The organism is Cystobacter fuscus (assembly GCF_002305875.1).
Taxonomy (GTDB): domain Bacteria; phylum Myxococcota; class Myxococcia; order Myxococcales; family Myxococcaceae; genus Cystobacter; species Cystobacter fuscus_A.
Genome location: NZ_CP022098.1, coordinates 11,453,229 through 11,682,711, shown reverse-complemented (window position 1 = coordinate 11,682,711; position 229,483 = coordinate 11,453,229). Strand labels below are relative to the sequence as shown.

Sequence of the window (229,483 nt, the reverse complement as noted above, 5' to 3'; positions counted from 1 at the left end):
AGGCTCCAGCCGCCGACACCTGGAGCGTGAGGGTCGAAGGCCAGTCGGCGTACGACAATGCGAAGCTGGTCGTCTATTTCAATCAGCCCTTGCCGCTCGCCCCCAACGTCAACCTGTTCCACTACTCCAACAAGCCGACGATGTTCTTCGTCGACGTCCCCGCGGGAAAGGGCCGGTTCAAAATCGACTCCTCGGGCACCAGCACGGTGAAGGCGCGGCTGGGCGCCCGTCCCACGGATACGCTCTACGACTGCGACGTCACGTGTGACATCTTCAAGCCCAAGGCGGGCCGGTACTACGTCCTGCTGACGACCAACAAGTCTCCGACGCAGATCCTCCCCTGGGTGACCGGAACGGCGAAGACGCCCGTGGCGCTCACGAATGGGCAGACGGTGACGGGCATCAGCGCGGCGAGGGATGACCTGGTCTATTACACGCTCAACGTCCCCTCGGGGCAGTCCCGGCTCGTGGTGGAGACCTCGTCCGTCATCCGCTCGCTCTACGTCCAGCGGGGAGACCCGTTCCCCGGGAACAGCGCGGTGGATTGTCTCGCCAGTTACTCGAGCGGCCCCGCTTCGTGCACCTTCGACAATCCACAAGCGGGGACGTGGTACCTGATACTCCGGGCGAACACCGCGCTCTACAGCTTGAATCTGACTGCCCGCGTGGTGGCCTCCACGAGCAACGGAACGGTGACACCGCTGCAGAACTATCAGCAGGTGACCGGCCTCTCCGGCAGCCCGGTCGAGGACCGTTACTACTCCATCACCGTTCCCGAGGGCCTGCCGTACCTGAACGTCCAGACGACGCAGGGGACGGGTGTCGCCGAGATGTTCGTCCAGCAGGGCACTCCACCGACGCGGGGACAGGGCACGGCCTGCGGCACCGGCTGCAGGTTCCAGGCTCCGGCGCCAGGCACCTGGTACATCCTGGTGCGCGGTTTCACCTCGTTCTCGGGCCTGAGCTTCTCCGCGGGATATCCCCCGGTGTATGCGCTGTCGCAGGACCAGCCGGTGCAGTACGGCGGCGAACGCCTCCACTACTACTTCGACGTTCCGGACGGGCAGTCGGAGGCCAACTTCACGCTCACGAACGAGGTCGGCAACTGGGCCATGGTGAAGTACGGCACCTGGTCGACGAATCTCAGTGACGGTTGCAGGACTCCCTGCTCGCTGGTCAATCCCCAGCCCGGGCGCTACTACGTCACGGTGTATTTCACGCCGGGAATCGTCTACGGCATGCTGGCCGCGTGGTACGGGGGCGGCCCGGTCTCCCCGCTGGCGGACGGCATTCCCGTGGCCTTCACCGCCAGCGCGCTGCGGGAGTTCCGGTACTGGCGAATCGACGTTCCGGAAGGACAGGCACAGCTGCGCGTGGACCATGTCTTCCAGGGCGGAACCCCGTCGCAACTGTATGTCCGGTACGGGGCCGTTCCCGCGACGTCCCTGTTCACGTGCAAGGGGTCGTCCTGGACGTACAACGACGTCCCGGCCGGCCGCTCCTGCGTCATCGACAATCCCCAGGCGGGTGCGTGGTACGTCCTGGTGGAGAGCAAGGCCGCGCTGCAGGGCATCGTCCGGGCGACGACCTCCTCCACCCTCCCGCTCCTGACGCCGGGCTTCGAGGAGCAGCCGTTCGCGGGTTCGCCGACCAGTGAGCGCGTGTGGAAGGTCGAAGTCCCATCCGGGCTCAGCGACTTCCGGGTGATGCTCAGCAGCGGCACGGGCAACGCGGACCTGTACGTGAAGTACGGCGAGGCGCCGGGCACGACGTCCGACTGCGCGTCCACCCATCCCAACAACGAGGAGAACTGCGAGTTCGCCAACCCGCGGCCAGGCACCTGGTACGTGGCCGTCCGGGGCACCGGGTCCTTCACGGGTGCCCGCCTGGTAACGACCTTCGCGACGACGCCCGGAGAGGGCGTGAGGGCGCTGGCCAGCGGGGAGAACGTGGTGGCGTTCAAGGGCTCCCTGGGCTCCGTGCAGTATTTCAAGGTGGAGGTGCCTCAGGGCAAGAACCGGTTGGTGGTGGGCATGTCCGGCGGCCGGGGCAATGCGGACCTCGCCGTCCGCCAGGGCTCCCGCCCGACGCTCACGGAAGCGGATTGCCGGAGCGAAGACCCCACCAACCTGGAGGTCTGTGTCTTCGAGAACCCGGCACCGGGGACATGGCTCATCCGCGTCGAGGGGAGGACGGACTTCAAGGACGTGGTGCTGACCGCCCGGTACAGCATCACCAACGAGGTCATCCCGCTGACGCTGGGCACACCGGTCCCGAACATCTACATCGGTCCCAATGAAGCCCAGCTCTTCTCCGTCACCATCCCTTCGGCCGCGGACATGATGCGGGTCGACATCCAGTCGGGCGTGAATCCGCCGACCGACGTGCGCTTCGCGGACATGTCCTACAACAACGTCTTCACGTGCACGACGTCCGGTCGCTTCACCCTGTGCCCGGATTCCTTCTCGTACAGCTCCCCGGGGCAGCGGCGCGTGTCCATCAAATCCAAGACGCCCGCGACCGCGTCCTGGGGAAACATGGTCACCATCAACGATGGCATCGATGGCTGGAACGACGACACGACCTACGCGTCATTGATGAATGGAGTGGCCGTGACGGAGCTCACCGGTAACGGCCGGTTCAAGATCGAGGTGCCCTCGGGGGCGACGAAGCTGACCATCACCACCCGGGGCCCCACGGAGACGTCGAGCGACCCGGGACAGCTCGTCCTGTACGTCCAGGGCCTCAAGCCCGCATCGAGCACGAAGTACAACTGTGCTTCGACGAATACGGGCGTCTCGCAGGGGTGCAGCTGGACCAACCCGACAGTGGGAACGTGGTACCTCGCGACCGATTGGACCAGTGGCTCCTATGACGTGAAGGCCATCTTCGAGTAGCTCGAACGGACCTGTCCACTCGAGTGGACAGGTCCTGTCCTGGGGAGAGAACAGGGAGAGAGCTGGGAACACCATAAGTCCTCGAAATTCATGAAGTGCGGAGATGGCACTGTGTTTGCTCCAGGCCCGCGCAAGACCGCGAGGTCCTTTTCCTCATCCGCGAGCAACGCACATGCACACCCTTTCCATCCGTCATCGACTCACTGGACTCCTCGTGTTGTCCTTCCTGGCCGCGTGCAACGCGCCCCTGGAGGAGGGCGAGGAGGGGCTCTCCACGGGCACGAGCGCGCTGGCGCCGGCCAACTTCCTCTACCGCCAGGGCAAGCAGCTGTACCTGAATGGCGCGCCGTACCAGATGGTGGGCTTGAACGCCTTCCCGCTGACGGGCTGCGGCGCGGCGCCCAACGACTCGCAGCTCGACGCGTTCTTCGCCGGGCTGCGACCCAACGGGCTCACCCGCGCCTGGGCGTTCAAGCCTCAGGGCCTAGCGAACCTGGAGCGGGTGGTGGCCGCGGCCGAGAAGTACAACCAGAAGCTGATCCTCACCCTGGCCGATGGGCGCAGCTACTGCGGCGAGTGGGACGGCTACAACGGCTCGGACGGCAGCGGCAAGCAGAGCTCGTGGTACTCCAGCGGGTACAAGACCAACTATGTGCCCTGGGTGAAGCAGGTCGTCACCCGCTTCGCGAACTCGCCCTCCGTGGGCATGTGGGAGCTGATCAACGAGCCGGGTGACACCGACAACACCACCCTGAAGGCCTTCTTCAACGACGTCAGCACGACCATCAAGCAGATCGATCCGAACCACCTGATCAGCTCGGGCTCGTGGGCGCCGTGGGCGTACGGAGGCCAGTCCGGGTTCCAGTCCATCCACGACGTGCCGAACGTGGACGTGGGTAGCCTCCACGAGTACGACTACGACTACAACAACGGCAACACCATCGTCTCGCCGCACTTCGCGCCCGCCATCAACGCGATGAACGCGCTGAACAAGCCGCTCATCATCGGAGAGACGGGCATCAACGGCGCCGACAGCGGTTGCCGGACGAACCGCACCCAGCGCCGGGACGCCATGCGCCAGAAGTTCCAGCAGTACCTCGCGGGCGGAGCGGCGGGCGTCTTCGTGTGGACGTGGCAGGCGACGAACGTCACCGGCTGCGAGCTCAACTTCGGGCCGAACGATCCGATGCTCCCGATGATCCGCGACTACCCGCTGGCGTCGGTGCCGCCGCCCCCCACGGGCGACTCGGTGCAGCTCAATGACAGCGTGGTGGGCACGGGCCAGGAGCAGTTCGAGTACACCGGCACCTGGGAGGCGGGCACTGGCACTGGCAAGTTCCAGAGCGATGACCACTTCTCGAACACCACGGGCTCCTCCTTCGTGGTGCGCTTCTCCGGCACGCAGGCGAAGCTGTACGGCTCGGCGGCCTCGCACCACGGCATCGCCTCGGTGTCGGTGGACAACGGGACGGCGGTGGACGTGGACTTCTACTCCGCCACCCGTCAGGAGCAGAAGCTGCTGTGGACCAGCTCCGTGCTGAGCGCGGGCTCCCATACCCTCAAGGTCACCGTCTCCGGCCGCAAGAACGCCAGCTCGTCCGGATACGTCATCACCGCGGACCGCGTGGACCTGACGCGGGCGACGCAGGGCGGCGATACCACGGCTCCCAGCGTGATCATCACCCAGCCCACCGGTGGCACCGTGGCCGTGGGCAGCGTGACGGTGCAGGCCTCCGCCAGCGACAACGTGGGCGTGGCGAAGGTGGAGCTGTGGGTGGACGGGGCGAAGCTGGCCGAGGATGACTCCTCTCCCTACTCCTTCACCTGGAGCGCCACCGCGGGCCAGCACGCGCTGGTGGCCAAGGCGGTGGATGCCGCCGGCAACGTGGGCACGAGCGCCACCGTCACGGTGACGGCCTCTGAGCAGGCCGTGGTGGTGCAGCTCAATGACAGCGTGGTGGGCACGGGCCAGGAGCAGTTCGAGTACACCGGCACCTGGGAGGCGGGCACTGGCACTGGCAAGTTCCAGAGCGATGACCACTTCTCGAACACCACGGGCTCCTCCTATGTGGTGCGCTTCTCCGGCACGCAGGCGAAGCTGTACGGCTCGGTGGCCTCGCACCACGGCATCGCCTCGGTGTCGGTGGACAACGGGACGGCGGTGGACGTGGACTTCTACTCCGCCACCCGCCAGGAGCAGAAGCTGTTGTGGACCAGCTCCGTGCTGAGCGCGGGCTCCCATACCCTCAAGGTCACCGTCTCCGGCCGCAAGAACGCCAGCTCGTCCGGATACGTCATCACCGCGGACCGCGTGGACCTCACGGTGCTCCGCTAGGCTCCCCCGAGCACGCTCTTGCTCAGCAGGTGCTCCACGTGGGCGGCGGCAACGGCTCGAAGCGTACGCCGCCCTCCCTGGGCACGAAAACACCGTCCGGCACCAGCGAGTGGAAGTGCGGAGTCACCTGCAAGGTCGCGCCGAAGAACTGGATTCGACGCACCCAGTACCGTCCCGCCCCGTGTCTGGGATTGAGATGATTGATGAGCCCCCTCGGTGTGCTTGACTGGCCGCGGTGTGCACGCGAGCTTTCGCGGACACCGACAACGAGGGGCTCACCATGAGAAGGGTGATTTTCACACGCGGAATGAAGTTCGTCGTTTCCATGTCCCTGATGGGAATCACCGCGACGGCGATGGGGACGGAGTCAGCCCCCAAGGTCGGCTCCCTCGTCAGCGAGAGCCGCACGCTCACCACCGCCGACGGTGTGACGGTGAATTACGAGATCGGCACGTTCTACGTGCCGGAGAATCGGCACAAGGCAGGTAGCCGGGCCATTGGCGTGGGTTTCGCGCGTATCCGCGCGCCGCGACCCACTGGAGCACCGCCGGTGTTCTGGCTGCCCGGAGGCCCCGGTCTCGCCGTGCTCGGCGCATTCGACCCATCCGACAACACGGGTCGCAGCCGCCTCAAGTCGTGGATCAACTTCGGCGTGGTCGGCGACCTGGTGGTGGTCGAGCAGCGTGGCTACACCTCTCGGGGCGAGATGTTGGAGGTGAGTACGGAGGACTCTCCGCTGAATGAGCCTGCCACGATCACCCAGTCGAAAGCCGGTGCACTGGCGAAGGCTCGCAGGGCGCTGGCCACGTTTCCGGGCAAGGACCTCGCGGGATACGACATCGGTGCGTATGCCGATGATGTGGACGACCTGCGAAAAGCCCTCGGTTACGGCAGCATCACGCTGTTCGGCGGCAGCTTCGGTTCCCAGTGGAGTTTCGCGGTGATGAAGCGGCATCCCGAGGCCGTCGCGCGCGCGGTCCTCTCCGGCGTCGAACCGCTCGACAATGGCTACGATATGCCGTCCCACGTGTATGCCTCGATGCAGCGGATCGCTTTCGATGCGGACCGTGATCCCGGCCTGAAACCCTATCTACCCGAAGGCGGAACGATGGCCGCCCTGCGTGCCGTACACGATCGACTCGCCGCCGCGCCGGTCGTCGTTTCCGTCACGGACAAGGACTCGGGGAAACCGGTAGCGGTGACGCTCGGCGTGGGCGACTTCGAGAACGCTCTGATCGAGCGTTCGGCCGATGCCAGTCAATGGCCGGCCTTCGTGCTCAGCCTCTATCACCGGCACTACGACGACTGGGCGCGCGACACGATCGAGGGGCGCAAGGCGGGCAAGAGCGCGGTCATCGGTCCGCTGGTGGATACGAGCCTCGGCGTCACGCCGGCCCGCGCGCATCGGCTGCGCACCGACCCGGCGGTCGGTGTGCTGGGCGAATGGAACTTCGCGCCGTATCTGGCGGCCGCCGATGCCTGGCCGACGGCCGACATGGGTGACGCGTTCCGCGGCGTCGTGCCGACGGACATTCCGGTGGTGTTCGTGCACGGAGACTGGGATACGTCGACGCCGATCGAGAACACGCTGGAGGTGCTGCCTTATTACTCGCATGGACATGCGATCGTCGTGCACCGGGGTGGGCACGATGGGACGTTCTATTTGTTGCGCGAGGATGCGAAGGCCAAGGCCGCCGTCTACGCGTTCATGCGGACGGGGATCATGGAAGGGCTGCCGTCGAGCGTGACGTTACCGCTGCCGACGTTCGCGAAACCGGCGTTCGCCGCGAAGGACCTGTAGAAACGCACGGTGTCAGGGAGGGGGACTACCCTGTTGGAGTCGTATCACCAACGGGGGGTTCCTCATGTTGTCGTCAGCGACTCTCGGGCTCGTTCCCGGGAGTGGACATGTCGTGAAGGTGGGCCGCCGTGAGGCGCTGCTGGCCCTGGCCGCTGTCGTTCTCCTGACCGGGTGCGCCACGGGTGCTCCTCTCGGGAGCCTGACCACAGGCATTGGCCTCCACTCGCGGGCCTCCTCGTACCGACAGGGCTCCGCACCTCGGCGGCCCGAGGCTACACCCATGTCCGGAGAGGCGGCGGGAGGCTCCGGCGGAATCTTCGAGGACACGGCGGACCCCTTCCAGGTGGTGCAGGAGGCCAGTGGCCTTGGGGACGATGCCCGGCACCCGGCGGGCGCGGCGCTCTACCTGGGGCAGGCGCGTCAACTGCTGGAGCAGTTGATCAGGACGCCCGTGACGTACCGGAGTTTCGCCCCGCGCCGGGTGCTGTGCTGGCTGTTGAGCGAGGTGCTCGCGGGCGGTGAGCGTGTGGAGTACGCCGACTTGAAGTGGCGTGCCGAGCGCTTCTGGCTGCTGGTGATGGTGCGACCCGATGGTTACCTGGTGACAGCGCTCACCGGTACGCCCCTGCAGCGAATGGGGCAGCTCCAACTGGTGGAGGGCGAGTGGCGGGTGGGGCGCCTCGCGGTGGGCGACTTCTACTTCTCGAGCGGCGGCGTCTTCTACCCGGTGGACGAGGCCTTGAGGCGCGCGTACGGCCCGCCCCTGACCGAGTTGGGCCTGGGCAAAGACTGGCTCAACGCCGCGCTCGATGGGGCCCAGGTCGCCCTGGGGGAGATGGTGGTGGCGACGGCCCACTCCCTCCTGCATCCCATCCGCACCGTGGAGGACCTGGCCCAACTGCCCACCACGGTGGCGCACCTCATCGCCTCCTCGCCCGAGTACTTCGCGCGCTATGGGGCCATGTCCCGGGAGGACCAGATACGCGAGGCGGCGCGTGTGTCCACACACGTGCTCATGCTGCTCGGGGGGGCGGAGGCCACGGTGGGGCGCATGGGGGGGCTGGGGGCGGAACTGCCAGTGCTGTCACTCACGGCCAGGGGTGAGCTGGTGCTGGGCAGAACGCCCGTGGTGGGAGGGGCCGCGAGCACCACCGGGGGCATGGCTCTGGGTGAGTTCTCCCTCCTCCACATGGCGGGGAAGGGACAGGGGCGTACCGGAGGCACGAGCGGCAAGAAGGGGAAGTCCGCTCAGACGACCGTGGCGAAGGGTCCCGGCAAGTGGACGTACAAGAAGCCCACGACCGAGTCCCGGCGGGCCCGAGAGTACCAGGAACAGATCACGGGGCGGCCAGCATGGTATGTGTACATGATTGAAGAGTTGGAGTTCGACGGCTTCAATGGCAAGGAACTGCTGGAAGCCAAGGGTCCCGGCTACTGTTCCTTCTTCAACCCGGATGGTACTCCCAAGTACTGGTTCAGGATCTCAGGGAAGTACAACCAGATGATGGAACAAGCTGAGAAACAATGGAAGATGGCTCGACAGTTGGGCTTGCCGCTGACGTGGCATGTTGCTGATGCCAAAGTTGCTGGATTCCTTCGGAAGGAGTTCAGGCGAAGAGGATGGAACAACACCTCCATCCATCATACATCACCCGCGCGCTAAGCGGAGGAGCACGCATGATAGAGGACTTGGAGGACTACTACGTGGGCGCGTACTGGGGAGTGCGCAAGGAGACGGCGCTGGAGTGTGCGCGGCGTGCGGAACTCTTCTTCCACATGCTGGCGCGGTGTGACCCGTCCTTCGTCCAGTGGTACAGAGCGGGCCGAGGCTTCCCCCGCGAGTTGCCAGGCCACCCTGTCAGGACAGAGGTGGAGGCGTTGGAGAAGTGGCTCCTCCAGGGCAGGAATCGCACGGACGTCGGTAAGCATGTCATCGAGGATCTGGGCTTCAGTCAGATGATGTGGAATGCGAAGAAGGAGGCCACGGACCTCAGTATCCACTGTGGTGGATACTCTCCCTGGGGCGGCCCCAACTCATGCTTGCTGAAAGTGACCCGGGAGAGCCCGATACGGGAGCGGCTCCTGAGCGCCTCTGTTTTGACCGGAGTGCTCACCGCCATGGCCACCGCGTGGGACCCGGACTTCGCCATGGCTGGCTCCTCAGAGATGGTGGACCTGTTGGAGAAGCGGGGGTTCGAAGTGCGGGTGGGCTGGCTGACCTACCTGTCGCGCCGCCGGGGACGGTTGCCCCCGCTGCCCGCGCCCGCGCGCATCGAGCCGGTGGGAACGCTGGGGTGGCTCCTCGTCCTCTCCCCCGAGCCCATGACGGCGGGCAACCCCGAGCACGTGGCGTTTACTTCCCGCGTGCGCGAGTTGCTCGATCGGGCGGGTCTCATCGCGTGGCCGAGGCCCGAGCCCGCGAACGAGTGAGAGGGTTGGGTTGGCGGTCCCCACCATCCAGCGCGATCGGGGGAATGCCAAGCCGTGACGAACTTCTCATTCCCAAGCTGCTCCGTCGCTACAACAACTTCGTCCAGTTGTGCATCCCAAATGGGGCACCAAGCCTGGCTGGGAAATAGGTCACGGACACGAGCGAACAGTTCGCCCGTTTCAGCAGCACGACGCACTTTCCGTTCGAGCACGTGGTTCATTGGTATCTCGCGAGTGAGCGCATCATAAGAGGTCGAGACCATCCATGCAGATGACGCGCTTGCCGCGTCCGAAGGCGTACAAACCATCTTCAGTAAAACCGCTCTGGCTGATGAACAAGCCTCGGGTCCAAGCGGCCTTTTGTTCCACCTTGCCGTGGAAGGCGTGCAACTCTGCGTTGCCGATCGGGGTCCCGTGCCACTTTGCTTCTAGGAGATAAGTTTCAGTCAGGCTCTCCCGAAGCTGCGTCGCTTTCACACGATCGAAAGCGTGGGCGGCAGGGGCCTGCTCACGACGGGGCCCTCCCTGAATACGATTGATGAGTTCGAGCAGACGCCCGTGCGCGTTAGCAACGGTTTCTTCGCGTTGCGCCTGCTGTCTGAGCGCCTCCCGGTACTCCCATGGCGCGTTGAGCGTCCGCACGGCTGTTGGCGCGTCCGCCGTCTTGAGAAAGTACCGGAGCCGCTTGGCCTTAGATGTGCCCTCCTTCCGGTATGCTGGATCATCTATGTTGATGTTCAGCTCCTCGGCGAAGAACTGTGCCATCGTTCGGTCGGAGAAATTCAGCACATATCCGCTGTTCATGTCGAAGATGCTGTCGAGGAGGAGGAGGTCAATCGGGCGTATGTTGGCCATGCCCCTGACGTACCCCACGAGTTGCCGAGTGTGAGATTCTCCCCCTGGAGAAGGCGATGAGCGACGGACATCCTTGGGAGGGTAACTGGAAGGTCCGCCTGTATGAGCGGGTCCGCGAGCGTGGTTACGAGTCACTTACTGCCTTCGCGGAAGCTCGCCCTGCCGTCCCGTTGTACGTGTTGGGTTTGATCAGTTCAGCGTGGGCGCTCAGCGTGCGGGAGGAGGGGAGTCTCCGTAGCCGGTCAGCTCCACGTAGCCGCGGCCCTCCACGGGCTGGCCTTCGTGTTTGCCCGACAGGCGCACCGCGCCCTCCCAGTAGCGCACGGTCACGGGCAACTCCTGGTCGGCGAGCGCCGGCGTCACTTCCAGGGAGAGGTCGCGCGAGGGCAGCACGAGCCTCCAGCGCGCGGGGTACTCCACGCCCGTCCGGGGGCTCTTCCATGTGTCGAGCACCTCCAGCCGCGCGTCCTTCGCGGTCAGGTGCGCGGGCTCTCCCCGGGCGGGGATGAGGGTGCCCGAGGTGAAAGCATCCACCGTGCCGTCGCGCCGGCGCAGTTGGTAGTACATGAGCTCGCTCCCATCCGAGAGCTGGAGCGAGAACCAATCCCATCCCACCTGCTCCGCGCCGAGCGCGCTCGTGCTCCACTCGCGGTCCATCCAACTCTCGCCCGTCACCGTGAAGGCGCGGCCGTCCATCGTCACCTCTCCGCGCGTGGGCATGCGCGGCAGTGAGTAGTAATAGGAGGCATTGCCCGGCTCGGACCCCTTCCGGCTCAGGCCTCGGTCTCCCTGGAGCACCACGGGCTTGCCCTCCTCCAGCACGAGCGACAGCGACACGTCCCCACTCCGCGCGGTGAGCCGCAGGGGCAGGGGCTCGCCGCCCACTGCTTCCGCGCTCCAGTCCTCCAGCCACACCCGGAAGGGCTCGGTCCGTGCCCCCGCGAGCCCCAGCGCGCTCCGGCTGAAGCGCTCGAAGGCGTGGAAGCGGCCCCCCTGGAGGTCCGAGACCGTGAGGTGTCCCATGTAGATCTGCCGCGCCCCCCATGCGGACGCACGCTCGGACTCGCCGGGCGCCAGGGCGCTGCGAAACAGGGTGAACTGGTAGCCGAACTCGCGCCCGTCCGCCGTGGCGAGATGGCCCGTCCAGTACCACCACTCGTTGCGGAAGCCCGCGTGGGGACCATGGTCCTCGGGGAAATGGAACTCCCGGGGCTCGAGCGCTCGTGTGTACCCCTCGTCTCCTCCCGTCTTCGCCCCGAGCGCCTCGGAGACCTTCAGGGTGGTCGTCCGCGCCGGGGGAGGCGCCGCCTCGCGGGACACCCACCCCGCTCCCGTCGCGAGCCCCACCAGCACCACTCCCACGCCGATGACCAGTCCACCCGCGCGCGTCATCTCACTCCTCCCTCAGGGCCCGCGCGGGGTTGGCGCGCGACATCTTCCAGGATGGGTACAGGCCCGCGAGCGCCGCCGCGAGCAGCGCCAGCCCCAGCGCCTGGAAGAGCACCGGGGGAGCCACCACGAGCTGCAACGTCCACCCGAAGGAGCGCTGGTTGATGACGTGGACGAGCACGTACGCGAGCGCCACGCCGAGCGGCAGGGAGAACAACCCCGCGAGCGTACCGAGCAGCCCCGTTTGCAGCGACACGAGCGCCCAGAGTTGCCTCGGGGTGAGACCGGTGGCGCGCAGCACGGCGAACTCCCGGGCGCGCTCGAGCTGCAGCGCCATGAGCGCGCTGAGCACGCCCACGAAGGCCACGCCGATGGCCAGCAGCCGCAACACGTGGGTGATGGTGAAGGTGCGGTCGAACACTTCCAGCGACGTCTCGCGCAGGGTGCGGTTGGAGCGGATGTCCAGCATCTGCCCGGTGCCGACGCGCTCGCGCACCCGGGCCACGAGCGCATCCACGTCCTGCCCCGGCGCTGCATAGAGGGCCACGCCGCTCACGGTCTCGTCGCGGAAGTGGTGCAGCCAGGTGCTCCGCAGCATCATCACCGTGCCCGCGTCCGAGCCATAGTCGAAGTACACGCCCACCACGCGGAAGGACGCGGGGCCCCCGTCCGTCGCCAGCTCCACGCGAGAGCCTGGCCCCACGCGGCGGTGGGAGGCGAAGGGCTCGGAGACGATGACGGTGTCGGCCGCCTCCAGCTCCTTCCACACGCGCGAAGCGTCGCCCTCCTTGAAGCGGTAGGGGCGCGTGGGCGTCGCGCCGAAGTCCACCGCGCGCACGTCCGTGGGCACTCCATCCACGCGCACCTGCGCCGTGCGCATGGTGCTGCTGCTGGCCACGCCCGGGGTGGTGCGCACGCGCTCGGCGAGCCCTGGGAGGAAGGCGGCTCCCCCCCGCCGGGCGACGAGCGAGGGCGGGGACACATAGATGTCCGCCACCAGCGACGAGCCGAGCCAGTCCGCCACGGTGCCGCGGAAGCTCGTCACCATCAGTCCCACGCCCACCGTGGTGGCCACCGCCACCATCAGCGCCGCGAGTGCCACCGCGGTACGGCTGAGGCTCGCCGTCACCCCACGCGCCGCCATGCGCCCGAGCAACCCGAAGGCGCCGCCCAACGGTCCCGCCGCCCCTTGCGCGAGCAGGGCCGTGAGCCAGGGCACCAGCAGGGACGCGCCGAGCAGCACCGAGAAGAGGCCCGCGTAGGCGGGGAGCAGCTCCCGCGTGGGCAGGGCGAGCAACCCCACGCCCGCGGCGAGCACGGCCACTCCCGTCAGCGCGAGCCGCGGCGCCCGGCCATGGGCCACGTCCTCGAGGGTGGAGCGGCGCAGGGTGAGCGCGGGCGCCGAGCGGGCCGCCTCCCACGCGGGGCGCAGCGCGGCGGCGAGCGTGGCGCCCAGGCCGAGCACCAGCCCCTTGCTCAACGTGAAGGGCTCCAGCGCGAGGCCCCGCACGCTCACCGAGAGGTACAGGTCATTGATCGTCCGGGTGACGAGCTCCACCAGGCCCCGCCCGAGGAGGATGCCCAGCAGCACGCCGGCCACGGTGCCCACCGCGCCCAGCACGCCCGCCTCGCCGAGCACCAGCGCGAAGAGCTCATTCCGGGTGACGCCCAGCGCGCGTAGCCGGCCGAGCTGCTCGCGCCGCTGCACCACCGAGAAGGTCATCGTGTTGTAGATGAGGAAGGTGCCCACCACGAGCGCCAGCAGCGACAGCGCGGTGAGGTTGGTGCGGAACGCCCGCGTCATCTGCGCCACCGCGTTGCCCCGGGCGTGTGGCCGCATCACCTCCACGCCCTCGGGCAGCAGCGGACGCAGGCGCTCCAGCGCGGCCTCCGCCTCCGCTCCCTCCGGCAGCCGGAGATCGATGCGCGAGAGGCGTCCCTCCTGGCCGAACAGCTCCTGCGCGGTGGAGAGATCCGTGAGCACGAGCCCCTCCATCGCCCGGGCGCTGCCCTCGTCGCCGGGGGTCAGCACCGCCAGCACGCGCAGCCGCTTCTCCACGCCCTCCACCGCCACCCTCAGGGCGTCTCCCGCCTTCACCTCCAGGGCCCGCGCGGTGCGCTCGGTGAGCAGCGCGGCGCCGGGCTCGGTGAGGAAGGTGGCCATGTCCACCTGGCCTCCACCCTGGGGCACATAGGAACGGAAGGGGCCCTCGGCGAACGGGTCCACCCCGAGCACGGTGAGGGGCCGCTGGTCGCCGCTTCGCGCGCGCACGGAGCCTTCCACCATCGGGGCGGACGCGGGGGCGCCAGGCAGCAGGCGCAGGTCGCGGTACACCGTCTCCGGGACTCCCGAGGGGCCTCCGACGAGCTGGTGCGTGGCGCGGCCCGTCACCGTGTCCGTGGAGCGCTCGAAGGCGCGCAGGGCGCTCGCGTTGGCCAGGTCGATGGACACCACCACCGCCACCCCGAGCGCGATGCCCAGCAGCGACAGCGCGGTGAGCCACGGGTGGCCGCCCAGGTGGCGCAGGCTGGCGCGCAAGAGCAGGCGCTGTTTCACGGGCGTGCCTCCTCTCGCAGTCGTCCCGCCTCCAGTCGCAGCACGCGGTGGGCGCGCGCGACCATTCCCGGATCATGCGTGACGATGAGGGCGCAGACGCGCTCGCGACGGGTGAGCTCCTCGAGCAGATCCAACACCCGCTTTCCCGTCGCCTCGTCGAGGTTGCCCGTGGGCTCGTCCGCGAGCAGCAGGGGTGGTGCATGGGCGAGCGCCCGGGCCACCGCCACGCGTTGCTGCTCGCCACCGGAGAGCCGGTCCGGGAAGCTCGCGGCCCGGTTGCCCAGGCCCACCGTGTCGAGCAGCTCCCGCACCCGCTCGCGCGAGGCCGGGCCCGCGCGCCCGGTGAGCTCCAGTGGCAGGAGGATGTTCTCCTCCACCGTGAGCGTGGGCAGCAGGTTGAAGGCCTGGAAGATGAAGCCGATGCGCTCGCGGCGCAGCAGGGTACGCCCGTGTTCGCTCAGCGCGCCCAGCTCCTGCCCCGCCACCCGCACCGTGCCTCGCGAGGGCTGGTCGATGCCGCTGATGAGGTTGAGCAGCGTGGACTTGCCCGAGCCGCTGCGGCCGAGCAGCACGACGAACTCGCCCGCGTGCAGGGTGAGGCTCGTGCCGGCGAGCACCTCGCGCACGGCATCGCCCTCGGCGTAGGACTTGGAGACATCGTTCAGCTCGACCACGGGCGGGGAGGGGGACATGCAGGGGAGTGCCTAATGGAAGCGCGTCCCGCGTGCACGCTCCGAGTGCGCGGCGCTGCCTCGTCAGCCCGCTCGGGGCCCCGCGTCACCCATTGCCCGCCACCACCTCGCGCAGCTTCTCCAGGTCGAGGATCTCGATCTCCCCGTAGCGCAGCCCCACGATGCCCTGGGCCTCGAGCTGCTTGAGGATCTGATTCGTCGTCTGCCGGGAGATGGTGAGCATCATCGCCAGCTCCTCCTGCCGCACCTCGATGACCCGGCTGCTGTGGGCGTGCAGATCCCCGTAGTTCTGGGCGATGAGCAGCAGGCGCCGCGCGAGCCGGATGGGCACGGCCTCGTGTGCGACCTCGTCGATGGACAGCAGGGTGAGCCGCATGTGCTGCGCCATGAGGCGGCCGAATTCGAACCAATAGCCGGGCTGCTCCGCGAGCAGGGCGGCCAGGGGGGCGTGCGGTACATGGACGACGACGGTGGGCGCATCGGCGATGGCGTCGTGGGTCAGTGGCAGGCCGTCGAAGAGGCCGATCTCCCCACACCAGGAGGGGGGCTCGAGGAACTTGAGCAGGGCCTCCCGGCCGGAGGGTCCGAGCGTGCGCAACCGGATGGCGCCATCGACCACGCCGTAGAAGCCGGCGGGGAGATTGCCCCGGGAGAACAGGTGCTGGCCCGTCTTCAGGGCGCGCAGGACGCCGAGCCGGAGCAACCTCTCCTGGAAGTCGGCCGGGGTGGCGCGAAACCAGCTCCCGGAGCGGAAGAGTTCCAGGTAGTCGAGTGCCGTGCGGTCAGGCTTCATGGTGGGCCACTCCTCTTGGTGCCCCGCCTGGAGGCACTTTTTCGCGAGTGTGTCGCGGTCGCGACAGAGTTTGGGAGGTGGGGTGCCCATCATTCTCCTCGGATTCGACGCGAGAGGAGAAGCGAGATGGCGACGATGTTGGCGGGTCGGCTCGACCTCGTGACGGGGAAGTTCGGGATGGAACAGGTGGCCATCCCCGAGCCAGGGCCGGGTGAAGTGCGCATCAAGGTGTTGGCGGCCGGTATCTGTTTGTCGGACGTGCATCTGATCGACGGTTCCCTGCGGCTGAAGCCTCGCCCGGGGTTCACGACCGTGACCCTGGGCCATGAGGTCGCGGGCGTCATCGAGAAGCTCGGCGAGGGCACGGGGACCTGGTGGAAGCCAGGCCAGCGCGTCCTGCTCCAGGCGGGGCAGTCGTGTGGGGCATGTGCCCTGTGCATGACGCGGACGGGGTGTCTGCGTCCGCTCACGCGTGGCGTGGACTACGACGGAGGCTGGGCCGAGTACGCGCTCGCCCGCCAGGACACGCTCATCGCCGTTCCGGACATGCTGCCCATCGAGCAGGCGGCCATCCTGCCCGACGCGGTCTCCACGCCGTACGCGGCCATCGTGGACACGGCGGCGCTGCGGCCCGCGGAGTCCGTGGGCATCTGGGGGATTGGCGGCCTGGGGGCGCACGGCGTGCAACTGGTGCGCGCGTTCGGCGCGGCGCCCATCATCGCCTTCGATCCGTTGCCGGAGGCCCGGGAGCGGGCGTTGGCGCTGGGCGCGGACCTGGCGTTGGATCCCCAGCAGCCGGACGTGCGCGAGCAGGTGTTGCACTGGACGGACGGGCGGGGCCTGGACGTGGCACTGGACCTGGCGGGCGTGGCTCCCGTGCGTGAGCAGGCGCAGTCGGTGTTGGCGCCTCGGGGCCGGCTCGTGCTGGTGGGCCTGACTCCCGCTCCCCTGTCGCTCTCCCAGGGCATCGGCTTCTGCGCGGCGATGCAGCAGGTGCGGGGGCATTACGGCTCGCGGCTCGAGCACCTGCCGCAGCTCGTGAAGCTCACGCGGCTGGGCCGGCTCGACTTCTCCCGCTCGGTCAGCGCCGTGCTGCCCCTGGCGGACGCACCCCTGGGTGTCGAGCGCCTGATGAAGAAGCAGGGCAATCCCATCCGTCTCGTCCTCCAACCGTGATCCGGGGTTCTTCGATGAACAAGCCTTCCCATTCGAGCACGATTCCCCAGCCCCATGTGCGTCCCCTCGTCGGCAATGTGCCGGACGTCGGCTTCGAGACGCCCATGCAGAACCTGATGAAGCTCGCGCGCGAGCTGGGGCCCATCTTCCGGCTGTCGTTTCCCGGAGGGCGCACCTCGCTGATTCTCAGCTCGCATGAGCTGGTGGCCGATGTCTGCGACGAGAGCCGCTTCGACAAGCAGGTGAGCGGGGCGCTCAAGCAGATCCGTGACTTCGCGGGCGACGGCCTCTTCACCGCGATGACGGAGGAGCCCAACTGGGGCAAGGCCCACCGCCTGTTGATGCCCGCGTTCGGTCCCGCGGCCATGCGCAACTACCACGACGACATGCTCGACGTGGCCGACCAGATGTTCACGCGCTGGGAGCGCTTCGGGCCGGACGCCGTGCTCGACGTGCCGGACAACATGACGCGGCTCACGCTCGACACCATCGCGCTGTGTGGCTTCGGCTACCGCTTCAACAGCTTCTATCAGAAGGAGATGCACCCCTTCGTCGAGTCCATGGTGCGCGCCCTGGCCGAGGCGGGCAATCGCGCCCGGCGCGTCCCGCTCCAGACGCAGCTCATGCTGCGCACCCAGCGCCAGTTCCAGGCGGACATCGGCTACATGCACGAGGTGACGCGCGAGCTCATCGCCAGTCGCCGCGCGCTCCCGCCCGAGGAGGCCCCGCGCGACCTGCTCAGCCTCATGCTCGACGCGAGGGATCCCCTCACGGGCGAGGGGCTCGACGAGGAGAACATCCGCAACCAGATGGTGACCTTCCTCATCGCGGGTCACGAGACGACGAGCGGCCTGTTGTCCTTCGCCACCTACTTCCTGCTGCGCCACCCCGAGGTGCTCGAGAAGGCCCAGGCCGAGGTGGATCGGGTGCTGGGCGACGAGATGCCGCGCTTCGAGCAGGTCAGCCAACTGCACTACATCGATCAGATCCTGCGTGAGTCGCTGCGCTTGTGGCCCACCGCGCCGGCGTTCTCCGTGCACCCCAAGGCGGAGGAGACGCTGATCGCGGGCACCTACCCCATCCGCCGCGACAACACCGCGGTGGTGCTCACCACGATGCTGCACCGCGATCCCACGGTGTGGAAGGACCCGGAGCGCTTCGATCCGGATCGCTTCGCCCCCGAGGTGCGCGACAGCATTCCACCGCACGCGTGGAAGCCGTTCGGCAATGGGCAGCGCTCGTGCATCGGCCGGGCGTTCGCGCTCCAGGAGGCCACGCTGGTGCTGGCCATGATGCTCCAGCGCTTCCACCTCGTGGAGCCCGCGCCGTACGAGCTCCACGTCCGTGAGACGCTCACGCTCAAGCCCGAGGGGCTCAAGCTGCGCGTCCGCGTGCGCAAGCCCGTCTCTCGTCCGCTCGCCTCGCGTCCCACGCCCGGTGCCGCCGCGCCCGCTCCGAAGCAGGAGGGAGTGGCCTCGCATGGCACGCCCCTGCTCCTGCTCTACGGCTCCAACTCGGGGGCCTCCGAGGCGTTCGCCCGGCGCATCGCAAGTGATGGGCTCGCGCGGGGCTATTCGGCGAAGGTGGCGCCGCTGGACGACTACACCGGGAAGCTGCCCAAGGAGGGCGCCGTCGTCCTCGTGACGGCCTCCTACAACGGCCAGCCGCCTGACAACGCGCGGGCCTTCCACACGTGGATTTCGAACGTCCCCGAGGGCTCGCTGCTGGGCGTGCGCTACGCGGTGTTCGGTTGCGGCAACCGGGACTGGGCCGCGACGTACCAGGCCATTCCCAAGCACTTCGACGAGCGGCTGAGCGCCGCGGGCGCCGAGGCACTCGTCGCGCGCGGCGAGGCGGATGCGCGGGGTGATTTCTTCGGGGACTTCGAGCACTGGTATGCGCCCTTCTGGGAGAAGGTGGGCGCGGCGCTCGGCGTGTCCTCGCGCGCGGTGTCGTCCGAGCCGCTCTACACGGTGGAGGTGGTGCCCTCCTCGAGCACGGAGCTGGTGAAGCAGAACAAGCTCGAGCTGGCCACGCTGGTGGACAACCGCGAGCTCGTCGACATGACGTCGCCGCTCGGGCGCTCCAAGCGGCACCTCGCCTTCAAGCTGCCCGAGGGCGTGACGTACGCGGCGGGGGACTACCTCGCGGTGCTGCCGGAGAATCACCCGGACCTCGTGGAGCGTGCCGCGCGCCGCTTCGGGGTGCGCACGGACGCCGCCGTCGTCCTGCACTCGACCCGGGGCGCCATGGCGTCGTCGCTGCCCACGGACAAGCCGGTGTCGGTGCAGGAACTGCTCGGCCGGCACGTGGAGTTGTCGGCGCCCGCCACGCGCAAGGATCTGGAGCGGCTGGCGGAGAAGAACCCGTGCCCGCCGCACGCCATGCACCTGGCCGCCCTGGCCCAGGACGCCGAGCGCTACAAGAAGGAGATCCTCGACAAGCGCGTGAGCGTGTTGGACCTGTTGGAGCAGTACACCTCGTGCCTCCTCACCTTCGGAGACTTCCTCGAGTTGTTGCCGGCCATGCGCGTGCGGCAGTACTCGGTATCGTCCTCGCCGAGGGCGGACCCCACGGTGTGCACGTTGACGGTGGCGGTGGTGGACGCGGAGGCGTGGAGCGGCCAGGGTCGCTTCCATGGCACGTGCTCGAGCTACCTGGCGCGGCTGCGTCCGGGCGAGCAGGTGGCGGTGGCGGTGCGCACGCCGAACGCGCCCTTCCATCCGCCGGCGTCGAACGCGACGCCCCTCATCATGGTGGGCGCGGGCACGGGGCTGGCGCCCTTCCGGGGCTTCATCCAGGAGCGCGCCCTGCGCCACGCGCGAGGGGAGGCGGCGGGGCCGGCGTTGTTCTTCTTCGGGTGTGACCACCCGGAGGTGGACTTCCTCTACCGCGAGGAGCTGGCGGCGTGGGAGCGAGAGGGCGTGGTGAAGGTGTTGCCCGCCTTCTTCCGCCAGCCCGAGGGCGACGTGATGTTCGTGCAGCACCGGCTGTGGAAGGAGCGCGAGCAGGTGAAGGCGCTGCTCGACCAGGGCGCCCTGTTCTTCATCTGCGGGGATGGGCGGCGCATGGCGCCCGCGGTCCGCGAGACGCTGGCGAAGATCCACCAGGAGACGGTGGGCTGCTCCGAGGCGGAGGCCACGGCATGGCTGGAGGGAATGGAGAAGCAGGGCCGCCTGGTGGCCGACGTCTTCGCCTGAGGTGTGGGTGAGGTTTCATTCGATTCATGGAGGGACAACCGCCCCGGCCGGGGTGGCTGTCCCTCCATGTTTTTCACTCCATGTGTGGTAGGGCTCGGAGAGGGACTTTAGAGTGGCTCGGATGACCGGGGCCGGGTCATGGCACCGGTAGGAGCAGATATGGAACGTGTTCTCGACTCCGCTTCGCCACCCGCCACGTGCGCGGTGGTCGTCCCACTGCCCGGCAACGAGCAGGAGCGGCTGGCGGCCCTGCGCAGCTATGCGGTGCTCGATACGGAGCCCGAACTGTCCTTCGACGACGTCACCCACCTGGCCTCGCGGATTTGTGACACACCCGTGGCGCTCGTGGTCCTGGTGGATGAGGTGCGCCAGTGGTTCAAGTCCCGCGTGGGCACGGCGCTCGAGGGGATCTCGCGGGAGCATGGCTTTTGTTCCTACACCATTCTTCAGTCCGATCCCTTCATCATCCAGGACGCCACCGCCGACGCCCGCTTCCGAGACAACCCGTTGGTCACCGCGCCCTCGGGCTTCCGCTTCTATGCGGCAGCTCCGCTGATCAACCCGCAGGGGCTTGCGCTGGGGACCGTGTGCGTCTTCGACCACATACCCCGCCAGCTCACCCCGGAGCAGACCCGCTCGCTCGAGGCCCTGGCCCGGCAGGTGGTCAGTCTGCTGGAGCTGCGGCGCATGAACAGCGAGCAGCGGCGGCTCATCGATGAGCTGCGCACCAGCCAGGAGCGCATCGACATCCTCCAGCGCGCCACCCATGACGCCATCTGGGATTGGGATTTGAAGACCAACCAGCTCACGTGGAACCCGCGCGCCGCCGAGCTGCTCGGCGATGAGCTGGAGCACGCGAGGAACGACATCTCCTGGTGGTTCGATCGCTTCCACCCGGAGGACCGGGCGCGGGTGAAGGAGAGCCTCGATCGCGCCATCGCTCAGGGCGCCTCGCTGTGGACGGACGAGTACCGCTTCCGCGGCGCCGATGGCACGTGGGCGCGAATGTTCAGCCGGTGCGCCATCCTGCGCGATGCCGAGGGTCATCCGCTGCGCCTGATCGGCGTGGGCGTGGACATCAGCGAGCGCGAGGCGCTGCGTGCCCGCGTGGCGCTGACGGAACGGATGAGCTCGGTGGGCACGCTCGCGGCCGGGGTGGCGCACGAGATCAACAACCCGCTGGCGTATGTCATGGCCAACGTGAGCTACGCGCTGACGGAGGTGCGCGAGCGTCCGGCCGGAGTGCTCGATGTGGACGAGCTGACCCAGGCCCTGGGGGAGGCGCACGAGGGAGGCGAGCGCATCCGGCGCATCGTGCGCGACCTGATGGCCTTCAGCCGTCCGGCAGACGATCACCTGGAGTGGCTGGAGCTCCACCGGACCATCGACTCGGCGGTGTCCCTGGCGTGGAACGAACTCCGCCACCGGGTGCGCCTGGTGAAGCAGTACGAGCAGGTGCCCTCGGTGTACGCGAACGAGGCGCGACTGGTCCAGGTGTTCCTCAACCTGCTGGTGAACGCGGCGCACGCCGTTCCCGAGGGCGCGGCGGACCAGAATGAGATTCGCATCACCACGCGCGTGGACGCCGAGGGGCGGGTGCTCATCGAGGTGAGCGACACGGGCCATGGCATCCCGGAGTCCATCCGCTCGCGCATCTTCGAGCCGTTCTTCACCACCCGGCCCGTGGGCGAGGGCATGGGGCTGGGGCTGTCCATCTCCCACACGCTCATCACCCACATGGGAGGGGAGCTTCAGTTCGAGAGCGAAGTGGGCAAGGGCACGGTGTTCCGGGTGGTGCTCCCGCCTCCCGCGCGGTGCGAGCCCAGGAGCGCTCCACCCGAGCAGCCCGTGCTCCCACGTGCCGAGGTCACGGCCCCGCGGCGCGGTCGCCTCCTGGTGGTGGACGATGAGGCCAGGGTGCTCTCTTCACTGGAGCGCACCCTGGGACGGACGCACGAAGTCATCGCCTTCGATCGGGCCCAGGCGGCGCTGGCGTGGATGGAGCAGGGACAGCCGTGGGATCTGATCCTCTGTGACGTGATGATGCCCGAGATGACCGGGATGGAGTTCCATGAGGCGATCGCCCAGCGCATGCCCGAGCGCGCCCGGGACATCATCTTCATCACGGGCGGGGCGTTCACGGCGACGGCCCGCGAGTTCCTCGCGCGCGTGGACAATGCCCGGCTGGACAAGCCGTTCGATCTCGAGGCGTTGCGTGCGTTGGTGGAGGCGCGGCTGAAGGAGGTCAGCCCCCTGAGTGGGTCTCCGCCCTCTCGGGACGGTGCCACTCGCGGATGAGCGCCACGAGCGCGCGGAGGCTGGCCGAGGCGTGGCGATGTGCCGGGTAATAGAGACACACGCCGGGCTCCGGGGGGGTCCACTCGCCGAGCACCTGGACGAGACGGCCCGTCTTCAGCGCGTCGTCGACATTCCACGCGCTCACGTACGCGAGCCCGGCGCCACCGAGCGCCGCCGCGACCACGGCGCCATCGTCATCGAGCGTGAGCCGTCCCTTCACCTCCACGGCGAGTTCCTCACCGCTCCGTGAAAGCTCCCAGCGGTAGATCCCTCCGTTGGACATCCGGTAGCGGATGCAGTCGTGCTCGACGAGGTCCTCGGGTGTCTTCGGTACGCCGCGAGCGCGCAGATACTTCCTCGCGCCGACGACGATGAAGCGCACGTCGCCGCTGCAAGGGATCGCCACCATGTCGCGCGGAATGCTCCCGGCCAGCCGGACACCGGCGTCGAATCCGTCCGCCACGATGTCGATGGGTCTGTCCTCGGCCACGACCTCGACGCGCACGTCCGGATGGCGCCGCAGGTACTCGAGGACGAGGGGCATGAGGATCCGCCTCGCCACGAGCGCCGAGGCGTTGAGGCGCAAGGTGCCGGTCGGTGTTTTCTGGTGCGCATCCACGGACTCCATCGCCTCCGCGAGCGACGCCAGGGCTGGCTTCACGCGCGCGAGGAAGTCTTCGCCCGCGTCCGAGAGCGCGACGCTGCGCGTGGTCCGATGGAAGAGCCGGACACCCAGGCGCTTCTCGAGCGAGGCGATGGCATGGCTCAAGGTGGACGGTGACAGCCCGAGCTCGCTCGCCGCGGCGCGGAAGTTCTTGTGGGTGGCCACCGCCACCACCGCGTTCAGCTCGGTGAGTCCGGTGCCGTGAAGTCCGTTCTTCATTGGTGAATCCCATGCATCAATGCATCCAGGAATCATCGCATTGTGCCATGAGTCGCCGGGTCTTACGTTCGAGTTCATGAAAAAGACCGCTCTCATCACGGGTTGCTCCACGGGCTTCGGACTCGCCTCGGCGAAGCACTTCGCGGCTCGAGGTTGGAATGTCATCGCGACGATGCGCTCGCCTTCGGCGATGCCGGAGCTCGCGGCGCTGCCCGACGTGCTCGTGACCCGGCTCGATGTGCAAGACCGCGCGAGCATCGATTCCGCCTTGAAGGTGGGCGTCGAGCGATTCGGTGGCCTCGATGTCGTCGTCAACAACGCGGGCTTCGGGCTGCACGGCCTCTTCGAGATGACTCCCCGCGAGAAGATCCTCGAGCAGTTCGAGGTGAACGTCTTTGGCGTGATGGACGTGATTCGCGCGGCGCTGCCTTGCTTCGCCCCGCGTGGTGGTGGAACGATCGTGAACGTGAGTTCCGGCGCGGGCGTCTTCACCCTGCCGATGATCTCGCTGTACTGCGCGAGCAAGTTCGCGCTCGAGGGATTCTCGGAAGCGCTCTCGTACGAGCTCACGTCGCAGAACGTGCGCGTGAAGCTCGTCGAGCCCGGTGGTGTGGTGGATACGCGTTTCGTGACGCGAAGCGCCGAGGAGTATTCCCAGAGCGTCGTGCCACCGCGTTACGAGGCCTTCGTTCGGGCCACGAACGAGGTGTTCGCCCGGCTGCGCGACGACCGCGCCGGAGCGACGTCCGAGGGAGTCGCGGAGGTCATCTACGAGGCCGCCACGGACACGAGTGACCGCTTGCGCTACGTGGCGACCGACGGAATCAAGCCACTCGTGAAGATGCGGCGCGAGACGTCCGAGGAGGCCTACCTCGCGTTCATGCGCGAGCGGTTCCTGGTCAAGCCCCCGCCGGCCAGGTAGCTGAGCGGGGCCCGTACCGGAGGGAGGGCCAGGGGGGTCCATCGGGTCGGGGTGGGGTGGCATGGAGTCAGGCGAGGCCACACCGGGTGGCCGACATCTTCGCTTGAGGGGTAGAGTGGCATGGAGGGATAGGCCACAGGGTGTCCCTACAGACGTCGGTGGGGTGGGTGCGGTCGGCCTCCCCCACCTCGCCGAGAACGGAATCCCATGACTCAAGCAACCCACCGAGATGCTTCACGCGAGAAGGGGCAGCCGACCTTCGTGTTCGTCCACGGAGCCGGCAGCAATTCGTTCAGCTGGGCTCCGCTGCTTCGCGAGCTCACCCTGCTGGGTCATCGCACGCTCGCCGTTGATCTACCGGGCCATGGCTTCGACGCGCAGTTCCCCATTTCGTACCAGGCGCCCCAGGACCTGGAGGCGTTCGCCAACGAGCCGTCGTCGATGGCCCGGTTCAGCCTCCAGGACAACGTGGACCACGTCGTCGACATCGTGCGGCGCGTCGCCGTGCATGGGCCGGTCATCCTGGTCGGTGCCAGCATGGGCGGGGTGACCATCAGCGGAGTCGGCAACGCCATTCCCGATCTGCTCGCCAGGGTCGTCTATATCTCCGCCTGGTGCTGCGTCGAACTGCCCAGCATCGCCGAGTACAGCCAGGCGCCGGAGAACAACGAGAGCCTGCTGCCGAGCCTGGCGGGAGTGGCGGTGGGAAATCCCACGCAGATTGGCGTGGGCCGGGCCAACTACCGGTCGTCGGACCCGAGCTTCCTCGCCAATGCGAAAGCCGCCCTGATGGCCGAGGCCACGGATGACCAGTTCCGGGCGTTCCTCAACACCTTGCAGCCCGACGAGTCGATCTCGGTCATGATGGCGGATGCGCGAGTCGATGCGAGCACCTGGGGGCGGATCCCCCACAGCTACATCCGTCTCACCCAGGATCGATCGATCCCGCTCGCCATGCAGGACAAGATGATCGCCGAGGCCGATGCCCTGACGCCGCACAACCGGTTCGACGTGAGGACCGTCGAGTCCAGCCACGTCGGGTTCGTCCTGAAGGCCCGGGAGGTCGCTGGGATCCTCGCCAGTCTGGCGTAGGGGACCTTTGCCTGGCACCCGCTCGAGCAGGGGCCCCCCGGTGTCCCGGGGGGAGGGTCGCTGCTCTTCAGCGCGAGGTAGCGCACCTCGGGCGGCGCGGTGAGGCGGCGGGCTACCCACCGTCCGTCGGCGGGGCCCATCACGGGGTCCTGGGAAGTCTGGCCACGAGGGGTTTTGGGCGGTATGCCGCCGGTCATGGCGGATGTTCCCAAACCCCCGGATGCCCCCCTGCAGATTCAACTCGATGACGAGGTCGCCAACGGTCAGTACGTGAACATGGCGATGGTCAACCACACGGAGACGGAGTTCACCCTGGACTTCATCTACGTCCAGCCGCACCAGGTCCGTGCCAAGGTGCGCTCGCGAATCATCCTCAACCCCAAACACGTCAAGCGCCTGCTGCTCGTGATGCAGGAAAGTCTTGCCTCCTATGAGGCACGCTTCGGTCCCCTCGACCCTTCGGGCGAGGGTTCGTCCATGAACTGAGGTGGGACATGTGGGACGGAGTTCGAGGGGTCTCGCGACGCTGGCCTCCGACGCCGGGCCGGCGCAGACTCGGAGGCCTCGTGCGACTCGTCGGCTTGCTGCTCACGCTCTGTTTGTTCGTTCCTCCGGCCCATGCCGCCTGCCCCGCGGACGGCGTGCAATTGTTTCCCGCGCCGGGCTCGGTGGTTCCCACCAACACCCGCCTCCTGCTCGAGGGGGTGGGGTCGTTGTCCGAGAAGGTGGGGGAGCTGCCCGGCCGCATCTTGCGGATGCAGACGGAGGGGCACGAAGTGGAGGTGCGCGTCCAGCGCGGCTGGACGAGTACCCTGGGACGCACCCTCGTCATCCTGCGGCTCTCGAGCCCGCTCAAGCCGGGCCTCGTCTACACGTTGCGCCTGGATGACGTGCTGCCCGGGGTGAAGGTGCTCAACAGCATGGGCCACTCGCTGCCCGAGTGGAACAGCGGGCGGGGGCAGGATCTGGCGCGTCCGCGCTGGCTCAAGCGTCCCGTGGTGAGCGAGGGCATCTTCCGCCGCACGCGCGAGGGCAGCGAGCGCTTCGTCAAGCTGCGCATGTCCCTGTCCGAGGACAGCCCCGCGTACGCGCAGGTGACGCTCAGCCGCGGCAAGGACAAGGACAACATGGCGCCCCAGCACTATGTGCTCCCGTTGCATGACGGCGTGGCCCTGTTGGGCCATGGTGCTTGCGGGGGGGCGTTCGCCCTGGAAGATGGCAAAAGCTATCGGGCGAAGATCGATGTATTCGACGCGGCGGGCAACCTCGTGCAGGGGGCGGCTCCCCTGCAATTCGAGGCACCCGTGGCGCCCAAGGAGAACCCATGACGGTGGATTTGGAGACGCTCAAGCAGCGGATGGCGGATCACATTCACGCCCTCCAGGATGAGATCTGTGGCGCGTTGGAGCGGCTGGACGGGAAGGCCCGTTTCCGCGAGGACCACTGGAAGCGGCCGGGGGGTGGTGGAGGGCGCAGCCGCGTGCTGGAGGGGGGGACGTTCCTGGAGAAGGGCGGGGTGAGCACCTCGGTGGTGTTCGGCGAGCTGGAGGAGGCGTTCGCGGGCAAGCTGCAGGGCGAGGGGCGCACGTTCTGGGCGGGCGGCCTGTCGCTGGTGCTCCACCCGCGCAACCCGCATGTGCCCACCGTGCATGCCAACTACCGCTTCATCCACCAGGGCTCGAAGGCCTGGTTCGGCGGGGGCGCGGACCTGACGCCGTACTACCTCCAGGAGGAGGACGCGGTGCACTTCCACCGGGTCCACAAGGAGGCGTGTGACCGGCACGATCCCGCGTACTACCCGCGCTACAAGAAGGCGTGTGATCAGTACTTCTACCTGCGCCACCGGGAGGAGGCGCGGGGCGTGGGCGGCATCTTCTTCGAGAACACGGGGGAGGAGCTGGAGCGCGAGTTCGCCTTCGTGAAGGACGTGGGCCGGGCCTTCCTGCCCGCGTACCTGCCCATCGCCGAGCGGCGCAAGGACACGCCCTACACCGAGGAGCAGCGCGCCTGGCAGGAGTTGCGGCGCGGGCGGTACGTGGAGTTCAACCTCGTGTGGGATCGAGGCACCCTCTTCGGCCTGGAGACGAAGGGGCGCACGGAGTCCATCCTCATGTCCCTGCCGCCGGTGGTGCGCTGGCGCTACGATTACCACCCGGAGCCGGGCACCGAGGAGGCGCGTCTGGTGGAGGTGCTTCGTCGTCCGCGCGACTGGGTGGGTGCCTGACATGACCCGCAACGGGAAGATGCTCGTGGGCGGCGCGGTGTTCGCCGTCCTGGGGTTGGGTGCCCTCGGCGTCTTCGTGTTGCGAGCGCCGGGAGGCGCGGGAGCCGGGGTCGACGCGACGACCCTGTCGCAGGAGGCGCGCGTCAACGTGCTGCGCCTGTGCGGTGACGTGCAGGCCTACCGGGATGAACACGGCGTCTTTCTCGAGGCGGGTCCCGTGCCCGCGCAGGTGCCCCGGGGCGGACAGGCGGTGCCCTTCTCGCCCGATGAGAACATGCGAAAGCTGGGCTTCGAGCCCGGCGAGCACGTGAGGCACCAGTACCAGGTGGTGGTGCAGGAGACTCCTCTGGGAGAGGTCGAGGTCACCTGCTACGCGCGAGGTGATCGGGATGGGGACGGACAGGTCTCCGTCTTCAGCGTCACGCTGGATGTCAACGGGATGACGTCCGCGGTGAAGGCGGAGCGCGAGGAGGAGTGAAGGATCGAAGGCCGGACTCCTCCCCCTGGAAACTTGCTCGCCATCCAGACGACAATCCAGGTGATGAGCCAGGCTGGAAACATCAAGGGGTCTCCGGGGTCCTCGGGCTTCGTGCCTTCTCGCGCTTCCGGCGACGGCTCGCCGGGTCGGGGCGACAGGCCCGGGATGGAGCGCGAGGAGCGCACGCGCATCGGCCGCTCGCCGCTGGACATGGGTCGGGGCGACAGGCCGGGGGTGGAGCGCGAGGAGCGCACGCGCATCGGCCGCTCACCGCTGGATCCGGGGACCACGACGTCGGGCGGGCGCCCCGCTCCGGAGGGAGAGTCCCCCCGCACGAATGGTCCGCGTGAGACGAAGGGCGGTGGCATCGACTTCTCCCAGGATGAGTTGATGCCCCGGGAGACTCCGCGCACCGAGCGCCCCCGTGAAGGCAAGTCCGCGGAGGTCTTCGAGAGCAGTCCCTCGACGGATCGGCCCCGGACGCGTGGCCGGACGGAAGAGGGGGGCGCGCACGGTTCGGATTTCGAGAGCTCCCGTCCCTCGGGAGAGCGGCCCCAGGTGCCGACCCGGGCGCGCGACGCCGCGGATGCGTCCTCCGGTGAGTTCGATGCACCTCCGGAGCTGGGCGCGCCGGCGGAGCGGCCCCAGGTGCCGACCCGGGCGCGCGACGCCGCGGATGCGTCCTCCGGTGAGTTCGATGTTCCGCATGACGTGGATGATCCCTGGGCGTCGGCGGAGCGGCCCCAGGTGCCGACCCGGACGCGCGACGCCGCGGATGTGTCTTCTGGTGGCTTCGACGTCCCTCGCGAGCTGGAGGAGCCCCGGGCTCCGGGCGGACGGCCCCAGGTGCCGGATCAGCCCCGGAGCGCCGAGGACGCGGCGAGCGGGTTCGAGGCTCCCTCGGACCTGGGAACGCCGGAAGCTCCGCCGCGGGGACCCGGGCGGGGCCGGGGCGCCGACGGTCAGTCCACGGGCGTGTTCGAGGCTCCGCGCGGAGAGGCGGGGAGCCGGACCGTGCGAGGTGATCGGCTCCCCAATGCCGACACGCTCTTCGAGTCCCGTCCCTCGACGAGGTCGGGTGGACGCCCCGCGCTTCCCTCCTCCGAGCCCGGCTCGCAGGCCGCCTCCACGACGGGGCTTCCCGGTGCTCGCGGCGAGGTGGCCTCCCTGGAGGAGCTGTTGCCGGATCTCTCCGGCATCGTCGGCCAGGAGGCGCTCGCCGAGCACTTCGCGGAGAACCTGCTCCTGCTGCCTCCGAGGCAGTCCCCCGCGAGCCGCTCCCTGCGGCTGTGGGCCATGTTCACCGCCTACGCCGAGGCGAACGCGCGCAATCCCATGGGCCAGACGCCGGCGGGACGCCAGGCCTTCGCCGAGACGCTCATCGCCAACGGCTTCGCCGCCCTGCGGGATGTCCGCACGGGGCGTGATGGGGTGGAGGTGGCGCTCGAGCTGCTCGACGCCCCCTCGTTGGAGGAGTTCCACGCGCAGCTCGACCAGGTCCACATGGAGCCCGGTCTCGAGCGGCTCCCCACCGAGGTCTCCCTGCCGGTGGCCGAGGAGCCCCGGACGCCGGAGCAGCCCGAGGCGCGCAAGGAGGCCGCCGCGCGCCAGGCCCAGGCCCAGGGCCAACGGGGGCCCGAGCAGAAGGAGAAGGAGGCGGAGCGGGCTCCCCCTACCGCTGGCCAGGCGGGCGTCCAGGCGTCCGGCACGCAGCAAGCCCAGGCGCTCGCCGCCGGGCCGCTCGCCCCGCGTGACCCCCGCCAGGAGTGGGAGGAGGAGAAGAAGGAGCGGGAGCGTCGAGGGACGAACAAACGCCTGGGGCCGCAACTGCTGTGGAGCGTGCTCCATGAGCTGCGCGCCTCGCCCGAGGACAGCGCGGTGCTCAAGGAGAAGTGGAGTCAACTGGCGTTTGGTGCCGTCGTCTGCCTGATGGGGGCCGCTTTGTTGGTGGCCATGCTCGCGAGCCTCTGAGAATGCTTGGGAAGAGGGTGGCCCGTGCTAGGGTGGCGCACCCTTGGCCACCGACGACCTCACTCTCGTCAAGCGCGTCCGTGATGGAGACCAGCGCGCCTTCAAGCTCCTCGTCGAGCGCTACCAGCGCAAGGTGTATGCCGTCGCGCTGGGCATGCTCAAGGACAAGGACGAGGCGATGGACGTCTCGCAGGAGGCCTTCGTCAAGGTCTACAAGTACCTGGACCACTTCAAGGGCGACTCGTCCTTCTACACGTGGCTCTACCGCATCACCGTCAACATCTGTATCGACGTGATGCGCCGCAAAGGCTCCTCGGGCGGGCAGATGGAGGAGTTCGACGAGTCCATCGCCACCGACCTGGGCGAGGCGCGCATCGGTGCCCTGGGCAGCCGCCTGGGCACCAACCCCCAGAAGAGCGCCCTGCGCCGCGAGCTGGCCGAGAAGATTCAAGAGGCCCTGGCCACCGTGCCGGAGAAGCACCGCGCCATCCTCCTGCTGCGCGAAGTCGAGGGCATGTCGTACGAGGACCTGTCGCGCACGCTGGACATCCCCAAGGGCACGGTGATGAGCCGGCTCTTCCACGCACGGGCCAAGGTGCAGAAAATCCTCAGTGAATACCTGGAGTTGGACGAGGCCAAGAGCGGAGTGGGCAGTGAGTGAGACGGCTTGGAATATTACTTTTCCATTACCGTCCAAGCCGCACGTCCCCTCTTGGAACGGGTAGGAACATCAATGGCCCCCGCCAATCCAGCATGTGAGCGTTTCATCCCGTTGTTGTCGCCGTACATCGACGGCGAGGTGTCCCCCGCCGACCGCATCAACGTCGAGCGGCACCTGGGTGCCTGCCGCGACTGCGCCAGCCGGGCGGCCGACCTGCGGGCCGAGTCCGCGCTCCTGCGCGTGGGGCTGGAGATGGCGGTGGACGAGGTGGACTTCAAGGACTTCACCCAGAAGGTGATGGCGCGGGTGACGCCGGAGCGTCCGCCGCTGCTCGAGCGCATGCGCATCTCGCTCTCGGAGATGTTCCTCTACCACCGCACGGCCATGGTCTCCTCGCTGGCCACGGCGGCGGTGGTGGTGCTGGTGGCCGTCCCCATGGTGATGAACCGCCCCTCCGCGCCCCTGGGCTATGGCGCCGAGCGCATGAAGGTGCGCGCCGTGCGTGCCTCCGAGGGGGCCACGGCGGCCCCGGTGGTGCTGGAGTCCGATGATGGTAACACCATCATCTGGGCGGTGGACGAGGACACGTCCGCGGCGCACGATGCCTCTCCGGCCAAACCCCGCGGCGTGCCCGGTGATGAAACGGACGAGCTGGAAGGGGAGTCGCTCAAGGACGTGCCGGCCCGCCGGCCCGCGAAGCCCGCGGCGCCGGAGCAACCGCCCAAGGGAGGAGAGCTGTGACGATGATGACGCGCACCCTGGTGGCCCCGCTGATGTTGTCCCTGCTGGGGTCGTTCTTCCTTCCTACCCAGGCGCGCGCCCAGGCTCCCGCTCCGGCCGCCAAGGCCCAGAAGCTCCAGGTGGAGGTGGCGGTGGTGCTCGTCTCCCGGAGTGGCTCGGAGGTGAGTCCTCCCGAGCTCCAGAAGATGAAGGAGACCTTCCAGAAGCAGAACTTCAACTTCACCTCCTTCAAGCGCCTGTCGCAGCAGTCCCTGGAGGTGGGTACCCAGGTGCCCGCCGAGGTGAAGCTGCCCAATGGAGTGACCGCCTCGCTGCGGCTGTTGCGCCTGCAGGGCGACACCGCCACCCTGCGCGTGGACGTGCCCCAGCTGTCCGCCGTGGACGTGGAGCTGGGCCGCGAGGGCGCCGTCTACCAGCGCGCCGGCAAGCACGTGGGCGGCGAGCTCATCCTCGTGCTCTCCTCTCCCGCCGCGAAGTAGCACCCCCGCCTTTCCTCCCCTCGCATCCCCCACCCGGGCTCACCCGGCCGCCTTCCTGGCGCCGCGTGGGCCCGAGGCCGTTTGAGGGACTTCCGACGCATGCATGCCCGCTGGTCTGGCGTCCGGTCATTCGTTCCGAGGGGACTTCCCCGCCACCCGGTAGAAATGTCAGTCCCTGGCCCGGGTCTTGTGCGCTCGTTCGAAGAGCTTTCCCCCTGATTTCAAGGGGTTGGGTGCGGGCACGCCGGTTGCTATGAAGTATTCCCGTCGGGGCGGTGGCGGTGGGCGGCGGGCAGCACGGTGGACGAGCGACTCAAAGGGACGGGGCGAACCATGGCGAAGACCCAGCGGAGTGGTGCGGTGATGAACCAGGTGACGCGTCAGGTGAAGAAGGCGGGGCGGGTGGTGGCCAAGGCGAAGGCGAGCCGGCCGGTGAGCAAGGTGCAGGTGACGCTGGGGGATTTGATCGCCGCGGCGTTCGACGTGGCGGGTGAGACGAAGGCCGCCGCGAAGCTGGTGTCCTCGCGCGCCATGTCCCAGGCGACCGGCACGCACATCGTCGTCGTCGCCTGAACCAACGCATCGGGACTCGTCCAGTCCGGCACTGGACGCCTGGTCGTACGCTGTTCAGAGGGACAAGGTGCACTCCTGGCGAGGCCGGAGTTCACGGACGTGTGGCGGAAGGCGGATTAAAGTGACGCGCCATGATCGGTGCCCTCCTCCTCGCTTACACGCTTCAGCAGACCCCTCGGGCCTTCGTCGAGAATCCCGCCCCGGCGGAAGAAGGCATTCGCTTCCATGCCTCGCTCGAGGTGGGGGGGCTCGCCCTTCCCTCGGGTCAGGGCGCCAATTTGATGGACGGTTTCGCGGTCGCCTTCCCCCGCCTGGGCGTCAGGGGGGGCGAGGAATTCGAGTTCGAGCTGGGGGCGCCGCTGCGCTTGCGGCTGATCGACTCGGACCCATCCCAGTTGGAAGCGGACCATGCCGGCCGGCTGCGGCGCGAGGACTGGGACGAGCTCAGTGACTTCGGTCAGCTCCTGCGCGAGCTGCGCATTGGCCGGGACGACGGCATGCTGCAACTGCGCGCGGGGGCGTTCTCCACCTGGACGCTGGGCGCGGGCTGGCTCGTCAACCGCTACAACAACAACCTGTCCCCGGACTACCACCCCGCGGGGGCCCACTTCGTCGCCTACCTCGGCCCCACCCGGGTGGAGGTGTTCGCCAGCGACGTGCTGGCCGCGCGGCTCTTCGCGGGTGAGTTCCGCCTGGACCTGGGCCGCGTGCTGAGCGATCAGGACACGGCCTTCGATCGCTTCCTCCTGTCGGTGGACGTGGCGCATGACTTCGGCCTGGCGGGGGGCACGACGCCCTCCCTGTCCGCGGCGAGCCTCGGATTGCAGGCGGGCGTGGTGCGCAGCGACACCTTCCAGCTCTGGCTCCAGGCCGCGGCGGGCGCGCGGGCAGACACCCTCATCGAGTCGGTGCCGGACTACGGCGCGACCGTCGGCATCGTCGCCCGGGGCAAGCCCGATCCGTCGCTGGACATCACCGGTCGGCTCGAGGGCCGGCGCCAGGGAGGCCGCTTCCGCTTCGGCTTCTTCGGCGCGGGCTACGAGCTGGCGCGCTTCTCCGGGGTGGGCCTGAGCGCGGTGCCGCTGTCGGAGGAAGTGCTGCCAGGGACCTTCTCGGGGTATGGCGAGGTGGCCGCGGCGGTGATTCCCCTCAACCCGGAGGATCTGGCGCTGAGCGTGAGCGCCTCGGGTGAGTACTTCGTCACCACCGGACGGGTGGACGCGGACGCCGCGCTCCAGCTGCACCTGCCCGGGGACAAGACGGTGGGCGAGCTGCGTGTCATCCTCACGGACCTCACGGTCAATCCTCGCTACTCCGTGGCCGCCGAGCTGCGCCACCGCTTCCTGCCCGCCCTCTACGGCGTGCTCATGGGTGGCACGGTGTACTTCCCCCAGGCGGAGGGCCACCTGCTGCAGGGCTTCACCGCGGGCCTGGGCGTGGGCGTGGACTTCCAGCGCTGAGCGCCTCGCCGTGTGAGCAGGGCGGGGGGGTGGAGTAGTCTGCCGGTGCCCTGATGTCTGGTCTCTCCGCCCTCTTCGCGCTGTTCCTGCTGTGTTGCTGCCTCGGCGGCGCCTACCTCCTCGCCCTCGAGCTGGGGATTCGCCGCGGAGGGTGGGCTCGGGCTTGCGCCACGCTGGCGCTCGCGTATGGCCTGCTCATCGCCGCGTTCGAGCTGCTCCTGGGACTCGGTGTCTTCACCCTGGGGGCCGCCTTGCTGCTCTGGGGGCTGTTCACCGGGCTCCTGCTGGCCCGCGGGTGGGCGCGGGCGAGGGTGGCCCTTCGCTGGGATGTGCGGCGGCTCCAGGCGATGGGCCGCGCGATGCGGCGCGAGCAGATGCTGGGGCCGTTGGCACTGGGGGCGCTGCTCGTGGGCGCCCGGCTCCTGCGCGGGCTCGCCGCCCCACCGCTCGCCTGGGATTCGCTCACCTATCACCTGGTGAAGGCGGGCCGGTGGGTACAGAGCGGGCGCGACGAGATCCTCCTCGCCCCCGATGCCTGGAGCTACTACCAGTACTTCCTCCCCTACGGCGACGCCCTGTCGGCCTGGGCCATGCTGCCCGCCCATGGAGATGGGTTCCTCGCGCCGGCCGGTGGGCTCATCTGGCTGAGCGCGCTGGTTGGCGCGTACGGCATGGCGAGGGGCCTGGGCGCGCGCTGGCGCATGGCCGTGCCCGCGGCACTGGCAGCGGTGTTCGTGCCCATCGTGATGGCGGCCCTCACCGCCAGCTATGTGGACAACACCATCCTGGCGCTCTTCCTGCTGGCCATGGCGTTGCTGCTGGCGAGCCTGCGCCCGGGACGGCAGGGTGAACGGGTGGCGGCGATGGCGGCCCTGGGAGTGCTCGCGGGCATCAAGCCCGGGGGCCTGCCCGTGTTCTGCCTCGGCGGCGCGCTGGTCTGCTGGGGCACGTTCCAGGCATGGCGCTCGCGCCAGGCGCCTCGTTTCCACGCGGGGCTGGTGGTGTTGGCGCTGCTGCTCGGGGTGCTGCCCTACCTGAGGGCCTGGGTGCTCCACGGCTCCCCGTTCTTCCCCTGGCCGTTGACGTTGGCGGGGATTCGCATCTCCGAGGGCAGCCCGGCGCTGGCCGGCCTCGAGTCGGGAGAGCTGCTCAACGTCACGCCCCTCGATGTGCCGGAGCTGGCGATGGCGCTCCTGTTCTCCCGGTTCCTGGCGGGGACGGATCACCTGGGGCTGGGCCACGCGCTGTTGCTGGCGCCCGTGGGCCTGCTGGCCGCGGTGCGGACCAGGCGCCGGTGGGGTGCACGCTCGTGCCTGGTGCTCGCCTGCGGTGCGAGCACGCTGCTCGGCTCGATGAGCCGGCAGCTCTGGACGGCCTGGGCGTCCACCTCGTCCCGCTTCGTGCTGTGCATGCTGGCCACGTGCCTGCTGCTCGCCGCCCTCCTGGAGGAGGAGTGGGTGCGGCTTCTGCTCTGGGGATGCTTCCTGTTGGAACTGCTGCTCGGGCTGCCGTGCGGCTGGGCATGGGTGGATGCGCGAGGGGTGCTCCTGGTGCTCCCGGCCGTGCTGGTGACACTGGGCGGCGCCGCCGCCCTGGTGGCGTGGGGCCTGCGTCGGCACCGGCTCCTCCCCGGCCTGCTCGCGGCGGTCATGCTGCTCGGGGGCGGCTGGGAGGCCATCGCCGCCGTCCGCGCGGCGCTGCGCTACGAGATCTATGCCTCCGCCGTGAAGGGGCAGTCCTACGAGCTTCACGCGCTCGTCACCCCGGAGAGCAGGGGCCTTCCCGAGTGGAAGGCGCTGGATGGGGAGGCTCCCCTGCGACTCGCGGTCACGGCGGGATGGGACATCTCCGGACACAACTGGTACTGGTACCCGTTGATGGGCAGCCGGCTGCAGAACACGCTCACCTACGTGCCCATCTCCGCGGACGGCTCGGTGAGGGATTACGCCCTGAAGGACACGTTCGCCCAGGCGGACTTCCCGGCGTGGCTGCGGCGGGTGCGCGAGGCGCGGGTGGATTACGTGGTGACGCTGGCCCCCGCGCCCATCGAGGCGCGGTGGATGGCCGAACACCCGGAGCTCTTCCAGCCCGCCTTCGGCGACGCGAAGCGCGACAACGTGGCCTGGCGCGTCCTGCCCGCGGCCGATGGTCGCGACGCGCGCTAGCGACCGAACAGGCCCTTGCGCTTGCGCGGCGCGGGGTCCTCCTGCGACATGCGCGACAGCCGCTGGCCGAGGATGCGGCTCATCTCCAGGGCGATGACGGGGTTGGCCATCACCACGCCGCGGAAGTCCTCGCGGCCCACGCTCGCCAGCTCGCACAGGGTGGCCGCCGAGGCATGGGTGGCCCGCGGCTCGCCGGTGAGCAGGGCCAGCTCCCCGAAGAAGCCCCCGGGCTTCACCACCTCCACGAGCTTGTTGCCCTCGCCCAGGAGGTTCACCTGCCCGGAGACGACGACGAAGAACGTCTCTCCCGCGTCCCCCTTCTTGAAGATGGGCTCTCCGGCGTCCTTGCGCAGGTACTCGGCGCCGTGCGCCAGCTTGAGCACCTCCTCGGTGCCCAGCGGCGCGAGGAAGTCCACCCGGCGCAGCATGTCCGCCAGCGGCGTGTCCAGCGTGTTCTGGGGCTCGAGCGTGAGGCACTCCACCGCGCGGGCCAGCTCGGCGCGGCGCGCCACGAGGATGAGGGTATGGCCCGCGCGCAGCACCGTGTTGCCGTCCGGCAGGGTGATGCGCCCCTCGGGGTCCACCATGCCGATGAAGACGCACTCGCGCGGGAAGTCCGTCTGGGCGCGCACCTGGGCCACCGTGCGCCCGGCCACCACCGCCTTGGTGTTCACCTTGAGCTCGAAGAGGATGGCATCCCCGGCGGCCAGCGGCAGCGAGCCCGCCACCTGGGGAAAGTCGATGGCAGTCGCCATCTTGGTGACCACCACCTCGGCCTCTTCCACCAGCTCGCCCACCCCGGCGAGCCGGTAGGGCTCGCGGTAGCGGCTGTCCAGCATGCGCACCATGACACGCGCCGGGCTCACCGCGCGCACCAGCGTGGCGAACGCCAGGTTCTCCGAGTCGCGTGCCAGCACCCCGGCCGCGATGTCCGCGTTGATGATGCCCGTGGACTCGAGCACCCGTGGGTCCGTGGCGTCCCCGCACACCGTCACCACGCCGATGTCCTCGAACAGGCGATGGCAGGTCGCGGCGTCCCGGTCCACCACCGTCACGTGGTGCTGCTCGTTCACCAGCCGCGCCGCCAGCGCGCCCCCCACCCGGCCTCCCCCCGCGATGACCACCTTCATGACGTCTTCCTCCCAGTGCCCGGAGGCTCATCGGGCACATCCGACAACACGTGCTCCAGCTCCAGGGTGCGTGCGTCCAGCCGCGCGAGCTGCGCTTCCGCCGTGGCCTCGGGGATGAGGCCCGCGAGCCGCGCGGACAGGAGCGCCGTGCGCTCGGCGTCCACCAGGTGCCGGCGCGTGGTCAACACCAGCCGCGCCGCCTGCGTCAGGTGCTGCTCGCTCAGCCGGCGCAGCTCCCGCTCGGCGCTGGCGATGCCCACCTGGTAGTCGCTGCGCAGGTGCTCGTAGGCCGCGCGCGGGATGAGCCCCTGGTCATGCAGCTGCTCCAGCTCCTGACGCGCGGCACGGCTGGCGATGAGCCGCGCCTGCTGCTCGCTCACCGCGCGGGCCACGGGGTCCTCGCGGATGAGCCCCAGGCGTCGCAGGAAGCCGGTGAGCGTCAGCCCCTGGCCCACGAGCGACAGGAAGGTGACGCCGAAGGCGATGGACACCATCTGCTCGCGCGCGGGCGTGCCCGCGGGCAGGCCGAGCGCGAGGCCGATGGACAGCGCGCCCTTGATGTTGCCGAAGATGAAGACGTGCTGCCAGCGCAGGGGCACGGTCGCCGAGGGGCGCAGCCAGCGCAACAGCAGGAAGGGCCCGTAGATGGCCACCGCGCGCCCGGCGAAGACACACGCCACGGCGAGCAGGGTGAGCGGCAGGTGGCGCACCAGCGCCCCGGGCTTCGTGGCGAGCCCCACCGACAGGAACAGGAAGGTGTTCACCCCGAAGGTGACGTACTCCCAGAAGGTGTGGATGGCCACCTGGCTCTGGGGCGCCACGTGGCGGCGCAGGGTGATGCCCGTCGTCAGCCCGGCCGTCACCGCGGCGATGGCGCCCGACAGGTGCACCTGCTCGCCAATCGTGTACGCGCTCAGCGCGAGCGCGGTGGTGACCATGATCTCCGCGAGCGGATCCCTCGTGCGGCGGATGATGAAGCCTGCTCCGGTGCCCAGCGCCAGCCCGATGGCGACTCCCCCGACCGTGGCGAGCACCACCTGGGCGCTCAGCAGCGGCAGGGAGAAGGACGTCTCGCCCCGCGTCACCACGCCGGCGATGGCCGCGTAGGCCACGAGCGCGGTGCCGTCATTGAAGAGGCTCTCGCCCTGCATGATGCCCGACAGGCGTCGGGGCACGGCCGCGCGGCGGAAGGCGTAGAGGATGGAGACGGTGTCGGTGACGGAGAGCATGGCGCCGAGCAGCAGCGCCGGCCCCCAGTCCATCCCCAGCGCGTAGTGCAGCGCGGTGCCGGTGGCGGTGATGGCCAGCACCATGCCCAGGCTCGCCAGCGTGGCGATGGGCACCAGGTTGGCGCGCACGTTGGCCACGTCCGCGGTGATGCCCCCCTCGAAGAGCAGGAGCGGCAGGCACACGAGGAAGACGAACTCCGGGTTGAGCGGAGGAATGCCGGGCAGCAGGCCCGCCACGGAGATGAACAGACCTCCCACCACCAGCGCGACGCTGTAGGGGATGCGCACGCGCTTGGCGGCGATCGCGAGGGTACTGGCGGCCACCATCAGGCCGATGAGCAGGGGCATCTCGAAGTGCACGCGGGGGCGAGCCTCGCAGATGCACCCGGCCCCTGCCTAGACACGGCGCACCGCCCCCGTGGCGTTTCCGCGCGAGCCCGGACCGCCCGGGCCCTCGGTTGTCCGCTCGCTCAGTCGTCGCCACCACCGCTGATGCCGCCGCCGTCGTTCTCGTAGACGGGATCCGGCACGTCGTACTTGCCCTGGACGCGGTTCTGCGCCTGGCAGTCCTGGGTGCACGAGGTGGCGGGAGGCGAGTTCTCCACCGCGTCCTCACCGAGCACGCCGCCCATGCGACCTCCGGACGTCACCCGCCAGACCGTCTCGCGCTCGCCCTGCACGAGCTTCGCCGCTACCTGGGGGCTGTCCTTGCCCCGGATGAGGTCGGCGTTGCCGAAGTTGATCTTCCCGGTGTACGGGTTGGTGAAATAGAAGACGTCGGGCCCCAGGGTGTGGGTGAAGTCGATCGTCGCCCCGGCCGTCTCCGTCTCCGGCTCCATCTGGAAGATGCCGCCCTGGGCGCAGTCCTTCGCCTGGATCTTCATCTTGATGCGATCGCCCCGGCGCAGCAGGAACAGATCGCCCGCCCCCATCTCCACCTCCAGGTCATCCTTCTCCAGCGTCTGCGTGCCGAGGTTGGGCACCTTGCCCGCGAAGAGCACCGTGGTCACCCCGCCCGTGATGTCCAGGGGGTTGCTCGTCGCCTTGAGCGTGTAGTTGTAGACGGCGAACGTCGACACATCGACGTCGAAGTCGATGTACGTGCCGCGCACGCGCAGCGTGCCGTGCGAGGGCAGGCTCCGGCGGTCGATCTTCGTCCGGGCCGAGCCGGACAGGGTCTTGCCATTGGGCAGCTCCAAGCGGAAGCCGCCTCCGGTGCAAGCCTCGGAGTTGGCGGCCCGTGCGGAAGCGGGCGCGCCGAGCAGCGCGCAGAACCCAAGCGAGAGCAGCGTGCCGAGCGCACGCGAGCGGATGGAGAGGGACATGGGAGCCTTTCCAGCGAGATTGTTATTGTTTGGGTTGAAACAAGAAAGAGCGGCGAGGACTGGAATCCAGTGAAAGACACCCTAGCGCTTGTGGCTGTCATGAACAAACCCAATCGGTAGCAGGATGAGAGAGAGGGACTGCGAGTGGAGTTCATCCACACGCGCGAGCCGTTCTGGGGGGAATGTATGCCATTCCAATCATCTGGACGTGATGCCGTGGCCCGGCGGCTCCGTCCGCGGCGCCCACCCAGGCTCCAGTCCGTCCCCCGGGAACCCGCCCTGCCGTGCCGGCTTGATTCTCCGGAGGAGGGCGGACATATTATGCTCGTAATCCAAAGGAGCCGGGTCATGACCACCAGCTATGTCCTCGATGTCGCACGCACCCCGCGAGGGCGGGGCAAGGCGGGCAAGGGAGCGCTCTCGGGCATCCATCCGCAGGAGTTGTTCGCGCAGGTGTTGAACGCGCTCCGAGGGCGCGGGCGCTTCGAGGCGCACGAAGTCGATGACGTGATGGCCGGGTGTGTCTCCCAGGTGGGAGAGCAGGGCGCCAACCTGGCACGCAACGCGGTGCTCACCGCGGGCTGGCCCCAGCAGGTGTCGGCGGTGTCGCTCAACCGCTTCTGCGCGTCGGGGCTGCAGGCGATCCACTTCGGGGCCATGGGGGTGGCCTCGGGCGCGATGGACCTGGCCGTCGCCGGAGGCGTGGAGAGCATGTCGCGCGTTCCCATGGGCGCGGACGGCGGCGGCCAGGATGGCAACAACCCGCACCTGCGCGAGCGCCTGTTCCAGGTTCCCCAGGGCATCAGTGCCGACCTCATCGCCACGCTCGAGGGGCTCTCCCGCGAGGAGCTCGACGCCGTGGCGCTGCGCTCCCAGAAGAACGCGGCGCGCGCCATCGAGGAGGGCCGCTTCGTGAAGTCGCTCTTCCCCGTGAGGGATCCGGGCACCGGGGCGGTGGTGCTCGAGCGGGACGAGTTTCCCCGGCCAGACACCACGGCCGAGGGGCTCGCCGCGCTCAAGCCCTCCTTCGTGGCGATGGGGGAGACGGTCGTGGGGCACCGGGGCGAGACGCTCGATCAGCTCGCGCTCGCGGCCTACCCGCGGGCCCGGGCCCTCCAGCATGTGCACACCGCGGGCAACTCGAGCGGCATCGTCGATGGCGCCGCCGCGGTGGTGCTCGCCTCGGAGCGCTATGTCCGGGAGAAGGGCATCCGGCCGCGCGCCCGCATCCGCGCCATGGCGACCGTGGGTACCGAGCCGGTGCTGATGCTCACGGGACCCGCGCCGGCGAGCGAGAAGGCGCTGCGCCAGGCGGGCATGCACGCACGCGACATCGACCTGTGGGAGATCAACGAGGCCTTCGCGGGGGTGGTGCTCCAGACCATCCGCGCGCTGGGCATCGATCCCGAGCGCGTGAACGTCAACGGGGGCTCCATCGCGCTCGGTCATCCGCTCGGCGCGACCGGCGCGATGTTGCTCGGCACGGCGCTCGATGAACTCGAGCGTAGCGGCAAGCAGACCGCGCTCATTACCATGTGCGTCGGAGGCGGTCAGGGGATCGCCACCATCATCGAGCGGCTCTGAGCCGTCGCGCCGGAGCGGGGATTCTTCATGAACCAGAAGGCGGAGCAGAAGCAGAAGTCGCGTGAAGCCATCCTCGCGTCTGCGGCGGCGCTGCTGCGCGGGCGGGGCATCAAGGCCAGCTCGGTGATGGATGTCATGAAGGGCGCCGGGCTCACCGTGGGTGGTTTCTATGGCCACTTCGAATCCAAGGAGCACCTCTTCACCGAGACCATCCAGAGCACGGCGAGCACGATGTGGAATCGGCTGCTGGCGTCGGCCAAGGGCGAGTCGCCCCGGGAACGGGTGCTGAACGTGGTGGAGCGCTACCTGTCGCGCCAGCACCGCGACCATCCGGAGACGGGGTGTCCGATGCCCAGCGTCGCCCCGGAAGTCGCGCGGGAAGGGGAGCCCTATCGCGGCGCGCTCGAGACGGAGCTGTCCCACTATGTCCGCTCGCTCGCCGACCTCCTGGGGTCCGATGCCGAGCACCGGCAGCAGGCGCTCGGGTTGATCGCGCTCATGTATGGCGCGCTCTCGTTGTCCAGAGCGGTGAGTGGCACGCCCCTGAGTGACGAGCTGCTCCGGGCCGCGAGGAAGCTCTCCGAGCGCGCGCTGGGCCCCGAGGCTCCGTGACTGGACGCGCGGCGTCATGCCGGGGGCGGCCCTGATGACATCAGTCACCAGGAGGAGGGGCGACTGGTGACGGCTGTCACCGGGTCCGCGGCGCGGGAGGGCTCGGCTCTCGATAATGATGTTGGGACGTTATGAGGAATCGAGAGAGTCCGAAGGCGCTGGCACGAGGACTGCTTGGGTGGAGCGCGGGCGGCACGGGCAGAGGCCGCTCCTTCTTCGACGACTCCGAGACCTCGCGCCATGTCCATTTCCCGCCTCTCCTCCTCGTCCTCCTATCGGCTCCCCCCGCGGGCTCCCATCGCTCCCGCCGAGACCAAGTACGCCGACGCCCCCGCGTCGGGGCAGCAGCCGAACATCGAAGAGCTGATGAAGCTGTTGCAGGAGCTCATCAAGGCGCTGACCCAGGATGGCTTCGAGCCCTCGAAGAAGGGTGGTGGTGGCGGCGGCGGTGGTGGTGGTGGCGGCGGGATTCCGGGCGGAGAGGGTGGCGGTTTCCCCAAGGTGGGTGGGCCGAGCGCGCTGAGCGAGGAAGGGCCGACGGAGCTGGGGCTCGAGCCCCCCGGGTCGCCCTCGTTCAATGGTTCGGCGAATGCGGACGCGGTGGCCCAGCAGATCGCCCAGGACGCGACGAGCTGGAACTACGACAACTCGGGCGGCAAGACGTTCGATGAGGCGGTGGGCAACGAGAACACCTTCGATGGCTCCAAGTCCGGCATCTGCACGGACATGGCGCTCGAGGCGGCGCAGCGCTTCGAGGCGGCGGGCATCGATGCCCGCGTCGTGGGTGGAGAGACGAACAAGGGCAACCACGCCTGGGTCGAGTACAAGGGCGAGGACGGCCAGTGGAAGCGGTTCGATCCCACGGCGGCGGCCTGCACCAAGGACGCGAGCCAGGCCATCAACACCAACAACAACGTCTACAACTACGGCAACATCATCGCGACCTACGATGACGTGCCCGCCGAGGTGCCCTCGATCTGAGCGGGGGACCCCTCGGGTCTCCTCGCTTCACCGGGAGCGGCGTACGTGCAGGGCGTGGAACCACGCGGCATAGGGCGTGTTCTCCACCCGGTGGCGGTTGAAGTCCGGATCGCCATCCGTCCACCACGGCGGGCCCCGCTCCCCGAGCGCCACCTTGGCCTTGTGGACACGCGCGCGCGCCTGTCGCTCGGCCTCCGAGTCTCCGGCGCGAAGGGCCTGGCCCACGTCCCGCCGCGCGTGCATGAGTGCCTCCACCAGGAGCGCGCGCTGCTTGGGCCCGAGCCCTGGGTCCGAGCACCGCCACAGCACGCCCTTCATCACGAAGTAGCGCCCATCCGGGGTGGTGGGCGGCTTCTGCTTCGGCTCGCGGCTCATGGCTCAGAGGTCGAAGTCGAGCGGGTACTCCATGGGGTGCGGACGCAGGCGGATCTCCAACCACCCCTTGATGGACGAGCCATCGAAGTTGAGGTCCTCCTCGAAGGTGCCCTCGTGCGGCTTGTGGCGCGGAACCGTGAAGTGGCGCCAGCGGCCGATGAAGTCGATGAAGCGCAGGCTTACCATCTGCGCGCCATGCTCCTTGGCGAACGACATCACGTCCTGGGCGGTCTGGACCATGCGCTCCGAGGCCTTTCCGGGCGGGGGGATTGTCCGCGTTTCCCGACACTACGAGGGCCGTGTACCGGGAAGTACGTGGCTTTTGACGTCACACGCTCACGGCGTTCTCTTGAATGCGCCAGGAGGCGTGAGCCCCTTCCGGGCGACCCGCTGTTTGACACTGGCGAGAGCGGCCAGGGCCTGCTTTCGTACCGGGTGCCTCCGGCGCAGACGTCGGAGCCGACGTTCCGTCTCTTCCACCATCGTCCAGCCCAACGCTGCTTTGGTGGGGTCGTGGTCGGCCGCCCACTCCAGGGTTTCGCAGGCGGCGTGCATTCGATACTCCAAACTTGGATAGTCGAGCCGCTGCACACGGAGCAGCGCCCTCCGGTATTCATCCCAGGTTCGCGCCCGGAAATGCGCGAAGCTCAGGATGTTATGGGCCGCCAACCGTCTGATGTGTCGGCGTTCCCACTCCGTCTCCGCCTCGCGCAGCAGTGTCTTCTGGAGGGCTTGATACTCCCGACTCCCCTCCGAGAAGAGGGCCGACGTGTTCTGGAGCAGGGCCACGTTGAGCTTGTCGAATTCCATGGCGACTCGCCGCCAGAATGATTCACGGGAGGGCTTCATGGTTCAAGCTCCTGGACACTTCTTCTTGTTCACCCGCTCGGGCCAGAAGCCATGTCGCGCACAGTAGTCGAAGCAGTCCTTGCACTGACTGGTGCCATACAAGCTGCCTGGCTTCTGGCCAATCTTCTCGATGCAGCGAGCGTAATAATCAGCACACCGCTTCTCCCTGTCCTCACGGTCTTCCTCTGGCTCTTTGTCGTCCAGGGAGCGGAGTGACGGCAGGCCCACGTTGATGGGTTCTGATGACGCTGGAGGCGTCGCACCACACCGCTCGTACTGGCCGGGGTTCTGCTTGAGGCAACAGGTGACGGTGCTGTCCGTCTGGTTGCACTCCGCGCTGTTTGAGGTGAGTGCATCTGTGTCATACCTGAAGCTGTCCGTGGCCGCGCACCCCGAGGCCAACATCATGGCGACAGCCAGATTCAGGCCGGACGAACCACCCGAGCGGCCAGATACCAGAAAGCGCATGCACTCCCCCCGAGGCACGGCGTCATGCGAACTCTGAACTCAATCTCCAGTGCCATCAAGCCAGCGTGGGTGATGAGTTCGCTCGGCGTGGGGTTATCAACACGGCCTCGTGGCCCCATGCGAATCGACCCCATGTCCCATGGGGCAGAGAAGAAGCGTCCTCACGCCCGGGCGCGCGTGATGAGCACCACGGAGCCGAGGATGGCGCCCATGGCCACGAAGCCGCCCAGACTCAAGGACTCGCCCGCGAACACGACGCCCAGGAGCACGGCCACCATCGGGTTGACGTACGCGTAGCTCATGGCGAGCGCGGGCCGCGTGTGGCGCAGCAGGTAGCCATATGCGCTGAAGGCCACGAGCGAGCCGAAGACGATGAGGTAGCCGAGGCTGAGCAGCGCCTTCGCGGACGGCACGGCCGTGAGGTGCTCGCCTCGAAGGAGGCTGACCAGCAGGAAGAAGGCGCCGCCGGTGAGCATCTGCGTGGCGCTGGCCATCAGCCCCCCGGCGAGGGGCAGCCGGCGTGAAATCACCGAGCCCAGGGCCCAGCTCATCGGGCCCACCAACAGCGCCAGCGTGGCCCAGGTGTTGCCCCGCAGGTCGCTGCCCATGTTGAGCACGATGAGGCCGCAGAAGCCGATGGCCAGTCCCCAGCGCTCGGCACGCCCGGGCCACTGACCCATCAGCCCGCCGAAGAGCGCCGCCCACAGCGGCACGCTGCCCACCACGAGCGCCACCACTCCCGAGGACACCGACTGCTGCGAGAACACCACGGCGCCATTGCCCAGGAGCAACAGCATCACGCCCATCACCGCGCCCCCCGCCCACTGCCGGGCCGTGGGGTTCACCGCGCCGCGCACCCGCAGCGCCGTGTAGAGGATGAGCCCCGCCATCAGGAAGCGCACCGAGGCCATCATGAAGGGCGGCAGGCCGCCCTGGAGCGCCCAGTGCACCGCCAGATACGTCGAGCCCCAGATGACGTAGAGCGCGAAGAGGCAGAAGACGAGCATCGCGCGGCTGCCCTCCGCCAGGGGCGCGGCGGTGGGCAAGCTCGAGGAGGGAGTCGTGGGCGAAGACAGGGTGGCCAAGGCGCGCTGCTTCTAACGTGCCTCCCGCCCCCTCGCGATGTGTGCCCCCGGCGTACCATGCCGCTGGTTCCTCCACCCGAACGCCGCTCTCCTGCCCGCTGACGGTTCGACCTCCGAGCGCTCGAGTCCGGGGCAACCGGGGAGAAGGGGATTGAACCGTTCTCGCCGCCTTTTTAAACTTTCAGTGCACCCTCGGCGGGCCGAGCCTGGGCGCAATCGTCGTCACCGCACCGTCACCAGGGAATGTGAGCCAGATGTCCGAGGAGCTGGGCGATCGCGAGAAGGAAGTCCTCCGTGCCGTCGTGCAGGAGTACATCACGACGGGCGGGCCCGTGGGCAGCCAACACCTCGCGCGCAAGCCCGAGTTCGACGTGTCCTCGGCCACGCTGCGCAACGTGCTGGCGGACCTGGAGGAACTCGGCTTTCTCGAGAAGCCCCACACCTCGGCTGGCCGGGTGCCCACGGACCGCGGCTACCGCTTCTACGTGGACACCCTGGTGCGCCTGAAGGATCCCGGCCCGCGCGATCGCGAGCTCATCCACGCGGGGCTCACCCACGAGGCGGGCATGGAGGAGCTGCTGTCGGAGGCCTCGCGCCTCCTGCACGCGCTCACCCGGCACGCGGGCGTCGTCGTCACCCCGCGCCCGGACGCCGCCGTGTTCCACCGCATCGAGTTCGTGCGCCTGCGCGAGGATCGCGTCCTCGCCATCCTCGTGGGGCAGAACGGCCAGGTGCAGAACAAGCTCCTCACGGTGGACTTCCCCGTCACCTCGGACGAGCTGCTCAAGGCGAGCAACTACCTGTCCGAGCTGCTGCACGAGGTGACGCTGGAGGAGGCGCGCGAGCGCATCCGCTCCGAGCTGGACCACGAGCAGGCGCTCTACAACGCGCTCACGGCCAAGGCGCTCAAGCTGGGCGCGGCGGCCACGGATCTCCAGACGGGCGAGCGCGTGCTCATCGAGGGCACGGGCTCGTTCCTGGAGCAGCCCGAGTTCGCCGATGTCGAGCGCATGCGCGCGCTCTTCAAGGCGCTCGGGGAGAAGCACAAGCTCCTGTCGCTGCTCGACCGGGTACAGCGCGCGCGCGAGATGCAGATCTTCATCGGCACCGAGAGCGACTTCTCCTCGGCGGGCGATGTGTCCGTCATCGCGAGCCCCTACGGCAGCCGCGAGCAGGTGCTGGGCACGGTGGGGGTCATCGGGCCCACGCGGATGAACTACCAGCGCATCATCCCCCTGGTGAACTTCACCGCGCAGGCGCTCTCGCTGGCGCTCGACAAGGCGTAGGCCCCCCGGGCGATCGGGCCGCTCCCGGGCTTCCTCAGTGGGGTCCGGCCGGGTGCGCGGGCACGAAGACGCGCAGGGCCGAGGGCACTATTTCGAAGCGCACGGGCGTCTGGCCAATCATCTCCCCGTCCGCGTTGACGTCCTGCGGGGGGGTGGCCTCCACGAGCATGCGCGGTCCGCTCACCGCCTTGACGGCGGGGTGGGCCAGGTGCTCGCCCCGGCGCACGGTGAGGGCCACGCGCGCCAGCGTGGACATGTCCTGCATGTGTCCGAGCCCCGTGCCCTCGCGGCCCGCCTCGGCCGAGGGCGCCGAGATGACGTAGGCGTCCAGCAGATGATCATCGAGCGTGGCGTCGGGCGTCACCATGTTGCCCGCGCCGTGGTAGCGGCCATTGCCCACCACGAGCTGGAGCACGTTCTGCTCCAGCTCCTCCGTGTCGGTCACCACGCGGACGCGGAAGGGGTGGTGCTCCCAGAGTTCGGCGGCGGCGGCCACGGGGTAGGCGAGCTTGCCCACGCGGCGCTTGAGCTCGGGGGTGAGCCGCCGGGCGATGGCCGAGGCCAGGCCGAGGCTCACCGCGTTGAGGAAGGGATGGCCGTTGGCGAGCCCCACGTCCACGCGCGCGCTGTAGCCCGCGGCGATGACGTCGCAGGCGGCCTCCAGCGTGGGCTCGATGCCGAGCGAGCGCGCGAAGTCGTTGCCCGTGCCCAGTGGCAGCACGCCGAGCGTCACGTCCTGGCCGAGCAGGGGCTTGATGGCGCAGTTGAGCGTCCCATCTCCGCCGCCCACGAGGATGCGCCGCACGCCGCCCGCCACGGCCTCGCGCAGCAACTGCTCCATCTGCTCGTGGTCCTGGACCTCGTGGCTGGCCGTCAGGCGGACACCCCGGGCCTCGAGCGCGGCGAGCGTGGCCGACAAGGCCTCCCCGCCCATGCGCGAGTTGGGATTGAGCAGCAGGATCGCGGGCCCCTCATCGAGGGAGACTCGCTCGGGGCTCGCGCGGAGCGCGGCATCTGAATGCATCTCGCTGTTCATGCCCATTCAAGCTGTGCATGGGACCGCGGTCCAGCCAGCCGACCCCTGGGAATCCAGCCGGTGTGCAGTCATCCACTCCCAGGCACACCGGCTCACCGAGCGGGAGGAGCGCGCCACCTGCCCGCTCCTCCTCCCGTCGTCTCTCCTCGTCAGCGCGACTCCTCGTCCTTGGAGGACAGGGACTCGGCCGTCCACGGCCACGTGTTGGGCGAGGACTCGTAGCGGGCCAGCAGCTCCGCGGGATCCTTGTAGATGTCACGGCAGCCCGCCGTGCGCAGGTCGTCCTCGGGGAAGCCGCCGCAGCGCAGCCCCACGCTGGCCAGCCCCAGCTTGCCCGCGGCCAGCGCGTCGAAGGGCGTGTCGCCAATCACCACCACGCTGTGGGGATCCGGCCGGCCCAGCCGCTCCATCGCCACGTCGAAGATGTCCGGATTGGGCTTCGTCTTCGACACGTCACCCTTGGACGTCTCGCCGTGGGTGAGCCCCTCGATGCGGCACAGGCGGATGTAGCGCTCCAGCTCGTCCTCGTTGGCGCTCGAGGCGAGCACCAGCTTCAGCCCATCCTGGCGCAGCTGCTGGAACAGCTCGCGTACCTGTGGGAAGGGACGCAGCTTGGGCATGAACTCGCGCTTGAAGAGCGCGGCGCGGTAGTCGCTCAGCTCCTGGCCGAACTTCTCCAGCTCGTCCTCGGTGAAGAAGACGGGCAGCAGTTGATCCGCGCCCTTGCCAATCTGACTGCGCACGTGAGCGAAGGGCACGTCCCGACCGAACTCCAGGAAGGCACGTCGCCAGGCCTCGGCGTGCTCGTCCACGGAATCCACCAACGTGCCGTCCACATCGAAGATGACGTTCTGCACCAGCGCCATACCGTCGCACTCCTTCCGGGAGAAGGTGGGGATGGCCCCGAAGGGGTTCAACCCGGAATGATGCGCTACGGGCCCTCTTGCGGAGCGAATGTCTTGGAGCCGACATCGTAACCCCCCGGAGCGGTGAGCACGAAGGTCTCCGCGGGCAGCACGGGGTTGAGTTCCACGCGGGTGAGGACGGTCTGGGCCACCTGCTGTGCGCCTGCCCACTGAGTCAGCCGCCGGGGGACACACAACTCCAGGCCCGGCTCGCACTGCTCCTCCTCCACTCGGAGCTCCGAGAGCGCCTCGCCGCTGCGCATGCGCTTGCCGAGGAAGTCCAGGGCGGGCCAGCGCAGCACGTACGTCACCTCCACGTCACTGCCCGTGGGCTTCACCGTCAGCTCCACGGCCTCGGGGCCCCGCGGGTGCGCGGCGCGGCGGGCCGTCACGCCCTGGTTCGGCAACAGCGGCGCGCGGAAGCCCTCGGGGACGAAGGGGGAGAAGAGCTGGGTGAGCACGCCCATGCGCTGCTCGGGCGTGAGCGTGTCCTCGTAGGTGAAGAAGCGGCGCGCCCCGTCATCGCGCTCCACCAGGCGCTCGCCGTCCCAGGCGAAGGTGCGCGAGGCGGGCGCCCCGAGCGTGCCCAGCATCCTGAGCGGGGCGCGGTAGGCGAACTGGAAGTCCATCGTCTGGCTCCCCTCGGTCGCCGTGCCCGCGAGCACGTAGCTGGTGAGCTTGCCGTCGCGCGTGGCCAGGCGTTGCCGCACGCCCGCCAGCAGGGCGGACGGATCTTCTCCCCGGCGGCAGCCGGTGAGCACGAGCAGGACGAGGAAGAGGAAGCGAGCGGGCATGTGCATGGGCCCAAACAGAAGAAGGCCCCACTGTCGCCAGCGGGGCCTTCGTTGAACCCTCCGTGGAAGACGGAGAGTCGGGGACTACTTCACCGCCACGCCGGTGGCCGTGGACAGCGGGAAGGCGAGGATGGTGCCGGTGAGGGCGAAGATGCCGTGACGCGGCGTGGTGTTGGCGTTGAGCAGCTGCACCTTGTTGCCGCCCATGGCCTTGGCCTCGCTGACCAGCAGCCGGTTCACCACCGTGTCCAGGTCGCTCTGCACCAGGTCGATGACGTGGAAGATGGCGGTCAGGCCGAGGGCGGTGCCCTGGATGACGGCGATGGGCTCGCCACCGGTGGCGGCCACTTCATTGCCGGAAACCACCGCGGTCTCCACGCTGGTGCACGCCACGAGACCGCTCGCCAGAACCGCCGCAACAATCGCCTTCTTCATCGTATGTTTCCTCCGAAACGCTCAGGCTCAGAGCCCCCGTCGCATGAAGCAAGCCCTCGACGAGTTGCTCGGCCTTCGAGTGGCGTGGGGGTCGTAGCAAAGGCCGCTTTCAAGTCAAGCAATGGATGGGCGTATTGAAATGCCCGGAACGGGTTGCTACCCCGTGACTTCCCATGGAGCGCGTCACCGTCCGTCCCGCCACCCACCGTCTCTGGCTCCACCTGCTGCTCTTCGTGCTCACGGTGGGGACGACGTCCTTCACCTTCGATCGCGCCTTCCCCACGGGCCCCCTGCCGGACGCCGCGCGGCTCGCGCACGCGCTCACCTTCAGCGCCGCGCTGCTGTCCATCCTCGGCGCGCACGAGATGGGGCACTACGTGCTGGCGCGCCTGCATGGGGTGGACGTGTCGCTGCCCTACTTCATCCCGCTGCCCTACCTGGGCGTGGGCACGCTGGGCGCCGTCATCCGCATCCGCGCCCCCATCCCCACCCGCAACGCGCTGGTGGACATCGGGGCGGCCGGGCCCCTCGCCGGACTGGCGGTGGCGCTTCCCCTGCTCGTCTGGGGCCTGGCCCACTCCGAGTGGATCGACGCCCCCCCGGTGACCGATAGCGACTTCCCCGGCTCCACCTCGCTGTGGAACCTGGGGCGTCTGGCCGTGGAGTGGGCCGGGGCGCAACTCTCGCTCCTGCCCACCCCTCCCGAGGAGCCCTTCTTCGGCCACCAGGCCATCATCTTCAGTGACAGCCTGCTCATGCGCGGCCTCAAGGCGCTGGTGCTCGGGCCCCTGCCGCCCGGCCGGGACATCCAGGAGCACCCGGTGGTCATCGCCGGCTGGTTCGGCCTGCTGGTGACGGTGCTCAACCTCATGCCCGTGGGCCAGTTCGATGGCGGACACATGGCCTACGCCCTCTGGGGCCCTCGCGCCCGGTGGGTGGGCAAGGCCATGGCGCTGGTGCTTCTTTTCCTCACCCTCTTCTACACCGTCACCTGGGCGGTCTGGCTCCTGGTCGCCACCAAACTGGTGGGCTTTGGTCATCCCGCGCTCACCCGCCCCGCCGAGCCTTTGAGCTTCGGGCGAAAGCTGGTGTGCGCGCTATGCTTCCTCGCCCTGGCGGGGTGTGCCATGCCCGTGCCTATCCGGATGGTGATCTGGTGAAGTACTTCTGTGAGGCGTGTGAGCGGCTCGTTCCCCCGGCGGCGTTCCGGGTGGAAGACGGTCTGCTCGTGCTCAAGTGCTCGCGCTGCAAGGTGGAGATGCGCGGCGCCATCGAGCAGGACGAGGGTGCTGCCCCGGCACCGGCCGCCAGGAAGTCGGACAAGTCGGACGGGGGCGGGCCCATCATCGCGCTCGGACAGGACGAGGCCGAGCCGGATCCCATCGAGAACGAGCCCACCCGGCGCATGGCGGTGCCCGCGGAGCTGCTCCAGGCCATCGAGGCGGAGGCCCGGGAGAACCGCCGCAAGAAGGAGAAGGGCTCCTCCAAGGAGAACAAGGACAAGGGGCCGGTGCTGGAGCCCACGCAGGACAAGGCGGCCGAGCCCGTGAAGCCGCCCGAGCCCGTGAAGGTGGCCGAGTTCCTCAAGGCGCCCGCGAAGACGTCCGAGTCCGGGGCCGCCAAGGACAAGTCCTCCCGTCCGTCGGCGTCGGATTCGTCCGCGGCGAACCTGACGGTGCTGCGCTTGTCGGACGTCCAGTCGCCGCGCACGCGCACGCCGACCGAGTCTCCGTCCGCGCCCCCGTCCGAGCCGCCGCCCGTGGCTGCTCCGCCCCCGGCGCAGGGCGCGCGGGCCTCGAGCACCTCGTTGCGCGTGGTGCGCGACACCGGCTCCATGCCCCCGGTGGGCTCGGGCTCCTCGGCGCCGGAGGACGCCTTCATGCCCCCGGCGGGCTTCTGTCCCAAGTGCATCGGGACGCGCAAGGAGGGCTCGGTGGTGTGTCCCTTCTGCGGACTGGACTTCGCGCGCTACCGGCAGGACGACTTCCGCCCCTCGCCCGTGGTGTCCTCCACGTGGCTGGGCGTGCTGGAGCTGTGGGACAGCAAGAGCGCCCATGACAAGGTGCTCGCGCTGGCGTCGGAGCGCGGGGAGCTGCCGGCGCTCGGCCGGCTCTACCGCATCCGCCTGGCGCGCCAGCCCGAGGACGCCATGGCGCTGCGCGGGCGCGAGGAGGTGCTGCGGCTGGCCTCGGCCGGCTCGGTCCTCCTGGCCACGCCGCCGCCGGACAAGGGCACGAAGTTCCGCATGGCCGCGCTGGGTGTCTTCCTCTTCATGCTGCTCATCCTGCTGGTGGCCATGGGCGTGCGCGTGTGGAAGCTCACCTTCGGGGCTCCGTAAACCCGGTGCGCGACGCCCACGCCATCGATCTGTCGTGGCTGCTGCGCCTGCGCTGGGGCGCCATCATCGGCCAGGTGGCGCTCGTGCTGGGGGTGCACTTCGGCCTGGGCCTGCCCCAGCGGCTCGTGCCCCTGTTCGCCACCATCGCCGTGGCGGTGGCGAGCAACACGGCCCTGGCCCTGTGGGAGCGGCGGCGCGAGCGCGCTCCCCCCGAGGTGGTGCCCGCGGCGGTGATGGCCCTGGACGTGGTGCTGCTCACGGTGCTGCTGGCGCTCAGCGGCGGTGCCTTCAACCCCTTCAGCGCGATGTACATCGTGCACATCGCGCTCTCGGCGGTGGTGCTGCGCGCCAGATGGACGTGGGCGCTCACCGCCCTGGCCATCATCTGCTTCGGCGTGCTCTTCGTGGACACGCCCCATCACCACATCCACGACATGCGCATGCACCTGCAGGGCATGTGGGCGGCGTTCGCGCTGGCCGCGGCCTTCATCGTCTACTTCGTGCGGCGGGTGACGGGGGCCCTGTCGGCGCGCGAGGCGGAGCTGGTGGCGGCGCGCGCGGCCTCGGCGCGTCACGACAAGCTCACCGCGCTGGCCACGCTCGCGGCGGGTGCCGCGCATGAGCTGTCCACGCCCCTGTCCACCATCGCCGTGGTGGCGCGTGAGCTGGAGCGTCACCTGCCCCGCTCCCCCGATGCGGCCGGCTCGCTCGAGGACGTCCAGCTCATCCGCGCCCAGGTGGCGCGCTGCCGCGACATCCTCGCGCAGATGGCCGCCGACGCGGGCGCCAGTCAGGGCGAGGCGCTGGGCTCGCGCGCGCCCGCGTCCCTGGTGGAGGAGGCCCTCGGTGGGTTGCCCGGCAGCGAGCGGGTGCGCGTGGAGATGGAGGAGCGCGCCCGGCACGAGCGCACGCTCGTCCCCGCGCAGACCTTCGTCCGGGCGCTGCGCGGCGTGGTGAAGAACGCCCTGCAGGCCTCGCCGCCAGAGGCGCCCGTGCACCTGCGCCTGACGTGCGGGCCGGAGGCGTGGCGGCTGTCGGTGGAGGACTCGGGCGCGGGCATGCCGCCCGAGGTGCTCGCGCGCGCCGGGGAGCCCTTCTTCACCACCAAGGCGCCCGGTGAGGGCATGGGGCTCGGGCTCTTCCTCACGCGCGCCATGCTGGATGGACTGGGCGGACAGCTCTCGCTCCAGTCCACGCCGGGCCAGGGCACGCGCGTGGTGCTGACCTGGCCCGTGGCCGGGGTGCGACAATCCGCCGCGTTGTCTCCGGGCTCCTCCTGGACGCAAGTGGCGCCATGACGAGTCCCAACTCCCACCCGTCTTCCGCTCCCACGTTGTTGCTCGTGGACGACGAGGCGGTGTTCCGTGAGCGCCTGGCCCGCGCCTTCCGCGAGCGTGGCTTCGAGGTGGGCACCGCCGGCTCCTACGAGGAGGCGCTCGCCCTGGCTTCGCGCGAGTCGCCCGAGGTGGCGGTGGTGGACCTGCGCATGCCCGGCCGCGGGGGCCTGGAGCTCGTGCGCGCCCTGCACGCGCTGGATGGCTCCACCCGCATCATCGTCCTCACCGGCTACGGCAGCATCGCCACCGCGGTGGAGGCGATGAAGCTCGGCGCGTTCAACTACCTGCCCAAGCCCGCGGACGTGGATGATCTGCTGCTGGCTTTCTCTCGCGGCCCGGGCGAGGCCGCCCACGTGACGGAGGACTTCCAACCTCCCTCGCTCGCCCGCGCCGAGTGGGAGCACATCCAGCGCGTGCTCTCCGACTGTGGGGGCAACATCTCCGAGGCGGCGCGGCGGCTCGGCCTTCATCGGCGCTCGTTGCAACGCAAGTTGCAGAAATACCCGCCGGCTCAATAGGAGAGCGGAGGGCTTCGTCTCAGGCCTTGGCCAGCTCCGCCTCGATGGCCTGGGCCAGCGCGGGGTCATCCGGGGTGGTGTCCGGAGAGAAGCGCGCCACCACGTCACCCTGGCGGTTGATGAGGAACTTCTCGAAGTTCCAGAGGATGTCGTTGCTCTTCTGCTGCTTCATGCCGTGCTTCTCCAGCCGGGCGCGCATGGAGCTGTTGGTGGGGAAGCGCGCCTCGGGGAGCGTCTCCGTCAGGTGCTGGTAGAGCGGGTGCTGGCCCTCTCCCTTGACGACGATCTTCGAGAACATGGGGAAGTCGATGCCGAACCTGGAGCGGCAGAACTCCTGGATCTCCGTGTTGGTGCCCGGCTCCTGGGCGCCGAACTCATTGGCGGGAAAGCCCATCACCACCAGTCCCCGGGCCTGGTAGTTCTTGTAGAGCTTCTCCAGGCCGTCGTACTGGGGCGTCAGGCCGCACTGCGAGGCCACGTTGACCACCAGGAGCACCTTGCCCTTGAAGGCGGCCAGCGAGGTCTCGGTTCCGTCGATGCGCTTGAGCGGCAGGTTCGCGATCTTCTCGTTCATGGAGGTTCTTCCCTTCGGTGAGAGGGTGGGTCCGACTGTGAAGGCCACTCAGGCGGGAGGACGGCGGCCCTGGACGATGCGGAGGAACGAGCGGCCGCGCAGCTCCTCCAACGTCAGGCCCGTGGCGCGCGCTTCCTCCTCGGTGACGGCGCCGCAGGCCAGGCCGCGCAGGAAGGAGTTGAGCAGCCCCTGGCCCGTGGCCGCGTCGTCGAACACCTCGCCGAGCCGCGTGGCCTGGGCCGCTTTCTCCACGAAGGACTTGAGCCGGCGCGAGGCCTCGTCCAGTCCCTCCAGGAAGAAGGCGTACACGGTCGCGTAGCGCACCGGGAGCTGGGCCGGGTGCAGATCCCACCCCTGGTAGAAGCCGCGCTCCAGCGCGTGGCGCGTGTTCGTGTACATCCGCCGCCACGCGCGGTGCACCACCTGGCGGTTCTCCTCGCGCTGGGCCTCGGTGAGCGGGTGCGCTCCCGGCTTGTGGGGCGCCACCGGCAGCACGTTCGTCGGGCCATCCGAGAGCGCCACGTCACTGCCCGCCAGCGACACCTGCATCACGTTCCGGGCGAAGTCGCATGCCGGGTGCGAGAGGTCCTGCTGTGCCGCGGTGATGTGGAGCGAGGCCGTGTAGTCATACGGCCCGAGGTGTGCCGCCACACAGCGTCCATGCGCCGCCTCCACGAGCGCGGGCAGCGCGAGGCGTCCGTCCGGCGTGTAGAGCGCCCGGGGCGTCTCCACCATCAACTCCAGCTTCAGCGCTCCGGGCTCCAGGCCGTGGTCCGTCTCCAGCAGCTCCAGCATGCGCACGAGTGCCGTCACCTCCTGGGGCAGGGAGACCTTGGGCAGGGTGACGACGAACCCCGGTGGCAGCCGTCCCCCCGTGCGCTCCAGGAGCGTGCCGATGAAGAGTCCGAGCGTGCGCGCGCTCCGGTCGAACAGCTCCTCGCTCAGTGCCTTGATGCGGATGCCGAGGAAGGGCGGCAGGGTGCCGTTCGCGAGGCCCCGGGCCACCTCGGTGGCGGCGGTGAGGGCATGGCCATCCTCCTCCCCGTCCGGGCGGTGCCCATAGCCGTCCTCGAAGTCGATGCGGAAGTCCTCCACCGGCTCACGCTCGAGCTTGGTGAGCACGCGCGCGTGGACCCGTTCGGCCAGGGCTTCGTCCAGACCGAGACACGCGGCGAGCGCGCGACCATCCGGAGCGTACTCGCGCAGCGCGGTCATGGCCGTGCGTCCCATCTTCTGGGGCGTCTGCGCGGTGAAGAGGTGGGCGCCGCCGTACATCGTGTGCACGGGCTGCCGGCGCGGGGTGGCCTCCGGGTGGAGGCGCTCATACGCCAGGTGGGCGTGGGCCAACGCCGCGCGGGTGATGGCGAGTCGCTCGATGGAGAGGGGAGAGCTCATGGCGAGAGGTCAGCTCCCCCGGTAGGTGGAGTAGCCGAAGGGACTGAGCAGCAGGGGGACGTGGTAGTGCTCCTCGGGCGCGGTGAGCTCGAACACCACGGAGACATACGGATAGAAGCCACGCAGGGCGTGGGCGCGGAAGTACTCGCCGGTGTGGAACGTCATCCGGTAGACGCCGGGCTCCAGCCGGGTGCCGGTGGGCAGGAAGTCGCGCACGCGGCCATCGGCGTTGGTGGTGCCCCGGGTCAGCTCGCGCCAGCCCTCGGCGGACTGGAACTCCAGGGTGATGGGGACGCCCGCCGCCGGGCGGCCCGACTGCGTGTCGAGGACGTGGGTGGACAGGGTGCTCATGGGGACGAGAGAAGCTTCTCCAGGCGGATGCGGGTGATTTTTCCCTGCTCCCCGGCCGCGACCCGTAGCTCCTGATCCGGCGGGTTGTTCATGCGCTCGCGCAACAGGCCGAGCATCTCGCTGGCGCTCTTGCCCGTGGCGCACACGAGGAAGATGAAGCCGAAGCGCGCCTCGTACTCGCGGTTGCCGTCGGCGAGCGCTTGAATCACGTCCTCGCCCGCGCCCCGCATGCCCTGCTGCTCCTGCTCGCTCCAGGCGCCGGTGGCCTTGAACTTCTCGCGCAGCCGCGACACGTCGCCGATGCGCGGGTGGTGCGTCATCGCCTCGCGCCAGTCCTCGGGCCCCGTCTGGGCCCAGAGCGCCTCGGCGCGCTCGTACAGGGCCGCCTCGCTCGCGAAGGGCCGCGCCCGGGTCATCGCCTCGGCCCAGCGCGTCGAGCCGCAGCAGCGCGAGAACTCCACCTGGGCCTGCTCGGCGGGCTGCCCGTTGAGCCACGCGAGCCGGCTCACGCCGCCCGTCCGTGCACCCGGAGTCGGCTGATGCCTCCGTCCGGGAAGATGTTGAGCCGCACGTGGGTGAAGGGGCCCTTCTCGCGCAGCTCCTGCTCGTAGAAGTGGCGGTGGCTCGCCTGGAGCTTGGTGCGCGGGAGGATCTCCTGCCAGGTGATGTCCTTCGCGTTGGCGAAGTCGAGGATGTCTTCCTTGAGGAAGCAGCCCTCCAGCGAGCAGGTGTCGGGGAAGTTGCCCTTGAAGTGGTTGGTGTCCACCTCCACGCGCTGCACGGTGCCGGCGGTGGCGAGCTTCACGACGATCCAGTCGAAGCCCGGCACGCGCTTGCGGCGCGTCTCCCAGCCATCGCCCATGGTGGGCGCGCGGCCGGGGAGGATGAGGTTGTCCTTGGGACCGAAGAAGGAGTCGTTGCAGGTGACGACGATGCCGCCGTTCTCCGCCGCGGCCAGGTCCACCAGCTCGCTTCCGCGCAGCTTCTCCAGGTCCGGCCGTACCACGCCGTGCACGCGGAAGCGCGCCACACCGCCATCTGGGAAGATGTTCAGGCGCAGGTGCGTCCAGCGCGCCTCGCTCGCCACGGGGAGGTAGTTCTGCGTGCCGCCGTGGAGCTTCGTCTTCGGGACGATGGGCGTCCACGCGGCGTCCACGAGCGACTCGGGCGTGGCCTCACCCCGCACCTCGAGCGCGTCCACCGAGGCGTACTCGGGGAAGTTGCCGAGGAAGTGGTTGGTGTCGACGTTCACGCCGCGGATGGTGCCGGGCAGGCCGAGCTGGAGGATGCAGAAGTCATGGCCCGGCACGCGCTTGCGGCGCGTCTCCCAGCCGTCCATCCACTTGCCGAACTCGGTGTACTTGTCGGGGATGAAGACGCCGCGCCCTGGCTTGAGCAGGTTCTCCTTGGGGGCGAAGAACTCGTCGTTGGCGTAGAGGGCGCGGCCGCCGACCTTCTCGGCGGCCAGATCGATGAGCTCGGCGAAGGCGACGCGCACCTTGCCTTCCTCGGGTGTCTGCATGGTGGGGCTTCTCCTCGGAGGGGGGCTACCTTAGTCCACGCGCCGCGCCGTGGAAGGGCGGCGAATCCACCGGCCCGTGGGAGCCGGCGGCGGCTCGCCCCGAGTGTGGACCTTCTGACCTCGCACCCAGGTGTGCTCCACCACGCCCACCAGCGCACGGCCCGCGTAGGGGGTGAGCTTGTGGCGGTGCAGCACGCCCGAGGCGTCGGGGGTGAAGGAGGCGTCGGGGTCGAAGACGAGCAGGTCCGCGTCCGCGCCCGGGGTGAGCGAGCCCTTCACGCCCGTGAGGCCGGTGAGCCGGGCGGGCGCGTGGCACATCCAGCGCACGAGCTGCTCGAGCCCCTGGCCGCGCTCGCGCATGCCGGTCCACACGGCGGGCAGGCTGAACTGGAGCGACGCGATGCCACCCCAGGCGCGGCCGAAGTCACCGTGCTCCAGGTGCTTGAGGGCGGGGGTGCAGGGCGAGTGGTCGGACACCACCATGTCGATGTCGCCGCGCGCGAGGCCGGCCCAGAGCTTCTCGCGGTTCTCCGACTCGCGGATGGGGGGCGCGCACTTGAACCAGGTGGCGCCGTCGGGGATGTGCTCCGCGTCGAAGGTGAGGTAGTGCGGACACGTCTCCACGGTGAAGGGCAGGCCCTCCTTCTTGGCGGAGGCGATCTCCCCGAGCGCGTCCGAGGAGGACAGGTGCACGATGTGCACGGGGCCGCGGTGCTCGCGGCACAGCTCCACCATCATGTGGATGGCGTCGTCCTCCCACTTGCGCGGGCGCGAGGCGAGGTAGCTCCGGTAGGTGCGCGTGTCGCCCTTGGGCGGCTCTTCCGAGGCCGTCAGCTCCGCGTGGACGATGAGGGGCACGCCCCGGCGCGCGAGGATGGGCATGGCGCGCTCGAGGTCCTCGCGCGTCACGTGGGGGAACTCGTCCACGCCGGAGTGGATGAGGAAGCATTTGAAGCCGGCGACGCCCGCGTCGATCATCGCGTCCAGCTCGCCCGAGTTGCCGGGGATGACGCCGCCCCAGAAGCCGTAGTCGATGGCGCAGTGACGCTCGGCGGCGGCGGCCTTCTGGGCGAGCGCCTCGCGCGAGGTGGTGGCGGGGATGGAGTTGAGCGGCATGTCCACCACGGTGGTGATGCCGCCGGCGGCCGCGGCGCGCGTGGCCGTCTCGAAGCCTTCCCACTCGGTGCGTCCGGGCTCGTTGATGTGGGCGTGGCTGTCCACCACGCCGGGCATGATGACCTTCTGCCCCACGTCCGTCACGGGCAGCCCCGCGGGCACGTCCTCGGGGCCCACCACGGCGGCCACCTTGCCGTCGCGCACCACCACGGCGGCCGGGCGCACGCCCGTGTCCGTGACGACGCGCTCGCCGCGCAATACCCAATCCTGGCTCATGGCTCGAACTCCTTCAGGTCGAACTTCATCAGCGAGTCGAAGTAGGCGTCCTTGTCCTCGAGGTACAGCTGCCGGGTGATGCCCGCGACGAGCCTGGGCAGGCTGTACTTCATGCCGGAGATGCTCGCGCCGCCGAAGCCGAGCGAGAGCAGACAGCCGAAGGTGTAGTTGAAGACCGAGCCGAGGTAGGGGGCGCGGCCGGGGACCTTCTCCTGGAACTCGAAGCCGGGGCCCAGGTAGGGGTGGCGGGCGAGGTCCGTGTGAGCCTCCTGGGGAGGCGGGGTGTAGCGGTCCTTCCACAGGGCGATGTCGCCGACGAGGTGGGCCAGCTCCGGGCGCAGCGACAGGTCCGTCACCGTGCCGCTGCCGACGATGAGCTTGTCGAAGGTGAAGGTGGCGTGGGGGGTGGTGACCTGGGCTTTTCCATCCACGGCCTGGACATCCTGCCAGGGGCTCTCCGCGTGGAGGAAGAAGTGGGGGAGGGCGCGGGCGCGGTGGTAGGTGTCGTGCGGGGGGAGCTGTCCCATTTCGAGGATGCGGCGGATGAAGCGCCAGCGGTCCGCGTCCGGCAGGTCGGCGTGGTGCTTGAGGAAGCCGACGAACTCGGCCCAGCGGTAGGCGTTGACGGTGGGCAGCGTCTTGCGGCGGTAGAAGAGGTGCACCTCGGCGGCGCCGCGCTCCAGGGCGACGGAGGCGTTGTCGAAGGCCGAGGCGCCCGCGCCGAGCACGCCGATGCGCTTGCCGCGCAGGGCCTCGAAGTCGATGTCATCGCGGGTGTGGAGCCAGAGCTCGCGGGGCAGGCGGGCCACGTTGGCGGGAGTCTCCCAGCGGCCCGAGCCGTCGATGCCGGTGGCGAGCACCACCTTGCGCGCCAGCAGCGTCTCCTCGGGGGCGTCCTGGGGGCCGTTCTTGTCGGTGGAGCGGACGGGGGCGGCGAAGCAGCGCTCCTCGGGGAGCCAGGACAGGGCACCCACGCGGGTGTGACTGCGCACGGGGATGGAGAGGACGTGGCGGTACCAGTGGAGGTAGTCGGCCCAGAGCTCCTTGGGGACGAAGCCCACGGCCTTCCAGGCGTCCTCGCCGAACTGGGCCTCGTACCAGGTCTGGAAGCAGAGGTTGGGCAGGTTGAGGTCGGGGCCGGTGAGGTGCTTGGGGGTGCGCAGGGTGTGCATGCGCGCGAACGTCTTCCAGGGGCCGGAGAGGCCCGGTGCGCAGTCGTCCACGACGAGGAGGTTGTCGACCTTCTCGCGCATGAGGCCGAAGGCGGCGGCGAGCCCGCTCTGGCCGCCGCCGATGATGAGCACGTCGAGGATGGGGCGGCCGTCGCTTGCCTGGCGGGAGAGGACCCAGGGGCGCTTGGGGTACTCGAGGCGCTCCAGGTCCCGGCGGATCGAGGCTTCGAGGGTGGACAGGCCAGACGCGGACTTCGCGGCGGGGGACGGGAGGCTCATGGGGGATTCAAATCACGCTCCGCGCCCGGGGCCAATGGCATGGGGGGGCAGTGTGGGCTGCTGGTCAGGAGGTACGGGGTGCCTGGCTCCTTGACCCCCTGGGAGGGGCTGTGGTCGGGTCCGGAGGCCGCGCCGCTCCTCGTGGCGCCCCGCTTCAGGATGGGACGATGAACAAGCTGACGAAGCTCACGATCAACAAGTTCCGGAACGTCGTTCCGACGACCCTGGAGTTTCGTCCTGGCCTCAACGTGGTGCTCGGCAAGAACGCGGCGGGGAAGACGACGCTCCTGCGCTTGTTGGCGACCGTGATGGGCGCGGAAGACGACGCACTTGAGGGTGATGAGTTGAACGTGTGCCGTCATGTCTCGAGAGAATCTCTTGGTTTTGAGCACACGCTCATTCAGGAGCGGGTCCAAGAGCCAGCACTTTTCGTGAAACTAGGGCTGCATGCAAGGGAGAGCCGTTCCATTCCTCGTCGAACCGACGCAATTGTGTTCAAGAGAGATGGCATGGCGTTTCTGCGTATCGATATGCTGCCGAATACGGTTTTGATTAGTCGGGATGGCAAGGAATTTCGTCGGGAAAGAGTTTTTGAGGAGAATCTTGCTGTGTCGTTGGTTTCTGCTTTGGTGTATGGGCAAGAGGCCTATGACATGAGCGAGACGGCGGATATTTTTACGGCCCTTGCTCAATCTGCGAGACGTATGGACGAGAGTCTTGAGGATTTCAACAGGCTGCTGAAAATTGAGTTGAAGAGAGAGCCTGAGATTGGTCTTTCGACATGGAATCTCAAGGACTTTCCAAGTTCGATGTTATCCATCATGTCTGAAGACCTGGCTGAGGCGGGGACAACGGCAGAGTTTGAACTGGAGTTTCTTGGCCGAGTGGCCAAGATCATTGGTTATGACTCTGCGCGCGCGCGATTTGATACGGAACATCTTGGGTCTGGGACAGGACGTAAGTCGATCCGTCTTAGTAATCTTCGATTTTTCTTTAGAAGACAAGATGAAGAGGTGTCGCATGAGTTGCTTAGTTACGGACAAAAGCGGTTGCTTACGTTTTTTGCTCATGTTGACGCATCAGGCGGAACGGTGATTGCGGACGAACTTGTGAACGGTCTTCACCATGAATGGATCTCGGCGTGTCTGGAGGAGATTGGCGACCGCCAGGCGTTCCTGACGAGCCAGAATCCGCTGTTGCTCGACTTCTTGCGGTTCGACAGTGCGGAGGAGGTTCGCCAGACGTTCATCCTCTGCGAGCGCGTCAATGGCGAGGCCGGTGCTCAACTTGTTTGGCGCAACCCCACTGAGGAGGAGGCCGACTCGTTCTTCTCGGCGTACCAGACTGGCATCCAGCGCGTATCGGACATCCTGCTCACCAAGGGACTCTGGTGACACGCTATGCCTATCCGTGCGCGTATTCTCCTCCTGACTGAGGACTCGGGTCGTCAGGCTCAGACGGCTGTCCAGAAACTCTTGAAGGAAGCGCTCAAGATCGTGGTGCCCAACGTCGATTTGAATCCGAATCGGATCAAGATCGAGCCTCTGCCGGAGAATGATCGCGCCCTCCAAGGGACTCGTGCAAACAGTTGGAAGGAGGAACCTCCGACACGGGATTCCATTGTGCTTTTCGGTGCGATCGCGGCCCGGTTGATGGAGTCTGGGGGATTCGTCGTCTTTCACTTCGATACCGACCGAGTATGGGCCGAGCGCGACACCAGTGAGAATCGCCAGAAGTTCGAATCGATCATCCGTGAGCGCGTACGGAAGATCCTGCGAGGTGAGGCCACTCCGCCTCCTCCCTCCGGACGGGGAACACACCTTGCACTGACTCCCGAGGAGATCGAAGCCGCACTTGCTCGTCTGTTGGTTCTGTCTCCGTGCTACAGCATCGAGTCCTGGCTCTATCAGTCGACGCAAGAACTCCTCGCGCATTGCCAGGAGCGGCATACCTCCGCGGAGCATGTGCAACGCATCGAGTCGTGGTCTGCGGATAGACGACTTCTTGATGAAGTTTCGCGGCCCAAGAAGGCGTTGTTGCCTTGCATCGGAGATCTTCACAACGAAGCGCTCGCCAAGACGTTTCCTGCGGACGAGGTGTGGCTCGCCGAGCGCTCATTTTTCGAGTCCGTCGAGCGGCTGCGGGCTTGTTCCTCATTGGTCGAGGCGCTTGGGTCCTGAGCGCTGAGCCGCTCGTCCTGGTGACGAGCGTGCTCGCCGGTTCAGGAGTCTTCGCTGGCGGGTCCAGGTTCCGGACGCTCGATGAGGCCGGCCCGGTCGAGGAGCTCGCGGATGCGGGCGGTGAAGGCCACGTGCTCGGGGTTGCTCGCGGTCATGGGCTTGGGGGAGAGGACGAGCGAGGGTTCCCATTCGAGGGCTCGGGAGACGACGCGCCATGATGGGGGATGGCCTCTCGTCAGATGCCTGGCGTGTGTTCCTCACGAGTTCCCGGAACGTTAGGGGAGCCCGAGAGCGGTCAATCACACTCGCAGTGAAGGTGTGAAATTACTTGCCGGTTTCTCACGAATTAATAGGATTTAACGTTATTACGCGATAACCCGATTAAATCGGGATCGCACTCTGTATACAGCGAATGTGTTCGCGCGCCGGTGCGTGCGTCACCCGAACGAATCTCCACGGAGTGGGCCCAGGCGCTCTCCGGGGAAAGGACCAGGAGCCGATGAAGACGATCTGGAAGCAGAGCCTGCTCGCCGCGATGTCGCTGGTGGTGCCCTTGAGCGAGAGCCTCGCGGGGACGGCGGATTTCACCGTCCAGTATCAGAACTACAACGCGGCGGGGCCCAACGACGACATCATCGAGGCGGGCATCCAGGTGCGCAACAACACCTCGGCCGCCATCCCCTTGAGCAACATCGTCGTGCGCTACTGGCTCACGAAGAATGGTGCCACCACCGTGGCTCCGGCGTGCTGGTGGTGGAACGCGCCGAGCTGCTCGGCCATCTCGCTGTCCACCGGGAGCGCGTCCGCCACCGGGGCGGATCAGTACGTGGAAATCCGCTTCACCAGCGCGGCCGGAAGTCTGGCCGCCGGAGCGACGACCGCGCCGATCGATCTCGGCGTCACCTTCGGGGGCGCCACCGTCAACGAGACGGATGACTATTCCTACGGCAACCAGACGGTGCCCACCGACTGGAGCCGCATCACCGTGCACGACGCGGGCTCGGCACCCACCGGCGGTCTGCGCGGCGGCACGCTTCCCACCGGCGGCACGAATCCTCCGACGGACCCGCCGCCCTCGAACCTGGCCGAGTTCTTCGATGACTTCACCTACTCGGGGACGGGCGACGCGGCGTTCACCAACCTCTGGACGGTGCGCACGTACGCGGGCGGCCCCGGCGTGAGTGGCGCCACCTGGTCCGCGAGCAACGTCTCCATCGTGACCGAGGGCTCGGACCGGCTGATGCGGCTGCGGGCGACCACCAACGGCACCACGGCGGGCACCTCGCACTCGGAGGTCCTCACCCAGGCGCAGAAGTTCCGCTTCGGCACCTACGCGACCCGGATGCGCTTCCGCGACACCCCGCTGTCCGGCACGCGCGTCTTCGCCGACAAGTACGTCGAGACCTTCTTCGCGCTCACGCCCTACAGCAGCCCCAGCTACTCGGAGCAGGACTACGAGTACCTGCCCAACGGTGGCTGGGGACAGGGCAACACCCCCACCATGTTCCTCACCTCGTTCGACAAGAACAAGACGGCGAGCACCTCGGCCCGGCTCGCCTACAGCCATGATGGCTGGCACACGCTCGTGCTGCACGTGACGCCCTCGGGCAATGTCTATCACATCGACGGCGTGGAGCGGGCCAACCACTCGTCCCAGTTCTCGCCGCTCATCAACCAGTTCCTCGACTTCCAGATGTGGTTCATCGAGCTCGGCGCCTCCGGCGGCGCGCGCACGTACTTCGAGGACGTGGACTGGGTGTACTTCGCCAAGGACGCGTACCTGGACACCAACACCGTCAACGCGAAGGTGTCGAGCCTGCGCGGTGCCTCCATCCCGCGCAAGGACACGGTGCCCTGAGCGCTCGTCCGAGCCGGTTCGGCTACTTGTCGATGCGTTCCCTGACGTCGAACCGGCCCGCCGTCACCTGGTGTCGTTCCACCGTGAGGGTGTCGGCCTTCAGCGTGCCACGAACCTCCAGGCCGTAGTCATTGTAGAAGGCATCAACGGTTCGCGCCCGGAGGTCACCACCGATGACCACGGGCCCCTCCGTGTAGAAGGTGTCGCACGCGAAATCGCCCCCCACGAACAGCTGGCGTCCCTGGGGGTTCGAGGCCTTGCCCTTCACCGTCAGGCTCCCGGTCACCATCAGCGAGCGCACTCCCAGGTCCCCGTCGATCTCCAGGTCGCCATGGTGGACGTAGGTCGTCTTGGAGACCTTCTTGAGCTTCTTGTGTTGGGGCTCCCGGGTCGCGGCCTTCTGGATGAGGTCGATGCAGGCGAAGACCAGGTGAGGCCGCGTACCGCCGTGCTCTTCGATGTTCTCGTAGAGCTGGTCGATGGTGACCGAGTGCTCCTCGACGAAGACGCTGTCCATGAAGGCCTGGAGCGCCTCCCAGTCACGCGCGGCCACTGTCGCCGGCGCGGTGCCGGCCAGGTACCGGGTGACGTTCTCTTCGGAGAGTTCCTTCAGCTTCTTCGGAGGGGGTGGCCTCTGTGACTTCGTCTTCTTCAGGAGCTCGACCAGCAGGGGGACGACGTTCTTGCTGTGTCTCGAGCTTCGAGCGGCTGACAGGACGCTCCTGCCTCCCGGAGTCTTCGCGCGCGGGTCCAGACCTTTTTCGATGAGGAACCGGACCACCCGATCGGCTCCGAACTCCGCCGCCCGGTGCAGCGGCGTGTCGTATCCCATCGTCGAATGGATGTCGGCGCCATGAGCGATGAGCAACTGGACCAGCTCGACGTTGTTCTGGGTCACCGCGACGGCCAGGGGCGTGTGGCCATTGATGGTCTTGAAGTCGAGGCTCACGCCCTCGGCCAGGAGTTGCCGGATGCTGTCGAGGATCGCGGCATTCCCGTCCTGGGCCTTGCGCAGGATCGCGAGGTACTCGGCCTCGGGCTTCTCCACCCGGTTGTAGGTCTCGATGTAGTGCAGGTCGTTGATCTTGCGAATCAGATCGATGAGTTCCGTCTGCTGCTTCGTCATGCGGGGGAAGGTAGATCACTCCTCGGCCATGGCGCTACGCGCCGACCTGGAGCGCGCTGCCCGCCGCGTGCATCAACTCCAGGAGTTCCTCCTCGCCGCCCTCGCTGTCGCTCAGACTCGCGAGCGTGCCTCCGCCAAGGAATTGCATGATGTATTGCTGATGCATCTCGCAGCGCCCCGCCTGGACCGCACCGAGCACTGTCAGGGTATGGGGCTCCCCATGGCCGACGAGGCTCTCGGTGACCTCGCACGTGCCCAGCACCAGCGCCGTGCCGTACAGCCGCGCCGAGCGGGCCTTCAGGTTGCCCAGCACGAGCAGCACGGACTGTTCCTCGAGGACGAGCGTCTCCGCCGTCACATCCCCCGTGACGACGACGCACGTGGGCTCGTCGAACTCCAACCGCTGACCGTCCAGACGGGGCCGCGAATCCACGCCGTGCTGGACCATGGCTTCCAGGTCGACCGGGGCCGCGAGCAGCCCCTCCGCATCGAGTTCGTCCAGCCGATTCAACGCGGGCGAGAGGAGGGCCGCATGGGGCTCGAGGAGCGATGGCAGGATGTTCATGCTCCGCGAGGCTAGCACGGGGGGCGCCAGCCTCCCGCGAGGGTTGCCGCACCACTCCGACCGCGGCGGCCAGTACGCCAGCGAGGACTACTCCCGCAGCCGCGCGACGGCATCGACCAGCACCGCGCCGTCCTCCGCGCGCACCAGCCGCAGCGTCGCGGTGTCGCCCTCCTGCGTGCCTTCCGCGCGCACCGAATCGCCCGACTGGACATTGCCCAGGAAGCGCGCCTCGATCGCGGCGATGGGCCGGTCGGGCGTCGCCGCCAGCAGCAGGTTCATCGCATAGGCCAGGTTCATCGGGCCGGGATTGACGGTGCGCGGGCCGAATCCCAGCGCATCGGCGACGGCGGGATCGACATGGATCGGATTGTCGTCGTTCATCGCGCGCACCCACACCACCATCGGCGCGGCCTCGACAGCGTCGATCCTGATCGGGGGCAGCGCGCTCATGCCTCACCCCTGACCGGCAGGATCCAGTGCAGCGAGACTTCGGCGTGGATGTCTTCCCCTTGCATCAGCGCGATCTCCAGTCGGGCATGATCGGCCTCCCCGAACCGGTGGCTGGGTTTGCGCACCACGTCGGCGAGCCGCGCCTCGACGCGATATTCTTGATCGATCCGCATTTCACGCGGGTAGCGGATCGCGCAGGAGGCGAGCACGGGGCCGACGTCGACCGAACTGCCGCACAAGCGACAGACCTCGGCGACCGAGGCGCCGAGCCCCCCGACCGCGGCGACGAACGCCATGATCGGGTGCGCCGCCTGGCCCGCCCGCGCCGGTGCCCCGCAGCTGCCCCGGATGGCATCGTCGGTGGCGGCGGTCAGCGCGTAGCGGCCCGTTGGAAGGGTGATTGGTTCGAACCTGCTCATCGTGTGCTCCCCTTGGCGGAGGTATACCCGGATTCATCGCCGCGACAAGGCCAACCCCAGCGCCGTTACGGGCCGGACGGCGTTGCTCGCCGACGTCTTCCGGCTTTGACCCCATCGAGAATCCGACACGCACCGCGCACCTCCCGTGGGGGTCGGGCATCGAACCGGCGCACACAGTCATGGGAGTCACTCCCAGGAGGATGGCGACATGAAGATCGGAATCATCGGCGCGGGAATGATCGGTGGGACCCTCGCTCGACGCTGGACCCGGCTCGGGCACGAGGTCTTCATCGCGAACTCGCGCGGGCCCGAGACGCTTCGCGAACTCGCGGCGGAGACGGGCGCGAAGGCCGTCACCCCCGCCGAGGCGGCGAGGGCCGGTGAGGTCGTCGTCCTGACGATCCCCCAGAAGGCGATCCTGGACCTGCCGAAGGATCTCTTCGCGAATGTGCCGAAGGACGTCGTCGTGATCGACACGGGCAACTACTACCCCATCCGCGACGGACAGATCGCGGAACTCGACGGCGGAAAGGTCGAGAGCGAGTGGGTCGCGTCGCGGATCGGCCGTCCCGTCGTCAAGGTCTTCAACAACATCTACTTCAAGAACCTTCTGGAGAAGGGCACGGCGAAGGGCACACCGGGGAGGATCGCGTTGCCGGTCGCGGGGGACCCGCCCGAGGCCCGGGCGAAGGTGCTCCGGCTCGTGGACGAGCTCGGCTTCGATCCCGTCGATGCCGGAAGCCTCTCGGACTCCTGGCGCCAGCAGCCCGGCACCCCGAGCTACACCCATGACCTCGATGCGGCGCGCCTGAAGCAGGCCCTCGCCGCGGCCGAGCGTGGCAGCATCCCGGAGTACCGCAACGCCGCCAACGAATCCTTGAAGAAGTACCTGACGACGTAGCTCGACGGTGCGCTGGAGGGCACATCCTGGTGCTCGAGGATGTGCCCCCGGGACGTCAGCTCACCAGGTTGACTGGGTGTCGGGGATGCAGGGTTGGTAGAGGTAGCCGCTCGCGGTCGGTCCCACGAGGTCGAGGTCGCGGCGGCTCGAGTTGATGTGCCACTGATTCGCGAGGGTGCAGTTCGGGTTGGTGTTGTACTCCACGTTGAAGACGGCCTTGCCCTTCGCGAAGAAGCTGTTCTTGAAGAGCTGGCACTCGTCGTACTCCCAGCACTGCTCCGTCAGGGCCCAGTCGAAGTAGTCCACCAGCTCCGGTGCCTCGGTGTTGTTGCCCTTGAGTCCCACCGACATTCCGAGCGAGTGGGCGAGGTCCGCGATCGCCTTGTTGTAGGCATTGTTCTGGGCCTTGGTGATGGGGAATCCGGAGTCGTTGCTCCAGACCTCCGTCTCATCCGGCTCGATGGCATCGAAGCCCTTGTTCTTGCACCAGTTGATCATCCGGTCCCTCATGATGGGAAGGAGGATGTCCTGCTGGCGGATGTCGAGCCAGTACGAGCCGTCCCAACCCTCGTCCGGTTTGCCAATCACGGACGCCGGGAAGCGCGCCTTGTCCGACCGGTAGTCCTCGTAGACGCCCGCGTCGAAGTAGCAGATCACCACGATGTCTGGTCCGAGGGCGTGAAGCTTCGCCACCGTTTCGGCCGACGTCAGCTCGCCGTCGAGGTCATAGACAGTCTTGTTGGGCAGCACGTCGCGTGGGTAGGAGAAGTCCTGGGAGAGCTGCCAGTGCCAGTGAATGGGCTGCGCGGGAGTGGGGCGCCACCAACTCGTCGGAGTTCCAGCGTCGCTCAGGGGTGCTCCCGCATCCAAGCGCTCGGCTCCGATGCTTCCATCGGGGTTCGGCTCGGACGGAGTGCTCTGAATACCGCAGCCGAGCAAGGGACCCAGGGTGAGCGCTGCGACCAGCGAAAGTTTCGACATGGTTGTCTCCGTGGAAGTGTCCGGCGCGTTTGGACATCGCGGCTCCGATTCACGTTGTATCTGTCATACACGAAGCATCTGTCTTGGGGTTGCAGTATGTATATGTGCTGCCCTGACCTTCTGGAAATAATTACAATCGCTGTCCATGAGAGTCCGCCAGGAGGCATGCGCCGTCAGCTCGTCGAGGCGGGCAGTCCCGTGAGCTTGCGGCTCGCCTGGACGGAGTGCAGCACCCGCACCCGTCCGTCCTCGCCAATGTCCAGGCGGATGACCACCCGCTTGGGGCGCCCGGGAGCGGGCTGCATCCAGTGGGCTACCAGCGCGGGCAGCCCGTTGATCATCCGCACCTCCAGCGCGTCCGCCACGCCGCCCAGCTCGTGCAGCCGTCGGTAGAAGAGCGCCACGCGCTTGATTCCCACCACGGGCACCCGCGCCGCGAACGTCTCGCCGCCTCCGTCCGACAATGCCCGCACGGGCTCGGCCAGCAGCGCCTCGGCCGCCGCCACGTCCCCCGAGACCAGCGCTCCCAGGAAATCCTCCAGCGTCCGCCGGGTCCGCTCCTGGAGCTCGCGCGTGGGCACGCACCGCTCCCGGTCATACGCCGCCATCACCGCCCGTGCCCGGTGGTGCGTCACCTTCACGTTCGTCTCGCTCATCCTCAAGCACTCGGCCACCTCGCGTACCGGGTAGTCGAAGACGTCGCGCAGGAGCAGCACCGCGCGCTGCCGCGGCGTGAGCGCCTCGAGCGCCAGCAGGAACGCGAACGTCACGCTCTCCAACAGCTCGTAGCGGCCCTCGGTGGTGCCGCCTCCGGACAGGTGCGCCTCCACCGACGCCACCGCCTCCTCGCCCGTCTCCACCGGCGAGGGCAGCCACGGCCCCACGTAGTCCTCGCGCTTGCGCCGCCGGAGTCTGTCCCTCGCCAGGTTCATCGCCACGCGCGTGAGCCACGGGCGCATCTCCTCGGGCTGCCCGGGTGGTGTCGCGAGCGCCCGCGCATAGGTCTCCTGCACCAGCTCGTCCGCGTCCGCCGCGACGCCTGTCATCCGGTAGCACAGCCCCCACAGGAAGCGCTCGTGCTCCCGTGCCGCGTGCTCCAGCGCCTCGTGATCCACGGACGTCATGCCGCGCGGGCCCCCTCGGCTCTGCCCAGCCATGCGCGAGCCACCGCCTCGGCGCTCGAGAGCGAGGCATCCACCAGCATGCCCTCGGGCCCCACCCAGTCGCCCACGAGGCCCAGACCCTGGAGATGCTCCACCACCGGCCGGGGACGGCCCTCGAGGCCCTCGGTCTTCGTCGGCAGCGCGTGCATCACCGTCAGCCCGGGCAGGAACCGCCGCGTCACCACGTGCTGCCGCCAGCCCGGCTGCAACAGCTCCAGCACGCCCTCGAGTTCCGGCTCGCTCGCCACCGCGTCGCGCTCCCCGAGGTACTTGGCCACGTGCACCAGTGCTCCTCCCTCCGGGGCCACCCGCGCCCACGCCGAGTGCACCGACGCATACCACGGCCGATCCACCCCGAATGCTATCAGCGCCCCGGGCCTCGGCAGCCGCGACAGTCCCACCTCCAGCGTGGCCGCCTTCACCGGCACCGCCTTCGCCGCCCAGCCCGCCGCCACCGCGTCCCCCGGCAGGAGTGCCGCCACGTCCTGGGGCCCCGCCGCCAGCACCACCGCTTCGGCCGCCCACTCCGTTCCGTCCGCCAGCCGCACGCCGTGCACCCGGGGGCGTCCGCCTCCCTCCTCGCGCGTCACCTCTTCCACCCGCGCCGACAGCACCCGCTCCACTCCCGCCGCGTCGGCTATCGCCGACAGTCCACGCACCAGCTCGACCCAGCCCCCATCGAGGTAGCGCACCCCCTGGGCCATCGCCGCCTGGTGTTGCGCCACCGCCGCGTCCGCGCCCAGGAGCGCCAGGTCCGCGCAGTACGTCGACACCCGGAAGAGCATCGCCACGGGATCTCGCACCTCCTCGCGCGACACGTTCGCGCACAGCCATTCCTCCAGGCTCATCCCCTTGAGCGTCGAGGCGTCCACACGCATCAAGTTCGCCATCACCCGAGCGAACTCCAGCTTGCCCATGGTGCTCAGTAGATCCGTGGTCAGCAGGGACACGAGTCCCGAGGGAAGGGTGTGTAGCCGGCCTCCGCGCAGCGCGAAGCCACCCTCGCCGCGAGGTCCCCGTCCCCTGAGTTCCAGGCCCAGGCGTCCGAGCACCCGCGCCGCCGCTCCCGCCATGTAGAGCGCGTGGGGTCCCAGGTTGAGGTGGTAGCCCTCTTGGTGCGTGGTGTGTGCCCGGCCGCCCAGGTGTCTGGCCTTCTCGAACAGCACCACCCGCCGGCCTCCCCGCGCCAGCAGCGTCGCCACCGCCAGGCCGCCCAGCCCTCCGCCCACCACCGCCACGTCCGTCGTCTTCATGGTCTCGCTCGCTTTCGAGCCCCGTGCTTGGGGCCTTTGGCGGGACCACGAAATGGGCCTTCAAAAGGTTACGGAGAGGCCCAAAAAGAAGCTGTAGGGAAATTCAGGAGTCCTGGGAACAAAGCAGTGCCTATGGACTCCCGGGCGCCCACCTCTTCTGGTCTCTCTGACGGATGCCTTCCAATCGCTCCAGACGTACCCCACTGGGCTCACTTCCAATGCTACGCCCAGTCCCGTGCTTGTTCGTTCCTAGAGGTCATGCGCGTCCAATGGATGTGGTGTGGCGGGTTCGGAGCGGGCGAAAGGGGAGGGGGGAGGGGGAAAGCCAGCAGGGCTTTGAGAGAGGAAGCCCGGATGAGCTACCTGGCTGCGCAGGCAGAACATGCGGAAGCGGGCGGGATACGGTGGGTGTGTTGTTGTGTGATGTGGAGCCGAATTTTCGGCCTCGGATGCGTGCTACATACCTGATGCTGGTGTGTTGCTGTGCGATGCGGAGCCGAATTTTCGGCCTCGGACGCGTGCTACAGCCCAATGCACGGCTGAAAATTCGCGCTCCATCTAGATGCGCCGTAACCGTAGGGTGGCTCTTGAGACCGATGTCCAGAAAAGCGGCTACACGAGAGAATGGCCCCCAGCAACACCACTTCGGGACTTGACCACGCCACCGATCAGGCGGGGCCTCTGCTTGGCGCAGAGGTGGGGGCGATTGCTCCGCAGCACGCTTTCCGCTCTGCTGAACAGCAGCGGCATGGTGCCAAACTCCAGAAGGCCATTCTCGCAATCTGGGGCAGTAGCGCACGCCCCTTTGCTGTGGGCGGGGTAGTCACCGCTCAGTTCTTCTACCTCCTCTCGAAATTCCCAGAGGGGCTTCTCTGGGGCCCCATCGAATTGCCCGGTGTTGGCCTGGGGACCTCCGTGGCGTTTGCGTCCTTCACCGGAAGTCTCGTCGTGGGGGGGACGGTCAACCTCGTGAAGATCATCGCCCCTCCCCTCCATCACTACTGGGGCCTGTTTGAGGTGTGGTCGAAGTACCTACTGGGGCGCATTTCTCCCGAGCAATATTTCGAGCACGGGGCAGTGCTGGATTACCAACGACTCTACGGCCACATGCCATCGGATTCCCGTCCTGAAACTCAGGCTGAATTCGTGCGTCGCGTGGTCCAATGGAGGAGGAAGCGGAAACTAGGTAATCGAAAGGGGAGAGCCAAAGCCCCGGTTTCTTGAGCGATTTGTGTGGTGCCCTGCACTGCCGCAGTGTTCCTCCTGGTTTTCCATGTATTGTTCGTGGTCTCGTCCAGAAGGGCCTTTATGGGTGTAGAAGGCGCTCAGGTGCACTTCCTGGCTGCACGTGCGGAACACGCGGAATCCGAGCGAGATGCCGTGGAGGTGTTGCCAGGAGTGAGAGCAGACAATTCGTAGAAACGCGTAGGCAGTCCCCGGACCCTCCTGGGTGCAGGGACAAACCCTCTGATTTCGGGAATGGTCGGAAAAATTGAATTAGCCTGACACTGCCGACGTGCTAGGCAGTTTAGTGGTGACAGGGGCGCCATCAACCGTTTTCTGACGCCCGCTCGGTTGAGCCAGAGCCCCGCATGAGGCATTATTTCATAAAGGGAAACGCAGGGTCGTTTCCACTCAAGGGGACACGTATGCGCTCGATACTGCCGACCATCGTCTTGTTACATTCTGTTGTTATTGCAGTGATTGGGGCGACGCCCGCGCACGCCCAGCTTGAGACTACGCTTACCATTGGTGCGGTGTCGAATGCTCTGTCGAACGCTATCACTGACTTCAAGTCGTCGCTCGAAACCGTTGGCGGCGAGGTCAGGGGCGTAGGCAATTCGCTACAGGCCAATGCCCAGAACGTCATCTCCGATATCGACCGCGTGTTCGGGCGAAACGTCAATCTTACCTTCGACCGCATGGATGCGCAGCAGCGCGCACTCTACCGCGATGCGCAAGCCCTCACCCGGCAGGTGCGCGACGCCACCACTGCGCTTGCCACCAAGACTGGTGACGAATTGCGGCGCACCATCGCCGAGGCTGACATCTCTGCCTACAACATCAGTTACTCGCTACCCTGCCGTACACAGACGCCGCGCATCGTCTATGTGGCAACGCCGCGCCTGCGGCTCGGCCGCGACACACCGGAGATCACGATCCGCGGCAACTTCCTCGACTGGCCGGCCGCCAGCGAGGTGACGGTTGACGGCACCCCAGCACGTGTTATCGCGCGCAGCGCTGGTGAACTGCGTGTCGCAGTCCCCGATGCGATCGTGGGTGCGATCACTGCTGAGCGCTCGGTTGCGCTTCGCGTGCCTGCTGAGAACCGCAAGCGGAAGATTTTTCTCTTCTGTTCGACAACTAAGGAACGCCTTGAGCTTCAGGCATCCGCCACGCTCGTGCCGCGCCGCCAAGTCTCGATCAGCGCCTGGATAAAACCCACCACTCTTGTCGCCGAAACCCGCAAGCAGTTACACAATTATGATTCGGGCAAATCCGGCGATTGTGACATCAACACCGACGTCAGTCAGCAAGTGTGCGCGGCCGAAGGCTGGCAAGTCTCCGACATTACTCACTTCGCCGAAACCGGCAAGAACTGCGGCTCGAACGCCGGTCCTCCCAACGTTAGTGGAGCCCGCTGCGTGCATGTGCCTGCCCGCCTGCGCGGTTGCGGTTACCGCAAATACTTGGGCGTGAAAGAGTGCAAGGGCCGCGGCTGGCTGTCGTGGGACATGAGCGTCGGCCTGACGCGTGATGTGCGTCAGGACGCGCAGCTCCAATCCTTCACCGTGAATGCTGAAGGCCAGTCAAGCTGGTCCTTTCACTACAAACCAAGCGAAAACTTGCGCGGCCCCACTTGGTCCTATGGTGCGCGCGTCCAGGTTGCCGAGGGCAACAAAATTGAGGTGTACGAGGTGAGCCAGGCACAGGAAAATGCTGGTCCGGTGAGCGCCCGTCTCATTGACGGCACGCTTGCTATTACGCTCAACGATGGCTCCCTCTGATACTACTTGGTCGCTGCCCAGGGGGCTTCGGCAATCCTCTGCGGAGAATTTCCTTCGGATTGGGTGCGAAATGACTGGGTAATACTAGAGAGCGCTTTCCGTCTAACTTTCCTTTTCCTGCTGCACTCAAGAGCAATCGATAAATTGGCTGGAGCCGACCTGCCGCATCAATGAATCCGGGCACCTGGCGGCTCCGCCCTGACCCATCCCCTCATATTGGGCCGAGAAATTCCTGAAAAACTGGCTGTTCACGTAACAGCGAAGCGAATCGCTTCATCAGCGGGACGAGCTGCTCCTCCGGCATCATCGGGATGGCCTGGTAATACTCACAGCCCTGCCGGAAGAGGGAGTAGGTGCGCGTCTTCACTGTGTTGGCTTTGAGGTAGCGCTCCATCCCCAAGCTCTCCCCCGCCGCCCCCAGCAGCGTCAGCAATGCGCAGGCCAGCGCGCTCACCAACAGCAGCCGGTCCCGCCTCTCCGTCGAGCGGACCCTCACCGACGACAGGCCCATTCCAAAACGCAAGTCCTTCATGTCGCGGAAGGTTTCCTCCGTTCGAAACCTCTTGCCATACAGCCCCACCACGAAGGCCGCCGTCGCTTCTTTCAAGCTCGTCGCCAGGCACCACGCCTCCTTCATTCCCTTCTGCTTCACGCACACCACAGCCCCCACGGGCGCTTCGTCCTGGGTGACTCGCGCTCCCACCATGCGCACCGCCCGGCCCGATTCGGGCACCCACTCGCCCGCGCTCTTCTTCTCTCCCGTCTCATCCATCACTTGAATGCACTGACGGAAGCGCACCACGTAGTCAAACTTCAGTTGCTCGAGCAGCGCATAGAACTTCTGGTCTCCAAAGCCCCGGTCGGCCAGTAGTGTGAGCCGCACCCGCTCGGGCACCACCTGCCGCAGTCGATTGAGTACGAAATCCTCAACGTCATTGCGCATCCCCTCCAAGGCGGACTTCTCCACCGTGAGCCAGACCAGGGGCGTCGTGCGTCCATGGCTCGCCACCAACGACGCCACCAGCGTTGTCTGCCCATCCGCATCGAAGTCCGTCCAGTCCAGCGCCACCAGTGCCTCGCTTCTCTGTCCCAAGGCAAAGGGCACCCACTGTGCGAACAGCGCCCAGACATCAATCCCTTGGTTGGACAAGAGCCGGTCCACCTGCTTCACCCCATGCTTGCTCTTGGTGCCTCGCGCCCACGCCAGGGCTTTGCCAATGAGATGAACCCCCAGGCTGGCAGCGTGAATGACACCCAGGACCGCGTAGGCCAGGGACAACACGCGCTTGGCGTGCAGGTCTTCTTCGAAGAGGGACTCCAGAAAGGTATGCACCTGCTGGTCATCAAGGCGAGGCTTACGCATGACCGCAGAAGTAAGCATGCGGGTCCTACTTCTCGCACTACTCGGCCTACGCGGCGCTCCCTTGCTCGCCTGTTAAAATGAGGGGATGGCTCAGGGCTCCGCCAGGTGATTGATCGATAGTTCTTTAGTTTATAGTGGAAAGAATTTATCTGGGTCCGTGCTGTCCTGATCGGAACACGGACCTTTCGAGGTTGTCAATAGATGATGCTGGAGCGGCTCTTGCTTCTTTAATGCGCTCATAGTAATGCGCTCATAGTTCAATTTCTCCAGTTATGCTTTTGAAGTCTTCCTTGAACCAGATCAGTTTGACCCCTACGTCGTCGAGGAAATTCATTACTTTAGAATCAGGGCGTTGTGGCAAAAGCACAGCAATGTCTGTGCTGGCCCTTTTTGCTAGGTGCCGTCTGTAGTCCAGAAGTTGGCCAACGGCAAGCCGCGAATCGGCGATTTCTGTGGAAGTCTTTGCCTCGATCAGAAGATCCCTCCCTTTTGCGTAATTCTGTATTCGAGCGTCGTAGCGGCATGCTTTGTCGCTCCCTTCATCCACTGTTAGTTTATGTTTCTTGCAGAGGGCTAGGAGTCTGTTTGTCATCTTGTTGTGTAACTGAGCGCGCTTTTTAGTTCCTCCGAGAGAGATTACCTTGAGATCTTCAGCATCCTTGAGTCCAAGCGGAGCGCTATTTGCTCCATCCTTTTTGGGGGGTTCCTGTGTAAGCTTTTCTGCTTTTTGAGAGTCGATGGGGTCGACGGCCTTTCCCAAGACCGTCTTTCCAAGCAGATCGAGGCAAACGTCCAGAAAAAATGCGTCCTCGATTCCTGCTTGGCCAATCAGACCAACAAGCCCGCTAAATTTTTCGCTAAGTGTCGCGTGAAAAAGTCCCAGTTGTTTCAATGCTAGGGTGACGCTCTTCGCGCTGTTGATGATTGGTGCTCGTGCGCGCGGATCGAGACAGGCTACAAGGGGAGTTAACAGATTTGCTGCTGGGAGGGGTCCTCCCACTTTCCTTGGGATGGGCGGTAGCTGACTGATCAAGTCGTACAGCGAACTCGCGCTTGAGTCTGATTTCAATCTACGGGCCGCAACCATAAGTGGCCGGATTTTCGTGGCATGGGTTGTCATCCAATTCCACGAAGTGTTTCGAAAGGGAGCGTAGAAATCTGTGAACCCAACTTCAGCCTTGGCTGCTGCGCAAATTGTCTGGGGCGCATTTATTCGTGCAAGAGCATGCAGTAAATCATCCTGTCGGCTTGCTGCGGGGGTGATGTTAAGAATTTCACAAAGGGACGGAATGACAACAGCCTCTCTGTTGTCAGCCACGCCACGATTCGAGTGAGTAATCCAAGTTAACCGACAGAGTGCGTGGAGTACACTCGGGGATGCCTTGTTTGGATCCGGAAGAGCATCAAAGCACGCACGAATGAGCTGCGCTGTGTTGTGGTGTCTATCGAACCAGTACCGACGTTCCTTGTTCAGTTTGATCATTTAGTCCCATTCTGAAGCATCCGTTGAGCACGGCATATTACATGTTAGACGATAACCGTTCACCACTTGTGGATTTCTGGATGTAGGGGAGCGGCTCCATCAATGGACATTGGGCTTGGTGCGAGACGTTCCAGCAAGGGACCTATCTGAGCCAGAACTGGCTTAGATGGGGACAAGACGAAATGAAGGGAGCTTCACCGCGCCGCGCGGGCGGCATGCAAAGGGAGGCCAAAAAGGAATCGGGGAGGAGCCGCTCCCCAGCAGCTCCTCCCCGACTCACTTTGCTTGCGCCACTTCCCCAAGTGGCGCTCCCCGTACTGCCCCCGTTCGACTCCTTCTCCCCCTGAAATGGTTGTCTTTCCCGACCCCGACCCGCCCGTCCTGCCCCGTACTTCCCGACCCGCCCGTCCTGCCCCGTACCGCCCCGTGCTGCCTCATCCCGACTTCGTGCCAGAGGGCTATTGCAGTCCGAATGCCAGCGTGCTCGTGGGAGATGAGGCCGTGATTTCGGGGGGTTATGTGGAGCGGGGGCCGGGAGCCCGTCCGGGAGCGGTAAGACTTACCGGGGAGAAACTTCCCCCGGTTTCCTAGCGAAGCTCCCGGAAGAACGAGCGGACGTCCTTCAGGAACAGTTCCGGCTGTTCCGCGGCGGCGAAGTGGCCCCCTCGCGGCATCTCCGTGTAGCGCCGCAGGTTGAAGCGCGCCTCCAACCAGGGCCGGGGCGTGTGGGTGAGCTCCTTGGGGAAGTCCGCGATCGCCGTGGGCACGCGCACCGGCTTCTTCAAGTCCAGGCGCTGCATGCCGAAGGTCTCGTAATAGAGGTTGGCCGCGCTCGCGATGCTGTTGGGCGCCCAGTAGAACATCAGGTTCGTCAGCAGCCAGTCCTTGGAGAAGGCGCGCTCGACGTCCCCGCCACAATCGCTCCAGGTGCGGAACTTCTCGACGATCCACGCGGCGAGCCCCGCGGGGGAATCCGCCTGCCCGATGCCCAGCGACATGGGCTTGGTGCCCTGCACGTGGCTGTAGCCGCTCTCGGCGGCGGAGAACGCCGCCATCTTCTGGCCATACTCCCGCGCCAGCTCGCTCTGCTCCTGTCCGGGCGGCGGCGACGCGAGGGCGAAGTTGAGATGGATGCCCACCAGGTGCTCGGCGTGCTCCACCCCGAGCGCCGTGGTGACGACGCCTCCCCAATCACCGCCCTGCGCCCCATAGCGGGAGTAGCCCAGGTGCTCGACCATGAGCCGGTCGAACACGGCGGCCACGCGCGTGGCATCCCAGCCCGGCTCGCGCGGCTTGCCGCTGAAGCCATAGCCGGGCAGCGCGGGGATGATCACGTCGAAGGCGTCCCGGGCGTCGCCTCCGTACGCGGCGGGGTCCGTCAGCGGCTCGATGAGGTGATGGAACTCGTAGATGGAGCCGGGCCAGCCGTGCGTCAGCAAGAGTGGCAAAGGAGACGGGCCCTTGCCCCGGACGTGCCAGAAGTGGAGGTCCACGCCCTCCACCTCGCACAGGAATTGAGGGAAGCGGTTGAGCTCGGCCTCGTGCTTGCGCCAGTCGTAGCGCTCACGCCAGTACGCGCACAGCTCGCGGACATAGGCGACATCGGCGCCGCGCTGCCAGGGCTCACCGGGCAGCGGCTCGGGGAAGCGCGTGGCCTCCAGGCGGCGTTGAAGATCCGTGAGCACGGCCTGGGGCACATCGATGCGAAAGGGACGCGGAGACATGGGACTCCTGGGAAGAGAGAGGACCTTCTCGATTCACCGTGCCACGCGGGCCGCGAGTGGAAGACGCCAAAAAAGAATCGGGGAGGATCCGCCCCCAGCGGATCCCCCCCGACGCACTCTTCCTACCCACTACCCCCGTAGTGTTGCTGCCGTGATGCACTGCCCCCGTACTGCTCGACCCCACTCGAAAACCTGTCCGCCCCGACCCCGCCCGTCCTGCCCCGTCCTCGCCGTCCCGCCCCGACCCCGAATCCGCCCGTCCCGCCCCGACCCCGAATCCGCCCGTCCTGCCCCGACCTGCTGGTCCTCGACCCGCCCGTCCTGCCTGGGGTCCATAGCAGTCCGCATGCCATGGGCCAGATGGGAGAAAAACCCCATGATTCCAATGGGTTGGGAAGTGTTTGGTTCTGACATTGTACTGAGGGGCAGTAAGACTTACGGAAAGGGACTTTTCGGGGGGTGCAAGAATTTCCGCGCTCGGGGTGAATGATGTCCCTGGAGGGATCCTCCCGGCACCCGCTCGAGTCGCGGTCCGCCCGGTGTCTCGCTCGTGCGTGGAGGCCATGCCGCGGCTCATCCGCGAGCGCCCCACGCGGGGGCGCGCCACGCTCCCTCTCTCCGCCTGAAACCGGGCTCCAGGCGGGGCGTCATGCTCCCCAGGCGAGCGGCCCGGGAACGCGGGTACAAAACCCGACGGACGGAGGGGTGGTTGTTATCCTTCCATGCCCGTTTTCCCCCGCCCCGTGCCGCCCCCGACCATGGCCCTGCCCGCTTCCTCGCATCTTCCCTCGGTGGACTCCCTGCTCGGCCCTGGCGGTGCGCTGGAGGTCGCGCTGGAAGCGTACGAGTACCGTCCGGAGCAGCTCCAGATGGCGCGCTCGGTGGAACGGGCCTTCCAGGAGCGCGGCTACCTGCTGGCCGAGGCGGGGACGGGGACGGGCAAGACGCTCGCCTATCTGGTGCCCGCGTTGTTGTCGGGTCGGCGGGTGGTGGTGTCCACGGCGACGAAGACCCTGCAGGAGCAGATCTTCTTCAAGGATCTGCCACTGCTGCGCGAGCGCATGGGCCTGTCCTTCGAGGCGGTGTACCTCAAGGGCCGCAGCAACTACCTGTGCCTGCACCGCTATGACGCCTTCAGCAAGGATCCGCAGTTCGCCTCGCGCGAGGAGGGGCGGTACTGGAAGCACCTGAAGACGTGGGCGGGGAGCACGGAGACGGGGGATCGCAGCGAGCTGGAGCTGCCCGAGTCCTTCAGTGCGTGGGGGCGGCTGTCGACCACGTCGGACACGTGCCTGGGCTCGAAGTGCCCGGTGTACGACAACTGCTTCGTGACGCGGGTGCGGCGGGCGGCGGAGTCGGCGGACCTGCTGGTGGTCAACCATCACCTCTTCTTCGCGGACCTGGCGCTGCGGGGCCGGGGCCAGCGGGGCGAGGGCGTGCTGCCGCCGTATGACGCGGTCATCTTCGACGAGGCGCACGCGCTGGAGGACGCGGCGGGCAGCTACTTCGGGCACTCGGTGTCGAGCTTCCGGCTGGAGGAGCTGGTGCGCGACGCGCTGGGGGTGATGTCGCCGCAGGACTCGCGCTTCGGGATGCTGTCGTCGCTGGTGGTGCGCCTGCGCACGTATTCGGAGGCGCTCTTCTCGCAGGCGCCGCGGGTGTTGGGGCTCACCGAGCAGGAGGGCGCGGTGGCGCTCAAGCCCGAGCGGCTGGAGCAACTGTCCGGGTCCATCGAGCAGGTGAAGGAGTCGCTCTCGGCGCTCTCGGCGTTCACCACGACGGAGCGCGAGGCGGAGCTGACGTTGCTCACGCGCCGGTGCGCGGACCTGGTGGCGGACTTCTCCTTCCTGCAGAAGGTGGAGTCGAACGACCACGTGTACTGGGCGGAGGCGCGGGGGCGGGGCGTGTTCCTGCGCGCGAGTCCCATCGAGGTGTCGCGCGAGCTGCAGGAGCGCCTTTATGGCGGGGTGGACACGGTGGTGTTCACCTCGGCGACGCTGGCGGCGGCGGGCCGCTTCGACTTCTTCGCCCGACGCATGGGGCTGTACGACGACGAGGGCACGCCGGTGACGAGCGTGCGCACGGTGGCGGTGCCGAGCCCCTTCGACTTCGAGCGGCAGTCGGCGCTGTACCTGCCCACGCACCTGCCGGACCCGGCGGCGCCCGGTTTCATCGAGGCGGTGGCGGAGGAGATCGTCCGGCTGTGCGAGGTGACGGGGGGACGGGCCTTCGTGCTCTTCACCAGCTTGCGCAACATGGAGCGGGCGCATGCGCTCGCGCGCCACCGGCTGCCCTACCAGGTGTTGTTGCAGGGCGAGCGGCCCAAGCAGCAGCTCCTGGAGGCGTTCCGTTCGCAGCCCAGCGTGCTCTTCGCGGCGCACAGCTTCTGGGAGGGCGTGGATGTGCCGGGGGACGCGCTGAGCCTGGTCATCATCGACCGGTTGCCGTTCGCCTCGCCGGGAGACCCCCTGGTGGCCGCGCGCATCCGCCAGTTGGAGGCGCGGGGCGAGGCGCCCTTCGGGGGCTACCAGTTGCCGCAGGCGGCGCTGGCGCTGCGGCAGGGCTTCGGGCGGCTCATCCGCACGCGGGCGGACCGGGGCATCGTGGCGCTGTTGGACAGGCGCATCGTCACCAAGAGCTACGGGCGCTCCTTCCTCGCGAGCCTGCCGCCCGCCTGGCGCACGCACTCGCCCGAGTCGCTCGAGGCATGGTTCCACGGCGAGCCCGTGTACGACGTGGAGGAGTGAGGCACGGGCTCAGTGCCCGAGCGCCTCGCCTCCATCGGCGGCGGACACCTGGAAGTCGGGCTTGAGCCGCCGGATCGTCTTGGCGAAGGACTCCTTGTCCTGGGCCTTCTCGAGGGCGGCCTCGGGGGTGATGGTGTTGGCGGCCACCAGCCGCTCCAGGTGCATGTCGAGCGTCTGCATGCCGAGGCCCTGGCTCGACTGCATCTTGCTGGCGATCTGGAACACCTTGTTGTCGCGGATCATCGAGGCGATGGCGCTCGTGCCGATGAGGATTTCGAGCGCGGCGACGCGGCCCTTGCCGTCGGCGGTGCGGATGAGCTGCTGGGCGACGATGCCGGCGAGGCCCTCGGCGAGCATGCCGCGCACCTGGGGCTGCTCGTCGGCGGGGAAGGAGTTGATGATGCGGTCGATGGTGGCCGGCGCGCTGTTGGTGTGCACGGTGGCGAAGACGAGCACGCCGTAGCTGGCCAGTTGCAGCGCGAGCTTCATGGTCTCGTTGGTGCGCAGCTCGCCGATGAGGATGACGTTGGGGTCCTCGCGGCCCGCCGAGCGGATGGCGGTGGCGAAGCTGGAGGCGTGCAGGCCCACCTCGCGGTGCGTCACCTGGGACTTCACCGATTCGTGCACGAACTCGACGGGGTCCTCGATGGTGAGGATGTGCGCGGCGCGGGTGTGGTTGATGTGGTGGATCATCCCCGCGAGCGTGGTGGACTTGCCGCTGCCGGTGGGGCCGGTGACGAGCACGAGGCCGCTGCGGCGCTCGGCGAGCTTGCGCACCACCTCGGGCGTGTTGAGCTCCGCGAGCGACAGCACCCGGCTGGGGATGGTGCGGAAGACGGCCGCGATGCCGCTCGTCTTGTAGAAGTAGTTGGCGCGGAAGCGCGCGCGCGTGCCGTAGCTGTAGGCGAAGTCGAGGTCCAGCTCCTCGGTGATGTGGCGCTTCTGCTCGGGGCTGGTGAGCTCGAAGAGCATGGCCTCCAGCTCTCTCTGGGTGAGCAGCTCCTCGCGCAGCGGCTGGAGTCCACCGCGGATGCGGCCCAGCGGTGGGTGGCCGATGCTCAGGTGCAGATCGCTCCCCTTGTGCTCGAGGAGCTTGTCGAAGAACGCGGCGATGCGCGGCGAGGCACTCGAGGAACTCATGGGTCAGGCGCTCTTGCGGTTGAGGAGGTTGCCCATCTTGGAGAGCAGCGGCTTGGAGCCGTCGGGCGGCGAGGGCTCGGGAGGCGAGCCGGGGCGCTTGCCCGTCACCACGGCCTCCAGCTCGTCGGGGTTCTCGGCGTAGACGCGCGCGTGCTCGAGCGTGGTGCGGCCCGAGCGCACCAGCTCGGCGAGCGAGTCGTCGAAGCGCACGATGCCCAGGCTCTTGCCGCGCTGTTGCAGCGAGGGAATCTGGAACGTCTTGTTGTCGCGGATGAGGTTGCCGAGCGCGACCGAGCCGGGCAGCAGCTCGGCGGCGGCCACGAGGCTCCTGCCATCCGTGGAGGGCAGGAGCCGCTGGCTGACGATGAGGCGCAAGCTGCTGGCGAGCGTCATGCGCACCTGGGCCTGGTCACCCGGGGGGAAGAGATCGATGAGCCGGTCGATCGTCTTCGCGGCGCTCTGGGTGTTCATGGTGCTCACGAGCAGGTGGCCCGTCTCGCTCGCGGCGAGCGCCATGCGCACCGTCTCGGTGTCGCGCAGCTCGCCCACGAGGATGACGTCCGGGTCCTCGCGCAGGCTGCCCTTGAGGGCGCTGGCGAAGCTCTTGGTGTGGGTGCCCACCTCGCGCTGGCTCAGGAGCGCCTTCTTGCGCGGGTGGAGGTACTCGACGGGATCCTCCACGGTGAGCACGTGGTGGGTGGTGTCGCGGTTGATGATGTCGACGATGGCCGCGAGCGTGCTCGTCTTGCCGTGGCCCGAGGGGCCGGTGACGACGATGAGGCCCTGGTGGTGGTGGGTGGCCTTGGCGATGTCGGCGGGCAGGCCGAGTGACTCGAGGGTGGGAATCTCGCGGGAGATGAGCCGGAAGCTGCCCTTGTAGCCGGTGCGCTGGCGGGAGACGTTGACGCGGAAGCGGCCGGACGCTCCCAGGTCGAGCGCGAAGTCACAGCTTCCCTCGCGCTCGAGCACGAGGCGCAGCCGGTCGGGCACGTGGGGCAGCAGCATCTTCTCCACCGTCTCGGGTGGCAGCGCGGCGCCGTGGGGCAGCAGCTCGCCCACCAGCCGGAAGAGGGGAGGGCGGCCGGCGATGATGTGCAGGTCGCTCGCGCCCACGCTTCGCGCGTCTTCCAGGAGCATCGCCAGGTTGGCCGTGGACTCGGGCCGCACGACGAGCCGGGGCCCCGCGGAGGCCTCGGCCCTGGACTCGGCCGTGGGGGGGGCACCGAGGGAGGTGGCTCGGCGGCGGGCGCGGGACGCTCGGTGCTGGGGAGGATCTGCATGCCGGCGGCGCGGGCGGGCCTGCCCGTCGCGGCGGGCGGCGGGGCGGGCGGGGGAGCCGCGGCGGGTGGGGGCTCGCCGCGCAGGATGCGCACGTGGAGCACGTCGCCGCGGCGCATGGCGCCGACGATCACCGGACCGAAGCCCTCCAGCTTCAGGCCCCACTGCCCGGGCTTCTCGGAGAGCGAGGCGACGCGCGCGGCACCCACCAGCCCCTTGAGCGCCTCCTGCAGTCCCTCCGTGGTGAGCAGGCCCTCATCCAGCGTCTCGAAGCCCGCGGCCGTCTTGGCCAGCGGTGTGCGCCCGCTGATGAGCGTCAGTTCCACCACGGCCGGTCGAGCCAGTTGGCGCAGCAGTTCCGTGAAGCTCTTCATTCGCGGGGCCACCCTTCGGGCCTCCCGGGGGAGTGGGGGGCCGACGGGAAAGGGTACAGCACAACTGGGAATGTCGGGTATTCCCGAAAGAGAGGGCGATGCGGTCTTCGGCCCGGGTCGCTGGGAGGGAGGACGGACAGGCGGCGGGAAAAAGAAAACGCCCGGACGGGGACCCTCGAGAGGGCCCCGACCGGGCGGAATCAAACGAGGGAAGGAGCGGTCCCTCGATGAGGGCCGGGCCTACCCAGGCCGGCTCACAGCTCGCGCGACATGAGCAGGCGCAGCTTGCCCGACTTCTTGGACACCACCGTGGCGACGGTGGTGAAGCCCGCGTTGCGGTAGAAACTCACCGCGGGGGCGTTGGCCGGGTCCACGCGCAGGGCGATCGTCTTGCGGTACATGTCCCGGGCCACCTGGAGGGCCTGGTTGAGCACGGCCAGTCCCACGCCCTTGCGGCGCAGCTCCGGCTTGATGACGATGTTGCGCATATAGGCGGCGCCGGGAACCGGGCCGTCGCGCTCCACCGTCACGTAACCCACGACCTGGTTCTGCACCTTGGCCACCTGCACGAACGGCCGCAGCCCCGTGAGGGCCTTGAGGCTGTCCTCCAACGTCTCTCCGCGGCTCAGCCACGGCTCCGAATTGGCGCGCAGCGCGGCCACGGAGGCCATGTCCTCGTCGCTCGGGGCGTTGAATTTGACCGCCAGCGCCAGGTCATTGGGCATGGTCGTCATGTCCGGCACCGGCATCGCGCCTACCTCCACGCCCGGTTCCACCCGCTTCATCGTCATGCCTTGCTCCTCCATTGCGCTACGAATCCTAACCGCTTCATTGTCTCCCTTGCACGCCCTTGGGTTCAGCGCACATTTCCACTCATGGGTGGGGGGACCGGACTACCCCAAACTGCGCACGTGGCCCGGGCATTCCAAGGCCGCTCGCCGCCACTTCGTTCCGGGGCTGCCCCATGCGACAAACCGGAGACGGCTTTCAATGATGAACACCTTTCACTATAAAAAACCGTCCTCCCCGAGCGGGTTGGTCGATCCTTTCCCTTCTTGCCCGGCACCCTGAGCTCCGCACGTGCAACTCAACCACGCCCAGCGCGAACTCACCCTGAAGATCGTCTACTACGGCCCTGGGCTGAGTGGGAAGACGACGAACCTGCGCTGCATCCACGCGCGGGCCCGGCCGGAGGCGCGCGGCCGGTTGCTCAGCGTGGAGACACACGAGGACCGCACGCTCTTCTTCGATCTGCTGCCGGTCTTCTTCACCAGCCAGTCGGGCTTCAAGGTGAAGCTCAAGCTCTTCACCGTGCCCGGCCAGGTCGTCCACGACGCCACGCGTCGCGTGGTGCTGCAGAACGCGGACGCGGTGGCCTTCATCGCCGACAGCCGCCGCAGCGCGGGCGCGGAGAACAACGCCTCCTGGCGTCGGCTCCGGGCGAACATGCGGGAGAACGGCCTGGACACCTCGCAGGTGCCGGTGGTCATCCAGTTCAACAAGAGGGATCTGCCGGACGCCCAGACGGACGAGGAGCTGGAGGCCGCGCGTCAGCGGGGCACCGAGCCCATCGTGGGCGCGGTGGCGCTGCGCGGGGAAGGGGTGATGGAGACCTTGCACGCGCTCTTGCAGTCGGCCTGGCGCAACCTGGACGAGCGCATGCGGCTGGCGCGCAACATTGGTCTGGAGGAGCGGGAATTCCTCGGCCACATCTTCCAGCAGATGGACCTCAAGGGGACGCCCCTGGAAGCGCTCTACCCCCCGGCGGGGGGCAAGCAGCGATGAGCGCCGAGAAACCGGGGCCCGCGGGCAACGGATCCGAGCCCACCGGACTGGCCCTCCAGCGCAAGCTGTCGTTGGTGGACCTGTTGGATCCGCTCACCTTCGGGGACGTGGTGGAGAGCCTGGGCGCGCTGTACCAGGTGGGCGTGCGCGTGCTGGACGAGCGCAACCGGACGCTCGCGGACACCCAGGGCGCGCAGGGGGAATTCTGCGGCTTCATCGGCGCCAACCCCGCGGTGCGCGTGCGCTGCTCCGCCCAGGTGACGCGGGTGAAGGAGGGTCCGCTGGCGGGCTTGCTCTCCTCCCAGGTGCTGGGCACGGAGGGCGCGGGCGAGCTGCTGCTGCACACCTGCCTCACCGGCCTGTGCTACGTGGTGGTCCCCGTGGTGTGGGAGGGAGACGTGCTCGGGCGCGTCGTGTTCGGGCCCTACGTGTCCGAGGAGGGCGGCACGCCGGGCTGCCCCGAGGGGCCGGACGCGGAGCGGGTGCGCGAGGCGCGGGCGAGGGCGCGGCACCTGTCCCAGGAGGAGCTGGCGCGCATGGTGAAGCACCTGGCCCAGGTGCTGGCGGCGCTCCTGGCGGCCGGACAGAAGTCCTATCTCACCGGGCAGCTCCACCTGGAGGCCATGGTGGAGACGCAGCGCGAGCTGGAGCACCAGAACTCGCAACTGCTGCGGCTCAACCAGCGCCTCAAGGAGTCGGACCGCAGCAAGTCGAGCTTCCTGAGCACGGTGAGCCACGAGCTGCGCACGCCCCTCGCGTCCATCATCGGCTACTCGGAGATGCTCGCCGAGGGTCTGGTGGGTGGGCTCAATCCGGAGCAGATGCAGTTCGTGCGCACCATCATGGAGAAGGGCAACACGCTGCTCAAGCTCATCTCCTCCATCCTGGACATGAGCCAGATCGAGGCGGGCAAGGTGCGGCTGGCCTTCGAGTGGGTGGACGTGCGGGAGATGGTGGAGAGCGCCATCACCAGCGTGACGCCCCAGGCCCAGCGCAAGGGCCTGACGCTCGAGGCGAACCTGCCGGTGGGGCCGCAGCCGCGGGTGGTGGCCGATCGCGAGAAGCTGCGGCAGGTGGTGGTGAACCTGCTGGCCAACGCGGTGAAGTTCACGCCCTCCATGGGTCGCATCGACGTGCGGCTGTCGGAGGTGGGCACGCGCTCGGAGCTGGCCACGGCCGGCTACCACATCGAGGTGGAGGACACCGGGGTGGGCATCCCGGAGAACCAGCGCGACCGCATCTTCCAGAGCTTCTACCAGGTGGACGACAGCCCCACGCGCGAGTACGGCGGCGCGGGCCTGGGGCTGGCCATCGTGAAGAGCTACGTGGAAGGCCACGGCGGCCAGGTGTCGGTGCGCAGCGAGGTGGGCAAGGGCTCGTGCTTCCGGGTGGTCCTCCCGAAGGAGCCGCCCCTGTCGGGCCAGGGCCCGGCCTATATCCCGCCCCCCGTGGACACCGAGCCCGAGCGCTTCTAGTCCCGCCCGACGCACCGAAGCTCCACCCGGGATGGCCGGATGGAGCTTCGCGCGGGTGCGGCGGGGTGCCTACTTCTTGTCGGGGTTGGGCAGGTACGGAGGAGGAACGGGCTCCTTGCCCGCGGCCTGCTTCAGGGTGTCCCCCGCGTCCTGATTCAGTTCCTGGCCCTTCTTGTGGTTCAGGTCGTGCTTCGTCTGCTCGAGGTCGCGCTTGAGGGCTTCCTTCACCTTGCTCGTACGGCCCGGCTTCTTGTCGTAGTCCATGACCTGTCTCCCTGGGTTCGTCCCTCGTGGTGCGCCTCAACATGGGCGTGTCCGCCCCGTCCGGCAGTCCCATGCCCCGGGGCGGTCCGGACAGCGGGCGGGTGGGCGGGCGCTTCACGGGCCGGGTGCGCTACCCTGCGACGCGTGAGCCAGAAGCGCACGGGCGAATTCGCCCTCATCGATCTCTTCCTGTCCCAGTTCCCCCGGGCCCGGGTGCCCGTGGGGCCCGGGGATGATTGCGCGGTGCTCGCTCCGTCCCGGGGCGCGCAGTGCATCACCACGGACGCGGTGGTGGAGGACGTGCACTTCACGCGCGCCTGGTTCTCTCCCGAGGACATCGGCCACAAGGCGCTCGCGGTGAACCTGTCGGACCTGGCCGCCATGGGCGCCCTGCCGCGCTGGTTCGTCTGCGCGCTCGCGCTGCCCCGCGACTTCCCCCGCCGCGCACTGCTCGGGCTCGCGCGGGGCATGAGCGCGCTCGCGCGCGAGCACGGCATCGCGCTGGTGGGCGGCAACTTCTCCTCCGCGCGCGAGCTGTCCGTCACCCTCACCGCCGCCGGGGAGCTGGCTCCGGGCAGCCCGCCCCTCACCCGCGCGGGCGGCCGACCCGGGGACGTGCTGTACGTCTCGGGCACGCTCGGTGAGGCCCGGCTGGGCCTGGCCCAACTCCAGGCCGGCCGGCGACGCTCCCCGGCCATCCTCCGCCAGAAACGTCCCGTTCCCCGCATCGCGCTCGGCCGGCTCGCCTCGCGCTTCGCCTCCGCCGCCTTGGATCTCTCCGATGGCCTCGCGCAGGACCTGGGCCACCTGTGCCGGGCCTCGGGCACGGGCGCCGAGCTGGACATGGAACGGCTCCCGGTGTCGCGCGCCGTGCGGGCCTCCCTGGGGCTCGAGGGGGCCCTGGCGGGTGGGGAGGATTACGAGCTGCTGCTCGCCGTCCCACCCGGGCGCACCTCCGCCTTCGAGCGAGCGTGCCTCCGGGCGGAAGAATCCATTACCCGTATAGGCCGGCTCACCCCGGGTCCGGCCGGACACACGCGTGTCACGGGGGGGCGAGCGCTGCGCCTGCCCGCCGGCTTCGATCACTTCCAACAGGATGGGGGGCGGATTGACCGTTCCGAACGGGAGGGCTAAACCCTGGAGTCCGCCGTTGCCGCCTTCCTGAAAAGCGAAACCGTGCGCCGCCCTCTTCGCGACGATCCACCTCCCGGCTTCACTCCCCGCCGCGACACCGTGCAGCGGCTGTTGCGCACGGTCGAGCAATCCAGCACGGGAGGCCATGAAATCTCCCTCCAGCTGAAGATCTTCGTGGGCTACCTGATGATGGGGTGCGTGCTCACCGGCACGCTCTTCATCACCGAGCCGCTGCTCACCTTCTGGTGGCGGATTGCCCTGGCCCTGGGCATCACGCTCGCCCTGTCCCTGACGCTGCCGCGCTACCTGCCGCGGGTGACTCGCCTGCGGGTGCTCTCTCGCTCCGCCTTCGAGATCTCCCAGGGCGACCTGTCCAAGCCCCTGGTGGTCGAGCCTCCGCGCGCCTGGCGCCGCGATGAGATCGACGAGCTGGCGCTGGCCATCCGCAAGATGCAGGAGAACCTGCGCGAGCTGGTGGGGAAGATCCAGGACACCGCCAAGAGCGTGGCGGACACCGCCAAGGACCTGCAGGGCTCGGCCGAGAACGTCAACGGCACGAACGAAGAGGTGGGCTTGTCCATGGACAAGATCGCCCGGGGCGCCGAGACGCAGTCCCAACTGGTGGGCCGCACGTCCAAGGTCATCACCGAGATGGCGGGCAGCATCCAACGCACCGCGGCGAGCGCCGAGGACGCGGCCCGCACCGCCGCCGAGACGAGCAGCGCGGCGGAGAACGGCAGCAAGGCCGCCCTGCTCGCCGGCGAGAAGGTGAAGAAGGTCTTCAACCGCATCGAGGCGGCGAGTCAGCAGGTGTTCGCCTTCGGCGAGAAGACGCAGGAGATCTCCAAGATCGTCGACGCCATCACCCAGGTGGCCCAGCAGACCAATCTGCTCGCGCTCAACGCCACCATCGAGGCGGCGCGCGCGGGCGAGTACGGCCGCGGCTTCGCGGTGGTGGCCGACGAGGTGCGCAAGCTCGCCGAGAGCGCGGGTCGCTCGGCCGAACAGATTTCCCGCCTGGCGCGCGACATCTCCGGCCAGTCCACCGCCGTGGTGAGCGCCATGAAGGTGGGCATCGAGGAGCTGGCCGAGGGCCGCGAGGACCTGACCGGCATCGTGCGCTCCATGGGCTCCATCACCGACACGGTGCGCAAGGTGGCCGAGAAGGTCCACCTCATCTCCGACAGCGCCCGCGAGCAGCAGAAGGGCAGCGAGGAGATGGTGAAGGCCACCGAGGAGATTTCCCTCGTGGCGCGCAACAACGCCACCTCCACCGAGGCCATCCAGTCCGTCATCCAGGAGCAGACCGACGCCATGGTGCGCATGACGTCGCTGGCCAGCGAGCTGACCAACCTCTCCATCGAGCTGCAGAGCGTGGTGCGCAGCTTCCGGCTCAATGTGTGAGGGTGGCCGGGTCCGCTACCAGGCGCGCCGCCGGGCCCCCGTCCGAGCCCTCCTTCAGGGTCTTCGTGGGCATGGATTTTCCCCGCTCCCCGGATTGCTGGTAGAAGAGCACTCGTGCGGCACGTCATCTTCCGGGTGGAGAAGGAGCGCTACGGGCTGCCGCTGATCGCGGTGAAGGAAGTGGTGGTTCCTCCGGAGCGCTTCACCCGGGTGCCGCGAGCCCCCAAGGCGGTGACGGGGGTGATGAACCTGAGGGGTCGGGTGGTGACGGTGGTGGAGCTGCGGCAGTTGTTGGGGCTGCCCGAGGGGCCTTCTCCCAACGGGCGGGTGGTGTTGTTGGAGCGGGGTCGGCGTGATCTCGGGTTGTTGGTGACGGACGTGGAGGGCATCGAGGCCGTGGAGCGGGTGAGCGCGGCTCCAGGCAGGACGGTCCCGGCGGTGCGTGGCGTCGCTCGGTTGCGGGGCCTGGCGGTGACGGTGTTGGATCCAGAAGGGCTGGATTCCGCGGTGGTTGGACTCTTCACCGCGGCGCAGAAGTGAGTAGCTGTCTGAAATGGGCGGGTGGTAGTGTCCGCGGCCCTCTCGGGGCCTTACGCGGAGGCGGAGCTTCACATGGCTAAGCGGGTGCTGGTCGTCGACGATGCCATCTTCATGCGCAACATGATCAAGGACATCTTCGCGTCCGGTGGCTTCGAGGTCGTCGGAGAGGCGGCCAACGGGCTGGAGGCCGTGGAGAAGTACAAGGAACTCAAGCCGGACCTCACGACGATGGACATCGTCATGCCCTTCAAGAGCGGCATCGAGGCCACGCGCGAAATCATCAAGTTCGATGGCAACGCGGTGGTCATCATGTGCTCGGCCCTGGGGCAGGAGAGTCTGGTGATGGAGGCCATCGAGGCGGGTGCCTCGGACTTCATCGTCAAACCGTTCCGCGCCGAGGACGTCCTGGCGGTCGTCAAGAAAGTCCTGGGGGAGGGCTGAGTCCCCTCCCATGAATCGATGAATCACCGAGGCTGGACATGACCATGGACATGTCCCGCTACCTCGGCCTGTTCCTGACCGAGGCGAGCGAGCATCTGGAAGGCTTGGGCCGGGACCTCGTGCAGCTCGAGCGCGAGGGCGCGCGGGCCGTGGTGGACTCGATGTTCCGCCACGCGCACTCGGTCAAGGGCATGGCCTCGTCGATGGGCTTCGAGTCCATCGCGGTGCTCGCCCACCGCGTGGAGGACCTGGTGGACGCCATCCGCCAGGACCCGAGCCGCCTGGAGCGCACCCTGGTGGACCTGCTCTTGTCCGCCACCGACGCGATGCTCGCCCAGGTGCGTTGCGTGGCCGACAACCGCACGCCCGAGGATGCCTCGCCGCTGCTCGGGCAACTCGCCGAACGCGTGAGCCTGCTCACCGGTCAGGCGCCCTCCGCCACGAAGGTGCTCAGCCGGCTGACCGACTCCATCGCCGCGGCGACCGTGTCGGTGCCTTCCCCCGCTCCGCCGGCTCCTCCCCCCGCGCCCGTCGAGCCCGCGCCCGTCGCCGCCGCGCCGCCTGCTCCCGCCATCGAGCCCCTGCCCGCCGATTTCCTGGCCGAGGTTTCCTCTGGCCCGGAGAGCGCGAGCACCGCGGCGGCCCAGCTCGCCACCGCGGTGGTGAAGGCCGTCAAGGCGCAGGAGCTGGCGCGGCAGGACACCGAGCCCAAGAAGGTGCCGCGCTGGACGATGCAGCTGCGCATCTCCCCCACCTGCCAGACCCCGGGCGTGCGCGCCTTCCTGATGCACAAGCGCCTGCTGGGGCTGGGCACGTTGCACGACCTGCGCCCCGGGCTGGATGACCTCAAGGCCGGCCGCATCCCCGAGGGCAGCATCCAGCTCGAGCTGGAGTCGGCCGAGTCCGAGGACGGCATCCGCAAGGCCCTGCGCAACGTGGCCGACGTGGAGCTCGTCTCCATGACGCCGGTGGTTGCCGCCCCCGCGGCCAGCCCCGCGAGCGCGCTGCAGGCCTCGGCGGAGGCCTCCCGGGGCGCCACCGCGACGGGGGCGGATGGCGTGCGCACGGTGCGGGTGCGCACGGAGCTGTTGGATCACTTCCTGGACACCGCGGGCGAGCTGCTCCTGGCCACCGCGCGCCTGCGCGAGCTGGGCAAGATGTTGCCGGAGGGCTCGCGCCCGCCCATCGAGGAGGGCGTGTACCGGCTGCATACCCTGGTGAAGGACCTGCACGACAAGGTGATGAGCGCGCGCATGACGCCGCTGTCGACCATCACGGATCGGCTGCCCCGCGCGGCGCGCGACATCGCCCGGCGCAGGGAGCGCGAGGTGGAGCTGATCATCACCGGCGCGGAGATCGAGCTGGACCGGGCCATCCTCGACGACCTGGCGGATCCCCTGCTGCACCTGTTGCGCAACTGCATCGACCATGGCCTGGAGTCGCCCGAGGAGCGCGTGGCCGCGGGCAAGCCGCCCCGGGGCCGGGTGGTGGTGTCGGTGCGGCGCGTGCGCGACCGCGTGGTGCTGGAGATGGAGGACGATGGTCGCGGCATGAACGTGGCGAAGCTCAAGGAGGCGGCGGTGGCCCGGGGCGCCGTGTCGGCCGAGGCCGCCGCGCGCATGACGGACCGGGAAGCGCTCCTGCTCTCGTGCCTGCCCGGCGTGTCCACCGCGAAGGACATCTCGGAGATCTCCGGCCGCGGCGTGGGCATGGACGCGGTGAAGCGCGTGGCGGAGAACGTGGGCGGGACGCTGGAAATCGAGAGCGAGCTGGGCCGCGGCTCGCGCTTCACCCTGCGGCTGCCCCTGACGGTGGCCGTGGTGCAGCTCCTGCTCGTGTCGGTGGGGGAGGAAGTCTTCGGCCTGCCCATCGCCAAGGTGGTGGGCGCGCTGGAGGCCGACTCGGAGAAGCTCGAGCGCAGCCGGCAGATTCCGCTGCTGCCCCACAACCAGGGCCTGCTGCCGGTGTACGCCCTGGGAGAGCTGGTGGGAGTCGAGGCGTCGCCCCGCAGGGGCGGTGTGCGGCCCTATGTGGTGATGGAAGGCGAATCCGGCCGCGTCGCGCTCGCGGTCGACAAACTGATGGGGCAGGAAGAAGCGGTGCTCAAGCCGCTCTCCCGGCCCCTGGACTTGCTCCCAGGGCTTTCAGGGGTCACCATCCTGGGCACGGGCCGGCCGGTCTTCATCCTGGACGTCCCAAGGTTGCTATCCGCGTGAGCCCTCTTCCGAGCGACATTCAGCTGGACGCCCTCCGAGAGGTGGCGAACATCGGCTGCGGCCATGCCATCAACGCGCTCGCGCGGCTGGTGGGTGGTCGCACCGTGAACCTGTCCATTCCCCGCGCCCTCGTGGCCGAGACCCCGGAGCTCACGGAGCTGCTGGGCGGGGCCGATTCGTCCGTGGTGGCGGCGAAGCTGGGCATGGACGGGGAGTTGAGCGGGGTGCTGCTGCTGGTGATGCCCACCCAGGACAGCGTGGCCCTGGAGTCGCTGCTGCTGCGGCGGGAGGATGCGCCCCAGGAGGAGCGCGAGAGCGCCCTGTCCGAGGCCGCCAACATCGTGGCGAGCGCGTGCCTGTCGGCCATCGGCATGCTCACCGGCTGGCGGCTGCTGCCCACGGTGCCGGTGCTCCTGCGGGGCACGGCGGGCCCGGTGCTGACCGGCGTGATGCAGGCCACCGGGAGCGATGGCCGGGTCGTGGTGCTCGAGACGCGCTTCTCGTCCGTGGGCGTGCCCGCCGTCTCCGGCCAGATGTTGCTGCTGTTGGATCAGGAAAGCTCTCGGGCGCTGCTCACCCGCCTGGGCGTGTAGCCGAGCGGCCGTCCGGGCTCGCGGCCGGTTGCGACCTCCTTCCTCCAGTCCCAGCTTTCCAGGGTGCATGGGGCGGCCTCTCGGCGCTCCAGGGGGAGGCGTTCATGAGGAAGCTCATCGGCGGCGCGCTCGGGGGCGCGATGATGCTCGTGGGGTGCCAGACCGGAGGCGCGGTGGCCACGCGCGACAGCCCGGTCGTCCTGGAGCAGACCGCTCACAACCCCAGCTCGCTCGAGCGCGGACTCCAGCTCCGGGGCACCGTGGCGCAGGACTACGCGGACATGCTCGTGATGGAAGACGAGTGGGGGGAGACGCGCTACCTGCGCCTCGGCAGCCAGACGCGCTACTACCAGGCCGGCAAGCAGGTGCGCCGCACGTACCTCGCTCCTGGCTCCACCGTCCGCGCCTCGTTCGACGACAACAACCGGGAGACGATCGCGCGCGAAATCCACGTCGTGGGCGACGTCCAGCTGGATGCGCCGGTGCAACTGCCCACCCGCTCCGGTGCGCCCCGTCCCTGACGTGACACGTCCCCTGACGTGACACGTTCCATGGCCCGCGCGCACCCGGTGAAAAAACCCGGGCAGGACCTGTCGGGTTCGGCGCTGAATCGTGAAACTCCAAGTGTCGAGGTTTCCATTCCGCAACGGGTGTGAAAAGGTGCGGCCGCAATGGTGGATTGGTCGTCTCGTCGCCCCCCGGCCAAACGCGCGGATCCTCGTCATCCGGTTGTAACCTCGCTGCTGTTCATCCCCCTGGCGTTCATGGGCTGCCTCCACGCGCCGCCCTCCGCCGAGAAGGTGACGTCCGAGGTTCACACGGACGCGGCGGCTTCCGTTCCCGTGGCGGCTCCCCCGCCTCCCGCTCCCGCCCAGGTGGCGGCTCCCGCGGTGGCGCCCCGCCCCTGGTCCGACGAGGTGCTCTACTTCGTCGTCGTGGATCGCTTCGCGGATGGCGATGCGACCAACAACCTCCAGGTGGACGCGAAGGCCCCGGGCACCTTCCACGGCGGAGACTTCAAGGGCCTGCGCGAGCAGCTCGACGAGCTGTCCTCGCTGGGCGTGACGGCGCTGTGGATCACCCCCGTGGTGAAGAACATCGACGGCTTCGTCACCGGCGCGGGCTTTCCGGACTGGGGCTATCACGGCTACTGGGCCGAGGACTTCCATCAGCTCGACCCGCGCTTCGGCTCCGAGCAGGAGCTGAAGGCCCTGGTGGACGCCGCCCACCAGCGCGGCATCCGCGTGCTGCTGGACGTGGTGTACAACCACCCGGGCTACAACTCGCGCTACCAGAAGGATCCCCAGACGAGCGGATGGCTGCGCTCGCAGGAGCAGGGGACGTGCGGCCAGGACGACGTGACGAGCTGCGTGTCCGGCCTGCCCGACTTCAAGACGGAAGAGCCCGAGGTGGCGAAGTACCTGCTCGACGCGCAGCTCGACTGGGGCAAGCGCTCGGGGGTGGATGGCTTCCGCCTGGACACGGTGAAGCACGTGGACCACCCCTTCTGGAAGGAGCACCGCCGCCGCACCCGCGAGGAGTTGGGCCCGGACTTCTTCCTGCTCGGAGAGGTGTGGGGCGGGGATCGCGAGTCGCTCGACCCGTGGTTCTCCGGGGACGAGCTGGATGCCGGCTTCGACTTCGGCTTCCAGGGCAGCGCGCTCGCGTGGGTGCAGGGGCGCGGGCGCACCGTGGCCTTCGACGCCTACCTCCGCTCGCGCCACAAGGTCCGCAAGGGCTACCTCCTGTCGCACTTCCTGTCCTCGCACGACGTGCCGGGCGCGCTCTTCCAGCTCGGGGGAGACAAGGCGCGCTTCCGGCTCGCGGCGGTGTTGCAGCTCACCACCACGGGCATGCCCGTCATCTACTACGGCGAGGAAGTGGGCCGCCTGGGGGGAGACTGGCCCGCCAACCGCGGTGACATGCCGTGGGGCGAGCGCCGCGTGGGTCCCGGGGCCGGGCTGCCGCGCGACGAGTCCCTGCGCCAGTTCTACCAGCGGCTCGTCGCGCTCCGGCGGGCCCATCCCGCGCTCTCGCGGGGCTCGCACAAGGGGTTGACGACCGAGGGGGATGTTTACACTTTCGTGCGCCACGACCCCGAGTCCGGTGACGCGGTGGTTGTCGCGGTGAATCGCGGTGGTAAGAAGGCATCCGTCTCGGTCCCCTGGCCCGAGGCATGGGGTGGCGCGGCCGCGCGAGACCTGCTCGACGGAAGCGGACTGGAGCCCGGTCCGACTCTGGAGATCACCGTCGAGGCGCTGTCTGCCCGCATCCTGGGTCGAGCCCTGTGAAGTTCGTGCGGTGTTCCAGCAGGCAGAGGGGCCCCTCCGAGCGGGCCCTCGGAGGGAGAGCCTGAAATGTCCGGTGTGGTTTTCAAGAATGTGGCCAAGCGTTACGGCGACGTGTCCGTCATCGAGGGCTTGAACCTCGACATCCAGGACCATGAGTTCATGGTGCTCGTGGGTCCGTCGGGCTGTGGCAAGTCCACCGCGTTGCGGATGATCGCCGGTCTGGAGGAGATCACCGGGGGCAGCCTGTCCATCGGCGATCGCGTGGTGAACCAGCTGCCGCCCAAGGACCGGGACGTGGCGATGGTCTTCCAGAACTACGCGCTCTATCCGCACATGTCCATCCGGGAGAACCTCGAGTTCGGCCTGAAGATCCGCAAGACGCCCAAGCCGGAGATGGACAAGCTGGTGAACGAGGCGGCGGAGATCCTCGGCATCACCCACCTGCTGGACAGAAAGCCCAAGCAGCTCTCGGGCGGTCAGCGCCAGCGCGTGGCGCTCGGCCGCGCCATCGTGCGCAAGCCGGCGGTGTTCCTCTTCGACGAGCCCCTGTCCAACCTCGACGCCAAGCTGCGCGTGCAGATGCGCTCGGAGATCAAGAAGCTCCAGCAGCGTCTGGGCGTCACCTCGGTCTACGTGACGCACGACCAGATCGAGGCCATGACGATGGGCCACCGCATCGCGGTGATGAAGGAAGGCAAGCTGCAGCAGCTCGGCACGCCGCTCGAGGTGTACGAGCGCCCGGCCAACGTCTTCGTGGCCCAGTTCATCGGCTCGCCCCCCATGAGCTTCACCTCGGCCACGCTGTCGGCCAATGGCGAGGTGCTCGAGGGCGATGGCTTCAAGCTGCCGGTGCCCCAGAGCCTGCGCGCGGTGACGGCGGGCAAGGGTGGACGCAAGCTCAAGGTCGGCATCCGCCCCGACAACATCCTGTCGCCCGAGGCCACCGCCCGCGGCGAGACGGCGCCCATCGAGGTGAGCGTGGACCTCGTCGAGCCGCTCGGCAACGAGGTCATCGTCCACTCGCGCCTGGCCGACAACTCCCTCGTCTTCCGCCTGCCGCCCCACCACACGCCCGCCACGGGCTCCAAGCTCAAGGTGCTGGTGGAGCTGGACTCGCTGCACCTGTTCGATGCCGAGACCGAGCAACGGCTGTCCGCCTGAGCCCGTGCCTCCTGCTGCCCCTTCCTCATTCCTAGGACTCCCCCGACATGAAGAACCTGCGATGGATGTTCGCGGCCGCGAGCGCCTGTGTGCTCGCCCTCCTGCCCTCGGCCTCTTCCGCCGCCGAGACGAAGGAACTCGTCCTCTGGCACGGCTACCGCGCCGAGGAGAAGGCCGCGCTGGAGAAGCTGGTGGGCCAGTTCAACGCCGCCCACGCCGCCGAGGGCATCAAGGTGAACACGCTGGCGGTGCCGTATGACGCCTACGCGGACAAGATCTCCGCCACGGTGCCGCGCGGCAAGGGCCCGGACGTCTTCATCTTCGCCCAGGACCGGCTCGGCGGATGGATCGAGGCGGGCAACACCGTGGAGCCCATCGACTTCTACCTGGACGATGAGCTCAAGAAGCGCTTCATCCCCTCCACGCTCCAGGCGATGGTCTACCGCGGCACCACCTACGGCCTGCCGCTCAACTACAAGTCCATCACGCTCATCTACAACAAGAAGCTGGTGCCCACGCCGCCCAAGACGAGCGGCGAGCTGGTGGCGATGGCCAAGAAGATCACCGACCAGAAGGCGGGCCGCTTCGGTCTGGCCTACGCCTACGGTGACTTCTACTACCACGCGGCGCTGATGAACGGCTTTGGCGGGGGCGTGTTCGGCGCGGATGGCGCGCCCACGATGAACTCGCCGGCGAACATCAAGGCGGCCGAGCAGCTGCTCAAGTGGAAGAACAAGGACGGCATCCTCCCGGCCGAGCCCACCACCGCGCTCATCACCTCGCTCTTCAACGAGGGCAAGGCGGGCATGGTGTTCTCCGGCCCGTGGTTCCTCGGGGAGATCGCCAAGGGCGTGGACTACGGCCTCGCGCCGCTGCCCACGCTGGACGAGGCGGGCGGCAAGCCCATGCGTCCGTGGACGACGGTGGAGGGCGTCTATGTCGCCGCGCCGTCGAAGAACAAGGACGCGGCGTTCGAGCTGGCCAAATTCCTCACCAGCACCGAGGGCGCCAAGGTGCTCGCGCTCGAGGGCCGTCAGAGCCCCGCCAACCAGGCGGTGTACTCCGACCCGAAGGTGGCCGGGGACGCGCAGCTCAAGGCGTTCCGCGCCCAGGTCGACACGGCGGTGCCCATGCCCAACGTGCCGGAGATGTCGATGGTCTGGGGCCATGCCACCTCGGCGATGAGCTCCATCCTCAAGGCGACCGCGACCCCCAAGGCCGCCCTCGATGCCGCCCAGAAGGGTGTCGCCAAGGACGTGGCCAGCCTGCGCAAGAAGTGAGAGGTCGAGCGTGAGAAACGTGGTCCCCCAGCCTCCCAGCAGCGAACCTGGGAATCCCGCCGCCCTGCTCACCGACAGCGGCGGCCTCAATGGTGTCCCCGGTTCGGGCGAACCCTCCGGAGGCGCGGGCACGCTCCGCCGTGGACGGGTGCTCGTGGGCCTGTTCCTCTCGCTCGGCGTGGCGCTGTTCATCGCCCAGGGCCTGTTGGCCAAGGCGTTGGACAGCGTCTCCACCGAGCGCGCGGATCGTCAGTCCTTCGTGTCCCTGCGCGCCCTGGAGGATCTCGTCCAGCGCGCCGGGGGCTCGGGCGACGCGGTGCGCGCCGTGGTGGACACGTGGAAGACGCAACTGCCCGCCGGCAGCGCGGTGCGGGTGGTGGCCTTCTCGGGCATCCGGCTGGAGGCGTCCACCTTCCCCGAGGACGTGGGGGAGCGCGTGGCGCCGCGCCGGCTGAGCCGCGAGGAGAAGCCCCTCTATGACCGCGGTCAGCGGCTGCGCGCCGCGGTGGAGACCAACCGCGAGGAGGGCAGTGCGCGCAAGCTGGAGGTAGAGGCCGAGGCGCTGCCCGGAGGCGGACGCCTGCTGAGCGCCCCGGTGGAAGTGGAGGGCTCGGTGGTGGGCATGGTGGAGTTGGCCACGGCGCCGCTCGCGGCCCCGCTCGAGCCCTCGCTGCCGACGTTGTTGTTGTGCTGGCTGTTGCCGCTGGCGCTGTGCGCCGCGGCGTCCTTCGTGGCGCGGCGCCAGGGCGTGCTCGTCGCCGTGTCGGTGGTGGCGCTCGTGGCGGGCCTGGGAGCCTATGGCTCCTATTCGCTGGGCACGCTGGGCGCCGAGGTGCGGGGCACGCAGACGCTCGTGGCCGAGCAGGTGCGCGCGATGTCCGAGCGGGCCCAGGCGGTGATGGCGGAGCGGCAGCTCGCCACCGAGCCCGCGCTCCGGCCCGGGGACTGGGACGCGGATGCGTACCGCCGTCCGTTGGGACTGGTGAGCCCCGAGGGGCAGGTGAATGAGGCGGTGGTGTCCGCGCGCATGGAGGAACTGCGCTCGGGCGTGGGCCGCGCGATGACGGGCCTGGGCGCGGTGGCGCTCGTTGTGCTGCTCTTCATCGGCCTGGGGGGCGTGCACCGCACGGTGGCCACCGTGGTGGAGAACCGCACCGCCTACCTCTACATCGCCCCGGCGATGGTGGGCATGCTGGTGCTCGTCTTCTTCCCGTTCTTCTACGGCATCGCCCTGTCGTTCACCGACTCCACGCTCTACAACGCGGGCCAGCCGTTCGTGAACCTGTGGGTCGGCCTGCGCAACTACGTGGAGATCCTCGGCGACTTCAACATCGTCAAGCGCGCGCAGGACGGCTCGCTCGTCTTCAACTACCTCAACTTCTACTACACGCTCTTCTTCACGGTGGTGTGGACCATCACCAACGTGGTGCTCGGCGTGACGCTGGGTCTGGTGCTGGCGCTGATCCTCAACGTGGACAAGCTGGCTTTCCGGCCCGTCTACCGCGTGCTGCTCATCCTGCCCTGGGCCATGCCCAACTACATCACCGCGCTCATCTGGAAGGGCATGTTCCACCAGCAGTTCGGCGTGGTGAACCACATCATCCGCATGTTCGGCGGCCAGGGCCTGTCCTGGTACGACACGCCCTTCACTTCGTTCCTCACGGTGCTCGCCACCAACGGCTGGTTGAGCTTCCCCTTCATGATGGTGGTGTCGCTCGGCGCGCTCCAGTCCATCCCCATGGAGCTGTACGAGGCGGCGCGCGTGGATGGCGCCAGTCGCTGGCAGCAGTTCACCGCCATCACCCTGCCGGCGCTCAAGCCCGCGCTCGTGCCCGCCGTCATTCTCTCGGTGGTGTGGACCTTCAACCAGTTCAACGTCATCTTCCTGGTGACCGAGGGTGAGCCGAGCCACTCGACGGAGATCCTCATCACCCAGGCGTACAAGTACGCCTTCCAGCTCTACCGCCACGGCTACGCGGCGGCCTACTCCACCATCATCTTCGGCATCCTGTTGCTCTACAGCATGGTGCAGAACCGGGTCTCGCGCGCCACGGAGGCCGCCTGATGTTCTCGCGTCGCGACGGAATCCCGCACTGGCCGCTGCACGTGCTGCTGGTGCTCTTCACCCTCTTCGCGCTCTATCCCATCCTCTGGGTCATCACGATCGCGTTCTCCGGGCGGCAGAGCCTCGCCATCACCACGCTGCCCGAATCGCCCACCGCGCTCGAGCGCGTGCGTGCCATCATCCCGTGGCCCGAGACGTGGTCGGCCTCCAACTTCACCTCGGTGATGACCGAGCAGCCCTTCGGCCACTGGCTGTTCAACAGCGCCGTCATCGCGCTGGGCACCACCGTGGTGGGCGTGTTCCTCGCGTGCACCGCGGCCTACGCCTTCAGCCGCTTCAAGTTCGTGGGGCAGCGCACCGGCATGATGGCCTTCCTCGTGTCCCAGATGTTCCCGGGCACGCTCATGCTGATTCCCCTCTACATCATCCTGGTGCAGTGGCTGGGGCTGGGCAGCTCGCGCCTGGGCCTGATGATCGTCTACGCCACCACGTCCATTCCCTTCAGCGTGTGGATGCTCAAGGGCTACTTCGACACCATCCCCAAGGATCTGGAAGAGGCGGCGCTCATGGAGGGCGCCTCGGTGGGGAAGATCTTCTGGACCATCATCCTGCCGCTGGCCAAGCCCGCGGTGGCGGTGACGGCGCTCTTCTCGTTCATGACGGCGTGGAACGAGTTCATCCTCGCGGCCACCTTCATGGACCAGGAGGCCATGTACACGGCGCCCGTGGGCCTGCGCTTCTTCGTGGGCGGCTACTCGCAGCAGTGGGGCTACTTCGCCGCGGGCTCCATCATCGTGTCCATCCCCGTCGTCTTCCTGTTCCTCTTCCTGCAGAAGTACCTCGTGTCCGGGCTCACCGCTGGCAGCGTCAAGGGCTAGCCCGTTCGCTTCACCCGCCTCCGCCTTACCCCGCGTTTCCCTTACCCCAAGGAGAAGTGCCTGATGAAGACGTCCCGACTCGCGTGCTTCACGCTCACCGCGGCGCTGCTGGGCGCGCCCGCCCTGGCCGCCGACAAGGTGTCCTTCAAGGACCCCACCGGAGATGACAACGGCCCGGGCACCTACAAGTACCCGACCGACCCCGTCTACAAGCGCGGCTCGTTCGACCTGACCGACTTCTCCCTGGCGAAGAAGGGCGACAAGCTCGACGTCTCCCTGGGCTTCAACACCACCCTGGAGGACCCCTGGAAGACGGGCAGTGGCTTCTCCGTGCAGATGGCCTTCATCTTCATCGACACGGACGGCAAGGAGGGCAGCGGCTCCACCGAGTCCCTCCCCGGGCTCAACGTGAAGTTCGCCCCCGAGTTCGCCTGGGACAAGGTCATCGTCATCTCGCCGCAGGGCGCCTCGCGCGTGAAGGCCGAGGTCGGCTCCAAGGCCGGCGCCGTGAAGGACAACGTCCTCGTCCCGGATCGCGTCAAGGGCTCGGGCCGGAAGATCACCGCCACCGTCAACGCGCCGGGCCTCCAGGGCGAGCCCTCGCAGTGGCGCTACCAGGTGCTCATCCAGTCCAACGAGGGCTTCCCCGCGGGCAATGATCTGATGACCCGCAAGGTGAACGAGTACGAGGGCCAGCACCGCTTCGGCGGTGGCAACGACGGCGAGTGCGATCCGCACGTCGTGGACATGCTCGCGGGCGCGGGCAAGGGCGATGCCTCCGAGGTGAAGGCCCAGCACGAGGCGCTCGCCTTCGAGTGCGGCGAGGAGGGCGTGGTGAAGAAGCAGGCCACGCTCACCATGGTGGGCGGTGAGGCGGCTCCGGCGGAGAAGAAGTAGTCCGACGAGAGGTGAGGGTTGTTCCGGTGCGGGCGGCCTGGCCTCCCGCGCCGGGTGTTTCAACGGAGGGGAATCCACATGAACAAGAATTCCACGCGGAAGGGCGTTGCCGCCCTGGCCGCTGTCGCTACCCTATTGCCCGCACTGCCCTCGTTCGCCCAGGAGGGCCCACGCCTGCAGATCGGTGGAACCACCTATACGAAGTGGCTCTACGGTAATCAGCGCAACCAGGGCGCGCTCTACAACTTCACCACCATTCCGGGTGAAGGTTACGGAGATAACGGCATCGGCACGGAGCTGGAGCTGCTGCTCAGCGCCCGTATCTCCAGCCAGGTCGAGGTGCGCGGCCGCATCCACAGCCGCTTCAACCAGAACTTCTGGACGAACTTCGGTGGCTTCGGCGCGCAGGGCGACAACTGCATCGGAGGCAACTGCGGCGAGTTCGATGCGCGCTCCAGCCAGTACATCAAGCTGCGCGGCATGGCCGTCACGCTGACGCCGGGCTACCTCATCGACTCGGCCACCATCGGCGCCAACGACTTCGGCCAGTTCGACCCGTTCGTCGTCGGACGCATCCGCTACATCGACCGGGACAACGCCTCGGGCATCCTCGTGCAGAGCTCGGCGTTCGAGCGCCGGCTGTCGTGGGACGCGGCAGCCATCGCCCTGCCGCGCCTGTGGGCCGGCCCCAACTTCAAGACGGGTGAGTACCACGCGCGGGACGCGTCCTACGTGTTCCAGACGCGCTACACGCTCAATGACAACTTCGACTTCGGGGGCCTCTTCCAGTACGCCGACGACCGGGAGATCAGCCTCACCGACACGAACCTGGACAACGGACGGGATCTCTACCCGCGCTTCCGCAACGGCGTGGGCGCCCTGAAGGCCGGCTTCCACCTGGGCAGCACCCTGGACGTGCGCGGCGCCTTCTACCGCTCCTACGCCCACGCCGAGGACACCAACTACTTCGGCACCAGCGGCGACAAGAACAACAGCTGGGTGCCCAAGAGCTTCGGCCTCAACGGCTACTCGCCCGTGCCCGCGGGCCGGCATGAGGACAACACCTGGAAGGTGGACCTCACGCTCAACGATCCGCTCGACATCGGCCTGTCGCTCAACGTGCAGGGCTTCAGCATCGGCGCCGACTACGTGTCCATCATGGCCGCCCGGCGTGAGTCGGACGTGCTGCTCACCGAGGGCACCGATGGCACCTTCGCCTTCCCCGGCCCCAACAACCGCTCCTACGGCGTCTACGGGGGCAATCCCGCGGTCATCGGCTACGGCGGGTGGACCAACGAGAGCCAGCAGGTGGCCACGATCAACGTGGACAACGAGTTCACCGACTTCGACGAGCCCATGGCCCAGACGGTCATCGGCTGGAAGGGCGTGACGTTCAACCCGGTGTACAGCAACGGCGCGCTCGATATCGCCGGCGAGTACTCGTACATCACCTACAACACCAACTGGCAGGCCTGGGGCGACGACAACCGGGGCATCAAGGACACGCTCTACCCCGGCGCCGAGCTGGACTCGGGCGTGCTGCACAACTTCCGCTCCGCCTACCAGCCCTTCCAGGACAAGCAGACCCACATCGCGGTGCTCAAGGCCCGCTACGTGGTGGACATCGGCCGGGGCGTCGATGTGTTCGGCAAGGTCAAGTACATCCACGAGAGCGACAAGCGCCTGAACAACAAGAAGTACCTGCCCTACCAGGATGGGGACTGCCCGGCGGATGCCTCCACCAACTGCCAGAACAACGTCCGCTACTACGACTCCAACGGGCAGTTCTCCACGGCCGAGCTCTACACCAATCCGAACCGGCTGCCCGATGGCTCGGGCTACACCTTCAAGCCCTTCGACGACATCTCGGATGACGACCGCCTGCTCCACTACTCGAGCTTCAACCTGGGCGCGGGCTACCAGCTCACCGACGACCTGTACGCGTCCCTGAGCTACACCAAGTTCCTGGCGGACCTGAAGGACGGCAACACGGCCTTCCAGTCGTACGGGATGCACCAGATGGTGTCGGGCAAGCACGACAAGAACCTGGTGGCGCTCAAGGCCAGGTACATCCTGGCGGGCGTGGAGTTCGGTCTCGAGGGTCAGTACATCTTCGGCACCTTCGAGCCGGACTACGGCGGAGGCTTCGTGCCCACGCTGGCCGACGAGACCATCGCCAAGGAGAAGAACGTTCCGGTGGGCTCGCGCGGCTTCGTCACCCGCGACACCTACGGCTGGAACAGCCTGGAGAACCGTTACTTCGTCCAGACGCGGCTCAAGGCCTTCATGAAGGCGCAGTTCTAGTCCTCCCCGTCTGGTCGTCCCCGAGGGCCCGGTGCGCGGCGACGCCCGCCGGGCCCTCGTCATGTCCACTCTCCGTCAGGAAGGCCCCTCGCCATGCCCCTGCTCCCCGTGCCGTCGCGCCGCTGTCTCTCCCTCCTGTTGCTCGTCGTCCTGGCCTCAGCCTGTCGTGGCACGCGCGGGGCCACGCCGCTCTTCTCCCTGGAGGATCCCCGGGGGGATGACCACGGGGACGGCGAGCTGCGCTACCCGCTGCGCGAGGACCTGGGCCCGGGCGCGATGGATCTGCTCTCGCTGCGCGCCTGGCCCGAGAGCGGGGGAACGCGCTTCGAGGCCATCTTCGCCCGCCCCATCGCCTCGCCCACCGCGCGCACCGTGGACGGCGTGGGCACCACCCTGGTGGATCAGGCCCGCCTCGGCTTCTACACCTTCAACCTGGACGTGTACGTGGACCAGGATCGGCGCGAGGGCTCGGGGAGCACGGACACGCTCCCGGGCCGCCGCCTCGTGCTCGCTCCGGGCAGCGCCTGGGAGAAGGCCCTCCTCCTGTCGCCCCGTCCCCTCGAGGCGAGGGACTCATTGCGTGCGCTGTGGCGCGAGGCGGCGCTCGCCGAGGCCCAGCGGACTGAGGGCTCGCTCGGTGGACCCGCGTTGAAGGCCCTGGAGGCGGAGGTCGAGCGGCGCATCGACACGAGCGTCTTCTTCCCCACGCGCGTCAACGTCACCGGCGCGCGGGTGTCCTTCTTCGTGCCGGAGTCCTTCCTGGGAGGTCCGGCGAGCGCGTCCTGGGGCTACGCGGTGGCGGTGACGGGCGCGGTGCTCACCCGGCGCGTGTCGATGCCCGCCTTCCTCGGGGGCGTGACGGCGCCGCCCGAGCAGGGAGTGCTGGTGCTGGGCATCGGCCCGGGCGTGTCCCACGAGCGCTTCGGTGGGGGACGCGTGGGCGGCGCGCCCCAGTCGCCGGTGGTGGACCTGGTGGTGCCCGAGGGCGTGCGGCAGGAGGACGTGCTCGGGCCCCAGGCGCCGCCGTGGCCGGCGGTGGTACCCGATGCGTCGCTACCGCAGGCGCCAGATGCCGGTGGCGCGGCCGGGCAGGGTGAGGCTCCAGGCGGTGCCGCTCCGCGCGGGTGAGCCCACGGCGGCGTCCGTGAAGAGGGGCTCGAGGGACTCCGCCTCCAGCTCGAACGGCCCCGTGGTCTCCGAGGAGTCACCGAGGTTGTGCACCACGAGCACGCGCTCGCCGCCGAGCGTGCGCAGGAAGGCGAGCGTGGGCGTGCGGCCCCGGGTGGAGGTGAGCAGGAGGAGGCCGCCGCGCTCCAGGGCCGGCGAGGCGTGGCGGGCCCGGATGAGCGCGCGGTAGCGCGAGAGCAGTGAGCCCGGTTCATTCGTCTGCGTGGCCACGTTGGTACGCTCGTGGCCCGGGGAGAGCGCGAACCAGGGCGAGCCGGTGGTGAAGCCGCCTGCGGCGCTCGAGTCCCAGGACATGGGGGTGCGCTTGTCCTCGTCCTTGGTGGTGGGGCCATTGGCCAGGCCCAGCTCCTCGCCGTAATAGAGGAAGGGCGAGCCGGGCAGCGTGAGCATCACGGACGCCGCGGTCACCAGGGGCCCGGGCTGGCCAGCGAGCTGCGTGGCCACGCGGATGTTGTCGTGGTTGGTGAGGAAGGGCGCGTCCGCCACGCCCGCGGGGTAGCGGCCGCTCATCTCCGACAGCTTCAGGGCGATGCCGTTGCCGTTGCCGCTCCGGGCCGCCTCGAGCAGTGCCTCGGAGAGCGGGAAGTTGAAGTTGAGCGGCAGCTCGTCTCCCTGGGGCAGTCGCGCCGTGGAGCCGTAGTAGGTGGCGATGAGGGGCGTGGTGGTCCAGGCCTCGCCCACGAGCACCGCGTCGGACTTCACGCTCCGCACGTGCTCGGCGAACTCCTTCCAGAAGGCGTGCGTCTCGGCGGTGTCGGCCTGGCCGGTGAGCCCGCCGCCCGTTTCAATCAGGTAGCGCGCCGCGTCCAGCCGGAAGCCATCCACGCCCTTGGCCAGCCAGAAGGAGGCGAGGCGTTTGACTTCCTCGCGCACCGCGGGCGTGCGCAGGTTGAGGTCCGGCATGCCGCCCCAGAAGACACCGTAGTAGTAGGAGCCATTGAGCGCGTGCCAGGTGGAGCCGCTGGCGAAGATGTCCCAGGGCTGCTTCCAACCCAGGTCCTTGTCGCTCCACTGGTACCAGTCGCGCCGGGCCGAGCCGGGCGAGGACGCGGAGTCGATGAACCACGGGTGCTGCGAGCTGCTGTGGTTGATGACCAGGTCCACGATGACGCGCATGCCCCGGCGGTGGGCCTCGGCGCACAGGCGCTCGAAGTCCTCGTTGGTGCCGTAGTCCGGGTTGATGCGCTCGTAGTCCGTCACGTCGTAGCCGTGGTAGCTCGGCGAGGCGAACACGGGCATGAGCCACAGCGCGTCCACGCCGAGGTCCGTCGTGGTGCTCGGGTCTCCATCGTTGAGGTAGTCCAACCGGGAGATGAGGCCGGGCAGGTCTCCCTTTCCGTCTCCGTTGGAGTCCTGGAAGCTGCGCACGAACAGCTCGTAGAAGACCGCGTGCGAGTACCAGGCGTCACTCGCGGGCGCGGCGAGCTCCACCCGAGCGGGCGGCGGTTCGTTCGGATTCGAGGGACCCGTGACGCAGGATGTCACGGCGAGCAGGGGCAACAGACGCGAGGCGCGGGGCATGGTGCGGCTGGCTTACCAGCGTCCTTCGCTCGTGGGCCAGTGCCTCAGGTGAAGGAGTGTGTCCCCTCTGCTATACGCTCGCGAGGCACCGCGGTGCTTCCGTGTCTTCGTGAGGCGGTCGCGCCGGGGTGTCTGCCTTCACCCCCCGATGGATGTCCGGCCGTCCGTGTCTCCGCGGCGGCTGGCTCACGCGAAAGGCGTATTCATGACCCCTGCTTCTCCACCCCTCGGAAGAATCCGGGCGCGGACCCTGCTCTGTGCCCTGTCCCTGCTCTCGGCTGGAGCCGCCTCGGCGCAGCCCGCGAGCGTCACGCTCGTCGGCTCCACGCCGTTGTGCGCTCCGGACGACACGGCCTGCACCTCGTCCCGCCTGGAGCAGGACCCGACCGACCTCATCTGGACGAAGTCGTTCGCGCTGCCCGCGGGCCCCACCACCTTCCGCGCGGCCGTGGACGAGGCGGGCACGGTGTCCACCTATGGGCAGAAGGGCGAGAAGGATGGCCCCGAGTACTCGCTGACGTCTGGCCAGCCGGAGAGCGTCAAGTTCTACTACGACCCGGAGAGCCATTGGGTCACCCACAACAAGTCCGTCATCGCCACCATCGCGGGCAGCTTCCAGAGCGAGCTGGGCTGTCCGGGTGACTGGGCGCCGGACTGTCTGCGCTCGTGGCTGAAGGACGTGGATGGAGATGGCACCTACACGTTCACGACGACGGCGATTTCCGCGGGCAGCTATGCGTGCAAGGTCGCCATCAACGAGAGCTGGAATGAGAACTATGGGGCGAATGGTGCGCCGGGTGGCGCTGACATCGGCTTCTCCGTGCCCTCCTCGGGGATGCCCGTGGTCTTCACCTACAACCCCACGAGCCACGTCTTGAGCATCGATGTGGTTGGCGCGCCCAAGGGGGACATCGAGCGGGCCCGGGCCTACTGGGTGTCCGGAGAGCTGCTGGCCTGGAACGCCACGGGCACGGACCCGCTGCCCCAGGGGGCCACCTTCCGGCTGCACCACGATCCCACGGGCGCGATGACGCTCGGGGCGACGGGCATCTCGGGGGGCAGCGTGCTGCCGCTGTCGATCGAGCCGGCGGGGCTGCCTCCGCACATCGCCGAGAAGTACCCGCACCTCAAGGGCCTGACGGTGCTGCGCATCGCCGACACGGACCTCATCCAGGTCAAGGACATCCTCAAGGGGCAGATGGCGCTGTCGCTCACGGACGCCGGGGGCAACGTGGTGAACGCCACCGGCGTGCAACTGCCGCTCGCGCTGGACGCGCTGTACGCCAACGACGAGGCCCTGGGTGTCTCCTGGTCGGGCAACACCCCCACCTTCAAGCTCTGGGCGCCCACGGCACGCAACGTGGCGCTGCTGCTCTACAGCAACTCCAAGCCGGAGTCGGTGGGCACGCGCGTGGCCATGTCGCTCGATGCCGCCACGGGCATCTGGAGCGCGAAGGTCGATGGGAGCTGGCGCAACAGGTTCTACCTCTACGAGGTGGAGGTGTACGTCCCCTCCCAGAAGCAGGTCGTGAAGAGCCTGGTCACCGACCCCTACTCGCTGAGCCTGTCTCTCAACAGCAAGCGCAGCCAGGTGGTGAACCTGGCGGATCCGGCGCTCGCGCCCGCGGGCTGGAACTCGCTCCAGAAGCCCGCGCTCGACGCGCCCGAGGACATCGTCCTCTACGAACTGCACGTGCGCGACTTCAGCATCCACGACCTGACGGTGCCCGAGCCGAGGCGCGGCACCTTCCTGGCCTTCACCGAGGCGGAGTCCAACGGCATGAAGCACCTGCGGGGCCTCGCGCGGAAGGGCCTGACGCACGTGCACCTGCTGCCGGTGTTCGACATCGCCACCATCGAGGAGGACCGCTCCAAGCAGCAGACGCCCGCGGGCAACCTCGCCGCCCTGCCTCCGGACTCCGAGGAGCAGCAGAAAGCGGTGGTGGCGGTGAAGGACACGGACGGCTTCAACTGGGGCTACGATCCGTTCCACTACACCGTGCCCGAGGGCAGCTACGCGGTGAACCCGGATGGCAACTCGCGCATCGTCGAGTTCCGCCAGATGGTGAAGGCGCTGTCGGACAGCGGCCTGCGCGTGGTGATGGACGTGGTCTACAACCACGTCAACGGCTCGGGGCTGTCGGACACGTCGGTGCTCGACAAGGTGGTGCCCGGCTACTACCAGCGGCTCAACGCGGACGGCAACGTCGAGACGAGCACCTGCTGCCAGAACACCGCCTCCGAGCACGCCATGTTCGAGAAGCTCATGGTGGACTCGCTCGTCACCTGGGCGAAGTTCTACAAGGTGGATGGCTTCCGCTTCGACCTGATGGGCCACCACATGAAGTCCAACATGCTCAAGGTCCAGGAGCGGCTGCGCGCGCTCACCGTGGAGAAGGACGGTGTGGACGGCTCGAAGCTCTACCTCTACGGCGAGGGCTGGGACTTCGGCGAGGTGCAGGGCAACGCGCGGGGCATCAACGCCACGCAGCTCAACATGACGGGCACGGGCATTGGCACCTTCAGTGACCGGCTGCGCGACGCGGCGCGCGGCGGAGGCCCGTTCAGTGGCCTGAAGGAGCAGGGCTTCATCAGCGGCCTCTGGTACGACCCCAACGCGTCCACCTCCGGGACGCCCGAGGAGCAGCGCCAGCGGCTACTGCACCACATGGATCAGATCCGCGTGGGCCTGGCGGGCAACCTGCGTGACTACACGCTCGTCAACAAGGAGGGCAACACGGTGAAGGGCTCGGAGGTGGACTACAACGGCCAGCCCGCCGGCTACACGTCCGATCCCCAGGAGGTCATCACCTACGTCTCGGCGCACGACAACGAGACGCTGTTCGACGCCGTCCAGTTCAAGGCGCCCGCCTCGGCCGACCTGGACACCCGGGTGCGCATGCACAACATGGGCTTGAGCCTGGTGGCGCTCGGCCAGGGCATTCCCTTCTTCCACGCGGGCGACGAGCTGCTGCGCTCCAAGTCGCTCGACCGCGACAGCTACAACTCGGGAGACTGGTTCAACGCGCTCGACTTCACCTACACGTCGAACAACTGGGGCGTGGGCCTGCCCCCCGAGGAGAAGAACAAGGACAACTGGCCCGCCATGAAGGAGCTGCTGGGCAACCCGGCGCTCAAGGCCACGCCGGAGCACATCCGCCGCGCGCACGAGCACTTCGGCGAGATGCTGAGCATCCGCAAGAGCGCGGCCCTGTTCCGCCTGCGCACCGCCCAGCAGGTCCAGGAGCACGTGGGCTTCCTGAACACGGGCCCCTCGCAGGTGCCGGGCCTCATCGTCATGAAGCTCCAGGACAGTGCGGCCACCGACGGGGTGACCGACGTGGTGGTGTTCTTCAACGCCAACGACGAGCAGCAGAGCTTCCAGATCCCCGAGTACGCCAACCGCGAGATGGTGCTGCACCCCGTGCAGCAGGGCTCGTCGGATCCGGTGGTGCGCGGCGCGTCGTTCCAGTCGGGCTCCTTCACCGTGCCGGGGCGCAGCACGGTGGTGTTCGTGAACCCGGGGCAGCAGGTTCCCCCCGAGGGATCGGACGGCTGCGGCGGCTGCGCGGGGACCGGCGGCGGGGCCATGGGCGGTCTGGCCCTGCTGGCGGGTGGCCTGTTGCGCAAGCGGCGCCGTGCATCGTGATTCACGGGCGGTCATGACGCACCGGTGAAGGAAGAGAGGGGCCCCGGAGGGAAGTCCGGGGCCCTTTTTCATTCCCGCACAGCGCGAGCGCTTGCCGCGTGCGGCCCCGTGCGGAGTGGAGTAGAGGGAGCGGCCATGGATGAGAAGACGCTCACCCGACTGCTCGAGCAGGTGAAGGGCGGCAAGGTCTCCGTGGACGCCGCCGTGGGGCAGCTCAAGGACCTGCCCTTCGCCGAGCTGGGCTATGCGACGCTGGACACCCACCGCAGCCTGCGCTTCGGCTTTCCCGAGGTGGTGTTGGGCGAGCCGAAGACGGTGGAGCAGTTGCTCGGCATCGTGGCGAAGCTGGTGGAACGCAAGCAGACGGTGCTGGTGACGCGGCTGCAGCCGGACAAGGCCGAGGCGCTCCTGGCCGCCCATCCCAAGGGCGAGTACCACGCGGTGGCGCGCATCTTCCACCTGAAGCAGGGCAAGCCCAAGGCGGGCCGGGTGGCGGTGGTGACGGCGGGGACGAGCGACATTCCCGTCGCCGAGGAGGCGGTGCTCACCGCTCAGGCCATGGGGGCCACGGTGACGCGCGTTTACGACGTGGGCGTGGCGGGCATCCACCGGCTCTTGCGTCGGCGCGAGGAGATCCAATCCGCGCACGCGGCGGTGGTGGTGGCGGGCATGGAGGGAGCGTTGGCGAGCGCGGTGGGAGGGCTCGTGGGCATCCCCGTGGTGGCGGTGCCGACGTCGGTGGGGTACGGGGCCAACTTCGGTGGGGTGTCCGCGCTGCTGGCGATGGTGAACTCGTGCGCCTCGAACGTGGCGACGATGAACATCGACAATGGCTTCGGGGGCGGCTTCTACGCGGCGCTCATCTCGCGCACGCGCGGGCAGCGCTGAGGGACACGGGCATGCGCAAGGTTCTCTATCTGGAGCCCGTGGGCGGCATCGCCGGGGACATGTTCCTCGCGGCGGGCATCGATCTGGGCGTCTCGCCGGAGGCGCTCACCCAGGCGCTCAGTGGACTCGGGGTGCCGGGCTGGAAGCTGGCGGTGAGCCGGGCGGTGCGGCACGCCATCAGCGGCACTCACCTGGACGTGGTGCTGGACGAGCGCGAGGCGCACCCCCACCGGGCCTATTCGGACATCCGCGCGCTCATCGAGGCGGCGCCCACGCTGCCGCCTCGGGCCAAGGAGCGGGCGCTGGCGGTGTTCCGCGCCATCGGCGAGGCGGAGGCGAAGGTGCACGGGGTGTCGCTCGACGCCATCCACTTCCACGAGGTGGGCGCGGTGGACTCCATCGTGGACATCTGCGGGGCCGCGGTGGTGCTGGAGCTGCTGGGCGACCCCGAGGTGTACGCGGCGCCGCCGCCGCTGGGCAGTGGCACCATCCGGGTGGCGCACGGCAACATGCCCATCCCGGTGCCGGCCACGCTGGAGCTGCTCCGGGAACTGCCGGTGCGCTTCGAGGGCGTGGGCGAGCTGACGACGCCCACGGGAGCGGCGCTGCTCAAGGTGCTCACGCGCATCGCCCCGCCGCCCGCGGACTTCCGCATGGAGCGCATCGGCTACGGCGTGGGGACGAAGGACTTCCGCGACCGGCCCAACGTGTTGCGCGCCACCCTGGGCCGGGCCGAGGGCCAGACGCAGGGCCTCTGGGTGCTCGAGGCGAACCTGGACGACAGCACGCCGCAGTTGCTCGGCTACCTGCTGGAGCATGTGCTGACGCGGGGCGCGCTGGACGCCTGGGTGGTGCCCGCGACGATGAAGAAGGCGCGGCCGGGCCATGTGCTGAGCGTGCTGGTGGAGTCGAGCGCGAAGGAGGTCGTGGTGGACCTGTTGCTGCGCGAGTCCACGACGCTCGGGGTTCGCTCCTACTCCGTGGAGCGGCGGGCCTTGGAGCGCGACTGGGTGGAGGTCGAGACGCCCTGGGGTCCGGTGCGGGTGAAGCGCGGCCTGCGCGACGGCGTGGTGCTCAACGCCCACCCCGAGTTCGAGGACTGCCGCCGGGTGGCCGAGTCCGCCGGAGTTCCGCTCAAGCAGGTGATGGCGGCGGCGCTGGCGGCGCTCGGCTCCGGGCGCTGACTTCCGCCGCTCCATTCTCTTCCATTTCCTTTCTTCCCCACGAGACCATGAACCCAACCGTCATCACCGAGCTGCGCTTCGAGCCCCTGAACCTCCCGCTCACCGAGCCCTTCGCCATCGCCACCGGGGCTCCGGAGCGGGCGGACAACGTGTTGGTGCGGCTCACCCTCGCGGACGGCACGGTGGGGCTGGGCGAGGCGGCGCCCTTCACGGCCGTCTCCGGTGAGACGCAGGCGAGCACGCTCGAGGCCATGGCCTCCGTGCGCGACGCCCTCGTGGGCCGGGACGCGAGCGCCTGGCGACCCATCGGCGCGTGGCTCGGGGAGGCGCTGCCCCGGGCTCCGTCGGCGCGCTGTGGAATCGAGCTGGCGTTGCTGGACGCGCTGGGCCGTCACCACCGCATGCCCCTGGCCACCCTGTTCGGAGGCGCGGGCAGCACGCTGGACATCGACATGACGGTGACGGCGGGGGACGAAGCGCACGCGGCCTCGTCGGCCCGGGCCATCGTCGCGCGGGGCATCCGCACCCTCAAGGTGAAGGTGGGCGCGCTGAGTCCGGAAGAGGACGTGCGGCGCATGGTCATCATCCGCCGGGAGGCGCCCGGGACGCGGCTGTTCGCGGACGCCAACGGGGGCTACACGGTGGCGGGCGCGCGCGCCTTCCTGTCCGGCCTGGAGGCGGCGGGTGTTCCGCTGGCGCTCTTCGAGCAGCCCGTGCCGCGCGAGGACTGGGAGGGGCTGGCCGAGCTGACGCGCTCCTCGCGGGTGCCCATCTGCGCGGACGAGTCGGCGCGCACGGTGGCGGACGTGGTGCGCCTGGGCCGCGAGGGCGGCGCGCACGGGGTGAACCTCAAGCTGATGAAGAGCGGGGTGGTGGAGTCGCTGGCCATGTGGAACGTGGCGCGCGCCTTCGGCATGGAGTTGATGATGGGCGGCATGCTGGAGAGCACCCTGGCGATGAGCAGCGCCGTGCACTTCGCCGCGGGCCTGGGCGGTTTCGATTACGCGGACCTGGACACCCACCTCTTCATTCGCGAGCATTCCTTCCGCGGGGGGTTGCGGATCGAGGGGGGACGGGTGGACGTCGGTCACGTCCAGGCCGGCCATGGTGTCGAGCTGGACTGAGCGAGGGCGGCACATGTTGGACGCACTGGTGGTGGGCGCCGGGCCGACGGGCCTGATGATGGCATCGGAGCTGGCGCGGCATGGGCTGAGCTGTCGCGTGGTGGAGCAGCTCACGGCGCCCTCGCCGCTGTCTCGCGCGCTGGCGGTGCAGGCCCGCACGCTGGAGATCTTCGAGGACCTGGGCATCGTGGAGCGGGCCCTCGCCCTCGGGCGCGAGACCCTGGGCTTCAACGTGGTGGGGACGGGCGGGACGCGCTCGCGGGTTTCCCTGCGCGGCTTCACCTGGCTGGAGACGCGCTACCCCTTCATCCTCATGCTCCCGCAGGACGTCACCGAGGCCCTGCTCACCGAGCACCTGGGCTCGTTCGGCCCCCGGGTGGAGCGGGGTGTGGCGCTGGAGGGCTTCCAGCAGGAGGTGGATGGGGTCGTGGCCACCTTGAGGCACGAGGATGGCCGGGTGGAGCGCGTGTCCGCGCGGTGGCTGCTGGGCTGTGACGGCGCGCGCAGCCGGGTGCGCAAGGGCCTGGGCCTGCCCTTCGAGGGCTCGACGTATGAGGACTCGTGCGTGCTGGCGGACGTGCGCGTGGAATGGTCCCTGGGTGAGGGCGAGCTGTGCATCATTCCGTCCGCGCACGGCGTGGTGGGGGCCTTCCCCATGCCGGGTGATCAGCGCTACCGGTTGTTCTTCATCCGGCCGCACGAGGATGCCGCGGACGCCGCCGACGACATGGCGCCCCTCGCCCTGGAGGAGATCCAGGCGCTGGTGAAGCAGATGGTGCCCGTGCCGACGCGCGTGAGCGAGCCGCGGTGGATGTCGCGCTATCGGCTGCACAGCCGGGGCGTGACGCGCTACCGCCAGGGCCGGGTGTTCCTCGCCGGCGACGCCGCGCACATCCACAGCCCCGTGGGAGGCCAGGGGATGAACACGGGCATCCAGGATGCCTACAACCTCGCCTGGAAGCTGGCGCTCGTCACCCGGGGCCGCGCGCCGGAGTCGCTGCTCGACACGTACGAGCTGGAGCGGCACCCCGTGGGACGCCATCTGCTGCAGGGCACGGACCGGGCCTTCTCCCTCATGGCGCGAGGAGGGCTCGGCGCGCGGTTGTTCCGCGCCCACGTGGTGCCCCGGCTCGCCAGCCGGCTGTTCGACAATCTCGCCGCGCAGCGCCGGTTGTCGCGCTTCATCTCCCAGCTCTCCATCCGCTACCGCGAGAGCCCCCTGTCCACCGAGCACTTGTGGGGCGAGGACGTGGGCGGCGTGCGCAGGCGGCAAGGCCCCGCGCCCGGGGAGCGTGTCCCGGAGATGCCCATCCGGGGGGAGGGCGTGGAGCGCCTGCACCAGGTGTTGCGCGGACCCCAGCACACGCTGCTGCTGTTCACGGGCCTGAAGTTCGAGGCCCCGCGGCGTGGGGAGCTGGTCGCGCTCGCGGAGCGGCTGGAGCGGCAGTACGGGCCCTGGTTGAAGGCGCGCGTGGTGGTGTCCGGAGAGGGCACGCCCGCCCCCTGGGTGCTGGCCGACGAGGACGGCGCGGTGCATCGCCGCTTCGGCGCCGGGGCGGAGGGGTTCTACCTGGTGCGGCCCGACGGGTATGTGGGCCACCGCGAGTGGCCGCTCGAGACGAAGCGGCTGGAAGCGGAGCTCGCGCGCCGGCTGGGCCGGTAGCTCAGGTCTCTTCTCGCGCGGGGGGGCTGCGGCCCGAGGGCGTGGCGCTCAGCGTGCGCCACGCGGTGGCCAGGAGGATGATGGTGCCGCCCACGAGCGCCCAGGGGCCGGGCCGCTCGCCCGCGAAGAGGAAGGTCCACACGGGGTTGAGCACCGGCTCGAGCAGGATGAGCAGCGAGGCCTCCAGCGCGGGCGTCTCGCGCAGTCCCCGCTCGAAGAGCGCATAGGCGCACCCGAGCTGGAACACGCCGAGGAAGACGAGCATCCCGAGATCCATCGCCGTGGGGCGGGGCCCCTCGAGGGCGGGCACCAGCGTGGCGAGGCCCGCGAGGACGTTGCCCCACACGAGCACGGAGGTGCCCTCGCCGCGGGTCGCGCGCAGCCCGAGGATGCACAGCGCGAAGGTGACGCCCGAGCCCAGGGCCACCATGTTGCCCCAGAACTGGCCGGGGTTGAGCTGGTCGAGGAAGAAGAGGCTCAGGCCGAGCAGGAACACGGGCACGGCCATCCACTCGCCGCGCGAGGGGCGCTCACCGAGCACCAGTGGCGAGAGCAGCAGCACGTAGAGCGGCGCGGTGTCCTGCAGGAAGATGGCGTTGGCCGAGGTGGTGAGCTTGTTGGCCACGATGAACGTCACCACGGTGGCCGCGTAGGCCAGCGTGGCCAGGAGCCCACGAGCCGAGGGCCGTTTGCGCCCCGCGGGGAGGGCGAGCGCGAGCGCCCCGGCGGCGATGAGCGAACGACCAGAGGCGAGCTGCCAGGCGCTCAGGGTGGACAGCTTCACGATGACGCCCGCGGTGGACCAGAGCGCGGCGGCGGCGAGCAGGTAGAGGCGGGAAGGATGCATGGGCGGGACCGGGTGCCCTTAGCATGTCGCGACTGTCCGATTCGTGAGATGAGCCCGCAAGATTGTTTTGCGCATTGCGTAAGGGTGCAGTCAGATGGACGCACTGGCTGTCCTGGGGAGGCAACGACAATGGCCGAGAAGTGGGACAAGCAGTTGATGGACTTCCTCAAGCGCACGGGTGAGGAGCTCAAGCGTACGGGCGACGACCTCAAGACCGAGGCACAGCGGCTGCTCGTGGAGGTGCAGGACCCGAACAACCAGGCCAAGGTGAAGGAGGGGCTTCAGAACCTGCGCGTCTGGGCGGTGGCGACGGGCAAGCAGGCCGCGGATCACCTGGAGTCCGCCGTGCGCCGCGTGGAGGAGACCGTCGAGGGGGCCTTCGACAGACATTCCTCTTCCGCCTCTCCCCCGCCTCCGGTGCCTCCCGCGCCCCGGACCTCGTCGGCGCCTCCTCCGCCTCCGGTGCCCCCCACGCCTCCGGCGCCTCCCGAGGCCAAGACGGCGGCCAAGGCAGGCACCTCCAAGTCGATCGGCCGCAAGAAGCCCTCGGCCAAGACCGCTCCCGTCAAGACCGCCGCGAAGAAGTCGGCGGCCAGGAAGGCGAGTTCCCCCAAGTCGATCGGCCGCAAGAAGCCCGCTCGTCCGGCCTCCTGAGGTCCACGAGCGGCCGTCGGAGCAGGCGTGGGGCCTTGGGCCGTGGGCGTTGGATCAACCCGCGCCCCATGCCATAGTGCGCGCGTGGCCGGCTCCAATCGTGATGAGAAGGGCAGCATCCAGGCGGATATCTCTCAGGACGTCATCGACGAGGCGCTCAAGAGCGTCGAGCGGCGTGCCCATCCTCCCGCGAGTGGGGATGGGGATGTTCCGGAGGGGGGTAGAACGCTGGAAGTGGATATCCCCGAGGCAATGACCCTGGAGGTGGACATTCCCCCGTCCGTCCTCGGCGAGGGTGGTTCCGGCTCGGGCCCGGCCATGGCCGCCCTGACGGATACGCGTCAGCGTCTGGAGACCGTCCAGCGCGAGCTGGAGGAGGCCCGCGCCCAGCTCGAGTTCAGTCAGACCAAGAGCCGCGAGACGATGGAGCGCCTCAAGGAGAGCCACGAGCGCGCCCTGCGCGCCACGGCCGACCTGGAGAACTACAAGAAGCGCGCCCAGAAGGAGAAGGAGGAGCTCCAGAAGTTCGGCCTCGAGCGCCTGCTCAAGGACTTCCTCCCGGTGCTCGACAACCTGGATCGCGCGCTGGAGGCGGCCCAGAAGTCCACCGACTTCGAGGCCTTCCGCACCGGCGTGGAGATGACGCGCAAGCTGTTCGACAGCGCCATGGGCAAGCAGGGCGTCAAGGGTTTCTCCGCCGTGGGCCAGCCCTTCGATCCCCGCCTGCACGAGGCCATGCAGCAGGTGGAGAGCGCCACCGTGCCTCCGGGGCACGTCGTCTACGAGGCCGTGCGCGGCTACCTGCTCAATGATCGGCTCATGCGCCCCGCGCTGGTGGTGGTGGCGCGCGCTCCCGAGGGAGCCAGGCCCGAGCCGGCTTCCAGCACAACGCCGGGGAGTGCGCCCACGGGGGGGGCCACTTCCGCGCAGCCCGGCAACACACCCGGTGAGGGCCAATAGAACGCCATGGGCAAGGTCATTGGAATCGATCTGGGGACGACGAACTCCTGCGTGGCCGTGATGGAAGGCGGCGAGCCGGTGGTCATCCCCAACAGCGAGGGCAGCCGCACCACCCCCTCGATGGTGGGCTTCACCGAGTCCGGTGAGCGCCTGGTGGGGCAGATCGCCAAGCGGCAGGCCATCACCAATCCCGAGAACACCGTCTTCGCCGTCAAGCGGCTCATCGGCCGCAAGTTCGACTCGCCCGAGGCCAAGAAGGCCATCAGCGTGAGTCCCTTCCGCGTGGTGCCCAGCCCCAATGGGGACGCGTGGGTGGAGAGCCGCGGCAAGGGCTACAGCCCGCCGGAGATCAGCGCCATCGTGCTGATGAAGATGAAGCAGACGGCGGAGGACTACCTCGGCGAGCCCGTGACCGAGGCGGTCATCACCGTGCCCGCCTACTTCAATGACAGCCAGCGCCAGGCCACCAAGGACGCGGGCCGCATCGCCGGCCTCAACGTGCTGCGCATCATCAACGAGCCCACGGCCGCGGCGCTCGCCTACGGTCTGGACAAGGTGCGCGAGACGAACGCCGAGCGCATCGCGGTGTACGACCTGGGCGGCGGCACGTTCGATATCTCCATCCTGGAGCTCAACTCGGGCGTCTTCGAGGTCAAGAGCACCAACGGCGACACGTTCCTGGGCGGCGAGGACTTCGATCAGCGCCTCATCGACTTCCTGGCCAAGCGCTTCGCCGAGCAGAACAACGGGTTGGACCTGCGCAGGGACCGCATGGCGCTGCAGCGCCTGAAGGAGGCCTCCGAGCGCGCCAAGCACGAGCTGTCCAGCGCGACGGAGACCGAGGTCAACCTCCCCTTCATCACCGCGGACGCCACCGGCCCCAAGCACCTCACCGAGACGATCGAGCGCACCACCTTCGAGTCCCTGGTGTCGGACCTGGTGGAGCGCTCCATCGAGCCGTGCCGCATCGCGCTCAAGGACGCGGGCATTCCCGCGCAGCAGATCCACCAGGTGTTGCTGGTGGGCGGCATGACGCGCATGCCGGCGGTGCAGCAGAAGGTGAAGGAGTTCTTCGGCAAGGAGCCGCACAAGGGCATCAACCCGGACGAGGTCGTCGCCGTGGGCGCGGCCATCCAGGGCGGCGTGCTCAAGGGCGAGGTGAAGGACGTCCTCCTGCTGGACGTGACGCCGTTGTCGCTGGGCGTGGAGACGGCGGGCGGCGTGTTCACGAAGATCATCGACAAGAACACCACCATTCCCTGCAAGAAGGGCCAGGTGTTCTCCACCGCGGTGGACAACCAGCCGCTGGTGAGCGTGCACGTGCTGCAGGGCGAGCGCGAGATGGCGGTGGACAACAAGACGCTGGCGCGCTTCGAGCTGGTGGGCATTCCCCCGGCGCCCCGTGGCGTGCCGCAGATCGAGGTCTCCTTCGACATCGACGTCAACGGCATCGTGCACGTGAGCGCCAAGGACCTGGGCACCGGCAAGGTGCAGCAGGTGCGCGTGGTGGGCAACTCGGGCCTGACCGAGTCGGAGATCCAGTCGATGATCTCCGACGCCCAGGCCAACCAGTCCAACGACAAGCTGAAGAAGGAGCTGGCCGAGCTGCGCAACAACGCCGACTCGCTCATCTACACCACGGAGAAGAGCCTCGAGGAGTACGGCAACGTCCTCCAGGAGAAGGACCGCACGGAAATCAAGGCCGACCTGGACCACCTCAGGGAGACGCTCCAGGGGTCGGACGCGGCGGCGGTGCGCGAGGCCTACCAGAAGCTGGAGACGAGCGCCTACCGCATCGCGGACGCCCTCTACGCGGATCAGTCCAAGGCGAGCTCGTGAGGTGACGCGGGGCCTCTTCCCGAGGCCCTCGTCTCCGGTGTTCAATACGTCTCGTGGATTTCCCTTCGCTCGAAGCCGAGGTCGCCTTCCTGCGCGGCCTGACCGCCGTGGTGCGGATGGCGGACGACATCCTCGAGGACTGCCTGGAGCGGGGGTTGAACCTCGACGCGGCGGTGGATGTCTTCCTCACGCAGTGCGCCCGGCTGGTGCACGCCTCGGCGGGTTTCATCAGCCTCCGGGGCACCACGGGGCCGGTGCTCACCCGTGTCTCGGGCCGGCTGGGGGCGGACGTCTTCGAGGCCGCGGGCTGGAAGGGCTGCCGCCGCCTGTCCCCCGAGCGCATGCTCTTCTGTGCTCCGCTGGCGCTCGGCCGCCTGGAACTGGGCACGATGGGGCTGGTGGTGGAGGGCCGCTTCGACGATGGCGGCGCGCTGGTGATGAAGCTGGTGGACGCCATGGCGGATCAGCTCGACAACGCGCTCCTGGCCTTCATCGCGCTGGCCGATGGGCGCAACGTGCTGGAGCGGCTGGACGAGCTGGCCCCCGAGGATCCCCTGTCGGGAACGCGCGGACGGATCGGCCGCTATGAGCTGGTGACGCCGCTGGGCTCGGGCGGCATGGCGCAGGTGCTGGTGGCGCGCACGCGAGGGCCGGAGGGGCTCGGCCGGCTGGTGGCGCTCAAGCGGATCCTCCCCCACCTGGCGTCGGATCCGGACATGGTGAAGCAGTTCCTGGACGAGGCGCGGATCGGCCTGCGGCTGTCCCACCCCAACCTCGTCACCTTCCACGACTTCGGTGAGTCACAGGGGGCCTACTTCCTGGTGATGGAGCTGGTGCGCGGGGTGGATTTCGATCGGCTGCTGGCGGTCACCCGGCCCTCCCCCGCGATGGTGGTGGCCATCGTGGTGCAGGCGCTCCACGGCCTGCACGCGGCCCACCGTGCGCGCGGCGAGGATGGGCACCCGTTGCAGTTGGTGCACCGGGACCTGTCCCCGCACAACCTGATGGTGGGCTTCGACGGGCGGGTGAAGGTGCTGGACTTCGGCGTGGCCAAGGCGCGCGCCCAGCGCACGGTCACCCTGCCGGGCATCGTCAAGGGCAAGCCGCTCTACATGTCTCCGGAACAGGCCCGGGGCCAGTCCCTGGACGCGCGCAGCGATCTCTTCGCCATGGGACTCATCCTCTACGAGGCCCTCACCGGCACGCGCGCCTTCGACCGGGGCGAGGAGGTGGAGTCCATGCACGCCATCTGCCTGGATCGGTTGACGCGGCCCGAGGGCATGTCGCTCGGGCTGTGGGAGGTGTTGGACAAGGCCCTGGCCAAGAAGCCGGAGCAGCGCTTCGCGCATGCGCTCCAGATGGCCGAGGCCCTGCTCCGGGTGTGCCCGCCGGCGCGGGAGGGGGACCTGGGGCAGCTCATGGCCACGCACTTCCCCGAGCGCCTGCATGGCTTCGAGCGCCTGGAGCGCGTCCACCTCGGCGCGGGCAAGCTGTCCGGTCCGCCGGCGGTGGCGCCCCCCACCGTGCGGGGGGACGCGAAGCGCTGAGGCTCAGAATCCGCGCTTCTTGGGATCCTGCTCGCCGCTGAGGTTCAACCGGCGCGCGGAGCTCGGGTCGGCGTCTCCGCGCATGTCCAGCCGACGCGTCTCCTCGTAGAGCTCGTCCTCGACGATGACGGTGGGCTCCTCCTCCGGGGTCGAGGCGCGCATCTCGGGCCGGGTGCCCTCGTGGCGCAGGGGCAGGCCGATTCCCGGCTCCTGGGGGAGGACCTTCGGCGCGGGCTGCTCGATGGCGCGGTCCCGGGCCCGGTCCTCTTCCGTCAGGAAGGGGCTGGCCGCGGCACCTTCCGTGTTGCGCGCTCCGATGCCCTGGTTGCCCAGGTCCTCGGTCCGCAGGCCCTCGATGCGGCGGCTCATGGGCAGGGCCGCATAGGCGTCCGGGTCGCTCCGGGCCATGTCCCGCTCCACCGCCGCGGTGTCGGCGGGGGCGCTTCCGACCCGGCCCGAGTCCAGGGGATCGATGTCGTGGAGTTCACTGGTGGCGAAGGGACGCAGACTGTCCTTGCCGTGGGCCAGGATGATCTCCCCCTCCACGATGTCCCCCACCTCCGAGTAGCGCACGGAGTAGTCCTTGGGGAAGAAGAGTCCCTTCTCGATGTGGAATTCGCTCTCGCCCACGGCGTACACCCTGCCCAACCGGTGCCCGTCGACGCTGCGAACGGTCATGCCTTCCTTGATTCCCTCGCGTTGATACATGATCCGCCTCCTCGCGGTTGGCTCCAGGAGAAAGATGGAGATCCCACGGTGGGAAGGGCACCTTCGCGTGGGAGGGCCCGGGGGGAGGCGCTCGGTGGGCTGGCGGCTCCTCATGGGGCGGGAAGGCTGCCTTTGGAATCGAGAAAAGGCCCCCGGAGGCCCGGGGAAACGGTTGCGTGCTTGACCCCTCAATCGGCTCCCCATAGAAAACCCGGGCCTTGCCACATCCCCTGGTCTCGTGAGGACGCCTCCCATGCGCCGTTTCACTCCGCTGTTTCTCGCAGTGTTCGCGCTCTTTTCGGCTGCCTGCGAAAAGAAGTCGCAGCCTACTCCCGCTGGTACGGACTCTCAGGGCCAGGCCGCCCAGCCTGCTCCCACGGGGGGCACGCCGCCCGCCGCCGACACCCTGCTGCTGGGTGAGGTGAGCAGCCTCACCGGCTCCCAGGCGACCTTCGGTGTGTCGACGCAGCGCGGTGTGGAAATGGCCGTCAAGGAGGCCAATGCCGCGGGCGGGGTGAAGGGCAAGAAGCTCGCGGTGCGCGTCTACGACAACCAGAGCAAGCCCGAGGAGGCGGCCCAGGCGACCACCCGCCTCGTCACCCAGGACAAGGTGCTGGTCATCCTCGGCGATGTGGCTTCGTCCAACTCCCTGGCCATGGCCGAGAAGGCGCAGGCGGCCGGAGTGCCGATGATCACCCCCGCCTCGACCAATCCGTCCGTGACGGAGAAGGGTGACTACATCTTCCGCGTCTGCTTCATCGACCCGTTCCAGGGCTTCGTGATGGCGAAGTTCGCGCGCGAGAACCTGAAGCTGGACCAGGTCGCCGTCCTCCAGGACAACAAGAGCGCCTACTCCATCGGCCTCAAGGAGGTGTTCACCCAGAAGTTCTCGGAGCTGGGCGGCAAGGTGCTGACCACGGAGAGCTACTCGCAGGGCGACACCGACTTCCGCGCGCAGCTCACCGCCATCAAGAAGACGAAGCCGCAGGCCATCTACGTCCCGGGCTACTACAACGACGTGGGCCTCATCGCCCGCCAGGCGCGCGAGCTGGGTCTGTCGGTGCCGCTGCTGGGTGGGGACGGCTGGGACTCGGAGAAGCTGTTCGAGCTGGCCGGCGATGCGCTGGATGGCGCCTACTTCTCCAATCACTACTCGCCGCAGAACCCGGATGAGCGCGTGAAGAAGTTCATCGCGGACTACACGGCGGCCTACGGTGGCACGCCGGACGCGATCGCGGCGCTGGCGTATGACTCGGCTCGCGTGGCGATCGCCGGCATCGAGAAGAGCAAGGACCTGACGGGCGCCTCCATCCGCGACGCCATCGCCCAGACGAAGGACTTCCCCGGCGTGGCTGGCACCATCACCCTGGATGAGAAGCGCAACCCCGTGAAGTCGGCGGTGATCCTCAAGGTTGGCGAAGGCAAGGCCAACTTCGTCACCACTGTCAAACCGTAATGTCCCAGCTCATCCAGCACCTCATCAACGGCATCGCCGCGGGCACGATCTACGCACTGGTCGCGCTCGGCTACACGATGGTGTACGGCGTGCTCAAGCTCATCAACTTCGCCCACGGCGACGTGATGATGGTTGGCGTGTACATGGGCTACGCGACGGCCTTGATGCTCGGACGGCAGGCGCGGGGCTCGGTGGGCGGCGTGCTGCTCATCTTCCTCGTGGCCATGGTGGGCTGCGCGCTCCTGGGCTTCCTCATCGAGCGCTTCGCCTACCGGCCGTTGCGCGAGAAGCCCCGGCTCACCGCGCTCATCACCGCCATTGGCATCTCGTTCACGCTCTCGTACGGCTTCCAGTTGGACATCGGGTTCCTGCCGGGCTCGGCGCCGCGCGCCTTCCCGCAGATCATCAAGCCGGCGCAGTGGTTCACGCTCGGCGACCCCGAGTTCCCGGATGTGGTGCTGTGGAACTGGCAGGTCATCTCGCTCCTGGTGGCGGTGGCTCTGATGGCGGGCCTGCAGTTCCTGGTCTACCGCACCCGCTTCGGGCGGGCGATGCGCGCGGTGTCCTTCGATCACCGCGTGGCGGCGCTGATGGGCATTCCCACCGATCGGATCATCTCGGTGACGTTCATGATCGGCAGCGCGCTGGCGGCGGGTGCGGGTCTGCTCTACGCCATCAAGGACACCTCGGTGAGTCCGCTGATGGGGCTGTACGTGGGCCTCAAGGCCTTCGTGGCGGCGGTCATCGGCGGCATCGGCAACGTGCCGGGCGCCATGGTGGGCGGCCTCCTGCTGGGGCTCGTGGAGGAGTTCGTGGTGGGCTATGCCGCGAGCACCTGGCGTGACGCGGTGGCCTTTGGCTTCTTGATCCTCGTGCTGCTCGTCCGTCCCGGAGGCCTGTTCGGCCGGGTCGCGGCGGAGAAGGTCTGACGCCGCGCATGGAAAAGGATCTCGACGTGTCTTCCTCCTCCCGGGTGCCCCCCTCGCTGCGCGGCATCCTCCCGGTGCTCGTCGCGCTGCCGGTGCTGCTGGTGCTGGAGCTGCTGCTGCGCGACTCCCAGTTCACCTCCTTCCTCCTGTCCGTCATGGGGGTGAACGTCCTGCTCGCGGTGAGCCTCAACATCGTGAACGGGATGACGGGTCAGTTCTCCATCGGCCATGCGGGGTTCATGGCGGTGGGCGCCTACCTCTCGGGCATCACGTCGCTCGCGTTGAAGGACGTGGCCATCTCCTTCCTGCCGGTGGTGGTGAGCGACCAGGTGTTCCTGCTGGTGGCGCTGCTGGTGGCGGGTGGCGCCGCGGCGCTGGCGGGCTTCCTGGTGGGCCTGCCCTCGCTGCGCCTGCGCGGGGACTACCTGGCCATCGTGACGTTGGGCTTCGGGGAAATCATCCGTGTCGTGGTGACCAACACGGAGGCGTTCGGCCGCGCGCTGGGGTTGAGCGGCATTCCCCAGAGCTCCTCGGTGGCCATGGTGGGCCTGTGGGTGTTCCTGAGCGTGCTGGTGGCGCGCCGCATCTCCGGCTCCAGCCACGGTCGCAGCCTGCTGGCCATCCGCGAGGACGAGGTGGCGGCCGAGGCGATGGGCGTGAACACCACGGGCTACAAGGTGCGCGCCTTCGTGGTGTCCTCGTTCTTCGCGGGCGTGGCGGGCGGGCTGTTCGCCCACTTCGTGCCCATCATCAACCCGGGCTCCTTCACCTTCGTGAAGTCCATGGAGGTGGTGGTGATGGTGGTGCTCGGGGGCCTGGGCTCCACCACGGGAGCCATCGTGGCGGCGGTGTTCCTCACGCTGCTGCCCGAGGCCATGCGCTCGCTGTTCACCCTGCTGGGCTCGGAGAGCACCCTGGCGCAGCAGGTGGATCAGATCCGCATGCCCGTCTACGGCCTGTTGCTGGTGGCGCTGATGCTGGCGCGGCCCCAGGGCTTGTTCGGAACGAAGGAACTGTGGGACGTCGTGCCACGCTGGCTGCCTCGGCGCCGCAAGGGGATGTGATGAGCGGACCACTGCTCGAAGCCGTGGGAGTGAGCATCCAGTTCGGAGGCCTCAAGGCGCTCTCGGACTTCAACCTCGCCATCCATCCGGGAGACCTGCAGGGGCTCATCGGTCCGAATGGCGCGGGCAAGACGACCGCGTTCAACGTGCTCACCGGCGTGTACCGGCCCACCCAGGGCGAGGTGCGCGTGAACGGGGTGCGGGTGAACGGGCGGCTGCCGCATCAGATCAACCACGCGGGGCTCGCGCGCACCTTCCAGAACATCCGCCTGTTCCGGGCGCTCACGGCGCTGGACAACGTGAAGGTGGCGTGCCGGGCTCAGGGCGCGCTGCACCAGAACGGTCAGGTGGGGGTGGGGGCGAAGCTGCGCGAGGCCTTCGGCAACTACCGCGACTGGTGGCGGGCGATGTTTCTGACGCCGGGCTTCCAGGCCGAGGAGCGCGAGCTGACGCGGCAGGCCGAGCACCTGCTGGAGGTGATGGGGCTCGCGCACCGCCGGGACGAGGAGGCGCGCAACCTGCCCTACGGCGAGCAGCGGCGCCTGGAGATCGCCCGGGCGCTGGGCACGCGGCCGCGGGTGTTGCTGCTGGACGAGCCGGCGGCGGGCATGAACACGCGCGAGAAGGCGGACCTGATGGTGCTCATCCGCAAGCTCCGGGATGACTTCAAGTTGGGCATCCTCGTCATCGAGCACGACATGAAGCTGGTGATGGGCATCTGCGAGAAGATCACGGTGCTCGACCACGGCGAGAAGATCGCCTGGGGAGCGCCGGCCGAGGTGCGCAGTGACCGCAAGGTCATCGAGGCGTACCTGGGAGACAGCTATCTGGAGTCGCAAGGACAGTCGCACGGAGGCTCGGCGTGAGCGAGGCGCAGGTGAAGCTGTTGGGCACGCGCCCCGAGTTCCCGCCGCTGCTGGCGGTGGAGGGGTTGAAGGTCTCCTATGGGGCCATCCAGGCGCTGCGGGGCGTGACGCTGACGGTGGGCAAGGGCGAGGTGGTGGCGCTCATCGGCGCCAATGGCGCGGGCAAGACGAGCACGCTGCGCGCGGTGAGCGGGATGCTCAAGCCGGTGGGCGGGCGCATCTCCTTCTCGGGTGAGGACATCACCGGGAAGAAGGCGCACCAGCTGGTGCCCAAGGGCATGGCGCATGCCCCCGAGGGCCGGGGCATCTTCCCGAACCTCACGGTGCTGGAGAACCTGGAGCTGGGGGCCTATCTGCGCAAGGACGCGGACGGCATCCAGGCGGACCTGGAGAAGAGCTACGTGCTCTTTCCTCGGCTCAAGGATCGGCGCACCCAACTGGCGGGGACGCTGTCGGGAGGCGAGCAGCAGATGCTGGCCATCGCCCGCGCGCTGCTCAGCCGGCCCACGCTGCTGCTGCTGGACGAGCCCTCGCTGGGGTTGGCGCCGCAGGTGACGGAGAACATCTTCCGCAACCTCCGGGACGTGAACGCCGCGGGGGTGAGCATCCTGCTGGTGGAGCAGAACGCCCACTTGGCGTTGAACTTCGCCCACTACGGCTACGTGCTGGAGACGGGCGAGGTGGTGATGGCGGGAGCGGGCAAGGCGCTCTTGGAGAGCCCGGAGATCCGCAAGGCCTACCTGGGCGAGTAACGGGGCTCGCCCCGGGGCGGCGTCACGGCAGGACGCCGAGGATGCTCACGCCGCCGGGGCCGACCGAGAGGGAGGCGACTCCCGGAGTGGGCGCGGCCGCGGCCGGACGATCCTGGAGCCAGAGGTAGACGCCCGCTCCGGCGAGCGCGGCGCCCACGGCGGCGCTCACGCCCGAGAGGACGCGGCGGGAGGCGGCCTTCTCGCGCAGGGCGACGATCTGGGACACGTCGTTGGACGTGGGGTAGCGGCCATCGGCGTAGTAGGCATTGGAGTCGCGCATGGCCTTGTCGCCGTCGAGGACGAGGAAGCCGGCGAGACCCAGGGCGGCGACGCCCACGCCCGCGGCGGTATAGGCGACGGGCTTCTTCCAGCCACGTGAGGAGGCATCGCGGACGGAGGGAACGAGGACCATTTCCTCGGCCACGACGGGAGGAGGCGCCGCGGCGACAGGAGGCGTCGTGGGGGCAGGTGCCTCGGCGGCGGGAGGGGTGGGCGGCGGCTCGGCGCGCGGGGGCGAGCTCCTGGGAAGGATGCGCAGCTGCCGCAGCAGTCGGAGGGCGAAGGGCCTGTTGCGGATGTCCTCGGCGCCCTCGTCCTCTTTCAGGAGCTGTTCCGGATCGCTCAGCCGGAGGGTCATCTTCCGGAGCTCCTGACCCTGGGTGTCCACCACGTGGCCGGAGACGAACGTGGGGACGCCGGGCTTCACGGTGACGAGGAGCGAGTGACCCGACTGGGTGTTGGCGGCGAGTCGGCCGAGACAGTCGAGGGACTCCTTGTTGGCGATGACGCAGGACTTCTTGGGCTCCTTCTCGAGGAAGGCGCTGACCTGCTCGTCGGGGACGTGCTTCACGCCCGTACGAGCGAGCGCGGCCGAGCAGGCGGCCTCGTAGTGCTGGGCCTTCTTCTTGTCCTTCTCGCCGATGACGACGCACGGATGGACGGCGACGAGGCTGATGTCGTCCTGCGCGGCGGCGTCGCGTGGGTGCACGGTGGGTGCGAGCAGCACGGCGAGCGAGAGGAGGAAGGAAGGGGAGGCGCGGGGGAGCAGGGCGGACTCCTCGGAATAGGGGAATACTTGTGCGGAATCAGGTCATCGCAGGGGAGTTCCCGGGACGCAACCTTCCGCGAGCGGGAACCCCATGCTATCCACGAAGGCTGGAGCCTCCAAGAGTGTGAAGAGGTGATTGTCGTGATGTGGCGCAAGGTCCTCGGACTGTTGCTGTTGGGCGCGCTCTGCGCGTGCACGCAGCCGATCAATCGGTGCGAGACCGCGGCCGACTGTCGCTCTGGTGCACAGTGCCTGCAGAACGTCTGTGTCTACGACGGAGAGATCGACAGCCAGGCGTGTGATCGGCCCTGCGCCACCTACGAGGCCTGTTCCGCGTTGACGTTGAAATGCCAGCCGCGGTTCACGGGGCTGGTGGTGAGTCCGAGCGACGCGACGGTGATCGACGGAGGAACGCTGTCCGTGCGGGCGGAGCTGCGGGTGACGCCCGGGTTCGCGGCGAACTTCCCCGAGACGCTGAACATCGGTGTCTCGCGAGGAGACGGAGGGACGGTCGCCTCGCTGCCGACGACGACGGAGGGTGATGGGGTCTACACGACGCAGTGGAATCCCTCGGGGGAGGGTGCTTATCGGCTGACGGCGGCGTATCCCGAACAGGGCGGGCCGAGCACCACGGTGGGGCTGACGGTGGACACGACGGGCCCCTTGCTGTCGGTGGTGCCGACGGCCTCGCCGAGCCGGGAGCCGGACGGTGGCTTCATCTACAAGGACCCCGCGGCACCGAGTGCATGGCGAAGGGATCAGACGGCGACGGTGCGGGTCGACTCCATTTCGGCGGACCTGGATCCGCAAAGCGTGAGCGTGCTCGTGCGCGGATTCGACGGAGGGGTTGCGCTGGAGGGGCTGACCCTGGCTCTGGTGACTCCGTGCGACGGGAAAGCGTATTGCGCGACGGTCGATGTGCCCTTGTGGAAGCCGGGCCTGCCTGCGTTCCGCGGCGAGTTCGCCGTCGAGGTGAGCGCGAAGGATCGGGTGGGGAACCAGACTTCCGGTAAGGGGAGCATCCCCGTGACGCGCTGGAAGTGGCGACACGGTATCAACTCCGCCTTGATTACCGCCGCGCCCGCCGTGGGGAACAAAGGCGTCCTCTATGTCGGGACAACGAATATCAACAACAACGACGGTCGATTCCTCGCGCTCTCCGAGGATGGTCGTTTGTTGTGGGAAGCGAGCACTGGAGCTGTCGTGGCCAGTCCCGCGGTGGGCAATGCGTTGCCTGATGGCACGGAGCGCGTCTACGCCGCTCATAGAAAGGCCAGCGCAAATCGAGTTGGTTTTTACGCAGGGAGCAGTGCTTTTATCACTCCATGCACTGATTCCTCTTTGACGGGTGTACTCGTCCAATCGGCGTTGGCAATCGGTCAGGTCCCTATAGGGAGCGCAGCTGAGACAGTCTATGGTGTCTACGCAGGACGTGTTGGCGGGACGCTCTTCGCTGTGCGGCCAGATGCGGAGAATGATCCTCAGTTGCAATGTCCGGCAATTGCCAACGTTGGCGATGTTGTTGCTCCGGGGTCGATGCTTGCTTCAGGAACCTCTGTTGTTCTGGGGACTTCGACGGGCAGATTGAAATCCTACGCTCTTGGATCCAGTGGGCTTTGGAACAGCTCAGCGCAATGGGATCGCCCGCTCGGATTGGTAAGCCCCACATCAATGGCCGTGGCGAATGGGCGGATATTCGGCGGTAGCAACGATGGAACCAACAGCAGGCTTTTCACCGCGCCGCTGGATGGTGGGCAGGACCCGACGAACACCCCCACAGGGTCTCCGACCTGGAATGCCAGTATTGGTGGCTCGCCCGAGACCCGGGTAGTCGCGGGCCTTCAGAACAACAACCTGCTCGCATTGGATGCGGCGGATGGCGGGACGCAGACCATCCAGACTCCCTCCGAGGTCATCAAGGGGGCTCCCGTCTGGGGAGCGGGTGGCTACGTTTACACCGCCAGCTCGACGAGTGGACTCATCCAGGCGCGTCGGCCGTTGGACCACATCGAGTGGCAATTCGACGCTGAATCCCCCATTGAAGCATCGATGAACCTCGACTGTAGCCGGGCGACGGATGGTGGCGTGCTGTCCGGCATGCCCGGTGTGCTGTACGCGGCGAGTCAGGACGGCAGGGTCTTCGCCATCGTCGTGGACAGCCCGGGATTGGATTCCACGGCCCCCTGGCCCAGGTACCAGCACGATTCACGCAATACCGGCAATCCGGACACCCCTCTCACCTCTTGCCCCTAGGAGAAGCACGAGGCGGCTTGTCCTCGTGTCGTCACTCCCGACACTCGAAGTAGAGACATGGGGCGGACTCGTCTAGGGTTCGCCCGCTTCCATTCCACCTCAAACATCCTGGACTCGCACCTATGTCATCTTTGTCCCGCTTGTTCGCCGCCGTCGTCACCTTGTCGCTGATTGGCCTTGCTTGCGCCACCACGGGCTCCTCCACGTCGGGTGGGTCCACGGTCGAGGAGGTTCCCAACGAGAACACGCCCACCGAGCGGCCCCAGATCCAGTTCCAGAAGATCACCGCCCCCGAGGGCTTCTCCGTGCAGCTCCCCGGCCAGCCCGAGGCCCAGCGCGGCAAGGTCTCCATCCCCGGTGGCGAGGTGCAGACCGCCTCCTGGGCCATCAATGACATCACCGGCGTGCTCTACTCCATCAGCACGCTCGATTACCCCGAGAAGGTCGTCTCGGCCCACCCGGCCGCCGCCTTCTTCAACGAGGGCAAGGCCGGCCTCGTCGGCAAGCTCAATGGCACCGTCAAGTCCGAGGAGGACATCACCCTCCAGGGCTACCCCGGCAAGTCCCTCACCATCTCCTCGGACTCCGGAGAGGTGCGTGCGCAGAACTTCCTCGTCGGGCCGCGCCTCTACACCCTGCTCGTCCTCTACAACCCGAGCATCGGCGCTCCCCAGGCCGATCAGTTCTTCTCCTCGCTCGAGCTGATCAACCCCCCGCCCTCCATCTCGCCGGCGCCCAAGGGCTCGGCGGCGGGTGACGGTGGGACTCCCGCTGGCGACGCGGGGACTCCGGCGGGTGACGCCGGGACTCCTCCCGCGACCGATGCCGGGACTCCGGCCACGGACGCGGGTACCTCCAAGAAGTAGTTGCCCGACTCGGGACCCGCGTGGCTTCTGCCCGCGGGTCCCCGTGCTTCACTGGGGCCAGTGGTAGCGATTGCCGTTGCTGCCCACGACCCAGATGTCTCCTGGATTGTTTGCCGCGATGTCTCGGAACTGACCAGGTGTTGTCGAGCCGAGATCGAACACCTTCGTCCACGCACTGCCGTTGTAACGGTAGACCCTCCCAGTCAGCGTGGAGATGTAGATGGAACGGCTCCCAAAGGCCACCACCGAGCTGAGGTGTTCACCCGGTGGCGTAGGCGTGAACTTGCTCCAGGCAGAACCATCCCAACCGTACATGATTCCACCGTTGCCCACGGCATAGGCCAGCTTGGGGTTCACGACCCAGATACCTTGAAGGGTGCCTCCTCTGCTGGAAATGGTCTCTGGACTCCAGTTCCCCGAGGTTTTGTCGAACCGGTAGATACTGGACGCGTTTGTCCCACCGACGGCGAACAGCGTGTCTTGTGAGAGGCCATGCACGTCCGTCAGTTCCTCGGACACGGACTGGGTGTCGTAGTTGGTGCCTTGGGGCGTGAGCACCCGGAACGCACGTCCTTTGTCTGGGCCAGTGCTTGTGTTGAATCCCACGAAGTGGGCTTCGATGTCGTTTCCAAGGGGGAAGGCGATGGCACCCTTGATGTGCGTATCCACGGACTTCTTCCCAGGGTCCACACACAGCTCGCTGTTCGGGTCATACCGCGCCATGAACCCATCGTTCCCTCCGAGCAGGGCGTCCCCTGAGCCCGGAGTCGCGGCAACGCTGTACACGCTCGCCCCTGCCGTGCAGGTGCTCAGGTCCTGGAAGCTTGTCTCTTTGGATTTACGCTGGTGGAATTTGTCACCGCCAGCGACCCACACGCCTCCATTTCCATAGAGCGCCACGGAATACCAGGTCTCCGAACCTGACGAGGGGTAGTTCGTCCAAGCTGGAGTCGTGGGACAAACGTTCTCTTCATCCGTGGTGTTGTCGCAATCGTTGTCCGCGAGATCGCAGACCTCGGTCGCATTCGGGTGGGTGAACCGGTTGCCGTCGTCGCAGTCTCCCCCTTGGGTAATGTATCCGGCGGCGGGCGTACCGCACGTCTGGATGACCGAGTTGTCATCACCGTAATTATCGAGGTCGGTGTCCACGTAGTACTTCGTGGGAGACGTCGTGGATTTGCACAGGCTGCTCTTTCCATCCGGCGAGCACTCCTTCTTGCCTGTGCACTCATTGCCCGCGTCGCACGTCGCGCCTACGTCGAAGCCCTCGTCCGTCTGGTTGTTGCAATTGTTGTCCAGCGTGTCGCAGAATTCCGGGGCTCCGGTGTACACGTTGTTCTTGGTGTCATCGCAATCGTCCGAGCTGGCGACGTAGTTGCTACCGGGTGCAGTGGTGCCGCAGGCCTTTATTTCCGTGGCCTTCGCGCCATGACCGTCCTGGTCCCCGTCCAGGTACCAGGTGCTCGTCACGACCTTGCACACGGACTGGGTGGTCGTGGCGCATTCGATCTTGCCCCCACATCCGAGCTCACCCGTGCAGGTGGCGCCGGTGTTGAATCCCTCGTCGACCACGTCATCACAGTTGTCGTTCACCCCGTTGCACAGCTCGGTCGCGGTGCTGTAGCGCTCCTTCCGGGTGTCGTCGCAGTCGCGGTCGTTGTTCACGTAGCCCGCCGGTTTGGCGCACTGGCTCAGGCCCTGCTGGGGGTCGCCTTCGCCGTCCCCATCCTGGTCGCGATACCACTTGGGCGTGACCTCCTGGCAACTCATGGCTCCCACGGCATCACAGGCCCAGGTCTGACACGTGCTGCTCCCCGTGCCGCACTGCTGGCCGACCTGCTCGAAGCCCTCGTCTGGTTTGCCGTCGCAGTTGTCATCCCGGGTGTTGCACAGCTCCGCCTGCCCGGGGTGCACCGTGGCCTCTCCGTCATTGCAGTCCGTGCCGCCACTGGCCTTGGAGACGTAGCCATCATCGTCCGCGTCATCCGCCACGAGCGTCAGCGCCGCCGAGGAGACGCCCCGGCCCACGTCGACGGAGTCCGACGCGACGAACTCGGGGCCCTGCCCGCACTTCTGCTCGAACGCCGTCGCGGTGACGGTGAGCGTCGGGCCCCAGCCCTCCTCGCGAAATGCCGCCACCGTCACCTTCTCGCCGCGTTTCTTCCCCACGAGCTGCTCCTGGAGCTCCGTCGAGCGCTCCTCGCCCGCGCCTTGAGCGTCCTTCACGCTCACGCGGATGCAGCCGGGTTTGAAATTCGGAAAGGAGATGGTGAGCTTCACCGCTCCCTGATCACGACAGCCAATGCTCAAGCAGGCCACCAGGCCCACGAGGAGTACGAGACGTGAGGACATGATCTGGCATCATGCCCTATTTCCGGACTCATCGAACGTCACGCACCCCTCGTGTAATCGCGGGCTGCACGTGGCCGCCTGCCGCGCGAGCCTGGGCGCGCTCAGGGCGCCCGAGCGCCCAGGGGAATCTCGGCGCGGGGATGGTAGCGGCCGCCGAGGCTCTCGAAGAGCACGAGGCCGTCCACCCGCGCCTCGCCCCAGCGCGCCTCCTGGAGGGCTCGCGCGCACCCGGCCAGCTCCCGGTCTCCCCGGGGCTGTTTCGCCCGCGCCAGCGTGAGGTGCGCCACGTATGCGCGGTGCTCGGGCTCGAACCCCAGGGGCCGCAAGCCCTCCGTCACGTCAGCCTGGAGCGCGCCCAGCGCGGCCGTGTTCCCCTCGACTCCCGCCCACAGCACCCGCGGGTGTGACGGCGCCCCGAAGCTCCCACCCCCCCGGATGTTCAGCACGAGGGGCTCATGCCGCGGCCCCACGTGCTCGAGTACCTGCTTCACCTGGGCGGCCCGCTCGTCGTCCACCTCTCCCAGGAAGTTCAGGGTCAGGTGCAGGTTGGCCGGAGAAACCCAGCGCGCGCGCGGCGCCAGGCCGCGCAACTGCTCCAGGGCCGCGGTGGCCGCTTCCTCCACGCTCCTGCCCAGGGTCACGGCGACGAAGAGGCGCATGCTCATCTCCTCCGAGGAAGCTCCCACTGCACTTCACCTGGACAACCCAGGGGGTGGAGCCGCTGGGCTCACGGAACCACGGTGATGCGCTTGTCCGTCGGCGGGGTCAGCGGGTTGTGGGCCTCGAGGTAGGCCGCGAAGGCGTCGAGATCGATGGGGCCCGTGCGAAGGTCCTGTCCCTGGGTGAAGACGCTGAACCCATCTCCTCCCGCGGCCAGGTAGTTCGTCTCCGTGACGCGGTAGGTGGCCGCCGGGTCCAGGGGCTCGCCGTTGAGCCGGATGGACGCCGGGTCCACCTTCTTCCCCTGCGGTGCCGACACCGACCAGGAGTAGGTGAAGCCGGACGACACCTGGAGGATGCGCGTGTTGGCGCCCTGGAACTGTTGCTCCAGCATTTGATGGATCTGCTCGCCGGTGAGCGTCACCGTGGTCACGCTGTTGGAGAAGGGCTGTACGGTGAAGGTCTGCCCGTAGGTGATGTCCCCGGCGGGGATGTCCGCGCGCACGCCTCCCGGGTTGGTGACGGCGATGACCGCGCCCCCCTTGTCCGCATCGCGCGTCGCCTCGAGAAACGCGTCCGCGATGGCGTTGCCCAGGAGCGACTCGCCCGACTGTCCGGAGGGGATGGTGGTGCGCGGGGGCATCTTGAGATCGACAGGGGTCCTGCCGATGACGCGGTTGGCCTGAGGGGCGGCGCGGGCGGCGTAGTCCTTCACCATCGTGTCCACGGTGGAGTTCGTCGCGTCCCGCGTGACGATGTGGTTGCGCGCTTCCACCGACACCACGTCCTTGGTGCCGGTGTCCAGCACCAGGTCCACCTGGGAGATGGCGCGCCCGAAGCTGGACGCGCTCGTCACGCGCCGCCCGTCGATGACGCAGTTGTAGGCCTCGTGCGTGTGGCCGGAGTGGATGAAGTCCACCTCGGGATCCAACCGGGAGACGATGTCCAGGATGGCGCCGGAGACGCCCTCGCAGCCGTCATACAGGCTCTTGTTGGCGGGATAGCCTCCCTCGTGGATGAGCACCACGATGGCCTCGACGCCCTGGGCCTTCAGTCCGGGCACGAGCGCGTTGACCGTGTCGGCCTCGTCCTGGAAGGAGAGCCCGGCGATGCCGGTCGGGTTGACGATTCCCGGCGTGCCCTCGAGCGTCATGCCGACGAAGGCCACCTTCACGCCCTCGAACTCGCGAATCTCGTAGGCGGGCAGCAGCGTCTCCCGGGTGGCCGTGTTCGTGAACACGTTGGCCGAGAGGTACTTGAACTTCGCGCCGGGAAAGGACTCGCTGCTCTTGCACCCCTCGGGGTGGCAGCCCCCGTTCTGCATGCGCAGCAGCTCGTCGCGGCCATCGTCGAACTCGTGGTTGCCCACGGAGGTGATGTCCAGGCCGATCTGGTTCAGCACGGTGACGGTGGGCTCGTCATGGAAGATGCCCGAGATGAGCGGGGAGGCGCCGATGAGGTCTCCCGCCGCGACGACCACGGTGTTGGGGTTCTGGGCCCGGAGCTGCTCGATGTGGGCGGCGAAGTGGGCCGCGCCGCCCGCGCTCACGTTGACGGTGCCCCCGTCCTCGCCGACCGTGGCGAGGGTCCCGTTGCTGCCCGTGGGTGGCTCCAGGTTGCCGTGGAAGTCGTTGAAGGCCAGCAGTTGGACGTGGATCTGCTTGGACTCGGGGGGCGTGGAGTCCCCTCCGCAACCGGCGTGCAGTGAGAACAAGGCGCCCGAGACGAGCGCTCCGAGCAGCAGGACGCGGGGGCGTGCCAGCGAGGAAGGGGAGAGCGGGGGAACGGACATGGAGGCAGTCCATATCCGAAATCCGGCCCGCCATCATCCCCGGGCCGGTCACGAGTGGGGAGCGCGCGCCGGGGGAGGCGCTCCCCGTCACGCTCAGTACGCCTTGGAGAAGACGATGCGGCCGGGAGACGGCTCCCCGGTGACCACGCACTTGCCGGGCTCCTGGGCGAGCGCGAACGGCCGGTTGCGCGTGGTGAGGCCCGTCTCCTCCTTGATGCGCGCCTCGACCTTGGGGTCCAGGTTCCAGTGGGCGAGCAGGAAGCCCGCGTCCGCCTTCTCCTTCATCTCCTCGTAGCTGTTGACCTCGAAGGTGTTGGCCTCGCGGAAGGCCTTGGCCTTGTCGAACAGCCCCTTCTGCATCGCGTCGAGCATCTCCGAGGCCTTGGCCACGGCCTGCTCCAGGGGGATGAACTCCTTCTGGCGCGCGTCGCGGCGCACCATGACGCAGGTGCCCTTGGCCAGGTCCTTGGGGCCCAGCTCCACGCGCAGACACGTGCCCGTCAGCTCGTGCTCGTTGTACTTGAAGCCCGGGCTCTTGGTGTCGTCGTCGTCCACCACCACGCTCAGGCCCGCCTTCTTCAGGTCCGCGGCGAGCGCGTGCGTCTTCTCGAGCACCTGCGTCTTCTCCGCGTCGCTGGCCTTGCCGGAGATGGGGATGATGACCACGTGCACGGGGGCGAGCCTGGGCGGCACGATGAGGCCCGCGTCATCCGAGTGCGTCATGATGAGGCCGCCGATGAGGCGCGTGGACACGCCCCAGGACGTCTGCCACACGTGGTGCTGCTTGCCGTCGCGGCCCTGGAAGGTGGTGTCGAAGGCCTTGGCGAAGTTCTGCCCCAGGTTGTGGCTGGTGCCCGCCTGCAGCGCCTTCTTGTCCTGCATCATCGCCTCGATGCTGTAGGTGCGCAGCGCGCCGGCGAACCGCTCCGACTCCGACTTGCGCCCCGTCATCACCGGCATCGCCATGTAGTCCTCGGCGAACGTCCGGTAGACCTCCAGCATCTGCCGCGTCTCCTTCTCCGCGTCCTCCTCCGTCTCGTGGCAGGTGTGGCCTTCCTGCCAGAGGAACTCGGTGGTGCGCAGGAACAGGCGCGTGCGCATCTCCCAGCGCATCACGTTGGCCCACTGGTTGATGAGCAGCGGCAGGTCCCGGTAGCTCTGGATCCACTTGGCGAAGGAGCGGTTGATGATGGTCTCGCTCGTGGGCCGGATGACGTAGGGCTCCTCGAGCTTGGCGCCGCCCGCGTGCGTCACCACCGCGAGCTGCGGGTTGAAGCCCTCGACGTGCTCGGCCTCCTTCTTCAGGTAGCTCTCGGGGATGAGCAGGGGGAAGTAGGCGTTCTTGTGGCCCAGGTCCTTGAACATCTTGTCCAGGACGCGCTGCATGTTCTCCCAGATGGCGTAGCCATTGGGACGGATGACCATGCAGCCCTTCACGTCCGAGTAGTCGGCGAGCTTCGCCTTCTGGACCAGGTCCACGTACCACTCGGAAAAGCCCTTCTCGCGCGGCGCCAGCTTCTCGGCCATCTGCTTGAAATCCTTCGGAAATGAGTGAGGCCCGTTGCCTACGCCGGGCCCTGGCCAAAAGCAATGCCCCCCGGAGGCCTCCCGCCCAGGATTCAGCGCTCCAGCTCGAGGTCGTCGATGAAGGCCTCGTTGTTGCCCGCCAGGGGCTGGAAGGCCAGGCCCCACACGCCCGACAGCGTCAGTCCGTCCTCGGGCGCGCCCGCGGGCTGCCCGTCCGTGCGCCGGGTGAAGGACGTCAGGGGCACGCTCACCCACTTCCAGCCCTTGAAGTCGTCCTGGAAGCGGTACTCGAAGCGCTCCGCCGCGTCGGCGCTCGGGCCGTTGTCGCGCAGCTCCACCCGGAACGGGTTGCCCGTCTGATAGCCCCTGAACCAGAAGTTCAGGTAGCGCGCCCCCGTCCAGTCCTGGGGCTCGGAGAAGGTGCGCGCGGTGTACGCGTACGCCGTGGCGCTCGTGTTGTAGTCCAGGTACAGCGACTTGCCCTGATGCCCCTGGTTGGACTGCCGGGCGGTGAGGCTCGCGCCCGTGCCCACCGTGCGCACCCACTGGGCGGCCTGCTCGGGGGTGTCGAAGCTCTCCAGCAACTCGACGGGCGCGGCCGGGCCGTAGCGGACCTGCTCGACGCCCACGACCAGGGGGCTTCCCGGGTAGGTGAAGCGGCCCATCCAGGACGAGGTGGTGCCCACGTTCCCGGGCCAGAAGTTCACGAGGGCTCGTCCTGGCACGGACGGCAGCTCTCCCTTGTAGCCCGTCTCGGAGTGGATGCGCTGGTCGTCGACGTACCAGTGGATGGCGTCGCGCGTCCATTCGATGCCGTAGGTGTGGAAGTCGTCCGCGGCGTCGAAGGGCAGGTTCACCCCCAGGTCATGCCGCTGCCCGTTGGTGATGTAGTTGAGGCGCAGGGCCTTGGTGTTCTGCCCGAGGATGGCCAGGTCGATGGAGTCCGAGCGCGTCGACTCGGCGGGGCCCGTGGTGATGGCGAAGGCGGTCATCGTGCCCGGGGTGCGCACGGGCTTCATCCGCACCTCGTAGCGCCCATAGCCGTAATAGCGCTGGGTGGCGACCTCACCCGAGGCGTAGGGCCGTCCGGAGCAGCCTCCCGTCGAGCAGGTCGCGGTGTCGAGGATCAGCTCCAACCGGCCGTCGGTGACGACAGCGTGGTCCGCGCGCCAGCCGGCGTTGAAGTCCCCGCTGTTCGCCCATCCGTCCGAGGGGCGCCAGCGCGCGAGGTCCAACGTGTCGAAGGGCTCGTCGAAGGCGGAGTAGCCGTCGCGCCACTCCAGGGAGGGGGGCGCGCCGAGCTGGATGGGGGGTGGGGGGCCACTGGGGTTCTGCCCACCGGGTGGGTTTCCGTCGCCTCCTCCATCCGGGGCTCCGTTCGAGCCACAGGCCGTCAGGAGCAGAGCGAAGGCCATCCGCTTCCACATCGCGTCGCGAGCCATGGGGGGTACTCCTCTTCCAGGATGAGTGGGGGGAGGCAGTGTAGCCCAGGGCTCGCGTCTTCCGCGCGAGGGTGGCTCAGTAGGTGTTCGACGTGGCCTCGCGCACCTCGAACGTCATGTCGGCCTTGCGCAGCCGGTCGATGAGGCGGGTGCCCATGCCCGAGGCGGGGGTGAGGATGCCGCCCGCGGAGGGGACGTCATCGAAGGCGAGGCACAGTGCCGACTCGGCGAGCATCCGCGACGTCGCGGCGTAGCCCGGATCTCCCCTGGCGGCCACCTTGCCCTCCAGCTTCACCCGCGCTCCCGTCTTGGTCGACTGGCCCTCGCCGAGCAGCTTGATGGTGAAGGAACCCTTCTCCCGCTGCTCCTCCGAGGGGCCCTCGCCGGGGGCGGGCAGCACGCGCTTCTCGAGTTCCTTGCGCACGCGCGACACGCTCGAGAGTCCGAGGAAGGCACCCATTCCCGCGGTGAAGCTCGTGGCGGAGAGCAGTCCCCTGGCGCCGGGCCCGAAGCTGCTCGCCTCGGAGTAGAGGAAGTCCTTGCCCCAGGGGTAGCCGAGCAGGGCATTGGAGCGGCGCACCACGCGCGTGTTCACCGAGGCCATGAAGAAGGGGGCCGTCCAGCTGCCCAGCTCCGCGTCGTAGCGCACGCCCATCTGATCGCGCTCCTCGGGGCGGCCGCGCCGCGGCTCGGGGTCGAGCGCGTGGGTATTGCCGAGCACCCGGCGCAGGGACGGGTCCTTCTCCATCTCGTCCATCATCTGCAGCATGCTCGCCACGGTGCCGCCGCTGACGCCGCCCTTGAGCTTCGTCGTGTAGTAGCGCACCCGGTCGCAGTGGCCCCCGTGCTGCTCGCGCATGTACTCCTGGAGCATGAGCACGCCCAGGTCCGAGGGGATGGAGTCGAAGCCGCAGGTGTGCACGATGCGCGCGCCGCTCTCACGGGCCTGGGCGTCGTGGGCGTCGATCATCCGGCGCATCCACTGCACCTCGCCCGTCAGGTCGCAGTAGTCGGTGCCGCCGCGGGCACAGGCCGCCACCAGCTCGTTGCCGTAGCGCGCGTAGGGGCCCACGGTGCTGATGATGACGCGGGTGCGGCCCACCAGCGTGTCCAGCGAGGCCGCGTCCTGGGCGTTCGCGAGCAGCAGGGGCAGCTCGGTGCACGCGGCGTTGGTGCTGGCGATCTTCGCGCGCACCTGCTCGAGCTTGGAGCGATCCCGGCCCGCGAGTGCCCAGCGTGCCCGGTGGGTGTCCTGGGTACGGGCGAGGTACTCCGCGACGAGGCGGCCGGTGAAGCCGGTGGCTCCCCAGACGATGACATCGAATTCGGGTTTGGCGGACTTGGGCATGGGCGAACGGTGCGGTTTGCCTGGAGGCCCTCCCAGGAGTCAACGTTTCCGCGCGGCTTGTTCACCGGCGCCGCGCTTATTCCCAACGTTCGCCAGACGCGCGGGAGGAGGACTTGCCCGGCCGCTCCCCGGCCTGTCCTGGGAGGTAGGGAAGACGCGGCATGGAGGGGGCTGGCATCTTGCTCGCCACTTCATGCGAATCGACCGACTTCTCGCCGGCCTGTTTCTCGCGACCCCCCTCGCGTGTGCTTCGTCCTCCTCCGCCTCGCGTCACGAGGCGCTGTCCGAACCCTCTTCCCTTCCGATGACTCAGTCGGTCGCCGCCCCGGCCCAGACGGTCTCCGCCGTGGCGCCCGGTCAGGAAGAGGTGGACTTGAGGGTGATGACCTTCAACATCCAGTCCGGCCTCCAGGGACTCGACAAGGTGGCGGACGTCATCCGCTCCGCCGCGCCCGACATCGTCGCCCTGCAGGAAGTGGATGTCCGCTCCCTGAGGGCCAGCGGATTGGATCAACCCGCGGTGCTCGCCGAGCGCACGGGGCTGCCGTACTACGCCCATTTCCGCACCACCTCGCTGTTCGGTGGGGATTATGGCGTGGCGCTCCTGTCACGCTTTCCGCTGGAGTCCGTGCAGCAGCACCCGCTGCCCGTGGTGGAGGGCACCGAGCCGCGCACCCTGGCCCATGCGCTGGTGAAGGTGAACGGGCAGGAGGTGAGCGTCTACGTCACCCACCTCACCCGGCGGCCCTTCAACAACGCCATCCGCGTGCGCCAGAGCGTGGCCATCATGGCGCTGGTGAGCCAGGACCCCCGGCCCAAGCTGCTCATGGGCGACATGAACGACACGCCCGAATCCAACTCGCTGCGGCTCTTCACGCGCGAGCTCATGGACGTGTTCGCCCAGCGCGGCGAGGGCTCCGCCATCACCTACCCCCTGCCCATCATCCCCAGCCTGCGCCTCGATTACGTCCTGGCGAGCGAGCGCTTCATGCCCCGGCGCAGCAAGGTCCTGCGCGTGAAGGCCTCGGATCACTTCCCGGTGGTGGCCGATCTCACCCTGCTCGGCCCGGTGCGTGCGCCTGCCCCCCAGCTCGCGACGGGGGAACCGAGTATGGCCTCTTCCGCCAGCAGTCAGTAGGCCCCCCTCCCTCTCGCACGCGGAGTCATTGCACCTCGGTCTCATTGACTGTTCATTGCCCGACAGGCGTGACCCCAGGGTCACGTGTTGGATGGGCCAGTTGTCAGCCAGCCAGCATGTCCCGCAGGGGAGGAAGTGCAGGGACATTCAATCTTCCGCGTCCAGGTCGCACCCTCGGGGCGGGGTGATTAACCGTCGATCCCCCACTCTTTCCGAGGGATGGCGTCGATGAACACCGCACTCACCCAGGACTGCGCTCCTGTCATCCGTGCCGTGGAGCGGTTGCTTCCGCCGCACTACTCCCCGCAGGAGCAGATCATCGGGGCGCTGCGCGATCTCTGGGCCACGAGGCACTACAACATCGAGCGCCTGGAGGAGCTGCATCGCTCGGTGCAGGTGGACGGCCGCTTCCTCGCCCTTCCCATCGAGCAGTACAACACGCTCACCACCTTCCAGCAGCGCAACGACGCGTGGATCAAGGTGGCCAGCGAGCTGGGCGAGCAGGTGGTGGGCAAGGCGTTGGAGCGCACGGGGCTCACGCCGCGGGACGTGGACCACCTCTTCTTCGTCACGGTGACGGGCATCTCCACGCCGAGCGTCGACGCGCGGTTGATGAACCGCATGCGGATGCGCTCGGACGTGAAGCGCACGCCCATCTTCGGGCTGGGGTGTGTGGCGGGGGCGGCGGGGGTGTCGCGCGCCTCGGACTACCTGCGCGCGTGGAAGGGCCAGACGGCGCTGCTCATCACCGTGGAGCTGTGCTCGCTGACGCTCCAGCGCGAGGACCTGTCCATCCCCAACATCATCGCCTCCGGGCTCTTCGGGGACGGGGCGGCGTGCGTGGTGTTGCAGGGCGCGGACAAGGCCCCTACGGGCACGGGGCCGCGCATCATGTCCACCCGCTCGGTGCTCTTCCCGGACACCGAGCGCATCATGGGCTGGGACGTGGTGGATTCGGGCTTCAAGGTGGTGCTGTCGGCCAAGGTGCCGCAGTTGGTGCGCGAGCACATCCGCCAGGACGTGGACGGCTTCCTCGCCGAGCAGGGGCTCACGCGCAAGGACATCAAGCACTGGGTGGCACACACCGGAGGTCCCAAGGTGTTGCAGGCCTTCGAGGACTCGCTGGAGCTGGTGGTCGGCTCGCTGGAGCGCTCGTGGAGGTCCCTGCACGAGGTGGGCAACCTCTCCTCGGCCTCGGTGCTCTTCGTGCTGGGGGACACGCTGGAGTCGGGCGTGGCCCGGCCCGGAGATTGGGGCGTGATGATGGCCATGGGTCCGGGCTTCTGCGCCGAACTCGTGCTGCTGCGCTGGTGAGCCGGCGGGACGGCTCGCCCCTTTCGAGGCTCCTGCCAGGGGGGGCCTCGCTTCCTTGCCGGAGGTACTCCGTGGTTGAGCATGAGCTGGTCGTCCTCGATGAAATCCGCCGCATCGTTTCCCAGGAGCTGGAGTGGAGTGGCCCGGTGGAGCCCGTGCATCACCTGATGCGCGATCTCCAGCTCGACAGCCTGGGCCTCACGGTGCTGGCGGTGGAACTGGAGAACCGCTTCCGCATCCGCCTGTCCATGGAGGACTCGATGGGCGTGGTGACGGTGGGAGATCTCATGCACCTGGTGGCCTCGCGGCTGTCGGGCGGCGCCCGGCACGCCTTCGTGGAAGGTGCGCCATGAAGGGGCCCCCGCTGCCGCGCGTGAAGTACCCCACGCTCAACGAGGCCCTGGAGGGCGCGGCCCGTGGGCGGCTCGGACTCGTCTTCGTGGACGCGGCCGAGCGCGAGACGCACCTGCCCTGGGCCCAGGTGTACGAGCGGGCGTGCCGCACGGCCTCGGGGCTGCACCACCTGGGGGTGCGGCCCGGAGACAGGGTGGCGCTGCTGCTGCCCACCTCGCCGGGCTTCATGGATGCGTTCTTCGGCACGTTGCTGGCGGGCGCGGTGCCGGTGCCGCTCTATCCCCCGGTGCGCCTGGGCCGGCTGGAGGAGTACCACCGCTCGACGGCGCGCATGTTGGAGGTGTCGGGCGCGGCCGTGGTGCTCACGGACTCGAAGGTGCGGCTGTTGTTGGGCACGCCCGTGGCGGCGGCGCGTCCCCGGCTCGGGTGTCTGACGGTGGAGGACGTGTCGCGCGAGGGCGGGGAGCTGGCCCTGTCCGTCGCGCCCCAGTCCCTGGGCCTCATCCAGTTCTCGTCGGGCTCCACGGTGGACCCCAAGCCGGTGGCGTTGCGCCACGACAGCCTGATGGCGCAGCTGGCGGCGCTGGAGGCGGAGATTCCGCCGCCACTCGAGGGCGACGCCGTGGGCGTGTCGTGGCTGCCGCTCTACCACGACATGGGGCTCATCGGCTGTCTGCTCTCGGCGCTGTACTACCCGGGGCGCATGGTGCTCATTCCGCCCGAGGTGTTCCTCGCGCGGCCGGCGCTGTGGCTGCGCGCCCTGTCGCGCCACCGTGCCTTCGTGTCGCCCGCGCCCAACTTCGCCTATGGGCTGTGCCTCAAGCGGGTGAAGGACGCGGAGCTGGAGGGCGTGGACCTGTCGGCCTGGAGGCACGCGCTCAATGGCGCGGAGCCCGTGTCGCTGGAGACGCTGCGGCGCTTTGGCGAGCGCTTCTCGCGCTGGGGCTTCCAGCCGGGGGCGATGCGGCCCGTGTACGGGCTGAGCGAGGCGTCGCTCGCCGTCACCTTCCCGGTGGCGGGCCGGGGGCCGTACGCGCTGGGAGTGGACGCGCGGGTGCTGGCCACGGAGCGGCGCATGGTGGAGGGGGAGCGCCCGGTGGTGTCCGTGGGGCGTCCGGTGCCGGGCTGCGAGGTGCAGGTGCGCGACTCGCTGGGCCACGTGCTGCCGGAGCGGCGCGTGGGGCGGGTGTTCGCCCGGGGCCCCTCGGTGATGGAGGGCTACTTCGGCCTGCCCGAGGCCACGGTGCGCGCGCTGGACGAGGCGGGCTGGCTGGACACGGGGGACCTGGGCTTCGAGGCGGACGGCGAGCTGTTCCTCACCGGCCGCGCGAAGGACCTGGTCATCATCCGCGGCGCCAACCACGCGCCCCAGGAGTTCGAGGAGGCGCTGGAGGGCGTGGACGGCCTGCGCACGGGGTGCGCGGTGGCGCTGGGCTTCACCCCCGAGGATGGCCAGGACGAGGCCCTGCTGGTGCTCGCCGAGCATGCGCCGGGAGCGCGGGTGGAGGGCCTGGAGGAGCGGGTGCGCGAGGCGGTGGTGGCGGGCACGGGCGTGAGGCCCCACACGGTGCGCGTGTTGGAGCCGGGCACGCTGCCGCGCACCTCCAGCGGCAAGCTGCGCCGTGGCGAGGCCTTGCGGCGCTTCCTCGCCAACGAGCTCACCGCGCCCAAGAAGGTGAGGACGGTGGGCCTCATGGTGGAGATGGCCCGGAGCGCGCTGGCCTTCGCCCGGGTGGAGCGCGAGGAGTAGGAAAAACGAAGACGCCGGGCACGCGGGTGAGGCGTGCTCCGGCGTCGGGGACGGCGGGACTTCAGACGGGGATCAGATCCCGCGGTACTGCTTGGTCAGGGTGTCCATGCGCTCGATCTGGCCCGTGGAGAAGGTGTTCATGCAGGCGTCGTCGCTGTAGTCCATGAAGTTGGTGATGGGGTCCAGGCCGGCGGAGGAGCAGGTGTCGCGGCCCGTGGGGCAGCCCGACGCCGGGGTGGACTCGGCCGGGGTGTCGCTCACGCTGTCGTTCGTGGTGGTGCAGCCGCCCTGGAAGGTGTGGTACAGGCCCAGCCAGTGGCCGACCTCGTGGGTCGCCGTGTCACCCTGGTTGAAGGGGGCCGCGCTGCCGCCGGGCAGCGAGCTGTAGAGGATGACCACGCCGTCCATCTTCGGCTGCGAGGAGTAGCTGGAGGGGAAGGTCGCCCAGCCCAGCAGGCCGCCGCCCATGTTGTTGGAGTAGACGTTCAGGTCGCCCGCGCCACCCTTGCGCAGCGCGTTCTTCATCGCCGACTCGTAGGTGCCGCCCGTGGTGGTGTACCAGGAGTTGTTGGCGGTGGTGTCCGTGCTCACGAGCGAGAACTTGAAGGGCGTCTTCGAGTAGGCGGCGTTGAGCACGGAGATCTGGTTGGCGATCGCCGTGGCGCTCAGGGCGCCCGCGCCCGAGGTGTTGGTGATGGTGTGCCAGTAGACCTTGATGGTCACCGAGCCCGGGGTGCGCGCCTGGCCCTTCACCGTCCCCGCGATGGCCTGCTCCACCGCGTTCCTCTCGGCCTCGCTCAGGTCCTTCGTCACACAGCCGCGCGCGAACCCCTGCTCCTGGGGAGCTGCCTCCTCCGCGGGCACCTGATCGACCTCGGTGCAACCACCGAGCGCCAGGACCGCACCCAGGACCACCGCGAACTTGCCACTCATCGACACGACGCTGCGGGACATTCCAACTCCTCGTGGGAAAGTTGGAAATCTTCTACTTCAGGCAATCAGGGCAAGCAAGGAGGCGAGCGCTTTTTTATAAAAATATGGGAATCAACCAAAACAGGTGAACCAGGTTTTCAGTGCACCACGGCGACGGGGGGCGGCGGCTTCACCAGGAGGGAGAGGGCCTCGAACTCCTCGATGTTCTGGCGGATGTAGGCGCGCTTGAGCTTGCCGCTGGTCGTCTTGGGCAGGGACTGGGGCGGCACGGGGACGACGCGGTTGGGACGGACGCCGGCGCCCTGGAAGACGGTCTCCTCCACGTGCTTGCACAGTTGGCGCAGCGCGTCGGGCTTGCTCTCGGTGGTCTCGCACACGATGACGATGTCCTCGGTGCCCGTCTGGGCGTTGTTGACGCCCACCGCCGCCACGCAGCCCACGCGCACGCCCGCCACGCGCCCGGCGGCGTTCTCCATGGTGTACGGGTGGTGGTTCTCCCCCGCCTTGATGATGAGATCCTTGCTGCGCCCGCAGATGAAGAGCTCGCTGCCGACGAGGTAGCCCAGGTCTCCGGTGTACAGCCAGCCGTCGCGCAGCACCGCGCCGGTGGCCTCGGGGTTCTGGTAGTAGCCGCTGAAGAGCGACGTGCCGCGCAGCAGGATTTCTCCCTCGTGGCGCTCGGGCACCGGCTGGCCCTCCTCGTCCACGATCTTCAACTCGATGCCCTTGAGGGTCCGGCCCACGCCGTGCACCACGAGCGCATCGGCGCGGGTGCCCGGGGCCACGGGCACGGCCTCGCGCCGCGTGGCCAGGGCCGTGCGCGAGAGCGTCTCGACGCGCAGGGGCTCGCCCCGCATGCGGCACGTCACCCCCACCACCATCTCCGCCATGCCGTAGGAGGGCCGCCACGCCTCCGGCTCGAAGCCATGGGGGCCGAAGCGCTCGGTGAACTGCTGCACCGTGTCGGCGTGGATGAACTCCGCGGCGTTGTAGGCGCGCTTCCAGGCGCTCAGGTCCAACCCGTCCAGCTCCGCGTCCTTGATGCGCTTGACGCACAGCTGGTAGGCGAAGTTGGGGGCGAAGCACGAGGTGGCGCGAAAGGCGTGGATCGCCCACAGCCAGCGCGAGGGCTTGAGCAGGAAGCCGAAGGGCGGCAGGAGCGCCGTGGGCAGGCCGTGCACGAGCGAGGCGAGCACGCTGGCCACCAGGCCCATGTCGTGGAAGAGCGGCAGCCAGCAGACCATCAGGTCATCCGAGTCCCACCCGCCGCCCTCGCCGATGGCCGCGCAGTTGGCCAGCAGCGCCCGGTGGGAGATCTGCACGCCCTTGGGGGCGTCCGTGGTGCCCGAGGTGAACTGGATGAAGGCCGTCTCGTCCGCGTCCAGGGTGGGCGGGGTGAGGGGCTCGGCGTCGGCCACCAGGTCCGCCGGCACGGCCACGAAGGGGGCCGTCTGGCCGGGCTCGGGGGTGTACTCGGCGAGCGCCTCGTGCGCCAGGTCCACGAAGTCCGGATCAATGAGCATGGCGCGGGCGCCGAGCAGCCGCAGCTTGGCGCGCAGCCGCTCGCCCCAGGCCTGCACGGACACCTTGGAGGAGGGCAGCTCGATGAGGCAGGGCGTGGCGCCCACCAGCCCGCAGGCCAGGAAGCACTCGAGGAACTCGGGGCTGGTGTCGAACGAGAGCACCACCCGGTCCCCGTGCCTTACGCCGCGCGCGTGCAGGTTGGCGCCCAGGCGCAGGGTGTTGTGCAGCACGTCCCCCGCGGTGAGCACGGTGAGGCGCTCCTCCAGGTCCACGAAGTAGAGCAGGGGCTGGGAGGGGCGGGTGCGTCCCCAGTGCACCACGGCCTCGGCCAGTGTGTGCACGGGGGCGGGCCAGGCGCGGGTGGGCGCGCGCGGGGCGAGCTGCCGGCTCGGGTGGCGCCCCGCTCCGGGGCCGAGTGCGATGGGACCCGTCTGGCGCCGCAGCGGCTCCTGGCGCTCTTGACTCATTGGATGTGACCTCGGTGATGCGGTGGAGGAACGGCCCGGGGGAACCGGGCTCAGAAGCGGACCAGGATGCCCTCGACGGTCAGCCCGGGTCCGAATCCCATCATCACGCCGTACTCGCCGCGCTGGGGGTTGTCCGAGCGCAGCACCTCCTCGAGCACCAGCAGCACGGTGGTGGCGCCGCAGTTGCCGTACTCGCTGAGCACGTGCCAGCTGGCGCGCATGCGCGACTTGTCCAGCTTGAGCTGCTTGCCCAGCCCCTCGAGGATCTTCGGCCCGCCCGGGTGGATGAGCCAGTGCTTGATGTCACCGGCCTTGAGCCCCTCGGGGCCGAGCAGCTTCTCCAGGAAGTCGTCCACGTGCTCGGCGAGCACGAAGGGCACGTAGGGCGACAGGTTCATGCGGAACCCGTCGTTGTGCATGTGCCAGCCCATCAGCTCGTGCGTCTCGTAGAGCTGCTCGGTGTGCGAGCGCAGGAACTGCACGCCCTCGCCGTCCGGGGCGCTGCCCATCACCACCGTGCACGCCGCGTCGCCGAACAGGCCGTGGATCACCACCTGCTCGGGGTCCGGCGTGTCGTGGTAGTGCAGCGAGCTGTACTCGGAGGCGTTGGCGATGACGTACTGGTCCGGACGCGCGGCGACGCTGTCCATGGCGGTGCGCAGCACGGGGAAGGCCGCGAAGCAGCCCATGTGCCCCACGAAGGTGCGGCGGATGCTGGAGGGCAGCCCGAGCTTCTTGGCGATGTACAGGTCCAACCCCGGCCCCGAGTAGCCCGAGTTGGTCGTCATGGTGAAGGCGCCCACGCGCGAGCGATCCAACTCGCCCAGCGCCTTCTGTACCGATTCCCCGGTGACCTGGAGGCCGACGCGCTCGTACACGCGCACCCGGTCCCCCACGCCCATCCGGCCCTTCTTGAGCTCCACACGGGGATCCCACGCGAAGAAGCGGCGGCGCACCCCGGTGTTCTGGATGATGCGCTGGGCGTTGGGGATCTGCTTGAACCAGTCCTTGAACAGCCCCTCGTAGATTTCTTCCTGGGTGAGCGACAGCGGGGGCACTGCTGATGCGATGGACAGCAGGGTGGGGCGACGCTCGGGTGCTGCCGGCGTCATGCCGCCTCCGAGTCCAGTGGCTCGAGCCCGTTGTCGAGCGTGGCCTCGCCGCCCGCCGTGGTCTCGGCCTGGGCCTGCGGCTGACGCTCGTCGATGAAGTCCACCAGGCTGCCCACCGTGTCGTGTCCCCGGCGCGACGCCTTGATGTACCAGGGGGTGAACTCGATGTTGGCCACCTCGTCCTTGAGCCGGGAGATCATCGACTCCAGGTGGAACGAGTCCATGCCCAGGTCGTACGTCATCGAGGAGAACTCGTTCACGTCGTCCGGATACAGGCCCGTGTGGGTGGCCAGGATGATGTTGCGAACGTGATCCAGAATCTCCTGCCGGTGCATACGGACCTCCTGCCGGGGGGCGGGGCTGCGACTATCGCCTTCCCCGTTCGGCCACTTTTTCAGATTACAGCTCTGTAACATGTGCGGTCAATGTGGAAAATTCGAGCAAAGTCGTAATTGCTGATATATCCGTGAAGGATCGTTCACTCGACGTGATACTGCCGGGCCACCTGGCTGACCTGGTGGGAGACCTTCTGGAGCATGTCGGCGGCTTCCTGGGTGGATTCCAGGCGTTCCAGGGACTGGTCCATGCTGCGTGACAGGTCGGCGATGGCATTGAAGATCTGGGCGAAGCCGGCGTTCTGCTGACTCACGGCGGCGGTGATCTGTGTAACGGCCTCGGAGCTGTTGTTCACCATGAGTGACAGCTGGCGCAGGCTGTCGCCCGAGGTCTTCACCTTGCCGAGGCCGCCCTCGACCTGGGCGGTGCTCACGTCCGTCATGGCGACGGCGTCGCCGATGGCGTTGCCCACCTCGTCGAGGATGGTGGTGATACGGCTGGTGGAGCGGATGGATTGATCGGCCAGGACGCGGATCTCCCGCGCCACCACGCCAAAGCCCTTGCCGTGCTCGCCCGAGCGCACCGCCTCGATGGCGGCGTTGAGGGCGAGCAGGTTGGACTGGTCGGCCAGGTCCTTCACCGTCTGGGTGATTTCACCGATCTGCACGGCGCTGGCCTGCAGGCGCTCCATCTTGCCGCGAATGGCGAACACGGAATCGCGGATGGCGCTGAAGCCGGCGATGGTCTGCTCGATGGCGAGGGTGCCCGAGCGGCTGAGCTCCTCGGCGTGGCGCACCACGTTGAGCACCTCCTCGGCGCGCTGGGCGGAGAGATCCGAGGTTTGCTTGATTTCCTGCGCGGTGATGTTGGTGTCCTGGATGGTGGTGGCCTGGGTGGTGAGTGCCAGGCGCTGGGCCTCGTTGGCGTGACGCAGGGTCGCGCCCGCCTCGACGAGCTGGGCGGCGGACTGCTGGAGCTCGCGGGGCAGGGCGCTCAGCTGCAACACCACGGCGTTGAGCCCGAAGGCCAGGTCGCCAATCTCGTCGCTGGACACCCACTGGGCCGGGCGCACCTTGCCCACCGACAGGCCCTCGATGGCCTCGAGCACCGCGAGCGAGCCCTGCTCCTGGCGGCGCGCCAGCATCCACGCGGAGAGCGTGGCGAGCGCCAGCAGCATGAAGACGAGCACGGCCACGGGGATGCTCAGCTCGGACAGGAGCGCGGAGCCGAGCCCCTCCAGCATGTAGGCGGCCTGGTGCTGGCCCACGGCCTGGAGGTCCTCGATGTAGCGGGTCTGCACGTTGCGCGTCTGCACCGCCACGGTGAGGCCGCCGAGGACGATGAGCGACAGCACGCAGACGGCGAAGGCGTAGGGCAGGAACCAGGACTGGCGCAGCCAGAAGAAGCCGCCGCCCACCACGCGCAGGTGGGGATGACGCCCCTGCTCCTCGAGCGCCAGCGGCTGGGTCCAGCGCTCGATGGTGATGCCGGCGGGGAACGCCAGCAGGAGGCCCACGGACAGCCCGATGAGGCTGCCCCACACCACCAGCCACAGGCTCTTGTCGAAGAGCAGGCACACGCCGGTGCAGAAGAAGCCCGCGCCGAAGGTGTACGAGCCGGCCATCACGTAGATGGCGATGCGCCAGGGCATCTGCAGCAGGCGCCCCAGGCGCAGGCCCTGGGGCTCGCCCGGGATGACGCGCACGGCGTCGCGGTGCAGGTAGTGGATGGTCAGCGGCGGGTAGAGCACGCCGAAGAGCAGGATGGTGGGGGGCAACAGCCAGAGGACGGACTGGACGACCTGCTCGCCCTGGAGCCCCAACATCATCCCCACCAGGTAGGCCAGGAAGGGCGCCAGTGGCATCGCGCACGCGCGCATGAGCGCATCAATGCGTCCGGGCAGGGAGCGGTTGCTGCTGCTCAACGGATTGAAGAACGCCATGGGAGTGCCTGGAGGGGAGCGGTGAGGGCGTGGCCGCCGGGGACAGGGGCGCGTCCGTCAGACCGGAGGCTATCACCTTTCATTCCCCAGCGTGGGAGGGGCCCGGTGATGTCACCGGGAGTGGAAGCCTCGGCCCCTCGCGGGAAGCGACGCGTCCGCCCGCCTGGCCCCTCGCGGGGAGCGGGACGGCGCGGTTCAGAGCTTCAGGCGCTTGAACACACGCTCGGGGATGGAGCGGATGAGGAACATGATGGGGCGCCAGAAGTCGGGCAGGTACACCTCGTCCTGGTGTGTGTCCACGGCGCGCAGGAGGCCCCGGGCCACCGCCTCGGGCGAGGCGAAGAGCGCGTTCTTCTTCACGGCGGCCGTCATCGGCGTGTCCACGAAGCCCGGCTTCACCGTCACCACGGCCACGCCCGCGGGCGCCAGGCGGTTGCGCAGGCCCTGGAGGAACACGCTCAAGGCGCCCTTGGAGGCGCCATACACGTAGTTGCTCTGCCGTCCCCGATCTCCGGCCACCGAGGAGATGACCACGAGCGTGCCCGCGCGCTGGGCCTCGAAGCGGTTGGCCAGGGGCGTGAGCAGCGACACCGCGCTGAGGAAGTTGGTGCGCAGCACCTTCTCCGTCTCGCCATAGGAGCGCTGGGCCCGCTCCTGGTCTCCGAGCACCCCGTGGGCGAGCAGGGCACCATCCAGTCCACCGAGCGCCGCGGTGGCGCGCTCCACCAGGGGCTCGTGCTGGGCGAAGTCGTCCAGGTCCAACGTCTCGGCCTCCACCCGGGCCGCGCCTCGCGTGCGGGCGTCCTGCGCCACCGCTTCCAACCGCTCGGCGTGACGGGCAACGAGGTACAGCGACGCGCCCCGAGCGGCCAGAAGCCGCACGGTGGCCTGGGCAATGGCGCTCGTGGCGCCGAGGACGAGGACCTTTTTCATCATGGAGCGACTGTCTATCCCGCGCCGCGCACCCGACGCCAGAACGACGAGGAGAACGCCGGGTCCACGTATTGGGCGAAGCGCTCGCGCTCCGGGTAGTACGCCGCGAAGCTCTCCGGGCTCATGCGCGAGTCCTTGGCCGGATACACCCGCCCGCCCGCCTCGCGCGTGAGCCGGTCCAGCTCATCCACGAGCTGGTACGTGCGCTCGCCCCGGTTGGCGAAGTCCAGCGCCAGCGAGTAGCCCGCCTTGGGAAAGCTCATCCACCCGGGCGACGGCACGTCCCCGTACGTCTTGAGCACCGTGAGGAAGGAGGGCATGCCGCTGTGCGCGCTGCGATCGAGGATCTCCTTGAGCGCCGCCACCCCCGCGTCGTTCGGGGGCACGACGCACTGGAACTGCACGAAGCCCTGGCTGCCGTAGATGCGGTTCCAGTGGTGCACGCTGTCCAGGGGGAAGAAGTACGGCTCGTAGTGCATGAGCCCCTGGTTGCGCATCCGGTAGTGGAGCGCGTTGAAGGCCGTCACCGAGACGCGGTTGAGCGCCAGGCCCGGGAAGTCGAAGGGCACGGCGAGTCCCGACAGGCGCGGGGGAGACGGCTGCCGGGCGGTGAACTGCGGGGGCGCGTGGTTGGCGCGGTGGAACAGGCCCCGGCCCAGATGGCGGCCCCGGGCGAGGCTGTCCACCCACGCCACGGTGTACTCGAAGTCCCGGGTCGACTCGCGCGTGAGCTTGAGGAAGCCCTCCAGGTTGGAGAAGGCGATCGTCTCCTGGTGCATGTAGGGGTTGCTCACGCGCCGCAGCTGGAGCTCCGCCCAGGTGATGAGCCCGGTGAGCCCGAGCCCGCCGATGGTGGCCTCGAACCAGTCCCGGTTCTCCTCGGGCGAGCACACCCGGCGCGAGCCGTCCGAGCGCACCAGCTCGAAGCGGCGCAGGTGCCGCCCGAAGGTGCCCACGCGCACGTGGTTCTTGCCATGCACGTCATTGGCGATGGCGCCGCCCACCGTCACGAACTTCGTGCCCGGGGTCGCCGGCAGGAACCACCCCTGGTTCGTCACCAGCCGGAGGATGCCGTCCAGGGTGACGCCCGACTCGCAGCGCAGCACGCCCGTGGCCGGGTCGAAACCCAGGAAGTGATCCAACCGCTCCGTCGTCAGCAGCGAGCCGCCCGCGTTGAGGCACGAGTCGCCATAGCTGCGGCCCAGGCCATGGGGCAGCAGCGAGCCGCCTTCCGGGGGGACGGGCAGTGGCTCGCTCGTCCACGTGACGGGGTGCGCCTTCTGTCCGGAGACACGGGGGTAGCGCCCCCAGGATTTCGGTTCCATCGCCATCTTCATCCTCCTCGGCTCCTCACGCCGCGGCCAGCAGCACGCCGGCGGCGATGACTCCCACCGCGTAGCTCACCTTGTCCTTGAGCGCGAACACGAGCGGGTCCTCGTTCACCTGTCCCCGGTGCGCCAGCAGCCACACCCGGCCCACCCAGTACAACATCACCGGACACAAGAGCCAGAGCCGTCCCGGGTGCTCATAGAGCGTCGTCACTTCCTTGCTGGTGATGTAGAGCGCGAGCACCAGCACGGAAAGGTATCCACTGGAGACGCCGAGCGCGGCGAGCAGCTCGTAATCCCCGGACACGTAGCCCCGTCCGTGCGCCACCGACTCGTTGGCCAGCCGCAGCCGCCGCACCTCGCTCAGCCGCTTGACCAGCGCGAGCGACAGGAAGAGGAACATGGAGAAGCTGAACAGCCAGCTCGACGTGGGGATGCCCACCGCGAGCGAGCCTCCCAGGATGCGCACCGTGTACAGCCCGGCGAGCACCAGCACGTCCAGCATCATCACCTGCTTGAGATAGAACGAATAAGCGAGCGTGATGAGGTAGTACGTGCCCAGCAGGGCGAGGAACTCGCGCGGCAGGAGCAGGGCCACCGCCGCTCCCGCGCCCAGCAGCCCCAATCCCAGCCATGGCCCCGCGCCCAGCGGCAGCGCTCCCGATGCGAAGGGCCGGCGGCGCTTGCTCGGGTGCTGGCGGTCCGAGTCCAGGTCCAGCAAGTCGTTGAGCACGTACACGCTGGAGGCGCACAGGCTGAAGGCAACCATCCCCAGCAGCGCGCGCAGGAACAGGGGCACGCTCATCGCCTTGTGCGCGGCGAACAGCGGCACGAACACGAGCACGTTCTTGGCCCACTGGTGGACGCGCAGCGCCTTGAACAGCGCGCGGACGCGGGGCATGAACGGGGGCGCGTGATGCGCTTCCTCGTGCGGGGCGCCGAGCGTCTCGCGCAGCCGGGTCTCTCGCAGGGCGCCGGACAGCTCCCGGGTGCCATCGCTCGCGAGCACCGTCTCGAAGAGGCCCAGGTGCTCGGACACCGCGTCCGCCACGCGCTGGTCCGCCACCGTGGCCAGCACCAGCCGGCGGCCACTCGCCTTCTCCTCGGTGAGCCGCGACAGCAGTGCCTCGTCATAGGGCAGCCGCGCGGGATCCAACTCCACGTGCCGTGCTACCTCCGCCCGGCAGAAGGCCCGGCCCCGGAGGCGCCACCCCAGCGCGGCGAGAATCAGGTGCGGCTGACGCTTGAGCAGCCGCACGAGTCCCTCATGGAGCGAGTCCGTGCGGATGAGCACTCCGTCCAGCTCGGTGACGAGCGCTGGGGCGTCGGGGGCGGGGGTCGCGGAGGGCATGGGGGTCTGCATGGGAGTCGGGCCGGAGGGTAGCGCGACGGGCCGAGACCGTGCCTCATTTCTCTGTCCGGCTGCCCTGGTCGTCAGGCCAGGGGGCGGACATCTCCTCTCCCCTCGCTCGTGCCCTGGCTCACTCCGCGCGGGCGATGACGAGCGTCTGCAGCGGCACGTGGCGCATCGGCCGGGCGCTCTCGACGCGGAAGCCGGCGTCGCCGAGGAAGCCCTCCAGCTCCGCGGGCGTGTACGCCGCCGCCTTCGAGGTGAGGAAGTAGTGCAGGCCGATGAGCGGGGCGGCGCTCGGCGGCTTCTCCACGTCCTCGCGCAGGTACTCGAGCACCGCCAGTGTCCCCTTGGGCGCGAGCGCGGCGCGCACCCGACGCAAGAGCGCCACGTTCTGCGCGGGGGACAGGTGGTGCACCACCTGGAAGAGCAGCACCACGTCATGTGGCCCCCCCAGCTCGGCGGTGAGCACGTCGCCCTCCTGGTGCGTCACCAGGTGTGACAGCTGGGCCTGGGCGATGACCTCCCGGCCCACCCGGACGCTGCCCTCCAGGTCCAACACCGTGGCCTTCAACCCCCGGTTGCGCCGGCACAGCTCCGCGGCGAACCACCCATGCGCTCCTCCCAGATCCAACACCCGCCGGGCTCCCCGGGGCAGCGGAATGGCACGGGCCACCTCGGGCGCGGACAGCCGTGCCATCTGGTACATGGCGAGGATGTAGGAGCGCCAGCGCGGGTCCTCCGGCGTGAACTGGTGGATGTCCACCGCCTGGCCCGTGCGCACGGCGTCCTCCATGTGGCTCCACCACTCCCACTGGGTGTAGTTGAAGTCCAGGAAGCCGCCCACGTACTGGGACGAGCGCGGATCCAACCAGCGCCGGGCCCGGTCCGCCATCCGGTAGCGGCCCTTCTTGTGCTCCACCGCCTCGCAGGCCTCCAGCGCCTCGAGCAGCGCGCGCGTGCCCTCCGGGGCCAGCTTCAACCGCGCCGCCAGCTCCTCCACCGTGGCCTGACCATCCGCGAGCGCGCCGAAGATGCCCAGACGCTCGCCGGCCATCATCGTGCGCGCCGCCATCATCCCGAAGAAGGCCTGCGCCAGGGGTTGGGGCGCCAGGTTGAACCAGTCGGCGAAGCGCTCGAGCAGGCTGTCCGCCTTGAGCCCGAGCCTCATGCGTCCTCCCGTCTGTTCCGGAGAGGAGCCGGGGGGGCGGCGAGCGGACGGGCGGAGGGGGCGGGGGACGACCAGGTGCTTCGCTTCAAGGGCAGTCCTTCATGGGGGCATCCCATCGAGTCGGGGACCCCCGACCTTACCCGCCCGAACGCCGGGATGCATCAGCGGCAAGAGAGGGACACCCGGGACAGGTGGCTTTTGGTAGGGTGGGCGTGAGATGGCCCCCCGAATCCTCGTCGTCGATGACAACCCGGAGTTGCTCTCACTGCTCGTTCAGCTCTTCGAGGACGAGGGATATGAGGTGTCCGGGGTAGGCAGGGGCGCGCAGGCGGTGGATCGCGCGCGCGGCCAGCCTCCCGCCGCGGCCGTGCTCGATCTCCTGCTGCCCGACATGATGGGCTACCAGGTGGCGGACGCGCTGCGCAAGCAGCAGCCCGAACTCCCGCTCGTCTTCATCACCGGCGTCTTCAAGGGCGGCAAGCACGCCGTGGAGGCCAGGCAGAAGTACGCCCCCGCCGACTACTTCGAGAAGCCCTTCGATGCCGCCCGTCTGTTGGAGGCGGTGCGCCGGGTGGCGCCGTACAGCAAACCGGTGCCAGCGCCGGAGGCCGCTCCCGCGGGGGGTGATGCCTTCGAGGAGGTGGACCTCGACATCGACGTGGAGGAGGAGGGGTTTCAGGATCCGTTGGAACTCACGGGCCGCGTCAAGGTGACGGGCGGCAACCTCACCGCGGAAATCCGTGGCGCCAATCTCACCGCGGCTCCGCTGGTGCCCTCGGGGCCCGCCGCGCTGGTGCGTCCGCCTCCACCGCCGGGAGGCCGCCCGGCGCAGCCCCGGCCCGCGGGGGTGGCTCCTCAGAGCAGCCGCCGCGGAGAGCTCCGGGACAACCTGCCCGCGCTCATCACCGCCTTCTACCTGTCACGCGAGACGGGCGAATTGGGCCTGCAGCGCGGCAAGGTGAAGAAGGTGGTGTACTTCGAGCGGGGCATGCCCGTGTTCGCCCTGTCCAACCTGCTGGCGGATCGCTTCGGCTCGTTCCTCGTGCGTGTGGGGAAGATCAAACCCGAGCAGCTCGAGGACGCGGCGGCCGTGGCGGCGGCGAGCCAGCGGCGCACGGGCGACGTGCTGGTGGAGCGGGGGCTGCTCAAGGACACCGAGCGCATGTACTACGTGGGCCAGCAGGTGAAGGCCATCATCTACTCGCTCTTCGCGTGGGAGGACGGCACCTGGGTGATGAGCTTCAAGGAGAAGGCCGCCGCCGAGTCCATCAAGCTGGACGCGCACCCGGCCAACCTCATCGTCCGGGGCGTGAAGAAGCTCTACAAGCCCGAGCGCCTGCGCGGAATGATTCAACCGGAGGACAGGCTGATCCCCGCGGTGGCCCCGGCCTATCAGCTCGAGGACGTGGACCTGGAGCGCTGGGAGACGGAGTTGCTGCCCAGGATCGATGGCCATCGCACCGTGGCGGAGTTGCTCGCGCTCGCCAATCGTCCGGAGCCCCTCGTCCAGGGCTTCCTCGTGGCGCTCATGTCCCTGGGTCTGCTGGAGCGGCAGGGCTGAGTTGTCGGGGACAGGTCCGTACAGGGCCTGTCCCGTGACGATTGACCAGACTGCTTTTCTACGTGGATTGCTGCTCGCCACCAGTGCCCTTGCACAGGCAGCTGTTGGCACCCGGGCACATCACGTTGTAGTCGCACTGGCCCTGGTAGAACGGATCGGACCAACCCCCTCCGCTGCCGCCGCCTCCACCGCCGCTGCCTCCTCCTCCACTACTGCCGCCCGAACCCGAGTTGTAGACATCCATGCACCCGTACCAGCTCGTGTTCCAATAGCCGCCGTTGGGATTCGAGGCGTCTGGGATCCATTGCTGGCTGGAGCAATGGGTCATGCAGTTGTCGTACTCAGACCAGAGCGTCTGGTTGAGTTGGCATTGATACAGGACGTCGGCGTGGGCCGCCGTGGAGAGAACCGCTACGAACAGGCCGGACACCATCTTGAGCGCGCGAGAGGTCTTCTTGTGCAAGGCGATCCTCCTGGGTGGTGTGCACCATCTTTCAGGATTTAGAGCCGGTATACAAGAGTTTTTTCGGTAAAACCGAAAATTCATGCTGGTACTGAAAAACGAGGAGGGTGTCTGATGAAGGCGTTCAAACACCTCGTCGCGGCTTCTCGTGTTGCCGTGCGAGGGCACGCAACCGCTGCTCGGTCGGCGTGCCCGGGACGGGGAGATGAATGATTTGTTCGCGGTACGGCGGGGCACGGCCTCGGTGCCCGACCATCGCCGCGCGAACGTCTCGCTCGCCGCGCTCAAGCGCTCGACCAGTCGCGCGATGACCGGGTCTCCGGCACGACGCGCGGCGGTCACGCGCAGGTCGGCGATCGCCTGGTCCACGAAGAGCGCGGAGGACGGACCCCCGAGTGCCTGACGCCCGCGCGGGCGAGCCAGAGCAGGCTCCGTTCCGGCGGCTCCCACGCCGCGAAGTCGACCAGCAGGGTCGCCGCCATCTCGTTCCAGGCGAGCGCGTCATACGTGACGTCGTGCACGAGCACTGGAAGCGCCGGCGTCTGGGCGAGCAACTGCTGGATGCCGGGGCGCACCTCCTTCGGAATCGGACGAGGCCGCTCGTGAGGACCCGCGAGATGATGCGCGGTCGCACCTATTACCTGACCAGGCTCGGGTCAGTAGACGATGCAGTCGAACTTCTCGATGACGGCCTTGAGTTCCTCGGGCGTGGTTTCGAGTTGTCTGGCAAGGGTGGGGGCGTGCTTGGTCAAGGCCATGGTGCGGGGCGGTTGTTTGTGGAGCTTTTCCACGACGACATCGCCCACCAGTCCTGGCCATGTGGCTCGGCGGAGTTCGGGGGCTCTGCGGATGGGATCCAAAATGGTGAAGCAGGGCCACTTGGGAAAACGTAAGGTCGAGGGGTCACAGTCCATGAAGCGGCAGCCGTCCAGAAGGGCCTCGGTGAAGTCACAGTCCTCGATGGAGCCGTGCTGATACTCTGGTTCATCCCCATATTCGGGCCAGTGACCGAAGTCACACCCGGTCAGCCGCCCCTTGAAGCGGCAGCCCTCGAGGGCGGCTCTTATCCATTGCTGATGGTTCTTCAGTTCCTGCTTGACCTCGAAGGTGCAGTTGATGAAGTGGGCCTGATTGATGAACAGGCGGCCGGCAGGCACTTTCAATATGACGGTGCAGTGGCGTAGCGTCAGATTGGGGCCGAGGAAGTAGTGCGAGTTCTTGTCCGTTAACTCGAACCGCTCGTTTTCAATCTCCTTGTCTTCGATGATGATGTTTCCGAGCCAGTCCATGGTCGCCTCTTTCAGAAGGTGAGCATCCGGAAAAATTCGGTGGCCATGCGCCGCCCGTGCCGCGCGAGATTGGACTCCGTGCCAGAGAGAATCTCGTACCGGGTGCCCGTGGTCGGGTCAAACACGTCCACGCCCTGTTGGTTGAATCGATAGAGTCGTTGGAACTGTCTTTTCACCTTTTCGTGCACGAAACGTCCCCGGGCCTCGCGCTCCAAGAGGCGCGCCAGCCAGTACTCGCCCTTCTTCATGGCCCGCTCGATGGCGTCTATCTCGGCATCCGAGAGCTTGTCGGGCCCCCATTCTCGAGCGGCACGGGTGACGGCTTCCTGGAGCTGGTCGCCCACCTTGTCATGGGGCGGAATGTCCGCGAGAGACTTGCCGCGCGGCACGTGCCAGCGCTGGCCGTCGCTCAGCTCCATCTGTCGGTTGCCTCCTCGGTGTTGCAGCACGGTTGCGGCGGAGCGGCCACCTGGGGCCCTTGCCGCTCCCGGGCCCGTTTTCTGCTTGAGCAGCACCACCGCCAGTGGGCCCTGAGGAGACAGGGCCACCGTGTCCACCGCCACCACCGCGTGGGCCAGCGCCTCCCCCTGTGCCCACTCCCCCACGCCCGCTCGCCGCAGCACGCCGGCTCCGCCCTGGGCCTCCCAACGCGCCGAAGCCAGGCCATGGCCCGGCAGTGACTTCACCCGCGCCGCCACCTCTCCCAAGGTGCGCCCGCTGAGCGTGGCCACCGCCAGGATCATCCCTCGTGCCGCGTCCTCGCCCAGCACCCGGCCGAAGTCCGCGCCCGCCGCGCGCAGTTCCGCGAAGGTGCTCGCCTCGTGCGCCGCCACGGCCATTCGGCTGTACCCGTCCATCAGCCCCCACACGGTCTCCAGCCCTAGCCAGCCCACCAGGATGACTGTCAGGGTGGCGGCCAGGGCCTTGGTCGTCGGCTCGGGTGCCACCCAGAGCAGGCAGTAGAGCGTCACCGTCCAGGCGACCAGGGACACCACTGCCCTCACGTCCAGCAACTCGCGCGCCAGGGCCGCGCGTGTCTCGTCGAGTACCGGGCCCAGGGCCAGCGCCAGCGCCAGGACGCGCCGATCATCCGTGCGCAGGAACGGACCGTCCTCCAGCAGGCACAGACAGTCCCCGCCACCTCGGGGCACGCACCACGTGAGGTAGCTGTCGCGCAGGGCGGCATCGGCCTCGGGCGTCAGGGGCTCGGGGCCCAACTCGCCCAGGGGCACGAAGGTGTACGTCCGCTCGCCGTAGCGCTCCATCAGCCACTGGCCCGCCATCTCCATGTGCTCGGCCTCTGGCGGGAGTTGGTGCGAGAGCGAGAGCAACTCGCGCGCGGCCTCGCGAGCGCTGCCCGTCACCCGCGTGTCGCGGGATAGCCGCTGGAAGGCGCGCTGGAAGTCGGCCCGGGACAGGGGCAGGGGACGGGAGGCGGAGGCGCTCGGCTCCAGGAAGTCCACGGCGTAGAGGCGGGCCGACTCGAGACCCGGTTCGGTCACGAGGGCGACTTCCTCTCTGGGTTGCTCGGGTGGCGTGGTGCGCTGGTCTGACAGGCGGCCACCGCGAGCTACACCCGTTACACACGCACTGTGCAGCAGGAGGATGGGGATCAGCCAGCCGCCCACCAGCGGACGCGGTCGGGTGCCCACCGGGCGTGGGCCAACAGGATTCATGGACACGGCTCACCTCCGGTGGTGACGTGGTATGCCAGCCATCGCTCCGCCAATCACACGGACGTGTGGGCGTGCTCGTCAAGCGCGATAAGGTGTCCGATAAGGTGTCAAACACCTTGTCGCGACTTCTCGTGTTGCCGCGCGAGGGCGCGCAACCGCTGCTCGGTCGGCGTGCCCGGGACGGGGAGATAGAAGACGACGCGCTGCTCGCGCTCGGGCACTTCGAGCACCTCGCACAGCAGCTCCAGCGGCCCGGCGACCGGGTGCATGAAGGATTTGTTCGCGGTACGGCGGGGCACGGCCTCGGTGCCCGACCATCGCCGCGCGAATGTCTCGCTCGCCGCGCTCAAGCGCTCGACCAGTCGCGCGATGACCGGGTCTCCGGCACGACGCGCGGCGGTCACGCGCAGGTCGGCGATCGCCTGGTCCACGAAGAGCGCGGAGGACGGACCCCCGAGCGCATGCCGCCCCCGTGGATCGCAGAGCGCGAGCCAGAGCAGGTTCCGTTCCGGAGGCTCCCACGCCGCGAAGTCGACCAGCAGGGCCGCCGCCATCTCGTTCCAGGCGAGCACGTCGTACGTGACGTCGTGCACGAGCACCGGAATCGTCGGCGTCTGGGTGAGCAATTGCTGGATGCCGGGGCGCACCTCCTTCGGAATCGGACGAGGCCGCTCGTGAGGACCCGCGAGGTGGTGCAGATGCTCGCGCTCGTCATCGCTGAGCCGCAGTGCGCCCGCGAGCGCTTCGAGCACCTCGGCGGAGGGCCGCGGCCCTCGGCCCTGTTCCAGGCGCGCGTAATAGTCGACCGACATGCCCGCCCGCGCCGCGACCTCCTCGCGACGCAGTCCCGGTGTGCGACGCCTGCGTCCGCGTTCGAGCCCGAGTGCTTCCGGACTGACACGGATGCGCCAGGCCCGCAGGGCGCTCGCCAGACCCGCTCGATCCATCGTGCTCCGCATGCCGTGACTCCTCATCCAGGGATTGCCAATCCGCGGATACACCCTCCTCTTTCGCGAGACCACGGCGGGATGCAATTGAACCCTGGCCCACCTTCCACAGGAGGAACATCCCATGGCCCTGGACCCCGAACTCGTCGCGATCGCACATGCCCTCCCACCCACCGACCTGCGCGACGTCGCCGCCCTGCGCGCGAGCACCGCGGAACTGCTCTCCCGCCTGCCACGCCCCCCCACCACCGGAGTCCTCATCGAGGACATCCTCCTCGAGGCCGAGAAGGAACTCCCGCCGCTGCGGATCCGCATGTACGGCCCAGAGAGGGCCGGCTCCCACGCGCCCGCCATTCTCTGGCTGCACTCGGGTGGTTTCGTGGCTGGAAGCATCGAGGCGGAGGATGCGCCGTGCCTCGCGCTGGCCAGCGCGGTCGGGGCGCGTGTGTTCTCCGTCGACTATCGCCTCGCGCCCGAGCATCCCTTTCCCGCCGCGCTCGACGACGCCGAACGCGCGCTCCGGTGGCTGAGAGACACCGCGACGCGGCTCGGTACTGATCCCCGGCGTATCGCGGTGGCCGGGCAGAGCGCGGGGGGGGCTCTCGTCGCCGCCCTGGTCCTGCGCACCGTGCACCAGGGGGGACCCGACATCGCGTTTCAGTTGCTCATCGATCCGGTCCTCGATGATCGGCTCGAGACGAACTCCATGTGCACCTTCATCGACACGCCGTTGTGGAACCGTCCGGCGGCCGAGCTCAGCTGGCGCTACTACCTCGGTGCTGAACGGGGTGACGTCTCACCCTACGCCGCCCCGGCACGGGCCCACCGTCTCGCCGGTCTTCCCCCCACGTACATCGGGACGAGCGATCAGGATCCGGTGCGCGACGAGGGCATCCTCTACGCGTTGCGACTCGCGGAGGCGGGTGTGAGTGTCGAGCTGCACCACTTCCCGGGCACCTTCCACGGCTCCAACGTGCTCGCACCCGACGCCGCGGTCTCCAAGCGACAGCGGGCGGAACTCCACGCGGCGCTGCGCCGTGCGCTCACTCGAGTTCCTTGATACCCAACGCGGCAACGGCCACGACTTCAAATGCCAGACGTGTTCACCCCGTGCGCACGCCGGGCACACTCGATGATGTGCAGGAGGAAGTCCCGGTGCCCGTGCGGTTGGAGTGACAGGATGAAGTCGGCGCTTCCCGGCTGGTCCGGAGGGTAGAACACGCCCGGGTTCGCGTTGCAGTCGAGCATGAACAGGTGGCCCGCATCGTCCATGCGGATGTCGCAGCGGCAATAGCCGCGGGCATTCACGGCCAGGAAGGTCCGCTGGGCGATGTCTCCCAGCCGCTCCACGAGCCCCTCATCGGTCACGGGGCGGGTGTTCATGGCCTCGTAGTTCATCCACTTGAGATCGAAGTGCTTGAACGTCTCCCCTTCCGGAAAGTGGACCTCCACCGGGGGATGCACCCAGGGCACGTGCTCTCCCGGGCGAGGCTCGGAGACGAGCACGGTGAACTCTCGCCCCTCGATGAACTCCTCGAGGAGGACGCCGCCGAAGCGGGAGAGGGTCCGCCCGGCCCGCTCGAGCAATGCCTCGCGGTTGCCGACCCGCGAGTCCTGCTCGATCCCGATGCTGGCGTAACCGGAGCTCGGCTTGACCAGGAGGGGGAAGCGCAGCTCCCCAGCGGCTTGCTCGACCGTGGCCAGGTCCGAGGCGAAGCGATGGCCCGGCGTGCCGATGCCCTGGTTCAACCAGGCCTGTTTGTGCTCTTCGCGTGACGCCGCGTAGAAGCGCGAGTCCGCCCCCGTGAAGGGCAATCCCAGCCGTTCCAGGTGCTGGATGACCTCGACGCCCGCGATGTCCTCGTCCGGTGCTCCGTCACAGAGGTTGATGAACGCGTCGAAGTCCTCCTTCGCGAGTTGCTCGAGCACCTCCCGCGAGTTGGCGCGTGTCAGGGGCTGGCGGGACCAGGTGTGGTCGGGCAACCACCAGGAGGGATCGACGGCGGGATCGATGTCCTTGTAGGGGGACTGGGAGCCTTCATAGGAGGAGTACAAGGTACAGAGTCGCATGGGGCTTCGTTCCGTACGGCCTCAGTTGTTCATGATGAAGCGGACCGCGTCGACGAGCGCCGCCACGACCCCCATCTCCTGAATGGCTCGCAACTCGCCCCCATCGAGCCACACCCCATGGCAGCGCTCGCAGGCGTCGAGCAGCACGTGCCGATCGCGCTCACTGCGCACCTTCTTCATGACCTGGCGGGGCGCGCATCGGGGGCACGCCAGCTCGCGTGCCTGGATCTCCTGGGAGGGCAGCGTGCGCCACTCGAAGAGCCGCACGTCCACGGTCGACTCCAACAGCTTCAGGTCCTCACCCTCGAGCCAGTGTCCTTCGCATTGAGGGCACTGGTTCGCCTCCACCTCATCCAGGCGCGTGGGGGTCATCTCCTTGTCGCAGCGGGGGCAGTGCATGGTGTCTCCTACCGTACGGTATCAAGGCCCGGAGGCGGAAGACGGCGCCTCCTCGCCCCCTTCTTCTGTCGGTGAGCGTCGTCGGCCCGGGACTTGCGAGCAGTCCCCCGTCAACGGAGGGACGGATGGGCATTCGCGCAAGTGCGGTAGGGGTAGGACTCGCGGTCATCGCAGTGCTCGAGGTGAGTTGCGGTGATCACGGCAGGACAGACGACCCGCGGGGGCAGTTGGAGCCGGGTCCATCGGTGGGAAACGAAGTTCCCTCGGACACACCTCCCATTCCCTCCGAGGATGCCGGCACGCCCTCGACCCCTCCGCCAGCGCCCGATCCAGGCGGGCCGGGTGACGCGGGAACGCCCCCCGATGCCGGCGAACCCCCGTCCGCCGGTCCATGGCCGGTGGACGCGGTGCTCGATTACACGCAAGCGTTTGGCGTCGGCACCCCGCGGAGCGTTGGCGTCGATGAAGGGCTGAACCTCTGGCTCCTCGATGGCAATCGCATCGGCGTGCTGCGTCCGGGCGACACGGCCCCGACGTGGACCACGGGCGTGGGCCAGGCACGCCTGCCCTTCGGCCGGGAGTCGCTCGCCATCGACTCGACGGTCATCTGCGGTGGTGAGGCCGGGCGCGCGTACGTGGGGTATCGCGCCGCGGAGATGCAGCGGGCGGAAGGGATTTCCCAGCGCACGTACATCCCCGGACCGGGCGAGCCGAACTACTCGCCCGAGCGCTACGCCGAGTACCAGAAGGGAGATCTCGACGCGGTCCGCCTCCAGTCCGACGGCACGGTGGCGCTCGAGGAGCACATCTGGCGCACCACCGGCTCATCGAACGCGGGCAAGCAGATTGGCATCCACAACACCAACGACTTCCACTACGAGGAGGATCGCAGCATCCTCAACTGCGCCCGGGTGACGCGCGGCCGGCATCGCGGCGATCTCTACGTCACGACGAACCACGGGGTGACGCGCATCCAGGGGCTCACGTACAACAGCCACCGTCACCCGGGCTGGTATCTCGTCACCCAGAATCCGGACGGCTCGCGGGACGAGTCGCTCCAGTGCCCGCCGATGTACGGGCTCGGCCTCGCGCGCAATGGGGACGTGCTCGTGGCGAACGAGCAGATGCTCGGCGTGCTCGTGCCGAGTGACAAGCTCGAGGAGTGGGACCGGGAGTTCACCTGGGAAGGCCCGACGCCCTGGACGTTCAAGGGCTTCAACGAGGCGCTCAACGGACAGGCGACGGATGATTACTGGCGGGCCTTCGAGCAGAGCACCTCGGGCCGCTACTACCTGGGGAGCGCGGAGTTCGGCGTCTGGGCGATGACGCCCAGATCCCGCTCCGCGGGGAACTGGTCGAAGCTCGCCGGACTGCCCACGGAGCGCATCCTCTCGCTCAAGGCCACGGACGATGGCGCGCTCTACATCGGCACGGAGGGCGCGGGCCTCTGGCGGCTGGAGTCCGACGGGAAGACGCTGGCCCAGGTGGGGCAGGTGCCGGGTCAGCGCGTCCTGCAGCTCGTCTACGAGCCCACCGTGACGCCGAGCATGCTGCTCGTCGTCACCGAGCGGGGCTTGACGGTGCTGCGCGGCCCTTGAGCTCAGGCCACGTCGCGCCGGGAGTCGTCTCCCGTGGCTTCTCCTGGAGGAGCCGGGGGGGCCGGCTCGGCGAGCTGCTCACGGAACGTCTCCGCGGACAGGTACACGGAGACGAGCGTGACGAGGGCGAGCCCCACCATGTACAGCGACACGGGCCAGGCCTGCCCGTGGCTGCCCGACAGCAGCGCGGTGGCGATGAGGGGCGACAGGCCTCCGGCGAAGACGGACGCGAGCTGGTAGCCGAGCGACGCGCCGCTGTAGCGCACGCGCGTGCCGAACAGCTCGGAGAAGAAGCTGGCCTGGGGCCCGTACATCGCCGCGTGGGCGATGATGCCCAGGGTGATGGCGAGCCACACCAGGCCCGTCTTCTGGGTGTCGATGAGCCGGAAGAAGGGGAAGGCGAGCAGCGCGCACCCCACGGCGCCGCCGATGTACACGGGGCGGCGGCCGAGCGTGTCCGACAGGGCGCCGAAGCAGGGGATGGCCACCAGGTGCACGCACGTGGCCACGAGCACCGCGGTGAGCATGTCCGAGCGCGCCATGCCGATGTTGGTGCCGTAGGTGAGCACGAACGTGGTGACGATGTAGAAGAAGCCGTTCTCCGCGAAGCGCGCTCCCATGGCGAGGAGGATCTGCTTGGGGTAGGTGCGCAGGGCCTCGAGCGCGGGCAGGCCCTTGCTGGCGGGACGCGAGTGCTGGTTCGCGCGGAACGCGGGGGACTCGGCGACGCCCAGGCGGATGAAGACGCCGATGCCGATGAGCACCGCGCTGAAGAGGAACGGGATGCGCCAGCCCCAGGAGACGAACTGCTCCTCGGGCAGCCGCGAGAAGAGGGAGAACACGGCGTTGGCCACCAGCAGGCCCGCGGGCGCTCCCATCTGCGGCCAGCTTCCATAGAAGCCCCGGCGGTGGGCGGGCGCGCTCTCCACCGCCATGAGCACCGCGCCTCCCCACTCGCCCCCCAGGCCGAAGCCCTGGATGATGCGCAGCGCCACCAGGAGGATGGGGGCCGCGACGCCCACGCTCTCATACGTCGGCAACAGGCCGATGGCGAACGTCGCCACGCCCATGATCATCAGCGTGGCGCTCAGCATGGACTTGCGTCCGAGCTTGTCGCCGAAGTGGCCGAAGATGATGCCGCCCAGGGGCCGCGCGATGAAGCCCACCGCGAAGGTGGCGAACGCCGCGAGCGTGCCCATCAGCGGATCGAACGAGGGGAAGAACAGGCGGTTGAAGATGAGCGCCGCGGCGGTGCCGTACAGGAAGAAGTCGTACCACTCCACCGCGGTGCCGATGAAGCTCGCGGCGGCTACCTTCCAGACGGGTGTGACAGCGGGCTCGGGGGAGAGCCGGGCGGTATCGGATTCCATGACCCCAGGGTCTCATGGATTTGTGCACTGGAGGACCTCGTACTCCGTGGGTGAAAGAGCCGCGCTCGGAGTCGCTGCCGTGTCCCCTCCCTTCCTCCTGTCTCCCCCGTGACGGGACATGTCCGCCGAATCGTGTCAGCCCATGAAAATCACAAGCTTCGAGGACCTTGGCTCAGTTCCTGCCGGGGCAGTCATATCGGGTGGGCCGCGCCGTTCCGCCCGAGCCAGGGCCTCGGCCGATTCCTGGTCCTGTCGCATTGCGTCAGGATTTTTCCCGTTTCCCGGTCCTATGAATTAGTATAAAACTTTATTTGCGCGTTTTAGTGTTTCTTCTCGAAATAAGAGAAATGCCGAGACAAGGAAAGGTTTCGAGGACATGAAAACCGGCACGGTGCGTGGTTCTGCTGTCACGTGTCCGCGGTCCTCGTCTGCCTTTGCTCGCATCAGCGCGTAGTCCTGTCGTCCGTCAGTCCCAACCCCCTCATGGGAGTGAATGAAGTGATCAGAAGATTCGCATCAACGATTTCCGTATCGGCCGCTGTCGCGGGGTTGTGCTCGGTCATTCCTGGGGTGTCCCTGGCGGCGCCGATCTCCGAGGCAAACACAACCATCTTCGGTCCCCGGGTCTATGTGTTCGATCCGACCATGGCGGGCGCCGACATCACGGGAGTCGCCAACTCCGTGTTCTCCAAGCTGGAGTCCGCGGAGTTCAGCACGGAGCGCTACGCGCTGCTCTTCAAGCCGGGGTCGTACAACGTCAACTTCAACGTGGGTTATTACACCCACGTGGCCGGTCTGGGACAAAGCCCCGATGACGTGACCATCAACGGAGGGGTGAACGTCAACGCGGACTGGGACAACGGCAACGCGACGCGCAACTTCTGGCGGGCGCTCGAGAACTACTCGGTGGTCCCGGCCAATGGTCAGACGCAGATCGCCGTGTCGCAGGCCGCTCCCCTGCGCCGCCTGCACATCAAGGGCGACCTGCATCTGTTCGACTTCGATTCGAACTGGAATGCCGGCTGGGCCAGCGGCGGCTTCCTCGCCGACTCCGTCGTGGACGGTCTGGTCGTTCCCGCGTCGCAGCAGCAGTGGCTCTCGCGCAACAGCAAGTGGGGGAACTGGAACAACGGCGTGTGGAACATGGTCTTCGTGGGCGTCAACAACGCGCCGACGGGACAGTTCCCGAATCCGCCCTACACGGTCATCGACCGGACGCCCATCATCCGGGAGAAGCCCTACCTCTACGTCAACAGCGCCGGGCAGTACGCCGTGTTCGTCCCGGCCCTGCAGACGAATACCCAGGGCGTGAGCTGGGCGAACGGCCCCACGCCGGGCCAGGCCATCTCCATCGATCAGTTCTACATCGCGCGTCCGGAGACGGCCAGCGCCGCGAGCATCAACAGCGCGCTCAGCCAGGGCAAGCACCTCCTGTTCACCCCGGGCATCTATCAGCTCAATGACACGCTGCGCGTCAACAATGCCAACACCGTGGTGCTGGGCATCGGCCTTCCCACGCTGATCCCCACCAGCGGACAGCCGACCCTCTCGATCGCCGACGTGGACGGCGTGAAGCTTGGCGGCCTGCTGCTCGAGGCCGGTACGATCAACTCGTCCTCCATCCTGGAGGTCGGTCCGGCGGGCAGCTCGAAGGACCACTCGGCCAACCCCACCTTCCTCTATGACCTCACCGTCCGGACCGGTGGCGCGTTCGCCGGCCGCAATGACGTGGGCATCAAGATCAACAGCCACCACGTCGTGGGCGATCAGCTCTGGCTGTGGCGCGCGGACCATGGCGCGGGCGCCGCGTGGTCCACCAATCCGACGAAGAACGGCCTCGTCGTCAATGGAAACAACGTCACCATCTACGGCCTCTTCAACGAGCACCACAACGAGTACCAGACGGTGTGGAATGGCAATGGCGGCCGGGTGTACTTCTACCAGTCCGAGATTCCCTATGACGTGCCCAACCAGGGCTCGTGGATGAGCAAGAATGGCACGGTGAACGGCTTCGCCTCGTACAAGGTCGCCGACACCGTCACCACCCACGAGGCGTGGGGTCTGGGCGTGTACTCCTACTTCCGCGACGCGGCCGTGAAGTCGGAGAACGCCATCGAGGCTCCCAACGTCCAGGGCGTCAAGTTCCACAACATGACGACCATCTGGCTCAATGGCACGGCTGGAAGTGAAATCACCCACGTCATCAACGGGCTCGGTGGTCGCGTCTACGCGAACTCTCCCGCCGAGGCCATGCGGCAGACCCTCAACGAGTACGCGGGCACGGGCAATCCTCCGACGGGTGATACCCAGGCGCCCACCGTTCCGGCCAACCTGGCGGTGGCCTCGTCGACGAGCAGCCAGATCACCCTGAGCTGGACGGCCTCGACGGACAACGTGGGCGTCACCGCCTATGACATCTACCGCTTCGGCGTCCTCATCGGCTCCTCGGGCACGACCTCGTACACCGACTCGGGTCTGGCGGCCTCGACGGCCTACAGCTACACGGTGAAGGCGCGCGACGCGGCCGGCAACGCCTCGGCGGCGAGCAACACCGTCAGCGTCACCACGCCCTCGGGCGGCTCCACGGGTACGGCGCTGCCGCGGACCGGTTGGACGGCCACCTCGTCGCCCACGAGCGGCGAGCCCGCGTCGGCCCTGCTGGATGGCAGCATGGGCACGCGTTGGACCACGGGCACGCCCATGGCCAACGGCCAGTCGCTGACGGTGGACATGCAGTCGGCGAAGACCTTCACCAAGATCGTCATGGACTCCACCGGCAGCGACTCGGACTACGCCCGTGGCTACCAGGTCTTCGTGTCGAACGATGGCGCGAACTGGGGCAGCGCGATCGCCACCGGCACGGGCACCGGGCCGGTCATCACCGTCACCTTCACGGCGCGCTCCGCCCGCTACATCCGGGTGGTGCAGACCGGCACGAACTCGAGCTGGTGGTCCATGCGCGAGTTCAACGTGTACAACTAGGCGGCACCCCAAGCCCCTCGAAGTGAAACGGCCTTGCTCCGGAGTCCCAGGAGCAAGGCCGTCGTTCGTCCGAGGGGGGCAAGTCGCCCGGGGGGCGGAGGGTCGCGCTCAGAAGCGGTCGACGATCCAGAACACGCCGAGCGCGGCGGAGCTGACGGCCACGACGCGTTGGATGCGCTCGGCCAGGGTCGAGTCCAGACGGGCGAGCCCCTCGGCGAAGACCATGCCCACCGCGCCCATGCCCAGCAGGATGCCGAACGCGAAGCCTGGCAGGAAGGTCCACCCGGCCGTGCGCATGCTGCCGCCCACCAGCAGGGGGGGCAGGGCGAGCAGGAGCGCGCGCACGCCGCTGAAGGCCATGAGGGCGCCCGCGGTGGTGCTCACCTGATCGTGGATGTGCGAGTGCGGCTCGTGGGTGTGGCCCGGCAGGTGGGGGTGGCCGTGGCGCAGCACGTTGGGGAAGAGGAACGCGGCGACGGCGAGCGCCACCAGCACCGCGCCACCGAAGATCTCCGCCCAGCGCTCGAAGGTCTCCGACAGGCCCACCCCGGCCAACAGGCAGAAGGTGGCCACCGAGCCGAGCACCGCGGCGTGGCCGACGGCGAAGCGCAGCGCGACGAGCAGGGTGGCGCGGCGGCGCGCCGGACCGAGCGTGCCGAGGGTTGCCATGGCGGCGCAGTGATCCGGCCCCACCGCGTGGAGCAGGCCCTGGCCGAGACCGTAGACGAAGGCGAAGAGAAGAGGCGGCACGGAGCGTCACCCTAGCCGCCCGGGCGGTCCCAGGCCAAGGGGATGCGCGGTCATGCTATTCAGGCGTCCACTCATGCCCATTCCCCAGACCGGCGCCCCCGCTCCCGACTTCCATCTCCAGGACCAGGACGGTCACGACGTGTCGCTCTCGCGGCTGCGGGGCCAGCACGTGGTGCTCTACTTCTATCCCAAGGACAACACTCCGGGCTGTACGCAGGAGGCGTGCGACTTCCGGGACGAGCACTCGGCGCTGACGGCCGCGGGGGCCGTGGTGCTGGGGGTGTCGCCGGACGGCGCCGCGAGCCACCAGAAGTTCGCCGCGAAGTTCTCCCTGCCCTTCCCCCTGCTCGTGGACACGGGCCACCAGGTCTGCGAGGCCTATGGGGTGTGGGGCGAGAAGTCGCTGTATGGCCGCAAGTTCCAGGGCGTCACGCGCGCCACCTTCCTCATCGATCCGGAGGGGCGGGTGGCCCGTGTCTGGCCCAAGGTGAAGGTCGCGGGCCATGTCCAGGAAGTCCTCCAGGCACTCAAGGGAGGGCCCGAGCCGGAGGCCGCTCCGGCACCGGCGCGCAAGAAGGCGGCGGCGAAGAAGGCTCCGGCGAGTCGCCGCTAGCCTCGTTCATCCGGGAGAGGCACGAGGGCGTTAGACTCTCCCGGACTCCCAGGGCCCTTCCGAGCGTATCTTCATGAAGGACAAGCCGTTCATCGACGAGAACATCTCCACGGCCGCCACCCCCCACCGCGAACGCGGGGTGGCCGCGCGGCCCGTGCCTGCCCTCACCATCGTCGCCCATCCCACTCCCCACCGCGCGGGGGAGCGGCTGTTGCTCGAGGAGGTGGCCACCGGAGGCTCGGTGTTGGTGTCGCGCGTGGGCCCGGACTTCTCCCTGCCCGGCGCCACGCTGGGCATGCCGCTGGCCGACACGTTCCTGAGCCGCAAGCCCCTGGTGTTCGAGTCGGCGGGCCCGGGCCGCGTCCGGCTGCGCGTGCAGGAGGGCGGCACCCAGGTGTGGGTGGAGGACGAGCCGCTCGCCGGGGCGCGTGAGTTCGGCCCCGAGGAGCTCGCCGTGGGAGTGCCGCTCGTGCTCGCCGAGCGCGTCGTGCTGCTGCTGCACCAGACGCTCTCCTCGGAGCGGGTGGCCCAGGACTCGCTGGGCATGGTGGGGCACGGGCCGGGCACCCGCCGGGTGCGCGAGGACATCACCCGCGTGGCGGACCTGAACGTGCCCGTGCTCATCCGCGGGGAGACGGGCTCGGGCAAGGAGCTGGTCGCCCGGGCCATCCACCAGCACAGCTCGCGCCGCAATCGGCCCTTCATCAGCGTCAACCTGGGGGCCATTCCCAAGGAGCTGGCCGCCGCCGAGTTGTTCGGCGCGAGGCGAGGGGCCTACACGGGGGCCACCCAGGATCGCGAGGGCTTCTTCCGCGCCGCCCATGGAGGCACGCTCTTCCTGGACGAGGTGGGCGAGGCGCAGCCCGAGGTCCAGGTGATGTTGCTGCGCGCCCTGGAGACGGGCGAGGTGTATCCGGTGGGCGGGCACGCGTCCGTGGCCGTCGACGTGCGGCTGATCACCGCCACGGACGCGGACCTGGATGCGCGCATCCGCCAGGGCGTCTTCAAGGCGCCGCTGCTGCACCGGCTGGCGGGGTACGAAATCCAGGTGCCGCCCCTGCGCGAGCGCCGCGAGGACATCGGCGTGCTCCTGTACCACTTCGCCCGGCAGGAGATGGAGGCGCTGGGGGAGGCGCAGCGGCTGGACTCCGCCGCCTCCCAGGCCGAGCCCTGGTTGCCGTCCGCGCTGGCCGTCCGGCTCGTGCGCTTCCCCTGGCCCGGCAACGTGCGGCAGTTGCGCAACCTCACGCGCCAGCTCGTCATCGGCAGCCGGGGGCAGGGTGGGTTGAAGGCGAGCCCACGCCTGGAGCAGGAGTTGGACTCCCTCGACACGCCCCGGCCCGCGCACCCGGGCGGGTCGGCGGGGGCACGGCCCGCCGCGGAGTCCACGCCGCGCGAGCCCGCGGGCTCCCGGCGCAAGCCCTCCGACGTGACGGACGCGGAGCTGCTGGAGGCCCTGCGCGCCAGTGGTTGGGACATCAAGGGCGCCGCCGAGCGGCTGGGCATCACCCGCCCTTCGCTCTACATGCTCATCGACAAGAGCCCCAGCCTGCGCACCGCGGGGGACCTGAGCGTGGAGGAGATCTCCACCTGCTTCCGCGAGTGTGGGGGCGACCTGGACGCGATGGTGCGGCGCCTCGAGGTGTCCAAGCGGGGGCTCCAGCGCCGCATCCGGGAGCTGGGCCTGGACGGCACCTGAGTTCAGCCTGTTCTCGTAGGGTGTCTGTGATTCATTCCCGCCATCCGTCGGGGAATGAACCCAGCGAGATTCGCTGCTGTCATGTCAGTAACGTGTCAATTCGTGCTGGGGACATGTTCGTTCGGTTCGAGAGAGCGTTCTCGGACCGTGTCTGGGACGTGCTCCATCTCTCCTGGTACGGTGTCTACACTCCAGCGTGTATCCCCTCGAGCGCTGGAAGGAATAGAGACCGATACTCATGACTACGCAGAACATCTCCATTGGCGCTGCCCAGCCGACGTACGATCCCCCGGCTCCCCCTCCCGCGAACCCCACGGCCGTCGCCATGCCCGAGATCACGCCGGGCGAAACCGTGGTATTCGCCCTGGACTTGAAGCAGAGGACAGACACCGTCACGGTGACGCTCACCCCGAGCTGGCCCTTCGAGGAGAAGGCCTCCGATACGAAGGTGAACGTCTTCATTCTCGATGGCTCCAGTGAGAACACCGCCAGCAGGACGCTGACCGTCAAGTCCGATGCCTCTGGCAAATACCAGTTCGTCGCGACTCCCGTATCCGTGAGTAGGCCGAGCCACGGAAGCGAGGATCCCGAACAGCCGGGAACGGTCTCCGGGGATATCGATGTCACACCGGAGCCGCCGCACAACCCGAACCCCGTCTGAGCGTTCGCGCGTTCCGTGATGTCAGCCATTTCCGGGTCACTCAGCGCGCACCGCGCGGGGGGGCCCATTCCGGGGAGAGATTGGGGTTGAGAGCGAGCGCCAGGTCCAACTCCTTCCGGGCCTCGCTCCCCCGCGCCTCGCGCTCCTGGGGGGAATCGAGCCTCTTGGCGAGCGTCAGCATCAGATGCGCCCGTACCGCATGGGCCTGGGCCTGGTGGGGATGAGCGGCCAGCACCTGATCCAACCGCCGCAGTCCCTCGCGCAGCACCGGGATGGGGTCTCCTCCCGTGCGCGCGAGCCACGTCGCCCACTCCTGGCTCAACAGTCCCGTGGCCAGCAGGGAGCTCTCCTGCCACTCGGGATTCACTTCGATGGCCTGTTGGAAGAAGCGCGCGGCCTGCTCGAAGTCCGTGCCCCGAGCCTGTTCCTTCCGTGCGAGCCAACGGGCACGCACCGCCTGGACCTCGCCCTGGTAGCGCAGCGCGTAGCCCATCCGGGGATTGAGTTCGAGCGCCTGATTCAGCGCCTCCGACGCCCGGTCGAGGGAGGGGCTCGGATCCTTTCCTTGCTCCAGCGCCCAGACGGCCTGGGTGTGGTGGACCTTGGCCATGTTCGCCCGGAACTGGGCCTGCTTGGGAATGCGCTCGAGGGCATGGGCATAGTGCTCCAGGGCCGCCTTGACGCTGGCGGAGGGGTCCTCGCCCCGTCGGCGCAGGTAGAGCGCCCGTTGTGCGTACACCTCGCCCATGTTGTTGTCGGCGAAGCCTTGCTGGGGGGCCATGAGCCGCGCCTGCTCGAAGGCCGCCTGGGCCTCATCGAGCAGGGGAAAGGCGTTGCCCCCCTTCTCCCAGGTCCGCTCCGCTCGTAACAGCAGCGCGCCGCCCAGGGCGTTGTGCATCTGGACGAGCCTGGCGTTGATGGCCAGGCCCTGGCGGTAGAGCGCGATGGCTCGTTCCAGTTCCTGGTCTGGCTCGGTGTCGCCGTCGCGGTTGTACATCCGCCGGGCCCGCCATTCGTGCACCTGGGCCCCGTAGTGGTAGGGGACGGGATTGCCAGCATCGATGCTTCGCGCGCGCTCGAGCGCCTCGCGCGCCCGCTCCAGGTCGACATCCGCGTCAACGGCCCGGGCATGGGTGGCCCGCTTGAAGTACGCCATCCCCAGATTGACCCAACCCTCCGGGCGTTTGGCGTCGAGCGTGGTGGCCGCGAGGAAGGCCTGGATCGCCCGGTCCCGGTGGCCCAGGGACTCGCCTCCGCTCTGCTCCTCGTAGTCGGCCCAGACCTTGAAGACCTGGCCGAGTTCGAGCTGGAACGTGTAGTCACGCCCCTTGGACGCCACCGGCTCGAAGGCCTCCACGGCCTGGCGCAGTTGCTCGCGGGGGTCCTCCCCATGTTCCTGCCGGTAGCGGGCCCACAGGCGCAGCAGGTGGCCGAGCGTCGTCTGGGCCCGGATGTCCCCATGCGCGAGCGAGAGGGCCGTGCGCGCGGTGGCGAGCCCTTCTTCCAACAGGGGCATCACCTCGCCGCCTTTCTGCATGCGGAACTCGGCCATCCGGAACAGGAAGCGTGCACGTTGCACCTGGGACTTGATGTCCTCCGGGTCCGCGGTGAGCGCATGGGAGAGCGCCTCCATGCCCCGCTCGTAGTGCGGTTGGAGCTCTCCCGGGCCGTAGAGCTCCAGGAGCAGTGAGCCCAGGTGTGACCACGCCAGGGACCGATGCACGGCGGGATCGCTCTCGCCGATGGCGGCGGCGGTGGTGTACGCCCCGAGGGCGGCCTCGAGGTCGGTCCGTGCTCCGGCGCGGTCGCCCTGGTTGCGCCTCTGGACGGCCCGGGCCTCCAGGATGTTGCCGCGCAGCAGGTGCGCCTCATGAAACCACGGGTGCGTGGTGCCCATGGTCTCCAGTTCCTTCAGAGCCTGCTCGTGCCGGCCCTCATGGAAGGCCAGGAGCGCCGCCACATAGTGAGGCGAGGGCGCTTCGCTCCCCTGGCTCTGCTTGAGGTAGGCGAGGGCGGGGTCTCGGTAGCGCTGCTCGAGTTCCCGTCGGCGGGCCTCGCGCTGGGTGGTGTCCTTCATCCACTCCACTTCCTGCAACTGCTCCTGGTAGAGCTGGCTCAGCGCGAGTGCGAGCGCGTAGGCCACCCGCGACTCGTGGTAGCCGCCCTTCCAGGCGGACTCGAGCCGCGCGAGGGCACCCTCGGGATCTCCCAGCGCGAGCAGGGTGCGTCCCACGGCATAGTGGCCCGGGGCCTCGGCCGCCGCGCCTCCCATGCGGATGTCCTCCTCCAGCGCCTTCATCCCCTCGCGCAGGGCATGCCGGTCGGGGCGCGTGTCGTGAAGGGGCGAGAGCGCCGAGTAGCGCGCCTGGGCCTCGATGCGCTCCACGCGCTCGGTGAAGCGCTGGGCGAGGCGTTCGCGCAGGGCCACCTCGTGGCGGGTGAGCGCCGCCTGGCCGAGCGCCAGGAGCACGCCCGTGAGTGCCAGGGAGCCCAGGCCCACCACGAGCCGGTGCTTGCGCAGCTTCTTGCCCAACCGGTAGCCGGGCCCCGCGCGCCGCGCGTGCACGGGCTCTCCGGAGAGGAAGCGCTCCAGGTCCTCGGCGAGGGCGCGTGCCGAGTCGTAGCGCGCCGAGCGCTCCTTCTCCAGGCACTTGAGGACGATGGCCTCCACGTCCAGGGGGATGTCGGGCTCGAGCCGTCGGGGCGGGCGGGGCTCCTCGGTCTGGATGCGGCTGAGCAGCTCCAGGGCGTTGCCGGCGGTGAAGGGGGGCACCCCCGTGAGCACCTGATAGAGCGTGGCGCCCAGGCTGTAGACGTCCACCCGCCGGTCCAGCTTGCCCACCTCGCCCCGGGCCTGCTCGGGCGCCATGTAGTGCGGCGTGCCGAGCACGTCGCCCGTGGCCGTGTGCTCCGCGTGCCAGTCGCGTGCGAGGCCGAAGTCCATCACATACGGCTTGAGGCCCCCGTCCTCGGAGCGCTCGACGAGGATGTTGGAGGGCTTGAGGTCGCGGTGGATGAGGCCGGCGCGGTGGGCGGCGTGGACGCCCTCGGCCACGTCGCGCATCACGAGCAGCTTCTGCTCCAGGGTGAGCTCGCGAGCGAGCTGGCCCAGGTGGTGCCCGTTCACGTACTGCATGGCGATGAACGCCCGGCCCTGAATCTCCCCCACCTCGTACATCTCGCACACGCGCTCGTGGTGGACGCGCGCCTGGGCACGGGCCTCGGACAGGAAGCGCTGGGCGAGGTCGGGCGCGTCATCGCGCACGAACTTGAGGGCCACGTTGCGGCGCAGCCGGGGATCGTAGGCGAGGAAGACCTGGCCCATGCCGCCCTGGCCGAGGAAGCGCACGGCCTGGTAGCGGTCCCAGTTGGGCAGGGGGAACACGGGCTCGGAGGACGAGGGCTCTCCAGACGCGGAGCCCGGCCGCTGGGTGGGGGGCGCCTCGACGGGGGCGTCCCGCTCACCCGTGTCGGGCGGCTCCGGCTCCTCCGTCCGCTCGCGCATCGAGGACAGGGTCTCCGGGGAGAGCAGGCCGCGCTCGAGCAGCAACTCCAGGGGACTGCGCTCCAGGCGCAGCGCCTCCTCGCGCAGGGATTCCACCTGATCGCGGGTGACGATGCCCTCGACCAGCGCGCAGTGGAGTTCTTCTTCGTAGCTGGCCGGATCCGGGCTTCGTGGGCTCACCCGCCGAGCATAGAAGGGGCGCCGAGCCCGGCGAAATGGGAGCCGCTCCCTCGGCGCCTCGGTTTCACGGCGTGTGGGTGCTTCCAGGTCGGCGGCCCGGGTGGGGCGTGGTATTTTTCCAGGTCCATCGGGGGCTTCGCTGCGTCGAGCGCACATCATGGACAACGACAAAACGGCTCCCTCCGCGCCCGGGTTGGACCTCGAGAGGCTCTCCCGGGGCACGCTCATCGCCGGGCGCTTCGCGATCGAGCACCTGGCGGGACGTGGCGGCATGGGCGTTGTCTACCGGGCGTGGGATGGCGTCACGGGTCGGCCGGTGGCCCTCAAGCTGCTACATGCGCTCGGCTCTCCGGAGTCCGCCTTCCGCTTCAACCGCGAGGCCCTGCTGATGCAGGGGCTGCATCACCCGGGGCTCGTCGCCCACGTGGCCCATGGTGCCACCGAGCGCGGCCAGCCCTTCCTGGCCATGGAGTGGCTCGAGGGCGAGGAGCTCGCGCGGCGCCTGACGCGTGAGCCGCTGAGCCTCCCGGAGACGCTCGCCCTGGTGCGCCGGGCCGCCGAGGCCCTGGCCCATGCCCACCAGCAGGGCATCGTCCACCGCGACATCAAGCCCTCCAACCTCTTCCTGCGCGCGGGTCGCCCCGAGGACGTGGTGGTGCTGGACTTCGGCCTCGCGCGCTACGCGGTGCCAACGATCATGGGGGTGACGGGCTCGAGCACCGTCGTGGGCACTCCGGGGTACATGGCGCCGGAGCAGGCCTCCAGCCAGCCGGAGATTCCTCCCGCCGCGGATGTCTTCTCGCTGGGGTGCGTGCTGTATGAGTGCCTCACGGGCCAGCCGCCCTTCGCCGCGCCCCACTTCGCCGCCGCCCTGGCGAAGATCCTCTTCGCCGAGCCCGCCCCCCTGCACGCGCTGCGTCCCGGACTGCCCCTGAGCCTGCAGGTGCTGGTGGATCGCATGCTGGCCAAGGAGCCCCGGCGGCGGCTGTCGGACGCGTCCGCCCTGCTCGAGGCCCTGATGGCGCTGGAGTCCGTTCCCGCGCTGCCGCGGCCCCACGGAGAGGAGGGCCCCGAGCGCGCCAGCCTGACCCACGCCGCCCAGGAAGTCGTGAGCGTGTTGCTGGTGTCCTTTCCCCGCCCGGCGCACGAAGGGGAACTCACCCACGACATGGTGGCACGCGACTCGTTGCGCGCCCTGCTCGTACCCCATGGCGCACAGGTGGAGCTGCTGGCGGATGGCTCGCTGGTGGTCTCGCTGGCGATGGAGCGGGGCACGGCCACGGACCAGGCGGCGCTGGCGGCGCGGTGCGCGCTGCGGTTCAAGGAGCGCTGGCCCGAGGCCGTGGTGGTGCTGGTCACGGGGCTGGGGGTGCTCCAGGAGCGGTTGCCGGTGGGAGCCGCGATGGAGCGGGCGGGCCGGCTGCTGCGGCGGATGAGCCGGGTGGACGCGCCCCAGGTGGCGATGGACGAGGTGACGGCGGGGCTGCTGGGTGCGGGCTTCCAGTTGGAGCGCATGGACTCCGGCGCCTTCGTGCTGCGAGGGGAGCAGTCGGGCGCGGATGCGTCCCGGCCCCTGCTGGGCAAGCCCACGCCGTGCGTGGGCCGGGAGCGGGAGCTGGCCCTGCTGGAGCTCACCTTCAACGAGTGCGTGGAGGAGCCCACCGCGCGGGCGGTGCTGGTGACGGCGCCCGCGGGCATGGGCAAGTCCCGGCTGCGCCACGAGTTCCTGCGTCGCCTCGAGCAGCGGGAGTCTCCACCCCTGATGCTGGTGGGGCGGGGCGATCCGATGAGCCGGGGCACGTCGTATGGCCTGCTGGGCATGGCGCTGCGGGGGTTGTGCGGCATCGTGGACGCGCAGCCTCCGGAGGAGCAGCGCGCGCGCTTGTCCCAGCGCATCGCCCGGCACCTGCCACGCGCGCGGGAGCTGGGGACGGTGGAGTTCCTGGGGGAGCTGTGCGCCATCCCCTTCGACGCGCAGGCCCATCCCCACCTGCGCCCGGCGCGCAGCGATCCCCGGCTGATGAGCACCCAGATGGGCCGCGCGTTGCAGGCCTTCCTGGAGGCCGAGTGCGCCCATCATCCGGTGGTGCTGGTGTTGGAGGATCTGCACTGGAGCGACGCGTTGACGGTGCGCTACGTGGACGAGGCGCTGCGGGAGCTGGCCGAGCGGCCCTTCCTGGTGCTGGCGTTGGCTCGGCCCGAGGTGCGGGAGCTGTTTCCCCAGCTCTGGGCCCGGCGTCTGCAGGAGGTGCCGCTGCACGGCTTGAGCCGCAAGGCCGGCGCGCGGTTGGTTCGCGAGGTGCTCGGTGCCCAGGTGCCGGACGCCCTGGTGCGGCGCCTGGTGGATCTGTCCGATGGCAACGCGCTCTTCCTGGAGGAACTCATCCGCATGGCGGACGAGGGGCGTGGCACGGAGGCGCCGGAGACGGTGCTCGCGGTGCTCCAGTCGCGCCTGACGCGCATGGCGCCCGGAGCGCGTCAGGTGCTGATGGCGGGCAGCATCTTCGGCCGGTCCTTCTGGTCGGGCGGGGTGGCCGCGCTGCTGGGCCCCACGGTGGAGCGCGAGACGCTGGCGCTCCACCTGCGCGAGCTCGTGGCGCAGGAGCTCATCGAGCCGCGGTCCGACAGCCACCTGCCCTCCGAGGACGAGTACCGCTTCCGCCACGCGCTCGTGCGGGACGCGGCCTATGGGTTGGTGCCCGAGGGCTATCTTCCCGAGGGTCACCGGCTGGCGGGCTCCTGGTTGGAACAGCTGGGCGAGGGGGATGCGCTGGTGCTCGCCACGCACCACCACCTGGGCCAGCAGCCCGAGCGGGCGCTCTTCTTCTACACCCAGGCGGCCGAGCGGCTCTTCGATCTGTATGACATGCCGGGGACGATGCGCTGCGTGGAGGCGGCGCTGGCGTGTGGTGCCGAGGGCGGCGAGTTCATCCAACTGCGTGCGCTTCAGTCCATGGTGGACTTCTGGTCGGATGATCTCTCCAGGTCCCTGGCGCTCGGCGCGGAGGTGGTGGACGCGCTGGAGGCCGGAGGCCGGCCGTGGTGCTGGCTGGTGGGCGGACAGATCTTCGGTGCCACCTATCTGGGCCTGAATCCGGTGCGGGCGGCGCGCTTGAACGAGCAGCTCTGGCGCACCCGTCCGGACCCCAAGGCGGGCAGCGCCTATACCTGGGCCATCGCTTGCCGCGGGCTCTCGCTCGTCTTCGCCGGCGCGCGTGGGGAGCTGGAGGACTGGCTCGGCCGGATGCGGCGGGAGACCGGGGACGGAATCGCGCGAGGGTGGACGCACTACATGGATGGCTTCTTCCACCACCTCTTCGAGGCCGCGCCCTGGCGTGCCCTGCTCCTGGCCGAACAGGGCACGCGGGAGTTTCGCGAGCTGGGCCTGGAGCGCGACGCGCTCATCCAGCAGACCTTGTCGGGGCTGACGCTGGGGGCGTTGGGGGATGTGAGTGGCGCCGTGGCGCGGATGCGCGAGGTGTTGGGGGCGGGCCGCGCGCTGGAGGCCCATCTCGCGGTGGGCGGGGCCCAGCAGTACATGACGCTGGTGCTGGTGCGCAGCCCGGACCCCGAGCACCTGCGGGAGGCCGAGGCCCTGGCGCGCGGATGGGTGGACATCGAGGACGCCTACGCCTTCCGGCGGGGGATGGCGCACGCCGTGCTGGCCCAGGTGAGGGCGCGCGAGGGCCAGCTGCCCGAGGCCGAGGTCCACGCCCGGCAGGCGTGTGCGCTGCTGATGACGTATCGGGCCGACGTCCTCTATGCGCGTGGCATCCTCAGCTCCATCTTGCTCGCCCGGGGCCACGCCCTGGAGGCGCGGGAGGTGGCGGCGCTCGGGGTCCGGGAGTTGGAGGAGTCCCGTGGCCAGGGCGTGTACGCGGTGTCCATCCGTCTGGCATTGGCGGAGGCGTGTTTCGGGTTGGGCGAGGGCTCGCGGGCGGAGGAAGCCCTGCGCGCGGCCCTGCGCTGCGTCTGGGCTCGCGCCCGGGACATTCCCGAGCCGGGCCCGCGTGAACGCTTCCTGCTCCAGATCTCCGAGAACGCCCGCACGCTGGCGCTGGCCCGCGAGCGCTGGGGCGAGGATGGGCTCCGCGCGGAGCGGGCCGCCTGGGAAGACGCGGCGGGAAGCTGAGGGCCATGGGGTGGGCTTGCAAGCGGGCGAGCCTCCGCCATGCACGTCTGCCAACCGCTACCGCTCCTCCGCTCGCATGAGCATCCCTCTCTTCACGACAGGGGATGACAGGAGAGGCTTCATGCGGAAGACAGGAATGACGCGGCTGCTGCTCGGTGCGCTCGCCGGGGCGGCGATGCTCGCGGGATGCGATGACAAGGGACGCTCCTGGGCGATGGTGGCCCCGGACGACTACATGTCTGTCCCGGGCCACCAGGCGAACGAGCCCCGCGACCGGGGTTCCACCACCGGCCTGCCCCGGCATCTGCCCGAGGCCTCTCCGGAATCGCGTGATGCCGACGTGCGGGAAGGCTCGGCGTCGGGAGGCGCGGGTATCACCCGGGCGACGTCTCCGGGTGAACCGCGGGGCAAGCAGAGCGACGAGTGGTTGAAGCAGGACCTGCGGGTGGCCTATCCGCCTCCTCCCTTCGAGGCCCGGGTGGCCCAGGAACTGGGCACGGGCAAGCCCCTCAAGGCCAACGCTCGGGGCGTCTGGGTGCAGGGCATCTACGCGGTGGAGGTGGCCTCGGGTGTCACCCAGGCCGTGGCTCTCGAGAGCGCGCCCTACCAGCCGCAGCCGCCCGTCGTCCGGGGCAACATCTCGACGCCTCATGGCCCGCCTGGCCCTCCCCATTGAAGGGCTGCCGTACGCCCGGGCGGAGCCCGTCATGGGAAGTCGGGGAGGGCAGGCGGACGCGCGGGCGTCCGCCGCCCCTCCGCCCGGTGGCCTGGAATGAATCCGGTGCCCACCCTGGGAGAAGGGGCCCGAGGCCGTGGCGGTGCACGGAGTGGATCAACCACGAACGATTCCTGGAGACGACATGCGCAACAATGGCTTCAAGTGGATGGTGTGGGGAGTGCTGGCCTCGGCGGCGGTGGGCGTCGTGGGGTGCGCCAAGCTGCCGCAACAGGCGGGAAACGATTCCTACCAGCCGGGTTTCACGCGGGACCCCAAGGTGTCCCTCTACAACGGCACCATCCAGCAGATTCCCACCAGCATCGATCCCCGGACTCCGGACAAGCAGGGGACGCCCAATCGCTCCCTGTTGATGGATCAAGGTGAGCGCGCTCTGCGCGAACAACGGCAGTCCAAGAACGAGGAGATGGGAATGGGTGGCAGTGGTCCCGCTCCGCTTCCGGGCACGACGCCCTACCTGAACCTGGGCGCCACGGGCAGTGTGATCACCCCGTCCAACCAGATGCCCGCGGCGCAAAGCCTTCCATCGGGCAGTGAGCAGCCCACGCCGTTCTACCCGAGCGTCCTGCTGAAGAAGTGAGAAGGGGGGAGAACCCCCAGGTCCGGGGGCGTGCCCGCGAAGTAGCCGGTGGGCTCAGGCGCGGCGGGACGCCAGCATCACCTCGGTGGGATCCTTCCCGCTGAAGGCACTGGCGAGCCCCTGGGCGAGCGCGCGGTGCTCCTCGCCGCCGAGCGTGGCGAGCCGATCCTCGGGGCCATGCGCGAAGCGCGACTCGAGCCGGGCCAGGCGGCGGTGGGCCTCGGCGATGCGCTCGCGGGGAACGCGGCCCGACTCCACCGCGCGCACCAGCGCCTCGATGGCGCGGCGCTGCACGTCCGCCTGGTGGCACACGAGGAAGAGATCCACTCCGGCCAGCGTGCCCTGCACCGCGGCCTCTTCCACCGAGTAGTGGCCCGCGATGGCCTTCATCTCCAGGTCATCGCTCACCAGCACCCCGTCGAAGCCCAGCTCCTCGCGCAGCAGGCCGTTGAGTGCGCGGGGGCTCATGGTGGCGGGCACCTTCGGATCGAGCGCGTCGAAGAGCACGTGGGCCGTCATCAGGGACGCGAGCCCCGCCTGGGCGAAGGCGCGGAAGGGCACCAGCTCCACACGGCGCAGGCGCTCCAGGTCATGTGGCAGCCGGGGCAGGGTGAGGTGGCTGTCCGTGGTGGTGTCGCCGTGTCCCGGGAAGTGCTTGCCGCACGAGGCCACGCCGCCGGCCTCGAGTCCCCGTGCGAGGGCCACGCCCAGGCGCGCCACTTCATCCGGGTCCCGGCTGAAGCTGCGATCGCCGATGACGGGGTTGGTGGGGTTGGTATCCACGTCGAGCACGGGCGCGAAGTTCCAGTCGAAGCCCACCGCGCGCAGCTCGTGCGCGAGCAGCCGTCCCACGCGCTCGACGAGGGCGAGGTCCTGGCGCTGGCCCAGCTCGCGCATGGAGGGCAGGGGGGTGAAGGGCTCGCCCCGGAGCCGCGCCACCCGGCCGCCCTCCTGGTCCACGGAGAGGATGAAGGGACGATCCGCCCGGGACTTGATCTCCCGGCACAAGGCGGCCGTCTCCTGGGCCGTGCCCACGTTGCGCTTGAAGAGGATGGCGCCGAAGAGACCGTCGTCCATCAGGGTGGCGAAGTCGTCGTCGATGCGGGGGCCGGGAAAGCCCACCATGAAGAGCCGGGCGCAGTCCCGGTAGAGATCGTTGCTCATGGGGCAGCACTGTCTCATGCCCCCGGCGCCCTGGGCAGGGAAGAACCCGCGTCCTGTCCTCCGCTCGTCATGGCCCGTGGGGAGGGCGGACAGGGAGGCGAGCGTGGGTTCGAGCTCCGCCGCCTCCACGTCAGAGGAATGCGAGCGGAGGCCGTGTCACGAGTCCTTTCGCCCTGACGCGTGGGCCCCGCCGTCCAGCACCTCGGAGAGGGTCGTGGCCTGGAGGGCCCGGTCGAACCAGTTATCGAGCGTGTCCAGGTCCGTGCAGTCGAGGATGCGCTGCCGGGCGCCTTCCTCCACGTGAATCCCCCGGAGGGCGAGAATCCGCAGGATGGACTCGGCACGTCCTCGGCTCATCCCCCGTGCCAGACCCTCTTCCCTGCCTCGCACCAACCCCTTCTCCAACCCCTGAGCCAAGCCCTGAGCCAAGCCCTGCTGACGTCCCTGCTCGATGAGTTCCTCGCCATAGCTCCGCATCAACTCCTCCGTGCGTTGCTCATCCAGGACTGAATGTAGCACCTGACCTGTAGCGTTGTGGACGGCTTTGTCCCCGGTCCACAGCAGGTAACGGATGACCACCCGCAGATGTTCGGCGCCTTCTGGAGCCGCCTGCACCTGGGCGAACAGGCCCACCCACTCCGGCAGCTTGCGCGCCAGTTCCCCCGTACGCCCGTAGTGCAGCACCAACCACGCCAGCCGGGCCAGTGGAGGCCCAGGGCGTGCTTTCAACGCCTCTTCCCGCTCCGCCGTCAGGTCATCGAGCAGGTACTCGAAGCGTGGCACCCACGCTCGCCAGTGTGCCCGCTCCTCTTCGCTCTCCCCCGGCAGCTCGAACAGGTCCTCCACCCGCCGCAGCGCGCTCCAGGCCCCCTCGGGCCCGTGGTACATCACCAGCGGGAGGATGACGGGCAACCCCGAGCACTCCGGGTGCTCCTGGCGCCAGCGCTCCACCTGACGCACCACGTAGCGCAGCATTCTCAGCGCCATCCACTTGTCCACCGAGGACTGGTGCTCCAGCAGCACGTACAGCAACAGCGGGCGGCCCGAGCGCAGGCGGGCGGTGAAGAGCAGGTCGCTCTCGGTCTCGCGCAGTTCCGGATCCACCACGCTGCCGGGCTCCAGGCGCAGAGTCGACCAGTCCACCGCGGAGACGAGCTGGGCGGGCAGGACGGCACGCAACTCGGCCTCGGCCCGCTCGGGGCGGCCAAAGGTATAGCGGGCGAAGAGGTCATGAGGACCGGGCATGGCGCACAGCGCCTGAGCACGGAGCGGGCCAGTCGCACCCCGCGGGGAGCCAGCAGGCCGTGGATGTCCGCTTCCGCTCCCTTGGTCCCGTTGGCGAGACGCCATTCTCCCGGGAGGGGTCTTCCACTGGCCCGCCCGAGTCAGACGAACCGTCTCGTACAAATCGTCTGACACCTTCTCAGGAGACACCTTCTCAGAGACACCTTCTCAGAGACACCTTCTCAGAGGTGCTTTAGTCGCCGCCCGGGCTCCAGCCGCCGATGCTGCGATAGATGCTGTCGCGCAGCTCGCGCACCTCGGCATTCAGCCGGGCCAGCCGTTCCATCGACATGCCAGAGGCCGAGAGCAGCCTCTCGCCCAGGCAGCCGGCTCGCGACCGCAAGGCGCGGCTCTTCTCGGTGAGGGCGATCAGCACCTGCCGTTCGTCCTCGGGATTGCGTATCCGGCGCACCAGGCCCGCCGTCTCCAGCCGCTTGAGCAGGGGCGTGAGCGTGCTGGACTCCAGGGCGAGACGCTCCGCGATGCGGCCGACGCTCTGCTCGTCCTCGCGCCAGAGCACGTTCAGCACCAGGTACTGCGGGTAGGTAATCTCCAGCTCGTCCAGCACCGGTTTGTAGGCGCGCTGGATCGCCAGGCTCGCGGAATAGATCGCGTAGCAGACCTGCTCGTCCAGGCTCGCCGGGCTCTCGACTTCGTCCATCTCGGCTCCTTCCCTTCCACCCCTACATCATCACTCCATTGTTCCGTTCTCGCACGAAAGAATATCGCGATAACTTTCTGGTGGACGGCGGCGGTCGGCGGCTGTACCTATTTGCTTATCGCGATAACTAAATTGCCCTTCTCGAACAGGAGACAGAACCATGAACCGCACGCTTCGTACCCTCGTCTCGGCCGCCGCCTTGCTCGTGGCCGGCCTCGCCGTGGCCGCTCCCGCCGGTAACCCGGCCCCCATCAAGAACGTGGTCCTCGTCCACGGGGCCTTCGCCGACGGCGCTGGCTGGCGCGGCGTGTACGATGAACTTACCGCTCGGGGCTACCGGGTCAGCATCGTCCAGAACCCGCTGACGTCGTTCGAAGACGACGTGGCCGCCACCCAGCGGGTCCTGAACCGTCAGGACGGGCCCGCCATCCTGGTGGGCCACTCCTACGGAGGCAGCGTCATCACCCAGGTGGGTGAAAGCCCCAAGGTCGCGGGCCTCGTTTATGTCGCCGCCTTCGCGCCCGAGGTCGGCCAGTCCTCGCTTGATCAATACGCCGAGCTTCCCCCGCCGCCGAACTTCGTGACCGAGGAGCAACCCGATGGATTCGCCTTCCTGAAGGGCGAGACGTTCCGGGCTGGCTTCTCGGCCGACGTGAGCAAGAAGGACGCGGCCTTCCTGCGTGACTCACAGGTTCCGATCGCCATGGCCGCTCTCAAGGCCAAGGTCACGACCGCGGCGTGGAAGACCCGGCCCAGCTGGTTCATCGTGGCGACCGAGGACGGAGCCATCGCGCCGGAGCTGCTGCGGCGGACGGCCAAGCGGATCGGAGCCCGGACGACCGAGGTGAAGGGCAGCCACGTGGTGTTCCTGACCCAGCCCAAGGCGGTCGCGGACGTGATCGACTCCGCGGCGCGCGGGGTGTCGTCCGCAGCACGCTGAGCACTCGGGGCGCCGCACTTGCTCGGGTTCCTTCACACCTGTCGGCTGCTCAGCAGGTGTGCTTGACCTGACCGGTGTCGCAATTCAGCTTGCGGTGGCAGATCTGGCAGGCCGGGTCGCTGCTTGCCGGATCCTGGTAACAGCTCCAGATCGACGGGTCGGTTCCGGTCGAGGAACAGGACGCATCACCGACGTCGAAGTAGCCAAACGTGATGAAGAGGTTGATGCAGCGGTCCGCGCCGCTGAAGTAGTGGTTGTTGATGATCGCCGGAGTGTTGTAGCAGGCCTCCGTCGAGGACTGGCCCTCGGGGACACCGGTCAGCCAGCCGGTGTAGGTGCGAAACCCGTCGCACTTGCAGTCCTCCGAGGGAGCAATGGTGTACCAGTAGGGGTCGGCGCTCGCGGCGGTCGCCGACAGGGTCAAGGCCAGAACCGCACTGAGGAATGTCTTGCTCATCAGGTTCTCCGGGTGGGTGTTTCGCGAGGCCAGAAGTCCGGCCTCGTGGTGCGCGGTACGGTACAGCGCGGCACGCGCGCGCATCTCGACCATGCCGTGAAACGCTCCACCGGTGCCGTGAGCCGGCCGTTCCTACCCGTGAGCCGCCACCTCCTCTACGGGTCCTCTACTGGGCGAGAACCTTCTCTCCACGTACCGGGGCAGCCCGCGCCCCACCTTCAGTGTCTCTCATGGAGGGCCCGCCCCTGCGTCGGTCCCGGGGGGGCACACGTCCGGTGGAGAGCCCTCGAGGCGGCAGTACTTGGCCAGGGTCTCACAATACTTGCTCATCCCCTGGGCACAGGCTTCGCCCCAGCGCCGGGCGAGGACCCTCATGTCCTGGTCCGTCTCCGCCACCTCGCGCTGCTTGGGTGCGAGTTCCTGCCATTGCGCCTCGTTGAGCGCCTGGAGCGCCTTGGCCCGCTGCCTCAGCCGGGCCACGGCCCCCGCGTCCCCGAGCCCCTCGGCGATGTCCGCGGCGAGGGTGCAGTACTTGGGGGGGATTCCCTGGGGCGACAGCATCTGCTCGCAGATGCGCTCCAGACAGGGCCGGACGGCGGTGTAGAAGCCCAGCTCGGTGCTGGGGCTCCAGGGGCGCTCGGACCAGGGCACGGCGACCTCGGGACATGCCAGACGGTAGGAGCGGGTCACCGTCGCCATTCCGGGCTCTCCCCTGATGAGCGGCAGGACCTCCTGGCACAGCGGCGAGGACTTGACGAGCGAGGAGGCTTCGCCCGCGTCGGCGCCGGCCGGGGGATTGCACATCCGGCTCATGCACTCCATGCTGATGAGTTGCGCGGCCAGCTGGGAGGGCCGCTCGGCCTGGCCCCAGCTGATGGCGGCGAAGCGCGGGCAGAGCTGCTCCACCTGGGCCCGGAACTGCTCCTTCGACACGCCTGGGGTCTCCTCCAAGGGGGCATGGCCCTGGGCGTCATCGGGGGGCGGCTGGAAGGGTTGGCGCGAGGGAGGCCGGGAGGCCCACACGCCGAGCCCGATCAGCACCATGGTTCCGCCTACCAGGAGCAGCCAGAGCCAGCGCTGCTCCGGGGCTGGAGGGGGCGGCTTCCTGCCTCCAGAGCGCGACCTGGAGCGGGCGGCGAGCGCCAGGGGCAGCAGCAACACCAGGGTGGAGGGCCACGAAGTGGGGTCAGCCGGGAACGAAACCATGGCGGGAGTGTATGCCCTGGAGCTGGACGTGTGTCCGAGATAGAAGGTGCGAAACCTCCCTCCCTCGAGCTTCGTGTCTGGCGGAAGGGGAGTCGCCTCGTGGTCTGGACGGCTTTCACCTCCGGCGAGGCTTGTTCATCGCCTTGCTGGATCCGCTGTGGATGTCCTGGATCTTCCTGGAATGGGGGCGGTGGCTTCTCCAGGTGATGTACGTGTTGGGCGTGGGGACGATGTGCATGGTTGCGTGGCGCCGACTGGGCGCGCGGACCCTGGTGGGGCTGGCAATGAAAGGCTCTACCGCGAGGGGGACGCCTTGTTGCAATGGCTGCACGTGAGCAAATACCCCCCGAGCCTGGCCTACGCCGCGTTGGAGCTGGGATGGATGGCGCTGCTGTTGGCGGGCTTCTGGTGGGTGCAGGAGCGTTGGGGCGAGGTGAAGGTGCTCGCGCCGCTGCGGCTGCTGGGGCAGACGGCGTTGTTCTTCTATCTGCTCCATGTCCATCTCTTGTATGGCGTGGCGAGCTTGCTGGGGGTCAAGAAGCAGCTCGGACTGGGCGCGACGTACGGGGCGGCGATGGTGGTCCTGGGCGTGCTGTCCGTGGCCTGCGCGGGATACCGGCGCTACAAGGCGGCCCATCCTCAGGGGTGGACGCGGTACGTGTGAGGTACCAGCAAAGGCGTTAGGAGCAGGGAGCCGGCCAGCCAGCCGGGCCTGCGGAGGCCCGGGTCGTGCTTTCAACGCTCCACCTGACGTACCACGTAGCGTAGAAGGGTGAGGCCAGGACGGTGTTGGGCGAAGGAAGCCCCGTCAGAGGTGGCTGCTCAGCGCGCTCACCTGAGGCTTGTCCACGCCGCTCGCCGGCTCGAGCGAGAAGAAGTAGCTGCCCCACCAGGGTCCACCGGCCCAGTACGTCCACCCGAGGTAGACATCCGAATTCGCCTCGACGTGGTCCAGGATGTTGTCGAGGGCGCTCAGGCAGACCGAGTCCGTTCCGCCGGCGAACTCTCCCAGGAAGCCCTTCTTGCCATTCGCGCGCAGCCAGTTCGTGAAGGACTGCATCCGCTGCGCGCCGATGGTCGTGCTCACGCAGGAGGCCTGGGTGCCCGAGGAGTCGCTGTCCAGGTATTGGTGGACCTCGAAGGCGTAGTTGTTACGGGGATCCTTGACCTGCAGCATCACCGTGGCGTTGGGCGTGCCGTACCAGTTGCCCGTCCACGAGTGCGCACCGGTCCACGCGTTGCCCGGCACGAGGATGAGTTGGGTGGCACCGGTGTTGCGAATGGCCTGGATGGCGGCGTTGGCCGCCCCCAACCACTGCTCCGTGGGCATGCTGTGGGGCTCGTTCATGAGGCCGAAGATGACCTTCGTGTTGCCCTTGAACTCGTTGGCCAGGCGCGTCCAGAAGTCGGCGAAATCCGCGTTGGGGACAGCCGAGCCGATGAGGGCTCCGTTGTAGCGAGCGTAGTTGTGCGGATCCAGGATGACGACCGCGCCCTTGCCGGTGAGCCGGTTCACCGTCGTCTTCAGCCGGCTCAGCTCCGTGGCGTCGAACGCGGCATTCCGCGTCCGCTGCAGTCGCTCCCACTTGAAAGGCAGGCGGAACGTCGTCATGCCCTTGTTGATGTAGTAATCCGCCGTGGTGTAGTTCGCGTAGGAGGGATCCGGGTAGACGTAGTCCTTGCCGTGCGTGCCCGGAATCGCCGAGCCGAACTCGGCACCCGCGAGGTTGATCCCCCGGTAGGGCAGGGGTCCGGCCAGCGTGCTCTCATTCGCGCGGGCCTCCGGCTCCTGGGCCACGGACTGCTCCTCGAGCGGTCCACCGCAACCCCAGAGAAACGCCCCCAGGGTGAGCCATCCCATCATCCGGGTGTTCTTCATATGTCGTTTTTCCTCCAAATGGTGGATGGGTAATGTCTGCTCAATACTAGATGAGGTCAAGCAATTTGAGGAAAACAGTACTACCAGTGATTTGAAGTCTGGACGGTGGGTGGAGGGAAGCGCAAACCAGCCCGTCTGTTTCCAGCCTCTTCCAATGTTTGTGGTGGAATTGGAGAGTGCGGGCTGCTCCCCGGGCACCTCGTGAAGGGCGCCCGGGGAGTGCTCACCGCGTCTGTCTGCTTTTGTGGCTAGTTGCAGGAATACGTATAGCTACCCGGCGTGCTCCAGGTGCCATCCGGGTTGATCTGCCGCACGGTGTAACCGCTGGTCGGGTAGGTGGTGCCCCAGCAGTCCCGGGCGCGCACGTCGTTGCGGACGGCGGTGGACAGGTCCCAGTTGCCCTGGCGGCGCAGCTTCTCGTAGAGGGCGACGCGGTCCACGGCCTCGCGCCACGTGGAGTCGTTGTAGAGCACGTCCCGGCGCTTCTCGAGGAACTTCTGCAGGAAGGCGCTCTCGGTGATGCCGTTGCGGCCGATGGCGGGCGCGGTCTGGCTGGTATTGCCCAGGGCGTTGTTGGCCGCCCGGATGAACTCCCCGAGCGTGCCGTGGTTGATATACGCGTCGTAGAAGGCGGCCTTGGACAGCGCCGTGGTGAGGCCCCACTTCTTGGCCTCGTTCATCGCGGGCGTGAAGTACAGCCGCTCGCTCACCTGATCCTGGCAGCTCTTGAAGTCCGCCCGGGTGGTGGTGTTGTTGTAGCTCGTGGCCCAATCACTCCGCCAGTTGCCGATGACATCCAGTTCGGACGTCGACGCCTGGTTCTGGCCGGTCGACAGGAAGCGATTGTTGATGGTGGTCAGCCCCGGCATGTACTTGGCCAGCAGGTTGCCATTGCTCGCGCTGCGCAGGGCCTGGTAGCACTGGACGACCTGGATCGCGTCGCCCGTGCCCGTGCAGAAGCCCGCGCGCCCGTTCGTGTAGCCCCGGCCGTCGCCGATGTTCTCGGCGTACGCGTAGTCGAGCGCCGGGGTGTCGTTCTCCCAGATGCTGGTGATGCCCTCGGCCACCTTCTTCTGGTTGGCCGTCATCCCCGTGCCGCCGTCGGAGCCCGTGCCGCCATCCGTGCCGGTGCCTCCGTCGGAGCCGGTGCCGCCGTCGGAGCCCGTGCCGCCATCCGTGCCGGTGCCACCGCAGCTCGGGTCGCTGATCTGCACGTTGCCGGCGGTGAACGAGTTGGAGGAGGTGGTGGAGTAGTAGAACGTGTAGGACGCGTTCACGCCCACCGTCAGCCCCGACGTCCGGGAATAGGTGCACGTCGTGCCGCTCTGGGTGTGCGTCCAACCCGCCTCGTCGTGGTCACACGTCACGCCGCTGGGGACCGTGAAGGCGATGCGCGGGCTCGTCATGGCGCTCGTGCCCGTGTTCTTGAAGATGATCGTCCCCCAGTAGTCCGGGCCGTCGTAGGTGTTCGTCGTGATGGAGTACGAACAGGCCGCGAGCTCCTGGCCCAGCCCCCCTGATTCCTCCACGAAGTCCTCGCCCGTTCCTCCACAGGCGGCGAGCGAGGCGGCGAGTCCCACGAGGGCCAGGTGACGGCCTCCCGTGCGCGGCGTTCCATGTCGATGAGGGTGCATGCTTGGCGTTCCTTTCGTGCCGCGGCGGCCTCCTTGGGGTGGAAGGCACGTTTCCGGGCAGGGGCCCAGATGCGGGGAACGCCAAGTAAACATGGTTTACTTGGTTTGAGAGAAGAGAAATCTACCTGGCGTGAAATCCGGAGCTACTTCCGCAGCAGGGTGCCCTCGAGGAAGAAGGCGATCGCGGCGGCGACGATGAGCCACGTCCACAGGGGCACGGGAGGACGCTCGGTGTCCGAGCTCGAGGCTTTCACGGTCTCCTCGCCGAAGTGGGCGGCGAGCGTGTCCTGGGGCAGCCGGGACAGGTCGCTCTCGGCGGGGTCGAGCGTGGACGCGAAGGCGAGCGCGGGCACGGGTTTGCCGTCCGTGCCCAGCACGGAGAAGGTGCCGGGCTGCTCGACGGGGCCCACCACCACGGTGCCATCGGGCTGCGGCTTGAAGGGCACGTCCTGGCCGTCCGGCGCCTTCACCGCGGACACCGTCTGGGTGCCCTCGGGACGCAGGGCGAGCGTCTCGCCCACGCGCACGCGCTGCTCCTCGCGCTCTTCCAGCGAGCCGGTGAGGTACGCGGCGAAGCGCTGCATGAGGGGCAGGAAGCTCGTGCGGATGGGGAAGTCGGTCCAGTCCCGGTCCACGGTGCTGGTGAAGAGCGCCACGCGGCCCTTGCCCCGCCGCGCCACCGCCACCGAGGGGGCTCCATCCTGGTACGTCGCCAGTACCTGGTTGGTGCCCTCCGTCGCTCCGCTGCCCTCGGCCTCCAGCAGCATGTACCGATAGAAGTGCGCTCCCGTGAGTCCCTCCTCCGCGCGGCCGGTGAAGGGCGCGAAGAGGGGGTGCTCCGTGCTCACCTGCGCGAGCTTCTCCGCCTTGTCCTCGGCGGAGGGGTCATCGCGCTCCACGCTCGTGCGCACCAGCCGCAGCGGGCGGGGCAGCAGCGCGCCCAGGCGCGTGTTGTACGCCTCCGGGTCCACGTGGTCGCCCATGCTCACGAACAGCCCGCCGCCGTTCTCCACGAAGGCGCGCAGCTTCGCCGCCTCCGCCTCGTCCGGCGCCGTCACGTTCAACAGGAGCACCAGGTCATACGGGGTGAGGTCCTCGCGCCAGCCGGCCTCGGCGTCGCGCACCACCGCCTGCACGGGCGAGCCCGGCGCCGACAGCGCCGCTTCCACGAAGAAGGCCTCGTCCCGGTAGCGCGTGGCGTTGGGCGCCCCGTTCACCACCAGGGCCTTCAAGGGCCGGGGCACCGCGAGCACGAAGGCCCGCCGGTCATCCTCGGCCAGTCCGTCGGGCGTGAGCGTGCCCTCGCCCGAGAGCGTGCCGCCCTGGGTGAAGCGCACCGTGAGCGACTTCTGCGCCGTGCCATGGGCGGGCACGTCCACGAAGCCCTTGCCCAGCACGCTGTCCCCCACGCGCACCGCCGCCTCCAGGTCCTTGAGGGGCGCGTCCGAGTGGTTCTTCACCGTGAAGGTGAACTGGAAGGCGCGGGGGCCGGCCTGCAGCGCGGGCTCCACCTTCAGGTCCACCAGCGCGTGGTTGGGCAGGGCGTCCCGGCCCGCGTCGCGCAGCACCACCTCGGGCCGCACCGCCTCGCCCGTGGGTCCCTTCACCGTGGGGGCCGGGGACTCGAGCCGCAGCGAGCCCGCCGTCAGGTCCGACACCACCACGAGGCGCTTGCCCGCCAGCGGGCTCTCCTCCAGCGAGCGCGCCGCCAGGTCCAGGCAGCGCGACAGGTCCGCCGCGGCGTACGTGGGGCGGGCCTCGTCGATGAGCTGCCGCAGCCGGCCTCGATCGAAGGCCGGGGCCATGGGCGCCTCGGGCGCGTGCGTGCACACCAGCACCGTCGCGGGCTCCTCGGGGCGCAGGTCCGCCAGCGCGTCGCGTGCCTCGTCCCGGCCGCGCTCGAAGAGCGAGGTGCCATCCGACCAGCGCATGGAGAGCGACGCGTCCAGCACGATGGCCGTGGCCGCCGGGCCCTTCACCGCCACGGCCGCGTCCGCGTCGCGCCGGAACTCCGGCATGGCGAGCGCGATGGGCAGGGCGAGCAGGATGAGGGTGCGCAGGGCGTAGAGCAGCAGCCGCTTGAGCTTGAGCCGGCTCGCGGTGCGCTTCTGGCTGCGCAGCACGAAGGCCATGGGCCCGAAGGGGTGGGGTCGGGGCCGTCGCCGGTCGAAGAGGTGCACGAGCAGCGGGATGAGCGCCGCCAGCGCGCCGAGCAACATCCAGGGGTGCGCGAAGGTCACCGCCGCCTCCCGCGCTTGCCGAGAAAGCGCAACAGCACCTCGTCCAGGCGCTCGTCGGTGCGCACCAGCTCGTAGTCCACGTCCGCCTCCGCGCAGGCCGTTTTCACCCCGTTGAGGAACGCGCCGAACTCCTCCAGGTAGCTCTCCTTGATTTCGCGGGGGTTCACCTCGACGCGGCCCTCGCCCTCCATGTCGAGGAAGAGCGTGGGGTCATCGAAGGGGAACGTCAGCTCGGCGGGGTCCACCAGGTGGAACACCGCCACGTCGTTCTTGCGCTGGCGCAGCGCCAATATCCGCTTGAGCGCCGTGGGGTCCTCGTCGAGGAAGTCCGAGAGGATGACGACGGAGGAGCGGCGCGGGAGCACCTCGGCCAGGTGGTCCGCGGCGGACACGAGCTGGGTGCCCCCCTTGGCGGTGGCCACCTCCAGGGCATCCAGCAGCACGTTGAGGTGGCCGGCGGAGGCGCGCGGGGGCACGTCGCGGATGCGCCCCTCGGTCATGACGGCCAGGCCGGCGGCGTCCTGCTGGCGCACGAGCAGGTAGCACAGCGCGCCCGCGAGCGTCTTGGCCACCTCCAGCTTGGACAGGGCGGTGCTCTGGTAGCCCATGGAGGCGGAGGCATCCACCACCATCACCGCGCGCAGGTTCGTCTCGTGCTCGAAGCGCTTGACGTAGTACTTGTCGAACTTGCCGTAGGCCTTCCAGTCCAGGTGGCGCAGCTCGTCGCCGGGGGCGTACTCCTTGTGCTCGGCGAACTCCACGCTCTGGCCCTGGTGCGGGCTCTTGTGGAGGCCGGACAGCACCCCCTCCATCACCGCGCGGGCGCGCAGCTTCACGCCCTGCAGCCGCGAGAGTGTCTGGGCATCCAGCAGCATTCCGGAGCGCTATCCCTTCACCAGCGAGACGAGCTGATCCACCAGCTTCACCGACGTCATGCCCTCGCTCTCGGCGGTGAAGTTGGGCAGCACGCGGTGGCGCAGCACCGGGCGGGCCACCGCCTTCACGTCCTCCACCGAGGCGACGAAGCGCCCGGAGAGGATGGCGCGCGCCTTGGCCGCGAGCACCAGGTACTGGCTGGCGCGAGGGCCCGCGCCCCACGACACGTTCTTCTGGATGAAGTCCGGCACGCCCGGCTCCTTGGGGCGGGTGTGGCGCACCAGCTCCACCGCGTAGCGCACCACGTGGTCGGGCACCGGCACCCGCCGCACCAGCGCCTGCAGCGCGAGGATGCGCTCGGGCGAGAGGATCTTCTCCAGCGGCGGGGGCGTTCCGCCCGTGGTGGCCTTGACGATCTCCACCTCTTCCTCGGCCGTGGGGTAGCCCACGTCCACCAGGAACATGAAGCGGTCGAGCTGGGCCTCGGGCAGCGGGTAGGTGCCCTCCTGCTCGATGGGGTTCTGCGTGGCGAAGACGAGGAAGGGCAGGTCCAGCGGGTAGGTGCGGCCACCGGCGGTGATGCGGTACTCCTGCATGGCCTGGAGCAGGGCGGCCTGCGTCTTGGGCGGGGTGCGGTTCACCTCGTCCGCGAGGATGATGTTGGCGAACAGGGGCCCCTGCAGGAAGCGGAAGGCGCGGTGCCCCGTGGCCTTGTCCTCCTCCAGGATGTCCGTGCCGGTGATGTCCGAGGGCATCAGGTCCGGGGTGAACTGGATGCGGTTGAAGGACAGGTTGAGCACGTCCGCCAGCGTGGAGATGAGCAGCGTCTTGGCCAGGCCCGGCACGCCCACGAAGAGGCAGTGGCCACGGGCGAAGAGCGCGATGAGCAGGTGATCCACCACGTCGCGCTGCCCCACGACGCGCTTCTCGATCTGGGCCTGGATCTGGGCCTTGGCCCGGGCGAGTTCCTCGACGGCCTGGAGATCCTCGCTGGTGGGTGCCGGGGCGGTGGAGGGGGTGGTCGGGGAGGCGCTTTCCATAGAGGGGGATCGTCTTAATCGCGGGAAGGCACGCGGACCAAGGGTTTCGCGTGGGGCCGTGGCTCGAACGTGGGCTGCCAACCTTTCCGGGGACGGTCTATTCCTTTCCCACCCGGTGCGTCCGCGCTCCCCTCCCCCCAGGTTGTCTCCCTGCCCTCCGGGGGGGTTGGGACGGAGCCGGGACGGGGGGGATGCCAAGGGGAATGACCCCATTACCTTCCACCGGTTCGTTTCTCCGGGGGTCCACATGGACCGGGAAACGGGTGGGGAGAAGCACATGCATCGTCTGTCCGAGGCAATCACCAACCGTCCGTGGCGCCGGCTGCTGCCCGCCGCGTGGCTCGCCTTCGCCGCCGGGTGTGGTGGCCTGGAGGCCGGAGCGGAGGCGTCGGAGGACCCCTCGACGGAGGAGCGGGTTCCCCAGGAGGCGGGTCCCATCGTCCCGTCCTCCCCCGGCGCGACGCCTCCCTCCGAGGCCGCCCCCGTCGCCCAGGCCCAGCCCTGGTTCCACCGGGTGGGCGGGCCCCAGGACGACCTCGGCACGGGGCTGGCCGTGGATGGCTCCGGTCATGTCTCCCTGGTGTGGCTGTCCACCCCGCGCCAGGACGCGGATCGGGCTCCCGTCGAGGGAGAGCAGCTCGCCCTCTCCCTGGCCCGCTATGATCCGGAGGGACAGCGGCTCTGGACGCGCGAGTTTCCCCGCAACCGCGTGGACGCTCCCCGGGTGGTGGCCTCGCCCGGTGGGGACCTCTTCCTGTCGGGCAACGCCTTCCTGTACGACATCGACTTCGGCCTGGGCGCGGCCTCGGACGGCTTCCTGGTGAAGTTCTCCCCGGAGGGCGAGCCCCTCTGGCAGCGGCGCGCGGGACAGAAGGTGTACGCGACGGTGGCGGATGCCTCGGGAGGCGTCTTCGTCGCGGCCGAGGAGTGGACGCCGGACGGCCTCCTCCCGGTGCTCGCCCACCATGACGCCCAGGGCGCCTTCGTCTGGACGCGGCAGCTCGACGTGGTCGAGCGGGGAACCGAGCTGCGCGCGGCGGCGTGGACGCCCTCGGGGCAGTGGCTGCTGGCGGGCCGCCTGCAGGGCGCACTCACCGTGGACGGACAGCGCTTCGGCGCTCCGGGAGAGCCGTCCCTGCTCCTGCTCGCCTTCGGCGGGGACGGGCGCCTCGCCTGGGGCAAGGCGTGGCCAGGAGTGGACGCGCACGTCTCCGGGCTGGAGGTGGACCCGGCGGGGGGTGGGGTGCTGGTGGGCGGGTTCTCCGGCGACCTGACGTGGGGGGGCTCGCGGCTGTCCGGCCCGGGTGCCTTCGTCCTTGCCACGGGGGCCGAGGGGGCGGAGCGCTGGGCCCGCGCGCTCCCCTGTGGTCAGGCTCCGGCGGCTCCGGCGGTGACGCTCGACGGGGAGGGCTCGGTGGCGGCCGTGTGTGGCGACACCCTGAGCCGGTACTCGCTCGAGGGCGAGCCGCGCAACGAGCAGGTGCTGACGCCCGGTGAGTGCTCCGAGGGCAACTGCCCGGTGGTGGCCACCGCGCTGGACTTCGTCCCGGGCCATGGCCTCGGCCTCACGGGCCTGCAGCGCCATGGCGACGCGGTGACCGGCGACCAGGAGGCCTTCCTCCGGCTTCTCGCTCCGTGAGAGAGGCGTGGGAGCAGGGGGTACACCCCGCGCATGCCCTTTGGGGGATGGCTGGCATTCGAGCAGGCGAGGCCGACGGAAACACTTGAGCAAGCCAGTCGGACCCGCGACAGTCCATGGGATGGATCAGGGTCGGCGCACCTCGGAACGCAAGGCCGTGGGCCTGCTGGTGAAACTCAAGCACACGAGCGTCGTCAGCTTCGTGCAGGAGTACGCCGTCAACATCAGCCCCGGTGGCATGTTCATCCGCTCGCGCGAGCCGCAGCCCGTGGGCACGCCGGTGCGCTTCGAGGTCCGCATCGCGGATGGTCAGCGGATGCTCAAGGGCTCGGCGGTGGTGCGCTGGTCGCGGCCCGTCGAGGACGTGACGGGGCCGGCCGGCATGGGCATCCAGTTCACGGAGCTGGACGAGGCCTCCCAGGCCCTCGTCGACCGGATGTTGCAGGTGAAGAACGCCGCGGCGCAGGCGGGCGCGCCCGCGCCGGGCAGGGCTGCTCCCAGCCTCACTCCGCCTCCCGTCGCGGCCCCTTCCGTGGCCCCGCTCATCCCTCCGATGGCTCCCGTGCCCCGGGCGCCTTCCCGGCAGGGCATTCCCACGGTGGCGCCCGCGAAGACTCCCTCGGGGACGCGTCCCGCGGTGGCTCCCTCCCGGACGCCCGCGCCCGTTGCCCCTCCGCCCGCTGCTCCACCGCCGCCGCCGCCCGTCACGGCCCCCGTCAGCGCCGTCGACATGTCGCTCGACGAGCTCCTCGCCTTCACGCCCCCGAGCTCCCAGTCGGACGAGCCCGAGCCGGGCGCTGGAGGGCTCGGGTCCAGGGGCCCGCGGGAGTTCGACCTGGAGGATCTCTCGGCGGCGGCCAGCTCCGGGCCTCCGCTCAAGCCTCGCGGTGCTCCTCCGGCGACCGCTCCGGCTCCGGCCACTCCCGTGCCCGCCCAGCGGGGCAGCGCGGTGGAGCTGGAGCTGGAGTCCTCCGACGAAGACGAGCCGCTCGAGCTGGCGCGGCCCGTGGCGGGGCCATCCCAGCGGCCCGCGGCGAGAGCGCCCGCGCCGCCTGCTCCCGCGCGCGCTCCCGCGCCGCCTGCTCCCGCGAGAGCGCCCGCGCCACCGCCTTCCGCGAGAGCGCCCGTGCCGCCTCCCTCCGCGGCTCCGACACCCGCGCGCCCCTCCACGGTGGTGCCGGTGGTCGGGCTCGCGCCCTCGCCCTTCAAGCCCCAGGCCCTGCCGCTCGAGCCGAAGACAACACCGGGGCAGGTGCTCACCGTCTTCCTCACGCCGCCCACGAGCATCGAGGGCAAGGGGCCCGTCATCGGCATCGACCTGGGCACCACCAACACGTGCGTGGCGGTGATGCAGAACAACAAGCCCACGGTGCTGCGCTCGCGCGAGGGCTACAACACCATCCCCTCGGTGGTGTCGCTGTCCACGCAGAGCAAGCTGCTGGTGAGCCACCGCGCCAAGAGCCAGGTGCTCCTGCGGCCCGATCACACCATCTACGGCGCCAAGCGCATGGTGGGGCGTCCCTACGACAGCGCCGTGGTGAACCAGGTGCGCGAGCGCTTCCACTACGAGATCCTCCCCGACGCGCGGGGCCGGGCGGCGGTGCGCATGGGCGAGCACGTGCTGTCGCTCGAGGAGGTGCAGGGCATCATCCTGCGCGAGTGCAAGGAGTTGGCCGAGCAGCACCTGGGCACGAAGGTGGAGCGCGCGGTGGTGACGGTGCCCGCGTACTACTCGGAGCCGCAGCGCGAGGCGGTGCGCCGCTCGGGGTGGCTCGCGGGCATCAAGGTGGAGCGCATCCTCAACGAGCCCACCGCGGCGGCGCTGGCGTACGGGCTCAACCGGGACATGGCCAAGCGGGTGCTCGTGTATGACCTGGGCGGCGGCACCTTCGACGCCACCGTGCTGCGCATCGACAAGAACGTGTTCGAGGTGCTGGCCACCGGCGGCAACATCTTCCTGGGCGGCATGGACTTCGACAACGTGCTGGTGGACCTGCTGCTCGAGCGCTTCCAGCAGCAGGAGCGGGTGACCTTCCAGGGAGACCGCGTGGCGCTGTCGCGGGTGGCGGACGCGGCCGAGCGCGCCAAGGTGGCGCTCTCCGAGTCCAATGCCTACGACGTCCACATCCCCATGCTCATGGTGGACGAGGCCGGGCGGCCGCGGGACATGCACATCACGCTCACGCGCGCGGAGATGGAGCGGGTGTGCATGCCGCTGGTGATGCGCACGCTGGACGTGGTGGGCGACGTGCTGCTGGACGCGAAGCTGCGCCCCTCGGACCTCGACGACATCCTCCTGGTGGGCGGGCAGAGCCGCATGCCGCTGGTGCGCGAGAAGCTCAAGGAGGTGCTCGGCCGGGCGCCGCACGCGGGCGTCAACACGGACGAGGCGGTGGCCCTGGGCGCGGCGCTCTACTCCAGCGCGGTGGACAGGGTGAGCAGCGTGGTGCTCATCGACGTGCTGCCCATGACGATCGGCGTGGCCATGCCCGGCGGCGCCTTCACGCGCGTCATCGAGCGCAACACGCCCCTGCCCGCGCAGCGCTCCTTCGCCATCTCCACCACGCGCGATGACGAGGAAGTCATGGAGCTGTCCATCTTCCAGGGCGAGGATGCGCACATCTCCGCCAACGAGTACCTGGGCACGGCGCGGCTGGAGGGCCTGCCCAAGGGGCCCAAGGGCTCGGTGCGCGTGGCGGTGACGTTGCGGCTGGACTCCGAATGCGTGCTGCACGTCAACGCGCAGGAGTACTCGACGCGCAAGGAGATGAAGGCCACGCTGGCCACGCGCTACACGCCCGAGGAGCTGCGGCAGCGGCTGGGCGTGGCCAAGGACGCGGCGCGGGCGGCCGAGGAGCGGCGGGGCCAGGAGCTCAAGGAGCGCTCGGGCCGCTTCTGGGGCTTCCTCAAGAAGGTGGTGGGCAAGAGCTAGCGCCGCGCGGTCCTCACGCGGCCAGTCGGCCCCGTCCCTGGATGCTGGCGCCCGCCTCGGGGGACATGCGCCGGAAGAGCGGCCCGGCGAGCGCCGTCACCACGCCCACGGCGACGAAGGGGAGGATGAACTGGCTCGGGGTGATGGCGCCCTCGGCGTCTCCGCGCGCCAGGTGCAGCATCAACCCACCGAAGCTGATGCCCAGGCTGAGCCCCATCTGCTGCGTCACCACCGACAGCGTGGATGCATTGCTCACCGTGCCCTGGGGGATGTCCGCGTAGGCCACGGTGTTGAGGGCGGTGAACTGCATGGAGCGCATGAAGCCGCCCACCGCCAGCACCACGACCATGAGCGCCACCGGCGTCCCGCCCCGGAAGAAGGCGGGCAGGGCCGTGAGCACGGCGGTGACGAGGTTGGCGTAGATCAGGGTGGAGCGGAAGCCGAACCGGCGGATGATGCCGGGCGCCACGGGCTTGCAGGCCATGGCGCCCACGGCCGTGCCCACCGTCACCAGTCCCGTCTCCAGCGGCCCCCACCCGAGCCCCACCTGGAACAGCAGCGGCAGCAGGAAGGGCGTGGCGCCCAGGCCCACCCGCACCACGACGCCGCCGACGAGGCTCGCCCGGAAGGTGTCGTAGCGCACCAGCCGCACGTTGAGCACCGGCCGCTCCACCCGCAGGGCATGGCGGATGTAGGCCACGAGCGACCCGAGCGCGAGCCCCCACATGCCGAGCTGCACGGCCACCGGCACCAGCCCCATGCCCACCACCTCGGACGCGCCCACCAGCGAGGTGATGGCGGTGGCCGCCAGGAGGAAGCCCTTCATGTCGAACCGGCCTGGATACGGCTGGTGCAGGGGCGGCACGAAGCGCAGCACCGCGAGCATGCCGAGGATTCCCACCGGCACGTTGATGAAGAAGATCCACGGCCAGTCCGCGACCTTCAGGATGAAGCCGGCCAGCGGGGGCCCCACGAGCGGCCCGACCAGCGCGGGCATGGTGAACCAGCTCATCGCCGACACCAGCCGCTCGCGCGGCGCCGAGCTCACGACGATCAGCCGGCCCACCGGTACCATCAGCGCGCCCCCGACACCCTGGAGCGTGCGGAAGACGACGAGCTCGGCCAGTGAGCGCGAGAAGCCACAGAGCACCGAGCTCGCGAGGAACACCCCCATGGCGGTCATGAACACGCGCCGGGGCCCGTAGCGGTCGGCGATCCATCCGCTCGCCGGCGCGACCACCGCCAGCGCGAGGAGGTAGGACGTCAGGGCCAGCTTCAGGTGCACCGGGTCGCTGCCGAACGCCGTGGACAGGGCGGGCAGCGCGGTGGACAGCGCCGTGGAGTCGATGAACTCCATGAACAACGCGCTGGCCACCGCGATGGAGGCGAGCCGGGAGCCAGTCGTGGATGGGGAGCGCGGGGCCTCGGGGGACGGCGGGGACGGAGTCACGACTGTCCTTATGCTCCCAGCCCTCGGACCTGTCACGCCCACCGTGTTGACGGGCTTGCGTCCGCTCGCTCAGATGGCCGCTCCCCCCATCGACAGGAGTCCGCGTGTCCCAGCTCATCCTCCACCACTATCCGAGCTCGCCCTTCTCCGAGAAGATCCGCGCCATCCTCGGCTTCAAGGGGCTGCGCTGGATCTCGGTGGTCATCCCCGTCATCATGCCCAAGCCCGACGTGGTGGCGCTCACGGGCGGCTACCGCAAGACGCCCTTCCTGCAGATCGGCTCGGACATCTACTGCGACTCGGCGCTCATCGCGGACGTGCTGGAGCGGCTCGCGCCCACGCCCACGCTCCACCCGCCCGAGTCGGCGGGGCTGACGCGCATCGTGGCGCAGTGGGCGGACTCCTCGCTGTTCGGGGCCGCCGTGGGCCACATCTTCCAGCCCACGGGCGTGCAGAGCCTCTTCGGCCACCTGCCTCCGGAGCACATCAAGGCCTTCCTGGCCGATCGCGCCGCCCTGAGCGCTGGTGCCAGCTCGCCGGGCATGAATCCCCAGGAGGCCACGGGGGCGCTGCGCCTGTACCTCCAGCAGCTCGATGCGCGGCTGGCGGATGGCCGGCCGTGGCTGTTCGGCCAGGCCCCGAGCCTCGCCGACTTCTCCGTCTACCACTGCCTCTGGTTCGTCCAGCAGGTGAAGGCGGTCTCGGGCATCCTCGACGAGTCCCCGCACGTGAAGAGCTTCATCGACCGCTTCCAGACGTTCGGCCAGGGCGCGCCCGAGCAACTGTCGAGCACGGAGGCCATCGCGATCGCCGCGCGCGGCCGGCCCGAGCCCCTCGCCGACGAGCCCTTCGTGGAGCAGCAGGGGCTGGCGAAGGGCGCGCGCGTGAAGGTGTCGGCCACGGACTACGGCAAGGATCCGGTGGAAGGCGAGTTCGTGCTGTCCCGTCCGAACGAGCTCGCCATCCGTCGCACCGACGCGCGCGCCGGCGAGCTGCTCGTCCACTTCCCGCGCATTGGCTTCCAGGTGCGCGCGGCGCAGTAGCCACCCGCCGCGGCGGGGTGTCCGTCTGTCCTCCTCCCGACATCTCCGGGCCTTGCTACCCCGGAAGGCCATGGCACTGACATCCATCGGCAGATGTTCCCCGGAACATAGGGAAAGACGCTGATTCCAGATCACACTGGGAATCGAGGTGGTTACAGTTTTCTCGAGGTACTGGAGCCCTCACCCCGTGATCGGCTCCTGAATCTTGAACCCGGGCCGCGCGGGGGTGGGGGCGCGTGTCCGATGGGAGGGCACCATGCCGCGTCGGATCCCGGAGCCTGGCGGACCCCCGAGTCCCATGAGGGGGCAGCCTCGGGGCTCCATGACATCGCCGGTCCAGCGGGTGTTGATGACCACGGACGCGGTGAGCGGTGTGTGGACGGACTCGCTGGAGCTGTGCCGGGCGCTGGCGGCCCGGGGCGTGCGGGTGGACCTGGCGCTGCTGGGAGGGCCCCTGTCCACCGCCCGGGAGATGGAGGCGCGGGACGTGCCCGGCCTCGTCCTCCACGAGAGCCCCCGCGGGGCGGAGGCGTGGGAGGCGTGGTTGCTGGAGCTGGAGGAGCAACGGGCCCCCGACATCGTCCACCTCCATGTCGCCAGCCATGGGGAGCTGGCCTGGAAGGCACCGACGCTGGTGGTGGCGCGCGCGTGTCCCCTGTCGTGGGGCGAGGCCCTTCCGGGAGCGCATTCGCCCGAGTGCTCTTCGCACGACTGGAGGGAGACGACGCGGGGCCTGCGCGCGGCGGGGTGCGTGGTGGCGCCCACCTCGGCCATGCTCGCTTCGGTCGAGCGGCACCATGGCCCCTTCCGCTCCACGCGCGTCATCCCCCCCGCGCGGCGCGCGGAGGCCTTCCTCCCGGATGCGAAGGAGCCCTTCGTGTTCTCGTCGTGCCGGGTGTGGGACGACACCAAGAACCTGGCGGCGCTGGAGGCCATTGCTCCGCGACTCTCCGTGCCGGTGCGCATCGCGGGGCAGGCGCCTCGCACCGTGCAGGCGGAGTCGCTGGGGGTGCTGTCGGAGGGGGCGCTCGCCGGGTGGATGTCCCGGGCGGCCGTGTTCGCGCTGCCCGCGCGCTACGAGCCCTTCGGGTTGTCCGTGCTGGAGGCCGCGCTCGCCGGGTGCGCGCTGGTACTCGGAGACCTTCCGAGCCTGCGCGAGGTGTGGGGAGACGCCGCGCTCTTCGTCCATCCGGATGACGTGGGGGGTCTCGCGCAGGCCCTGCGCTGGTTGATGACCCACCCCACCGAGCGCGAGTGCCGGGCCCACCGGGCCCGTACCCGGGCGCTCACCTTCTCGCCCCGTCGCATGGCCGAGGCGTACCTGGAACTCTACGCCGCGCTGAGCGTGCGGCCCCTGGACCCCTGGGCGCGGCTGCTGCGCGCGGGCTGACGCGAACACGATGGGCGCCGCGAGGATGGAGTCACGGCACAGGAAGTCGATCTTCATCTGCATGGGGTAGCCCAGCCAGCCGAAGAGATCGATGTTGTCCCAGCCTTCCTTGGCGTCGCCCCGCGGCGGGTAGTACTCGATGCGCACCTTGTGGACGAGGTCTGCGTAGAGTTCCGGGTGGTCGCCCGTCTGGAGGCGCTCCTTGAGCACGCCGCGCTTGGTGAACTCCTTTCGGGCCAATGGGCAGATATTGGCTCAGGCGGACCCGTTCACCGCCCACGCGCAGACCTCCCATCTGCGTGAGTGCGCCCACTGGCAGCCCCAATCCCCGGCGGGCCAGCAGGACGCCCGTGATGAATGTACTGGCCACGGCGCCCATTCCTGGCAGCAGGACGGCGAGCTTCCCTCCAGGGGGAGGAATTCGGGTGTTCTGACATTGGGGTGTTTTTCCCGGTGGCCTGGGCGCGACCGCAATGGCTCGCCCCAGACGTGGAACTGGTCATCGGCGACGTGAGGGATCGCGATGCGGTGCGGAGCGCGCTCGAGGATGTGGACGTGGTCTATCACTTCGCCGCGGCCGTGGGCGTGGGCCAGAGTATGTACGAGGTGGGGCACTACACCTCGGTGAACAACCTGGGCACCGCGGTGTTGATGGAAGCACTCATCGCTCGTCCCGTGGAACGGTTGGTGGTCGCCTCCAGCATGAGCATCCATGGCGAGGGGCTGTTCCGCGCGCCGGAGGGGCGGCTCGTGTTCGGTACGGAGCGCACCCTGGGGCAGCTCCAGTCGGGCGATTGGGAGTTGCGCGGTGACAACGGAGTGCTGCTCTCACCACTGCCCACCCCCGAGACGAAGGCGCCGGGGCTTTCGTCCGTGTATGCCTTGTCCAAATATGACCAGGAGCGGCTGTGCCTCATCACCGGTCGCGCCTACAACCACGGTGGCGCTGCGCTTCTTCAACGTGTACGGCCCGCGCCGGGCGCTGTCCAATCCCTACACCGGGGTGCTCGCCATCTTCGCGTCGCGGATGCTCAACGGCAACGCGCCGCTCATCTTCGAGGATGGGATGCAGCAGCGCGACTTCGTGATCGTGGGGCCGGTGGCCACGGATCGCGTGGCCGAGGCGAAGGCGGAACTCGAGGCTCGGGGATTGACCGTATGAGCAAGAATCGGCTGAGACAGCGGAACGGTCACGGCGGGAAGGTGGTCATCTTCGGTGGTGCCGGGTTCATCGGCTCCAACGTGGCGGACCAGTACCTGCGCGAGGGCCGCCAGGTGCGCATCTTCGACAACGTCTCGCGGGCGGGCGTGGAGCGCAACCTGCATTGGCTCAAGGCGCGCCATGGCTCGCTGCTCGACGTGACGGTGGGCGACGTCCGCGACGAGCAGGCGGTGCGGCGGGCGGTGCAGGGCGCCGCGGAGGTGTTCCACTTCGCGGCGCAGGTGGCGGTGACCACCAGCCTCGAGGGCCCGGTGCACGACTTCGAGGTGAACACGCGCGGGACGCTCAACGTCCTGGAGGCCCTGCGGAGCATGGAGGAGCCGGCCTCGCTGCTCTTCACCTCGACGAACAAGGTCTACGGCGGGCTGCCGGGGATGGAGTTCGTCCAGGAAGGCCGCCGCTACGTGCCCCGGGACGAGGACATCCGCGCCCAGGGCCTGAGCGAGCGCTGCCCGCTCGACTTCGAGAGTCCCTATGGCTGCTCCAAGGGCGCGGCGGACCAGTACGTGCTCGACTACGGGCGCTCCTTCGGCCTGCGCACCGCGGTGTTCCGGATGAGCTGCATCTACGGCCCACGGCAGTTCGGCACCGAGGACCAGGGCTGGGTGGCGCACTTCCTCCTCCGGGCGCTGGCGGGCCAGCCCATCACCCTCTACGGGGACGGCATGCAGGTGCGCGACATCCTCTTCGTGGAGGACCTGGTGCACGCCATGCGGCTGGCGCAGATGAACATCGAGCAGCTCCGGGGACAGGCCTTCAACATCGGCGGTGGCCCGGAGCGCACCGTGAGCCTGCTGGAGTTGCTTGATTTGATTTTCCGACACACCGGGCGGGAGCCGGAGCTCCGCTTCGAGGACTGGCGCACGGGGGATCAGCGCTACTACGTCTCCGACACCCGCAAGTTCCAGGCCGCCACGGGCTGGGCGCCGCGGGTGGGAGTCGAGCAAGGGGTGGCCCGGCTCCTCCGTTGGTTGGAAGAGCTGGCGACGACGAGCGCCGCGGTCGCGGTCCATGCGGGATGAGCCGGGAGGTTGCCTGATGCCGACGGTCCAACGGGTGTTGATGACCGCCGACACGGTGGGGGGCGTGTGGGCGTATGCCCTGGAGTTGTGTCGTGCGCTCGGGCACGAGGGCATCCAGGTGGATCTGGCGACACTGGGGGCACCGGTGTCCGCCGCGCAGAGGCGTGAGGCACGGCAACTGCCCAACCTCACCCTCCATGAGAGTCATTACCGGCTGGAGTGGATGGACGAGCCCTGGGAGGACGTGCGTGCCTCCGGGCAGTGTCTGCTCGAGCTGGAGGCGGCGCTGGCTCCCGACATCGTCCACCTCAATGGCTTCTGTCATGGCTCGCTTCCCTGGCGGACGCCAGCGCTGGTGGTGTCGCACTCGTGCGTCCTCTCCTGGTGGGAGGCGGTGAAGGGGGAGCAGGCCCCCGAGCAATACGCACACTACCGGCGCGAGGTGTCGCGGGGACTGCGCGCGGCGGCGTGCGTGGTGGCTCCCAGCGCCGCCATGCTCGCCGCCACCGAGCGGCTCCATGGTCCCTTGCGCTTCACGCGCGTCATTCCCAACGCGCGGCGGGCGGAGGCCTACCCCCCCGGTCCGAAGGAAGAGTTCGTGCTCGCGGCGGGACGGCTGTGGGACGAGGCCAAGAACCTGGCGGCGCTGGACGCGGTCGCTCCGGGGCTTCCCTTTCCCGTGCGCGTCGCGGGGGCGGTCCAGCACCCGGGGGGCGGAGGCAGGGCCCGGGCTCCGCACGTGCAATCGCTCGGAGCCCTGGCGCCCGGGGCACTCGCCGGGTGGATGGCGAGGGCGGCCATCTACGCGTTGCCCGCGCGCTATGAGCCCTTCGGGTTGTCCATCCTGGAGGCCGCGCTCGCCGGGTGCGCGCTGGTGCTCGGGGACATCCCCAGCCTGCGCGAGGTGTGGGGCGAGGCCGCGTGCTTCGTCCACCCGGACGACGAGGACGGGCTCGCGCGCGCGCTGCGGGAGTTGATGGCCCGTCCCTCCGAGCGGGAGCGTCTGGCCCGCGAGGCCCGTGCCCGGGCGCTCACCTTCACGCCCCGCCGCATGGTGGAGGCCTATCTCGAACTCTACGCCGCGCTGCGCGCGCGGCCTTCCGAGGCGTGGGTCTCCCCCGCGGTTCATGCTTCCTGACGGCACTCCCGACTGCTCATGCGTATCGTTCTCTTCTGTCATTCCCTGTTGTCCGACTGGAACCATGGCAACGTGCACTTCCTTCGCGGCGTGGTGACGGAGCTCACCCTGCGCGGCCACGAGGTGCGGGTCCTCGAGCCCGAGGACGCCTGGAGTCTGCGCAACCTCCTGGCCGAGCCTGGCGGAGCGGCGGTGCTGGAGGAGGTGCGGGGCGTCTACCCGGCCGTGCGTCCCGAGCGCTACACGTCCGATTCACTCGAGCTGGATCGCGTGCTCGACGGGGCCCACCTCGTCATCGTCCATGAGTGGAGCCCGCCGGAGCTGGTGCGGCGTCTGGGTGAGCGGCGCCGGGCGGGCGGCTCCTTCCGTCTGCTCTTCCATGACACCCACCACCGCAGCGTGAGCGCCCGGGAGGAGCTGGCGCGCTACGAGCTGACCCACTACGACGGCGTGCTCGCCTTCGGGGACGTCATCCGGCGCATCTACCTGGAGCAGGGCTGGGCCGCGCGCGCCTGGACGTGGCACGAGGCCGCGGACACGCGCGTGTTCCACCCCCTGCCGCACCTGGCGGCGGAGAGGGAGCTCGTCTGGGTGGGCAACTGGGGCGACGACGAGCGCACCGCGGAACTGCACGAGTTCCTGCTGGAGCCGGTGAAGGCGCTCGGCCTGAAGGCGCGGGTGCATGGCGTGCGCTACCCGGACGCCGCGCGTGAAACGCTCGCCGCCTCGGGCATCGAGTACGCGGGATGGTTGCCCAATCACCGCGCCCCCCAGGCCTTCGCCCAGGCGCGTGTGACGGTCCACGTGCCGCGTCGGCCCTATACCCAGGCGCTGCCCGGCATTCCCACCATCCGCCCCTTCGAGGCGCTCGCCTGCGGCATTCCCCTGGTGTCGGCCCTCTGGTCCGACGCGGAGGGGCTCTTCACTCCGGGCCGGGACTTCCTCGTGGCCGCCAATGGAGAGGAGATGCGGCGCCACCTGCGCGCGTTGCTCTCCGACGAGGGGCTGCGTCGCGAGCTGGTGGAGCACGGCCGGCGCACGGTGTTCGCGCGCCACACCTGTGGGCACCGCGTGGAGGAGCTTCTGCGCATCTGCCAGTCCCTGGGCCTGAGCGCTTCACTGTGTCACCCGCTGGCGCGGGAAAGAATCACCCCATGAGCAAGGGGTCGCGTATCGCCTTCTTCGGCTCGAGCCTCGTCTCGGCCTACTGGAACGGAGCGGCCACCTATTACCGTGGCATCGTCCGCGCGCTGCACGAGCGTGGGCACCACGTCACCTTCTACGAGCCGGATGCCTACGAGCGCCAGCAGCACCGCGACCTGGCGGATCCAGACTGGGCGCGCGTGGTCGTCTATTCCGCGCAGGGGACGGAGGCGCTCGAGCGCTGCCTGGAGGAGGCTCGGGACGCGGACGTGGTGGTGAAGGCGAGCGGCGTGGGCGTATTCGACGCCCTGCTCGAGGCGCGCGTGCTGGAGCTGCGGCGTCCGGGCAATCAGGTCCACCACCCGGTGGCGGCGGAGGCGCGCTTCGAGGGGGACCTGGCCTTCCTGGGCAACCGGCTGCCGGACCGCGAGGCGCGCGTGGAGGCCTTCTTCCTGAAGGCCGCGAGCCTCCTGCCCGGCTCTCGCTTCCTGCTGGGGGGCAGTGGCTGGGGAGACCGGGCCCTGCCGGAGAACGTGAAGTACCTGGGCCACGTCTACACGCAGGACCACAACGCGCTGAACTGCTCGGCGCGCGCGGTGCTCAACATCAACCGGGACAGCATGGCCCGCTTTGGCTTCTCGCCGGCCACGCGGGTGTTCGAGGCCGCGGGCGCGGGAGCCTGCATCCTCACCGACGCCTTCAAGGGCGTGGAGCTGTTCCTGGAGCCCGGGAAGGAGATCCTCGTGGCGCACTCGGGCGAGGAGGTCGCCGAGCACGTGCGCGCGCTGAGCGGGCCCGAGGCGCGGCGCATCGGCCAGGCGGCGCTCCAGCGCGTGCTGTCCGAGCACACGTATGCCCATCGCGCCTCGAAGGTGGAGGCGGTGCTGGGTCTTCCCTCCACCGGTGCTCACGAGCGGGTGGCTTGAGTCATGGAGACGCAGCGGATGCGGATCGTCATGCTCGGCCTGTCCATCACGTCGAGCTGGGGCAACGGACACGCCACGACCTACCGGGGGCTGGTGCGCGAGCTGGTGCGGCGCGGGCACGACGTGCTGTTCCTCGAGCGGGATGTGCCCTGGTATGCCTCCAATCGCGACATGCCCCGGCCTCCTTATGGGCGCACCGAGCTGTACTCGGACCTCGCGGACCTGAAGGACCGCTTCACGGACGCGGTGCGCGGGGCGGACCTGGTCGTGGTGGGCTCGTACGTGCCCCAGGGCGTGGAGGTGGGCGCCTGGGTGCAACGCACGGCTCGAGGGGTCTCGGCCTTCTATGACATCGACACGCCGGTGACGCTGGCGAAGCTCACGCGCGCGGGCTACTCCCCGAGTGTGCGGCTGTTCGAGGCAGCCGCGTGCGCGGTGCCCATCATCAGCGATGCGTGGGAGGGGCTCGACACCTTCTTCCGGCCGGGCGAGGAGATCCTCATCTCGCGCTCCGGGGAGGAGACACGGCGCTACCTCCAGGAGGTGCCGGATGCGGAGCGCCAGGAGATGGGCAGGAAGGCGCGGGCCCGGGTGCTGGCCGCGCATACGGCGGCGCATCGCGCGGAGACGTTGGAGGACTACACCCGGTCGGTGAGTTCAGGACGGAAACCCTAGACGAGAGAGAGGTGGGACCTATGAAGATCGCGGTCATTGGTACGGGGTACGTGGGTCTGGTGGCAGGGACCTGCTTCGCGGAGTCGGGGCACGACGTCACCTGCATCGACGTCGACCCGAGGAAGATCCAGGCGCTGAGGCGAGGCGAAGTGCCCATCTACGAGCCTGGCCTGGAGGAGCTGGTGCGCCGCAACGTCGCCGCGGGTCGGTTGCACTTCACCGAGGAGCTGGCGGATACGGTGGGGCTCGCGCAAGTGGTGTTCATCGCCGTGGGGACGCCCGAGGGGGAGAACGGGCGAGCGGATCTCCAGTACGTGCTCGCCGCCGCCGAGCAGGTGGGCCGGGCGCTGCGGCAGTACACGGTCATCGTGGACAAGAGCACGGTGCCGGTGGGCACGGCGGACAAGGTGCATGAGGTCATCGCCCGCCACACCCGGTGTGAGTTCGACGTGGTGTCCAACCCCGAGTTCCTCAAGGAAGGGGCGGCGCTGGAGGACTTCCTCAAGCCGGACCGGGTGGTGATTGGCACGCGCTCGGAGCGGGCGCGCAAGCTCATGGCCGAGCTGTACGCGCCCTTCGTGCGCACGGAGAACCCGATCCTCTTCATGGATCCATGCTCGGCGGAGCTGACCAAGTACGCGGCCAACGCGATGCTCGCCACGCGCATCTCCTTCATGAACGACATGGCCGCGCTCTGCGAGAAGGTGGGCGCGGACGTGGAGCAGGTTCGCAAGGGAATGGGCGCGGACAAGCGCATTGGCTATTCCTTCCTGCACCCGGGGATTGGCTATGGCGGGAGTTGTTTTCCCAAGGACGTGAAGGCGCTGACGGCCACCGCGCGCGACGTGGGGCTGGAGTTCGACCTGCTGCGCGCGGTGGAGAACACCAACGCGAGGCAGAAGCGGTGCCTGCTGACCAAGGCGCTGAGACACTTTGGCGACCTGTCCGATCGCACCTTCGCGGTGTGGGGTCTGGCGTTCAAGCCGAAGACGGACGACATGCGGGAGGCGCCGTCGGTGGAACTCATCGAGGGATTGCTCGGCAAGGGCGCGCGGGTGCAATGCCATGACCCGGTGGCAATCGAGGGCGCGCGCCGCTACTTCGGCGACCGGGTGTTGTACGCGCCCACGTGCTACGCGGCGGCGGAGGGAGCCGATGCGATCTTCCTGGTGACGGAGTGGAACGAGTTCCGCCACCCGGACCTGAAGCGGCTCAAGGCGACGATGAAGAGTCCCACGATCTTCGATGGCCGCAACGTCATCGATCCCCGGCTCGCGCGCGAGGAGGGCTTCACCTACTTCGGCATCGGCCGGCCCTCCTGAGGGCCGGGGCGTCTCCTGAAGATTGTCAGGGAGCGGAACTACCCTGAGGGGAGGCTGTGCTTCCTCCGGGGCGGCGCTCATGCTGACAAGGACTCACTCGTTTCTTCCTCGACGGTGCACCGCCGGGACGACAGGCATTGGCGTGTCGTTCCTGGCGCTGGCCGTGCTGGCGCTCCTGGCGGGGTGCGCGACGGGCTCGCCGCGCGGAAGCCTGACGAGTGGATGGGGCCTGCACTCGCGGCCTGTCGCCTCGAGGGGGACGGGAGGGAGCGGTTTGTCCGTTGAGCTGGATTCCCCACCCGGGGTGTGGGAGGCGGGGAAGGCGCTGGCTTGTGGAGGCGTGGCGGTGCCAGAGGGTTGGCCCGATTTTTCCTCCGGAGACGCGGAGGCGTTGCTGGCCCCCTTCCTGACGTGTGCCTCACCCGCGGAGTACGTGGCGTTGCAGCAGCGGGTGGACATGCCTCGGCTGGTGGAGGCGTTGGATGACTGGCGAGCCATGCGGCTCGGTGCACTCGGGCCCGTGTGCGCGGACGCCGCCGGAGTGCTCCTCCGCAAGCGCGTCTCCTTCCTGCTCGCCGTCGCCGAGCGCTATGGCCCCTACTTCGCCGAGGTGTTCGCCCTCTACGTGCTGCACTCGGCCCATGATGACGAAGTGGACGCGGTGTTGCGGTGGCTGGCTCGGGACAAGCAGTTGGGCCAGACGCTGGGGCTGATGCCCGAGGTGCGCGAGGAGTTGGCGACGCGCGGAATGCCGCTCTCGGCCTATCCGGAGCGGGGAGAGCGGGCGGGTGACGTGCTGCGGGGGCTGGGCCGAGCCGCCCGGGATGCGCTGTCCACGAGCCAGGTGAGTGACGGTGCCCGCTATGCGGAGTTGTCCGTACGGAGGGAGCAGTTGCCCGAGCCCTACCAGGAGGCGCTGAATGAGGTGGAGTGGGCCCTGGCGCTGAGGCACTTCGCCCCGGGCAGCGTGGCGATGGGGAGCTTCGATGCGGTGACGTTCGGAGTGCCGCTGGGCTTCGCCTACCTGGTGGCGGGGACGGGCCAGGGGCTGGCGTCGCTGTCGAGGGGCCAATACGAGCAGGCCACGCGCGAACTGGCGCCAGCGGCGGTGGTGGTGGGCCTGTACGCGGGTGGCCGGGGCATGCGTGCCCTGACCGAGGCCCGAGGGACTCCAGGCCTTGGGGCGGGAGGCGTGCGAGGGCTTCGGCGTCTGGCGGTGCTCCAGGAGATGGGACGGCAGTGGGAAGCCCGGCTGGGAGTGGAGGGCGTGCGGGAGTTGCTGCGGGACATCCGGGCGCGGCGGGAAGCGGCCCACTTCGTGGCCCTGGGAGGTGCGGACGCGGCCCTGGCCTTGCGTGAGGCGCGGGGAGATGTGGCCCGGGCGCAGGTGTGGCTGTCCCAGACGAAGCCGCAGCGCTCTGGTTCGCCGGTGGGAGGTACGGGGAAGGGGCCTGGGACAGTGGCTTCCGTGGCGGATGACGTGGCCACTCCGAAGCGGACTCTGAGCACCGAGCGTCTCGGGAGCCTGGAAGCGTGGGTGGATGAGCGGGCGGGGCTCACCCGAGAGGTGCTGGAGGCCCGGCTGGCGTGGGTGGAGCTGGATGTCGCGGGACCGCGCCTTCCCCGAGATGTGGCGGTGTTGGAGCGGCAGCGGCCCGTTCTGGAGGCCCCACCTCCCGGAGCGGAAGGCAACCCGCTCTGGAGTGAGTACGTCGCCTACCGCGAGGAGCGCCTCGGGGAACTCAAGCAGGGCAAGGCCGTGGAGGGGCCGCTGCGTTGGGAGGGCTACGAGCGGATGCGGGGAGGATTCGCCCGGGGGATGGCCTTCGAGCGACTCATGGTGGAGAGACTGCGGGCCGACGCGGCGCGGCCTCGGGCCGAGCGGCAATTTCTCGGGGACTTCGACCGGCCGCGCATCGAGAGGAGTGTGGGCGTGTGGAAGCAGGGCAGCGGCCTGCGCTTCGCGGATGTGCTCGTCATCGAAGAGGGTCCGAGTACCGGACAGCTCCCGCGTGTGGAGACGTTCAGCTTCAAGAGCCGAAATCTCTCGGAACTGCAAGGCAAGGCTCTGGAAGCGCGGATGATTGCGGACGCGATGGACGCCCTGGGGTATTACGGTGGGACGCTGGACATCCGTAGACCATCGCTTCAGTTCCTTCTCCGTGAGGGCAGCAAGGTTCCAGTCCGAAGAGTCCGCCTCCTCTATGAGGGGGGCGATCTCAAGCCCAAAAACGAACGTGGCCTCAATGTATCCATGAACAAAGTCCAGCGTGACGTTCCGAGAGTGGAGGTGACGTTTCAATGAAGGTGCTGAGGTTTCACGACTTGAAGGAGGAAGACTACCTTCGGCTGGATTTCGTCGGTACTTTCGATCCACAGGTGGCACTGGAGAGCGAGTTGAAGCCCTTTTTCCAGGTGCTCGAAGAATGTGCCGACGGATGGATGCCGGATGTCGTTGAGGGTAAACGGCGACGCAAATACAGCCATACCGCCATTTGGACGGCCCTAGAAGAAGAGCGCGGTGACAGGAGTATGTCCATCGGGCTGTATCGCACCAAGTGGCCCGCGCTGGACATGACGCTCAGGCTCTATTTTCCGCCTCTTCCCTCCGAATTGGACGTCACGATCGAGGTAAAACCACTCTCCGTCTTCACCGAAGCGGAGCGCTGTCACCGATTCGTGGAGATGGTGCGTGACTGGGCCTCGCGCTACCCAGTGTCCTATGCCTCGGCCCACAGCGTGGCTGATGACCAGTTGGCTGGAGCCCCCAACTTTGGCCGCGACATGCAGACCGCGATCCGGGACGGATTCGACAAGGTCTACGAGGTGTTCTGGCTCAATGTCTTCGGTCCGAAGCTGGTGGAAGCCGTGGGGCGTGAGCGCGTGCTCTCCACGCCGGCCTGGCGGGTGGAGGAGTTGCCCAATGGCGCCGTGCTCGTGGTGACGTGGCCCACGGCGGCGGGCTTCGCCAGCGACGAGGCGCGCCTCGCCCAGGCCCGTGCCCATGCCCACCTCCGGCCGGACCTGGACTTCGACACCGTACTGCGCACCCTGCGCGAGCGCAGTGCCACGCTCGCCCCCGTGGAGCCCCGCTTCCACCCGGACGTGGCGTCGCTCCTCTCACGCGTGGTGGACAGCGTCGCCATTCACGAGCGCCAGCGGAAGATCGCCGAGCTCAATGTCTGGCAGCCGCCCGAGCCCGAGGAATGGCTTCCCGCCAACGCCGCGCTGCCCTCGGACGTGGCGGACCCGGAGCGGGCTCGCGCGCATTACCGCTACCTCGCCGAGCACCTGGTGGCGCTGCTGCACACGAAGGTGCCCTCCGTCTTCAAGGCGACCCCCGAGTCCCTCACGGACGTGGACTATCAGTTCTGGCATGAGGAGTTCCCGCGCGTGTTCGAGCGGGAGAAGCTCGACGCGCTCGCGGTCCCCGCCATGGGCGCCTACCTGGGCGAGGTGCTGGTGCGCCACCTGGGGGGCCAGTGGATACCCCGTCAGAAGCTCGAGGAAGTCCAGGTGTGCGTGGGTGAACGGGTCTGGTTGCCCTTCGTCCGGGCCTGGCGCGCCATGCGCACCTGCCAGTCGTTGTTGGACTTCTCCCTCACCCAGCTCTACCGCGTCGCCGAGCGGCACCGTTCTTGAGGCGCGAGCGGGGAGACATCCTCCGCCCGAGGCCCCCGAGAGACGAGGTCCACTCGCCGGTCGAGCAACTGCTCGAGGTGCTCCAGGACGAGGTCCTCCCGGGGCTCGCGTTCCTCGAGCGAGGGCGTCACGTGGAGGAGCCATCGCGTGAGTGTGGCCTGCCCCTCGAGCGAGGGATTCGGTTCCACGGCCAACCGGGTGACGGGGCCATCCTGATAACTCGCCGCGGCCTTCCAGGTGCGCAGCCGGCGGAGCAGGTCCAGGTGGGTGATCGCCAGCACGTCCACTCCGCCCAGGACATCGAGCGCGTACCGGGCGAGCACCGCGTCGAACCAGCCATAGCGGACATGGCCCTGCCAGTCATTGAGCGTGTTGTGCTCGGAGAGCAGCGGCCGCAATTCCTCCGTCTCCGTGGGCAGCGGTCCCGCGCCGTGCCGCACCATGTGGCTGCGCAGCACGCCCACCCGCTGGACATCCAGGTCCACGCCACTCTCGGTGATGAGGCCGAGCGCGTTGTCCGCGGTGCAGCGGGACCAGGTGGTGTACGGGTGAAAACCCCGCCACTCGTCGAGCAGCACGCCCTGCGCCCCCTCGAACACCGTGGCGGGGGCCTCGGTCATCCAGCGCACGAGCAGGTTGTCCGGGGCCACGAGTCCGAGTGTCTCCAGCCGCGTCGCCCGCTCCATCCACGCGTCGATGATGCCCTCGGCCTCGAAGACGGAGCGCTCGCGTCGGACCTGGGGGCTGTCGGGAAGGGAGTCTCCCAGGGCCCGCAGCTCCTCGTGCTCGCGCTCCCGGACGCGCTGGAGCTTCCGCCGCAGCCGGGGCACGTCGCGCAGGTCTCCCGCGAGCACGGTGTCCTCTGGCCAGGCCAGCGCGTCCCGCACGGTCTCGCCCACGCCAACGCCGCAACTGCCGTGCCGGGAGCCGCCACGGGCCAGCTCTCGCAGCCGGTTGGCGGCCTGGTGGAAGGGGGTGATGACCCGCGCGCGCTCGCTGACCCGCAGGCGCGAGAACACGTCTCCCACGCCCTGGGCGCGCAGCGCCTCGCCCTCGAGCAGCAGCGCGGTGGGGTGGAGCAGGAAGGGGTGGGCGAGGAAGGTGCGCACCCCGGGGACGAACGTCCCCGCGCCGAACTGCGCGAAGGTGTGGTGCTGGCCCTCCGAGGTGACGACGTTGTGGCCCGCCTGCGCGCCGCCGTTGTAGCGCACCACGAGCGACGCCCGGTCGCGCCGCACGAGGTAGTCCGTCATCAGCCCCTTGCCCGCGTCGCCGAATCCCAGGTCGATGACGATGGAGGCGCGCCGCTGGCCGCTCGGAGCCTTCACTTGAGGATGCGGACGAGCCGCTGCAGGACCCCCTCGGACGCCGGCGCCCCCTCCAGCGCGGGCCCTCCCGAGCGGCCGAGTGCCTCGGCCAGCGGCGTCAGGGCGCGCAGCGTCGCATGCACGGACGGACGGGGCACGTTCGCCTCCTGGAGGACACGGCCGAGGCCATCGATGTCGGGGACGAGCCCCTCGTAGAGGCAGATGGCCCCCGCGGACACGAAGCAGATGTCCTCGGCGGACTCCATGCACAGCACATGGTCGCCGATCAACTCACGCCAGCGAGACTCGCACTTCGCGCGGCGCTTCGCGTCGGGGATGACGAAGAAGGGCACGAAGGACTTCTGTAGCTCGGCGACGATCTCCTCGATCTTCAGGTCCTCGTCGAGCCGGTCACCGATGATGCCCTCGACGATGTGCTTGGAGAGGATGGGGTAGGGCAACTCGTCGCCCGTCATGAAGAGGTAGCCCTTCTTCTTGCGCTTCTCGAAGCAGTCCATCGCCGTGTGCTCGGCGAGCAGGTACAGGCCCAGCTCGTAGCTCTCCTGTCCGGTGCCGCCGCCGCGCCCCTCGAGGTAGCTCCAGGTGAGCCATTGATCCATCAGCTCGGCGGTGGTCTCGAACTGGCCCACCTGCAGCGGCGCCTCGTCGCTGTAGGCATCGCCCACGGCCATGAAGAGCAACTGGGGGTCCGCCACCTTGCAGTCGGTGAGGACCTTCATGAACTTGGGCAGCAACTCGGTGGCCATCAGCTTGGGAATGGTCCCCATGGAGCCCGTGACGTCCAGCGCGAAGACGATGCCCAGGGAGTTGGGGTGCTCGGCGCTGTCGCGGGACTCGCGCACGCGGATGCCCTTGGGGTTCATCAGTGGGTGGCACTTGCGCTGCTGGAAGACCTCCTGCACCGGTACCTGGGCGCGGTCCTTCAGGAGGGCTTCGTGGGCCTGGTTGCTGTAGTTGCCGTACCCCATGTGCGTGCTCCTCGCGTCTGTGGACGGCCGTGGACGGGCTCAGGGCATCACGAGTGGATGGAAGCCCGGGTGTCCGTAGACCGCGGCGCTCACTTCACCAACGCGCTCGCGAAGTGTCCAGGCCAGGTCCCGCTCTCCCTCGCCCTCCTCTCCCACCGCGGCGCGCTCGAGGAGGGTCGCCAGGGCACCGGGGACCGAGCGGGGGAGGGTGGCCCGGACGGGATCTCCGCCGAGCACCGAGATGATGCACCGGGCGCTCATCCGCACGTCGTCCATGGGCGTGGGCCGCTGGGAGTCCAGGAGGCTCGCGGGATAGAAGTCCTCGTAGCGCGTGCAGATGGCGCGCAGGCGGGCTCCCTTCACGCGGTCCGCGCAACTGAAGCCCACGAGCCGCACGCCATGCTCGCCGTGTTGCACGAGCAGGTGCGGGGGCAGCACCGCGCCGTGCACGTAGCCCGCGCGGTGCAGCACCGCGAGCGTCTCCAGGATGCGCCGCCACATCCACACGGACACGCGCGGATCGACACCCGAGGCATGCACCCGGCGCACGGCCTCGAAGGTGTGGAGGTAGCCAGGAGTCTGGCGCACGAGCAGGGCCTGGCGGCCCTCGTACGGTCCCCCTCGCAGGGTGCCGTGGGCCACGGGCTGGGGCAGGTGGGTGAGGAAGGCCGGGGCCTCGTTCCCGATGGCCGCTTGGAGTTCCACGAGCATCCGCCACTCGTGCTCCAGGAGCGGCGCGTGCTCGGGGTCGCGCAGCACCTTCATCAGGATGCGCTCGGTGGGCCGCCGGGCCCGCTCGGCGGCGTAGACGTCCGAGATCTCTCCCCGCGCGATGAGGGGGCCGGGAGCCCAGTGGCCGGTGCCGACGGTCCACCACTGCGAGTAGCCGTGGCGGGCGGGGTCCTCCCACTCCTGGAGGGCCTGCCGGTAGCGCGCGACGGAGACGGCGCTCGGGTCGATCTGGACGGTGGTGCCGCAGTAGCCACAGACAGTCGAGCGGGCGAAGCGCCCCGGGGCGAGGGGGGCGTTGCACTGGGGGCACTTCACGACGCGCTCGGCCATGGGGCGTTCTCTCCTGGGGACTGCTTTCCCCGAGGATAGCCGCTCAACGCGCGAGCCGGCTCACTTGCGCAGGCTGGCGATGTCGATCACGAAGCGGTAGCGCACGTCGCTCTTGATCATGCGCTCGTAGGCCTCGTTGATCTTCTGGACGGGGATGACCTCGATGTCCGCGGCCACGTTGTGCTTGCCGCAGAAGTCGAGCATCTCCTGGGTCTCGCGGATGCCACCGATGAGCGAGCCGGCGAGCCGGCGCCGACGGAAGACGAGGGGTCCAGCGGCCAGGGGCACGGGAGCCTCGGGCAGGCCCACGAGCACCATGGTGCCATCCACCTTCAGCAGGCCGAGGTAGGCGTTGTAGTCGTGTGGGGCGGAGACGGTGTCGAGGATGAAGTTGAAGGAGCCCGCGAGCTTCTTGAACGTGTCCTTGTCGGACGTGGCGGCGAAGTGCCTGGCGCCCAGGGCGAGCGCGTCCTCGCGCTTCTTCTCCGAGGTGCTCAGCACGGTGACCTCGGCGCCCATCTCCTTGGCGAGCTTCACGCCCATGTGGCCGAGCCCGCCGAGGCCCACCACGGCCACCTTGTCCCCGGCCTTCACGCCGAAGTGGCGCAGGGGCGAGTAGGTGGTGATGCCCGCGCACAACAGTGGCGCGGCGCGATCCAGCGGGAGAGAGTCGGGGATGCGCAGCACGTACTGCTCGTCCACGGTGATGCGGGTGGAGTAGCCACCCTGGGTGACGGTGCCCTGGCGATCCTTGGCGTTGTACGTGCCCACCATGCCCCGGTCGCAGTACTGCTCCTCGCCTGCCTTGCAGTTGTCGCACTCGCGGCAGGAGTCCACGAAACAGCCCACGCCCACGGAGTCGCCGACCTTGTAGCGGGTGACGGACTTGCCCACCTGGGCGACCTTGCCGACGATTTCATGGCCGGGCACGAGCGGGTACTTCGCCTTGCCCCACTCGTCGCGCACCGTGTGGATGTCCGAGTGGCACACGCCACAGAAGAGGATGTCGATGAGCACGTCGTGAGGGCCGGGCTCGCGGCGCTCGAACGAGAAGGGTGCCAGGGGGGCCTTGGCGCTGGGGGCGGCGTAGGCTTGAACGGTCGGCATGGGGAGAGCTCTCCGAAAGGTGAAGGACAACACTGCAAGCGCCGGATCGATTCTTGGACCCGAGGGCGCCGCGCGACACTAACGGGCACCTTTGGACGGTGCCCTGAAAGAATGTGCGGGCGCGAGTGCTCGCGTGCTTATGCGCGCGAGCGTCCGTACCGATGGTGCGGCTGACGCCGGGACGTCAGTGGCCACCATCCTTGGGGGCGGCGGGTGCCTTGCCCTCCGGCTCTTCCACGCCGACGTTCCCGGCGTTCACGAGCTCCGAGTCGTCGCGCAGGAAGGCCCGGGCGCTGGCGCTGACCTCGTCCGGGGTCATCCCGGTGAGGGCCGCACTCGCGCTGCGGGCGCGGCTGGCGAGCGTCGTCTCGCCGAGCTCTCCGTGGATGCGGGTGAGCGCGATATGGATTTCCGGATCGAACGGGTCCGAGGAGAGGGCATCCAGGTAGGACTGGCGGGCCTTCTGGTAGTCCGCGCGGTGCAGGAAGATGCGGCCCAGGTGCACGTTGGTGGTGGGGGAGCCCGGGTGCACGCGCAGCGAGCCGCGCAGCACCTGCTCCGCCTCGTCCAGCCGCCGCAGCTCCAGCAGCGCGAGCGCGTACTTGTTGGACACGGACTCGTACTTGTCGCCCACGAGCTTGTGCGCGCGCGAGTACTCCTCGGCGGCGGCCTTGATGCGGTTGCGCTCGCGCATGAGCTCGCCCAGGTGCGCGAACTTGCGCGCCGGTATCTCCGTCACCTCCGCGAAGTCGCCGAAGGAGATCTCCCGACCCTTCTTCTTGTCGTCCGGCTCCTTGGCGTTCTCCTTGAGCACGACCTCCTCGGGCGGCAGCAGCTCCTGGGGAAAGGGCTGCTGCTTGATGTGCGCGAGCCAGTTCTTCTCGAACTGGGCGAAGGGCATGCTCGTGGCGCCCTCCACCGCCTTGCGGTCCTGCTTGCCATCGCGCAGGCCGAGGATGATGTCGCGCAGGCCCCTGTTGCCCTGGGTCTTGTAGACGTAGTCGATGGCGAAATAGACCTCGGCGAAGGCGGTGGCGGCGTCCTCGGCGGTGGGCAGCATGGCGATGGACGGGTGCATCTTCTCGAAGGGGATGAGCTTGTCCTCCTTCACCCGTCGCCCGAGCAGCGCCAGCGTGGAGGGCGTCATGGCGAGCCCGGGCTTGCCGCGCCAGCGCGACTCGAGGAACTTGGCCAGGCCCTCGTGCAGCCAGATGGGCACGGTGTTGTGGCTCATCTGGCTGACGACCAGGTGGATGTACTCGTGCGCGAGCGTGTCCTGCCAGTCATAGCCGCGCGCCACGGCCTTGGGGCTCGTCACCATGAGCTTGTTGAACTTGCAGATGGCGATGGTGCCCGTCGTCTGGATCTGCTGGTAGGTGAGGGTGCTCACCTTGGACAGCTCGCGTGCGTTGTTCACCACCTCCACGCGCACCTTGCCCGGAGGCCGGTGGCCCAGGTCCTCGGCGAGCGCGCGGTGGATGGACTCCAGCGTCTCCAGCGCGTAGGGCGCCAGCACCTCGTCCTTGCCCGGAGGGTAGTAGAAGATGAAGTGCTCGCTCTCCACGTGGCGGTGGCCCTTGACGATGTCGCGCGTGTCCTTGGCCAGCCGCATGTAGCTGCCCGGCTTGTCCTCGATGCGGGCCTTCTTCAGGAGCTCCACGGCCTCCGGGTAGTTGCCCTCCTCGAAGGCGACGCGGCCCTGGAAGTACTTGAGCGGCTCGATGTCCTCCGGGACGAGGCCCTCGAGCGCCGTCAGCTCGCGGCGCGCGGTGGGCACGTCCCAGTTGTCCAGCGCCGACTCCACCTTGCCCAGCTGCTCCTTGGCCTCGTTCTTCGACTCCTGGGCGCGCGCGCCCAGGGGAGTGCTCAGCACCAGCGCCAGCAGCAACAGGGATGTGCTCGCGGCACGCGTCATCACTTCACCAGCTCCTCGTAGTAGCGCTTCACCTGATCCCGGTACTTCTCCGGCGTGCCTTCCTTCATGGCGTCGAGCAAGTCCTTGCGGAACTCGCGCGGCGCCTGGTAGGCCTCCTCGTCGGGGATCTCCACCTTGTCGCGCGGATCCTGGCCGTTGCCCTGTCCGCGGCCCGAGCCCATGCCCATGGGCAGTGGCAGCCCGCGTCCCTTGCCCTTGCGCTGCTGGCTCTCCTTCATCTGCTTCTGGAACTGGCGCAGCCCCTCGAGCGCCGCCTGCTGCTCGCCGTGACCCCGGTTGGCGTCCTTGCCCTGCATGCGCTGCGCGGCCTCGCCCATGCGCCGGCCAATCTCCTCCATCTGCTCGCCGGCCTCCTGGCCGAACAGGGGCGCCATCTGCTCCATCTCCTCCATCTGCTGGCGCAGGCCCTTGGACTGCTGCTCCAACGACTGCTGCTCCTCGGCGAGCTGCTGCAACTGCTGCTTCTCCTGGGGGCTGAGCTGCGAGCCGGGAGGCGGGAAGAGCGACTGGAGCTTGCGATTGACCTCCTCCATGGTGCGCGCGTCGTCCTCCAACCGCTCGGCGAGCTCCGCCGACTGGCGGCGCACCGCGGGCGGGTTGCCGTACATCTCGTCCAGCGAGCGCTGCTGCTCGCCGTAGTGGGCGAGCTGCTGGGCGGCCTCGGCGGCGCGCTGGGTGGACTCCGCCGCCAGGTCGTAGTCGTCCACCTTGAGCGCGTTCTTCGCGTTCTCCAGCTCCGACTGGGCCTGCTCCAGCGGGAAGGAGGCGCGGCTGCTGAGCTGATCCGGCCGCAGCTCCTGGTAGTCCTTCTGCACCTGTTCGATCTGCCGCTGCAGCTCCTCCTTCATCGCCTTGCCGCGCTCGGCGAGCCGGTCCTGGTTCTGCTTCTTGGCCTGATCCCGGATGGCCTGGGTGGCGTCGGCCACGCGCTGCTGCTCCTTGGCCGTCTTCTCCAGGTCGCTCATGAACTGGCCGAACTTCTGCGTGAGCTCGGGGAACTGCTCGCCGCCGAACTGCTCCTGCGCGTCGTTGAGGCCATTGAGCATCTCGTCCATCTGCATGGACAGCTCCTGGAGCTTGGCGAGCGCCTCGTCCGTCTTGCCCTCGCGCATGAGCCGCTCCACGTCATCCAGCGCGCTCTGCATGTCCTGGTCCTTCATCATGTCCTGAAGGGCCTCGGCGTTGAGGTGCTCGTCGCGGATGCCCCGGCGCAGCTCGGCCATGCGCTGCATCAGCTCCTCGATGCGCGCGCGCATCTGCTGGATCTGCTGCATCACCTGTTCGCGCGTCTGCTCGTCGGGCTTGGACTTGTACTCCTCGATGAGGTTGGCCAGCTCCCGGCGCTCGTTGGCGAGCTGCTTGGCCAGCTCCTGTAGCGCCTCGAGCTTCTGCCGGTCCAGGAGCGACTCCAGGTAGAGCACGTCCTTTTCCAGCTCGGTGATCTCCTCGTTGACGAGCGCGCCCAGGCGCTCGCCGATGCCGAAGTCACCGCCGGCCTGGCGCTGCTGGGTGCGCTGGTAGACGCGGCGGAAGTCCGAGGTGGCGCGCACGCGCTGGCCCAGCGTGCTGGCGATGTTGGTGAGCGCGGTGACGAGCTCGGCCGGGGTATCGCGCTCGCGGCGCAGCTCCTGGGCGAGCGTGCCCAGGTCCGCCACCAGCGTCTGGCCACTCGTGTCCACCGCCTGCGCGGCGAGCACCTTCTTCGCGTCCCGAATCTTCTCGCGCTCGGGGCCCTCGAGCCGGTCGGCCAGGTGGTCCACCATGCGGCCCCAGAGGGCCTCGACCTTCTGCAGCGCGGCGCGCAGGTGCTCGGCGGCGCTGTAGACGCGCAGCACCTGGGTGCGGCTCACGCCCCGCTTGGGGCCCTCCACCGCGTCGTTGTCCTTCGCCTCGATGAAGTAGGAGATGCGGTCTCCCGGCTGCACCTTCAGCGTGCCGAGGTTCCAGTTGTAGGTGCCCTTGTCGCGGCGGCCATCCGCGCGGGGCAGGGGGATGCGCGACTCCTCCTTGGAGCCCGGCACGCGGAAGACGAGCGCGAGGCCGTTGAGGCCATAGTCGTCGCTGGCCTCGTACTTGAGCACCACCTGCTGGCCGGGGTCGATCTCGAGCTCCGCCGCGGGCGTGAGCAGCTGCACCTGGGGCGGGGCATCCGCCTCCACGTTGAGCGGGATGTCCGGCCCGGTGGCCAGGGGAGCGCGGCCGGTGTCGTAGAAGACGAAGTGGTAGCTGCCCGCCTTCTTCGCGACGAAGGAACCCACCAGCTCGCGCTTGTCCGTGACGGTGAGCGGGAGCGTCTCGCCGTTGACGATCAGCTCCGCGCGCCGCACCTCCCGGTCCGAGCGCGTCTTGAGCTGCACCTCGGTGCCCGCCGGAGCGCTCACCTCGCCGTTGGTGCCTGGCACGGTGCGCGGGGTGAGCCCCGTGTACGCCGGGTAGCGGTAGGTGATCTCGATGTCGCCGGTGATGGGCTCGCGCGTCTCGGTCTGGGCGATGGGGTTGAGTGACTCGAGCGCCTTGTTCCACCCCAGGCGCCAGTGCGTACCGGCGAGCAGGAGCACGCACGCGAGCACGAGCACCGTCCCGCCGAGCACGAGCCCGGCCTGCTTCACCCGCGAGCCATCCACCACCTGGCCCACGTCCACCTGCCGCACGCGCGCGTCCATCTGGCGCAGGAAGGCGTCGGCGAGGATGGGGGAGTGACCCGGCTGCCGGTCCTGCTCCCGGGCCAGCTCCACCGCGGCGAGCACGTCCAGCGACAGGGCGGGCTGGCGCTCGCCGATGAGGCGCGCGGTCCGGAAGTCATCGCCCACGGTACGCAGGGAGAGCCCGACACCGAAGCCCACGGCGAGCAGCGCGCCCGCCACGGGCGCGAGCATCATCACCCAGCGGCCTCCCGTGGGCGTGAGCAGGGCGAGGAAGCCTCCGGCCACCCACAGCCCGAGGCACAGCGCGACTCCGAGCAGCGCGCCCTGGAGCCAGAGCTGACGGCGTTGGCGCGCGCGCACCGCGGCCAGCAACTCCACGACGCCGGAGGGGCGCGGCCCGACAGAGCGCACCGCGGGAGGCGCCGGAGGTGGTGGCGGTGGGGGAGGAAGTTCGGGACCTGGGGGCTGCGGGGATTCGATGTTCACGCTGTCTCGTCCGCTCGGTCGTGTGGCAACCCCCGACAGGGTCGCCTATTTCCGATCTGTAGCAGGCTCGAGCGCGTGGCGCGCTGTCTTGCGCCCCGAGCGGGCGGGCTTCCGCCGTCCGTGTCCGGCGTTGGAAGCTTGGGGCGGGTGTTCAGCGCTGGGGGGTGGGGCTGGCTGGTGCGTCATCGCCCGACTGCGCGGACGCTTCCTCCTTGGCCAGCGAGGGGCCCTGGGCGTACTCGCCCGGCGCATCCGCTCCACCCAGCTCCTCGGCGAGCGCCGTCAGGGCCTCCTGGGCGGCCTGGAGCCGGGCCCGAGACAGGCGCGAGAGCACTCGCTCCACGGCGGCCTCCACGGTCCCCGTGGCGGGCACATCCATGGTACGGCCCGCCTCGGTGAGGGCGAAGAGGGCCTTGCGTCCGTCGAGCGGATCCGACTTGCGCTCGAGCAGGCCCCGCTTCTCCATGCGCTTGAGCACGCCGGTGAGCGTGCTGGGGTGCACGTGCATGATCTGCGCGAGCCGGCCCGCGGTGATGCCGGGAAATCGCCCCACCAGCCGGAGCACCAGCCGCTGTGGACCGGTCAGACCCAGCGTGGACTCCATGCGCTTGGAGGTGGACTGCAAGCCGTGGTCGACCGCCCACAGCAGCCGCATGAACTCCAGGACCTCACCCAGAGGGGCCTTGTTGTCCCTGCCCACAGTCGTGGGCGACTCGGCCGTTTCGTCGATTGGCTTCATTTCTACAGTGTCCCTGAATTCTACCGGTGACCGCCTGTCCCGGCGCTGCACGGAGTCGCGCATCCAAGTCCTACCTGTTCTGAAAAATCAATACCTTGGCGTTCCCAGGATCTTCCTGGCCTGTCCCTGGGTGGGGTGCCCTCCGAGTGACGGAACGAGAGTTCGTTGAGTTCCCCACGACTTCACTTTTGGAGGATTCTGCCGTCATCCGGCACCCCTTGGAGCGAGCCGCTCATGTGGGAGAAGGGCTCCTCGGTATGACGCCATCCCTCGATTCGGAAGCCCGGAAGCGCGACCAGGAGGACCTGGAGGAGTTCGAGCTGCCCTTCTTCCAGAAGCTCGTCGTCCTGCTCTGGGCCCTGCTCGTCGGCATCTTCGCGCGGTTCACGGACCTGGTGCTGGTGCTCGGGCGTCCCTGGCTGTTGCGGCCCTACCTGGGCATCTGGCTCGCCGAGTGCCTGCGCTCACCCTACCGGGCCAGGCGCACGTTCGAGGTGGTGCGGGCGCTGCGGAGCACGGGTCAGCGCTTCCGGGAGCTCATCTACGGCGAGACGCCGCTGATGACGGCGCTGTGGGCGTTCCGGCGAGCGGGGCTGGGTCCGGGCAGCCGGCTGGTGGACCTGGGGGCGGGGCGGGGGCGGGTGCTCATCGCGGCGCGCTGGCTGGGGGCGGAGGCGGTGGGCGTGGAGCTCATCGCCAGCCACGTGGAGAGCGTGGCGAAGCGGCTCGAGCCCGCTGGTATCACGCTCGTGCAGGGAGACGCGGCCCAAGCGGACCTGAGCGGCGCCACGCACGTCTTCACCAACTGGCTGGCGCTCACCCCGGAGACGAAGGCGAAGCTCGTCGAGCGCTTCCGCACCTGCGCGCCGGGCACGCGCTTCCTCACGGTGGCGCACCCCATCGAGGCCGAGGACTTCGTGCTCCTCTCCCGTCACCGGCTGCTCTTCACCTGGGGCTTCGAGTTCGTGTGGATCCACGAGTACCGGCCCGGGTGAGTGTGGCCTGGGTATGGTGGGTGAACGCCGCGCTCGTGAAGAAGCCCTTGTCGCCTTGGAGGCGAACATGTCCGATCGTCGAACCGTGTGCTGGAGGTTCGCACACCTGTTTCTGGCCAGTGTCCTGCTCGCGGGTTGTGTCAGCGGTCCTCAACGGTTCGGGCGCGGGGAATTGCGTCTCGACTCGGTACGCGCTGCCCAGCTCCGCCAAGCGGTCGTCGTGGGCGAAGTCGCGAGTCCTGTTGCCCCCGCCGCTACTCGGGTCGTGGCGTCCAGCTTCGCCCGGAATGTTCCGCTCCTGCTCACCCTGCTCAAGAGCGATAATGCGGTGAGTGACTTCGAGGAGCGCCTCGCGGAGTGTGCCAGACAAGCCGAGCACCAGGTGAACTTCTCTTTCTTTGGCAACCGCTCCCCGACTCGTGCGGAGTGTGGCGAGGAGGTGGATGTGGATGGCTGCGGTGGGCGCATCACCCGGGCCATGCTCCTGGGTCAGCGAAAGCATGCTCTTGCCCTCCA

General features: G+C 68.7%; 188 protein-coding genes and 4 pseudogenes (2 of these 192 only partly in view). 102 read left to right on the top strand and 90 right to left on the bottom strand.

From position 1 onward, the window contains the following. A protein-coding gene (locus CYFUS_RS47290; RefSeq protein WP_095991217.1) for a PPC domain-containing protein crosses the window boundary here: on the top strand, positions 1-2,897 show its 3' portion. 355 nt of this gene lie to the left of the window's left edge; the window shows 2,897 of its 3,252 coding nt (coding positions 356-3,252); its start codon lies off the left edge, out of view; it ends in the stop codon at positions 2,895-2,897. 172 nt (positions 2,898-3,069) lie between these two features. After that, a complete protein-coding gene (locus CYFUS_RS47285; protein WP_157759067.1) occupies positions 3,070-5,232 on the top strand; it encodes an Ig-like domain-containing protein in 2,163 nt (720 codons plus the stop codon). A gap of 22 nt (positions 5,233-5,254) precedes the next feature. Here the strand turns inward: CYFUS_RS47285 and CYFUS_RS51475 are convergent, their stop codons facing one another. Then, complete coding sequence (locus CYFUS_RS51475; RefSeq protein WP_157759066.1) at positions 5,255-5,395, bottom strand: transposase; 141 nt, start codon at positions 5,393-5,395, stop codon at positions 5,255-5,257. Positions 5,396-5,539: 144 nt separating this feature from the next. Between CYFUS_RS51475 and CYFUS_RS47280 the strand changes: the two genes are divergently transcribed. The 3 genes from CYFUS_RS47280 (at position 5,540) to CYFUS_RS47270 (ending at position 9,463) form a co-directional block, all read left to right on the top strand. Next, on the top strand, positions 5,540-7,033 hold the full coding sequence (locus CYFUS_RS47280; RefSeq protein WP_232537219.1) for an alpha/beta hydrolase: 1,494 nt from the start codon (positions 5,540-5,542) through the stop codon (positions 7,031-7,033). Between the two features lie 280 nt (positions 7,034-7,313). Then, positions 7,314-8,696 (top strand): Tox-REase-5 domain-containing protein, encoded by a 1,383-nt coding sequence (locus CYFUS_RS47275; protein ID WP_232537218.1) that lies wholly within the window; start codon positions 7,314-7,316, stop codon positions 8,694-8,696. Positions 8,697-8,710: 14 nt separating this feature from the next. Further along, on the top strand, positions 8,711-9,463 hold the full coding sequence (locus CYFUS_RS47270) for an Imm52 family immunity protein (protein WP_095991215.1): 753 nt from the start codon (positions 8,711-8,713) through the stop codon (positions 9,461-9,463). Positions 9,464-9,706: 243 nt separating this feature from the next. Here CYFUS_RS47270 and CYFUS_RS47265 read toward each other — a convergent pair whose 3' ends face one another. After that, positions 9,707-10,318 carry a restriction endonuclease gene (locus tag CYFUS_RS47265; RefSeq protein WP_198316376.1) on the bottom strand — a complete coding sequence of 204 codons (612 nt, stop codon included), beginning with the start codon at positions 10,316-10,318 and terminating at the stop codon, positions 9,707-9,709. Between the two features lie 56 nt (positions 10,319-10,374). Between CYFUS_RS47265 and CYFUS_RS53610 the strand changes: the two are divergent. Beyond that, a pseudogene (locus CYFUS_RS53610) lies at positions 10,375-10,500 on the top strand (NUDIX hydrolase); the annotation flags it as partial. A 25-nt stretch (positions 10,501-10,525) separates the two neighbouring features. On the opposite strand, the gene CYFUS_RS47255 reads toward CYFUS_RS53610, so the two are convergent. The 4 genes from CYFUS_RS47255 to CYFUS_RS47240 form a co-directional block, all read right to left on the bottom strand. Continuing rightward, on the bottom strand, positions 10,526-11,710 hold the full coding sequence (locus CYFUS_RS47255; protein ID WP_095991214.1) for a lipocalin-like domain-containing protein: 1,185 nt from the start codon (positions 11,708-11,710) through the stop codon (positions 10,526-10,528). 1 nt (position 11,711) lies between these two features. After that, complete coding sequence (locus CYFUS_RS47250) at positions 11,712-14,264, bottom strand: FtsX-like permease family protein (RefSeq protein ID WP_095991213.1); 2,553 nt, start codon at positions 14,262-14,264, stop codon at positions 11,712-11,714. Then, positions 14,261-14,956: an ABC transporter ATP-binding protein gene (locus tag CYFUS_RS47245; protein WP_095991212.1), complete on the bottom strand. Its 696-nt coding sequence runs from the start codon at positions 14,954-14,956 to the stop codon at positions 14,261-14,263. Before CYFUS_RS47245 ends, CYFUS_RS47250 begins: the two co-directional genes overlap by 4 nt. Positions 14,957-15,041: 85 nt before the next feature. Beyond that, positions 15,042-15,749, bottom strand: coding sequence for a Crp/Fnr family transcriptional regulator (locus CYFUS_RS47240; protein ID WP_095992649.1), 708 nt, complete (start codon positions 15,747-15,749; stop codon positions 15,042-15,044). A 126-nt stretch (positions 15,750-15,875) separates the two neighbouring features. Between CYFUS_RS47240 and CYFUS_RS47235 the strand changes: the two genes are divergently transcribed. The 3 genes from CYFUS_RS47235 to CYFUS_RS47225 all read left to right on the top strand — a co-directional run bounded on the left by CYFUS_RS47235 (position 15,876) and on the right by CYFUS_RS47225 (position 22,423). Beyond that, positions 15,876-16,925 (top strand): zinc-binding dehydrogenase, encoded by a 1,050-nt coding sequence (locus tag CYFUS_RS47235; protein WP_095991211.1) that lies wholly within the window; start codon positions 15,876-15,878, stop codon positions 16,923-16,925. 14 nt (positions 16,926-16,939) lie between these two features. After that, the gene (locus CYFUS_RS47230; protein ID WP_095991210.1) at positions 16,940-20,125 is read left to right on the top strand and encodes a bifunctional cytochrome P450/NADPH--P450 reductase; all 3,186 of its coding nucleotides are present in this window, start codon (positions 16,940-16,942) and stop codon (positions 20,123-20,125) included. Between the two features lie 159 nt (positions 20,126-20,284). Beyond that, the gene (locus CYFUS_RS47225; protein ID WP_232537217.1) at positions 20,285-22,423 is read left to right on the top strand and encodes an ATP-binding protein; all 2,139 of its coding nucleotides are present in this window, start codon (positions 20,285-20,287) and stop codon (positions 22,421-22,423) included. Here the strand turns inward: CYFUS_RS47225 and CYFUS_RS47220 are convergent. Beyond that, complete coding sequence (locus tag CYFUS_RS47220; RefSeq protein ID WP_095991208.1) at positions 22,371-23,306, bottom strand: LysR family transcriptional regulator; 936 nt, start codon at positions 23,304-23,306, stop codon at positions 22,371-22,373. The genes CYFUS_RS47225 and CYFUS_RS47220 overlap by 53 nt on opposite strands. Before the next feature lie 76 nt (positions 23,307-23,382). Here CYFUS_RS47220 and CYFUS_RS47215 point away from each other — a divergent pair, with 76 nt between their 5' ends. The 13 genes from CYFUS_RS47215 (at position 23,383) to CYFUS_RS47155 (ending at position 36,072) form a co-directional block, all read left to right on the top strand. After that, the gene (locus CYFUS_RS47215) at positions 23,383-24,228 is read left to right on the top strand and encodes an SDR family oxidoreductase (protein ID WP_232537216.1); all 846 of its coding nucleotides are present in this window, start codon (positions 23,383-23,385) and stop codon (positions 24,226-24,228) included. A gap of 207 nt (positions 24,229-24,435) precedes the next feature. Further along, the gene (locus CYFUS_RS47210) at positions 24,436-25,320 is read left to right on the top strand and encodes an alpha/beta hydrolase (protein ID WP_095991206.1); all 885 of its coding nucleotides are present in this window, start codon (positions 24,436-24,438) and stop codon (positions 25,318-25,320) included. 195 nt (positions 25,321-25,515) lie between these two features. Then, entirely contained in the window at positions 25,516-25,806 is a 291-nt protein-coding gene (locus CYFUS_RS47205) for a DUF3467 domain-containing protein (RefSeq protein WP_002622045.1), read from the top strand. 80 nt (positions 25,807-25,886) lie between these two features. Further along, positions 25,887-26,648: a hypothetical protein gene (locus CYFUS_RS47200; RefSeq protein ID WP_095991205.1), complete on the top strand. Its 762-nt coding sequence runs from the start codon at positions 25,887-25,889 to the stop codon at positions 26,646-26,648. Continuing rightward, entirely contained in the window at positions 26,645-27,544 is a 900-nt protein-coding gene (gene hemF / locus CYFUS_RS47195) for an oxygen-dependent coproporphyrinogen oxidase (RefSeq protein ID WP_095991204.1), read from the top strand. Before CYFUS_RS47200 ends, hemF begins: the two co-directional genes overlap by 4 nt. Before the next feature lies 1 nt (position 27,545). Further along, on the top strand, positions 27,546-28,022 hold the full coding sequence (locus CYFUS_RS47190) for a hypothetical protein (RefSeq protein WP_095992648.1): 477 nt from the start codon (positions 27,546-27,548) through the stop codon (positions 28,020-28,022). Positions 28,023-28,085: 63 nt separating this feature from the next. After that, positions 28,086-29,993, top strand: coding sequence for a hypothetical protein (locus tag CYFUS_RS47185; RefSeq protein WP_157759065.1), 1,908 nt, complete (start codon positions 28,086-28,088; stop codon positions 29,991-29,993). Positions 29,994-30,036: 43 nt separating this feature from the next. Beyond that, positions 30,037-30,654 carry an RNA polymerase sigma factor gene (locus tag CYFUS_RS47180; protein WP_071896319.1) on the top strand — a complete coding sequence of 206 codons (618 nt, stop codon included), beginning with the start codon at positions 30,037-30,039 and terminating at the stop codon, positions 30,652-30,654. Between the two features lie 72 nt (positions 30,655-30,726). Next, positions 30,727-31,395 carry an anti-sigma factor family protein gene (locus CYFUS_RS47175; RefSeq protein ID WP_095991202.1) on the top strand — a complete coding sequence of 223 codons (669 nt, stop codon included), beginning with the start codon at positions 30,727-30,729 and terminating at the stop codon, positions 31,393-31,395. 2 nt (positions 31,396-31,397) lie between these two features. After that, positions 31,398-31,874 (top strand): hypothetical protein, encoded by a 477-nt coding sequence (locus CYFUS_RS47170; protein ID WP_095991201.1) that lies wholly within the window; start codon positions 31,398-31,400, stop codon positions 31,872-31,874. Positions 31,875-32,207: 333 nt separating this feature from the next. Next, entirely contained in the window at positions 32,208-32,447 is a 240-nt protein-coding gene (locus tag CYFUS_RS47165; RefSeq protein WP_095991200.1) for a chaperonin, read from the top strand. Between the two features lie 131 nt (positions 32,448-32,578). Then, on the top strand, positions 32,579-33,907 hold the full coding sequence (locus CYFUS_RS47160; RefSeq protein ID WP_095991199.1) for a hypothetical protein: 1,329 nt from the start codon (positions 32,579-32,581) through the stop codon (positions 33,905-33,907). Positions 33,908-33,960: 53 nt separating this feature from the next. Beyond that, positions 33,961-36,072 carry a hypothetical protein gene (locus CYFUS_RS47155; RefSeq protein WP_095991198.1) on the top strand — a complete coding sequence of 704 codons (2,112 nt, stop codon included), beginning with the start codon at positions 33,961-33,963 and terminating at the stop codon, positions 36,070-36,072. Here the strand turns inward: CYFUS_RS47155 and CYFUS_RS47150 are convergent. The 3 genes from CYFUS_RS47150 to CYFUS_RS47140 all read right to left on the bottom strand — a co-directional run bounded on the left by CYFUS_RS47150 (position 36,069) and on the right by CYFUS_RS47140 (position 39,756). Beyond that, positions 36,069-37,202 (bottom strand): NAD-binding protein, encoded by a 1,134-nt coding sequence (locus CYFUS_RS47150; protein ID WP_095991197.1) that lies wholly within the window; start codon positions 37,200-37,202, stop codon positions 36,069-36,071. The two genes, CYFUS_RS47155 and CYFUS_RS47150, sit on opposite strands and share 4 nt — an antisense overlap. Next, positions 37,199-38,791, bottom strand: a complete 1,593-nt coding sequence (locus CYFUS_RS47145; protein ID WP_095991196.1) for a cation:proton antiporter — start codon at positions 38,789-38,791, stop codon at positions 37,199-37,201. Before CYFUS_RS47145 ends, CYFUS_RS47150 begins: the two co-directional genes overlap by 4 nt. A gap of 110 nt (positions 38,792-38,901) precedes the next feature. Further along, positions 38,902-39,756: a hypothetical protein gene (locus tag CYFUS_RS47140; RefSeq protein ID WP_095991195.1), complete on the bottom strand. Its 855-nt coding sequence runs from the start codon at positions 39,754-39,756 to the stop codon at positions 38,902-38,904. Positions 39,757-40,104: 348 nt separating this feature from the next. On the opposite strand from CYFUS_RS47140, the gene CYFUS_RS47135 reads away from it, so the two are divergent. The 3 genes from CYFUS_RS47135 (at position 40,105) to CYFUS_RS47125 (ending at position 42,933) form a co-directional block, all read left to right on the top strand. After that, entirely contained in the window at positions 40,105-41,340 is a 1,236-nt protein-coding gene (locus tag CYFUS_RS47135) for an acetyl-CoA C-acetyltransferase (protein ID WP_095991194.1), read from the top strand. 27 nt (positions 41,341-41,367) lie between these two features. Next, a complete protein-coding gene (locus CYFUS_RS47130) occupies positions 41,368-41,952 on the top strand; it encodes a TetR/AcrR family transcriptional regulator (RefSeq protein WP_095991193.1) in 585 nt (194 codons plus the stop codon). Between the two features lie 240 nt (positions 41,953-42,192). Continuing rightward, positions 42,193-42,933 carry a transglutaminase-like domain-containing protein gene (locus tag CYFUS_RS47125; protein ID WP_095991192.1) on the top strand — a complete coding sequence of 247 codons (741 nt, stop codon included), beginning with the start codon at positions 42,193-42,195 and terminating at the stop codon, positions 42,931-42,933. A 27-nt stretch (positions 42,934-42,960) separates the two neighbouring features. Here CYFUS_RS47125 and CYFUS_RS47120 read toward each other — a convergent pair whose 3' ends face one another. From CYFUS_RS47120 to yedA, 5 genes are all read right to left on the bottom strand, one after another. After that, positions 42,961-43,308: a hypothetical protein gene (locus CYFUS_RS47120; RefSeq protein ID WP_095991191.1), complete on the bottom strand. Its 348-nt coding sequence runs from the start codon at positions 43,306-43,308 to the stop codon at positions 42,961-42,963. Positions 43,309-43,311: 3 nt separating this feature from the next. Next, positions 43,312-43,548 (bottom strand): glutamine synthetase beta-grasp domain-containing protein, encoded by a 237-nt coding sequence (locus CYFUS_RS47115; RefSeq protein ID WP_095991190.1) that lies wholly within the window; start codon positions 43,546-43,548, stop codon positions 43,312-43,314. A gap of 96 nt (positions 43,549-43,644) precedes the next feature. Beyond that, on the bottom strand, positions 43,645-44,157 hold the full coding sequence (locus tag CYFUS_RS47110) for a hypothetical protein (RefSeq protein WP_157759064.1): 513 nt from the start codon (positions 44,155-44,157) through the stop codon (positions 43,645-43,647). 3 nt (positions 44,158-44,160) lie between these two features. Next, complete coding sequence (locus CYFUS_RS51470) at positions 44,161-44,625, bottom strand: hypothetical protein (RefSeq protein WP_157759063.1); 465 nt, start codon at positions 44,623-44,625, stop codon at positions 44,161-44,163. A gap of 161 nt (positions 44,626-44,786) precedes the next feature. Next, the gene (gene yedA / locus CYFUS_RS47105; protein WP_095991188.1) at positions 44,787-45,710 is read right to left on the bottom strand and encodes a drug/metabolite exporter YedA; all 924 of its coding nucleotides are present in this window, start codon (positions 45,708-45,710) and stop codon (positions 44,787-44,789) included. 254 nt (positions 45,711-45,964) lie between these two features. Between yedA and hrcA the strand changes: the two genes are divergently transcribed. Beyond that, positions 45,965-46,996, top strand: a complete 1,032-nt coding sequence (gene hrcA / locus CYFUS_RS47100) for a heat-inducible transcriptional repressor HrcA (RefSeq protein WP_095991187.1) — start codon at positions 45,965-45,967, stop codon at positions 46,994-46,996. A 34-nt stretch (positions 46,997-47,030) separates the two neighbouring features. Here the strand turns inward: hrcA and CYFUS_RS47095 are convergent, their stop codons facing one another. From CYFUS_RS47095 to CYFUS_RS47080, 4 genes are all read right to left on the bottom strand, one after another. Further along, positions 47,031-48,032, bottom strand: coding sequence for a lipid kinase (locus CYFUS_RS47095; RefSeq protein ID WP_232537215.1), 1,002 nt, complete (start codon positions 48,030-48,032; stop codon positions 47,031-47,033). A gap of 149 nt (positions 48,033-48,181) precedes the next feature. After that, positions 48,182-48,892: an HAD family hydrolase gene (locus CYFUS_RS47090; protein WP_095992646.1), complete on the bottom strand. Its 711-nt coding sequence runs from the start codon at positions 48,890-48,892 to the stop codon at positions 48,182-48,184. A gap of 71 nt (positions 48,893-48,963) precedes the next feature. After that, the gene (locus CYFUS_RS47085; protein ID WP_332468328.1) at positions 48,964-49,737 is read right to left on the bottom strand and encodes a hypothetical protein; all 774 of its coding nucleotides are present in this window, start codon (positions 49,735-49,737) and stop codon (positions 48,964-48,966) included. Positions 49,738-49,815: 78 nt separating this feature from the next. Then, entirely contained in the window at positions 49,816-50,166 is a 351-nt protein-coding gene (locus CYFUS_RS47080; RefSeq protein ID WP_095991186.1) for a hypothetical protein, read from the bottom strand. 173 nt (positions 50,167-50,339) lie between these two features. On the opposite strand from CYFUS_RS47080, the gene CYFUS_RS47075 reads away from it, so the two are divergent. From CYFUS_RS47075 to CYFUS_RS47060, 4 genes are read left to right on the top strand one after another with little or no spacing between them, the layout of a single operon-like run. Next, positions 50,340-51,326 carry a site-2 protease family protein gene (locus CYFUS_RS47075; RefSeq protein ID WP_095991185.1) on the top strand — a complete coding sequence of 329 codons (987 nt, stop codon included), beginning with the start codon at positions 50,340-50,342 and terminating at the stop codon, positions 51,324-51,326. Next, a complete protein-coding gene (locus tag CYFUS_RS47070) occupies positions 51,266-52,504 on the top strand; it encodes a hypothetical protein (protein WP_198316375.1) in 1,239 nt (412 codons plus the stop codon). The genes CYFUS_RS47075 and CYFUS_RS47070 overlap by 61 nt, the downstream gene beginning before the upstream one ends. A gap of 5 nt (positions 52,505-52,509) precedes the next feature. After that, the gene (locus CYFUS_RS47065) at positions 52,510-53,802 is read left to right on the top strand and encodes an ATP-binding protein (RefSeq protein ID WP_095991183.1); all 1,293 of its coding nucleotides are present in this window, start codon (positions 52,510-52,512) and stop codon (positions 53,800-53,802) included. Beyond that, positions 53,799-54,359: a response regulator transcription factor gene (locus CYFUS_RS47060; RefSeq protein WP_095991182.1), complete on the top strand. Its 561-nt coding sequence runs from the start codon at positions 53,799-53,801 to the stop codon at positions 54,357-54,359. The genes CYFUS_RS47065 and CYFUS_RS47060 overlap by 4 nt, the downstream gene beginning before the upstream one ends. A gap of 19 nt (positions 54,360-54,378) precedes the next feature. Here CYFUS_RS47060 and CYFUS_RS47055 read toward each other — a convergent pair whose 3' ends face one another. The 7 genes from CYFUS_RS47055 to CYFUS_RS47025 are packed head-to-tail and all read right to left on the bottom strand — an operon-like array spanning position 54,379 to position 61,044. Beyond that, on the bottom strand, positions 54,379-54,933 hold the full coding sequence (locus tag CYFUS_RS47055; protein WP_095991181.1) for a glutathione peroxidase: 555 nt from the start codon (positions 54,931-54,933) through the stop codon (positions 54,379-54,381). Positions 54,934-54,981: 48 nt separating this feature from the next. After that, entirely contained in the window at positions 54,982-56,328 is a 1,347-nt protein-coding gene (locus tag CYFUS_RS47050; protein ID WP_095991180.1) for a DUF6986 family protein, read from the bottom strand. A 9-nt stretch (positions 56,329-56,337) separates the two neighbouring features. Beyond that, entirely contained in the window at positions 56,338-56,679 is a 342-nt protein-coding gene (gene uraH / locus CYFUS_RS47045) for a hydroxyisourate hydrolase (RefSeq protein ID WP_071896345.1), read from the bottom strand. Next, complete coding sequence (gene uraD / locus CYFUS_RS47040) at positions 56,676-57,188, bottom strand: 2-oxo-4-hydroxy-4-carboxy-5-ureidoimidazoline decarboxylase (protein WP_095991179.1); 513 nt, start codon at positions 57,186-57,188, stop codon at positions 56,676-56,678. The genes uraH and uraD overlap by 4 nt, the downstream gene beginning before the upstream one ends. Beyond that, complete coding sequence (alc, locus tag CYFUS_RS47035) at positions 57,185-58,201, bottom strand: allantoicase (protein ID WP_095991178.1); 1,017 nt, start codon at positions 58,199-58,201, stop codon at positions 57,185-57,187. The genes uraD and alc overlap by 4 nt, the downstream gene beginning before the upstream one ends. 30 nt (positions 58,202-58,231) lie before the next feature. Further along, positions 58,232-59,593 (bottom strand): allantoinase AllB, encoded by a 1,362-nt coding sequence (gene allB, locus CYFUS_RS47030; RefSeq protein ID WP_095991177.1) that lies wholly within the window; start codon positions 59,591-59,593, stop codon positions 58,232-58,234. Next, entirely contained in the window at positions 59,590-61,044 is a 1,455-nt protein-coding gene (locus CYFUS_RS47025; protein ID WP_095991176.1) for an FAD/NAD(P)-binding protein, read from the bottom strand. The genes allB and CYFUS_RS47025 overlap by 4 nt, the downstream gene beginning before the upstream one ends. 167 nt (positions 61,045-61,211) lie before the next feature. On the opposite strand from CYFUS_RS47025, the gene CYFUS_RS47020 reads away from it, so the two are divergent. Together CYFUS_RS47020 and CYFUS_RS47015 are read left to right on the top strand one after the other, a co-directional pair. Further along, entirely contained in the window at positions 61,212-62,438 is a 1,227-nt protein-coding gene (locus tag CYFUS_RS47020) for an ATP-binding protein (RefSeq protein ID WP_095991175.1), read from the top strand. 81 nt (positions 62,439-62,519) lie between these two features. After that, positions 62,520-63,224 (top strand): hypothetical protein, encoded by a 705-nt coding sequence (locus tag CYFUS_RS47015; protein ID WP_157759062.1) that lies wholly within the window; start codon positions 62,520-62,522, stop codon positions 63,222-63,224. A gap of 41 nt (positions 63,225-63,265) precedes the next feature. Here CYFUS_RS47015 and CYFUS_RS53605 read toward each other — a convergent pair whose 3' ends face one another. Beyond that, positions 63,266-63,379 (bottom strand): hypothetical protein, encoded by a 114-nt coding sequence (locus CYFUS_RS53605; RefSeq protein ID WP_420042669.1) that lies wholly within the window; start codon positions 63,377-63,379, stop codon positions 63,266-63,268. 344 nt (positions 63,380-63,723) lie between these two features. On the opposite strand from CYFUS_RS53605, the gene CYFUS_RS47010 reads away from it, so the two are divergent. Further along, positions 63,724-65,082, top strand: a complete 1,359-nt coding sequence (locus CYFUS_RS47010) for a cellulose binding domain-containing protein (RefSeq protein ID WP_095991173.1) — start codon at positions 63,724-63,726, stop codon at positions 65,080-65,082. A gap of 22 nt (positions 65,083-65,104) precedes the next feature. Here the strand turns inward: CYFUS_RS47010 and CYFUS_RS47005 are convergent, their stop codons facing one another. The 4 genes from CYFUS_RS47005 to CYFUS_RS46990 form a co-directional block, all read right to left on the bottom strand. Further along, positions 65,105-66,208 (bottom strand): ankyrin repeat domain-containing protein, encoded by a 1,104-nt coding sequence (locus tag CYFUS_RS47005; RefSeq protein ID WP_095991172.1) that lies wholly within the window; start codon positions 66,206-66,208, stop codon positions 65,105-65,107. A 34-nt stretch (positions 66,209-66,242) separates the two neighbouring features. After that, complete coding sequence (locus tag CYFUS_RS47000; RefSeq protein WP_095991171.1) at positions 66,243-66,773, bottom strand: polymer-forming cytoskeletal protein; 531 nt, start codon at positions 66,771-66,773, stop codon at positions 66,243-66,245. A gap of 87 nt (positions 66,774-66,860) precedes the next feature. Continuing rightward, entirely contained in the window at positions 66,861-67,154 is a 294-nt protein-coding gene (locus CYFUS_RS46995) for a MaoC family dehydratase (protein ID WP_420042720.1), read from the bottom strand. Between the two features lie 65 nt (positions 67,155-67,219). Then, the gene (locus CYFUS_RS46990) at positions 67,220-67,642 is read right to left on the bottom strand and encodes a hypothetical protein (RefSeq protein ID WP_095991169.1); all 423 of its coding nucleotides are present in this window, start codon (positions 67,640-67,642) and stop codon (positions 67,220-67,222) included. Between the two features lie 145 nt (positions 67,643-67,787). On the opposite strand from CYFUS_RS46990, the gene CYFUS_RS46985 reads away from it, so the two are divergent. Beyond that, complete coding sequence (locus CYFUS_RS46985) at positions 67,788-68,543, top strand: NADPH-dependent F420 reductase (protein WP_269770186.1); 756 nt, start codon at positions 67,788-67,790, stop codon at positions 68,541-68,543. A 60-nt stretch (positions 68,544-68,603) separates the two neighbouring features. Here the strand turns inward: CYFUS_RS46985 and CYFUS_RS46980 are convergent, their stop codons facing one another. The 3 genes from CYFUS_RS46980 to CYFUS_RS46970 form a co-directional block, all read right to left on the bottom strand. Continuing rightward, entirely contained in the window at positions 68,604-69,524 is a 921-nt protein-coding gene (locus CYFUS_RS46980) for an endo alpha-1,4 polygalactosaminidase (protein WP_095991167.1), read from the bottom strand. A gap of 173 nt (positions 69,525-69,697) precedes the next feature. Beyond that, positions 69,698-70,648 (bottom strand): sigma-70 family RNA polymerase sigma factor, encoded by a 951-nt coding sequence (locus tag CYFUS_RS46975; RefSeq protein WP_095992644.1) that lies wholly within the window; start codon positions 70,646-70,648, stop codon positions 69,698-69,700. Then, a complete protein-coding gene (locus CYFUS_RS46970) occupies positions 70,645-71,940 on the bottom strand; it encodes a phytoene desaturase family protein (RefSeq protein WP_095991166.1) in 1,296 nt (431 codons plus the stop codon). The genes CYFUS_RS46975 and CYFUS_RS46970 overlap by 4 nt, the downstream gene beginning before the upstream one ends. Positions 71,941-72,564: 624 nt before the next feature. Here CYFUS_RS46970 and CYFUS_RS46965 point away from each other — a divergent pair. Next, a complete protein-coding gene (locus CYFUS_RS46965; protein ID WP_095991165.1) occupies positions 72,565-73,164 on the top strand; it encodes a hypothetical protein in 600 nt (199 codons plus the stop codon). 425 nt (positions 73,165-73,589) lie between these two features. Then, positions 73,590-74,948 (top strand): hypothetical protein, encoded by a 1,359-nt coding sequence (locus CYFUS_RS46960; protein ID WP_095991164.1) that lies wholly within the window; start codon positions 73,590-73,592, stop codon positions 74,946-74,948. Positions 74,949-75,159: 211 nt separating this feature from the next. Here CYFUS_RS46960 and CYFUS_RS46955 read toward each other — a convergent pair whose 3' ends face one another. From CYFUS_RS46955 to CYFUS_RS46950, 3 genes are all read right to left on the bottom strand, one after another. Further along, positions 75,160-76,311 carry an IS4 family transposase gene (locus tag CYFUS_RS46955; RefSeq protein WP_095991839.1) on the bottom strand — a complete coding sequence of 384 codons (1,152 nt, stop codon included), beginning with the start codon at positions 76,309-76,311 and terminating at the stop codon, positions 75,160-75,162. A 250-nt stretch (positions 76,312-76,561) separates the two neighbouring features. Further along, positions 76,562-77,629: a hypothetical protein gene (locus tag CYFUS_RS51465; protein ID WP_157759061.1), complete on the bottom strand. Its 1,068-nt coding sequence runs from the start codon at positions 77,627-77,629 to the stop codon at positions 76,562-76,564. A 752-nt stretch (positions 77,630-78,381) separates the two neighbouring features. Further along, positions 78,382-79,518: an epoxide hydrolase family protein gene (locus CYFUS_RS46950; RefSeq protein ID WP_095991163.1), complete on the bottom strand. Its 1,137-nt coding sequence runs from the start codon at positions 79,516-79,518 to the stop codon at positions 78,382-78,384. 758 nt (positions 79,519-80,276) lie between these two features. Between CYFUS_RS46950 and CYFUS_RS46940 the strand changes: the two genes are divergently transcribed. Beyond that, positions 80,277-82,265, top strand: a complete 1,989-nt coding sequence (locus CYFUS_RS46940; protein ID WP_095992643.1) for an ATP-dependent DNA helicase — start codon at positions 80,277-80,279, stop codon at positions 82,263-82,265. A 9-nt stretch (positions 82,266-82,274) separates the two neighbouring features. Here the strand turns inward: CYFUS_RS46940 and CYFUS_RS46935 are convergent, their stop codons facing one another. The 3 genes from CYFUS_RS46935 to CYFUS_RS46925 form a co-directional block, all read right to left on the bottom strand. Continuing rightward, on the bottom strand, positions 82,275-83,405 hold the full coding sequence (locus CYFUS_RS46935) for a type IV pilus twitching motility protein PilT (RefSeq protein WP_095991161.1): 1,131 nt from the start codon (positions 83,403-83,405) through the stop codon (positions 82,275-82,277). Positions 83,406-83,408: 3 nt separating this feature from the next. After that, complete coding sequence (locus tag CYFUS_RS46930) at positions 83,409-84,572, bottom strand: type IV pilus twitching motility protein PilT (RefSeq protein WP_232537214.1); 1,164 nt, start codon at positions 84,570-84,572, stop codon at positions 83,409-83,411. A gap of 739 nt (positions 84,573-85,311) precedes the next feature. After that, on the bottom strand, positions 85,312-85,848 hold the full coding sequence (locus tag CYFUS_RS46925; protein WP_043430744.1) for a GNAT family N-acetyltransferase: 537 nt from the start codon (positions 85,846-85,848) through the stop codon (positions 85,312-85,314). Between the two features lie 289 nt (positions 85,849-86,137). Between CYFUS_RS46925 and CYFUS_RS46920 the strand changes: the two genes are divergently transcribed. Together CYFUS_RS46920 and CYFUS_RS46915 are read left to right on the top strand one after the other, a co-directional pair. Then, positions 86,138-86,842 (top strand): GTP-binding protein, encoded by a 705-nt coding sequence (locus CYFUS_RS46920; protein ID WP_095991160.1) that lies wholly within the window; start codon positions 86,138-86,140, stop codon positions 86,840-86,842. After that, positions 86,839-88,317 (top strand): ATP-binding protein, encoded by a 1,479-nt coding sequence (locus CYFUS_RS46915; RefSeq protein WP_095991159.1) that lies wholly within the window; start codon positions 86,839-86,841, stop codon positions 88,315-88,317. Before CYFUS_RS46920 ends, CYFUS_RS46915 begins: the two co-directional genes overlap by 4 nt. Positions 88,318-88,386: 69 nt before the next feature. Here CYFUS_RS46915 and CYFUS_RS46910 read toward each other — a convergent pair whose 3' ends face one another. Next, the gene (locus tag CYFUS_RS46910) at positions 88,387-88,581 is read right to left on the bottom strand and encodes a hypothetical protein (protein WP_095991158.1); all 195 of its coding nucleotides are present in this window, start codon (positions 88,579-88,581) and stop codon (positions 88,387-88,389) included. Between the two features lie 144 nt (positions 88,582-88,725). On the opposite strand from CYFUS_RS46910, the gene thiL reads away from it, so the two are divergent. The 15 genes from thiL (at position 88,726) to CYFUS_RS46835 (ending at position 106,913) form a co-directional block, all read left to right on the top strand. Beyond that, positions 88,726-89,715, top strand: a complete 990-nt coding sequence (gene thiL, locus CYFUS_RS46905) for a thiamine-phosphate kinase (RefSeq protein ID WP_095991157.1) — start codon at positions 88,726-88,728, stop codon at positions 89,713-89,715. Positions 89,716-89,757: 42 nt separating this feature from the next. Continuing rightward, positions 89,758-91,119, top strand: coding sequence for a methyl-accepting chemotaxis protein (locus tag CYFUS_RS46900; protein ID WP_095991156.1), 1,362 nt, complete (start codon positions 89,758-89,760; stop codon positions 91,117-91,119). Between the two features lie 114 nt (positions 91,120-91,233). After that, positions 91,234-91,659: a chemotaxis protein CheW gene (locus CYFUS_RS46895; RefSeq protein ID WP_071896373.1), complete on the top strand. Its 426-nt coding sequence runs from the start codon at positions 91,234-91,236 to the stop codon at positions 91,657-91,659. Between the two features lie 72 nt (positions 91,660-91,731). Then, positions 91,732-92,100 carry a response regulator gene (locus CYFUS_RS46890; protein WP_002632150.1) on the top strand — a complete coding sequence of 123 codons (369 nt, stop codon included), beginning with the start codon at positions 91,732-91,734 and terminating at the stop codon, positions 92,098-92,100. Between the two features lie 38 nt (positions 92,101-92,138). Beyond that, on the top strand, positions 92,139-94,316 hold the full coding sequence (locus tag CYFUS_RS46885; RefSeq protein ID WP_095991155.1) for a chemotaxis protein CheA: 2,178 nt from the start codon (positions 92,139-92,141) through the stop codon (positions 94,314-94,316). Beyond that, the gene (locus tag CYFUS_RS46880; RefSeq protein ID WP_095991154.1) at positions 94,313-94,909 is read left to right on the top strand and encodes a chemotaxis protein CheC; all 597 of its coding nucleotides are present in this window, start codon (positions 94,313-94,315) and stop codon (positions 94,907-94,909) included. Before CYFUS_RS46885 ends, CYFUS_RS46880 begins: the two co-directional genes overlap by 4 nt. Before the next feature lie 104 nt (positions 94,910-95,013). Then, positions 95,014-95,430, top strand: coding sequence for a hypothetical protein (locus tag CYFUS_RS46875; protein WP_095991153.1), 417 nt, complete (start codon positions 95,014-95,016; stop codon positions 95,428-95,430). A gap of 243 nt (positions 95,431-95,673) precedes the next feature. Beyond that, positions 95,674-97,200 carry an alpha-amylase family glycosyl hydrolase gene (locus CYFUS_RS46870; protein ID WP_232537213.1) on the top strand — a complete coding sequence of 509 codons (1,527 nt, stop codon included), beginning with the start codon at positions 95,674-95,676 and terminating at the stop codon, positions 97,198-97,200. A 66-nt stretch (positions 97,201-97,266) separates the two neighbouring features. Beyond that, the gene (locus CYFUS_RS46865; protein WP_095991151.1) at positions 97,267-98,361 is read left to right on the top strand and encodes an ABC transporter ATP-binding protein; all 1,095 of its coding nucleotides are present in this window, start codon (positions 97,267-97,269) and stop codon (positions 98,359-98,361) included. Positions 98,362-98,408: 47 nt separating this feature from the next. After that, positions 98,409-99,641, top strand: a complete 1,233-nt coding sequence (locus CYFUS_RS46860) for an extracellular solute-binding protein (protein WP_095991150.1) — start codon at positions 98,409-98,411, stop codon at positions 99,639-99,641. Positions 99,642-99,651: 10 nt separating this feature from the next. Beyond that, positions 99,652-101,706, top strand: a complete 2,055-nt coding sequence (locus CYFUS_RS46855; RefSeq protein WP_232537212.1) for a carbohydrate ABC transporter permease — start codon at positions 99,652-99,654, stop codon at positions 101,704-101,706. Next, positions 101,706-102,584 (top strand): sugar ABC transporter permease, encoded by an 879-nt coding sequence (locus CYFUS_RS46850; protein ID WP_095991148.1) that lies wholly within the window; start codon positions 101,706-101,708, stop codon positions 102,582-102,584. The genes CYFUS_RS46855 and CYFUS_RS46850 overlap by 1 nt, the downstream gene beginning before the upstream one ends. Before the next feature lie 63 nt (positions 102,585-102,647). Beyond that, positions 102,648-103,481: a glucodextranase DOMON-like domain-containing protein gene (locus CYFUS_RS46845; RefSeq protein ID WP_095991147.1), complete on the top strand. Its 834-nt coding sequence runs from the start codon at positions 102,648-102,650 to the stop codon at positions 103,479-103,481. 78 nt (positions 103,482-103,559) lie between these two features. Then, the gene (locus tag CYFUS_RS46840) at positions 103,560-105,785 is read left to right on the top strand and encodes a hypothetical protein (RefSeq protein WP_157759060.1); all 2,226 of its coding nucleotides are present in this window, start codon (positions 103,560-103,562) and stop codon (positions 105,783-105,785) included. A 93-nt stretch (positions 105,786-105,878) separates the two neighbouring features. Next, positions 105,879-106,913 carry a glucodextranase DOMON-like domain-containing protein gene (locus CYFUS_RS46835; protein WP_095991145.1) on the top strand — a complete coding sequence of 345 codons (1,035 nt, stop codon included), beginning with the start codon at positions 105,879-105,881 and terminating at the stop codon, positions 106,911-106,913. Here the strand turns inward: CYFUS_RS46835 and CYFUS_RS46830 are convergent. Next, positions 106,839-108,494: an alpha-amylase family glycosyl hydrolase gene (locus CYFUS_RS46830; RefSeq protein WP_095991144.1), complete on the bottom strand. Its 1,656-nt coding sequence runs from the start codon at positions 108,492-108,494 to the stop codon at positions 106,839-106,841. The two genes, CYFUS_RS46835 and CYFUS_RS46830, sit on opposite strands and share 75 nt — an antisense overlap. Before the next feature lie 205 nt (positions 108,495-108,699). On the opposite strand from CYFUS_RS46830, the gene pulA reads away from it, so the two are divergent. From pulA to CYFUS_RS46805, 5 genes are all read left to right on the top strand, one after another. Further along, a complete protein-coding gene (pulA, locus tag CYFUS_RS46825; protein WP_095991143.1) occupies positions 108,700-112,143 on the top strand; it encodes a pullulanase-type alpha-1,6-glucosidase in 3,444 nt (1,147 codons plus the stop codon). 135 nt (positions 112,144-112,278) lie between these two features. Next, entirely contained in the window at positions 112,279-113,031 is a 753-nt protein-coding gene (larB, locus tag CYFUS_RS46820; RefSeq protein WP_095991142.1) for a nickel pincer cofactor biosynthesis protein LarB, read from the top strand. A gap of 11 nt (positions 113,032-113,042) precedes the next feature. After that, on the top strand, positions 113,043-114,215 hold the full coding sequence (larC, locus tag CYFUS_RS46815) for a nickel pincer cofactor biosynthesis protein LarC (protein WP_095991141.1): 1,173 nt from the start codon (positions 113,043-113,045) through the stop codon (positions 114,213-114,215). A 47-nt stretch (positions 114,216-114,262) separates the two neighbouring features. Beyond that, a complete protein-coding gene (locus CYFUS_RS46810; RefSeq protein WP_095991140.1) occupies positions 114,263-115,339 on the top strand; it encodes a dipeptide epimerase in 1,077 nt (358 codons plus the stop codon). 13 nt (positions 115,340-115,352) lie between these two features. Continuing rightward, positions 115,353-117,002, top strand: coding sequence for an FAD-dependent monooxygenase (locus CYFUS_RS46805; RefSeq protein ID WP_198316374.1), 1,650 nt, complete (start codon positions 115,353-115,355; stop codon positions 117,000-117,002). A 1-nt stretch (position 117,003) separates the two neighbouring features. Here CYFUS_RS46805 and CYFUS_RS46800 read toward each other — a convergent pair whose 3' ends face one another. After that, on the bottom strand, positions 117,004-117,849 hold the full coding sequence (locus CYFUS_RS46800; RefSeq protein WP_095991138.1) for a DMT family transporter: 846 nt from the start codon (positions 117,847-117,849) through the stop codon (positions 117,004-117,006). 129 nt (positions 117,850-117,978) lie between these two features. Between CYFUS_RS46800 and CYFUS_RS46795 the strand changes: the two genes are divergently transcribed. The 4 genes from CYFUS_RS46795 (at position 117,979) to CYFUS_RS46780 (ending at position 122,849) form a co-directional block, all read left to right on the top strand. After that, a complete protein-coding gene (locus CYFUS_RS46795) occupies positions 117,979-118,503 on the top strand; it encodes a transcriptional regulator (RefSeq protein ID WP_095991137.1) in 525 nt (174 codons plus the stop codon). An 84-nt stretch (positions 118,504-118,587) separates the two neighbouring features. After that, entirely contained in the window at positions 118,588-119,463 is an 876-nt protein-coding gene (gene grpE, locus CYFUS_RS46790) for a nucleotide exchange factor GrpE (protein WP_095991136.1), read from the top strand. A gap of 6 nt (positions 119,464-119,469) precedes the next feature. Next, positions 119,470-121,302 carry a molecular chaperone DnaK gene (gene dnaK / locus CYFUS_RS46785; RefSeq protein WP_095991135.1) on the top strand — a complete coding sequence of 611 codons (1,833 nt, stop codon included), beginning with the start codon at positions 119,470-119,472 and terminating at the stop codon, positions 121,300-121,302. 53 nt (positions 121,303-121,355) lie between these two features. Then, positions 121,356-122,849 (top strand): serine/threonine-protein kinase, encoded by a 1,494-nt coding sequence (locus tag CYFUS_RS46780; protein ID WP_095991134.1) that lies wholly within the window; start codon positions 121,356-121,358, stop codon positions 122,847-122,849. A gap of 3 nt (positions 122,850-122,852) precedes the next feature. Here the strand turns inward: CYFUS_RS46780 and CYFUS_RS52095 are convergent, their stop codons facing one another. After that, complete coding sequence (locus tag CYFUS_RS52095; RefSeq protein ID WP_198316373.1) at positions 122,853-123,557, bottom strand: hypothetical protein; 705 nt, start codon at positions 123,555-123,557, stop codon at positions 122,853-122,855. 253 nt (positions 123,558-123,810) lie between these two features. Here CYFUS_RS52095 and CYFUS_RS46770 point away from each other — a divergent pair, with 253 nt between their 5' ends. Genes CYFUS_RS46770 through CYFUS_RS46750 form a run of 5 tightly spaced genes read left to right on the top strand, consistent with a single transcriptional unit; the run spans position 123,811 to position 128,624 of the window. Continuing rightward, entirely contained in the window at positions 123,811-125,013 is a 1,203-nt protein-coding gene (locus tag CYFUS_RS46770; RefSeq protein ID WP_095991133.1) for an ABC transporter substrate-binding protein, read from the top strand. Beyond that, on the top strand, positions 125,013-125,942 hold the full coding sequence (locus CYFUS_RS46765; protein ID WP_095991132.1) for a branched-chain amino acid ABC transporter permease: 930 nt from the start codon (positions 125,013-125,015) through the stop codon (positions 125,940-125,942). Before CYFUS_RS46770 ends, CYFUS_RS46765 begins: the two co-directional genes overlap by 1 nt. A gap of 26 nt (positions 125,943-125,968) precedes the next feature. Beyond that, a complete protein-coding gene (locus CYFUS_RS46760) occupies positions 125,969-127,006 on the top strand; it encodes a branched-chain amino acid ABC transporter permease (RefSeq protein WP_232537211.1) in 1,038 nt (345 codons plus the stop codon). Next, positions 127,006-127,872, top strand: a complete 867-nt coding sequence (locus CYFUS_RS46755) for an ABC transporter ATP-binding protein (protein WP_095991130.1) — start codon at positions 127,006-127,008, stop codon at positions 127,870-127,872. Before CYFUS_RS46760 ends, CYFUS_RS46755 begins: the two co-directional genes overlap by 1 nt. Beyond that, positions 127,869-128,624: an ABC transporter ATP-binding protein gene (locus tag CYFUS_RS46750; RefSeq protein ID WP_095991129.1), complete on the top strand. Its 756-nt coding sequence runs from the start codon at positions 127,869-127,871 to the stop codon at positions 128,622-128,624. The genes CYFUS_RS46755 and CYFUS_RS46750 overlap by 4 nt, the downstream gene beginning before the upstream one ends. Before the next feature lie 22 nt (positions 128,625-128,646). Here the strand turns inward: CYFUS_RS46750 and CYFUS_RS46745 are convergent, their stop codons facing one another. Then, positions 128,647-129,612, bottom strand: coding sequence for a hypothetical protein (locus tag CYFUS_RS46745; protein ID WP_095991128.1), 966 nt, complete (start codon positions 129,610-129,612; stop codon positions 128,647-128,649). 192 nt (positions 129,613-129,804) lie between these two features. Between CYFUS_RS46745 and CYFUS_RS46740 the strand changes: the two genes are divergently transcribed. Further along, a complete protein-coding gene (locus CYFUS_RS46740) occupies positions 129,805-131,925 on the top strand; it encodes a hypothetical protein (RefSeq protein ID WP_157759059.1) in 2,121 nt (706 codons plus the stop codon). Positions 131,926-132,047: 122 nt separating this feature from the next. Then, positions 132,048-132,791 carry a hypothetical protein gene (locus tag CYFUS_RS46735; protein ID WP_232537210.1) on the top strand — a complete coding sequence of 248 codons (744 nt, stop codon included), beginning with the start codon at positions 132,048-132,050 and terminating at the stop codon, positions 132,789-132,791. Between the two features lie 48 nt (positions 132,792-132,839). On the opposite strand, the gene CYFUS_RS46730 is transcribed toward CYFUS_RS46735, so the two are convergent. The 6 genes from CYFUS_RS46730 to CYFUS_RS46705 form a co-directional block, all read right to left on the bottom strand. Continuing rightward, positions 132,840-135,143, bottom strand: coding sequence for a putative metal-binding motif-containing protein (locus tag CYFUS_RS46730; protein ID WP_232537209.1), 2,304 nt, complete (start codon positions 135,141-135,143; stop codon positions 132,840-132,842). A 101-nt stretch (positions 135,144-135,244) separates the two neighbouring features. After that, positions 135,245-135,802 carry an RNA 2',3'-cyclic phosphodiesterase gene (gene thpR / locus CYFUS_RS46725; protein WP_095991126.1) on the bottom strand — a complete coding sequence of 186 codons (558 nt, stop codon included), beginning with the start codon at positions 135,800-135,802 and terminating at the stop codon, positions 135,245-135,247. A gap of 68 nt (positions 135,803-135,870) precedes the next feature. After that, positions 135,871-137,595 carry a bifunctional metallophosphatase/5'-nucleotidase gene (locus tag CYFUS_RS46720; RefSeq protein WP_095991125.1) on the bottom strand — a complete coding sequence of 575 codons (1,725 nt, stop codon included), beginning with the start codon at positions 137,593-137,595 and terminating at the stop codon, positions 135,871-135,873. Positions 137,596-137,688: 93 nt separating this feature from the next. Beyond that, a complete protein-coding gene (gene proS, locus CYFUS_RS46715) occupies positions 137,689-139,122 on the bottom strand; it encodes a proline--tRNA ligase (RefSeq protein ID WP_095991124.1) in 1,434 nt (477 codons plus the stop codon). A 92-nt stretch (positions 139,123-139,214) separates the two neighbouring features. After that, a complete protein-coding gene (locus CYFUS_RS46710; protein WP_095991123.1) occupies positions 139,215-140,564 on the bottom strand; it encodes a family 16 glycosylhydrolase in 1,350 nt (449 codons plus the stop codon). Positions 140,565-140,640: 76 nt separating this feature from the next. Continuing rightward, complete coding sequence (locus tag CYFUS_RS46705) at positions 140,641-141,912, bottom strand: saccharopine dehydrogenase family protein (protein WP_095991122.1); 1,272 nt, start codon at positions 141,910-141,912, stop codon at positions 140,641-140,643. Positions 141,913-142,216: 304 nt separating this feature from the next. Here CYFUS_RS46705 and CYFUS_RS46700 point away from each other — a divergent pair, with 304 nt between their 5' ends. The 4 genes from CYFUS_RS46700 (at position 142,217) to CYFUS_RS46685 (ending at position 146,468) form a co-directional block, all read left to right on the top strand. After that, entirely contained in the window at positions 142,217-143,050 is an 834-nt protein-coding gene (locus CYFUS_RS46700; RefSeq protein WP_232537208.1) for an endonuclease/exonuclease/phosphatase family protein, read from the top strand. A 228-nt stretch (positions 143,051-143,278) separates the two neighbouring features. Then, on the top strand, positions 143,279-144,364 hold the full coding sequence (locus tag CYFUS_RS46695) for a type III polyketide synthase (RefSeq protein ID WP_095991120.1): 1,086 nt from the start codon (positions 143,279-143,281) through the stop codon (positions 144,362-144,364). Between the two features lie 71 nt (positions 144,365-144,435). After that, entirely contained in the window at positions 144,436-144,717 is a 282-nt protein-coding gene (locus CYFUS_RS46690; RefSeq protein ID WP_095991119.1) for an acyl carrier protein, read from the top strand. Then, positions 144,714-146,468, top strand: coding sequence for a fatty acyl-AMP ligase (locus CYFUS_RS46685; RefSeq protein WP_095991118.1), 1,755 nt, complete (start codon positions 144,714-144,716; stop codon positions 146,466-146,468). Before CYFUS_RS46690 ends, CYFUS_RS46685 begins: the two co-directional genes overlap by 4 nt. A 72-nt stretch (positions 146,469-146,540) precedes the next feature. Here the strand turns inward: CYFUS_RS46685 and CYFUS_RS46680 are convergent, their stop codons facing one another. The 9 genes from CYFUS_RS46680 to CYFUS_RS46640 all read right to left on the bottom strand — a co-directional run bounded on the left by CYFUS_RS46680 (position 146,541) and on the right by CYFUS_RS46640 (position 157,565). Beyond that, entirely contained in the window at positions 146,541-147,422 is an 882-nt protein-coding gene (locus CYFUS_RS46680) for a zinc metalloprotease (protein WP_095991117.1), read from the bottom strand. A gap of 116 nt (positions 147,423-147,538) precedes the next feature. Next, a complete protein-coding gene (locus CYFUS_RS46675) occupies positions 147,539-149,392 on the bottom strand; it encodes a fatty acyl-AMP ligase (RefSeq protein WP_095991116.1) in 1,854 nt (617 codons plus the stop codon). Between the two features lie 50 nt (positions 149,393-149,442). Beyond that, positions 149,443-150,504, bottom strand: coding sequence for a type III polyketide synthase (locus tag CYFUS_RS46670; RefSeq protein WP_095991115.1), 1,062 nt, complete (start codon positions 150,502-150,504; stop codon positions 149,443-149,445). Beyond that, entirely contained in the window at positions 150,501-150,839 is a 339-nt protein-coding gene (locus CYFUS_RS46665; RefSeq protein WP_095991114.1) for an acyl carrier protein, read from the bottom strand. The genes CYFUS_RS46670 and CYFUS_RS46665 overlap by 4 nt, the downstream gene beginning before the upstream one ends. A gap of 143 nt (positions 150,840-150,982) precedes the next feature. Then, positions 150,983-152,782, bottom strand: a complete 1,800-nt coding sequence (locus CYFUS_RS46660) for a methyl-accepting chemotaxis protein (protein ID WP_095991113.1) — start codon at positions 152,780-152,782, stop codon at positions 150,983-150,985. Between the two features lie 195 nt (positions 152,783-152,977). Beyond that, positions 152,978-153,715, bottom strand: a complete 738-nt coding sequence (locus CYFUS_RS46655) for an SDR family oxidoreductase (protein ID WP_043430766.1) — start codon at positions 153,713-153,715, stop codon at positions 152,978-152,980. A 14-nt stretch (positions 153,716-153,729) separates the two neighbouring features. After that, positions 153,730-155,046 (bottom strand): FAD-binding oxidoreductase, encoded by a 1,317-nt coding sequence (locus CYFUS_RS46650; protein WP_095992640.1) that lies wholly within the window; start codon positions 155,044-155,046, stop codon positions 153,730-153,732. Between the two features lie 19 nt (positions 155,047-155,065). Beyond that, the gene (locus tag CYFUS_RS46645; protein WP_095991112.1) at positions 155,066-156,406 is read right to left on the bottom strand and encodes a UbiA family prenyltransferase; all 1,341 of its coding nucleotides are present in this window, start codon (positions 156,404-156,406) and stop codon (positions 155,066-155,068) included. 118 nt (positions 156,407-156,524) lie between these two features. After that, positions 156,525-157,565, bottom strand: coding sequence for a methyltransferase (locus tag CYFUS_RS46640; RefSeq protein WP_095991111.1), 1,041 nt, complete (start codon positions 157,563-157,565; stop codon positions 156,525-156,527). Between the two features lie 217 nt (positions 157,566-157,782). On the opposite strand from CYFUS_RS46640, the gene CYFUS_RS46635 reads away from it, so the two are divergent. Next, positions 157,783-159,126, top strand: a complete 1,344-nt coding sequence (locus CYFUS_RS46635) for a response regulator (protein WP_095991110.1) — start codon at positions 157,783-157,785, stop codon at positions 159,124-159,126. Positions 159,127-159,184: 58 nt separating this feature from the next. Here CYFUS_RS46635 and CYFUS_RS53600 read toward each other — a convergent pair whose 3' ends face one another. From CYFUS_RS53600 to CYFUS_RS46610, 5 genes and pseudogenes are all read right to left on the bottom strand, one after another. Next, a complete protein-coding gene (locus CYFUS_RS53600) occupies positions 159,185-159,589 on the bottom strand; it encodes a hypothetical protein (RefSeq protein ID WP_095991109.1) in 405 nt (134 codons plus the stop codon). Positions 159,590-159,847: 258 nt separating this feature from the next. Further along, a pseudogene (locus CYFUS_RS46625) lies at positions 159,848-160,110 on the bottom strand (hypothetical protein); the annotation flags it as partial. A gap of 135 nt (positions 160,111-160,245) precedes the next feature. After that, complete coding sequence (locus CYFUS_RS46620; protein WP_095991107.1) at positions 160,246-160,878, bottom strand: hypothetical protein; 633 nt, start codon at positions 160,876-160,878, stop codon at positions 160,246-160,248. A gap of 11 nt (positions 160,879-160,889) precedes the next feature. Further along, positions 160,890-162,380, bottom strand: a complete 1,491-nt coding sequence (locus CYFUS_RS46615; RefSeq protein ID WP_332468327.1) for a hypothetical protein — start codon at positions 162,378-162,380, stop codon at positions 160,890-160,892. Positions 162,381-162,661: 281 nt separating this feature from the next. Continuing rightward, the gene (locus CYFUS_RS46610; RefSeq protein WP_198316370.1) at positions 162,662-163,513 is read right to left on the bottom strand and encodes a helix-turn-helix transcriptional regulator; all 852 of its coding nucleotides are present in this window, start codon (positions 163,511-163,513) and stop codon (positions 162,662-162,664) included. Between the two features lie 112 nt (positions 163,514-163,625). Here CYFUS_RS46610 and CYFUS_RS46605 point away from each other — a divergent pair, with 112 nt between their 5' ends. Beyond that, positions 163,626-164,561, top strand: coding sequence for an alpha/beta hydrolase (locus tag CYFUS_RS46605; RefSeq protein WP_095991105.1), 936 nt, complete (start codon positions 163,626-163,628; stop codon positions 164,559-164,561). 26 nt (positions 164,562-164,587) lie between these two features. Here CYFUS_RS46605 and CYFUS_RS46600 read toward each other — a convergent pair whose 3' ends face one another. Together CYFUS_RS46600 and CYFUS_RS46595 are read right to left on the bottom strand one after the other, a co-directional pair. Beyond that, entirely contained in the window at positions 164,588-165,571 is a 984-nt protein-coding gene (locus tag CYFUS_RS46600; protein ID WP_095991104.1) for a D-alanine--D-alanine ligase, read from the bottom strand. Between the two features lie 21 nt (positions 165,572-165,592). Then, positions 165,593-165,970 carry a zf-TFIIB domain-containing protein gene (locus tag CYFUS_RS46595; protein WP_095992638.1) on the bottom strand — a complete coding sequence of 126 codons (378 nt, stop codon included), beginning with the start codon at positions 165,968-165,970 and terminating at the stop codon, positions 165,593-165,595. Between the two features lie 125 nt (positions 165,971-166,095). Here CYFUS_RS46595 and CYFUS_RS46590 point away from each other — a divergent pair, with 125 nt between their 5' ends. Next, entirely contained in the window at positions 166,096-167,568 is a 1,473-nt protein-coding gene (locus CYFUS_RS46590; protein WP_095991103.1) for a hypothetical protein, read from the top strand. Positions 167,569-167,570: 2 nt separating this feature from the next. On the opposite strand, the gene CYFUS_RS46585 is transcribed toward CYFUS_RS46590, so the two are convergent. Continuing rightward, a complete protein-coding gene (locus CYFUS_RS46585; protein WP_095991102.1) occupies positions 167,571-168,938 on the bottom strand; it encodes an MFS transporter in 1,368 nt (455 codons plus the stop codon). Positions 168,939-169,436: 498 nt separating this feature from the next. Here CYFUS_RS46585 and CYFUS_RS46580 point away from each other — a divergent pair, with 498 nt between their 5' ends. Further along, positions 169,437-171,920 carry a discoidin domain-containing protein gene (locus tag CYFUS_RS46580; RefSeq protein ID WP_095991101.1) on the top strand — a complete coding sequence of 828 codons (2,484 nt, stop codon included), beginning with the start codon at positions 169,437-169,439 and terminating at the stop codon, positions 171,918-171,920. 108 nt (positions 171,921-172,028) lie between these two features. On the opposite strand, the gene CYFUS_RS46575 is transcribed toward CYFUS_RS46580, so the two are convergent. Next, positions 172,029-172,670 (bottom strand): hypothetical protein, encoded by a 642-nt coding sequence (locus tag CYFUS_RS46575; RefSeq protein ID WP_095991100.1) that lies wholly within the window; start codon positions 172,668-172,670, stop codon positions 172,029-172,031. A gap of 73 nt (positions 172,671-172,743) precedes the next feature. Here CYFUS_RS46575 and bcp point away from each other — a divergent pair, with 73 nt between their 5' ends. The 3 genes from bcp to CYFUS_RS46560 all read left to right on the top strand — a co-directional run bounded on the left by bcp (position 172,744) and on the right by CYFUS_RS46560 (position 175,643). Continuing rightward, on the top strand, positions 172,744-173,283 hold the full coding sequence (bcp, locus tag CYFUS_RS46570; protein ID WP_095991099.1) for a thioredoxin-dependent thiol peroxidase: 540 nt from the start codon (positions 172,744-172,746) through the stop codon (positions 173,281-173,283). 73 nt (positions 173,284-173,356) lie between these two features. Next, a complete protein-coding gene (locus CYFUS_RS46565) occupies positions 173,357-174,982 on the top strand; it encodes a sigma 54-interacting transcriptional regulator (RefSeq protein ID WP_095991098.1) in 1,626 nt (541 codons plus the stop codon). Positions 174,983-175,220: 238 nt separating this feature from the next. Continuing rightward, the gene (locus tag CYFUS_RS46560; protein WP_095991097.1) at positions 175,221-175,643 is read left to right on the top strand and encodes a hypothetical protein; all 423 of its coding nucleotides are present in this window, start codon (positions 175,221-175,223) and stop codon (positions 175,641-175,643) included. A gap of 40 nt (positions 175,644-175,683) precedes the next feature. Here the strand turns inward: CYFUS_RS46560 and CYFUS_RS46555 are convergent, their stop codons facing one another. Next, complete coding sequence (locus CYFUS_RS46555) at positions 175,684-179,328, bottom strand: serine/threonine-protein kinase (protein ID WP_232537206.1); 3,645 nt, start codon at positions 179,326-179,328, stop codon at positions 175,684-175,686. Positions 179,329-179,485: 157 nt separating this feature from the next. On the opposite strand from CYFUS_RS46555, the gene CYFUS_RS46550 reads away from it, so the two are divergent. From CYFUS_RS46550 to CYFUS_RS46540, 3 genes are all read left to right on the top strand, one after another. Continuing rightward, the gene (locus CYFUS_RS46550; protein ID WP_095991095.1) at positions 179,486-183,460 is read left to right on the top strand and encodes a serine/threonine-protein kinase; all 3,975 of its coding nucleotides are present in this window, start codon (positions 179,486-179,488) and stop codon (positions 183,458-183,460) included. 121 nt (positions 183,461-183,581) lie between these two features. Beyond that, complete coding sequence (locus tag CYFUS_RS46545) at positions 183,582-184,136, top strand: hypothetical protein (RefSeq protein ID WP_157759058.1); 555 nt, start codon at positions 183,582-183,584, stop codon at positions 184,134-184,136. Between the two features lie 184 nt (positions 184,137-184,320). Then, positions 184,321-184,776 carry a hypothetical protein gene (locus CYFUS_RS46540; RefSeq protein ID WP_095991093.1) on the top strand — a complete coding sequence of 152 codons (456 nt, stop codon included), beginning with the start codon at positions 184,321-184,323 and terminating at the stop codon, positions 184,774-184,776. Between the two features lie 54 nt (positions 184,777-184,830). On the opposite strand, the gene nagZ is transcribed toward CYFUS_RS46540, so the two are convergent. The 3 genes from nagZ to CYFUS_RS46525 form a co-directional block, all read right to left on the bottom strand. Continuing rightward, positions 184,831-185,940 carry a beta-N-acetylhexosaminidase gene (nagZ, locus tag CYFUS_RS46535; RefSeq protein WP_095991092.1) on the bottom strand — a complete coding sequence of 370 codons (1,110 nt, stop codon included), beginning with the start codon at positions 185,938-185,940 and terminating at the stop codon, positions 184,831-184,833. Positions 185,941-186,096: 156 nt separating this feature from the next. Further along, positions 186,097-187,185, bottom strand: coding sequence for an Rpn family recombination-promoting nuclease/putative transposase (locus CYFUS_RS46530; protein WP_095991091.1), 1,089 nt, complete (start codon positions 187,183-187,185; stop codon positions 186,097-186,099). Positions 187,186-187,417: 232 nt separating this feature from the next. Continuing rightward, positions 187,418-187,885, bottom strand: coding sequence for a MarR family winged helix-turn-helix transcriptional regulator (locus CYFUS_RS46525; RefSeq protein ID WP_095991090.1), 468 nt, complete (start codon positions 187,883-187,885; stop codon positions 187,418-187,420). Positions 187,886-188,045: 160 nt separating this feature from the next. Between CYFUS_RS46525 and CYFUS_RS46520 the strand changes: the two genes are divergently transcribed. Continuing rightward, the gene (locus tag CYFUS_RS46520) at positions 188,046-188,825 is read left to right on the top strand and encodes an alpha/beta fold hydrolase (protein WP_095991089.1); all 780 of its coding nucleotides are present in this window, start codon (positions 188,046-188,048) and stop codon (positions 188,823-188,825) included. A 49-nt stretch (positions 188,826-188,874) separates the two neighbouring features. On the opposite strand, the gene CYFUS_RS46515 is transcribed toward CYFUS_RS46520, so the two are convergent. Together CYFUS_RS46515 and CYFUS_RS46510 are read right to left on the bottom strand one after the other, a co-directional pair. Further along, the gene (locus CYFUS_RS46515) at positions 188,875-189,375 is read right to left on the bottom strand and encodes a hypothetical protein (protein ID WP_095991088.1); all 501 of its coding nucleotides are present in this window, start codon (positions 189,373-189,375) and stop codon (positions 188,875-188,877) included. Positions 189,376-189,510: 135 nt separating this feature from the next. After that, complete coding sequence (locus tag CYFUS_RS46510) at positions 189,511-190,488, bottom strand: hypothetical protein (RefSeq protein WP_157759057.1); 978 nt, start codon at positions 190,486-190,488, stop codon at positions 189,511-189,513. A 313-nt stretch (positions 190,489-190,801) separates the two neighbouring features. Between CYFUS_RS46510 and CYFUS_RS46495 the strand changes: the two genes are divergently transcribed. After that, positions 190,802-191,152: a hypothetical protein gene (locus CYFUS_RS46495; RefSeq protein ID WP_157759056.1), complete on the top strand. Its 351-nt coding sequence runs from the start codon at positions 190,802-190,804 to the stop codon at positions 191,150-191,152. Between the two features lie 144 nt (positions 191,153-191,296). On the opposite strand, the gene CYFUS_RS46490 is transcribed toward CYFUS_RS46495, so the two are convergent. The 5 genes from CYFUS_RS46490 to CYFUS_RS46470 all read right to left on the bottom strand — a co-directional run bounded on the left by CYFUS_RS46490 (position 191,297) and on the right by CYFUS_RS46470 (position 198,157). After that, positions 191,297-192,367, bottom strand: coding sequence for a glycoside hydrolase family 5 protein (locus CYFUS_RS46490; protein ID WP_095991083.1), 1,071 nt, complete (start codon positions 192,365-192,367; stop codon positions 191,297-191,299). Between the two features lie 248 nt (positions 192,368-192,615). Further along, positions 192,616-194,001 carry a chitosanase gene (locus CYFUS_RS46485; RefSeq protein ID WP_095991082.1) on the bottom strand — a complete coding sequence of 462 codons (1,386 nt, stop codon included), beginning with the start codon at positions 193,999-194,001 and terminating at the stop codon, positions 192,616-192,618. Positions 194,002-194,144: 143 nt separating this feature from the next. Further along, on the bottom strand, positions 194,145-196,241 hold the full coding sequence (locus CYFUS_RS46480) for a BatA domain-containing protein (RefSeq protein ID WP_095991081.1): 2,097 nt from the start codon (positions 196,239-196,241) through the stop codon (positions 194,145-194,147). Next, positions 196,238-197,116 carry a DUF58 domain-containing protein gene (locus tag CYFUS_RS46475; RefSeq protein WP_095991080.1) on the bottom strand — a complete coding sequence of 293 codons (879 nt, stop codon included), beginning with the start codon at positions 197,114-197,116 and terminating at the stop codon, positions 196,238-196,240. The genes CYFUS_RS46480 and CYFUS_RS46475 overlap by 4 nt, the downstream gene beginning before the upstream one ends. Positions 197,117-197,125: 9 nt before the next feature. Next, entirely contained in the window at positions 197,126-198,157 is a 1,032-nt protein-coding gene (locus CYFUS_RS46470; RefSeq protein WP_095991079.1) for an AAA family ATPase, read from the bottom strand. A gap of 277 nt (positions 198,158-198,434) precedes the next feature. Here CYFUS_RS46470 and CYFUS_RS46465 point away from each other — a divergent pair, with 277 nt between their 5' ends. Both CYFUS_RS46465 and CYFUS_RS46460 read left to right on the top strand, forming a co-directional pair. Further along, on the top strand, positions 198,435-199,796 hold the full coding sequence (locus CYFUS_RS46465; RefSeq protein WP_232537205.1) for a hypothetical protein: 1,362 nt from the start codon (positions 198,435-198,437) through the stop codon (positions 199,794-199,796). Between the two features lie 121 nt (positions 199,797-199,917). After that, positions 199,918-202,728, top strand: coding sequence for a TIGR02266 family protein (locus tag CYFUS_RS46460; RefSeq protein ID WP_095991078.1), 2,811 nt, complete (start codon positions 199,918-199,920; stop codon positions 202,726-202,728). Between the two features lie 13 nt (positions 202,729-202,741). Here CYFUS_RS46460 and CYFUS_RS46455 read toward each other — a convergent pair whose 3' ends face one another. Beyond that, positions 202,742-204,178 carry an MFS transporter gene (locus tag CYFUS_RS46455; protein WP_095991077.1) on the bottom strand — a complete coding sequence of 479 codons (1,437 nt, stop codon included), beginning with the start codon at positions 204,176-204,178 and terminating at the stop codon, positions 202,742-202,744. A 104-nt stretch (positions 204,179-204,282) separates the two neighbouring features. On the opposite strand from CYFUS_RS46455, the gene CYFUS_RS46450 reads away from it, so the two are divergent. Both CYFUS_RS46450 and CYFUS_RS46445 read left to right on the top strand, forming a co-directional pair. Beyond that, complete coding sequence (locus tag CYFUS_RS46450) at positions 204,283-205,221, top strand: glutathione S-transferase family protein (RefSeq protein ID WP_095991076.1); 939 nt, start codon at positions 204,283-204,285, stop codon at positions 205,219-205,221. A 322-nt stretch (positions 205,222-205,543) separates the two neighbouring features. Further along, complete coding sequence (locus CYFUS_RS46445) at positions 205,544-206,611, top strand: glycosyltransferase family 4 protein (RefSeq protein WP_095991075.1); 1,068 nt, start codon at positions 205,544-205,546, stop codon at positions 206,609-206,611. A gap of 6 nt (positions 206,612-206,617) precedes the next feature. Here CYFUS_RS46445 and CYFUS_RS46440 read toward each other — a convergent pair. After that, a pseudogene (locus CYFUS_RS46440) lies at positions 206,618-206,842 on the bottom strand (inositol-3-phosphate synthase); the annotation flags it as partial. A gap of 126 nt (positions 206,843-206,968) precedes the next feature. Here CYFUS_RS46440 and CYFUS_RS54435 point away from each other — a divergent pair. Then, positions 206,969-207,274: pseudogene (locus CYFUS_RS54435) on the top strand (GDP-mannose 4,6-dehydratase); the annotation flags it as partial. On the opposite strand, the gene CYFUS_RS54430 reads toward CYFUS_RS54435, so the two are convergent. Further along, positions 207,226-207,501, bottom strand: a complete 276-nt coding sequence (locus CYFUS_RS54430; RefSeq protein WP_332468454.1) for a hypothetical protein — start codon at positions 207,499-207,501, stop codon at positions 207,226-207,228. The pseudogene CYFUS_RS54435 and the gene CYFUS_RS54430 overlap by 49 nt on opposite strands. Before the next feature lie 50 nt (positions 207,502-207,551). Between CYFUS_RS54430 and CYFUS_RS54425 the strand changes: the two genes are divergently transcribed. From CYFUS_RS54425 to CYFUS_RS46395, 9 genes are all read left to right on the top strand, one after another. Beyond that, a complete protein-coding gene (locus CYFUS_RS54425) occupies positions 207,552-207,773 on the top strand; it encodes an NAD-dependent epimerase/dehydratase family protein (protein WP_332468448.1) in 222 nt (73 codons plus the stop codon). After that, positions 207,770-208,855 carry a GDP-mannose 4,6-dehydratase gene (locus CYFUS_RS46430; RefSeq protein WP_095991074.1) on the top strand — a complete coding sequence of 362 codons (1,086 nt, stop codon included), beginning with the start codon at positions 207,770-207,772 and terminating at the stop codon, positions 208,853-208,855. The genes CYFUS_RS54425 and CYFUS_RS46430 overlap by 4 nt, the downstream gene beginning before the upstream one ends. 16 nt (positions 208,856-208,871) lie before the next feature. Next, positions 208,872-209,993 (top strand): glycosyltransferase family 4 protein, encoded by a 1,122-nt coding sequence (locus CYFUS_RS46425; RefSeq protein WP_095992636.1) that lies wholly within the window; start codon positions 208,872-208,874, stop codon positions 209,991-209,993. Positions 209,994-210,011: 18 nt separating this feature from the next. Continuing rightward, entirely contained in the window at positions 210,012-211,151 is a 1,140-nt protein-coding gene (locus CYFUS_RS46420) for a CgeB family protein (protein WP_095991073.1), read from the top strand. Beyond that, positions 211,148-212,062, top strand: a complete 915-nt coding sequence (locus CYFUS_RS46415; RefSeq protein WP_095991072.1) for a CgeB family protein — start codon at positions 211,148-211,150, stop codon at positions 212,060-212,062. Before CYFUS_RS46420 ends, CYFUS_RS46415 begins: the two co-directional genes overlap by 4 nt. 18 nt (positions 212,063-212,080) lie before the next feature. Beyond that, positions 212,081-212,737 carry a glycosyltransferase gene (locus CYFUS_RS46410; RefSeq protein ID WP_095991071.1) on the top strand — a complete coding sequence of 219 codons (657 nt, stop codon included), beginning with the start codon at positions 212,081-212,083 and terminating at the stop codon, positions 212,735-212,737. Positions 212,738-212,757: 20 nt separating this feature from the next. Continuing rightward, positions 212,758-214,059 carry a UDP-glucose dehydrogenase family protein gene (locus CYFUS_RS46405; protein ID WP_095991070.1) on the top strand — a complete coding sequence of 434 codons (1,302 nt, stop codon included), beginning with the start codon at positions 212,758-212,760 and terminating at the stop codon, positions 214,057-214,059. 274 nt (positions 214,060-214,333) lie between these two features. Continuing rightward, positions 214,334-216,364: a hypothetical protein gene (locus CYFUS_RS46400; protein ID WP_157759055.1), complete on the top strand. Its 2,031-nt coding sequence runs from the start codon at positions 214,334-214,336 to the stop codon at positions 216,362-216,364. Continuing rightward, complete coding sequence (locus CYFUS_RS46395; protein ID WP_095991068.1) at positions 216,361-217,701, top strand: hypothetical protein; 1,341 nt, start codon at positions 216,361-216,363, stop codon at positions 217,699-217,701. The genes CYFUS_RS46400 and CYFUS_RS46395 overlap by 4 nt, the downstream gene beginning before the upstream one ends. On the opposite strand, the gene CYFUS_RS46390 is transcribed toward CYFUS_RS46395, so the two are convergent. The 7 genes from CYFUS_RS46390 to CYFUS_RS46360 all read right to left on the bottom strand — a co-directional run bounded on the left by CYFUS_RS46390 (position 217,671) and on the right by CYFUS_RS46360 (position 227,972). Continuing rightward, positions 217,671-219,029 (bottom strand): adenylosuccinate synthetase, encoded by a 1,359-nt coding sequence (locus tag CYFUS_RS46390; RefSeq protein WP_232537204.1) that lies wholly within the window; start codon positions 219,027-219,029, stop codon positions 217,671-217,673. The two genes, CYFUS_RS46395 and CYFUS_RS46390, sit on opposite strands and share 31 nt — an antisense overlap. Beyond that, entirely contained in the window at positions 219,026-219,997 is a 972-nt protein-coding gene (locus CYFUS_RS46385) for a VWA domain-containing protein (RefSeq protein ID WP_095991067.1), read from the bottom strand. The genes CYFUS_RS46390 and CYFUS_RS46385 overlap by 4 nt, the downstream gene beginning before the upstream one ends. A gap of 39 nt (positions 219,998-220,036) precedes the next feature. Next, positions 220,037-221,059, bottom strand: coding sequence for a zinc ribbon domain-containing protein (locus CYFUS_RS46380; protein ID WP_095991066.1), 1,023 nt, complete (start codon positions 221,057-221,059; stop codon positions 220,037-220,039). Between the two features lie 60 nt (positions 221,060-221,119). Next, positions 221,120-222,166 carry an NAD(P)-dependent alcohol dehydrogenase gene (locus CYFUS_RS46375; RefSeq protein ID WP_095991065.1) on the bottom strand — a complete coding sequence of 349 codons (1,047 nt, stop codon included), beginning with the start codon at positions 222,164-222,166 and terminating at the stop codon, positions 221,120-221,122. A gap of 184 nt (positions 222,167-222,350) precedes the next feature. Continuing rightward, positions 222,351-224,081 (bottom strand): peptidase MA family metallohydrolase, encoded by a 1,731-nt coding sequence (locus CYFUS_RS46370; RefSeq protein WP_095991064.1) that lies wholly within the window; start codon positions 224,079-224,081, stop codon positions 222,351-222,353. Then, positions 224,081-227,233: a DUF4175 family protein gene (locus CYFUS_RS46365; protein ID WP_095991063.1), complete on the bottom strand. Its 3,153-nt coding sequence runs from the start codon at positions 227,231-227,233 to the stop codon at positions 224,081-224,083. Before CYFUS_RS46365 ends, CYFUS_RS46370 begins: the two co-directional genes overlap by 1 nt. A gap of 151 nt (positions 227,234-227,384) precedes the next feature. Beyond that, a complete protein-coding gene (locus CYFUS_RS46360) occupies positions 227,385-227,972 on the bottom strand; it encodes a MarR family winged helix-turn-helix transcriptional regulator (RefSeq protein ID WP_232537203.1) in 588 nt (195 codons plus the stop codon). 257 nt (positions 227,973-228,229) lie between these two features. Here CYFUS_RS46360 and CYFUS_RS46355 point away from each other — a divergent pair, with 257 nt between their 5' ends. Together CYFUS_RS46355 and CYFUS_RS46350 are read left to right on the top strand one after the other, a co-directional pair. Continuing rightward, the gene (locus tag CYFUS_RS46355) at positions 228,230-228,967 is read left to right on the top strand and encodes a class I SAM-dependent methyltransferase (RefSeq protein WP_232537202.1); all 738 of its coding nucleotides are present in this window, start codon (positions 228,230-228,232) and stop codon (positions 228,965-228,967) included. A 13-nt stretch (positions 228,968-228,980) separates the two neighbouring features. Next, on the top strand, positions 228,981-229,483 hold the 5' portion of the coding sequence (locus CYFUS_RS46350) for a hypothetical protein (protein WP_232537201.1). 373 nt of this gene lie beyond the right edge of the window; 503 of the gene's 876 nt are visible here — the first part of the coding sequence; its start codon is at positions 228,981-228,983; its stop codon lies beyond the right edge, outside the window.

Coding starts and splice junctions, on each gene's coding strand:
- CYFUS_RS46600 (WP_095991104.1), bottom strand. CDS start 165,571: ATGCGACTCTGTACCTTGTACTCCTCCTATGAAGGCTCCCAGTCCCCC.
- CYFUS_RS47010 (WP_095991173.1), top strand. CDS start 63,724: ATGAAGACGATCTGGAAGCAGAGCCTGCTCGCCGCGATGTCGCTGGTG.
- larC (WP_095991141.1), top strand. CDS start 113,043: ATGCGCAAGGTTCTCTATCTGGAGCCCGTGGGCGGCATCGCCGGGGAC.
- CYFUS_RS46660 (WP_095991113.1), bottom strand. CDS start 152,782: ATGGCGTTCTTCAATCCGTTGAGCAGCAGCAACCGCTCCCTGCCCGGA.
- CYFUS_RS46870 (WP_232537213.1), top strand. CDS start 95,674: ATGGGCTGCCTCCACGCGCCGCCCTCCGCCGAGAAGGTGACGTCCGAG.
- CYFUS_RS46670 (WP_095991115.1), bottom strand. CDS start 150,504: ATGACGCCGGCAGCACCCGAGCGTCGCCCCACCCTGCTGTCCATCGCA.
- CYFUS_RS46830 (WP_095991144.1), bottom strand. CDS start 108,494: ATGCCCCGCGCCTCGCGTCTGTTGCCCCTGCTCGCCGTGACATCCTGC.
- CYFUS_RS46850 (WP_095991148.1), top strand. CDS start 101,706: ATGTTCTCGCGTCGCGACGGAATCCCGCACTGGCCGCTGCACGTGCTG.
- uraH (WP_071896345.1), bottom strand. CDS start 56,679: ATGAGCACCCTGTCCACCCACGTCCTCGACACGCAGTCGGGCCGCCCG.
- CYFUS_RS46955 (WP_095991839.1), bottom strand. CDS start 76,311: ATGCGTAAGCCTCGCCTTGATGACCAGCAGGTGCATACCTTTCTGGAG.
- CYFUS_RS47060 (WP_095991182.1), top strand. CDS start 53,799: ATGACGAGTCCCAACTCCCACCCGTCTTCCGCTCCCACGTTGTTGCTC.
- CYFUS_RS46470 (WP_095991079.1), bottom strand. CDS start 198,157: ATGGAAAGCGCCTCCCCGACCACCCCCTCCACCGCCCCGGCACCCACC.
- CYFUS_RS47160 (WP_095991199.1), top strand. CDS start 32,579: ATGATCGGTGCCCTCCTCCTCGCTTACACGCTTCAGCAGACCCCTCGG.
- hemF (WP_095991204.1), top strand. CDS start 26,645: ATGACGGTGGATTTGGAGACGCTCAAGCAGCGGATGGCGGATCACATT.
- CYFUS_RS46925 (WP_043430744.1), bottom strand. CDS start 85,848: ATGACGATGAAGCGGGTGGAACCGGGCGTGGAGGTAGGCGCGATGCCG.
- CYFUS_RS47130 (WP_095991193.1), top strand. CDS start 41,368: ATGAACCAGAAGGCGGAGCAGAAGCAGAAGTCGCGTGAAGCCATCCTC.
- CYFUS_RS47120 (WP_095991191.1), bottom strand. CDS start 43,308: ATGAGCCGCGAGCCGAAGCAGAAGCCGCCCACCACCCCGGATGGGCGC.
- CYFUS_RS46810 (WP_095991140.1), top strand. CDS start 114,263: ATGAACCCAACCGTCATCACCGAGCTGCGCTTCGAGCCCCTGAACCTC.
- CYFUS_RS47270 (WP_095991215.1), top strand. CDS start 8,711: ATGATAGAGGACTTGGAGGACTACTACGTGGGCGCGTACTGGGGAGTG.
- CYFUS_RS46705 (WP_095991122.1), bottom strand. CDS start 141,912: ATGCCCAAGTCCGCCAAACCCGAATTCGATGTCATCGTCTGGGGAGCC.
- CYFUS_RS46995 (WP_420042720.1), bottom strand. CDS start 67,154: ATGAACGACGACAATCCGATCCATGTCGATCCCGCCGTCGCCGATGCG.
- CYFUS_RS46530 (WP_095991091.1), bottom strand. CDS start 187,185: ATGCCCGGTCCTCATGACCTCTTCGCCCGCTATACCTTTGGCCGCCCC.
- CYFUS_RS46665 (WP_095991114.1), bottom strand. CDS start 150,839: ATGCACCGGCAGGAGATTCTGGATCACGTTCGCAACATCATCCTGGCC.
- CYFUS_RS47205 (WP_002622045.1), top strand. CDS start 25,516: ATGGCGGATGTTCCCAAACCCCCGGATGCCCCCCTGCAGATTCAACTC.
- CYFUS_RS46965 (WP_095991165.1), top strand. CDS start 72,565: ATGGCCCCCAGCAACACCACTTCGGGACTTGACCACGCCACCGATCAG.
- CYFUS_RS46860 (WP_095991150.1), top strand. CDS start 98,409: ATGAAGAACCTGCGATGGATGTTCGCGGCCGCGAGCGCCTGTGTGCTC.
- CYFUS_RS46910 (WP_095991158.1), bottom strand. CDS start 88,581: ATGGACTACGACAAGAAGCCGGGCCGTACGAGCAAGGTGAAGGAAGCC.
- CYFUS_RS47255 (WP_095991214.1), bottom strand. CDS start 11,710: ATGACGCGCGCGGGTGGACTGGTCATCGGCGTGGGAGTGGTGCTGGTG.
- CYFUS_RS46970 (WP_095991166.1), bottom strand. CDS start 71,940: ATGAAGACGACGGACGTGGCGGTGGTGGGCGGAGGGCTGGGCGGCCTG.
- CYFUS_RS46950 (WP_095991163.1), bottom strand. CDS start 79,518: ATGTCTCCGCGTCCCTTTCGCATCGATGTGCCCCAGGCCGTGCTCACG.
- CYFUS_RS46710 (WP_095991123.1), bottom strand. CDS start 140,564: ATGGCTCGCGACGCGATGTGGAAGCGGATGGCCTTCGCTCTGCTCCTG.
- CYFUS_RS47280 (WP_232537219.1), top strand. CDS start 5,540: ATGAAGTTCGTCGTTTCCATGTCCCTGATGGGAATCACCGCGACGGCG.
- CYFUS_RS47140 (WP_095991195.1), bottom strand. CDS start 39,756: ATGTCCCTCTCCATCCGCTCGCGTGCGCTCGGCACGCTGCTCTCGCTT.
- CYFUS_RS46550 (WP_095991095.1), top strand. CDS start 179,486: ATGGACAACGACAAAACGGCTCCCTCCGCGCCCGGGTTGGACCTCGAG.
- CYFUS_RS47095 (WP_232537215.1), bottom strand. CDS start 48,032: ATGAACAGCGAGATGCATTCAGATGCCGCGCTCCGCGCGAGCCCCGAG.
- CYFUS_RS46595 (WP_095992638.1), bottom strand. CDS start 165,970: ATGCACTGCCCCCGCTGCGACAAGGAGATGACCCCCACGCGCCTGGAT.
- CYFUS_RS46590 (WP_095991103.1), top strand. CDS start 166,096: ATGGGCATTCGCGCAAGTGCGGTAGGGGTAGGACTCGCGGTCATCGCA.
- CYFUS_RS46490 (WP_095991083.1), bottom strand. CDS start 192,367: ATGAAGAACACCCGGATGATGGGATGGCTCACCCTGGGGGCGTTTCTC.
- CYFUS_RS46655 (WP_043430766.1), bottom strand. CDS start 153,715: ATGAAAAAGGTCCTCGTCCTCGGCGCCACGAGCGCCATTGCCCAGGCC.
- CYFUS_RS46765 (WP_095991132.1), top strand. CDS start 125,013: ATGTCCCAGCTCATCCAGCACCTCATCAACGGCATCGCCGCGGGCACG.
- pulA (WP_095991143.1), top strand. CDS start 108,700: ATGACCCCTGCTTCTCCACCCCTCGGAAGAATCCGGGCGCGGACCCTG.
- CYFUS_RS47275 (WP_232537218.1), top strand. CDS start 7,314: ATGTCCGGAGAGGCGGCGGGAGGCTCCGGCGGAATCTTCGAGGACACG.
- CYFUS_RS46650 (WP_095992640.1), bottom strand. CDS start 155,046: ATGGCGATGGAACCGAAATCCTGGGGGCGCTACCCCCGTGTCTCCGGA.
- CYFUS_RS46525 (WP_095991090.1), bottom strand. CDS start 187,885: ATGGACGAAGTCGAGAGCCCGGCGAGCCTGGACGAGCAGGTCTGCTAC.
- CYFUS_RS46885 (WP_095991155.1), top strand. CDS start 92,139: ATGACCATGGACATGTCCCGCTACCTCGGCCTGTTCCTGACCGAGGCG.
- CYFUS_RS46795 (WP_095991137.1), top strand. CDS start 117,979: ATGGCCGAGAAGTGGGACAAGCAGTTGATGGACTTCCTCAAGCGCACG.
- CYFUS_RS47070 (WP_198316375.1), top strand. CDS start 51,266: ATGCTTCCTCGCCCTGGCGGGGTGTGCCATGCCCGTGCCTATCCGGAT.
- CYFUS_RS46475 (WP_095991080.1), bottom strand. CDS start 197,116: ATGCTGCTGGATGCCCAGACACTCTCGCGGCTGCAGGGCGTGAAGCTG.
- CYFUS_RS47050 (WP_095991180.1), bottom strand. CDS start 56,328: ATGAGCTCTCCCCTCTCCATCGAGCGACTCGCCATCACCCGCGCGGCG.
- CYFUS_RS47115 (WP_095991190.1), bottom strand. CDS start 43,548: ATGGTCCAGACCGCCCAGGACGTGATGTCGTTCGCCAAGGAGCATGGC.
- CYFUS_RS46380 (WP_095991066.1), bottom strand. CDS start 221,059: ATGGCCGAGCGCGTCGTGAAGTGCCCCCAGTGCAACGCCCCCCTCGCC.
- CYFUS_RS46465 (WP_232537205.1), top strand. CDS start 198,435: ATGCATCGTCTGTCCGAGGCAATCACCAACCGTCCGTGGCGCCGGCTG.
- CYFUS_RS46410 (WP_095991071.1), top strand. CDS start 212,081: ATGCGGATCGTCATGCTCGGCCTGTCCATCACGTCGAGCTGGGGCAAC.
- proS (WP_095991124.1), bottom strand. CDS start 139,122: ATGGCCGAGAAGCTGGCGCCGCGCGAGAAGGGCTTTTCCGAGTGGTAC.
- CYFUS_RS46520 (WP_095991089.1), top strand. CDS start 188,046: ATGAACCGCACGCTTCGTACCCTCGTCTCGGCCGCCGCCTTGCTCGTG.
- CYFUS_RS46730 (WP_232537209.1), bottom strand. CDS start 135,143: ATGTCCTCACGTCTCGTACTCCTCGTGGGCCTGGTGGCCTGCTTGAGC.
- CYFUS_RS47170 (WP_095991201.1), top strand. CDS start 31,398: ATGATGACGCGCACCCTGGTGGCCCCGCTGATGTTGTCCCTGCTGGGG.
- CYFUS_RS46485 (WP_095991082.1), bottom strand. CDS start 194,001: ATGCACCCTCATCGACATGGAACGCCGCGCACGGGAGGCCGTCACCTG.
- CYFUS_RS47220 (WP_095991208.1), bottom strand. CDS start 23,306: ATGAAGAACGGACTTCACGGCACCGGACTCACCGAGCTGAACGCGGTG.
- thpR (WP_095991126.1), bottom strand. CDS start 135,802: ATGCGCCTCTTCGTCGCCGTGACCCTGGGCAGGAGCGTGGAGGAAGCG.
- CYFUS_RS47085 (WP_332468328.1), bottom strand. CDS start 49,737: ATGCACATGCCCGCTCGCTTCCTCTTCCTCGTCCTGCTCGTGCTCACC.
- CYFUS_RS46610 (WP_198316370.1), bottom strand. CDS start 163,513: ATGCGGAGCACGATGGATCGAGCGGGTCTGGCGAGCGCCCTGCGGGCC.
- CYFUS_RS46645 (WP_095991112.1), bottom strand. CDS start 156,406: ATGCAGACCCCCATGCCCTCCGCGACCCCCGCCCCCGACGCCCCAGCG.
- CYFUS_RS46915 (WP_095991159.1), top strand. CDS start 86,839: ATGAGCGCCGAGAAACCGGGGCCCGCGGGCAACGGATCCGAGCCCACC.
- CYFUS_RS47225 (WP_232537217.1), top strand. CDS start 20,285: ATGGAACGTGTTCTCGACTCCGCTTCGCCACCCGCCACGTGCGCGGTG.
- CYFUS_RS47125 (WP_095991192.1), top strand. CDS start 42,193: ATGTCCATTTCCCGCCTCTCCTCCTCGTCCTCCTATCGGCTCCCCCCG.
- CYFUS_RS47175 (WP_095991202.1), top strand. CDS start 30,727: ATGGCCCCCGCCAATCCAGCATGTGAGCGTTTCATCCCGTTGTTGTCG.
- CYFUS_RS47245 (WP_095991212.1), bottom strand. CDS start 14,956: ATGTCCCCCTCCCCGCCCGTGGTCGAGCTGAACGATGTCTCCAAGTCC.
- CYFUS_RS46675 (WP_095991116.1), bottom strand. CDS start 149,392: ATGAGTCAAGAGCGCCAGGAGCCGCTGCGGCGCCAGACGGGTCCCATC.
- CYFUS_RS47000 (WP_095991171.1), bottom strand. CDS start 66,773: ATGAACATCCTGCCATCGCTCCTCGAGCCCCATGCGGCCCTCCTCTCG.
- CYFUS_RS46360 (WP_232537203.1), bottom strand. CDS start 227,972: ATGAAGCCAATCGACGAAACGGCCGAGTCGCCCACGACTGTGGGCAGG.
- alc (WP_095991178.1), bottom strand. CDS start 58,201: ATGCAGACACCCGAGGAAGGCAAGGTGCGCGTCGCCTTCGCCGAGCTC.
- CYFUS_RS46585 (WP_095991102.1), bottom strand. CDS start 168,938: ATGGAATCCGATACCGCCCGGCTCTCCCCCGAGCCCGCTGTCACACCC.
- dnaK (WP_095991135.1), top strand. CDS start 119,470: ATGGGCAAGGTCATTGGAATCGATCTGGGGACGACGAACTCCTGCGTG.
- CYFUS_RS46845 (WP_095991147.1), top strand. CDS start 102,648: ATGAAGACGTCCCGACTCGCGTGCTTCACGCTCACCGCGGCGCTGCTG.
- CYFUS_RS46355 (WP_232537202.1), top strand. CDS start 228,230: ATGACGCCATCCCTCGATTCGGAAGCCCGGAAGCGCGACCAGGAGGAC.
- CYFUS_RS46415 (WP_095991072.1), top strand. CDS start 211,148: ATGAGCAAGGGGTCGCGTATCGCCTTCTTCGGCTCGAGCCTCGTCTCG.
- CYFUS_RS47005 (WP_095991172.1), bottom strand. CDS start 66,208: ATGACGAAGCAGCAGACGGAACTCATCGATCTGATTCGCAAGATCAAC.
- CYFUS_RS52095 (WP_198316373.1), bottom strand. CDS start 123,557: ATGTATCAACGCGAGGGAATCAAGGAAGGCATGACCGTTCGCAGCGTC.
- CYFUS_RS47080 (WP_095991186.1), bottom strand. CDS start 50,166: ATGAAGAAGGCGATTGTTGCGGCGGTTCTGGCGAGCGGTCTCGTGGCG.
- CYFUS_RS46755 (WP_095991130.1), top strand. CDS start 127,006: ATGAGCGGACCACTGCTCGAAGCCGTGGGAGTGAGCATCCAGTTCGGA.
- CYFUS_RS46430 (WP_095991074.1), top strand. CDS start 207,770: ATGAGCAAGAATCGGCTGAGACAGCGGAACGGTCACGGCGGGAAGGTG.
- CYFUS_RS46865 (WP_095991151.1), top strand. CDS start 97,267: ATGTCCGGTGTGGTTTTCAAGAATGTGGCCAAGCGTTACGGCGACGTG.
- CYFUS_RS46875 (WP_095991153.1), top strand. CDS start 95,014: ATGAGGAAGCTCATCGGCGGCGCGCTCGGGGGCGCGATGATGCTCGTG.
- CYFUS_RS47025 (WP_095991176.1), bottom strand. CDS start 61,044: ATGAGCCTCCCGTCCCCCGCCGCGAAGTCCGCGTCTGGCCTGTCCACC.
- CYFUS_RS46805 (WP_198316374.1), top strand. CDS start 115,353: ATGTTGGACGCACTGGTGGTGGGCGCCGGGCCGACGGGCCTGATGATG.
- CYFUS_RS46385 (WP_095991067.1), bottom strand. CDS start 219,997: ATGGGGTACGGCAACTACAGCAACCAGGCCCACGAAGCCCTCCTGAAG.
- CYFUS_RS47230 (WP_095991210.1), top strand. CDS start 16,940: ATGAACAAGCCTTCCCATTCGAGCACGATTCCCCAGCCCCATGTGCGT.
- CYFUS_RS47210 (WP_095991206.1), top strand. CDS start 24,436: ATGACTCAAGCAACCCACCGAGATGCTTCACGCGAGAAGGGGCAGCCG.
- CYFUS_RS47075 (WP_095991185.1), top strand. CDS start 50,340: ATGGAGCGCGTCACCGTCCGTCCCGCCACCCACCGTCTCTGGCTCCAC.
- nagZ (WP_095991092.1), bottom strand. CDS start 185,940: ATGAGCAACGATCTCTACCGGGACTGCGCCCGGCTCTTCATGGTGGGC.
- CYFUS_RS46960 (WP_095991164.1), top strand. CDS start 73,590: ATGCGCTCGATACTGCCGACCATCGTCTTGTTACATTCTGTTGTTATT.
- CYFUS_RS46680 (WP_095991117.1), bottom strand. CDS start 147,422: ATGTCCCGCAGCGTCGTGTCGATGAGTGGCAAGTTCGCGGTGGTCCTG.
- CYFUS_RS46620 (WP_095991107.1), bottom strand. CDS start 160,878: ATGGACTGGCTCGGAAACATCATCATCGAAGACAAGGAGATTGAAAAC.
- bcp (WP_095991099.1), top strand. CDS start 172,744: ATGCCCATTCCCCAGACCGGCGCCCCCGCTCCCGACTTCCATCTCCAG.
- CYFUS_RS46540 (WP_095991093.1), top strand. CDS start 184,321: ATGCGCAACAATGGCTTCAAGTGGATGGTGTGGGGAGTGCTGGCCTCG.
- CYFUS_RS46445 (WP_095991075.1), top strand. CDS start 205,544: ATGACATCGCCGGTCCAGCGGGTGTTGATGACCACGGACGCGGTGAGC.
- CYFUS_RS47135 (WP_095991194.1), top strand. CDS start 40,105: ATGACCACCAGCTATGTCCTCGATGTCGCACGCACCCCGCGAGGGCGG.
- CYFUS_RS47155 (WP_095991198.1), top strand. CDS start 33,961: ATGTCTGGTCTCTCCGCCCTCTTCGCGCTGTTCCTGCTGTGTTGCTGC.
- CYFUS_RS46940 (WP_095992643.1), top strand. CDS start 80,277: ATGGCCCTGCCCGCTTCCTCGCATCTTCCCTCGGTGGACTCCCTGCTC.
- CYFUS_RS46515 (WP_095991088.1), bottom strand. CDS start 189,375: ATGGTCGAGATGCGCGCGCGTGCCGCGCTGTACCGTACCGCGCACCAC.
- CYFUS_RS47285 (WP_157759067.1), top strand. CDS start 3,070: ATGCACACCCTTTCCATCCGTCATCGACTCACTGGACTCCTCGTGTTG.
- CYFUS_RS53605 (WP_420042669.1), bottom strand. CDS start 63,379: ATGACCGCGAGCAACCCCGAGCACGTGGCCTTCACCGCCCGCATCCGC.
- CYFUS_RS46370 (WP_095991064.1), bottom strand. CDS start 224,081: ATGACGCGTGCCGCGAGCACATCCCTGTTGCTGCTGGCGCTGGTGCTG.
- CYFUS_RS46695 (WP_095991120.1), top strand. CDS start 143,279: ATGAACACCGCACTCACCCAGGACTGCGCTCCTGTCATCCGTGCCGTG.
- CYFUS_RS47190 (WP_095992648.1), top strand. CDS start 27,546: ATGACCCGCAACGGGAAGATGCTCGTGGGCGGCGCGGTGTTCGCCGTC.
- CYFUS_RS47215 (WP_232537216.1), top strand. CDS start 23,383: ATGAAAAAGACCGCTCTCATCACGGGTTGCTCCACGGGCTTCGGACTC.
- CYFUS_RS46395 (WP_095991068.1), top strand. CDS start 216,361: ATGAAGGTGCTGAGGTTTCACGACTTGAAGGAGGAAGACTACCTTCGG.
- CYFUS_RS46700 (WP_232537208.1), top strand. CDS start 142,217: ATGACTCAGTCGGTCGCCGCCCCGGCCCAGACGGTCTCCGCCGTGGCG.
- CYFUS_RS47110 (WP_157759064.1), bottom strand. CDS start 44,157: ATGAAGCCCTCCCGTGAATCATTCTGGCGGCGAGTCGCCATGGAATTC.
- hrcA (WP_095991187.1), top strand. CDS start 45,965: ATGTCCGAGGAGCTGGGCGATCGCGAGAAGGAAGTCCTCCGTGCCGTC.
- CYFUS_RS46425 (WP_095992636.1), top strand. CDS start 208,872: ATGCCGACGGTCCAACGGGTGTTGATGACCGCCGACACGGTGGGGGGC.
- CYFUS_RS46735 (WP_232537210.1), top strand. CDS start 132,048: ATGTCATCTTTGTCCCGCTTGTTCGCCGCCGTCGTCACCTTGTCGCTG.
- CYFUS_RS46375 (WP_095991065.1), bottom strand. CDS start 222,166: ATGCCGACCGTTCAAGCCTACGCCGCCCCCAGCGCCAAGGCCCCCCTG.
- CYFUS_RS46800 (WP_095991138.1), bottom strand. CDS start 117,849: ATGCATCCTTCCCGCCTCTACCTGCTCGCCGCCGCCGCGCTCTGGTCC.
- CYFUS_RS46405 (WP_095991070.1), top strand. CDS start 212,758: ATGAAGATCGCGGTCATTGGTACGGGGTACGTGGGTCTGGTGGCAGGG.
- CYFUS_RS47265 (WP_198316376.1), bottom strand. CDS start 10,318: ATGGCCAACATACGCCCGATTGACCTCCTCCTCCTCGACAGCATCTTC.
- CYFUS_RS46975 (WP_095992644.1), bottom strand. CDS start 70,648: ATGACGTCCGTGGATCACGAGGCGCTGGAGCACGCGGCACGGGAGCAC.
- CYFUS_RS46640 (WP_095991111.1), bottom strand. CDS start 157,565: ATGAGGCTCGGGCTCAAGGCGGACAGCCTGCTCGAGCGCTTCGCCGAC.
- CYFUS_RS47235 (WP_095991211.1), top strand. CDS start 15,876: ATGGCGACGATGTTGGCGGGTCGGCTCGACCTCGTGACGGGGAAGTTC.
- larB (WP_095991142.1), top strand. CDS start 112,279: ATGGATGAGAAGACGCTCACCCGACTGCTCGAGCAGGTGAAGGGCGGC.
- CYFUS_RS46770 (WP_095991133.1), top strand. CDS start 123,811: ATGCGCCGTTTCACTCCGCTGTTTCTCGCAGTGTTCGCGCTCTTTTCG.
- CYFUS_RS46980 (WP_095991167.1), bottom strand. CDS start 69,524: ATGTCGAAACTTTCGCTGGTCGCAGCGCTCACCCTGGGTCCCTTGCTC.
- CYFUS_RS47185 (WP_157759065.1), top strand. CDS start 28,086: ATGAGCCAGGCTGGAAACATCAAGGGGTCTCCGGGGTCCTCGGGCTTC.
- CYFUS_RS46510 (WP_157759057.1), bottom strand. CDS start 190,488: ATGGTTTCGTTCCCGGCTGACCCCACTTCGTGGCCCTCCACCCTGGTG.
- CYFUS_RS46565 (WP_095991098.1), top strand. CDS start 173,357: ATGAAGGACAAGCCGTTCATCGACGAGAACATCTCCACGGCCGCCACC.
- CYFUS_RS46835 (WP_095991145.1), top strand. CDS start 105,879: ATGCCCCTGCTCCCCGTGCCGTCGCGCCGCTGTCTCTCCCTCCTGTTG.
- CYFUS_RS46990 (WP_095991169.1), bottom strand. CDS start 67,642: ATGAGCAGGTTCGAACCAATCACCCTTCCAACGGGCCGCTACGCGCTG.
- CYFUS_RS46460 (WP_095991078.1), top strand. CDS start 199,918: ATGGATCAGGGTCGGCGCACCTCGGAACGCAAGGCCGTGGGCCTGCTG.
- CYFUS_RS46840 (WP_157759060.1), top strand. CDS start 103,560: ATGAACAAGAATTCCACGCGGAAGGGCGTTGCCGCCCTGGCCGCTGTC.
- CYFUS_RS46605 (WP_095991105.1), top strand. CDS start 163,626: ATGGCCCTGGACCCCGAACTCGTCGCGATCGCACATGCCCTCCCACCC.
- CYFUS_RS47020 (WP_095991175.1), top strand. CDS start 61,212: ATGAACAAGCTGACGAAGCTCACGATCAACAAGTTCCGGAACGTCGTT.
- CYFUS_RS46685 (WP_095991118.1), top strand. CDS start 144,714: ATGAAGGGGCCCCCGCTGCCGCGCGTGAAGTACCCCACGCTCAACGAG.
- CYFUS_RS47240 (WP_095992649.1), bottom strand. CDS start 15,749: ATGAAGCCTGACCGCACGGCACTCGACTACCTGGAACTCTTCCGCTCC.
- CYFUS_RS46560 (WP_095991097.1), top strand. CDS start 175,221: ATGACTACGCAGAACATCTCCATTGGCGCTGCCCAGCCGACGTACGAT.
- CYFUS_RS47055 (WP_095991181.1), bottom strand. CDS start 54,933: ATGAACGAGAAGATCGCGAACCTGCCGCTCAAGCGCATCGACGGAACC.
- CYFUS_RS46890 (WP_002632150.1), top strand. CDS start 91,732: ATGGCTAAGCGGGTGCTGGTCGTCGACGATGCCATCTTCATGCGCAAC.
- CYFUS_RS46935 (WP_095991161.1), bottom strand. CDS start 83,405: ATGAGTTCCTCGAGTGCCTCGCCGCGCATCGCCGCGTTCTTCGACAAG.
- CYFUS_RS46420 (WP_095991073.1), top strand. CDS start 210,012: ATGCGTATCGTTCTCTTCTGTCATTCCCTGTTGTCCGACTGGAACCAT.
- CYFUS_RS47150 (WP_095991197.1), bottom strand. CDS start 37,202: ATGAAGGTGGTCATCGCGGGGGGAGGCCGGGTGGGGGGCGCGCTGGCG.
- CYFUS_RS47165 (WP_095991200.1), top strand. CDS start 32,208: ATGGCGAAGACCCAGCGGAGTGGTGCGGTGATGAACCAGGTGACGCGT.
- CYFUS_RS46635 (WP_095991110.1), top strand. CDS start 157,783: ATGGCCCCCCGAATCCTCGTCGTCGATGACAACCCGGAGTTGCTCTCA.
- CYFUS_RS51470 (WP_157759063.1), bottom strand. CDS start 44,625: ATGCGCTTTCTGGTATCTGGCCGCTCGGGTGGTTCGTCCGGCCTGAAT.
- CYFUS_RS46545 (WP_157759058.1), top strand. CDS start 183,582: ATGCGGAAGACAGGAATGACGCGGCTGCTGCTCGGTGCGCTCGCCGGG.
- allB (WP_095991177.1), bottom strand. CDS start 59,593: ATGAGCCAGGATTGGGTATTGCGCGGCGAGCGCGTCGTCACGGACACG.
- CYFUS_RS46720 (WP_095991125.1), bottom strand. CDS start 137,595: ATGTCCGTTCCCCCGCTCTCCCCTTCCTCGCTGGCACGCCCCCGCGTC.